The 166,016-nt window shown below is 62.5% G+C and carries 175 protein-coding genes, 1 tRNA gene and 5 pseudogenes; 111 read left to right on the plus strand and 70 right to left on the minus strand.

The genetic code is table 11. The features are described from left to right. Together LXM96_RS16050 and LXM96_RS21635 are read right to left on the minus strand one after the other, a co-directional pair. On the minus strand, positions 1–1,397 hold a 1,397-nt coding region (locus LXM96_RS16050), incomplete at its 3' end, for a PDC sensor domain-containing protein (RefSeq protein WP_239999570.1). A 221-nt stretch (positions 1,398–1,618) separates the two neighbouring features. Further along, positions 1,619–1,744, minus strand: coding sequence for a hypothetical protein (locus LXM96_RS21635; RefSeq protein WP_262913710.1), 126 nt, complete (start codon positions 1,742–1,744; stop codon positions 1,619–1,621). Here LXM96_RS21635 and LXM96_RS16055 point away from each other — a divergent pair. Next, complete coding sequence (locus tag LXM96_RS16055) at positions 1,743–2,573, plus strand: L,D-transpeptidase (RefSeq protein WP_239999571.1); 831 nt, start codon at positions 1,743–1,745, stop codon at positions 2,571–2,573. The two genes, LXM96_RS21635 and LXM96_RS16055, sit on opposite strands and share 2 nt — an antisense overlap. Before the next feature lie 175 nt (positions 2,574–2,748). Continuing rightward, positions 2,749–3,462 (plus strand): L,D-transpeptidase, encoded by a 714-nt coding sequence (locus LXM96_RS16060; RefSeq protein WP_239999572.1) that lies wholly within the window; start codon positions 2,749–2,751, stop codon positions 3,460–3,462. 5 nt (positions 3,463–3,467) lie between these two features. On the opposite strand, the gene LXM96_RS16065 is transcribed toward LXM96_RS16060, so the two are convergent. Continuing rightward, positions 3,468–3,941 (minus strand): MarR family winged helix-turn-helix transcriptional regulator, encoded by a 474-nt coding sequence (locus LXM96_RS16065; protein ID WP_239999573.1) that lies wholly within the window; start codon positions 3,939–3,941, stop codon positions 3,468–3,470. 140 nt (positions 3,942–4,081) lie between these two features. Between LXM96_RS16065 and LXM96_RS16070 the strand changes: the two genes are divergently transcribed. Continuing rightward, positions 4,082–4,504 carry an organic hydroperoxide resistance protein gene (locus tag LXM96_RS16070; protein WP_239999574.1) on the plus strand — a complete coding sequence of 141 codons (423 nt, stop codon included), beginning with the start codon at positions 4,082–4,084 and terminating at the stop codon, positions 4,502–4,504. 56 nt (positions 4,505–4,560) lie between these two features. Here LXM96_RS16070 and LXM96_RS16075 read toward each other — a convergent pair whose 3' ends face one another. After that, positions 4,561–5,004, minus strand: a complete 444-nt coding sequence (locus LXM96_RS16075; RefSeq protein ID WP_239999575.1) for a MarR family winged helix-turn-helix transcriptional regulator — start codon at positions 5,002–5,004, stop codon at positions 4,561–4,563. A 51-nt stretch (positions 5,005–5,055) separates the two neighbouring features. Between LXM96_RS16075 and LXM96_RS16080 the strand changes: the two genes are divergently transcribed. The 7 genes from LXM96_RS16080 (at position 5,056) to LXM96_RS16110 (ending at position 9,470) form a co-directional block, all read left to right on the plus strand. After that, positions 5,056–5,802: a DUF899 domain-containing protein gene (locus LXM96_RS16080; RefSeq protein WP_239999576.1), complete on the plus strand. Its 747-nt coding sequence runs from the start codon at positions 5,056–5,058 to the stop codon at positions 5,800–5,802. A gap of 41 nt (positions 5,803–5,843) precedes the next feature. Next, complete coding sequence (locus tag LXM96_RS16085) at positions 5,844–6,311, plus strand: DUF1579 domain-containing protein (RefSeq protein WP_239999723.1); 468 nt, start codon at positions 5,844–5,846, stop codon at positions 6,309–6,311. A 53-nt stretch (positions 6,312–6,364) separates the two neighbouring features. Next, positions 6,365–7,177 (plus strand): VOC family protein, encoded by an 813-nt coding sequence (locus LXM96_RS16090; RefSeq protein ID WP_239999577.1) that lies wholly within the window; start codon positions 6,365–6,367, stop codon positions 7,175–7,177. Positions 7,178–7,295: 118 nt separating this feature from the next. Further along, the gene (locus LXM96_RS16095) at positions 7,296–7,640 is read left to right on the plus strand and encodes a hypothetical protein (RefSeq protein WP_239999578.1); all 345 of its coding nucleotides are present in this window, start codon (positions 7,296–7,298) and stop codon (positions 7,638–7,640) included. 109 nt (positions 7,641–7,749) lie between these two features. Beyond that, positions 7,750–7,989 (plus strand): hypothetical protein, encoded by a 240-nt coding sequence (locus tag LXM96_RS16100; RefSeq protein ID WP_239999579.1) that lies wholly within the window; start codon positions 7,750–7,752, stop codon positions 7,987–7,989. Positions 7,990–8,078: 89 nt separating this feature from the next. Continuing rightward, positions 8,079–8,603 carry a sigma-70 family RNA polymerase sigma factor gene (locus tag LXM96_RS16105; RefSeq protein ID WP_239999580.1) on the plus strand — a complete coding sequence of 175 codons (525 nt, stop codon included), beginning with the start codon at positions 8,079–8,081 and terminating at the stop codon, positions 8,601–8,603. A 66-nt stretch (positions 8,604–8,669) separates the two neighbouring features. Further along, the gene (locus LXM96_RS16110; RefSeq protein WP_239999581.1) at positions 8,670–9,470 is read left to right on the plus strand and encodes an ion channel; all 801 of its coding nucleotides are present in this window, start codon (positions 8,670–8,672) and stop codon (positions 9,468–9,470) included. Here the strand turns inward: LXM96_RS16110 and LXM96_RS16115 are convergent. Next, positions 9,467–10,738 (minus strand): cation:proton antiporter, encoded by a 1,272-nt coding sequence (locus tag LXM96_RS16115; RefSeq protein WP_239999725.1) that lies wholly within the window; start codon positions 10,736–10,738, stop codon positions 9,467–9,469. The two genes, LXM96_RS16110 and LXM96_RS16115, sit on opposite strands and share 4 nt — an antisense overlap. Positions 10,739–10,941: 203 nt before the next feature. Between LXM96_RS16115 and LXM96_RS16120 the strand changes: the two genes are divergently transcribed. Next, on the plus strand, positions 10,942–11,247 hold the full coding sequence (locus LXM96_RS16120; protein WP_239999582.1) for an alkylphosphonate utilization protein: 306 nt from the start codon (positions 10,942–10,944) through the stop codon (positions 11,245–11,247). A gap of 30 nt (positions 11,248–11,277) precedes the next feature. Here the strand turns inward: LXM96_RS16120 and LXM96_RS16125 are convergent, their stop codons facing one another. After that, positions 11,278–12,816, minus strand: coding sequence for a helicase HerA-like C-terminal domain-containing protein (locus LXM96_RS16125; protein WP_239999583.1), 1,539 nt, complete (start codon positions 12,814–12,816; stop codon positions 11,278–11,280). Between the two features lie 106 nt (positions 12,817–12,922). Between LXM96_RS16125 and LXM96_RS16130 the strand changes: the two genes are divergently transcribed. Both LXM96_RS16130 and LXM96_RS16135 read left to right on the plus strand, forming a co-directional pair. Further along, positions 12,923–13,903, plus strand: coding sequence for a YihY/virulence factor BrkB family protein (locus tag LXM96_RS16130; protein WP_239999584.1), 981 nt, complete (start codon positions 12,923–12,925; stop codon positions 13,901–13,903). A gap of 96 nt (positions 13,904–13,999) precedes the next feature. Continuing rightward, positions 14,000–14,389 (plus strand): hypothetical protein, encoded by a 390-nt coding sequence (locus LXM96_RS16135; RefSeq protein ID WP_239999585.1) that lies wholly within the window; start codon positions 14,000–14,002, stop codon positions 14,387–14,389. A gap of 72 nt (positions 14,390–14,461) precedes the next feature. On the opposite strand, the gene LXM96_RS16140 is transcribed toward LXM96_RS16135, so the two are convergent. Further along, on the minus strand, positions 14,462–15,286 hold the full coding sequence (locus LXM96_RS16140) for an aldo/keto reductase (RefSeq protein WP_239999586.1): 825 nt from the start codon (positions 15,284–15,286) through the stop codon (positions 14,462–14,464). A 223-nt stretch (positions 15,287–15,509) separates the two neighbouring features. Continuing rightward, complete coding sequence (locus LXM96_RS16145) at positions 15,510–16,964, minus strand: phospholipase D-like domain-containing protein (protein ID WP_239999587.1); 1,455 nt, start codon at positions 16,962–16,964, stop codon at positions 15,510–15,512. 255 nt (positions 16,965–17,219) lie between these two features. Here LXM96_RS16145 and LXM96_RS16150 point away from each other — a divergent pair, with 255 nt between their 5' ends. From LXM96_RS16150 to LXM96_RS16160, 4 genes are all read left to right on the plus strand, one after another. Further along, the gene (locus tag LXM96_RS16150; RefSeq protein ID WP_239999588.1) at positions 17,220–17,378 is read left to right on the plus strand and encodes a hypothetical protein; all 159 of its coding nucleotides are present in this window, start codon (positions 17,220–17,222) and stop codon (positions 17,376–17,378) included. A 189-nt stretch (positions 17,379–17,567) separates the two neighbouring features. After that, positions 17,568–18,446 carry a branched-chain amino acid aminotransferase gene (locus LXM96_RS16155; protein WP_239999589.1) on the plus strand — a complete coding sequence of 293 codons (879 nt, stop codon included), beginning with the start codon at positions 17,568–17,570 and terminating at the stop codon, positions 18,444–18,446. Positions 18,447–18,515: 69 nt separating this feature from the next. Continuing rightward, on the plus strand, positions 18,516–18,689 hold the full coding sequence (locus tag LXM96_RS21745; protein WP_317208260.1) for a hypothetical protein: 174 nt from the start codon (positions 18,516–18,518) through the stop codon (positions 18,687–18,689). After that, on the plus strand, positions 18,623–21,940 hold the full coding sequence (locus tag LXM96_RS16160; RefSeq protein ID WP_317208267.1) for a class I SAM-dependent DNA methyltransferase: 3,318 nt from the start codon (positions 18,623–18,625) through the stop codon (positions 21,938–21,940). Before LXM96_RS21745 ends, LXM96_RS16160 begins: the two co-directional genes overlap by 67 nt. A gap of 2 nt (positions 21,941–21,942) precedes the next feature. Here the strand turns inward: LXM96_RS16160 and LXM96_RS16165 are convergent, their stop codons facing one another. Beyond that, the gene (locus LXM96_RS16165) at positions 21,943–22,266 is read right to left on the minus strand and encodes a hypothetical protein (RefSeq protein WP_239999590.1); all 324 of its coding nucleotides are present in this window, start codon (positions 22,264–22,266) and stop codon (positions 21,943–21,945) included. A gap of 170 nt (positions 22,267–22,436) precedes the next feature. Between LXM96_RS16165 and LXM96_RS16170 the strand changes: the two genes are divergently transcribed. Continuing rightward, on the plus strand, positions 22,437–23,039 hold the full coding sequence (locus LXM96_RS16170) for a superoxide dismutase (protein WP_239999591.1): 603 nt from the start codon (positions 22,437–22,439) through the stop codon (positions 23,037–23,039). A gap of 59 nt (positions 23,040–23,098) precedes the next feature. Here the strand turns inward: LXM96_RS16170 and LXM96_RS16175 are convergent, their stop codons facing one another. Further along, on the minus strand, positions 23,099–23,713 hold the full coding sequence (locus LXM96_RS16175) for a DUF2799 domain-containing protein (protein WP_239999592.1): 615 nt from the start codon (positions 23,711–23,713) through the stop codon (positions 23,099–23,101). A 252-nt stretch (positions 23,714–23,965) separates the two neighbouring features. Here LXM96_RS16175 and LXM96_RS16180 point away from each other — a divergent pair, with 252 nt between their 5' ends. Continuing rightward, entirely contained in the window at positions 23,966–24,808 is an 843-nt protein-coding gene (locus LXM96_RS16180) for a metallophosphoesterase (protein ID WP_239999593.1), read from the plus strand. Here LXM96_RS16180 and LXM96_RS16185 read toward each other — a convergent pair. Continuing rightward, positions 24,805–25,500 (minus strand): helix-turn-helix transcriptional regulator, encoded by a 696-nt coding sequence (locus LXM96_RS16185; RefSeq protein ID WP_239999594.1) that lies wholly within the window; start codon positions 25,498–25,500, stop codon positions 24,805–24,807. The two genes, LXM96_RS16180 and LXM96_RS16185, sit on opposite strands and share 4 nt — an antisense overlap. Positions 25,501–25,628: 128 nt before the next feature. Between LXM96_RS16185 and LXM96_RS16190 the strand changes: the two genes are divergently transcribed. From LXM96_RS16190 to LXM96_RS16205, 4 genes are all read left to right on the plus strand, one after another. Then, positions 25,629–26,270, plus strand: a complete 642-nt coding sequence (locus LXM96_RS16190) for a LysE family translocator (protein WP_239999595.1) — start codon at positions 25,629–25,631, stop codon at positions 26,268–26,270. A gap of 131 nt (positions 26,271–26,401) precedes the next feature. After that, a complete protein-coding gene (locus LXM96_RS16195; protein ID WP_239999596.1) occupies positions 26,402–26,845 on the plus strand; it encodes a c-type cytochrome in 444 nt (147 codons plus the stop codon). A 129-nt stretch (positions 26,846–26,974) separates the two neighbouring features. Then, on the plus strand, positions 26,975–27,421 hold the full coding sequence (locus LXM96_RS16200; RefSeq protein ID WP_239999597.1) for a c-type cytochrome: 447 nt from the start codon (positions 26,975–26,977) through the stop codon (positions 27,419–27,421). A 63-nt stretch (positions 27,422–27,484) separates the two neighbouring features. Further along, positions 27,485–28,402 carry a cytochrome c gene (locus tag LXM96_RS16205; RefSeq protein ID WP_239999598.1) on the plus strand — a complete coding sequence of 306 codons (918 nt, stop codon included), beginning with the start codon at positions 27,485–27,487 and terminating at the stop codon, positions 28,400–28,402. Positions 28,403–28,414: 12 nt separating this feature from the next. Here LXM96_RS16205 and LXM96_RS16210 read toward each other — a convergent pair whose 3' ends face one another. Both LXM96_RS16210 and LXM96_RS16215 read right to left on the minus strand, forming a co-directional pair. Continuing rightward, complete coding sequence (locus LXM96_RS16210) at positions 28,415–28,903, minus strand: BLUF domain-containing protein (RefSeq protein ID WP_239999599.1); 489 nt, start codon at positions 28,901–28,903, stop codon at positions 28,415–28,417. An 8-nt stretch (positions 28,904–28,911) separates the two neighbouring features. Then, positions 28,912–31,263 (minus strand): putative bifunctional diguanylate cyclase/phosphodiesterase, encoded by a 2,352-nt coding sequence (locus LXM96_RS16215; protein ID WP_239999600.1) that lies wholly within the window; start codon positions 31,261–31,263, stop codon positions 28,912–28,914. A gap of 341 nt (positions 31,264–31,604) precedes the next feature. Here LXM96_RS16215 and LXM96_RS16220 point away from each other — a divergent pair, with 341 nt between their 5' ends. Then, a complete protein-coding gene (locus LXM96_RS16220; protein ID WP_239999601.1) occupies positions 31,605–32,561 on the plus strand; it encodes a cation diffusion facilitator family transporter in 957 nt (318 codons plus the stop codon). Between the two features lie 91 nt (positions 32,562–32,652). On the opposite strand, the gene LXM96_RS16225 is transcribed toward LXM96_RS16220, so the two are convergent. The 4 genes from LXM96_RS16225 to LXM96_RS16240 form a co-directional block, all read right to left on the minus strand. Then, on the minus strand, positions 32,653–33,222 hold the full coding sequence (locus LXM96_RS16225; protein WP_394801977.1) for a GNAT family N-acetyltransferase: 570 nt from the start codon (positions 33,220–33,222) through the stop codon (positions 32,653–32,655). A 138-nt stretch (positions 33,223–33,360) separates the two neighbouring features. Then, positions 33,361–33,717: an HVO_A0114 family putative DNA-binding protein gene (locus tag LXM96_RS16230; RefSeq protein WP_239999603.1), complete on the minus strand. Its 357-nt coding sequence runs from the start codon at positions 33,715–33,717 to the stop codon at positions 33,361–33,363. Positions 33,718–33,738: 21 nt separating this feature from the next. After that, complete coding sequence (locus LXM96_RS16235; protein WP_317208261.1) at positions 33,739–33,930, minus strand: toxin-antitoxin system TumE family protein; 192 nt, start codon at positions 33,928–33,930, stop codon at positions 33,739–33,741. Between the two features lie 85 nt (positions 33,931–34,015). Further along, entirely contained in the window at positions 34,016–34,429 is a 414-nt protein-coding gene (locus LXM96_RS16240) for a MerR family transcriptional regulator (RefSeq protein ID WP_239999604.1), read from the minus strand. A gap of 86 nt (positions 34,430–34,515) precedes the next feature. Between LXM96_RS16240 and LXM96_RS16245 the strand changes: the two genes are divergently transcribed. After that, on the plus strand, positions 34,516–35,268 hold the full coding sequence (locus tag LXM96_RS16245; protein ID WP_239999605.1) for a cation transporter: 753 nt from the start codon (positions 34,516–34,518) through the stop codon (positions 35,266–35,268). Positions 35,269–35,284: 16 nt separating this feature from the next. Here LXM96_RS16245 and LXM96_RS16250 read toward each other — a convergent pair whose 3' ends face one another. From LXM96_RS16250 to LXM96_RS16265, 4 genes are all read right to left on the minus strand, one after another. Then, positions 35,285–35,563 (minus strand): hypothetical protein, encoded by a 279-nt coding sequence (locus LXM96_RS16250; protein WP_239999606.1) that lies wholly within the window; start codon positions 35,561–35,563, stop codon positions 35,285–35,287. 166 nt (positions 35,564–35,729) lie between these two features. Next, positions 35,730–36,989: a DUF2254 domain-containing protein gene (locus LXM96_RS16255; RefSeq protein ID WP_239999607.1), complete on the minus strand. Its 1,260-nt coding sequence runs from the start codon at positions 36,987–36,989 to the stop codon at positions 35,730–35,732. A gap of 136 nt (positions 36,990–37,125) precedes the next feature. Further along, positions 37,126–39,249, minus strand: coding sequence for a S9 family peptidase (locus LXM96_RS16260; protein ID WP_239999608.1), 2,124 nt, complete (start codon positions 39,247–39,249; stop codon positions 37,126–37,128). A 77-nt stretch (positions 39,250–39,326) separates the two neighbouring features. Continuing rightward, positions 39,327–39,551, minus strand: a complete 225-nt coding sequence (locus LXM96_RS16265) for a type II toxin-antitoxin system HicB family antitoxin (protein ID WP_239999609.1) — start codon at positions 39,549–39,551, stop codon at positions 39,327–39,329. 352 nt (positions 39,552–39,903) lie between these two features. On the opposite strand from LXM96_RS16265, the gene LXM96_RS16270 reads away from it, so the two are divergent. Further along, entirely contained in the window at positions 39,904–40,299 is a 396-nt protein-coding gene (locus tag LXM96_RS16270) for a DUF930 domain-containing protein (RefSeq protein ID WP_239999610.1), read from the plus strand. Between the two features lie 6 nt (positions 40,300–40,305). Here the strand turns inward: LXM96_RS16270 and LXM96_RS16275 are convergent, their stop codons facing one another. Together LXM96_RS16275 and LXM96_RS16280 are read right to left on the minus strand one after the other, a co-directional pair. After that, positions 40,306–41,409, minus strand: a complete 1,104-nt coding sequence (locus tag LXM96_RS16275) for an AI-2E family transporter (RefSeq protein WP_239999611.1) — start codon at positions 41,407–41,409, stop codon at positions 40,306–40,308. A 106-nt stretch (positions 41,410–41,515) separates the two neighbouring features. Further along, entirely contained in the window at positions 41,516–42,379 is an 864-nt protein-coding gene (locus tag LXM96_RS16280; RefSeq protein ID WP_239999612.1) for a VOC family protein, read from the minus strand. A 199-nt stretch (positions 42,380–42,578) separates the two neighbouring features. On the opposite strand from LXM96_RS16280, the gene LXM96_RS16285 reads away from it, so the two are divergent. The 7 genes from LXM96_RS16285 to LXM96_RS16315 all read left to right on the plus strand — a co-directional run bounded on the left by LXM96_RS16285 (position 42,579) and on the right by LXM96_RS16315 (position 46,638). Then, complete coding sequence (locus tag LXM96_RS16285; protein ID WP_239999613.1) at positions 42,579–42,986, plus strand: universal stress protein; 408 nt, start codon at positions 42,579–42,581, stop codon at positions 42,984–42,986. A 22-nt stretch (positions 42,987–43,008) separates the two neighbouring features. Continuing rightward, positions 43,009–43,329: a TraR/DksA family transcriptional regulator gene (locus LXM96_RS16290; protein ID WP_239999614.1), complete on the plus strand. Its 321-nt coding sequence runs from the start codon at positions 43,009–43,011 to the stop codon at positions 43,327–43,329. Positions 43,330–43,425: 96 nt separating this feature from the next. Beyond that, a complete protein-coding gene (gene trhA, locus LXM96_RS16295; protein WP_239999615.1) occupies positions 43,426–44,094 on the plus strand; it encodes a PAQR family membrane homeostasis protein TrhA in 669 nt (222 codons plus the stop codon). 78 nt (positions 44,095–44,172) lie between these two features. Beyond that, a complete protein-coding gene (locus LXM96_RS16300; RefSeq protein ID WP_239999616.1) occupies positions 44,173–44,673 on the plus strand; it encodes a GNAT family N-acetyltransferase in 501 nt (166 codons plus the stop codon). Next, a complete protein-coding gene (locus tag LXM96_RS16305) occupies positions 44,652–44,888 on the plus strand; it encodes a hypothetical protein (protein WP_239999739.1) in 237 nt (78 codons plus the stop codon). Before LXM96_RS16300 ends, LXM96_RS16305 begins: the two co-directional genes overlap by 22 nt. 196 nt (positions 44,889–45,084) lie before the next feature. After that, positions 45,085–46,050, plus strand: coding sequence for a magnesium and cobalt transport protein CorA (locus LXM96_RS16310; RefSeq protein ID WP_239999617.1), 966 nt, complete (start codon positions 45,085–45,087; stop codon positions 46,048–46,050). Between the two features lie 168 nt (positions 46,051–46,218). Then, complete coding sequence (locus tag LXM96_RS16315; RefSeq protein WP_239999618.1) at positions 46,219–46,638, plus strand: hypothetical protein; 420 nt, start codon at positions 46,219–46,221, stop codon at positions 46,636–46,638. Positions 46,639–46,698: 60 nt separating this feature from the next. Here LXM96_RS16315 and LXM96_RS16320 read toward each other — a convergent pair whose 3' ends face one another. Beyond that, on the minus strand, positions 46,699–47,685 hold the full coding sequence (locus LXM96_RS16320; protein WP_239999619.1) for an alpha/beta hydrolase: 987 nt from the start codon (positions 47,683–47,685) through the stop codon (positions 46,699–46,701). Positions 47,686–47,792: 107 nt separating this feature from the next. Continuing rightward, on the minus strand, positions 47,793–48,191 hold the full coding sequence (locus LXM96_RS16325; RefSeq protein ID WP_239999620.1) for a RidA family protein: 399 nt from the start codon (positions 48,189–48,191) through the stop codon (positions 47,793–47,795). Positions 48,192–48,371: 180 nt separating this feature from the next. On the opposite strand from LXM96_RS16325, the pseudogene LXM96_RS16330 reads away from it, so the two are divergent. Beyond that, positions 48,372–48,970 (plus strand): annotated as a pseudogene (locus LXM96_RS16330) (TetR/AcrR family transcriptional regulator). A gap of 8 nt (positions 48,971–48,978) precedes the next feature. Here LXM96_RS16330 and LXM96_RS16335 read toward each other — a convergent pair. Beyond that, a complete protein-coding gene (locus LXM96_RS16335; RefSeq protein ID WP_239999621.1) occupies positions 48,979–49,875 on the minus strand; it encodes a DMT family transporter in 897 nt (298 codons plus the stop codon). A 161-nt stretch (positions 49,876–50,036) separates the two neighbouring features. Here LXM96_RS16335 and LXM96_RS16340 point away from each other — a divergent pair, with 161 nt between their 5' ends. From LXM96_RS16340 to LXM96_RS21865, 5 genes are all read left to right on the plus strand, one after another. Continuing rightward, positions 50,037–50,936, plus strand: a complete 900-nt coding sequence (locus LXM96_RS16340) for a LysR family transcriptional regulator (RefSeq protein WP_262913713.1) — start codon at positions 50,037–50,039, stop codon at positions 50,934–50,936. 71 nt (positions 50,937–51,007) lie between these two features. Then, the gene (locus LXM96_RS16345) at positions 51,008–51,358 is read left to right on the plus strand and encodes a cupin domain-containing protein (RefSeq protein WP_239999622.1); all 351 of its coding nucleotides are present in this window, start codon (positions 51,008–51,010) and stop codon (positions 51,356–51,358) included. 66 nt (positions 51,359–51,424) lie between these two features. After that, a complete protein-coding gene (alaE, locus tag LXM96_RS16350) occupies positions 51,425–51,889 on the plus strand; it encodes an L-alanine exporter AlaE (RefSeq protein ID WP_239999623.1) in 465 nt (154 codons plus the stop codon). Between the two features lie 336 nt (positions 51,890–52,225). Next, the gene (locus LXM96_RS21860; RefSeq protein ID WP_394801978.1) at positions 52,226–52,906 is read left to right on the plus strand and encodes an MCP four helix bundle domain-containing protein; all 681 of its coding nucleotides are present in this window, start codon (positions 52,226–52,228) and stop codon (positions 52,904–52,906) included. Beyond that, positions 52,816–54,111, plus strand: coding sequence for a methyl-accepting chemotaxis protein (locus tag LXM96_RS21865; RefSeq protein WP_394801983.1), 1,296 nt, complete (start codon positions 52,816–52,818; stop codon positions 54,109–54,111). Before LXM96_RS21860 ends, LXM96_RS21865 begins: the two co-directional genes overlap by 91 nt. 147 nt (positions 54,112–54,258) lie before the next feature. Here LXM96_RS21865 and LXM96_RS16360 read toward each other — a convergent pair whose 3' ends face one another. Beyond that, positions 54,259–54,867 carry a TetR/AcrR family transcriptional regulator gene (locus LXM96_RS16360; RefSeq protein WP_239999624.1) on the minus strand — a complete coding sequence of 203 codons (609 nt, stop codon included), beginning with the start codon at positions 54,865–54,867 and terminating at the stop codon, positions 54,259–54,261. Positions 54,868–54,984: 117 nt separating this feature from the next. Between LXM96_RS16360 and LXM96_RS16365 the strand changes: the two genes are divergently transcribed. Together LXM96_RS16365 and LXM96_RS21750 are read left to right on the plus strand one after the other, a co-directional pair. Further along, positions 54,985–56,043, plus strand: coding sequence for an NAD-dependent epimerase/dehydratase family protein (locus LXM96_RS16365; protein WP_239999625.1), 1,059 nt, complete (start codon positions 54,985–54,987; stop codon positions 56,041–56,043). Positions 56,044–56,267: 224 nt separating this feature from the next. After that, on the plus strand, positions 56,268–56,690 hold the full coding sequence (locus LXM96_RS21750) for a helix-turn-helix transcriptional regulator (RefSeq protein ID WP_239999626.1): 423 nt from the start codon (positions 56,268–56,270) through the stop codon (positions 56,688–56,690). A gap of 94 nt (positions 56,691–56,784) precedes the next feature. Here the strand turns inward: LXM96_RS21750 and msrB are convergent, their stop codons facing one another. Next, positions 56,785–57,195, minus strand: coding sequence for a peptide-methionine (R)-S-oxide reductase MsrB (gene msrB, locus LXM96_RS16375; RefSeq protein WP_239999627.1), 411 nt, complete (start codon positions 57,193–57,195; stop codon positions 56,785–56,787). A gap of 167 nt (positions 57,196–57,362) precedes the next feature. Here msrB and LXM96_RS16380 point away from each other — a divergent pair, with 167 nt between their 5' ends. From LXM96_RS16380 to LXM96_RS16425, 10 genes and pseudogenes are all read left to right on the plus strand, one after another. After that, positions 57,363–59,729 (plus strand): putative monovalent cation/H+ antiporter subunit A, encoded by a 2,367-nt coding sequence (locus LXM96_RS16380; RefSeq protein ID WP_239999628.1) that lies wholly within the window; start codon positions 57,363–57,365, stop codon positions 59,727–59,729. Continuing rightward, the gene (locus tag LXM96_RS16385) at positions 59,726–60,145 is read left to right on the plus strand and encodes a Na+/H+ antiporter subunit B (protein ID WP_239999629.1); all 420 of its coding nucleotides are present in this window, start codon (positions 59,726–59,728) and stop codon (positions 60,143–60,145) included. Before LXM96_RS16380 ends, LXM96_RS16385 begins: the two co-directional genes overlap by 4 nt. After that, positions 60,145–60,522 (plus strand): Na+/H+ antiporter subunit C, encoded by a 378-nt coding sequence (locus LXM96_RS16390; protein ID WP_239999630.1) that lies wholly within the window; start codon positions 60,145–60,147, stop codon positions 60,520–60,522. The genes LXM96_RS16385 and LXM96_RS16390 overlap by 1 nt, the downstream gene beginning before the upstream one ends. Positions 60,523–60,539: 17 nt before the next feature. Then, on the plus strand, positions 60,540–62,105 hold the full coding sequence (locus LXM96_RS16395; protein WP_239999631.1) for a Na+/H+ antiporter subunit D: 1,566 nt from the start codon (positions 60,540–60,542) through the stop codon (positions 62,103–62,105). Then, positions 62,102–62,575 (plus strand): Na+/H+ antiporter subunit E, encoded by a 474-nt coding sequence (locus tag LXM96_RS16400; RefSeq protein WP_239999632.1) that lies wholly within the window; start codon positions 62,102–62,104, stop codon positions 62,573–62,575. Before LXM96_RS16395 ends, LXM96_RS16400 begins: the two co-directional genes overlap by 4 nt. Continuing rightward, positions 62,575–62,862 (plus strand): annotated as a pseudogene (locus tag LXM96_RS21870) (cation:proton antiporter); the annotation flags it as partial. The gene LXM96_RS16400 and the pseudogene LXM96_RS21870, both read left to right, overlap by 1 nt. Before the next feature lie 332 nt (positions 62,863–63,194). Beyond that, positions 63,195–63,536: a monovalent cation/H(+) antiporter subunit G gene (gene mnhG / locus LXM96_RS16410; protein WP_262913715.1), complete on the plus strand. Its 342-nt coding sequence runs from the start codon at positions 63,195–63,197 to the stop codon at positions 63,534–63,536. Positions 63,537–63,949: 413 nt separating this feature from the next. Next, positions 63,950–64,378 carry a MucR family transcriptional regulator gene (locus LXM96_RS16415; RefSeq protein ID WP_239999634.1) on the plus strand — a complete coding sequence of 143 codons (429 nt, stop codon included), beginning with the start codon at positions 63,950–63,952 and terminating at the stop codon, positions 64,376–64,378. Between the two features lie 215 nt (positions 64,379–64,593). Beyond that, a complete protein-coding gene (locus LXM96_RS16420; protein WP_239999635.1) occupies positions 64,594–65,013 on the plus strand; it encodes a helix-turn-helix domain-containing protein in 420 nt (139 codons plus the stop codon). Next, a complete protein-coding gene (locus LXM96_RS16425; RefSeq protein WP_239999636.1) occupies positions 65,006–65,845 on the plus strand; it encodes a DUF6456 domain-containing protein in 840 nt (279 codons plus the stop codon). Before LXM96_RS16420 ends, LXM96_RS16425 begins: the two co-directional genes overlap by 8 nt. A gap of 7 nt (positions 65,846–65,852) precedes the next feature. Here the strand turns inward: LXM96_RS16425 and LXM96_RS16430 are convergent, their stop codons facing one another. Both LXM96_RS16430 and LXM96_RS16435 read right to left on the minus strand, forming a co-directional pair. Next, entirely contained in the window at positions 65,853–66,275 is a 423-nt protein-coding gene (locus LXM96_RS16430; protein WP_239999637.1) for a SufE family protein, read from the minus strand. A gap of 197 nt (positions 66,276–66,472) precedes the next feature. Then, the gene (locus LXM96_RS16435) at positions 66,473–66,895 is read right to left on the minus strand and encodes a DUF5330 domain-containing protein (protein ID WP_239999638.1); all 423 of its coding nucleotides are present in this window, start codon (positions 66,893–66,895) and stop codon (positions 66,473–66,475) included. A 417-nt stretch (positions 66,896–67,312) separates the two neighbouring features. Here LXM96_RS16435 and LXM96_RS16440 point away from each other — a divergent pair, with 417 nt between their 5' ends. From LXM96_RS16440 to LXM96_RS16450, 3 genes are all read left to right on the plus strand, one after another. Continuing rightward, complete coding sequence (locus LXM96_RS16440) at positions 67,313–68,887, plus strand: sensor histidine kinase (protein ID WP_262913719.1); 1,575 nt, start codon at positions 67,313–67,315, stop codon at positions 68,885–68,887. After that, a complete protein-coding gene (locus tag LXM96_RS16445; protein ID WP_239999639.1) occupies positions 68,859–69,839 on the plus strand; it encodes a peptidoglycan-binding domain-containing protein in 981 nt (326 codons plus the stop codon). Before LXM96_RS16440 ends, LXM96_RS16445 begins: the two co-directional genes overlap by 29 nt. Positions 69,840–69,909: 70 nt before the next feature. Then, a complete protein-coding gene (locus LXM96_RS16450; protein ID WP_239999640.1) occupies positions 69,910–70,254 on the plus strand; it encodes a DUF1491 family protein in 345 nt (114 codons plus the stop codon). Between the two features lie 2 nt (positions 70,255–70,256). On the opposite strand, the gene LXM96_RS16455 is transcribed toward LXM96_RS16450, so the two are convergent. Continuing rightward, entirely contained in the window at positions 70,257–71,294 is a 1,038-nt protein-coding gene (locus LXM96_RS16455; RefSeq protein ID WP_239999641.1) for a DUF2336 domain-containing protein, read from the minus strand. Between the two features lie 553 nt (positions 71,295–71,847). Between LXM96_RS16455 and LXM96_RS16460 the strand changes: the two genes are divergently transcribed. Then, positions 71,848–72,033 (plus strand): hypothetical protein, encoded by a 186-nt coding sequence (locus tag LXM96_RS16460; RefSeq protein WP_239999642.1) that lies wholly within the window; start codon positions 71,848–71,850, stop codon positions 72,031–72,033. Positions 72,034–72,051: 18 nt separating this feature from the next. On the opposite strand, the gene LXM96_RS16465 is transcribed toward LXM96_RS16460, so the two are convergent. The 3 genes from LXM96_RS16465 to LXM96_RS16475 all read right to left on the minus strand — a co-directional run bounded on the left by LXM96_RS16465 (position 72,052) and on the right by LXM96_RS16475 (position 75,499). After that, complete coding sequence (locus LXM96_RS16465; RefSeq protein WP_239999643.1) at positions 72,052–72,606, minus strand: DUF1254 domain-containing protein; 555 nt, start codon at positions 72,604–72,606, stop codon at positions 72,052–72,054. Continuing rightward, positions 72,599–73,186: a DUF1214 domain-containing protein gene (locus LXM96_RS16470; RefSeq protein ID WP_239999644.1), complete on the minus strand. Its 588-nt coding sequence runs from the start codon at positions 73,184–73,186 to the stop codon at positions 72,599–72,601. The genes LXM96_RS16465 and LXM96_RS16470 overlap by 8 nt, the downstream gene beginning before the upstream one ends. 123 nt (positions 73,187–73,309) lie before the next feature. After that, entirely contained in the window at positions 73,310–75,499 is a 2,190-nt protein-coding gene (locus tag LXM96_RS16475; RefSeq protein WP_239999729.1) for a transglycosylase domain-containing protein, read from the minus strand. Between the two features lie 208 nt (positions 75,500–75,707). Between LXM96_RS16475 and LXM96_RS16480 the strand changes: the two genes are divergently transcribed. From LXM96_RS16480 to LXM96_RS16490, 3 genes are all read left to right on the plus strand, one after another. Further along, positions 75,708–76,172: a YcgN family cysteine cluster protein gene (locus LXM96_RS16480; RefSeq protein WP_239999645.1), complete on the plus strand. Its 465-nt coding sequence runs from the start codon at positions 75,708–75,710 to the stop codon at positions 76,170–76,172. A gap of 61 nt (positions 76,173–76,233) precedes the next feature. Then, the gene (gene relB, locus LXM96_RS16485; protein WP_239999646.1) at positions 76,234–76,458 is read left to right on the plus strand and encodes a type II toxin-antitoxin system RelB family antitoxin; all 225 of its coding nucleotides are present in this window, start codon (positions 76,234–76,236) and stop codon (positions 76,456–76,458) included. A 108-nt stretch (positions 76,459–76,566) separates the two neighbouring features. Next, complete coding sequence (locus tag LXM96_RS16490) at positions 76,567–76,713, plus strand: type II toxin-antitoxin system RelE family toxin (protein WP_239999730.1); 147 nt, start codon at positions 76,567–76,569, stop codon at positions 76,711–76,713. Between the two features lie 3 nt (positions 76,714–76,716). Here LXM96_RS16490 and LXM96_RS16495 read toward each other — a convergent pair whose 3' ends face one another. Then, positions 76,717–77,376 carry a dihydrofolate reductase family protein gene (locus LXM96_RS16495; protein ID WP_239999647.1) on the minus strand — a complete coding sequence of 220 codons (660 nt, stop codon included), beginning with the start codon at positions 77,374–77,376 and terminating at the stop codon, positions 76,717–76,719. A gap of 146 nt (positions 77,377–77,522) precedes the next feature. Between LXM96_RS16495 and LXM96_RS16500 the strand changes: the two genes are divergently transcribed. The 4 genes from LXM96_RS16500 to LXM96_RS16515 all read left to right on the plus strand — a co-directional run bounded on the left by LXM96_RS16500 (position 77,523) and on the right by LXM96_RS16515 (position 81,085). Continuing rightward, on the plus strand, positions 77,523–79,877 hold the full coding sequence (locus LXM96_RS16500; protein WP_239999648.1) for a heavy metal translocating P-type ATPase: 2,355 nt from the start codon (positions 77,523–77,525) through the stop codon (positions 79,875–79,877). Between the two features lie 10 nt (positions 79,878–79,887). Continuing rightward, positions 79,888–80,310, plus strand: coding sequence for a Cu(I)-responsive transcriptional regulator (gene cueR, locus LXM96_RS16505; RefSeq protein ID WP_239999649.1), 423 nt, complete (start codon positions 79,888–79,890; stop codon positions 80,308–80,310). Positions 80,311–80,363: 53 nt separating this feature from the next. Next, positions 80,364–80,561, plus strand: a complete 198-nt coding sequence (locus tag LXM96_RS16510; RefSeq protein WP_239999650.1) for a heavy-metal-associated domain-containing protein — start codon at positions 80,364–80,366, stop codon at positions 80,559–80,561. Positions 80,562–80,710: 149 nt separating this feature from the next. Further along, the gene (locus LXM96_RS16515) at positions 80,711–81,085 is read left to right on the plus strand and encodes a response regulator (protein ID WP_239999651.1); all 375 of its coding nucleotides are present in this window, start codon (positions 80,711–80,713) and stop codon (positions 81,083–81,085) included. A 186-nt stretch (positions 81,086–81,271) separates the two neighbouring features. Here LXM96_RS16515 and LXM96_RS16520 read toward each other — a convergent pair whose 3' ends face one another. Beyond that, positions 81,272–81,913: an outer membrane protein gene (locus tag LXM96_RS16520; RefSeq protein ID WP_239999652.1), complete on the minus strand. Its 642-nt coding sequence runs from the start codon at positions 81,911–81,913 to the stop codon at positions 81,272–81,274. Positions 81,914–82,099: 186 nt separating this feature from the next. Further along, a complete protein-coding gene (locus LXM96_RS16525; RefSeq protein ID WP_239999653.1) occupies positions 82,100–82,735 on the minus strand; it encodes an outer membrane protein in 636 nt (211 codons plus the stop codon). A gap of 354 nt (positions 82,736–83,089) precedes the next feature. Between LXM96_RS16525 and LXM96_RS16530 the strand changes: the two genes are divergently transcribed. Beyond that, positions 83,090–84,553 carry a protein adenylyltransferase SelO gene (locus tag LXM96_RS16530; protein ID WP_239999654.1) on the plus strand — a complete coding sequence of 488 codons (1,464 nt, stop codon included), beginning with the start codon at positions 83,090–83,092 and terminating at the stop codon, positions 84,551–84,553. A 42-nt stretch (positions 84,554–84,595) separates the two neighbouring features. Here the strand turns inward: LXM96_RS16530 and LXM96_RS16535 are convergent, their stop codons facing one another. The 8 genes from LXM96_RS16535 to LXM96_RS16570 all read right to left on the minus strand — a co-directional run bounded on the left by LXM96_RS16535 (position 84,596) and on the right by LXM96_RS16570 (position 92,358). Further along, entirely contained in the window at positions 84,596–85,246 is a 651-nt protein-coding gene (locus tag LXM96_RS16535) for a carboxymuconolactone decarboxylase family protein (protein ID WP_239999655.1), read from the minus strand. Between the two features lie 112 nt (positions 85,247–85,358). Beyond that, positions 85,359–86,324: a putative bifunctional diguanylate cyclase/phosphodiesterase gene (locus LXM96_RS16540; protein ID WP_239999731.1), complete on the minus strand. Its 966-nt coding sequence runs from the start codon at positions 86,322–86,324 to the stop codon at positions 85,359–85,361. Between the two features lie 65 nt (positions 86,325–86,389). Beyond that, on the minus strand, positions 86,390–87,127 hold the full coding sequence (locus LXM96_RS16545; RefSeq protein ID WP_239999656.1) for a GAF domain-containing protein: 738 nt from the start codon (positions 87,125–87,127) through the stop codon (positions 86,390–86,392). Between the two features lie 300 nt (positions 87,128–87,427). Continuing rightward, the gene (locus LXM96_RS16550; RefSeq protein ID WP_239999657.1) at positions 87,428–88,159 is read right to left on the minus strand and encodes a catalase family protein; all 732 of its coding nucleotides are present in this window, start codon (positions 88,157–88,159) and stop codon (positions 87,428–87,430) included. A 9-nt stretch (positions 88,160–88,168) separates the two neighbouring features. Then, a complete protein-coding gene (locus LXM96_RS16555) occupies positions 88,169–88,558 on the minus strand; it encodes a catalase family protein (protein ID WP_239999658.1) in 390 nt (129 codons plus the stop codon). Next, positions 88,555–90,807 carry a xanthine dehydrogenase family protein molybdopterin-binding subunit gene (locus LXM96_RS16560; protein ID WP_239999659.1) on the minus strand — a complete coding sequence of 751 codons (2,253 nt, stop codon included), beginning with the start codon at positions 90,805–90,807 and terminating at the stop codon, positions 88,555–88,557. Before LXM96_RS16560 ends, LXM96_RS16555 begins: the two co-directional genes overlap by 4 nt. A gap of 13 nt (positions 90,808–90,820) precedes the next feature. Beyond that, positions 90,821–91,837, minus strand: a complete 1,017-nt coding sequence (locus tag LXM96_RS16565; RefSeq protein WP_239999660.1) for an FAD binding domain-containing protein — start codon at positions 91,835–91,837, stop codon at positions 90,821–90,823. Beyond that, on the minus strand, positions 91,834–92,358 hold the full coding sequence (locus LXM96_RS16570; RefSeq protein ID WP_239999661.1) for a (2Fe-2S)-binding protein: 525 nt from the start codon (positions 92,356–92,358) through the stop codon (positions 91,834–91,836). The genes LXM96_RS16565 and LXM96_RS16570 overlap by 4 nt, the downstream gene beginning before the upstream one ends. 252 nt (positions 92,359–92,610) lie before the next feature. On the opposite strand from LXM96_RS16570, the gene LXM96_RS16575 reads away from it, so the two are divergent. From LXM96_RS16575 to LXM96_RS16585, 3 genes are all read left to right on the plus strand, one after another. Next, positions 92,611–92,847: a hypothetical protein gene (locus LXM96_RS16575; protein ID WP_052637585.1), complete on the plus strand. Its 237-nt coding sequence runs from the start codon at positions 92,611–92,613 to the stop codon at positions 92,845–92,847. Between the two features lie 347 nt (positions 92,848–93,194). Then, the gene (locus LXM96_RS16580) at positions 93,195–93,899 is read left to right on the plus strand and encodes a hypothetical protein (RefSeq protein ID WP_239999662.1); all 705 of its coding nucleotides are present in this window, start codon (positions 93,195–93,197) and stop codon (positions 93,897–93,899) included. Further along, a complete protein-coding gene (locus LXM96_RS16585; protein WP_239999663.1) occupies positions 93,868–95,385 on the plus strand; it encodes a DNA-packaging protein in 1,518 nt (505 codons plus the stop codon). Before LXM96_RS16580 ends, LXM96_RS16585 begins: the two co-directional genes overlap by 32 nt. Before the next feature lies 1 nt (position 95,386). Here the strand turns inward: LXM96_RS16585 and LXM96_RS16590 are convergent, their stop codons facing one another. Next, positions 95,387–95,527: a hypothetical protein gene (locus LXM96_RS16590; RefSeq protein ID WP_156157123.1), complete on the minus strand. Its 141-nt coding sequence runs from the start codon at positions 95,525–95,527 to the stop codon at positions 95,387–95,389. Between the two features lie 155 nt (positions 95,528–95,682). On the opposite strand from LXM96_RS16590, the gene LXM96_RS16595 reads away from it, so the two are divergent. From LXM96_RS16595 to LXM96_RS21875, 13 genes and pseudogenes are all read left to right on the plus strand, one after another. Then, positions 95,683–96,315 (plus strand): glycoside hydrolase family 19 protein, encoded by a 633-nt coding sequence (locus tag LXM96_RS16595; RefSeq protein WP_239999664.1) that lies wholly within the window; start codon positions 95,683–95,685, stop codon positions 96,313–96,315. Between the two features lie 71 nt (positions 96,316–96,386). Further along, positions 96,387–97,028 carry a hypothetical protein gene (locus tag LXM96_RS16600; RefSeq protein WP_239999665.1) on the plus strand — a complete coding sequence of 214 codons (642 nt, stop codon included), beginning with the start codon at positions 96,387–96,389 and terminating at the stop codon, positions 97,026–97,028. A gap of 36 nt (positions 97,029–97,064) precedes the next feature. Beyond that, positions 97,065–98,233: pseudogene (locus tag LXM96_RS16605) on the plus strand (phage portal protein). 69 nt (positions 98,234–98,302) lie between these two features. After that, positions 98,303–98,566 (plus strand): CopG family ribbon-helix-helix protein, encoded by a 264-nt coding sequence (locus tag LXM96_RS16610; protein WP_239999666.1) that lies wholly within the window; start codon positions 98,303–98,305, stop codon positions 98,564–98,566. Further along, positions 98,566–98,874: a type II toxin-antitoxin system RelE/ParE family toxin gene (locus LXM96_RS16615; protein ID WP_239999667.1), complete on the plus strand. Its 309-nt coding sequence runs from the start codon at positions 98,566–98,568 to the stop codon at positions 98,872–98,874. The genes LXM96_RS16610 and LXM96_RS16615 overlap by 1 nt, the downstream gene beginning before the upstream one ends. A 191-nt stretch (positions 98,875–99,065) precedes the next feature. After that, entirely contained in the window at positions 99,066–99,383 is a 318-nt protein-coding gene (locus LXM96_RS16620; protein WP_052637596.1) for a DUF6107 family protein, read from the plus strand. Between the two features lie 47 nt (positions 99,384–99,430). Beyond that, positions 99,431–100,048 carry an HK97 family phage prohead protease gene (locus LXM96_RS16625; RefSeq protein ID WP_394801979.1) on the plus strand — a complete coding sequence of 206 codons (618 nt, stop codon included), beginning with the start codon at positions 99,431–99,433 and terminating at the stop codon, positions 100,046–100,048. Next, entirely contained in the window at positions 100,045–101,316 is a 1,272-nt protein-coding gene (locus LXM96_RS16630; protein WP_239999668.1) for a phage major capsid protein, read from the plus strand. The genes LXM96_RS16625 and LXM96_RS16630 overlap by 4 nt, the downstream gene beginning before the upstream one ends. A gap of 228 nt (positions 101,317–101,544) precedes the next feature. Further along, entirely contained in the window at positions 101,545–102,114 is a 570-nt protein-coding gene (locus tag LXM96_RS16635; protein WP_239999669.1) for a head-tail connector protein, read from the plus strand. After that, positions 102,114–102,446 carry a phage head closure protein gene (locus LXM96_RS16640; RefSeq protein WP_239999670.1) on the plus strand — a complete coding sequence of 111 codons (333 nt, stop codon included), beginning with the start codon at positions 102,114–102,116 and terminating at the stop codon, positions 102,444–102,446. Before LXM96_RS16635 ends, LXM96_RS16640 begins: the two co-directional genes overlap by 1 nt. Beyond that, a complete protein-coding gene (locus LXM96_RS16645) occupies positions 102,443–102,862 on the plus strand; it encodes a DUF3168 domain-containing protein (RefSeq protein ID WP_239999671.1) in 420 nt (139 codons plus the stop codon). The genes LXM96_RS16640 and LXM96_RS16645 overlap by 4 nt, the downstream gene beginning before the upstream one ends. 38 nt (positions 102,863–102,900) lie before the next feature. Next, positions 102,901–103,308, plus strand: coding sequence for a phage major tail protein, TP901-1 family (locus LXM96_RS16650; RefSeq protein WP_239999672.1), 408 nt, complete (start codon positions 102,901–102,903; stop codon positions 103,306–103,308). Then, positions 103,308–103,868: a rcc01693 family protein gene (locus LXM96_RS21875; RefSeq protein WP_394801980.1), complete on the plus strand. Its 561-nt coding sequence runs from the start codon at positions 103,308–103,310 to the stop codon at positions 103,866–103,868. Before LXM96_RS16650 ends, LXM96_RS21875 begins: the two co-directional genes overlap by 1 nt. 223 nt (positions 103,869–104,091) lie before the next feature. On the opposite strand, the gene LXM96_RS16670 is transcribed toward LXM96_RS21875, so the two are convergent. Together LXM96_RS16670 and LXM96_RS16675 are read right to left on the minus strand one after the other, a co-directional pair. Beyond that, entirely contained in the window at positions 104,092–104,976 is an 885-nt protein-coding gene (locus LXM96_RS16670) for an alpha/beta fold hydrolase (protein ID WP_239999674.1), read from the minus strand. A gap of 211 nt (positions 104,977–105,187) precedes the next feature. After that, complete coding sequence (locus tag LXM96_RS16675) at positions 105,188–107,398, minus strand: S8 family peptidase (RefSeq protein WP_239999675.1); 2,211 nt, start codon at positions 107,396–107,398, stop codon at positions 105,188–105,190. A 641-nt stretch (positions 107,399–108,039) separates the two neighbouring features. Between LXM96_RS16675 and LXM96_RS16680 the strand changes: the two genes are divergently transcribed. From LXM96_RS16680 to LXM96_RS16765, 18 genes and pseudogenes are all read left to right on the plus strand, one after another. Beyond that, positions 108,040–108,576 (plus strand): phage tail tape measure protein, encoded by a 537-nt coding sequence (locus LXM96_RS16680; protein WP_239999676.1) that lies wholly within the window; start codon positions 108,040–108,042, stop codon positions 108,574–108,576. A 51-nt stretch (positions 108,577–108,627) separates the two neighbouring features. After that, a complete protein-coding gene (locus LXM96_RS16685) occupies positions 108,628–109,266 on the plus strand; it encodes a DUF2460 domain-containing protein (protein WP_239999677.1) in 639 nt (212 codons plus the stop codon). After that, the gene (locus tag LXM96_RS16690; protein WP_239999678.1) at positions 109,263–110,138 is read left to right on the plus strand and encodes a DUF2163 domain-containing protein; all 876 of its coding nucleotides are present in this window, start codon (positions 109,263–109,265) and stop codon (positions 110,136–110,138) included. Before LXM96_RS16685 ends, LXM96_RS16690 begins: the two co-directional genes overlap by 4 nt. After that, positions 110,135–110,605, plus strand: coding sequence for an NlpC/P60 family protein (locus tag LXM96_RS16695; RefSeq protein WP_239999679.1), 471 nt, complete (start codon positions 110,135–110,137; stop codon positions 110,603–110,605). Before LXM96_RS16690 ends, LXM96_RS16695 begins: the two co-directional genes overlap by 4 nt. Before the next feature lie 376 nt (positions 110,606–110,981). Then, a pseudogene (locus LXM96_RS16700) lies at positions 110,982–114,661 on the plus strand (baseplate multidomain protein megatron). Between the two features lie 16 nt (positions 114,662–114,677). Further along, positions 114,678–114,887 carry a hypothetical protein gene (locus LXM96_RS16705; RefSeq protein WP_239999680.1) on the plus strand — a complete coding sequence of 70 codons (210 nt, stop codon included), beginning with the start codon at positions 114,678–114,680 and terminating at the stop codon, positions 114,885–114,887. Positions 114,888–115,011: 124 nt separating this feature from the next. Beyond that, complete coding sequence (locus LXM96_RS16710; RefSeq protein WP_239999681.1) at positions 115,012–115,272, plus strand: hypothetical protein; 261 nt, start codon at positions 115,012–115,014, stop codon at positions 115,270–115,272. Positions 115,273–115,318: 46 nt separating this feature from the next. Further along, the gene (locus LXM96_RS16715) at positions 115,319–115,990 is read left to right on the plus strand and encodes a response regulator transcription factor (RefSeq protein WP_239999682.1); all 672 of its coding nucleotides are present in this window, start codon (positions 115,319–115,321) and stop codon (positions 115,988–115,990) included. Positions 115,991–115,995: 5 nt separating this feature from the next. Beyond that, on the plus strand, positions 115,996–117,399 hold the full coding sequence (locus tag LXM96_RS16720) for an ATP-binding protein (protein ID WP_239999683.1): 1,404 nt from the start codon (positions 115,996–115,998) through the stop codon (positions 117,397–117,399). Positions 117,400–117,507: 108 nt separating this feature from the next. Continuing rightward, positions 117,508–117,927 (plus strand): hypothetical protein, encoded by a 420-nt coding sequence (locus LXM96_RS16725; RefSeq protein ID WP_394801981.1) that lies wholly within the window; start codon positions 117,508–117,510, stop codon positions 117,925–117,927. Positions 117,928–118,065: 138 nt separating this feature from the next. Further along, positions 118,066–119,208, plus strand: coding sequence for a c-type cytochrome biogenesis protein CcmI (gene ccmI / locus LXM96_RS16730; RefSeq protein WP_239999684.1), 1,143 nt, complete (start codon positions 118,066–118,068; stop codon positions 119,206–119,208). After that, positions 119,205–119,660 (plus strand): cytochrome c maturation protein CcmE, encoded by a 456-nt coding sequence (ccmE, locus tag LXM96_RS16735; protein ID WP_239999685.1) that lies wholly within the window; start codon positions 119,205–119,207, stop codon positions 119,658–119,660. Before ccmI ends, ccmE begins: the two co-directional genes overlap by 4 nt. Then, positions 119,657–121,645 carry a heme lyase CcmF/NrfE family subunit gene (locus LXM96_RS16740; protein ID WP_239999686.1) on the plus strand — a complete coding sequence of 663 codons (1,989 nt, stop codon included), beginning with the start codon at positions 119,657–119,659 and terminating at the stop codon, positions 121,643–121,645. Before ccmE ends, LXM96_RS16740 begins: the two co-directional genes overlap by 4 nt. Beyond that, complete coding sequence (locus LXM96_RS16745; RefSeq protein WP_239999687.1) at positions 121,642–122,145, plus strand: cytochrome c-type biogenesis protein; 504 nt, start codon at positions 121,642–121,644, stop codon at positions 122,143–122,145. Before LXM96_RS16740 ends, LXM96_RS16745 begins: the two co-directional genes overlap by 4 nt. Positions 122,146–122,242: 97 nt before the next feature. Further along, positions 122,243–123,799, plus strand: a complete 1,557-nt coding sequence (locus LXM96_RS16750) for a Do family serine endopeptidase (RefSeq protein ID WP_239999688.1) — start codon at positions 122,243–122,245, stop codon at positions 123,797–123,799. A 92-nt stretch (positions 123,800–123,891) separates the two neighbouring features. Further along, positions 123,892–124,647 carry a response regulator transcription factor gene (locus tag LXM96_RS16755; protein WP_317208265.1) on the plus strand — a complete coding sequence of 252 codons (756 nt, stop codon included), beginning with the start codon at positions 123,892–123,894 and terminating at the stop codon, positions 124,645–124,647. Between the two features lie 22 nt (positions 124,648–124,669). Further along, positions 124,670–126,061 carry a sensor histidine kinase gene (locus LXM96_RS16760; protein ID WP_239999735.1) on the plus strand — a complete coding sequence of 464 codons (1,392 nt, stop codon included), beginning with the start codon at positions 124,670–124,672 and terminating at the stop codon, positions 126,059–126,061. A gap of 25 nt (positions 126,062–126,086) precedes the next feature. Continuing rightward, positions 126,087–129,038 (plus strand): bifunctional [glutamine synthetase] adenylyltransferase/[glutamine synthetase]-adenylyl-L-tyrosine phosphorylase, encoded by a 2,952-nt coding sequence (locus tag LXM96_RS16765; RefSeq protein ID WP_239999689.1) that lies wholly within the window; start codon positions 126,087–126,089, stop codon positions 129,036–129,038. Here the strand turns inward: LXM96_RS16765 and LXM96_RS16770 are convergent. Together LXM96_RS16770 and pepN are read right to left on the minus strand one after the other, a co-directional pair. Further along, positions 129,028–131,367 carry a PAS domain-containing sensor histidine kinase gene (locus LXM96_RS16770; protein WP_394801984.1) on the minus strand — a complete coding sequence of 780 codons (2,340 nt, stop codon included), beginning with the start codon at positions 131,365–131,367 and terminating at the stop codon, positions 129,028–129,030. The genes LXM96_RS16765 and LXM96_RS16770 overlap by 11 nt on opposite strands. Positions 131,368–131,528: 161 nt before the next feature. After that, on the minus strand, positions 131,529–134,177 hold the full coding sequence (gene pepN, locus LXM96_RS16775) for an aminopeptidase N (protein ID WP_239999690.1): 2,649 nt from the start codon (positions 134,175–134,177) through the stop codon (positions 131,529–131,531). Between the two features lie 367 nt (positions 134,178–134,544). Here pepN and LXM96_RS16780 point away from each other — a divergent pair, with 367 nt between their 5' ends. After that, on the plus strand, positions 134,545–135,483 hold the full coding sequence (locus LXM96_RS16780) for a DMT family transporter (protein WP_239999691.1): 939 nt from the start codon (positions 134,545–134,547) through the stop codon (positions 135,481–135,483). Positions 135,484–135,491: 8 nt separating this feature from the next. On the opposite strand, the gene LXM96_RS16785 is transcribed toward LXM96_RS16780, so the two are convergent. From LXM96_RS16785 to LXM96_RS16805, 5 genes are all read right to left on the minus strand, one after another. Beyond that, entirely contained in the window at positions 135,492–135,644 is a 153-nt protein-coding gene (locus LXM96_RS16785) for a hypothetical protein (protein WP_239999692.1), read from the minus strand. Positions 135,645–135,673: 29 nt separating this feature from the next. Continuing rightward, complete coding sequence (locus tag LXM96_RS16790; protein WP_239999693.1) at positions 135,674–135,865, minus strand: hypothetical protein; 192 nt, start codon at positions 135,863–135,865, stop codon at positions 135,674–135,676. Positions 135,866–136,013: 148 nt separating this feature from the next. Further along, positions 136,014–136,868, minus strand: a complete 855-nt coding sequence (locus LXM96_RS16795) for a uracil-DNA glycosylase (RefSeq protein WP_239999694.1) — start codon at positions 136,866–136,868, stop codon at positions 136,014–136,016. Positions 136,869–136,906: 38 nt separating this feature from the next. Further along, complete coding sequence (locus tag LXM96_RS16800; RefSeq protein ID WP_239999695.1) at positions 136,907–138,199, minus strand: Hsp70 family protein; 1,293 nt, start codon at positions 138,197–138,199, stop codon at positions 136,907–136,909. Between the two features lie 138 nt (positions 138,200–138,337). After that, a complete protein-coding gene (locus tag LXM96_RS16805) occupies positions 138,338–139,222 on the minus strand; it encodes a LysR family transcriptional regulator (protein ID WP_239999696.1) in 885 nt (294 codons plus the stop codon). Positions 139,223–139,326: 104 nt separating this feature from the next. Between LXM96_RS16805 and blaOXA the strand changes: the two genes are divergently transcribed. Further along, positions 139,327–140,148, plus strand: a complete 822-nt coding sequence (gene blaOXA, locus LXM96_RS16810) for a class D beta-lactamase (protein WP_239999697.1) — start codon at positions 139,327–139,329, stop codon at positions 140,146–140,148. 24 nt (positions 140,149–140,172) lie between these two features. Here the strand turns inward: blaOXA and LXM96_RS16815 are convergent, their stop codons facing one another. From LXM96_RS16815 to LXM96_RS16825, 3 genes are all read right to left on the minus strand, one after another. Then, complete coding sequence (locus LXM96_RS16815; protein WP_239999698.1) at positions 140,173–140,361, minus strand: hypothetical protein; 189 nt, start codon at positions 140,359–140,361, stop codon at positions 140,173–140,175. Positions 140,362–140,385: 24 nt separating this feature from the next. Further along, on the minus strand, positions 140,386–140,640 hold the full coding sequence (locus LXM96_RS16820) for a hypothetical protein (protein WP_239999699.1): 255 nt from the start codon (positions 140,638–140,640) through the stop codon (positions 140,386–140,388). A gap of 126 nt (positions 140,641–140,766) precedes the next feature. Then, positions 140,767–141,555, minus strand: a complete 789-nt coding sequence (locus LXM96_RS16825; RefSeq protein WP_239999700.1) for an SDR family oxidoreductase — start codon at positions 141,553–141,555, stop codon at positions 140,767–140,769. A 197-nt stretch (positions 141,556–141,752) separates the two neighbouring features. Between LXM96_RS16825 and LXM96_RS16830 the strand changes: the two genes are divergently transcribed. Next, on the plus strand, positions 141,753–143,825 hold the full coding sequence (locus LXM96_RS16830) for a DEAD/DEAH box helicase (protein WP_394801982.1): 2,073 nt from the start codon (positions 141,753–141,755) through the stop codon (positions 143,823–143,825). Positions 143,826–143,840: 15 nt separating this feature from the next. On the opposite strand, the gene LXM96_RS16835 is transcribed toward LXM96_RS16830, so the two are convergent. Continuing rightward, positions 143,841–145,253 carry an FAD-binding oxidoreductase gene (locus tag LXM96_RS16835; RefSeq protein ID WP_239999701.1) on the minus strand — a complete coding sequence of 471 codons (1,413 nt, stop codon included), beginning with the start codon at positions 145,251–145,253 and terminating at the stop codon, positions 143,841–143,843. 269 nt (positions 145,254–145,522) lie between these two features. Between LXM96_RS16835 and LXM96_RS16840 the strand changes: the two genes are divergently transcribed. Then, positions 145,523–147,187 (plus strand): electron transfer flavoprotein-ubiquinone oxidoreductase, encoded by a 1,665-nt coding sequence (locus LXM96_RS16840; protein WP_239999702.1) that lies wholly within the window; start codon positions 145,523–145,525, stop codon positions 147,185–147,187. A gap of 70 nt (positions 147,188–147,257) precedes the next feature. On the opposite strand, the gene LXM96_RS16845 is transcribed toward LXM96_RS16840, so the two are convergent. Then, positions 147,258–149,252 carry a putative bifunctional diguanylate cyclase/phosphodiesterase gene (locus tag LXM96_RS16845; RefSeq protein WP_239999703.1) on the minus strand — a complete coding sequence of 665 codons (1,995 nt, stop codon included), beginning with the start codon at positions 149,250–149,252 and terminating at the stop codon, positions 147,258–147,260. Positions 149,253–149,545: 293 nt separating this feature from the next. On the opposite strand from LXM96_RS16845, the gene LXM96_RS16850 reads away from it, so the two are divergent. Together LXM96_RS16850 and LXM96_RS16855 are read left to right on the plus strand one after the other, a co-directional pair. Continuing rightward, the gene (locus tag LXM96_RS16850) at positions 149,546–150,586 is read left to right on the plus strand and encodes a class I SAM-dependent methyltransferase (RefSeq protein WP_239999704.1); all 1,041 of its coding nucleotides are present in this window, start codon (positions 149,546–149,548) and stop codon (positions 150,584–150,586) included. 113 nt (positions 150,587–150,699) lie between these two features. After that, positions 150,700–151,317 carry a L,D-transpeptidase gene (locus LXM96_RS16855; RefSeq protein WP_239999705.1) on the plus strand — a complete coding sequence of 206 codons (618 nt, stop codon included), beginning with the start codon at positions 150,700–150,702 and terminating at the stop codon, positions 151,315–151,317. A 16-nt stretch (positions 151,318–151,333) separates the two neighbouring features. Here the strand turns inward: LXM96_RS16855 and LXM96_RS21760 are convergent, their stop codons facing one another. Beyond that, entirely contained in the window at positions 151,334–152,242 is a 909-nt protein-coding gene (locus LXM96_RS21760; protein WP_239999706.1) for a DMT family transporter, read from the minus strand. A 128-nt stretch (positions 152,243–152,370) separates the two neighbouring features. Here LXM96_RS21760 and LXM96_RS16865 point away from each other — a divergent pair, with 128 nt between their 5' ends. Both LXM96_RS16865 and LXM96_RS16870 read left to right on the plus strand, forming a co-directional pair. Beyond that, positions 152,371–152,847, plus strand: a complete 477-nt coding sequence (locus LXM96_RS16865; protein WP_239999707.1) for an Lrp/AsnC family transcriptional regulator — start codon at positions 152,371–152,373, stop codon at positions 152,845–152,847. 189 nt (positions 152,848–153,036) lie between these two features. Further along, positions 153,037–153,969 carry a diacylglycerol/lipid kinase family protein gene (locus tag LXM96_RS16870; RefSeq protein WP_239999708.1) on the plus strand — a complete coding sequence of 311 codons (933 nt, stop codon included), beginning with the start codon at positions 153,037–153,039 and terminating at the stop codon, positions 153,967–153,969. Between the two features lie 6 nt (positions 153,970–153,975). Here the strand turns inward: LXM96_RS16870 and LXM96_RS16875 are convergent, their stop codons facing one another. Further along, a complete protein-coding gene (locus tag LXM96_RS16875) occupies positions 153,976–155,307 on the minus strand; it encodes a glutamine synthetase family protein (protein WP_239999709.1) in 1,332 nt (443 codons plus the stop codon). Positions 155,308–155,390: 83 nt separating this feature from the next. On the opposite strand from LXM96_RS16875, the gene LXM96_RS16880 reads away from it, so the two are divergent. Continuing rightward, on the plus strand, positions 155,391–156,758 hold the full coding sequence (locus LXM96_RS16880; RefSeq protein WP_239999710.1) for an aspartate aminotransferase family protein: 1,368 nt from the start codon (positions 155,391–155,393) through the stop codon (positions 156,756–156,758). A gap of 16 nt (positions 156,759–156,774) precedes the next feature. Here the strand turns inward: LXM96_RS16880 and LXM96_RS16885 are convergent, their stop codons facing one another. Continuing rightward, complete coding sequence (locus LXM96_RS16885; protein ID WP_239999711.1) at positions 156,775–158,277, minus strand: AMP nucleosidase; 1,503 nt, start codon at positions 158,275–158,277, stop codon at positions 156,775–156,777. A gap of 502 nt (positions 158,278–158,779) precedes the next feature. Further along, positions 158,780–159,118 (minus strand): DUF2147 domain-containing protein, encoded by a 339-nt coding sequence (locus LXM96_RS16890; protein WP_239999712.1) that lies wholly within the window; start codon positions 159,116–159,118, stop codon positions 158,780–158,782. A 473-nt stretch (positions 159,119–159,591) separates the two neighbouring features. Between LXM96_RS16890 and LXM96_RS16895 the strand changes: the two genes are divergently transcribed. Continuing rightward, positions 159,592–159,858, plus strand: coding sequence for a sel1 repeat family protein (locus LXM96_RS16895; protein ID WP_239999713.1), 267 nt, complete (start codon positions 159,592–159,594; stop codon positions 159,856–159,858). 97 nt (positions 159,859–159,955) lie between these two features. On the opposite strand, the gene LXM96_RS16900 is transcribed toward LXM96_RS16895, so the two are convergent. Continuing rightward, positions 159,956–161,065: a pyridoxal phosphate-dependent aminotransferase gene (locus LXM96_RS16900; RefSeq protein WP_239999714.1), complete on the minus strand. Its 1,110-nt coding sequence runs from the start codon at positions 161,063–161,065 to the stop codon at positions 159,956–159,958. Positions 161,066–161,186: 121 nt separating this feature from the next. Further along, the gene (locus LXM96_RS16905; protein WP_239999716.1) at positions 161,187–161,540 is read right to left on the minus strand and encodes a hypothetical protein; all 354 of its coding nucleotides are present in this window, start codon (positions 161,538–161,540) and stop codon (positions 161,187–161,189) included. Positions 161,541–161,751: 211 nt separating this feature from the next. Here LXM96_RS16905 and LXM96_RS16910 point away from each other — a divergent pair, with 211 nt between their 5' ends. The 4 genes from LXM96_RS16910 (at position 161,752) to LXM96_RS16925 (ending at position 164,608) form a co-directional block, all read left to right on the plus strand. Then, positions 161,752–162,969, plus strand: coding sequence for an NAD(P)/FAD-dependent oxidoreductase (locus tag LXM96_RS16910; protein WP_239999717.1), 1,218 nt, complete (start codon positions 161,752–161,754; stop codon positions 162,967–162,969). A gap of 11 nt (positions 162,970–162,980) precedes the next feature. After that, positions 162,981–163,778: an aldolase/citrate lyase family protein gene (locus tag LXM96_RS16915; protein ID WP_239999718.1), complete on the plus strand. Its 798-nt coding sequence runs from the start codon at positions 162,981–162,983 to the stop codon at positions 163,776–163,778. Between the two features lie 104 nt (positions 163,779–163,882). Next, a tRNA-Ser gene (locus LXM96_RS16920) sits at positions 163,883–163,973 on the plus strand. 428 nt (positions 163,974–164,401) lie between these two features. Then, positions 164,402–164,608 (plus strand): hypothetical protein, encoded by a 207-nt coding sequence (locus tag LXM96_RS16925; RefSeq protein ID WP_239999719.1) that lies wholly within the window; start codon positions 164,402–164,404, stop codon positions 164,606–164,608. Here the strand turns inward: LXM96_RS16925 and LXM96_RS16930 are convergent. From LXM96_RS16930 to LXM96_RS16945, 4 genes and pseudogenes are all read right to left on the minus strand, one after another. Next, positions 164,605–164,859: a hypothetical protein gene (locus tag LXM96_RS16930; RefSeq protein ID WP_239999720.1), complete on the minus strand. Its 255-nt coding sequence runs from the start codon at positions 164,857–164,859 to the stop codon at positions 164,605–164,607. The two genes, LXM96_RS16925 and LXM96_RS16930, sit on opposite strands and share 4 nt — an antisense overlap. A gap of 132 nt (positions 164,860–164,991) precedes the next feature. Then, on the minus strand, positions 164,992–165,270 hold the full coding sequence (locus LXM96_RS16935) for a hypothetical protein (protein WP_239999721.1): 279 nt from the start codon (positions 165,268–165,270) through the stop codon (positions 164,992–164,994). 49 nt (positions 165,271–165,319) lie between these two features. Then, a pseudogene (locus LXM96_RS16940) lies at positions 165,320–165,601 on the minus strand (PAS domain S-box protein); the annotation flags it as partial. A gap of 120 nt (positions 165,602–165,721) precedes the next feature. After that, a partial coding sequence (locus tag LXM96_RS16945) for a hypothetical protein (RefSeq protein WP_239999722.1) occupies positions 165,722–166,016 on the minus strand: 295 nt, incomplete at its 5' end.

Here is a 166,016-nt window from a genome sequence, read left to right on the forward strand (position 1 = left end):
AGCGAGGCGGCTTGCTGCTCGGTGCGCTTCGACAGGTCCTCGGCACTCTGGCTGATCTCGCGCGAGCCCGAGTCGATCGAGCTGGTGGATTCGGCAACCGATGTCATCGTTTCCTTGAGCTGCACGACGGCACGGTTGAAATCCTCCCGCAGGCTCTCGAACTCTTCGGCGAATGACTGCGACAGCTGGAAGGTCAGGTTGCCGGCAGACAGTTGCTTCAATCCATCGGCAAGACCCGAGGTGGCCTGCGCCATGGCCTCGGCACGGATGCGCTCCTGCTCGGCCGCGCGGCGGCGCTCTTCTTCCGACTGTTTGCGCTGATGCGCGGCTTCCTGTTCGAGCTCCCGTGTCTTGACCGCATTGTCCTTGAAGACCTGCACGGCACGCGCCATGGCGCCGATCTCGTCTGCGCGTATAAGATGGGGAACATCAACGGCGGTATCTCCGCCAGCAAGCTTTTCCATCGCAACTGTCATCTCCCCCACGGGGCGAACAACGACGCGCGACAGAAGCAGTGCTAGCGTCGCAATCATCAACACCACACCCACGATTGTTGCGATTGCGGCTGCGATGCGGAAATCGCTGACACCGGAATAAGCAATATCACGGTCAATCTGCACGCCGAGGTACCAATCGGAGCGCGGCAGACCCTTGATAGGTAGGAAGCTGACAAGCATGTCCGTTCCTGCAAAGCTGCTTTCCGAGATACTGTTGTCGAGGGTGGGAGTGTTTTCCGGATAAACGTCCTTCAGCGTCTTGGTTACGAGATTACCGTCGCGATGAACAAGGATCGTTCCGTCCTGTTTTACCAGAAAGGCAGATCCCTTGCCGCCCATGTCGACGGATTTGACCATCTCCACCAGAGACACAAGCGAGAAATCCGAGGCTGTGACGCCGGCGAGCTTGCCATCGCGTTTAACCGGCATGGCAGCGCTGATGATCAAGTTTCCTGTCGACGCATCGCTGTATGGATCAGTCAGCACCATCTTGTCCGCCTTGAGGGCGTCCTGGTACCAGGGTCGCTTCCGCGGATCGTAGCCCTCGGGAAGAGACTGCGCGGGAACGGTGGTGAAGACACCCTGCTCATCGCCCATGTAGGTCGACATGAACTCGCGAAGCAGCACCGGGTTGTCGAATGCCGATGTCAGTCCAGATGCGTCCGGTGCCTTGGCAGCGGCATTGGCGGCCAGTTCCGTCAGCATCACGCGCGCACCCAGCCAGTTCGAGATGCTTTGCGCCGCCTGCATACCGGACGAGGCAACTTCCGCCTTAACGGTAGCAGCCGCAGAGTCGCGTTGCAGGCTGTCAATGTAGAGAGAGAAGCCGGAAAAGGCGGCCACAACTACCAAGGATGCTACGGCGAGGATCTTGGTCATCAGGGGCAGGCGGGTGAACATCGTTTACTCCACGAAGAGTTTCTGAGCGTTTGTTCACCCGTGGTAAAACACCATCTCCTAATTCCTCGTGAAGGCCGTTGTCGCATAGATGTTAAAAAATGGTGGGTGGATCATCGGCGATACTCGCATGCCATAGCGAAAGCGACACATCGACCGCCCTACCTCATCCGACTAGGCAATGAGGCAAGTAAGACTGGCGACCGCCTTTCTTTGATGGTGACTCACCGGGATTGGACGGCCTGCGCTGCAGCCTCGACCGTGCGGTGAAAACCTTCCCGCCGCCAGTTTCGCGCCAGCCGCATGCGCCATGGTGCGGCTGCTGTCATCTGCCGGAATCGGGTCGCCATGTCGTTCTTGCCTAAGTCTCTGCGCAAAATTCTGTCGTTCGCCGTCGCCGCGGCCGCAACGGCATTCTTGAGCGGCTGCATCCTGGTCACCGATACGAGCCGCATGAATCCCGATGTCTTCGTCCAGGAAACCGCACCGGTCTTCTACGTTCCGCCCTATGCGGATCCGCCCTCAAATCAGCCGCCGCCGATGCCCAATGGGATTCCGCATAGGCGCCAGCTCTACCCGACTCATTTCCATCAGACCTACCGCCAGACCTACGGCATGCCGGTTTCCAATCCCGTGCATCGGACGATGTACGGCACGATCAGAGACGACGGTCGAACCCTGCCGGCCATCCCTTATTCGCGCATTGACCCGCGCTTCCTGCGCCAGGAAGTGTCGTACCAGACGCAGGAACCGCCGGGCACCATCGTGGTCGATACAAAACAGAACTATCTCTATCTCGTGCAGGCTGGCGGCAAGGCGATCCGCTATGGCGTGGGTCTCGGCAAGGACGGTTTCGGCTGGTCCGGCCGCGGCGTCATCCAGTGGAAGGCGAAGTGGCCGCGCTGGACGCCGCCGAGCGACATGGTGGCCCGTCAGCCGGAACTGCGGCAGTTCGCGGCCGCGGAGGGTGGTGCCAATCCCGGTCTGAACAACCCGCTCGGCGCACGCGCCCTCTATATCTTCAAGGATGGCAAGGATACGCTCTACCGTGTCCATGGGACGCCTGACTGGCAGTCTGTCGGCAAGGCGACCTCATCCGGCTGCGTGCGCATGCTCAACCAGGATGTCATCGACCTCTACGATCGAGTCCCCGCTTCGGCACCCATTGTCGTGCTGTAAGCGGTCGGGAACGGCGGCTCACGGGAACGTGCCTTCCGCTGGTGCGCCTGCTGGCATAGGAATGCGTTAGCCATAGCGTGACAGGCAACTGCGCCAGCGGTACACGAGCGGAACCATTGCGGTTCCATTGCCGTTGATGGACAAGTCAAAAAGAGAAATCGGGCGGTTTCCCACCATGAACAGCAATACCTTCTATTCCCGTCGGGGCGTTCTTGCGCTTCTTGCGGCGGGCACAGCTTCGACGCTGGCCGGTTGTGCCTCCAGCGGTTCGCCGCGTTCCATGTCCGCCACACCGGTGGCCTTTGCTCCGGCGCCGGAGCTTCGGGCCGGCCGTTCGGCTGAGCTCGACGCGATGTATGGGTCGGTGGTTGACGGCGGCTTCGTCATCCCTGCGGTCCCTTATTGGGAAATCAACCCGCGCTACTATCGGCAGCGGGTGAGCGACCCAACGGGCGAGCGTCCCGGGACTGTGGTCGTCGATACCGCGTCCCGCTTCTTATACCTGGTTGAGCCAGGTGGCACCGCGATGCGGTACGGCGTCGGCATCGGGCGCGAAGGCTTCGCCTGGGAAGGTGCGGGCGTCATCGAATGGCGGCAGAAGTGGCCGAAGTGGACGCCGCCTGCCGAGATGATCGCGCGTCAGCCGCAGCTTGCTCGATACTCCGCCGAGAATGGCGGACAACCGCCGGGCCTCGACAACCCGCTCGGTGCCCGCGCGCTCTACATCTTCCAGGGCGGCAAGGATACGCTGTACCGCCTGCATGGTTCGCCGGAATGGAGGTCGATCGGCAAGGCCGTGTCTTCCGGCTGCGTGCGTCTGATGAACCAGGACGTCATAGACCTTTACGAACGCGTCCCGGAGAATGCCCGCATCGTCGTCTGGCAGTAAGTTGACTATTCGGCAGGCTGCTCCCGAAGCAGCCTGCCCTTGATCTCCCGCAGTCCGTCCCGCAAATCCTCCATTTCCTCCAGGCTGCAGCCGGCGGCGGCGCCGATCGCTTGCATCACGCCGGCGGCCTCGCGGCTGAGGGTCTTGCCCTTCTCCGTCAGGACGATCCGCACCTGCCGCTCGTCTTGTTTGTCGCGCAGACGCTCCACCAGTCCCGCCTGCTCTAGACGCTTGAGGAGAGGCGACAGCGTTCCTGAATCCAGCCCCAGTCGTTCGCCGATTGCCTTGACGGCCTGTCTATCCTCTTCCCACAGGGTCAGCATCACCAGATACTGCGGATAGGTAAGCCCCAGAGGCTCCAGCAGCGGTTTGTAGGTGCGCGTAAAGGCGTGGGCTGCTCCGTAGATGGCAAAGCATAGCTGCGCCTCCAGCCGGGGAGGCTCTCGTGTCTTTTCGCTCTTGGTATGCCTTTTCTGCATCTCGATCCTGACATCATCCGCCCGTGGCCTATCTCCCGAGTATCGGCGATGTCGTTCCAGAAAACAATGCACAATGCTATTGCGTAAAATTAAATTGCGCACTACGTAAATGGACGTGGTTCAATCCGAGGAGTTCAAACATGGCAATTCTCTATACGACCAAGGCATCTGCCACCGGTGGCCGTTCCGGCCGGGCCGTTTCCGAAAACGGCGTCCTCGACGTTACGCTGACCGTGCCGAAGGAGCTCGGCGGCGACGGCGCTACCGGCACCAATCCAGAGCAGCTTTTTGCTGCCGGCTATTCCGCCTGCTTCCTGGGCGCGCTGAAGAACGTCGCCGGCAAGGAGAAGGTAACGATCCCGGAGGACGCAAAGGTCACGGCAACCGTCGGCATCGGTCCGCGCGATGATGGCACCGGCTTTGGGATCGAAGTATCGCTGTCCGTCGATATTCCCGGGATGGACCGGACGCAGGCAGAGGATCTGGTGGCCAAGGCGCACATCGTCTGCCCCTACAGCCATGCCATGCGCACCTCAACGGAAGTTCCTGTCTCGGTCGCCTGAGGACGGGGAGGCGGTTCCAGGTTTCTTCCCGCCACCGATCGGGTGTCGGCGTCTGGCTACCTGATGGTAGCCAGCGCCCGCCGCAACGGATCCATGTCTTCGCCAAGTTCCACATCCAGTTCCCCATGCACCCGTTGCCAGATGGGCAGTGCTGACGAAAGAAGGGAGTGCCCCTCTTTCGTCAGCTTCATCAGCCGGCTGCGTTTGTCGTCTGGGTGAAGAAGCGTCTCCACCAGCCCGCGTCGCTCCAGCACCTTCAGGGCAGCCGTCAGCGTCGTCCGGTCCATCGCGAGCAGCTCGGCAACCGGCCCCATCGGCGCCGGCTGCGGGCGGTTGAGCGCCATCATGAGCGAAAATTGCCCGTTGTTGATCCCCAGCGGCTTCAGGGCATTGTCGAAGCGGCGAGCTAGGGCGCGGGCGGCGCGCTGAACGTGCAGGCACAGGCACGTGTCGCGGACATGGATCGTGGTGGAGAAGGGAATCGGCATGCTGTTTGACATGTGCTATATGTGTTGATATCAACGTAAATGTCAAGTCACAGGAGGATGAGCATGAACGCGATTGCTTCGCCGACCAATGCAGTGGTCTCTCGGGAGGAGTGGCTCAAGGCCCGCCGGGAACTCCTGAAGCTCGAGAAGGAGGAAACACGCCTGCGCGACAAGGTGCGGGCTGAGCGGCGGGCCCTACCGTGGGTGAAGATGGACAAGGAGTATGCCTTTCAGGCGCCGGACGGTGAAAAGCGTCTCACCGACCTCTTCGACGGCCGCAGCCAGCTGATCGTCTACCACTTCATGCTGGGGCCCGACTGGGATGCCGGCTGCACCGGCTGTTCCTTTCATTCAGACCACATCGACGGGGCGCTGCCGCACCTGAACCATCACGATGTCACCTATGTTGCGGTCTCGCGTGCCCCAATCGACAAGATCGAGGCCTACCGGAAACGCATGGGCTGGAAATTCCCCTGGGTCTCGTCCTTCGGCTCGGACTTCAATTTCGACTTCCACGTCTCGTTCACGCCGGAGGAGTTGGCGAGCGGCAGCGTCCGCTACAACTTTAGCGAAATTCCGCGCGAGCAGGCCCATGACGAGCTTCCCGGCCTCTCTGCCTTCTACAAGAACGAGAAGGGCGAAATCTTTCACACCTATTCGACCTATGCCCGCGGCGGCGAAGAACTCATCGGCACCTTGATGATCCTCGATCGGGCGCCGTTTGGTCGCAACGAGGAAACGACGATGAACTTCGTCAAGCGCCATGATGAATACGAGCAGGCGTCTGGCGCTTCGTCCTGCTGCAACTAGCAGGGCACAAGATCCGAACCATCAGGAGGGCAGTCATGGGAATGGAAATGGCGAAGCCGCAGGCAGAGCATGGCATCCTGGAAAAGCTTGTCGGGAGCTGGGAAGTGGCCGCCAAGGATATGGGCGACGCGGGTATCTGGACCGAGCAGGTTCGCTCGCTGCACGGCATGTGGTTCGTCGCGGAAGGGAACGGCCAGATGCCCGGCGGCGGTGCGGCCACCACGGTGCTGACCCTCGGTTGCGATCCGGACAAAGGGAAATATGTCGGCAGCTGGATCGGCTCCATGATGACCCACATGTGGGTTTACGAGGGCGAGGTCTCTGCCGACGGCAATACCCTCAGCCTCTATACCACCGGACCCGATTTCGAAGAGCCGGGCAAGACAGGGGAGTATCGCGAGCAGATCATCTTCACGGATGCTGACCATCGCATCTTCAACTCCAGCGCCAAACAGCCGGACGGAAGCTGGAAGCAGTTCATGGAAGCTCATTATAGCCGCGTGTCCTAGATCAGGTCGCGCATGAACACAGCCCTGCAAAGGCCGGGCAGAGGAGGTCGAAAATGCTGCAGACTGCGACGCACACGAGAAGCGAAACCCACGGCAAGTTCATCTGGTGCGAGCTGATGACGTCCGATACGGAGGCGGCGGGCCGCTTCTACGCTTCGGTCTTGGGCTGGTCTCTCAACACCATGCCGATGGGGGAGGAGGAGGCCTACTACCTCTTCCAGATCGGCGAGGGCGACAAGTGCCCCGGCATCGGAGGCATGATGAAGATCCCCGCCCAGATCGCCGGCAGCATGCCATCCAACTGGAGCGGCTATGTGTGCGTGGATGATGTCGATGAGACGGCCCGCGCGTTTCAGGAGAACGGCGGAACGGTCCATCGGCAGCCGGATGACATTGCGGGCGTTGGCCGCTTCGCCGTTGTGGCCGACCCTCATGGAGCCGTTATCAACATCATGACGCCGCAGCCGATGCAGGACATGCCGGCGGCCCCGCCGGAAGGCTCGCCCGGTACCGTCGGATGGAACGAACTCTACGCAGCCGACCTGGGTGAGGCGTTCGCGTTCTACGAGCGGATGTTCGGCTGGACCAAGGACCACGACTACGACATGGGCTCCATGGGCCCCTACCGGATCTTCGCTGAGCACGGAAAACCGGCGGGCGGAATGATGAAGCGGCCTGACGGCATGCCGGCACCGTGCTGGCTCTATTACTTCAACATCGCAGGTCTTGATGCAGCTCTGGAACGAGTTCGGCAGGGCGGGGGGCAAGTTGTTCACGGGCCCTCGGAAGTTCCCGGAGACAGCTGGATTGCCCATTGCCTCGATCCGCAGGGTGCCATGTTCGGCCTTGTCTCCACGCACAGGTGAAGCTCAGCGGACCGGCGGACCTAAAACCGTTAAAGCTGGGTTCATATAGCCACCGTTACCCTGTATGGATGAAGTCCGTGCAGCCTCTGCACGGGCAATGCCAGAACAATAGGTGACGATGCGCAGGATCAGGCTGATGGTGGTGGGTCCGCCACCCTTTCTACCCCCACTCGTGCGCCGCGCATGGAACGGCGCAGGTATCGAACTGCAAGGTCCGGTCGCAGCCGCCGACTTGGCGGCGGCACTGTCGACGTCACGGGCGGATGGCGCCGTCATTGACGTGGACTACGAGGCGCCGACGCTTCTGAACGTCGTGGAACTGCTGGACATGCTTGGCGTGCCGGCATTGTTTGCGTCTGCCCGGCCCGACAATCGAGGGGGGTTCACCTTCTCGCAGCACCCCACAACCATCAATGCCATCGTGAATCAACTGCTCGGCGCCAACGAGATCACCCTCCAATAAAATCGGTGTCATCAAATTGGTTGTTGATCTGTTAAGATTTGAGTCTATCGTTATAGATATGTGGCGCCATCCCGACGTTCACTGCGCCATTCGCGGGAGGAGCATGAACATGTCATCAGATAGGCACTTCTACCCGGAAATATTGTCGTCGAGCGATCTTCGGATTCTGCACGACACTGTCCGTGACCTTCTGGAAGCGGGCCACCAGCGCCATCACGAGCGTGATCCGGAGCAGGTCGCCAAGATCGTGCTTCGACTGTATCGCATAGGCTTGACTGAGCAGGCGAAGCTGACGGATCTGGCGGCTTTGATGTCCGATCAAGAGGCCGGCCTTCGGCACGTCGGCTAACGCTGCAGGCGCATTTCAAAATATTTATGCCGGCAAACGGAACGATATCCGCGGCTTGAGATTTTACCCCGGTATGCGGGAGTTTCTTCATGACCAAGAATGACGTTCTTAGCAGCCTTGAGGCAGACGTTCTTCATCAGGTTCCGGCGCTGCGCAATTTCGCGCGCCGATTTTACCCGAACCCCAACGATGTCGATGATCTTGTGCAGGAGACGCTGGTTCGGGTCTTCGCCAACCTGGACAAGTTCAGGCCAGGCACCAGCCTCAAATCCTGGATGTTCACGATTATGCGCAACACGTTTTGTACCCGCTATGGGCAGGCCAAGCGTGAGTTCGTAGGGGTCGAGGACTGTGCATCTCTGCAACGCGCCATCGAAGCGCCGCAGGAATGGTCGGTTCGTGCGCTGGAATTTCACGAGGCGCTGGCCACGCTCCCGGACCATTATCGCGATGCCTTCGAGACGGTGCTGATGCGCGGCGAAAGCTATGAAGAAGCCGCATCGCACTGCGGTTGCCCGATCGGCACGATCAAGAGCCGCGTAAACCGGGCACGTTCAGCTATTCTGAGAACCATGGGCGAGGACGGCGCAGACGGCGCGATGGTGATCCGTTAGTAGCGCGATATTGGACAGAGGAGGCAAGCGCTTGATGCCGGCGCCACGGCGGCTATGTTGCCTGCCATGAGAATCCTGGTCCCCAACCCGACGATCAAGCCCCGGTTTCACAGCTTTCGCGATCTCCTTCGGCGGGTCGAGCGAGGGCGCGATGCGATGGCGCTTCGCTGGCAGGCGTTTTTCGGAATCGTCGATCTTGCAATCCTCGCATTTTTTCTCTTTGGCCCCTATCTGCGTTCCGGCCGGTCCTACCTGATCATCGACTACATCGTCGCGGTCTGGATCGGGGGCGAGCTCCTTCTGCGCATCATCGCCGCGCCGTCATGGAGAGCTCTCCTCCGGCGGCCGATGACCTGGATCGACATCGTCATCCTGGCGACCCTGCTGTTCCCGCATACACTCTACAATTTCGCATTTCTGCGAGCCATGCGGCTCTGGGCCATAGGAAACAGCACGCTTCTGCGGGTAGGCCTGCGTCGTATGGGTTATCCACATGTCCTCGACGTGGTGCGCGCGCTGATCAACCTCCTGGTCTTCCTCTTCATCGTCACCGGTTTCGTCTACACGAGCTTCTTTTACAACCGGCCGGGTGAGGAAGGCTTCGTCGATGCGCTCTATTTCACCGTGGCCACGATTACGACCACGGGTTTTGGCGATATCACCTTGCCGGGAACTGCGGGCAAGCTCACCTCTGTGATCACCATGATCGTCGGTATCTCCCTGTTCGTCCGCCTGGCGCAGGCGGTTGTGAGGCCCTACAAGGTGCACTTCCCTTGTCCAAACTGCGGTCTTCAGCGCCATGAGACGGATGCCGTCCATTGCAAGGCGTGCGGCAATATCCTCAGGATCCCGGACGACGGTGATTAGCCAACGGTCCCCTTGCGGCGGTGGCGGGGGGCTTTGTCGTCCCACCGCTGCTGGTCGAGGCGGCGCATCACCGGCGTCACCGCCACGCCATGAACGATGATCGAGATCAGGACGATCAGGAAGACGGTGATCCAGAGCGTGGGCTCGGTTCCAAATTCGGCCTGTCCGGTGGCGAAGGCCAGGTAGTAGAAGGACCCGAGCCCCCGAATCCCGAAGAAGCTGATCACCGCCTTTTCGCTGGGAAGGTGCGGCAGGCCGATCAGACTGATCCAGCCGAACAGTGGGCGAATAACAAAGAGCGTCACCAGGGCTACGACAATAATCTCCCAGCTCATCGCCTCGAAGATGCGTCCGTCGCCCAGGATCATCCCGAAGCAGACGATCAGCAGCATCATCAGCAGCCGCTCTATCTGCTCGGCAAAATCATGCAGGCTCTTGTGGTAGGCGTTGTGGCGCTCGACCGAGCGCAGGGTCACCGCGGCAACGAAGACCGCGAGAAAGCCGTAGCCGTGGACGAGTTCGGTCGCGCCATAGCAGAGGCAGGTGATGCCGACTGCCACAAGCCCGTCTCCCGTTCGTGAAAGGCTGGCGCGCTGCGGCAGGCGGAATGTCAGGTATCCAAGAATGCGCCCCGTCAGCCATCCAACGAGAAGCCCGGCTGCAAGACGCCAGATGATATCCACCGCCAGCCAGTGTCCAATGATCTCACCATATCCGTCTCCCAGGGCAGTCAAGGCGATAGCGAGATAAACAAAGGGAAAGGAGAGCCCGTCATTGAGGCCGGCCTCCGAAGTCAGCGAAAACCGCACCTCGTCTTCCTCGCCGGTCTTCGGAGGCCCGACCTGCACGTCTGAGGCAAGCACCGGGTCGGTGGGCGCCAGAACCGCACCGAGTAGTACGGCCGATGCCAGCGGCAGGCTGAGCAGCCCCGCTGCAAGAGCGGCGATGGTCGCAATGGTCAGCGGCATGGCGATGCCAAGCAGGCGCCAGGTAACCCACCAGCTTTTCCACCCGATCGGCCGGTCGAGCTTGAGCCCCGCCCCCATCAGCGCGACGATGACCACGAACTCCGTCAGGTGTTCGGTGAGGTAGCGGTTCTCCAGCGGATTGACCGCAAACGGCGCGACCGGCGACCAGGAAAACACGGCGCCAAGCACGATGCAGAAAATCGGCAGCGACAGCGGCAGTTCGCGCAGCACCATCGGCAGCCACGCCGTGAGCAGGATGACCGCGCCAAACAGCGTGAGGATGATGATGTAGGCGTCCATGTGCCTGCTGGTTTTCCGTTCGAGAGAGGGGAGGCCGCTGTTCCTACCACCCGTAACGGCTCTTGCCGCCGTCCCGTTCCCCCGGACCCGATCCGCTCTCAGCGCGAGCACGGACAGGAGTGCCACGCTTTCGTTCCCCGCTTGTGCCGGTAGTGACCGTGATATAGCGCTGCAGGAACGCAATTCCTGAGTAGCCTCCGCCGATGGCAGCAGACGACGATAACTATATCTATGACGAGGCAACCGGCGAATGGCGACCCGCATCTGACTTGGCCAGTTCTGTCGGCTCGGACGCCGCGGAAGTGCGCGACGCCTCCGGCAATCTCCTTCAGGATGGCGATTCCGTTGCGCTGATCAAGGATCTCAAGGTCAAGGGTGCGGGGCAGACGCTGAAGCAGGGAACGGTCATCCGCTCGATCCGCCTGACCGACAACCCCGACGAGATCGACTGCCGCCACGACGCCATCAAGGGTCTGGTGCTACGGACGGAGTTCGTCCGCAAACGATGAGCGGCAGGTTTGTGTCGGCCGCGCGAAGGTCTAGCGCTTCAGGCTGCCCAGTATCCCGCGTACGATGGCCCGGCCGAGAGAGTTGGCCATCGAGCGGGCGGCACTTTTCATCGCCGCCTCGACCACTGTCTCCCGCTGGTAGCCGGAGCGCCCGGAACCGCGTCTTTCCGCAGGCTTCTCCTCCGGCTTGTCGCCGAAGCCCGGCAGCCTCCAGCGGCCGGCGGCGCTGTTGCCTTCCTCGCTCTCGTGCTTTGCGGCCTCCGCCTTCTTGGCTCGTGCCATCAGAATCTCGTAAGCCGACTCTCGATCGATATCCCGGTCATACTGGCCGGCAATCGGGCTCCGGTTGATGACGTCCTGCCGCTCCGTGTCGCTGAGGGGCCCGATGCGGGAGGAGGGTGGTCGGATCAACGTTCGCTCGACCATGGAGGGCGCACCCTTGCCCTCAAGCGTCGAGACCAGCGCTTCCCCGGTTCCGAGCGCCGTGATGGCCTCCTCGGTGTCGAACGTGGGGTTGGTGCGGAAGGTTTCTGCAGCCGTCCTCACCGCCTTCTGCTCGCGCGGCGTATAAGCCCGCAACGCATGCTGCACCCGGTTGCCGAGTTGGGCCAGCACGGTTTCCGGCACGTCGAGCGGGTTCTGCGTGACGAAATAAACGCCCACACCCTTGGAGCGGATCAGCCGAACCACCTGTTCCACCCGTTCGAGCAGCACCTTCGGCGCCTCGTCGAACAGGAGATGCGCCTCGTCGAAGAAGACCACCAGCCGCGGCTTTTCCGGATCGCCAACCTCCGGCAGTTCCTCAAAGAGTTCCGACAGCAGCCAGAGCAGGAAGGTCGCGTAGAGCCGCGGATTGTTCATCAGTTTTTCTGCGGCAAGCACTGTAATCATGCCGCGCCCATCCTGCGTGGTGCGCATCAGGTCGCGGATGTCGAGCGCCGGTTCGCCGAAGAAATGCTCCGCCCCCTGCTGTTCCAGCACCAGAAGGGCGCGTTGCAGCGAGCCCACGGATGCCTTGGAAACGAAGCCGTAGCGGCTCGAGATTTCGCTGGCGTGCTCGCCCATGTAGTTCAGCAGCGCCTGCAGGTCCTTGAGGTCGAGCAGTGCCATGCCGCCTTCGTCGGCAATCTTGAAGGCAATGTTGAGAACCCCTTCCTGCGCCTCCGTCGCATCCATCAGGCGGGCGAGAAGCAGCGGTCCCATCTCGGCGACGGTCGTGCGGACACAATGGCCCTTCTCGCCGTAGAGGTCGAGGAAGATCGTCGGAGAGGCCGCGAAGTCGTATTCGGAGAACCGGATCTGCTCGGCCCTGCTCAGCAGGAAATCCTTCTCCTCGCCCGGCGCGGCGATGCCCGAAAGATCTCCCTTGATGTCAGAGCAGAAGACCGGCACGCCGGCGCGGGAGAAGCTCTCGGCCAGGATCTGCAGCGTCACCGTCTTGCCGGTGCCGGTCGCACCGGTGATCAACCCGTGCCGATTACCGAACTTCAGTTCCAGATACTCGGCCTTGTTGAAGGAATCGTCGGCGTTTCGGCTGCCACCAAGAAACAGTTTTCCGTCATCCGTCATGCAACCGGCTCTCCCTCGGAACGTTAGGCTGCAAGGGTTATAGATGGCGCCGCAGGGACCGGCAACGGTCGCGCCTGCGGCTCTTTAAGGGTAAGGGAGCAGAGACGTGCAGGACGATGCAGTCAAAGCGGAAAAGCGCGAACCGGGGAGGGGGCGGGAGGCGAAGACACCGCACCAGATCCCATCCAAGGGCCTGAAGGACGTCTTCTGGCGCCTTTACGCTGCCATTAGCGAAGACCGCGTGATGCTCGTCGCCGCCGGCGTGACCTACTATCTCCTGCTGGCCCTGTTTCCCGCCATTTCGGCACTGGTCTCTCTTTATGGATTTTTTGCCAATCCTAGCCAGATCGCCGAACGCATCCAGTTCCTGCGGACGGTCATGCCCGGCGATGCTCTCGATATGTTCGTTGAGCAGTTGCGTTCGCTTGCCAGTCAGGACAGTTCAACCTTGAGCATAGGCCTGATCGCCGGTCTAGGCATCGCCCTTTGGAGTTCCAACAACGGCATCAAGGCGCTCTTCCAGGCCATGAACGTGGCCTATGAGGAGGAGGAGAAGCGCAGCTTCCTCAAACTCACCGGCGTCTCCCTGCTGTTCACGCTCGGCACGCTGATTCTGGTCATCGTGTTGACGGTGGCTGTGGGCGTCGTGCCGGCGGTTCTATCCTTCCTGTCGATCGGCCGCTGGGCGGAAACGGCCATCAGCCTGCTGCGCTGGCCCTTGATGCTGCTCTTCGTGTTAGGCGGCATCGCCCTCCTCTATCGGTATGGACCCAGTCGAGAGCCGGCCCGAGCGCGCTGGCTTACCTGGGGCACCGGGTTCGCAACGATATTCTGGCTGATCGCTTCGCTCGCTGTGTCCTACTATCTGTCCAATTTCGCCGACTACAATGCCACTTACGGCGCGCTGGGCGCCTTGATCGGCTTCATGTTCTGGATGTGGGTCTCGGTCATCATCGTCATTGTCGGGGCCGAAATCAACGCTGAACTCGAGCATCAGACGGCGCAGGACACGACAACGGGTGCGGAGCAGCCGATAGGTGAGCGGGGTGCCTATATGGCTGACCACGTCGGCAAGGCATCCTCTTGATCGGACCAGGTCAATCTGCACATTTGCCTCTGGACGATGCGCGCGCTTCTGTATTACCTTGACGTCAACGTCAAAACATCGAGGAGAGAAACACCAATGAACGAACTCGTGACACGCGTCGCCGACAAGGTTGGCATGGCCCCTGACACTGCGGAAATGGCTGTTGGCATGATGCTGGGCTTCCTGCAGCGCGAAGCCGACGACGCGGCGGTCGCCCGGATGATCGAATCCATTCCCGGCGCCCCCGAACTGGTTGCCCGGTTCAACGGCGAAGGCCAGGGCGGCGGTGGCCTGCTTGGCGGTCTGATGGCAAGCTTCGGCGGTGGCGTCATGGCGCTTGGCCAGCAGTTGATGAGCCTTGGGCTGGGCATGGGCGAGATCACCTCGCTTGCGAAGGAAACCATCAAGGTCGCTCGTGAACATGCCGGTGACGAGACCGTCGACACCGTCGTCGCTTCAGTGCCAGGCCTCAGCCAGTTCGTCTGATCATTCCCTCGTGGTTTGAAAGCCGCCGGTGTCACCGGCGGCTTTTCTCGTTGTGGCTTAGACCGGGCGCTCCTAGTCCCACTCCGGCGCCAGGTGCCCCGGATTGACGATCCGGCCGTCGGGCCGCGCCAGCTTGTGGATCTGAGCCATCTCGTCATCCCCCAGAGCAAAGTCGAAGATGTCATAGTTCTCTGCGAGCCGGCTTTCGGTTGCGGTCTTGGAAAGGGCGATGACGTCCTTCTGCTGCACCGCCCAGCGCAGCACCACCTGCGCCGCCGTCTTGCCGTGGCGGGCACCGATTTCCTTTAGCACCGGATCCTGCGGCACCTTGCCGTCCGCCATCAGGTAGTAGGCGGTGATCGACATGCCGGTCTTGCGCGCTTCCTCGATCACCTTCGTCTGGTCGAGATAGGGATGGTATTCGATCTGGTTGGTGACGACTGGCGCATCCGAAAGCCGAACCGCTTCTGCCATCAGTGCAGTGGAGAAATTCGAGACCCCGATATTCTTCACCTTGCCGGCCTTCCGCAGTTCATTCAGAGCACCCATGCGGTCGGCAAGCGGCATCTCGCTCTGCGGCCAGTGCAGAAGCAGTAGGTCCACATAGTCCGTCTTCAGCTTCGTCAGGCTCTCGTCCACCGAGGTGATGAAAGCGCCATGGCCAACGCGGTCGACCCAAACCTTGGTGGTCAGGAAGATGTCGGCACGCGGAACGCCGGACTTGTGGATGACGTCGCCGACAGAGGCCTCGTTCTTGTAGACCTGCGCGGTATCGACATGGCGAAAGCCGAGCTTCAGGGCCTCGGGCAGGATACGGTAGACGTCCTCGTCGGGCATGCGGAAGGTGCCGAAGCCGAGAGCTGGAATATTGGCGCCATTGGCGCTGACTGAATGCATGTTAAGCTCCTTTGGGATCGAAACGGCGTGGCGCCGAGAAAAGCGATACCCGCTAGATGGATCCGCAAGGGGATCGGTCAACCGGCTTCATCGCCAACGCATCGCCTGCGGCTCCCGGGGAGAGCCGGTACGGCCCCCGATCATGCAAGCAGCGTCCTCTAGAGCAAGTAGCCTGTTCCTGCGGCAAGCCCGCCGGCAGCCATCTGCGCTCCCTCGGATCTCATCAAACGGCGGCCTTGTGGCGGAACCGGTTGCGCAGGAAGCGGGAAGGCCGGTAGCGCACGCCGGAGGGTCGCTCCGGATCCGTCAGGTCTGATTCCGCCACCATCTTCTCGTCTGCCGTCAATTCGCGCATGGGGACGGGACGAAGGCCGCGGCCTTCCGCCCTGTTCAGGCGGTCGATCAAGGTGATCATCGATCCATCTGCGGCGGCCAATCCCTCGTCGATCTCCTTCGGCGAACGGGAAAGATGCTCCGCAAGCAGCCCGCTGCGCTCCTCCAGAATGCTGCGGCGCAGCTCCGGCTCGTCCTCCTTTGCCTCGAGGATGACGTCGCACTCGGTATCGTATCCCATCGAGCGGTTGTTGAGGTTGGCCGATCCGATCTTCAGGATGCGATCATCTGCGATCATCAGCTTTGCGTGGACATAAATGGACGTGCCCGCCGCGTTGACGGGATAGTAGATCCGGAAGCGGTCGCGATGGTCGGCATCCTTGACCAGCTTCATCAGCCGGATCCGGGCCGCATCCATGGTCTTGGATTCCAGCCACCCGTATGTCTTTTCAGGATTGATCAGGACAATTTCCGGAGGGTCCGGCTCCTTCAGCCGCTTGGCGATCGCTTCGGCGATGTGGCGTGAGGCAAAATACTGGCTCTCGATGTAGAGCGACCGGCGGGCCGCCGCGATGATGGCGAGTGTCGCCGTCTCGATCTCCACCACCTGCTTTCGATCGCCGTACTGCGGGGCCGTGCGCGCGATGCCGATCTCCACATCCTCGTATTCGACGGCAAGGTCGTCCGGCCAGGGGTCGCCGTCCGTGTCGACCGGCTCCAGGACTTGCTCGGTCGCCATCTGCCACCGGTGGCGCGCGAGTTCCGCGAGAGCCACAGCAGCTGCTCCCGAACAGCAGGAGGTGGCGTCGTGCCAGGGGTCCTCCTGGAACCCGCGCGGCGAGTGGCGGGCGGGATCATTCTCCTTGTGCTCGCGCGTGTCCCACCGGCAGATCGTCATGTCGATCCCGCCGCAGAAGGCGACCTTGTCATCGATCACCAGGAGCTTCATGTGGTGCGCCGCCATGGGCGGATGAGCGCCATCGAGCTTCAGGTGGATGCGATCGTTGAACAGCCAGCGCAGCATGTAGAACGGCGTCTCGCCGCGCGTGAGGGAGGCGATCAGGCCGACATCCCATTTGAGGATGCGGATGTCGATATCCTTGTTCTTCTTGGCGAGCGAGCTGAGGAACCGCCCCAGCTTGTCCGGCCGCTCGGCTTGTTTGTTGCCCGGCTCCAGGCGGATTCGCGTGTCGAAGTCCCAGCCGATCATGTAGATCGAGCGCTTCGCCTTCAGCATCGACTGCTTTGCCAGACGGAAAAAATCGGCCGCGTCGATGATGACGGAAAAGCGGTCGGCACGGGCTTTTCGCCAGCAGCTTTCACCTTCCGCCAAGATCGTAGTCATCGTCCACCAGTCCCGTGCTTTGAGAGTGTACCAAGGTTTGGGATCAACTGTTGCCGCCTTGGTCTCGGGAACGTCCGAGGCATCTGCGGGTTCCGTGCGGATGCACACGCGACGGGTCTGAAGGTGACCCTGCGCACCCGCTCTTGCCATCGGGTGGACGCATTTTTGCGCTGAAATGGACGTGTCCGGCATCGAGGCGATGTGCTGCCCATGCCGAGCTTGGATGAGTTTTGCGTTCCAACCTGGAGAGCCGTTATGCGCTTGCCCTTTCTTCTCTTCCTCCTCTTTCTGCTGGGCGTGGTGCTGAGCCTCGTGCTGATCGACGGCCTCGGCACATCCCGCCTGGAGACCCCGCCGATGGAGGCGGTGCGCCCGAACCAGAGCCTGCTGCTGCCCCCGCCGTCCCGCTCCTGACGGGCCGCGCCTCCATGATTTTTTGTGATGCACTCATTTGCGCGCCTCACGAAGGATCCCAAAAGCCCTTTTTCTGCAGCGGGTTGAGAGCGTCGAAGATGTCGCGCCCAGAAAAATCCGCAGCAAGAAACCCCTTGACCTCCTGCGCCGCGCAAGCCTTCACTCGCCCGACATCGCAAGGAGACCGAAATGCCCGTCAACACCGCACCCCGCACCGCAACCTGGACCTATGTCGACGGCGAATGGCTGGAAGGCAACCCGCCGCTGATCGGACCCACCTCGCATGCCATGTGGCTGGGTTCCACGGTGTTTGACGGTGCGCGCTGGTTTGACGGCCTCTCGCCCGACCTCGACCTCCATTGCCAACGGGTCAACCGCTCGGCCACCAATATGGGCATGAAGCCCACCATGACGGCGGAAGAGATCGAACGGCTGGCGCTGGAAGGTGTCAAGAAGTTCGACGGCAAGACAGCGATCTACATCAAGCCCATGTACTGGGCCGAGCACGGCACCGCCTACAGCGTCGTGGCCCCGGATCCGGAGTCCACCCGTTTCGCCCTTTGCCTGTTCGAAGCGCCGATGCACACGGCAAAGCCCTCCTCGCTCACCGTCTCGCCTTTCCGCCGTCCCAACCCGGAAGTGGCGATGACCGGCGCCAAGACCGGCAGCCTTTATCCCAACAGCGGTCGCGCCATCATCGAGGCGCGGAACCGCGGCTTCGATAACGCCCTGATGCGCGACATGAACGGCAATGTCGCCGAAACCGCCTCCTCCAACATCTTCATGGTCAAGGACGGCGTGGTGATGACGCCGATCGCCAACGGCACATTCCTCTCCGGCATCACCCGCTCGCGCGTCATGACGCTTCTGCGCCAGAACGGGTTTGACGTGCGCGAGGTGACGCTGACGGTGGAAGACTTCAAGAACGCCGACGAGATCTTCACCTCCGGCAATTATTCCAAGATCGTGCCGGTCACCAGGCTCGACGACCGCGACCTCCAGGAAGGCCCCGTCGCCCGCAAGGCGCTCGACCTCTACATGGACTGGGCCCGCTCCACCGCCGCCTGAGGCCTCATCCCGTCTTGCGTCTCGTCCCCACGGCATTAAGAATGCTCCCGAACAGGGCAGGGGACGAGAGTGCAGGCACAGGTTGAGGCGTTCATCGCCCGCTGGCAGGGGCAGGAAGGTGGGCAGGAAAGGGCGAATTACGCGCTTTTCCTGACGGAACTGACGATCTGCTGGGTCTGCCCCATCCCGATCCGGCTTCCGCCACCACGGAAACCAACGATTACGTCTTCGAGCGCGTGGTGAAGGAGGTAGCCCGCGACGGCTCGACCTCCCACAAGCGCATCGACCTCTACAAGAAGGACTGCTTCGTCCTTGAGGCCAAGCAGAGCCGGCTTTCGGGTGACAAGCAGATTGCCGACACCCCGCAGCTTCCCGGCATGGAATCCTCGCCCCGCGGCCGCCGCGCCAGCGCCAACCGCTCCTGGGACGTGCTGATGATGAACGCGCGCGCCCAGGCCGAGAACTACGTCCGCCTGCTGCCCGCCTCTCACGAGCCGCCGCCCTTTGTGCTGGTCTGCGATGTCGGCCACGCGATCGAGGTCTATGCCAATTTCCGTCGCGACGGGAAGGCCTATGACCAGTTCCCCGACCGCCGCTCCTTCCGCATCTACCTGGAAGACCTGCGCGACGAGAAGGTGCGTGAGCGACTGAAGGCGATCTGGACCGACCCCGTCTCGCACGACCCTTCCCGCCATGCCGCAAAGGTGACACGCGAGATCGCGGCGCGCATCGCCAAGGTCAGCCAGGCGCTGGAGAAGTCCGGCTATCCGACGGAAGAGGTGGCCATCTTCCTCATGCGCATGCTCTTCACCATGTTTGCCGAGGACGTGGAGCTTCTGCCGAAGGACTGCTTCAAGGAACTGTTGAAGGACTGCGTCGACAAGCCCGAAATCTTCCCCGGCATGATGGAAGACCTTTGGCGCGCCATGGATGAGGGTGGCTTCACCGCGACCATCCGCGAGAAGGTGAAGAGGTTCAACGGCGAGTTCTTCAAGAACCGCCGGGCGCTGAAGCTCGCCAAGGAAGAGATCGGCGAGCTTCTGGCGGCCGCCAACCACGACTGGAAGGATGTCGAACCGGCCATCTTCGGCACCTTCCTGGAGCAGGCGCTCGATCCCGCCGACCGTCGCAAGCTCGGCGCCCATTATACGCCGCGCGCCTATGTGGAACGCCTCGTCATCGCCACCGTCATCGATCCGCTGCGTGATGAATGGGACAGCGCCCGCTCCACCGCCGACCGGCAGAAATCGGAAGGCAAGGCGGAAGCGGCGATCCGCACCGTGCGCGCCTTTCACGACAGGCTCTGCGAAACGCGCGTGCTCGACCCCGCCTGCGGCACCGGCAACTTCCTGTATGTCTCGCTGGAACTGATGAAGCGGCTGGAAGGCGAGGTGCTGGAAGCGCTGGTCAACCTAGGCGGCCAAGAAGGGCTGGCGCTCGAAAGCCATACGGTTGACCCGCACCAGTTCTTAGGCCTCGAGGTCAATCCGCGCGCTGCGGCCATCGCCGAACTCGTGCTTTGGATCGGTCACCTGCAATGGCATTTCCGCAACCGCGGGATTGCCCCGTCCGAGCCGATCCTGAAGGCGTTCAGGAACATCCAGAACATGGATGCGGTGCTGAAATGGGATGGCTACCCGATGCCGAAAGTTGTGGACGGGGTGGAGACCTATCCCAACCCGCGCCGCCCGGACTGGCCGAAGGCGGATTACATCGTCGGCAACCCGCCCTTCGTCGGCGGCAAGGATATCCGCGCCCGCATGGGTTCTGGTTATGCGCAGGCGCTGTGGAAGGCGCACAAGCACATGAACGAAAGCGCCGATTTCGTCATGTACTGGTGGGATCGGGCGGCGGGAATCCTGTTGAAGCCGAAAAGCGGCCTGAAACGCTTCGGCTTTATTACCACCAACTCCATCAGCCAGGTCTTCCAGCGCCGGGTCATGGAGCCGCATCTCAACGCCAAGAAGCCGCTCTCGCTGGTGATGGCCATTCCCGATCACCCCTGGACCAAGGTCACCCGCGACAGCGCAGCCGTGCGGATCGCCATGACGGTGGCCGAAGCCGGCAAGCACGACGGCCGCCTGCTGGAGGTGACGGCGGAGGAAGCGGTGGAGACCGACAGCCCGGTGATCCTCTTCGAGGAACGAAGAGGGCGAATCAATCCTGATCTCACCATTGGTGTAGACATAACCACCGCCTCAAAGCTGAAGGCTGGTGAAGGTATCTGCGCACCTGGGATGAAGCTCCACGGTGCCGGCTTCATCATAGAGAGGCCCACGGCAATCAAATGGGGCCTAGGGTCTCGCCCCGGAATCGAGAGGCATCTTCGAGAGTACCGGAATGGTCGCGACCTGATGGACCGTCCCCGCGATGTACTGGTAATCGATCTCTACGGTATGACCGATGACCAGGTAAGAGCCAGATATCCAGAGATTTATCAGCATGTGAAGCTGGAAGTGAAAGAGAAGATCCTCATCAAGGACGGAAAGGAGATGAAGGTCGGGCGAGACTGGAACAATAGGGACTACCGACGGCTAAACTGGTGGTTATTCGGGGAGAACGTACCTGAGTTGCGTAAAGCCCTATCCGGTCTGTCGCGCTATATCGCCACGGTCGAGACCGCTAAGCATCGCACTTTTCAGTTTCTTGAGGAGGCTATCCTTCCCGACAACATGCTCGTCGTGCTAGCAAGTGACTCGCCGTTTTTGCTTGGTGTTCTTTCGTCAAGGCCTCATACGGCATGGGTGAGGGTATGCGCGGCGCAACTGGGACCAACTCCCCGTTATTCTAAAACTATTTGCTTCGACCCCTTCCCATTCCCCGCCGCGACGGACGCCCAAAAAGCCGCCATCGGCGCCATCGCCGAGGAACTCGACGCCCACCGCAAGCGCGTGCTGGCCGAGCATCCGCACCTGACGCTGACCGGGCTCTACAACGTGCTGGAGCGGCTCAAAGGCGGCGCCGCGCCGGACGACCTCGACGCCAAGGAGCGCCGCATCTTCGATGAAGGCCTCGTGCTGATCCTGAAGGAACTGCACGAAAAGCTCGATGCCGCCGTGGCGGATGCCTATGGCTGGCCGGTGGATCTGGCGGAAGAGGAGGTGCTGGCGCGTCTCGTTGCGCTCAACAAGGAGCGGGCGAAGGAGGAAAGGCGCGGCCTCGTGCGCTGGCTGCGCCCCGATTACCAGATCCCGCGCTTCGGCTCGGCTAGGGAAAAGGAAGAGCAGCTTGAAGCCGATCTCGGCGAAGCGATCCTCGCTGCCGTTTCCGGTCCCAAGCCGAGCTTCCCGTCGGACGAGCGCGACCAGACGCCGGCTGTCCTGCACCAACTGATGGAAGCCGAGGGTGCGGTCGATGCGCTTGCCATCGCCTCGTCGTTCAAACAAGGCCGCAAGTGCCTGCCGGCCGTTCAGGCGGTGCTGGCTTCGCTCTTCCGCATGGGCCTCGTCTCCACCAGCGACGGCAAGCGCTTCGCCTTCCGCCGCGCGGCCTGATCTCACTCGCCGGGCGTCACCCGCAGCTCGTCGGCGGAGAGCTCGCTGCCGAGTTCGACGGTCTCGCTCTGCTTGTCCATGACGCAGATATGGCTGATCGTGGCGTCCGCGCCCTTGGCCTTGCCGGTAAGGATGGCGAGCCCGAAGCGCTCGCTGCCGAAGGGATCGACCACCGCCCTCGGCGCCTCGATCATGTCGGCCGCCGCGGCAAGGCATTTCTCCTCGACGGTTCTGGCAAATTGCGCCCAGGCATCATCCGAAGCGGCAGAGGCGCTGCCGGCTGCGGCAAGGAGGGTGATGGTCGCGAGGATGTTGCGGTATGGCATGGAGCGCTCCGGTGGAGGGTGCAGTCGTGTTTTCCGGGGGCGGAGAATGCCGCAAGTCTTTGCCTCGTTCCACCTGATTTTTGGAACCTCGCCGGTTGCCACTTGCCCGGCTGGAACCTATGTTCCGGCACGACGCTGTTCACGGTGTTTTGCCGAAAAGGAGTAAGACCATGGCCTTTCAACTTCCCGAACTTCCCTATGCCTATGATGCTCTCGCACCTTACATGTCGGCGGAAACGCTCGAATTCCACCACGACAAGCACCACAAGGCCTATGTCGACACCGGCAACAAGCTGGCCTCGGAAGCCGGCATGGGCGATCTCTCCGTCGAGGAGGTGATCAAGAAGTCCTATGGCACGCACCAGACGCTGTTCAACAATGCCGGTCAGCACTACAACCACATCCACTTCTGGAACTGGATGAAGAAGGACGGCGGCGGCACCAAGCTTCCGGGCGTGCTTCAGCAGGCGATCGACAGCGATCTCGGCGGCTATGAGAAGTTCAAGTCCGATTTCGTCGCCGCCGGTACCACGCAGTTCGGCTCCGGCTGGGCCTGGCTGTCGGTGAAGAACGGCAAGCTGGAGATCTCCAAGACCCCGAACGGCGAAAATCCGCTGGTTCACGGCGCCGATCCGATCCTCGGCGTCGACGTCTGGGAGCACTCCTATTACATCGACTACCGCAACGCCCGTCCGAAGTATCTTGAAGCTTTCGTCGACAACCTGATCAACTGGGACTACGTGCTCGAGCGCTACGAAGCCGCTACGAAGTAAATCCTGCTCAGGCAGAACCGCAAAGGGCTCCGGTCATCGCCGGAGCCCTTTTTTCATGCTCAGTAGCCGGGCGAAAACTGCGCGGTCGGGTTCTGCCGGAAGAAGGCGAGATCCCGCTCGGCCTCGCTCAACTCATAGCCCAGGTCGTCGGCTTCGCGGCGCATGCGCCGGCGGTCGCGCTCCAGGTCGTCGATCCGGTCGCGGATTTCGCGCCGCTTCTTGCCCTCTGCCTTCTTCCGTTCGTCATGAAGCTTGTCGGCCTCGTATTCCTTGGAACTGGCGCTGGAATTGAGCGAACTGATGCGCGAGCGCAGGTCATGGACGCGCTTGCCGAGGCTGTAGCCGCGCATGAAGTCGGAGTTGAGTTCCGGTGGGCAGACATTGTGGTAGGCCCGCCCGGCTTCTCCGGTGGAGGCGCCGTTCAACGGCGTGCAGTAGCGCCGCAAGCCGGCCTGATAGCCTTCGTACCAGCGGGTTTGGTCTGGAACGGCGCCGCTCTTGGAGCAGGAGCGCACGTGGTCGGCAAACCGGCTCTGCGGGTTGTAGCCGGCCGCGCCGTCCGTATCGCCAACGACGGCCCAGTCGGCCACGCGGCATTCTTCCTTGGACATGGTATTGCAGGCTGCAAGCGAAAGTACAACGGCGGCCATGCTGGCCAGTGGCAGGTAACGCATAGATTCCCCCTATAGTGGTGCCCTGGAAAGCGTTAAGCATAGTTTAAGCATATATACTAGGGAGCCGGGCGGTGATTCACGTTCTGCAGAAAGATGAGGCGCGACTTGTTGCCGATGGAGGCTCCTTCGCAGTAGAGGCTGTCCTCCTCCGGCGAAGGTACTTCCAGCGCAGGCTTTTCGCGGCCGGGATGGTCTTCACAGGCCTGTCATGTTCGAATGATCTATGGCGCTCGCAACATTTCAGAGCTTTACATGCCTCACGCAACGCCCCTGATCCGCTTCGGCGTCATTGCTGATCCGCAATACGCACCACTGCCACCCAATCTCGCCCTCAACCGCTACTTCGCCAACAGTCTCGACAAGCTCGACGACGCGATCGCCACCTTCAACGCGCAGGATCTCGCCTTCGCCGTCACCCTCGGCGACCTGATCGATCGCGGTTACGACAATTTCGACGCGGTGCTCGCCCGCTACACGCTGCTCCGCCACGAGAAGATCCTGCTTCCCGGTAACCACGATTTTCTGGTCGCGCCCGAACGCCTTTCACAGGTTCACGAAAAATTCTCCATGCCCGCGGCCTACCACCACTTCTCCCGAAACGGCATCCGGTTCGTGGTGATCGACGGCAACGAGGAAAGCCTGTTCTCCACACCCGAAGGCGATCCGCGCCGCGACCGCGCGGCTGGCCGGCTGAAGGCGTTGACGCGCGCGGCTGCCGTGAACGCCCAGAGCTGGAACGGCGGTGTCAGCGAGCAACAGTTTGCTTGGCTTTCCCGTGTGCTCGCCGAGGCCGCGGCGGCGGGTGAGAAGGTGGTGGTGATGGGCCATTATCCGCTTTACCCGGAGAACGAGCACAACCTCTGGGACTGGCAGCGGCTGGTGGACCTCTTCGAACGCTCTGGCAATGTGCTCGCCTACCTGAACGGTCACAATCACGCCGGCAACCTCGGGCGTCACGGCTCGACCTGGTACGTCAACTTCAAGGGAATGGTGGATACTGAGCGGGAGAACGCCTTCGCCCTTGCCGAGGTCTTTGCCGACCGGCTGGTGATCACCGGCTTCGGCCGCGAAGAAGGCCGCGTTCTTCCCTTCTAGGCAGCGCCGGCAGTCACCTGCCAACCCTCGACCCAGAGCTTGCGCAGACCGTCGCCCTCGCCGGGAAAGAACGCCTGCGCCGGCTCGCAATGCTCCACCCGGTCGGCGCGGAAATTGCGGATCGCCTGCCGCAATTCGCACCAGCCGACGATATTGGCCGTCTGCGAGTAATAGATCAGCGCGATCGGCCGGATCGTTCGCTCCGTCAATCGGCCGAACTCGTCCCGGTAGTCCAGCGCAAGCTTTCGCTCCTCGCGGATCGCTCCGCGGACCATGGCAAGATCCACGGCTTCGGGCGCCGGCGCGCTGCTGCCCCAGGCATGCAGGGCATTGGTGGAGAAGGTGGCGGCAAGCGGCGCCGGAACGGCGGCGGCAATCTTTCGGTTCACCTGCTTGGCGGCCTGCCTCAGCCCCGTATCGCCGGTGCGTTCCAGGAGCGCCAAAGACAGCACGATCGCCTCCGTCTCCTCCACCGTCAGCATCAGCGGCGGCAGGGTGAAACCCGGCCGCAGGATGTAGCCGATGCCGCGGCCCCCTTCCACCGGCACCCGCATCGCCTGAAGTTCCACGATGTCGCGGTAGATGGAGCGCACCGTCACTTCCAGCTGCGCCGCCATTTCGGCGGCCGTCACCGGCTTCTTTGCCAGCCGCAGGATCTGGATGATCTCGAACAGCCGCGAAGCCTTGCGCATTTTCTGCCTCCCCGCCGTCGCCTCCTGACACAACGCTGTCAGTTGCACTCCCGTATATCGCCACGCATGCAACTGAAAAACAAGCGCCTGCCGGTTTTTGGGCAGTGCCGGGCGACAGGAAAACTGACATGACCTACGGTGAAAACCTCTGGCTTTTCTTCACCCTCCTTTTCGGCATCATCATCGTGCCGGGCATGGACATGATCTTCGTTTTGGCGAACTCCTTGAGCCGCGGGCGAGCGTCCGGGCTGGCGGCGACGGCTGGGATCATGGCCGGTGGTGCCGTCCACTCCCTCTACGGCGCCGTCGGGGTTGGGCTTCTGGCCCATCTGGTGCCCATGCTGTTTACCCCGCTCCTGATCGCCGGCTCCCTCTACATGGCCTGGATCGGTGTGACCCTGATGCGCAGCTCGATCGTCATCGAAGGTGTTGGCCCGGCTGGCACCCGAAGTCACTGGCAAGCCTTCCGCCGCGGCGCCATCACCTGCCTGATCAACCCCAAGGCCTACCTCTTCATGCTCGCAATCTACCCGCAGTTCCTCCGCCCTGAGTTTGGTCCGCTGGCGCCGCAGGCGGTGGTGATGGGCGCGATGACGGCGGCGACGCAGCTTGCCGTCTATGGCGGACTGGCGCTGGCGGCAGCCTTCGTTCGCCAGGCGATCGTCGGCAACGACCGCGTGACGATCTGGATCGGCCGGGGCGCTGGGCTCCTGCTCGTAGCCGTGTCGCTCGTGACGTTCTGGGAGGGGGTGCGCGGATGGCTTATATGACGAAATCAAGACATAGGCGCTTGATTTTGCACAAGATCTCACCGCTTTGTGACTTGGTGGCAACAGGCATAGGAGGCATGTTGCGGCGCATCACGTCGGGGACCGCCCGGCCCAACCAGGAGAAGCACTGCATGCGTCTGACGTCTCTCGTCCTTGGAGCAGCCCTCGGCTGCGTCTGTCTGTCCGCCGCCTTCGCTCAGGAGGAGCCGCAGGCTGTGCGGCAGAGCCAGATGAAGGCGATCGGCCAGTCCATGGGAGCTCTGGGGGCGATCGCCAAGGGAGAAAAACCCTATGACGCGTCCGTCGTGCAGGCATCTCTCGAAACGATCAGCGCCAATGCCAAGGCCTTTCCCGACCAGTTTCCCGCCGGGACCGAGACAGGGATGGAGACGGAGGCTGCTCCCGCGATCTGGGATAATGCGGAGGATTTCCGCGCAAAGTCCGATAAGCTTGCCGGCGTGGCCGACACGTTGCTGGCCGCCATGCCAACTGATCAGGCGGGCGTCGGCGGCGCGATGAAGGCGCTCGGCGCAACCTGCGGCGATTGCCACGAGACCTATCGCCTCAAGCGCTGAGGTGTTTTCGCAGCATCAGCCGTGCGGGACGCATCACCGCCTTGTTACTTTCTCCAGCCGGTCTCGGAAGGCATCGTGTGCCATCGCCAAACCGGCTCGGCCATGCCGACCATCACGGAGGAATTGCCAATGCGCTTGAGTTCTTGTGCCCTTGCGGTGGCCGCCGCCAGCCTGTGTCTTTCGTCTGCGCTTGCGCAGGAGGAGCCGCAGGTCGTGCGGCAGAACCTGATGAAAGAAATCGGTCGTTCGGTTGGCGCCATGGGTGCAATTGCCAAGGGCGAGAAACCTTACGATGCTGCGGTGGTGGAACAGTCGCTGACGACGATCAGCACCAATATCCAGGCGTTTCCCGACCAGTTTCCGCCAGGCTCCGAGGAGGGTCACGAAACCGACGCCCTGCCTATCGTCTGGGAAAGGCCGGAGGAATTCCGTTCACAGGCCGATGAACTCTATTCGGAAGCACAGGCCCTGCTCGCGGCCATGCCTGCCGATCAGGCGGCGGTTGGCGAGGCAATGCGCCGTCTCGGTGCAACCTGCTCCGATTGTCATGAGACCTTTCGGGCAAAGAAGCAGTAGGCGGCTTCTTGCCGGCGGCAACCTGATGTGTCGCCGAAGAGCCGCCAAAGGAGTGGAGACAGGATGGCGTTGCGATGGCCACGGGTGCTGGGCGCCGGCGCGGCAGTAATTGTGCTCGGTGCGGCCGTTCTCTGGTACGGATCGGCGCCCCGACCGGCTTCAGCCGAAACCTGGGAGGGTTTGGGTGAGCCGGAATTTGCGCGCGGCGAAGCCTTGTTCTGGGCGGGCGGCTGCACGGGCTGCCACGCGGCGGACGGTGCAAAGGGCGAAGAGGTCCGGATCTTGTCGGGCGGCCTTGCTCTGACCAGTCCCTTCGGGACCTTCCACGTGCCCAATATCTCGTCCGATCCTGAGGCCGGAATCGGCGCCTGGACACTCGCGGAATTCGGTAATGCCATGACCCGAGGCGTCGGCCGCGACGGCGAACACCTCTACCCCTCCTTCCCCTATACCTCCTATGTCCGCATGAGCCCTGCCGACGTGAATGATCTCTACGGCTACCTGCAGACACTGCCGGCAAGCGGCAACGTGACACCGCCGCACGATCTGCCTTTCCCCTACAATATGCGCATGGCGCTGGGGCCGTGGAAGTTCCTGTTCTTCGCTGACGAGCCACGGGTGGAGATCGCGTCAGCCGATGACAGGATACGGCGCGGCCAGTTCCTCGTGGAGGGGCCCGGCCATTGCGGCGAGTGCCACACGCCGCGTAACGCGCTGGGCGGCTTGAAGACAGACCTCTGGCTGGCCGGTGCTGCGAATCCGGAAGGGGAGGGACGCATCCCCAACATCACACCAGGATCCAGATCCGTCGGGAGCTGGAGTGAAGCCGACCTCGTTAGCTATTTCGAGACCGGGTTTACCCCCGACTACGATTCGGTCGGCGGCTCCATGGTGGAGGTTCAGCAGAACCTGTCGCATCTTCCCCAAGAGGATCTCGCCGCGATTGCGGCCTATCTGAAGGCTGTGCCGGCGCGGGAATAGAACGATCCTGATTTATCGGTCAGGGAGCCGGATAGCCGCGGATGCGCCCGCTGCGACCTCGTTGTCAAGGCTGCCCGCCGACTTGGTCAGGAGGATGTTGCGCATCAGCGAAACGAGGGCGCTGGTGGTGGACGTGTCGAGACGCCCGGATTCACGAACGCCGACGACTGTGCAGATTTCGATCATCTGCGCGCCTTGAGCCACCCGGATCATGCTCCACTCTGGGAAAATACGCTCCTCGGCTGCGGCAAGCTCAATAAGGTTGACCCGCTTGTGCCTGAGATCGAGGCATATCTTTTCGAACGTCGCCTCGAGCGCCCCCAGCGGCCCTTCCAGCGCCTGGATGAAGACGCCCCCGGAGGCGATGAGCGCCCCGGTGAGCCCTGAGAGATGGTTCGATTGCTCAGACGCCGACACGATTTGATCAATCTGATGATCGATCTGGTCCTTCGAACCGTTCAGGGCGATTTCGCTACGGTAGAGAAGTCTGTAGAGCGGCATCTGATACCTCACGCAACGGATTGCAGGGGCTCGTTGAACAGCGCCCGGATTGAAACTGATTCGATCGGCCGGCTGATCAGGTAACCTTGTATTTGGTTGCACCCCTCCGAAACCGTGAACGCCCGTTGCTCTGCGGTCTCTACGCCTTCCACGGTTACCGTCATGTTGAGCTTTGCAGCAAGCGATGTCAGAGCCTGTATGATGGCGACGGACTCCTGGTCTTCCGGGACCTGTCGAACGAACGACCGGTCGATCTTGATCTTGCTGAATGGGAATCGCCGTAGGTAGCTCAAGGACGAATAGCCGGTGCCGAAGTCGTCCATGGAAATCCGAATGCCCATGGCACGCAGCGCGTGCAACGTGTTGTAGGTCGTCTCTTCGTCCTGAAGAAGGGCGGTCTCGGTGATCTCCAGTTCAAGTCTTGACCCGGGCAGCCCGGTATCCTGCAAGATCTGCATCACCCGGGCGGCAAGCGCACTATCACGAAGCTGCACCGGCGAAAGGTTGACGGCCACCGTCAGATGCGAAGGCCAGCCCGTTGCCTGTTCGCATGCCGTTCGAAGCACCCATTCCCCCAGCGGCGAAATCAAGCCTATTTCTTCGGCGAGCGGTATGAAATCGGCAGGCGGCACCATGCCGCGCTCGGGGTGTCGCCAGCGAACCAGAGCCTCGGCGCCCTGGAACCGGCCGTCACCTGGATCGACCTGCGGCTGGTAATGAACCTCGAACTCCTCCCGAACCAGCGCACGCCTTAGATCGAGCTCAAGTTGGCGACGGGCTTGCGCCCGCTCTCTCATCTCGCGTTCAAACCGTCGATAAACGCTTCCTCCGGCATGTTTCGCTGTGTAGAGCGCGAGATCCGCGCTTCTGCTCAGGACGGAGGGATTGCTGCCATCCGCGGGGCCGATGGCAATGCCCACGCTCGCTGCGATGTCCATGATTGAGCCGTCGATCAGATAGGGCCGCCCGAGAACATCGATGATTGTCTCAGCAGTATCCTGAGCCAACTCTTCATCGACAATGATTGCGAACTCGTCGCCTCCGAGGCGGGCAATCGATGTAGTGCTTCCACAGCAGGCGGAAAGTCTGCGGGCCACGCGCTTGAGGAGTTCGTCGCCCATCGCATGGCCAAAGGTGTCGTTGACGAACTTGAAGCGGTCGAGATCCAGAAGAAGGAGCGCAAAACGCTCTTCCGTTGCATTCGCCTTCTCGCAGTTGGCGGACAGGATCTGATTGAACTGTAATCTGTTGGCAAGCCCAGTCAAGGCATCGGTAAACGCCAGCGTCCTCATCCTCTGCTCCGTGCGAAGCCGTTCCCGCTGGTCACGGATGGCCACAACCGTCTGGTCCACGTTTCCGATCTTCACGATCTTGCGGAGCAGCCTGACGGGAACGCGGGTTCCGTCGTTCGTGAAGAGTTCGCCGTCCTGTTCCTGATGCTCGGACAGCTTCGAAAGCGGGGTGTCCGGAAGCAGGCTGGACAGGGTTCTGCCCTTCAAGTCCTGTTGCGAGCAGCCGACGAGCGTGGCCAGACTGCCGTTGACGGCGTCGATCGTCCCATCTCGACAGATGGCGAGGCCTTCTACGGCCAGATCGGCAAGCTGCTTCAGGCGTGACCTGTCCCTGATGGCCTGTGCGCGTGCGGCAAGCGCGAACCGCAGCCCCATGAAGGCGAGCACGACCAGCGCGGCGCATACGGCGGCGACGATCGGCGCCACGACGTCGGGAGGAAGGGCCGACTCGGGAAGGCTGATGCGGGGATCGAAGGTGAGTTCCAGCGCTGCCATGCCTGCGAAGTGCAACAGGGCGATGGCGGACAGGATCAGGGGCCCGGCCAGATGGCGAAGACTATTCCGCTTGTCCCCGGATAGCACCATCGCTGCGGCAAACAGGGGCAGGGACCATGCCAGCGAGAGAGCGACCAGTTGGACGTTCCAGGTGACCCGGCCCGTCACGAGATAGGCGGCCTGACCGAGATAGTGCAGGAGCGCGATGCTCAGGCCGAGCAGCAGGCCGGCACCGGCCCGTCTCAGTCGGTTGCGACTACCGATCGCTGTGCCCATGGACGCGCTGATGCCGATGATGGTGAGCAACAGAGACATGAGGGTCAGGAGTGGATCGAAGCCCGCTTGCATCCCTGGCTGGAAGGCAAGCAGGCCCACCATGTGCGTCGCCCAGGCCGTGCAAGCGCTGGAGACAATGGCAACCGCTGCCCACGCCTTGCGACTGTTCCCTTCGACACGGCTGGCATGGCGTGCAAGCGAGATAGAAGCGTAGACGCCGGTCACGCAGACCAGGGCAGCGATCCAGAGCAGATCCTGGTCGTGCGCGTCGCGAAGGCAGCTGTAGATAGTTTCCATTGAAGCTCTCCTGACGCGCAATCTAGGTGAGGAGGGTAAACACCAAGCCGTGCTGCCCAGAATTTGCAGATGGACTTTCGGTTACGCTTAACGGATTTCCACCACGGGCCGGCAATCGGCAGATGAGCTATGCGGACCGGCGCTCTGCTGACCGAATTGGGCGAGGCGGCGACTGCTCGACGCAGGCCTCCTCGCATTTCTCGATCATCTGAAGGCGGCTCACTCAACTGGCGATCCCGACGCACTGGCCGCCGCATATGCCGTGGGCTGAGCAGAAGTCTCGGAACGTCCCTTTCGGAACGATCCCATCCGCTGTCGGTTGAGCGGCGAAAGGATCATCCATGGCCCACCACCATCATCAGCATTCCCAAGCAGAAGGCGGCGACCGTCGCATGGTGCTCGCCATCCTCGTCAATGTCGGCCTGACCTTCGCGCAGATCGCTGGCGGCATCCTGTCCGGCAGCCTATCGCTGATCGCCGATGCGCTTCACAATTTCAGCGATGCGGCCTCGCTTGTCATCGCCGCCTATGCCCGGCGCATTGCCCGTCGGCCTTCGAATGCGGCAATGACTTTCGGCTATGTGCGGGCGGAAGTGGTGGCGGCGCTCATCAACTACACGACCCTGATCGTGATCGGCCTTTACCTCGTCTACGAGGCGGTCATGCGGTTCATCACGCCGGAGCCCGTAGAGGGCTGGATCGTCGTTTGGGTGGCCGTGGTGGCGCTGGTAGTCGATCTGGCAACGGCCTTTCTCACCTATGCCATGTCGAAGGGCAGTATGAACATTCGTGCGGCCTTCGTGCACAATGTTGCCGATGCGCTGGGCTCCGTGGGCGTCATCATCGCCGGCACGCTGATCCTGCTCTACGACTGGCAGATCGTCGATCCGATTGTAACCCTGGCCATCGCGGCCTACATCCTTTGGCAGGCCTTCTCGGAAATCGGCGGTGCGATCCGCATGCTGATGCTCGGCACGCCATCCGACATCGACGTGCCCCAACTGATCGACCGGCTGTCAGGGGTGGAGGGCGTGGTGGACATCCATCACGTACATGTCTTCGCGATCGACGAACAACTGACGGCGATGGAAGCGCATGTCGTGCTGGCGGAGGGCCACGGAGAAGCGGCCGAGAGGGTTAAGGCACGGCTGAAGGAACTGGCTTCCCACGACTTCGGCATCCGCCACTCGACGCTCGAACTCTCCACCGGCGCCTGCTGCGAAGGCGAGGACGCTCGCAGCATCGGTCATGCGATCAGGTCATCATCCAAGAGCGCCGGCCACGCGCACGCTCACTGAATGACTCGTCTTGCGGTTCTCACGGATGGATGCGGACGTTTCCTTCCGCGAGGGCGAGCCTCTTGTGCGAGCCGTTCGGCTCGCGAATCCATCAGGCGAGCGCCTGCATGTAACGCATGCCGGTGACGGGCCGGGCAAGGAAGTCCATCTGCTCGTAGAACCGGTGCGCAGCGACATTGCCCGTCGCGGCGCTGACCGAGAGGTAGTCGCAGCCGGCGCTGCGGGCGATCTCCCGCGCACGCGAGACGAGGTGTTGGCCAATCCCGTTGCCGCGCTGGCCGTCTCGGACGAAGAGGTGATGCAGGTCCATGCCGCGGCGGCCTTCCTGCGCCCTGTAGAGCGGCACCAGGATGGCGTAGCCCATCAGGCCATTGCCGCTGTCGGCGACCAGCGCCTGGATCCACGGCATGGGGCCAAACAGGTCGCGCTCCAGCGTCTCGGGCGTCATGCTCGCGGCATCGCCATGATGGGCGGCGAGGGCTGCGATCATCTCGTGCAGTTCCGGCAGGTCATGGCGCTTGGCGGCACGAATGGTGACGACCGCCGGGCGGGGCAGGGTGGTTTCGGTATCTTCGGTCATCTCTGGCTTCCTTCTGGTTCTTGTGCCGTCAGAGGAGCCGTCTTGAAACAACAAAGCCGCCTGACGGCGGCTTGTTGACATTGTGATCTGTCGAGCCGCCCGTTACCGGTAGGCCCAAAAATACGTGCAGGAGATGGGTGCGCGTGCGTCGATCATGCCGCGATTGATGCGCCGGATCGCAGAGGTTGTCAAGCGTGTCGACCATTCGTCGAGCACGCGCTACGCCGCCTTCAGGGTGAAATCGACGCGAACTTCGTCATACGGAAAAATGACTTTTCCGTCCGCGGTGTTGTCGATGATACCAGCGGCGACAAGGGCAGTGACGTCGCCATGGACAGCTTTAATATCGCGGCCAACCCGCCGCGCCACCTGACGCACAGCCATAGCGCCCTGACCTGCCATTGCCTGGAGGATCTCCAAACGCTTCGCCGTTAGCACCTTCCAGAGAAGTTCGACTGACGCAAAGTCGATGCGCGTCCCTTGAACCTGCCCGCGGAAGGCGGCAGCAATCTGCCTTTTGGTTTCCTCTATGGAGGAGAGGCCAAGCGTCACAACCGACCGCGATCTTTCATCCATAGTTCCACGTCCTCCTAGAAATCATCCTGTAGCCGTTCCAAATCCACGAAGGCGTAAGCGACCTCTTCGTCGCCCATATGTTTGTGTCTCCTTCCCCGCCTCGTTGTCGTACCGCAGCACGCAAGCTTGGTTTGCTATCAGTGCCAGGCTGTACTTGAGATCGTGCAGACTTCCGCGAACCGGCTTCGGCACCCGCCATATCTTGATGTCCACGAAGCACGTCTCCGCGAGCGTCAGACGTTTCTGCAGCAGAAGCTTCGCCTTCAGTGTTGGAGTTTGCTACAACAGCCTGACGTCGTCAATGCTCCGCCTCGCAGAGCCCATGGTCCGATAGCGCCCGAATCACATAGCAGTCTTCCACCGAATGGCCGCTGCAATGGGAGACGATTCGCTCCAGTTCCTGCTCGAGTCTCCGGAGCTTTCCGATCTTTTTGCGCACGGCCGAAAGATGATCCTCGGCAATCTTGTCGGCACCTGCGCAAGGCGCATCCGGATGGCCGCTCAGTGCAATCAGGTCGCGGATCGCCGGAATGTCAAAGCCCAGGTCTCGCGCATGGCGGATGAAGGCAAGGCGCTCGAGGTCGTTCTTCTCGTAGCGCCGCTGGTTGCCTTCCGACCGCTGCGCTGCACTGATCAGCCCCATCCGCTCGTAGTAACGGATGGTCGGCACCTTGACCCCGGTCCGTCGTGACAAATCACCGATGGAGTACATTTTGCGAAATCTCCTCTTGAACCTATAGTGGCTAGAGGGATTAGCTATGGCGTGACCAAGAGTTCTGCAACGAAAAGGTGACGACCATGAGTGCATGCTGCGGCCACGGGAACACGACCTTCGAAGGCCTTTCGGCCGATTACAAGCGCCGGCTCTGGGCGGTGATCGCCATCAACGGCCTGATGTTCTTTGTCGAGATGACGGCCGGACAGATGGCGCGCTCGCAGGCGCTGCAGGCGGATGCCCTGGATTTCTTCGCCGATGCCGTCACCTACGGCATCTCGCTCGCCGTCATCGGCGCTTCCATCCGCATCCGCACCACGGCCGCTGCTGCCAAGGGCGTCAGCCTGTTCTTGATGGGCCTCTGGGTCTCAGGTTCAACGGTCTGGCGCGTGTTCTACAACGGCGTTCCCGAAGCGCCTGTGATGGGGCTGATCGGCCTGCTCGCACTCGCCGCCAATCTTCTCAGTGTCGTGCTGCTGATGAACTACAAGGATGGCGACGCAAATGTCCGCTCCGTCTGGCTCTGCTCACGCAATGATGCCATCGGCAACGTTATCGTCATGATTGCGGCCCTCGGCGTCTGGGGTACGGCCACCGCCTGGCCGGATCTCGCCGTCGCTGCGATCATGGCGGGCCTTTTCCTGTCTTCGGCGCTTCAGATCCTGCGGCAGTCGTGGCGGGAGTGGCAGTCGGGCGGTGAACTCTCGCTCGATCCCCATTCCGGCCACAGCCATGGCACGACCGAACCCGCCGCTCAGCAACTCGTATCAGGTTGTGGAGAGGGGACTACGTGCTGCACGTCCTCCACGGATGCAGCACGAGCTGCCGTTCGCTGACGAAAGCAGGGTGGGTTCAGAACTCGCTGAATTCGCGGTAACGCTCGGCAACCCACTCTTCACCCTTTGGGGCAGACGGCATGCTGGCTGCGGTGCCATGGCCAGCGTCCGGCGCATTTGCCATCCAAAGCGCATTGGCAAGCGAGGTGGAAAGAAGTGTGCTGCTCTCCACTGTGAAGGAGCTGGTGCTTTTCGGTGCATCGCTTTCGCGCAGGGCAGCCTCTTCCGGCCGCCGCTCGATATCCGAGGATCGGCTTGGGTAGTTGTAGCTGCTCAGTCCGCTGTCGATCTTCATGGAAGACACCTGATTCAATCGTTAACAAAGGGTTAACGTGGGAACCTTGCGTCAAGCTTGCGTCGAGCGCCCCAACGCCGAGTCGCCGGCTTGACAGATTCGTGAACAGTAGAATGCGGGTGATTTGCTCTTGATGGTTGTTCAGCGCAACCGACTGTCTGCGGCGCTAGAGTTGAGCCATTTCGTATGTCAGCCGCTCCCGGTCCACCTCAAAGTCGAGATGTTCCAGCGCCCGCCGCGCGGCGATCTCGGAAAGCCTTCGGGCAGCGGGGCGAATATCCGGGTGCGCCGCCGTCGCGACGGCTGCGAGCGCCTTCTGCAGCCGGATCGACACCTCGATCATAGCGGCCCCGTCGCGCGAGATGGGCATGAAGGCGGAGTCGATCAGGTCGTCTTCGCTGAGCGGCGGCAGGTGGACGCGCGGATGCTTGACCTCATGGTCTTCCGGCCCCGTCTTGCCCGCATCCGGAACCAACACCCGAACCAGCGTCGCCAGTACGTCGATCGCCGTGCCCGGATCGTTGAGGCCTGACGACAGGGCCCGTGAGCCGATCTCCGACAGTGCGATCAATCCAAACCGCGGGTCCTGATCGTAGGAGCGGCGCTTGCCGAGCGTAAAGGCAGCGCGGATCCGCTTCGTCATTGTGGGGTCGTAGGTCGCGTCGCTGTCGCGGAGCACGACGGCGGCAATTGGCGTGAAGGGATCGCAATGGCCGCCGGGCCTGCGCCTCACGTAAATGTCGGCATTTGCTTCTTCGGCCGCCGATGAAAGCACACCGATGTCGAGATGCTGAAGGTACCCGACATGGTCGTGCAGAATTTCGATTGCGCCATCAGGCACCGCACCTTGCAGCGGCGTACAGCCAAGAAAGGGCAGGCGCCGATGAGAATTATAGGCTTTCGACGCGGCATGCTCGACCCGGCTGATGGTTTCCGCGACGCGACCAAGCCCCGCCAGGTGATCGATCCACTGCAGCAGCGTGACGACGATCAGCGCCACCACCCCGAGCGTCGCGATGAACAGAATGAAGCGACCGCCGGCTCCGTAAAGTTCGGTGTTGAGCGCGATCAGCCCCACGAGGGAGAAGAGAAAGCTGCCAAGAAAGGTGGAAAGCGCTCTCTGCGAGGTTGTGTCTTCTAGCAGCAGGGAGGTCGCGCGCGGCGTCGCATTGTTGGACGCGGCGGTGGTGGCGGAGACCAGCGTCGTCATCGAGAATGTCGTCACCGCCAGCATGCTTGAGGCAATGATGGAGAGAATGGAATCGACGGCATCGGCGCCGACTTTGCGGGGAAGCTCCGAGGGCATGTAGGGATCAAGCGCAATTGCGGCGAGCGCCACCACGATCCCCACCACGCAATAAAGCGTTGCCCGCACCCACAACCGGCGGAGGAAGCGCACGAGGATCCACCACTGCTTTGAAATCATGTCCCGCCCGCCTCCTTATCCGCTTTTGCGGTCAATTCCGCCGCCGCGTTCCGGTTCCGCGGCGTCATGCCAAGCAATGCTGTTAGCACAACTGGGGAAGAGGCCACTCCTGCCATCCTGCAGGTTGGGCGTCCAACTACATCTTGCCAGCCACCTTGATTGCGAAAGCATATTCAAAGCCGATCTCCTCCAGCCTCTGAAAGCGACCGGACTTGCCGCCGTGACCGGCGGCCATGTTGGTCTTCAGCAGGTAGGGGCCGGCGTCCGGCGCCTTCTCGCGCAGCTTTGCGATCCACTTTGTCGGCTCCCAGTAGGTCACACGCGGGTCTGTTAGACCGGAGAGCGCGAGAATGGGCGGATAAGGCTGTGCCCCGACGTTGTCGTAGGGTGAATAGGCGGCGATCCAGCCGTACTCCTCTTCCGACTCCAGCGGATTGCCCCATTCCGGCCATTCCGGCGGGGTGAGCGGCAGCGTATCGTCGAGCATGGTGTTGAGCACGTCGACGAAGGGCACGGCGGCAATGATGCCGGCAAATTTCTCCGGCGCCATGTTGGCGACCGCGCCCATCAGCATGCCGCCGGCAGACCCACCCTCCGCAATGATGTTCGCGTAGGACGTGAACTTCTCTTCCACCAGGTGATCAGCAGCTGCGATGAAGTCCTTGAAGGTATTTTCCTTCTTCTTCATCTTCCCGTCTTCATACCACGAAAAGCCCTTGTCCTTGCCGCCGCGAATATGGGCAATGGCATACACGAAGCCGCGGTCAGCGAGCGACAGCGCATTGGTGGAGAAACTGGCCGGAATGGTGATCCCATAGGCGCCGTAGCCGTAAAGCAGGCAGGGGGCGGAACCATCGAGGGGCGTATCCTTGCGGTAGAGTAGCGTGACAGGAACCAGTTCGCCGTCATGGGCCGGTGCCATCACCCTGCGCGTCACGTAATCGTCCGGATTGTGTCCCGAAGGTACTTCCTGTGTCTTCAGCAGCACCCGCTCGCGCGTCGCCATATTGTAGTCGTAGAGCTGGGAAGGCGTCGTCATGGACGAGTAGGAGAAGCGGATGACGTCGGTGTCATATTCCGCCGCCCCCTGCAGCCCGAGCGAATAGGCCTCCTCGGCGAATGCGACGGCATGCTCTTCGCCGCTCTGCCGATCGCGGATGACGATCTGCGGCAGCCCGTCCTTCCTTTGCAGCCAGACGAGGTGGCGAGCGTAGGCCATATGGCTGATGATCAACCGTCCGGCCTCGTGCGGCACGACCTCGCGCCAGTTCTCTTTTGTCGGCGCCTCAGCCGGCGCTTCCACGATCTTGAAATCCTTGGCGCCACCGTCATTGGTCAGGATGTAGAAGACGTCGCCGCCTTCAGTCAGGGAGTACTCGATCCCCTCGATCCGCTCCGCCACCAGTTTTGGCGCCGCCGTCAGATCCTTGGTCGACAGCAGGTGATATTCCGACGTCTCGTGGTCATGCACGTCAATATAGATCACGTCGTCGAGCAGTGATCCTCCGACGCCGACAAAGAAGCCGGGATCCGTTTCTTCATAGACCAGTCGATCGTCAGACTGAGGCTGCCCGACGATGTGATGGAAGACCTTCGATGGCCGGTGGTTCTCGTCCTGCAGCGTATAGAAGAAGCTCTTGCCCTCCGGAGCCCAGACGCCACCGCCGCCGGTGTTCTCGATCACGTCGGAGAGATCCTCGCCGCTCTCCAGATCGCGAATGCGCAGCGTGAAATACTCCGACCCCTTGTCGTCATAGCCCCAGATGCCGAAGCGGTGGTCGGTGGTGTGGTCGAGGCCGGCGAGGCGGAAATAATCCTTGCCGGCGGCTTCCTTGTCGCCGTCGAGCAGCAGCTTGCGGCTTGCCTCGTCCTTGTGGTCGGCGTCGCGCGGAATGCGGAAATAGCGCGGCTGCTCGCCCCCGGTGACGAAGGAGGTCCCATAGGCGTAAGGCCCGTCCTTCATCGGCACTGAGCTGTCGTCTTCCTTGATGCGCCCCTTCATCTCGGCAAACAGCGTCTTCTGCAGCGCCTTGGTGTCGGCCATGGCGGCGTCCATATAGGCGTTCTCCGCCTCCAGGTGCGCGCGCAGTTCAGGGTCGAGCAGGCTCGGATCCTTGAACATCGCCTGCCAGTTCTCCGCCCGCATCCAGGCATAGTCGTCGGTGCGGGTGATGCCGTGGCGGGTATCCGATACGGGCTTCTTTTCAGCAGCGGGCGGGGAGGGAAGGTCGGCGAAGACGGGCTTGCGGGAAACGGCCAAGGAAGCACTCCGGTTGGTACGGAAGGGAGTGCCAGAGATAGGAGGCGGCTTGCCGGGAGGCAAGCCGGGCGTGAGCTTCAAACAGCGTGCAGTTGTTGCGTTGGCTCCGGAACGGGGCGGCCCTGCTCATGCGCCGCTTCGATCCAGCTGGCGATCGCGTCCTGTACGTTGAGAAGTGCCTGCTGTGGGCTGTCACCGTCACTCATGCAGCCGGGAAGATCCGGAACCGTCGCCAGGAAACCTCCGCCGTCCTCTGGAGAAAGCGGTGAAACCACGACGGGATATCGCAAAGGATGTGTCACAGGGACCTCACGGTATCGATGAACTGTATCAGCCTCCGGATATATACTGGTTTGATGGGTCGTTTGAAAGGCACGGTGAGTATCTCGCGCATCCTTGGGTGGCTGATTTTGTAGTGTGAGCTGCCACCTCTCGGTGAGCTGCACGATATGGAGAACTCCCCGCAAACAAACTTGATGTCATCGATCCGCCAATCTGCCCGCGGGTTGGCGCGCATTTCCTCAAGGCGTTTGCTCATCCTGTCACCGTGCATTGCGACTTATCGCTAGATCCTATTTCCCGCTCTGGTAGGTGGTCAATCGCGCCCCCGTCTCCTAGTTTCCGGCCGTTCGAATCCCACCGGATGAGGCCAAGATGAAAAACAAGAAGATTGCAGCCCTGGCGCTTCTGGTGCTGGCGGCCGCCTGTCCCGCGCAGGCCATGGATGCACGCATCGTCAAGCAGCTGAAGGCGCTGGCGCTGGAGGAACGGCGCGAGCAGCGCTGTGACATCGAGGCGATGAAGCGGATCGCTGACGAGCACAAGGGTTTCAAGCCCGACAAGGTGATCGCCTACACCTTCTCCGATCCGGTCGAGGAGGGTAATTCCGTGAAAGCGCCCGGTGCGGCCTTCCGCAGCGGCGGAGATTGGTACCGCCTGAAGTTCAAGTGTGTAACCGGCGAGCGTGGTCTGGAGGTCCGCTCGTTCCAGTACAAGGTCGGCGCCAAGATCCCCCGCGGCGAGTGGGAGCAGTACTACCTCTACGACTGAGCGCGCTCAGCCGGGGAGGTGGGGTACGGCCTTTCGTTGCGGGAAGAGTTCGTTGGCGATCGTCATAACGATCAGCGACAGCGGCAGTGCCAGCATGGCGCCGACCGCCCCCCACATCCAGGTCCAGAAGATGATGGCGATGAACACCAGGAAGGGGTTAATCTCCCACTGGCGACCCATGATGGCGGGAAACACCAGGTTCTCCATCAAGAGGTGGACGATGAAGAAGACGAAGGCCGGCATGAGACCGATGATCAGGGTGTCGTGGGTTAAAACCCCACCCAAAGCCACCGAGGCCGTCATCAGGGTGATCCCGAGGTAGGGAATGAAGCTCGAGATGAAGGCGAAGATGCCCCACATCACCGGAGAGCCGAGATTGCCGAGGTAGGCAATAACCGTCATCGATATCCCCAGCGCCAGATAGAGCATCGCGGCGGTGGCGAAATAATAGCCCAGAACTTCTTCCATCGAGTTCAGTACACGGATCGCGATCAGGCGCTGATGACGACGCGGGAAGGCCATGATGACGGTCCGGCGCAGCCGCACACGACCGTAGAGGAAGAGCATCAGCGCCGCAAAGAAGATCATCGCCTGGATGATGGCCGGGGTGAGGCTGGCCGTCAGGACAGCCAGAACGCTGCTGCTGTTTTCCAACAGCTTCTCCATCGACATCGGGCCAGTCTGGAAGGTTGCCGGGCTGATATTCAACCACTGCTGCCGCTCCAGGAAGGGCACCACCCGGTCGATCATCTGCTCGATGATGTCAGGGCCGTTCTCGATGAAGAAGCCGACCGGGCCCGCGAGCGCAGTGATGAGGAGGAGCAGGGCAATCGCCACTGCGGAAGACAGGATGAGTGCCGTTCCGAACCGCGGCACGCCCATCTCACCCAGCCGCTCTGCGGCCATTCCGAGGATGATGCCGACAACGATGGCGAGCGTGATCGGGATCAGCACCAGTTTCATGTAGGAAACAAGCGCAAGCCCGAGAAGGCAGAAGATGCCGATCAACGCCCAGCTTGCGGCAAGCTCAAGCGCTTCGCGGCCGAGCGGCGTGTAGTTGGCATCGGCCTCCTCGAGCGCGACCGGGGCGTCGACTCGTTCGAGGCGCATGTCTGCCGCCCCTTTTTTGTGCCGCCGGCCTTGTGTGCCTGATGTTGCCATGGTGCTGTCCCCGATGCGGTCTTTCAACGCGGCTCGAAGACCCCGGTTCCGCGGCCTATGGCGAAAGCGTGATCCCGATGCCCCAGGGGTCGGTCAGCGTGTACCCCTCAGCCGAACTCTGGGTGGGAATCTCTTGCGCTTCGGCGGCGGCGAGTGTCGCGGCGAGCGCCGCTTGGTCATTGTAACGCAGGGTATAGCTGGCCAGTCCCGCCGTTCCTGCGGGTCGCGCGCCGGCACCTCGGCTGTTCCAGATGTTGGCTGCGAGGTGATGGTGATAGCCACCGGTGGCAAAGAAGCTTGCGCCCTGATAGCGCGCCATGACCTGGAGCCCCATCACGTCGCGATAGAAGCTTTCCGCCCGGTCGACATCGCCAACCTGCAGGTGAATGTGTCCGATCACCGTCCCGTCTGCCATGCCCTTCCAGTCTGCGTCCGTCGCGACGGCAATCAACGCGCGCAGGTTCAGCCGCTCGGTCGCCATTTGCACGGTTCCGTCGTCGTGGTAGCGCCACTCATTCGGTCCGCGGTCGCGATAGATTTCGATGCCGTTGCCTTCCGGATCGCTGAGGTAGACCGCCTCGCTCACCAGATGGTCTGACGCACCTTCAAGCCGCACGTCCAGTTCCGCAGCATGCGCAACCCAACGCGCAAGTTCGCGGCGATCCGGTACCAGAAATGCCGTGTGAAACAATCCTGCTGCCTCGCGCGGCGATCGTCTGGCATCCGGATCATGAACTAGCGTCAGCAGTCGCCGCCCGCCCGTTCCGAGGATCTGGCCGCTGCGGCCATCCTCCAGCAACTCCAGGCCGATCACGGTGCGATAGTAGCGGGAAACGAGGTCGAGGTCGGACACGACGAGGCGCACATGCTCTGCATGGACGGGGCGTGTCAGAGCAAACGGGAGGTTTTGCGAATTCATGCCGATCTCCAGAGGCACAGCCTTTGTACCTTCCTCAATGTGGCGCGGCATCATCGTCCAGCAAAGCCGCCGCAGCGTTGATAGCTTGTTCAGCGGATGTTGACGAAGCCTGCGCCGACTTGATCATGATCAATGCGCTCACCCGTCCAAGGACGAAAAATTGCGCTTACCGATAGCTCATCGCCCTGGGGAGTAAGCTTTGTACAATACCATCATTGTCGCCATCGACGTAACGACGCCGGAGAAGGCGGAACGAATTGTGCCACGTGCCAAGAAGCTTTTGCGGGGGGGCAAGATCGTTCTTCTGGCAGTGGTCGAGGATCTTCCGGGTTATGTGCTGGCGGAGGTGCCGGCGGAAGTTTCACGCGACGCGCGACGTGAGGCTGAAGCAAAGCTGGTGGAACTGCGCCGGCACCATGACGTGGCGGCGGATGTGGAGGTACGCCAGGGCACTCCGGCGCGGGAAATCCTGTCGGCTGCGGATGCACGAAAGGCAGATCTCATCATCCTTGCCTCGCACCGCCCCGACTTCTCCAACTACTTCCTTGGCGCCACCGCTGACCGCATCGTCCGCCACGCCCAATGCTCGGTTCTCGTGGACCGCTAGAATGAACAGGAAAGGAGACGTCATGGACGCTGCGAAACATGAGAACATCTTGAAAGCCCGCAAGCACGAACTGGAGGTGCGCCTGCACAAGATCGAAGAGGATTTCGAACAGCCCCGCAATCCCGACGATGACGATCGCGCGACCGAACGAAACAACGACGAGGTTCTGGAAGAGCTGGGGGAAACGGGGCAACGGGAGCTTCACGCCATCGACGCCGCGTTGGACCGTATCGGCGCAGGGACCTTCGGCATCTGCGTTCGCTGTGGCGGCCCGATCGGTGATGATCGCCTCGGGGTCGTTCCGCACACGCCCTTCTGCAAGACCTGCGCTGCGGCATTGTGACCGGTTTATACGCTTTGTGATTCACGGCGGCAGGAAATATCTTGCCTCGCATCGCTTCTCCGATAGATCATCAGTGAGAAGCGCTGCGAGGACGACATGAGTGACCTGTTTCGGTTTGGACGACGCTATGATTTTCACGAGATCGTAGCCGACGGCATCGTTCACGGAATCGGTATCGTTTTTGCCCTGATCGGTGTCACGGCCCTGATCTTCTATGCCACCGTCTGGGCAAGTTTCGGGGAAATAGCGGCGGCCTGGATTTATGGCTTGGGCCTGCTGCTCTGTCTTTCGATCTCCTTCACCTACAACATCTGGCCGCTGACGCGCACCAAGTGGATCCTGCGTCGCTTCGATCATTCGGCGATCTTCATCCTCATTGCCGCGACCTACACGCCCTTCCTGCAGCGGGGGATCCATGACCCGCTGATCCTGTTCATGCTCGTTGCGATCTGGCTGACGGCATTTGGCGGCATTGCGCTCAAATGCCTCTTTCCGGGACGGTACGACCGGCTGGCGATCCTGCTCTACCTCGCCATGGGCTGGAGCGGCGTCATCATCGCCGTTCCCGTTTCGCAGTATCTGCCTGCGATCACTGTCTGGCTTATCGTTGCCGGCGGCATCATCTATTCGCTCGGCGTGATCTTCCACGTCTGGGAAAGGCTGCGGTTTCAAAACGCCATCTGGCACGCGTTCGTCGTTGCCGCCTCTGCCGTTCACTACGGTGCTGTCGTAACCAGCTTCAGCCTTTCAGGCACCGGCTACTAAGCCCCGCCGCCCGCGTCCATGGACAGCGGCACCGGTCCCCTATAAGCAGCAGCAAACTCCTGCACGGGACCGACACGCATGGCATCTGCCCCCATCATTCGTCACGCCACCGAAGCCGACCTCCCGATGATCATGGAGATCTATAACGACGCCGTGGAACACACCACCGCGATCTGGAACGATAACCGGGTGGACCTGCCGAACCGGCAGGAGTGGCTGGCGGCGCGCCGGATGCGCAATTTTCCGGTGCTGGTGGCGGATGTGGACGGCAAGGTCGCCGGCTACGCCTCCTATGGCGATTGGCGCACCCTGGACGGCTTTCGCCATTCCGCCGAGCATTCCGTCTATGTCCACAAGGATCACCGGGGTGCAGGCCTTGGCCGCGACCTCATGACGGCGTTGGTCGAGGTCGCGCGGGAGCGGGGCATCCACGTGATGATTGCTTGCGTTGAAGCCGGCAATGCCGCCTCGATCCGGCTGCACGAAAGCCTCGGCTTCCGCAACGTCGGCACCTTCAGGGAGGTCGGCACGAAGTTCGGACGCTGGCTGGATCTGACATGCCTGGAACTGAGACTGTAGAGCCGGTGAAAGCCGCTCAGCTGGCCGTGTACTGGAAGTACATCCAGGTCAACACCAGGGCCGAAATCACGGCGATCATGGTCAGCAGCTTGCGCAAGCGGGGGTTCGGCTTCCGGGGCTCCTTCGGCTTCGGCGGCTTCTTGAACTTCACGACGTTCGACATCGTTTCTCCTGCGCATTTCGGTGCAGCCATGCTGGCCGCCATGCCGCCCTGAATACCAGTGGGAGTGACGCGAGGGAATAGCTGTCGCGGCCAGCCGCACCTGTGGCAGAGCAGGGGCGGGGGACACCGGGTCGCCGTGGGGACTGCTTGGCGGTATGACTGTGCGACGGTGGAGGTCGAGGCACTTGCCGATGATGCGGCCGCTCCTATGCTCACCCAAGGAATGAACACTCGGATCAAGGACTTTCATGACCCTTATCGCCTCCTACGTCTACCGCGGCGGCAAGCGGAGCGAGCCGGTCGCCGTGGAGGGGACCCCTCCCGCGCTCGGCCCTGAGGATTTCGTCTGGATCGGCTTGCACGAGCCGGTCGCCAGCGAGATTGAGGGTTTGGCGAAAACATACGGTCTTCATCAACTTGCGGTCGAGGATGCCCTGAAGGCGCATCAGGTGCCGAAGGTGGAGATCTACGGCGAGCAACTCTTCGTTGTCGCTAAGACCGCCCATCTCGAGGGCGACAAGATCCGCTACGGCGAGACCGCGATCTTCGTTGGCCGGCAGCACATCATCTCGGTGCGCCACGGTTCGGCGCGGGGCCATACGGAGTTGCGTTCGCAACTTGAAGCATCACCCCAGTACCTCGCGCAGGGACCGGACTACGTTCTCCATGCGATCCTCGATTTCATCGTCGATGGCTATCTTCCGGTGGTCCAGGAAACAGAGGACAAGGTGCTGAAGATGGAAAAGCACATGCTCGCCTCCTTTCTGGAGCGCGAGCAAATCCGGCGATTGTTTCGCCTGCGACGCCAGTTGATCCTGTTTGGTCGCATCCTGGGCCCCATGTCGGATGTCACAGGCAAGCTCGTGCATCTCGATCTGCCCTGCATCGATGAGAACGCCAGGCCCTTTTTTCGCGACGTAAACGATCACGTCCGCCGGGTCGAGGGTATGGTGGGTGGCCTGCGCGAAGTGATCACCTCGGTTTTCGAGGCCTCCAACCTCCTGGAACAGCAGCGGCAAGGGGCCATCACCCGACAGCTGGCGTCCTGGGCAGCCATTCTCGCCGTCCCGACGGCCATTGCCGGCATCTACGGGATGAACTTCGAGAACATGCCCGAACTGACCACCCGCTATGGCTACTATGTCGTGCTGATCGTCATCTTTGGCCTCTGCGCCCTCCTTTATTACCGGTTCAAGAAGACCGGCTGGCTGTGAGGGCGCGTCGGATGAGCAGCGCCAAGCACAACTCGCAGGTTTTGTTCTTGGATTTGACGAACATCAAATAGCAGCAAGGCGAATTTGCCTATTGTCAATTCCAGAGCGGGTCGTGAACCCGCTCCTAGAAAAGGACAAGGCAATGCAATCCCCTTCCTGACCTTCGGCATGCCGCGCGATGTTTTCATCCCGATGGCCGGCGTCGCTGAATTCACGATGGGTTTTGGCCTGCTCTGGACCCCGCTCGTGCGCAGGCTTTCGGCCGTCGCGCTGTTCGTGATTTTTAATGCCGCCGTCTACCCCTTCGGCCGCATCGACCTCATCGGACATGCGCTGATCATGGCGGTCATCGTCGCCATCGCTGCCGACCACACTCGCGAGATCTACTTCATGCCATGGCTGAAGAAGGCGGTGGCAGGCGTGCCCGCCGGTCTCGCAGCAGCTCTCGTGATCTTCGTCACGGCCTATTGGGGCCTGCACATCTCGATCTATGGCCCCGGTGGTCGGCCCGAAGCGGCAGCCGAACGCCTGACGCATGTGCCGAACCCCGACCATCCACACGGACGCGACATTCCTCCCGTCCACTAAACACCAGGCGATCGAGGCGCCGCGGATCCAGCCGCGGCGCCTTCTGATTCCGATCACGGCCTAATTCTGATCCGGCGGCTCCAGCCATCCGTTGATCGTCTGGCGCACATGGCGGTGCGCCTTGCGCGCGATTGCCAGGGGCAACCGGTCGAAGCCATGCACGCCTTCAGGCACCGCAACAAATTGCACATTGCCGTTTGCCGCGTTCCATCGCTCAGCCATCCGGACACTGTCGCCGAAGACAGGATCCAGTTCACCTGCGATGAATAGGGCAGGTGGCAGACCCGCAAGATCCGCGTAAAGCGGCGAAAGTTCTGGGTCGCGCCGTTCCTCGTCCGTCAGTCCCGGCGTCAGGCGCAAGAGGTTGTGATAAGCCGCCTGCCCGTCGATCAGCAGTGTCCTGTGCGATGACGCGCGAAGATTCGGTGCTCCGGCCATGTCATAGGCGCCATAGAAGAGCACTGCGCCAGCAAGCCTCGTCGGCGGCTGCAACTTGCGCAGGTGGAGCAGCGCGCAGGCGGCGAGATGGGCGCCCGACGACTGGCCGGCGACGATGATCCGTCCTCCGACAAGCTTGCTGGCGGTCGATACCGCCCAGTCTGCCGCCTTATGCGCGTCGGCAATGGCGAGGTCCAGCCTGTCGTCCAGAGCGAGGTGATGATCGACGCTCGCCACCAGAAGCCCGCACTCGCGCGCGATGCTGCGGTTAATCCTGTCGTCGAAGCGTGGTGTGCCCATCACCCAGGCGCCGCCGTGAAAGGTGAGGTAGAGGCCGCGCGGCGGCACTTTCGGGCTGATCAGTCGCAGCCGCAGAGGCCGCTCGCCTTCATCAATCAGGCGATCCTCGACGACAAGATCGCTGTCGCGGACGAAGGGCCGGAGCATCACGTCCCAGGCCCTCAGCAGTGTCTGGATCAGCCGTGCATTGTAACGCCGGTCTGTTCGGTACCGCGGTATCAGCCTCAGCAGCCGGTTGAAACGTTCTGCCTGCCGGATCTCCCGTTCGTCGAACTTCACGGTCATGAAGACATGCCACGCTTCACTCACACCCGCGTCCAGTTGCGCTCACGATGCTCTCCCATCAGAAGGTTCCGCCTGAAGCGCTTGCTTAACCTCAGGCGGTCCGGGAAAGTTCCGTGCGCGCAACAGCCCTCCTAAGCAGCCTGCGGAATCCGCGCGATGACCTTGATCTCGAAGTCGAAGCCGGCGAGCCAGTTGACGCCGACTGCGGTCCAATTGGGGTAGGGCGCGTCGCCGAAAGCTTCCAGCCGGATCGGCTGGATGAAGGGGAACTGGTTTTCCGGATCCGTATGGAACGTGGTGACGTCGATGATGTCGTCGAAGCTGCACCCGGCGGCGGCCAGAACATTGCGAAGGTTGTCGAAGGCAAGCTGCACCTGCCTGGCGAAATCCGGTTCGGGCGAACCGTCGTCGCGGCTGCCCACCTGTCCGGAGACAAACAGGAGGTCGCCGGAGCGGATCGCTGCGGAATACTTGTTGATGTCGTAGAGAGACTGACGGCCTGCCGGGAAAATAGCGTCGCGTTTGCTCATGGGAAGCTCCTCTGGATGAACGGCAGAAGCGCGCACCCGGAAGAGCGGCAACCGGGTGATCATCTGCCGGGATGATCTTGTCACGGGCGTAGAAGCGAAACACATACGCTCCGTATGTGAAGATAATTCATACGCACCGTATGTCAACTAGCATACGAGACGTATGTAGTGGAGGACTTGATGGCAGGTAGGCGACGGGCCGAAATGGTGGAGGAAACGCGGGCGAAACTCATTGCCGCGGCGCGCAAGGCGTTTGCCGAAAAAGGGTATGCTGGGCTTCCATGGACGAACTCACCGCCGAGGCCGGTTTGACCCGCGGCGCCCTCTACCACAACTTCGGCCACAAGAAGGGTCTCCTCCAGGCGGTGGTCGACCAGATGGATGCCGAAATTGTCGGGCGCATGCGCGCGGCCGGCGAGGCGGCACAAAGCCGGTGGCAGGGTTTCTTGGACGAAGGTCTTGCCTATATCGAGATGGCGCTTGAGCCTGAGATCCAGCGCATCATGCTCCTCGACGGACCAGCCGTGCTCGGCGACCCGTCCCCATGGCCAAACCAGAACGCCTGCCTGGTGACCAGTACCCGAACAATCCAGTCGCTGATCGAGGAGGGGACGGCAAAGCCTGTCGATGCCGAAGCCGCCGCTCGGCTGATCAACGGGGCGGCGCTCAACGCGGCGCTGTGGATTGCGGCTTCCGAGAATCCCCTCGCCACGCACGACAGAGCGGCGGACGCGTTCCGGCAACTGGTCAGCGGCCTGCGGCGCGCCGACGGCGGCTAGGGCGGGGCTCAATCCCGAGATGTCATCCAGACGCCAATGAGGGTCACCGCCAGTCCGGCAAACATGGCAATGGTCAGCGGCTCGGAAAACAGCGCCCAGGCCCACAGCATGGTGACCGGCGGGCTGAGATAGATCGCGGCGCTCACCTTGGCGACGGGAAACATCCGTAACGCCGTGTAGTAGATGCCATAGGCCATGAAGGTGGCGACCAGCACGAGCCAGGCCATGCCGATGGCAAAGCCGGTGGTGAGCGGTGGGGCGAGGCTTCCTTGCCACAGCGCGCACAGCCCGAACAGCATACACCCTGTCAGGCTATGGATGCACAGGCTCTGGTGCACCGGCATCGGCTCTGTGCGCCGACGCCTGTAGATCACCGAGGCGAGGGCGAAGATGAGCATGGAGGCGACCGTCACACCATAGGCCCAAAGTGGCGCCGTGCCGAAACTCAGGCTGTCGAAGGAGACGATCGTGACGCCGATGACGGCAATCGCCGTTCCAAGCCATTGCCGCGCGCTCAACCGCTCGCCGAGAATCGGCTGGGCAAGGGCGGCAATCGCCAGCGGCACCAGATCGGAAATCAGCGCCACCAGCCCCGTCGGCACCCGCTGCTCGATCGCCAGCGCAAAGCCGCCGAGATAAAGGAAGACCGACATCACGCCGAACAGCATCTGGTCGCGGATGCCCCGCCACCGCATCTTCGGCCCGATCAGAAGGGCGAAGGGGAGCAGAAGGACGCCGGAAAGCAGCGTGCGCCAGAAGAGCAGCAGCGCGACGCTTGCCTCTTCGCTCGCATAGCGGATGCCGACGAAGCCGGAACTCCAGCCGATGATCAGGAGCATTGCCATCAGTGGCCAGAGCAGCCTGCTGGTTTTGGGTGTCGGCGATAAGAGAGCCTGTTCGGTCATGGGGGCCTCGTGCGGCAAGGAAGGAGGCCATTGTCTAGTCGAGCACCTTTGCGCCATCACATGACAAATTTCGATGAAATCATGATGTGGCCTTAGGATCTGTCATTTTGGGTTGTCAGTGCACAGGTCGTACGTCATGCTTCGGCCAGAGGAGATCGCGGATGAACGCAGTGAGCGACCTGAACAACCGGCGGCTGGAGATCGATGCGCTTCGGGTGCTGTCGGCGGTTCGCCATCACGGCGGCGTCACCCGCGCGGCCGAAGCGCTGGGGCTGTCTCAGTCGGCCGTGAGCCACAAGATCCGGCGGCTCGAGACGAGCCTCGGCTGCGGCCTGATGAACCGCCGCCCCGGCGCGCCGACCTTCACGGAGGCGGGAGAAGATTTGCTCGACTATGCGGCACGCATCCTCAGCCTGCATGACGAGGCGCTGCTCAGCCTGTCGAAGACGACGCTTGCCGGGCGTCTTGTCCTGGGCCTGACAGAGGATACCACCTGCAGCGATCTTGCCCGCATCCTCGGCCGCTTCCGCCGGCTGCATCCGCAGGTCTCGGTGCGCACGAAGGTCCGCATGAGCTTGGTATTGCGCGCGATGCTGGACGAGGGAGAGGTCGATGCCGCCATCGTCCAGGTCTTTGCCCATGAAGTCCGTCCGTCGGATGCCGTCCTGTTTCGCGAGCAGCTCCACTGGGTGAAGCATCCGAACCTCGAGCTGTCGCCGGAAAAGGGTATCCCCTTTCTCTCCTTCGATGACGACTGCTTTTATCGGCGCTGGGCCTTCGATATCGGCCAGGACGGCGGCGTGATGCTGGAAACGGTGTTTGAATGCTCAAGCTCGGCCGGCATCGTCTCCGCCGTAGTGGCAGGCCTCGGCGTGGCACTGCTGAACGAGCGCCACCTGCGGCCGGAGATGGAGATTCTCAAGAACGGGCTGCCCCAGCCCCCTGAACTGGCCTACGTGCTGCGGCGTGGCCGCAAGGTCCGTAGTCCGGCGCTCGACACGCTGGTGGCCGAGATCGAGAGCGGCATCAGTCGCCAAGGCGGGCTTGTGCTTGCAAGTTGAAACAATTGCTGAACCGCGCGGGGCTTCACGCGTTGACAGCGACAACGCGTCTCGCAGCATGGAGAAAGCCGATGCATGTCAGCAAGTTCGCAGTCTCAGATGCAGAATTCGAGCGTTCGCCCGGCCAGGAGGGCGACATCTTCGCCGGGAACGTGGTGGACCAGCGCCATGGCGGCCCCGTGACGATCGGCTTCGGCCGCTATGGACCCTTCCAGAGCCTGGAGGAGACCGTGTCCGTGCACGACACCATGATGGTGATCGAGGGGCGGCTGACGGTTACAACCGACGACGTGACGGTCACCGCCGGACCTGGCGAACTCATCTACATGCCGCAGGGAGAGAAAGTCACCATCCGCTCCCATGAAGAGGGCGCAGTCACAGCCTATGTTACCTATCCGCATTGGCAGGAGGCGAGAGACTGAGCCCTCGATCAGTCGCCTCGCCCGCGGCAGGCGTCCTCCAAAGCGTCAGCACGACCGGCACCACTCATGCCTGACCCCACGGCAGAGCGTAGCCTCCGCTGGCGAAATTTTTTCGCAGATACGCTGGCTTTGATGGCCTTCTTCACCGCAACCGGCATCCTGAACGAGCGCTTCATCGCCGGCATGACGTGGGAGGAGGTCTTTCATGCCCGACTTCTTGGTGCCGTGCTGATGGTGCCGTCCGGGCGTCCTTACGGCCTCTGGCGAGACTGGATCATGCGCCGCGCCGGCGACACGAGGGTGTCGCAGCTCGTTTGGGATACGGTTGCGCTGATGAGCTTTCAGGTGCCGATCTACGCCACCATCATCGCTGTCAGTGGAGCCTCCGGCGGCGGTCTTTTGCGCGGCACGCTCGGCGCCGCCGTCATGATGCTCCTGCTTGGGCGCCCCTACGGGGCCTTCCTCAACTGGGTGCGCTACCTGTTCGGCTTGCCGCCGGGCGGGGAGAAGCCGATGTCGTTGAACAGCTGACCAAGGGTAAGAGCCCTTCATCCTCCACGGGGCCCGGGGCTATGGGCGACGTGTCTGACCCTTCGTTAACTATCAATAGGTAAACAGCTGATCCCGCTCCACTTTTAGCGGTTGCGCCCACTGCTCCTCCCCGGTCGGCATGATGACGACACGCTTCTGAACCGGTCAGCCCCGCATGAGCGTTGCCGCTCACCCACCGTGAGATCATGATGAATCGTTCGACCTTGTCTCTTAAGACGTCCCTGATCGCTGTCATCTCTACCCTGCTTTTGCTGCTCGCCGGCCAAGGCCCTCTACGCTCTCTGGACCGTCGAGGGCATCTTCGACGACGTGGAAATGCTCGCCCAGAACTCCGTCCCGAGCGTCGATATCACCAACAAGATCAACACTTCCCTTGCCAATATCAGGATCAACGAGAACCAGCACGTGCTGGCCCAGACGCCGGCTCAGATGGATCGCGCCGAGGAACTGATGAAGCAGGATCTGGACAAGCTGAAAGAGCGAATGGCTCGCTACGAAAGCTACCCGTCCTCGCAGGATGAGAAGACGGTCTATGCACAATTCAAGACGGAGCTTGGCGAGTTCTTGCAGCTTCACGACCAGATCATCCAGCTCTCCGCCGCCGGAGAGAAGGAGAGGGCCGCAACGCTCCTCAACGAGGAAGGGCGCATTGCCTACAATGAACTGGATACACGGGGCGAAGAAGTCCGCGCATTCAGCATGAACGCCGCGAAGGCAAGCTTCGAGAAGAGTGCCGCAGCCTTCCAGTCCGCGCAGGCAGTCACCATCACGCTGCTGGGCCTGGCCTTTGTGGCAGGCATCGGCGCGATATTCTTTGCGGTTCGTGGCATCGCCCGCCCGATCAACAGCACCACGGAGGTGATGCGCAAGCGCGCAAGCTCGCCCAGGGACAGCTGGATGTCGAGATCCCGTACACGCAGACGCAGAACGAGATCGGCGAGATGGCCCGCGCCGTCGAAGTCTTCAAGCAGAACGGCATCAAGGTGCGTGACATGAACGCTCAGGAGGCTGCCCTGCGTTCGAAGAGCGCCGACCTCCAGACGAGCATCGGCACGGTTGTTTCGGCCGCCGCCGCCGGCGATTTCTCCCAGCGCATCACCAAGGACTACGAGAACGACGACCTCAACCGCTTCGCCCGCGGCGTCAACCAGCTCGTCGAGACGGTCGACACAGGGGTCGCGGAGACCCGGCGCGTTCTCTCGGCCCTGGCGGAAGGTGACCTGACCCAGAGCATGAACGGCAACTTCCAGGGAGCGTTCGCGGAACTCCGCGACAACGTCAACGCCACCATCGCCAACCTGCGTTCCGCTCTCGAAGAAGTACGCACTGCGGTAGAAACGATCAATTCGGGCGCGGGCGAGATGCGTGTCGCCTCCAACGATCTGTCGAAGCGCACGGAGCAGCAGGCGGCTTCCCTTGAGGAAACCTCCTCCGCGCTCGAGGAGATCACTGTCGCGGTGAAGACCTCGACCGAGCGGGCCGTGGAATCGAGCCATGTCGGGGATGAGGCACGCCGCAGCACGGAAAAATCCGGTGTCGTGGTCAATGATGCCGTGCAGGCGATGGGCCGGATCGAGCAGGCGTCGGCGGAGATCGGTCAGATCATCAACGTGATCGACGAGATCGCCTTCCAGACCAATCTGCTGGCGCTCAACGCCGGTGTTGAGGCAGCGCGCGCCGGAGAAGCCGGCAAGGGCTTTGCCGTCGTCGCACAGGAGGTCCGGGAGCTTGCACAGCGTTCCGCCAACGCTGCCAAGGACATCAAGTCCTTGATCTCCCGCTCCGGCGAGGAGGTCAATTCCGGCGTCAAGCTCGTGACTGAAACCGGCCAGGCGCTGCGCCAGATCGAGGAGCACGTGACCAAGGTCAACGGCTATGTCCATTCGATCGCCCAGGCGGCAAAGGAACAGTCGACGGGGCTTGCGGAAGTCAGCGTCGCCGTCAATCAGATGGACCAGGTGACGCAGCAGAACGCCGCCATGGTGGAGGAGTCGACCGCCGCCATCAACCGGCTGGCAGAAGAGGCGCAAAGCCTCGCCCGCCTCATCACCCACTTCCGCCTGGCGGCTTCTGACGGCCCGCGGGCTGTGCGCAACGATGCCGCCCCGGTGCCCTCCGGCGCCCAGGCGCTTCGCCAGAAAATCGCCAGCAGCTTCTCCCGCGGCAATGCGGCGGTCGCACAGGACTGGCAGGAGTTCTGAGGTTGTTTCAAGAGACTGACGTATAGGGAAGGGGCGGGGTCTGATACCTCCGCCCCTTTTCACGTAATGAGGCTGGCTCATCGATGATCGCGATGCGGCATCGTTCGCGGCACGCTTGCGAGTGGGGGATGGAACTGTCTCGGTAGACTAGGTGCCGGGTCGGGTGGTCGCCGAGAATGCCGCGACGAGCATATCGACCACCGCCTGAAGTCTTGGCTCCATGTCGAGACCGGCCACGACAGCCTGCTCCACATGCGCGGGATGGACGAAGACGGTGACCGCGTCGCGCACCACGCCGGCGGCGGCGTCAAGGTTCCCAATGCGGAACTCGCCCCGCGCACTCCCATCCTCCAGCACCTGCCGAACGAGCGCAGTCATGCGTCGCGCATAGTCGGCCACGAGGTCGGGGCGCTCCACGAGAATCCGGCGGTAGAGACCGTGGATCTCAGGGTCGTCCCCGAGCTTGGCGCGCTTGCTCCGATGAAGCGCAAGAACGAGGCCACGCAGCCGTTCCGCCGCTGAACCATCGGAATTGACGAAACGGGACGTAAGTTCCGCCTCCTCCGCCATCGTCCGGGCTGCAAGGGCATCAAAAATCTCCGCCTTTGATCCGAAATGCCGGTAGATCGCCGAATGAGAGACACCCATGGCCTTGGCGATGTCGACCACGTTGGTCTTGGCCTCGCCGAAGCGGCGGACCTGCTCGGCTGCCGTGTCGAGAATGCGGTCACGATGATCTGGCGCGTCGTTCGTCATAGTCCGCTTGTAATCGACATGGCATATAACGGCAACATGTAACAGATTTCATATTTTGTATTGTGTATTTTGTCGTTGCGTGGCAACCTTAGAACGGACCTCACCCGGGAGAACGTCATGAGCCCTGTTCATAACCTGCCCCGCCGCGCGCTTGTAACCGGAGGATCCGGTTTCGTCGGTGGACATCTCATCCGCCGCCTGCTGTTGGACGGCTGGCACGTCCGTGCGCTCGCTCGTAGCGCCGAAGCGCGGGCGCAGGTTCAGGCGCTCGGCGCCGAGCCGGTTGAGGGCGACCTCATGGACCGTTCCGCGCTGGCAAGCGCGATGGAAGGGGTCGAGGTGGCGTTCCACGTCGCGGCGCATTTCAAGCTCTGGGGGCCGTTGTCCCAGTTCCGCCGGATCAACGTCGAGGGCACACGCAACATCGTCGAGGCAGCCGAGCGGGCCGGGGCGCGCCGCATCGTCTACGTCAGCGCCGCCGCCGTCGTCATGGGTCGACCCGAACCGATGCATGGCGTGACCGAAGACGTTCCGCTGCACAAGATGTCGTTTGCCCCCTATGCTGCATCCAAAGCCGAAGCGGAAAAGGTGCTGCTGGCCGCCAATGACCGTCGTACAGGCCTTTCCACGGTGGCCATCCGGCCGCCATTCATCTGGGGTCCGGACATGCCGGCGCTTGACCACATGGTCGAGACCGTCCGCGCCGGGCAGTTTCAATGGGTCGCGGGCGGCGGACAGGCGCTTTCCACCTGCCATGTCGACAACCTCTGCCACGCGCTGATTCTGGCCGCCGACCAAGGGACAGGCGGAGAAGCCTTCTTTGTGAGCGATGGCGAAGACACGACACTGAAGTCCTTCCTGACACGTCTCCTGGGCAGTCGCGGCGTGACCGCCAAGGATCGCTCCGTGCCGTTCGGTGTCGCCTGGGCGATGGCCGGCGTCATGGGCGCGGTCTGGCGGATCTTCCGCCGCGAAGGCGAGCCGCCAATCACCCGGCAGATGCTGCGGCTCATCGGCAAACCTTTTACGATCGACATCAGCCGTGCGCGTCATCAACTCGGCTACGCTCCGGTCATCTCACCGGCTGATGGCATGCGCCGGATGCAGGCGAGCGGAGCCTCTCCGGCTGAAATGGCACCTGGCAACAATCCGCAAAGCCGAGTGGCCGCGTCATGAACTTTCGGCGGCGTCTCCATGCGCGGATGCCGGCTCGTGACGCCGCGTCGCCTTAATCCTGCGCGGAAATGAGACGGCTTTAATGGGCGGCGGCAGCGGCTTCGCCGGTGGTAGCGCTGCATTCGTTCTCGATGCGCTTTCGAAATATCTGCGCACCGACTGGACGTCCTCCACCGCCGAGGCAGTCGCAAGGACGCTGAGCGCTCTGAGGAGGGAGGCCGCCCGTGCGGAAGTTCGCTCATTGCCGAGCGACTGGCAGAATTCTGGTGATCGCTGCTGTCCGCGCCTTCGTGGCCAGCAGTTCGACGACCAGTGTGGGGTGGATCACCGCACTGGCGGATCCCCGCGTCGGCAAGGCGCTCCGGCTGCTACATGCCGATGTCGCCTACCGCTGTACCGTGCCGATGCTGGCGTCGGAGGTCGGCATGTCGCGATCGGCCTTCTCGCAACGCTTCACCGAGCGTGTCGGCCGCCCGCCGCTCGATTACCTCACCCGCTGGCGCATGGTTCTGGCGCAGCGAAAGCTGAACGCCGGCGAAACCGTCGCGGCTGTCGCCTCCGCTGTCGGCGATAGCGCGCAAAGCGCCTTCGCGCACGCCTTCAAGCGAACTCTGGGGCGGACACCGCAATCGGATGAGGGTTTCTAGGTCTTCGGCCGATGCCCAATGTGACCGGCAGAAGTGCTTGATGGTCTCCCGCCGGCTGCAGACGCCAGCACGGCTAGCGCCGATGGCGCCGCCCTTACTCCAATGGCTCGAACACCATCGAATGGCCGTTGATGCAATAGCGCAGTCCCGTCGGCGGGGGGCCATCGGGAAAGACATGTCCGAGATGGCCACCGCAGTTGGCGCAGCGGACTTCCGTGCGGACCATGCCGAAAGCCGTATCCCGGTGCTCGGTCACGGCGCCCGGCTTTACCGGCTCGAAGTAACTGGGCCAGCCGCAGCCGGCGTCGAACTTCGTATCGGAAACGAACAGCGGCTCGTCACAGGCGGCGCAGTGGTAAATACCCTTGTCCGTGCTGTCCCAGTAGGGCCCGGTAAAGGGCCGCTCCGTCCCATGCTCGCGCAAGATCCGGTATTGCTCCGGGGTCAGCTGCTCGCGCCACTCGGCTTCGGTCTTTTCGATGCGTGGTTTCGTCGCGTCTGACATGCAAAGTCCTTTCGTTGTACGACAGATAAGCATCAGAGACCTGTTGGAAAAGGCTGATCACACCATCGTTTGACGGCAAAGGTCTTGAGGCTGCGTTTTCTTTGCCATATGCACCTGTATTCAATCCGTCCGAGGGGGCGATCCGAACAGAACGAGCGGGAGAAGGTATGGCTGATCAGGCGCCGTTGACGTTGTTGTGTCTGTTCTTGCCGTTCCTGACCGCTCTGCTTGCCCCGGCGGCTGTCCGCCGCTTTGGCCATGGCGGAAGCTGGGGACTGGCTCTCGCGCCACTTCTCGCCTTCCTGCATTTCCTGACGTTCCTGCCGCAGATCTCGGCCGGCGAGGTGGTGACCGGCGGCTATGCCTGGGTGCCGAGCCTCAACCTCTCCTTCTCCTGGTTCCTCGATGGCCTGTCGCTGACCTTCGCGCTGCTGATCACCGGGATCGGCACGCTGATCGTGCTGTATTCGGGCGGCTACATGAAGGGCCATCCGCAGCAGGGCCGCTTCCTCTGCTTCATCCTGCTGTTCATGGGAGCAATGCTGGGCCTCGTCGTGTCCGACAGCTTCCTGATGCTCTTCGTTTACTGGGAGCTCACCTCGATCACCTCCTTCCTGCTGATCGGTTTCGATCACGAGCGGGAAGCCGCGCGCCGTTCGGCGCTGCAGGCGCTGGTGGTGACGGGGCTCGGCGGGCTGTCGCTGCTGGCAGGCCTGATCTTCCTGTGGAACATGACCGGCGTGACGCAGCTCTCGCTTCTCGTCAACGTCGACGACACGCTGCGCAACAGTCCGTTCTATCTCGCCGCACTTCTTCTCCTCCTTGGCGGCGCGTTCACGAAATCGGCCCAGTTCCCGTTCCACTTCTGGCTGCCGAACGCGATGGAAGCGCCAACGCCCGTGTCGGCCTACCTCCATTCGGCGACCATGGTGAAGGCCGGCGTCTATCTGCTGATGCGGCTGAACCCGGTGATGGGTGCCACTCCCGCCTGGGAAATCCTCTTGCCCTTCTTCGGCGGCGTCACGCTGATTGCCGGCACGCTGCTGGCTATCCGCCAGACCGATCTGAAGCTGATGCTGGCCTATACGACCATGGCTTCGCTCGGCCTGCTGGTCATGCTGACCGGCTTCGACACGCCCCATGCTGTTGAGGCGGCGGTGCTTTATCTCGTCGCTCACTCGCTCTTCAAGGGCGCGCTCTTCATGGTGGCGGGCCTCGTCGATCATGAGGCCGGCACGCGCGACGTGACGAAGCTTGGCGGCCTGCGCGGGGATATGCCGATCACGTTCGCCGCTGCATTGCTTGCCGCACTCTCCATGGGTGGCCTGCCGCTCTTTCTCGGCTTCCTTGCCAAGGAAGAGATCTACTACGCGCTCGCCCATGGCGATCTGCGCTCGATCGTCTTCACATTGGTGGCCATCGTTGGCAATGGGCTGATGTTCGCGATCGCCTTCGCTGTTGCGCTGAAGCCGTTCCTCGGGCCCCATGTGGAAACGCCCAAGCATGCCCATGAAGGCCCGCCGCTGATGTGGATCGGTCCGGCACTGCTGGCTTCGCTCGGCCTTGTTGGCGGCGTGCTCTCAGGCGTCGCTCACCGCTTCGTCTCCACGCCCATGGCAAGCGCAGTGGCGGGCGAGCCGCGGCTTGTTGAAATCTCGACCATTCCTCATCTCGGTATGCCGCTGCTTCTGTCCGTCATCACCGTCGCCTTTGGTGTTCTGGTTTATCTGCGGCTTGACCAGGCGCGCGACATGATGGTGCGCCTGCTGACAGCCATCGGCAGTGGCCCGGACCGGGGCTTTGACCATGTGGTGTCGGGTCTGGTGCGTCTTTCCGTCGCCGTGACGCGCATCGTCCAGCCGGGTCGTCTGGAAATCTACATCACCGTCACCTTCGTCCTGCTGGCGCTGACGCTGCTTGTTCCCTCCTTCCTTTACGGGGAATTGCCTGACATGCCGACCTGGCCGGATGAGCTCTATTTCCACGAATGGGCGATTATCCTGCTGGCAGTGATCGGCCTCTTCGCCGTGCTGCGCGCCAGCGACCGTTTGACCGCCATCGTGTCGCTCGGCATCCAGGGGTTCGCAGTCGCCGTCATCTTCCTGTTGTTCGGGGCGGCGGATCTGGCGTTCACCCAGTTCATGGTCGAGACGCTGTCGGTGGTCATTCTTGCTCTGGTGATGACGAGGCTGAGGCTTTCGCCGCGCGATCACCGCCCGCCACGGCAGTTCGCCTTCGATGCGGCGATCTCCATAGCGTGCGGGCTGGGGTTCACGCTGCTGTTGATGAAGACGACGCAACTGCCGTTCAATCTGGAACTGACGGAATTCTTCAACACCTATTCCAAGGTCATCGCCCACGGCGCCAATGTGGTGAATGTCATCCTTGTTGACTTCCGCGGCACAGATACGCTGGGAGAGATTGCCGTGGTGATGATCACGGGTCTTGCCGTCCTGGCGCTGATCCGCGTGCGCCTGCGCGATCCCCTTCCTGACACAAATGTCGAGACGACGGCAGAAGGAGACCGTTCATGAATACGCTCATCCTGCGCACCGTCGCGCCGCCGATCACCGCCCTGATGCTTGTCTTCTCCGTCTTCGTCCTTCTGCGCGGCCACAATGAGCCAGGTGGCGGCTTTATCGGCGGACTGATTGCCGCCTCCGCGCTTGCCATCTACGGCATCGCCTACGGCGTTTCCGCCGTTCGTCACGCAATCAGGTTCCATCCGATGGCGATTGCAGGCTTTGGCTTGTTGGTCGGCGCGCTTTCCGGCGTGGTGTCGATCTTCGCTGGCGTTCCCTTCATGACCGGCCTGTGGATCTATCCGAGCATCTTCGGTGTGGAGGTGCCGCTTGCAACGGTGATCTCCTTCGACATCGGCGTGTACTTCGTGGTTCTGGGCTCCGTTGGCTCGATCGCGCTGGCGCTTGAGGAAAGGGAGACGGATTGATGGAGACGCTTTTTTCCCTCCTGATCGGCGTCTTCTTCGCGTCTGCCGTTTATCTGATGCTGTCCAAGCACACCGTGCGCATCCTGCTTGGCATCGCCATCCTCGGCAATGGCGTCAATCTGCTTCTGTTTACCGCCGGACGGCTCACCCGAGAAATACCGCCCATCATCCCATTCGACTCGGACGTGCTGCCTTCCGCGGCCGCAAACCCGTTGCCGCAGGCGCTGATCCTGACCGCGATCGTCATCTCCTTCTCCTTCTTCGCCTTTCTGCTGGTGCTGACCTATCGCGGCTATCAGGAGCTCGGCACGGATAACACGGACGAGATGCGGTTGGCCGAACCCAAGGACGAGTCGCTTCCGCCGCTCGGCTACTGACAGGAAAAACGCACCCGATGGCTGCACCGACGACTGCCCCGATTGATCTTTCCGCCGCCATGGTGATGGCGCCCACGGCGCTGGCCGACTGGCTGGTCATCGCCCCAATGGGCTTGATGATCACCCTCGGCGCCGTGCTGATGATGGTCCGCCACAAGCTGCATCTGCACGGGTGGATTGCCATTCCCGGGCTGGTGGCGCTGGTCATCCTCGATGGACTGCTGCTCTGGCGGGTGGCCGTGGATGGCCCGTTCACCATGACGGCCGGGCGCTGGCTGCCGCCCTTCGGCATTTCATTCACCGCCGATCTGCTGGGCGCGCTGCTTGCCTTCACCTCCGGGATTGTGGCGCTCGCCGCAGGCATCTACGGGCTGCGCGACATCAACGCCACCGGCCGCCGCTACGGCTTCTTTCCCTTCCTGATGCTGCTGATGGCCGGCGTCACCGGCGCCTTTCTGACCGGCGACATCTTTAACCTCTATGTCTGGTTCGAGGTTCTTCTGATCTCGTCCTTCGGCCTGCTCATCCTCGGCTCGGAGCGGCAACAGGTCGACGGCGCGCTGAAATACGCGGTCCTGAACCTGATCGGCACGACGCTCTTCCTGATCGCGGTTGGCTATGTCTATGCGATCTTCGGAACGCTCAACATGGCCGATATTGCCCGAAAGGTTCCCGAGCAGCGTGACGTCGCCCCGCTATTGACCTTGAGCACGCTCTTCATTCTTGCTTTCGCCATGAAGGCGGCGGCTTTCCCGGTCAACTTCTGGCTGCCGGCCTCCTACCATACGCCAAGAGTGGTCGTCTCCGCGCTCTTCGGCGGACTGCTGACCAAGGTCGGGGTTTATGCGATGATCCGCGTGATGGTCATGCTGTTCCCGCTGGAGCGCGAGGAACTGAGCTTGCTGCTGGCGATCGCTGCCGCACTCACCATGGTGCTGGGGGCTCTTGGAGCGCTGGCGCAGAGCGATCTGCGGCGGATGGCGGGTTTTGCGGTGATTGCCGGCATCGGCAATGTCGTGGCCGGCGTGGCGATTGGCGGGCAAACCGGCATCAGCGGCGCGATCCTTTATGCTCTCCACTCGATCGTGGCGATGACGGCGCTTTACCTTCTGGCGGGCGAAGCGGCGCGAATCGGAGGCTCTTGGTCTCTACAAACGCTCGGCGGCCTTTACCGGCAGGCGCCCGGGCTTGCCGTCAGCGCCTTCGTCATCTTCTTTGCGACTGCCGGACTGCCGCCGTTCTCGGGGCTCTGGCCCAAGATCATCATCCTGAAGGCCGCGCTCGATATCGGTGCCTGGTGGCTATCAGCCGCGCTTCTGGTCTCCGCCCTGATCCTCACGCTGACACTGGGCCGGGTCTTTCTGCTTGCCTTCTGGCGGCCGCAACTGGCGTCTGCAGTGGGTGAACCGGTTTCTCCCGCCACCTGGCATCGCTCCGGTCCCCTTGTCGGCCTGGTGGCGGTGCTGGTCTTCTTTGGCATGTTCCCGGACCTGCCGGTGCGTCTGTCGCAGGGCGCCGCTGCGACCCTTTTGGATCCGACGGCCTATATCCAGTCGGTCTTCCCCACGGGAGGTGCGGAATGACAACCTATATCTTCAACGTCATCTTCGCCGTCGTCTGGGTCGCGATCACCGGCAGCGCGACGCTGCTCAACCTGATCTTCGGCTTTTTCATCGCGACGATCGCGCTGTGGATCGTCCGCGGCGAAATGGGCGGGCCGGGCTATTGGCGCCGGGTCGGTAAGGTTCTCTCTCTGCTGCAACTGTTCATCAAGGAACTGGCGATGTCGGCCATCCGCGTCGCCATCATGGTGTTTAACCCGCGCATGGATGTGAAACCCGGCATCTTCGCCTTTCCGCTCACCGTCGACAAGGATCACGAGATCGCGCTGCTTGCCAACCTCATCACCTTGACGCCCGGCACGCTGTCCGTCGACGTCTCGCCGGACTGCAAGACCCTCTACGTCCATGCCCTTGATTGCTCCGATCCCGAGGCGGCGCGGCGCGATATCGCAGAAGGCTTCGAGCGCAAGATCCTGGAGGCGTTTCGCTGATGACGGCCAACACCATTACCCAGTTCGCCGTCAATGTGGGCCTCGTGGTTCTCAGCATCTCCTTCCTGCTGACCGTTTGGCGCGTCATCAAGGGGCCGACGCTGCCGGATCGGGTGATTGCCCTCGACATGCTGGTCGGCATCGTCATGGGCTTCATTGCGCTGGTTGCCATCCGCACCGGCTTCACGCTTTACATCGATATCGCCATCTCGCTCGGCCTTGTCGGCTTCCTGGCAACCGTCGCCTTTGCGCGCTTCATCCTGTCGCGCAAGCGCCGGGAAGGTGAGGACGGTTCGCCCCCGGACGGATCTTCGGAACAGGCGACTGCGGCCAACGGCAAGACATCGCGGGCAATCAGCCCCACAGCGCTGCCTGCGCCGCAGGCTGGTGCGCCAGTTCCCAAGGAAGCGGGACCAAAGCCGCCTTTGAGCAAATCCGAAGCAACCAAGAAAACCGCAGCTAAGGTCAAGATCGCAAAGGCCAAGGCGGCCAAGAAGGTGGCCGCTGCCGCCGAACCGGGCAAGTCAGGCGCCGCTGCTGCCGCGTCGACTGCGGGCTCGCGCCCACCGCGCAAGCCGGCCGTGAAGAACAAGCCGACCGTCAAGAAGGAGACGCCGTGATGGACATCCTGCTCGCGCTGGCCACCGCCGCGCTCATCCTTGCCGGTTCCGTGTTCGTCTTTGCGGCAACGCTTGGTCTCAATCGGTTTCCCGACCTTTACTCCCGCATGCACGCGGCGTCCAAGGCCGGGACGGTCGGATCGGCGCTCATGCTGATAGCCGTCGGCGTCCACGCGGCGGATCTGGCGATCCTCGCCCGCTCGTTTGCCGGTTTCTTCTTTTTCGTGCTGACGGCCCCTGTTTCGGCCCATCTCCTTGCCAAGGCGGCGCACGAATCGGGCTATCCGCTGTCTGATCTCTCCGTTCGCGACGAATTGAAGCATCCTGCTGCGGAAAAATAGTCCGCAGTCTCTCCCCTTGTGCAACTCATTTCGATCTGCATGTGAGAAATACTCGCAATAGTATATTCTTTACCAGTCGCAGCAGAAAAATCTGACCGCGGTGCGCCTTTTCAGGCTTTCATTGCTGCGTGTGAAGGATATAACTCATCACAAGTTGTTGCGGGCTTGTCACGACCGGAGCGCTACTTTCCCCTGAAGTCATCGCGATGGATTTTCTACGAGAATACGGGAGAAGGTGTGTGAACTTGTGATGCCGCTCCTCGAATAGATGCTGTGGCTTACTCCCCTGCCGAACGAGGCATGCACGACTTAATCCCGCGCGCGAGCAACGGATCCACAACAAGACGAGCTCTGCGGCAGTGCTCGGGAAAATGCACGCCGCGTAAAAAGATAAAAAGACAGGAGACGTAAAAATGACAGAAGCGATCGTGGAGAAGGGGCAAGACCTACTGGTCGAACTCACTGCCGATATTGTCTCTGCCTATGTTAGCAATCATGTGGTACCGGTCGGTGATCTGGCGAGCCTGATTTCGGACGTACACTCTGCCCTCAGCAACACCTCCGCACCAGCCCCCGCGGCTGTCGTGACGGAAAAGCCAAAGCCGCCCGTGCCGATCAAGAAGTCGATCGAGGATGACTATCTCATCTGCTTGGAAGACGGCCAGAAGTTCAAATCCCTCAAGCGGCATTTGATGACCCACTACAACATGACCCCCGAACAATATCGCGAGAAGTGGGGGCTTCCTGCCGATTATCCCATGGTGGCACCCGCCTATGCCGAGGCCCGCTCGCGCCTGGCGAAGCAGATGGGGCTCGGTCAGCGGCGCAAACGCGCCAAGTAACCCTTGGGGTTGACCTCGCAAGGGCCGGGAGCTTCTGCTTCCGGCCTTTTTCGTGACGCCACGTGGAAGCAATGAGGACATAAATCCTATATCTCGAGAGGCATAAGCATTTTTCCTTCTGGAAAATCAACGGGCGGTGCGATTTCTCGCGGGTTTCCTTATCCTCCCGCGTCCTCTAATGAGGTATGAATAAATTCCTATTTACAGGAGTTATCATGCCCGTCTCAACCCCCGTTCCGTCGCGGCGAGCAAAGCCCGACATTCCAGGCCTCCCACACCCACACCCGCGCCAGCCGCTGGTCCGCCCTGTGTCCGATCGCGAGGTCTGCCGTCTGGTCCGGCAGATGGTCGCGGAGATGATCCTCCTTTTCGGCGATCGCGTACTTTGCCGCCGCGACCGAAGAAGGATGGCCTGCCATGTGCGGCAGATTTCGATGTATATCTGCCACGTCGCCCTGAGCATGCCGCAGCACGATATCGGGGTTGCCTTTGGCCGAGATCGCACGACCGTCGGCCATGCCTGCCACGTTGTCGAGGACCGTCGGGACGATCCTGTCTTTGACGATTTCGTCTCCGCCGCGGAGCGCATGACCGCGGTTGTCTTCGGTGGCGGGGAGATCGGCGGCAATGTCTAAAATGGCGAGATTGACCGAAGCCGGCGATTTCCCTGTCACGTCGGCAGACAAGCGCAACCTGTTGCGGCTGCTCCGTCGCGTGCTGCAAGATCCGGTACACCTGAAGCGTCCCAGTGACGGCAGCGCTGGCGCTTCAATGCTTGGCGACGATGGGCGCCGCGTCCCTCACGCACTCATCCGCCATGCGCTGAGAGAAGGTCTCGTGCGGCAGAATGGAGACCGGCTCTTCCCCACACCTGAGACATCTGCCTTCCTGCGGCGTGCTCTGCTGCAGGCCGAGGACGCCTTTGCCGAGCAGCACCGGATCGACGTGGAGGACTGCGTAGAGGTGGAGGGAGTGCGGCAACGCGCGCGCCGTAACCTGGCGGAATCACCGCTGTCCCTGCTCGCGCGTCTCAAGGACCGCTCCGGCGACGCCTTTCTGCCACCTCAGGCCATCGATGCAGGCGAGCGCCTTCTGTCGGACTTCACCCGGGCACAGCTGCAGCCACGGGTGACGGCCAGCTGGGAGCCGCGCCTCTCGGGTCGCGGCAAGGGCGACAAGGGAGGGCAGGCGGAGATGGCCGACACCGCCATTGCCGCACGCGAACGCTTCTCCCGTGCCGTCGAGGCCATGGGGCCGGAGCTTGCCGGCGTGGCGGTGGATGTCTGCTGCTTCTCGAAGGGTCTGGAAGTGGTGGAGCGGGAGCGGCAATGGCCTGCGCGTTCGGCCAAGTTGATGCTGCGCACGGCCCTCCTGGCGCTGGCCCGCCACTATACGCCGCCGTCGGCGTCTGATCGCAAGAGCCATCGCTGGGGTGCGGAAGGCTACCGGCCGCCGATGCCGCGCTGAGAGCCCGTCAGGCGGCGGCCTGCAACCGTGCCTCGTCGCGGATACGTTTCACCATGGATCGCAGGCCGTTTGCCCGCTGCGCCGACAGGTGCTCCACCAGACCGATGCGGTTGAAGATCTCGATGGCATCGGTTTGGGCGATTTCGGACGCTGGCTTGCCGGAATAGGCGGCGAGAACGATGGCCACCAGACCCCGCACGATATGGGCGTCGGAATCACCTTCAAACGTCAGCACCGGATCGGCCCCATCTTCGGCGACATGGCTGACCAACCAGACCTGGCTGGCGCAGCCCTGCACCTTGTTCTCGGACGTGCGCTTGTCCTCCGGCAGTTCCGGCAGCGCCTTGCCGAGCTCGATGACATAACGATAGCGATCCTCCCACTCGTCGAGATAGGCGAAATCGTCGATGATCTGGTCGAGCTTGGCCATCGGGTGCATCCTTCTGTCACTGCCCTGCATATAGGGATCAATCTCCGTCGCGTGAACCGGAAAAAGGCCGTGAGGGGTTACCTCACGGCTCAGCAGGGCTGAAGTTCAGGGGCAGACAGGCGCCGGACCAGAGACTGAACCCGGCGCAAGAGGGATGAAGCGGAGAGGCGGTGCCTGCGAGCAGCCGATGCCGGCGCTTAAGGGTGGGCCGGACGCTTTTGCGGAAGCGGTATGCCCGCGGTGGTAATCGTGCCGGTGGAGATGGCGTCGGCAGGCAAGGCTGCAACCGGCTTTTCGGGCATCGGCTGCGGGTCGGCGACCTGTGCGATCGCCGGCTGGTCATCGGCAAACTGCTGGTCGAGAAGTTCGAAGGCCACGCGTGCGCCTTCCTTTGCCCGCTGTCCGAGCGCGGAGAAGGTTTCGGCGCCCTTGACGCAGACATCCGGCTTTTCGATGCAGATGGCGCTCAGATACTGATAGGCCTGGGCCGCGGCAGTTACGGCGTCCTGCACCTGCACCTGGGACGTACCCTCTGCCTCAACGGCCGGACGGCTGCTGAAATAGGAAAGCGCCACCAGCACCATCGCGAAACTTATACTGCTCTTGATCAGAAACCACATTGTCCTGTCCACCCACCCGTCATTGCCCGGTCGGCCGCCGGGTCTGTCCCGGTCTTAGGGTTACCCTAGTGCGGGGAAGCGAATCGCTGCTTGAAAAGATCGGTCGGCTTTTCGGCAGTTTTGAGTAAAATTTGAACGATCCTGCTCCGGGCGCTGCATCTCGGCGCGTGCTGCGAAATGCTCGCCATCCGCGTTAAGCATAATCGTGGCGGCGGGCCCGAGGTTCCGCCGCCTCCGGGCTGCCACCTTCGCCACAATCGTTAACGCGGTTGGAAAAATGCAAGCTAATCCGCCGCTTACGCGCCATTAACCATGAAGGGAAAAGCGCTGAGACAGGCGTTCCAAAACGGGATTCGGTTCAGTTTGACACGCCTGCAGAGGCCCTCTTTTATCCTTTCCTTAAGCCGCCAGCGCCTAATGTCTGAGCTGTGTTTTGGATCTGCGTCAGGGTACTGCGTGCGCTTGTTGAGTAACATTGCCGGAAGGGCGATCGGTCAGGTTGACCGGGTCGCCGACCGATGGTTGGAAGGCCTCGGGCAGCCGGCACAAACGCGTCGCCGCGCCGTTGTCGCCCTGCGCTGCGTGACCCTCAGTGCAGGCGCTGCAGCCCTCATACTGCCTGCCGCACTGAGTTCCGTGCTCCCCGTATCCGTCGCTCTCCCGGTCGGGGCCACTGGCGCCGTCTCCGCATTTCTGGTTGCTGCTGCTGCGGCCATCCAACTCGGTCGTGGTGCGGCGCTCCCTCCGGCCGCGATGCCCGTTGACGATTCCGTCTTCAACGCCTGCCCCGGCCTGACGCTGATGATCGATCCGCAAGGCCTCGTCCAGAAGTGCGGCGGACGCGATCGCAACACTTTTCCCGCGGCCCTGCAGGATCCCTCTGGCCAGCGCCTCGCCGAACTGGTGCATGTCTCGGACAGGATCGCGCTTATCCACGCGCTCGATACGCTGCGGCAAGGCGATGACCGTGCCACAGTGATGGTCCGGATCCAGCGTGTCTACAGTGCGGAAGGACGACAGTTCCTGCATGGGCGCCTCGAGATGACGGCGCTTCGGCGCGAGGCTGGGGAACTCGCTGCCGTCTTCGCCCAGCTCAACGATGTTTCCGCCGAGGAGGCGCTGCGCGACGAAGCCAGCATGCGTGTTTCCGAAGCGCGCTCCGCACACGAGGCAAAATCGCGCTTCCTCGCCGCCGTCAGCCACGAACTGCGCACGCCGCTCAACGCCATTCTCGGCTTCTCCGATGTGCTGGCCGGTGAGTACTTCGGCCGCCTTGAGACGGACCGGCAGAAGGAATACGTCGGCCTGATCCGCCAATCGGGCGCTCATCTGCTTTCCGTCGTCAACACCATGCTCGACATGAGCAAGATCGAGGCGGGCCGCTACGAGCTTCTCGCAGAGCCTTTCCCTATTGGCGATGTCGTGGAATCCTGCCGCGCCATGCTCGACCTGCAGGCAAGAAGCAAGGGCGTCACGCTGACCGCTCGCACTGCAAAGGGCCTCGGCGAGGTCGTGGCCGACCGCCGCGCGGTCAAGCAGATCCTGATCAACCTCGCCGGCAACGCGATCAAATTCACCGAGGCCGGCGGCTTCGTCTCGCTGGACGCGACCCTCAGCGGCGACGCCCTGGTCCTCACCGTGAGCGATACCGGCATCGGCATTGCCGAGGACAAGCTTGCCACCATCGGCCAGCCCTTTACCCAGGTGCAGGACGATTACACCCGCCAGTACGAAGGAACCGGTCTTGGTCTTGCGCTGGTCAAGGGACTTGTTGCATTGCACGGCGGTCTATTCCATATCGAAAGCCGGGCAGGCGAGGGAACCGTCGTCACCGTCACGCTTCCGGCCGATGGGGCCGGCATCACCGGTGCTGAGGACGAACCCGCCGACCCCATGGTCGAATTTCCGCCGCGCCTGAGAGCAATCGCAGACGTGGCCAAGAAGGACGAACAGGACAGAAAGCATGACGCCGCGGAAGCGAAAATCGCCTAAGGGAAAGAAGCAGGTTCAGGAGCCCGGTATCCTGTCCCGCCTCGTCCAGGCGGCAGGACGCGCTGCGGCACGGCATCCTCGCAGCGTCTTTGGCGTGTCGACCTTCGCCGTCGTCTTCGGCTTCGTCGCCGCCAACGCGCTTTGGTACCAGCCGATCAATCATCCCGCCCCCTGGCTCGCTACCCGCGATCTTGAAGATTCGACCCGCATTGCCGGCTACCGTCCGGCCCGCACGGCGCCCTCCGAGGTAACCACCTTCCGTATCGAGCGCCAAGATGCGGCGGCCCCGGCCGAAACTGCGGTTCCTGCGTCAGGCACGCCGGAGGTCTCGCAGCCGGTGCATAAGGCCGATGTCACGCGTGACGTGGTGGCGGAGGTGCAGCGCCAGCTGACCCGGCGCGGGCTTTATAATGGTGCCGCTGATGGGCTGATCGGCCCACAGACCACGGCGGCCATCCTTTTCTTCCAGGAAGCCGAGGGGCTGCCGCAGACCGGCGAGCCGACACCGGAGCTGTTGGCTGCCCTGGGCGAGGCTCCGGCCGCCACGGTGGAGACGGCCTCCCTCAATCCCCCAGCCTTGCCGATCGAGACCGTTGTCGTTCCGGCCACCCGTCCGGCCGAGGATGTCGGCGCGGCCGTCGAAGACCCTGTCGCCGCAGCCATCCACGCCTCCGAAGGCACGAAGCAGCCGGCTGCGCCATCAGCGCAGGCCTCCAAGCCCGCCAGGCCGCCACGCGATCTCGGGCCGGAGATCGCCGCCTCCGCCGACCTGGTGATCCAGATCCAGCGCGGGCTCTCCAACATTGCTTATACCGATATCGCGGTCGACGGCGTGGCGGGCTCACAAACCAAGGCGGCCATCCGCCGCTTCGAAAAGCACTACCGCCTGCCGGAAACCGGCGAGCCGAACGAACTGGTGCTGAAGAAGCTGAAGGCGATCGGCGCGCTCTGAACCTTCAAGTGCCAACGAGCGGGCCACATACCGTCTTTGCCCTGATCCGCAACTCAGCTAAGACGGGCCTATGCGCATCCGTTCAGACATCTTTGTCTCCGCTCTCACCCGCCGCGTCTTTTCCGCCGGCGGGTTTGCTGCGGTTGAACACAAGGGGTCGGAAGAGGCTGGTGCTGTTTTCGTCCGCCAGCGCCACCGTGACGGCACCGAAACCCTCTACGGCCCGGCTCCGCAGAACGTGTTTGAGGAAGAGGTGACGGAGCGCCAATTCGAAAAGCGGCTCGACCGGGTGGAGCCGGAACGAATCGACGACCTGATCAAGCGAGAGCGCAGCTTCGATCGCGACCTGTGGCTGATTGAGCTCGAAGTTTCTGACGTCGACGGTCTGTTTGCCGTGGTTGACGCAGCGCCCTGACGTTACCCTGCACTGCGCAGGCTGCGGCCTGAGCGAAGAACGCGCACGCCCTGCGACTGGTCCGGCTGATCCTCGCTTTGCGGCCCGGCAAACTCGCTTTCCCGCGCCGTATAACCGTCCGCTCGCCGCCAGGCCTCCACGCGTCGACCGCACTCGGACGCGTCAAGGGCGTTCCACAGGAACTGCGCGCGGCTCATGCCGTTCGTGATGGTGAGCAGATGGGAGTAAAGGCGGCCGAGCACGTAGATCGCGTCCGCCTCGGCCATGGCGAGCGCCTTTAGCGTCGTCGCCAACTGCTGCCCCGAAATGTCGAGAAGGATGCGCTCCGCAAGCCAGCGGCTAGCGGAAAGGCTGTCGGCGAGCGCGGTTGCAAACGGTCCCCCTTCGCGGTTGCGCGCAAACCGCACCAGCAGCGCCTCCTGCACCGGGGTGAGTGTCCGCAACCCCAGCCGGTCATCTTCGGCCGGGTTGATCTGGCCGGCAAGCGTCTTGATGTGCTGGCGGAGCTTTTCTTCGCGCAACAGACGGTCGGTTTCGGCTTTTACCGCCGCCTCGTTTGCGGGTTTCGCGTCGGTCCTGGGCTCTGCTCCCTTTGCAGGCTCCGCCGTCTCCACGTGCGCTGCCGGGCGATCATGACGCAGGCTCACCAGGGCGTCGATCACCTTCGGCGACAGATATTCGCGAAGCACGATCGCCTTCACATGCGCCGTGCCTTGCGTCCGTGCGATGGCAATCAGCGTATCGTCGCTGAGGCAGGGGGATGCCGCGACGAAGGGAGCGGCAATGGCAATCGGTTGCGAGGCGATGAAGAAGGCAACGGCTGGCGGTACTGTTTTCGACTGCGACAAGGCGGCCACGGCTTGGCGGCGTGCTTCGTCGCTAGAGGCGGAAAACAGCGGCCCAAAGAGTTCCGCAAATTGCCGAAGTTCAGATCGGGAAGGGTGAGGCAGGCTCTCGAAACTCGTTACGGTGGCAATCAAGACCACGTCCTTCCTGCGCATGGCGAGAGGCCTCTCAAGATCTCGAAACTGGTCCGTCACGGCCATACTCACGTTACGCAATACAAACACACGGCAGCACGCCATCGGCACGAAGAGGATCGCCGGCAGCTGAGCCCGCCAACCCTTCGCCAGGGACCGCTGGAGGAGTTGCCACCGCCGCGCATCCCGCCCGTCATGGTAAACCGGAAGGTAACAAACCAGGGTTAATGGCCGGTGAAGACGCAGAGTGACCCGCAACGGGACAGGGATCGGGTTCCGCGCGCAAATGTGATCGCGCCCGATGTGAACAAAATGTCACACCCGGCGTTTTTGCTGGTGATGCGGCGGATTTGCGCTGCATCATTTATTAGCATTAACGAATGGTTTACCGATCGCTGGCTCAAATGCGGTTCGGCGCGGGAAACCGGCCGCTCCGGACGTTCACGCAGGTGACGTTGGAGACGCCGGTTCAGAAGACCGGCTGCATGTCGCGATGCGCCGCAAGGCGCGGCGACGAGTAAGGCGCAGATGCCCGAGAAGGATGCGTCTGCCCGCGAAGGGTAGGGTGAAATCGAACCGTCTTCATCCGTCTCGACCGATCAAGGAGACGAGCATGGCAGAGATCGTAGTGCTGAACACATGGCGCGAACAGCAGCGCCGCAAGCCGGAGATCATGATCGGCAGGAGCCAGGAGCCCGAAAGCGCCCAGCTTTTGATGTTCACGGGCGTTCGTTATGAGCGGCTCGAGAGCATGGTGCCTCAGGCGCCGTCCCGATCCATGATGTTCGAACAGAACTGAGGGAGCGGTTTGGAACCCTCACCTTTGTCGCCAGTCGAACGGCGTGCAGACCGCTTCTGAAAGAAACTTGGTCGCACCGGGAGCAAAGCTCGGCTGCGGCACCATTGTCCTGAGGACCACATAGCCGTCCGCCTGCTGCGTCTCCACGAGGATCGACTGGGCAATCGGCTCCGGCAAGGATTTGCGCAAAACCGTCAACTGCACCGGGGTCGCCAGAACGACGTCGAGGATCCCTGCCGCGGCGGTTCGGTCGTTGATGCTGAAGACTTCGTTGGAAGCGGGATCATAGATCGCCATCGACCAGAACGGTACCTGTCCGCTGGCGTAGACACGGATCGGCCCTTGCGAAATGTCGTAGGCGCAGACCGAGGTTTCGAGGAACGGATCGTTCTGCACGAGACCTGCCCGGTCGGGGCTGTCCGGCAGGCGGTGGAACACGTGCCGGTCGCCTTCGGCGAGCACGCGCGTATAGGCATCCTTTTCGCTGAAATAGGGGAGCGACAGAATGATCACGAGGTGAAGCAGCGCAGCGCCGACAAGGCCCGTAAGAACAGCAAACAACGCCTTAAGCATTGCCGCATCCGATGTTCTCGATGGCCGGCATGGAAAGGTCGATCACTCCCGAGCTTCCCGCCGCGGGCGTGTCGAGCAGTGTCAGCCGCATGCGGAACCGGCCCCGCTCGGGGATGGCCAGCCAGTTCCGCGGCTGCGCATCGTTGGAGACCTGGATCTCGAAGGATCCGTCCGTTTGGCGCAGGATGGAGCGGGAATTCAGCGCCACCGGCAAGTCGCTGTCCTGCGGACGGTTGGTACGGCCATTCTGCAACGTGTAGAGCGTCCAGATGCGTGCTGGCGGGGTGTGGCCGACGATCTTGTAGGAACAGTCGGAGCGCAGCGTCGCCCCCGTCTCATCCGTCCCGGCGGTGAAGGTCAGTCCCTCTGCGCTGCCGTAGAGGAGGGCGCCTGCGGCCGCCCGATGAGACTTGGCGTAGGGATCTGCCTTAGCCGTCTGCGCCTCGGGAAAAGCCTCCCAGGCGCCGAGCCGGATCGCACCGAACCCGGTGGTCGCCTCAAGCGCCCACAGCGTCGACCAGATTCCACCGCCGAAGGCGATCGACAGCGCAATGGCGACTAGGAACGGAACACGAAACACGGGAAAGGCATGCCCTCAACAACGACAGGCGAGGGTTAGCACTGATTCTGCTGGAAAGGAACGACAAACAGGCGTTGCCCTTCGAAGGCTCTGGCCCAGGCGCGGGTTGCGGACGCGCGTTGGCTATCGAGCGACGGCGGGGCCTGCGTCGTTCTCTCCCTCGACCGATCCCGTCACCGTGGCATCGGCAAGCTTGGCAGTAGCCGGAAGAAGCGGTGAAGCGGCCTTCAGGGACTCGGCGATCCGGCGCAGCACGCGGGTGGATTCGGCCGACATGGAGCGTGGTCGAACCAGCGGCGGAAGCGCTTCCTCGTTCTCTTCCGCCTTCGCAACGACCTGTTCCTTCTTCTCGCCTTCGGGGAAGGGGTTCTCGATGCCCGGGATCGGCTTCAGCTCGATGCCTTGATGGGCATAATCCATCAGCTTCTTGAAGGTCATGGCCGGTAGCGACCCGCCCGTCATGTTGTCCATCGGCGTATAGTCGTCATTGCCGAACCAGACGGCGGCGGTGTAGTTGCCGGTAAAGCCGACGAACCAGGCGTCGCGATAGCTTTGGGAGGTGCCGGTCTTGCCGGCGGTCAGGACGCCGTCGACAGCGGCGCGCCGTGCGGTGCCGTTATAGGGAATGTTGGTCAGGATGCGGTTCATCGACGACAGCGCCTGTTCGGAAAGCACCCGGTTTGCCGGCGGCTCGTCGCGCTGGAAGTCGTAAAGAACCTCGCCGCCGTAGCCGACCACCTGTGCTATGCCGTGACGACGCGACTGCAGGCCGCCCGCGGGCATCACGGCATAGGCAGTCGCCTGATCCAGCACTGTTACTTCGGACGTGCCGAGCGGAATGGTCTTGTCGGTCCGCAGTGGCGTTTCCACGCCCATGGCCTTTGCGAGTTCGGCGATCCGCTCCGTTCCAAGCTCGTCCTTGGCGAGACGCACTGGCACCGTGTTGTAGGACTGCGACATGGCCGTCATCAGCGTGACCTTGCCCTTGTAGGAGCGCCCGTAGTTCTGCGGCGACCATCCCCGCCAGGTCACGGGAGCGTCGGAAACCACCGATTCCGGCGTAAAGCCTTTTTCCATCGCTGCCGCATAGGTATAGAGCTTGAAGGACGAGCCTGGCTGCCGCAGCGCCCGCGTTGCGCGGTTGAACTGGCTTTCGCCATAGTCGCGCCCGCCGACCATTGCCCGCACGGCTCCGCCATTCTCGATCATCACCATGGCGCCCTGCTTGGCGCGGTAGCCTTCACCGTATTCGCGAAGGCTTGATTCCATGGCCGTTTCCGCCGCCGCCTGAAGCCCCATGTCGATCGTCGTGCGCACGATCACGGAGCGTTCCTTGATCTTTCCCTGCTTGGCCAGCCGCTGCACCTCGTCGAAGGCCCAATCAAGAAAATAGTCCGGTGCTTTCACTTCGGCCCGGTCGATGACGGTGGCTGGGCTGCGCCGGGCACCGATGACCTGACCTTCGGTCATCAGGCCACTCTGCACGAGATTGGTCAGAACCTCGTTGGCGCGGCCGCGCGCTGCCGGGAGATTGACGTGGGGTGCATATTTGGCAGGGGCCTTGAACAGGCCCGCCAGCATCGCGCTCTCCGCGAGGTTCACCTCGGTGATGTTCTTGCCGAAGTAGAATTGTGCCGCGGCCGCCGCCCCGAAGGTGCCGCCGCCCATATAGGCGCGGTCGAGGTAGTAGGCGAGGATCTCCTTCTTGGAGAGGTTCGCCTCGAGCCAGAGCGCCAGGAAGGCCTCCTTGATCTTGCGCTCGAAGGAGCGCTCGTTGGTCAAGAACAGGTTCTTGGCGAGCTGCTGGGTCAGCGTCGAACCGCCTTGGACCACGCCGCCAGCCTTGGCGTTCTCGTTCATGGCGCGTGCGAGGCCGAAGAAATCGATGCCGAAATGGTCGAAGAACCGCCGGTCTTCCGTCGCCAGAACCGCCTTGATCAGGTGGTCGGGCAATTCATCGATTGGAACGGAATCCTCGTGGATGATGCCGCGATGGCCGATCGTGTTGCCGTAGCGGTCGAGGAAGGTAACGGCGAAATCGCCACGATTGCGCCAATCTTCTTTGGTTTCTTCGAAGGCGGGCAAGGCGAGTGCCAGAAGCACGACGGCGCCGACGGTGCCGAGCGTCATGGCTTCTCCGGCGAGTTCGAACATCCCTTTCTTCCAGCCCCGGACGCGGAACCTGCGGGAAAAAATGGTGATTTCTTCCCAGATTTCGCCAAGCTGGAAGCCGAGGTTCCACACGGTGGCGTCGATCCAGGAATCGATGCGCAGCAGCAGGTGGCGCTTCCTGCGCGGCGGCTGGTTCTGCATCCCTGGCCGGTTCTCCGGCCCGGTACCCGTATCGTCCTGCACTGGTGCCCCCAATCATCATGCCGGTCGCTTGACGCCGCCATCATGAGCGGCCAGAGCTGCAGGCAGTCGTCTTCAGCAATAGCTGATGTAATGTCGTTTTACGATAACATAAACGCAACAGGCTAAGTCGCCCGGCGCGCCAATGGTTCCTTGTACGGATAAGTGAATGAGCGAGCTTCCCTTCTGGAAGATTAAGACACTGGAAGAGATGGACCAGGTCGAGTGGGAAAGCCTGTGCGACGGCTGCGGCCTCTGCTGCCTGAACAAGCTGGAAGACTGGGATACGGGCGATGTCGTCTTCACCTCCGTCCGCTGCCGGCTGATGGATGGCGACAGCTGTCGCTGCACCGATTACGAGAACCGCCAGGCGACGGTCCCTGAATGCATCCAGCTCACCCCGGCAGCGGTCGACGAGATCACCTGGCTGCCGCCGACCTGCGGCTACCGCCTGATCCGCGAAGGTCATGACCTTTATTGGTGGCACCCGCTCGTTTCCGGTGACCCAGAAACCGTCCACCAGGCCGGCATCTCCGCCCGCGGCCACGAAACCGTGAGCGAAGCGAACGTGCCGGTGGAGGATTTCGAAACCTATGTGGTGGACTGGCCGTGGAAGGTGGGGGAGGAGGCTTGAATCGGGCGGCTTCTCCTCCGGGCCTCGGCCGTGCTATACATGTATAGTCAAAGAGGATGCCATGCTTGCACTACGACTTCCCCCGGACATTGAAGCTCGTCTTGAGGATCTTGCGCGACTGACGGGCCGGAGCAAGAGCTTTTACGCCCGGGAGGCGATCCTCGCCCACCTCGATGATCTGGAAGACTACTACCTTGCCGAGCAGCGCACGGGGGCGCTGGAGCGCGGTGAGAGCGGCACCATCCCGCTTGCCGATGCCATGAAGACATATGGCCTGGGCAATTGAGCTTCATCGGGATGCAGAACGCGATCTTTCAAGGATTGGAACCGAGAATGCGCGCGCATCCTGAAATTCCTCCATCAGCGTCTCGCCACTCTCGATGATCCGCGCTCAATCGGGGAAGCCCTGCACGGACCAGTGTTGGGCAAGTACTGGAAATACCCGGTAGGCGACCATCGCATCATTGCGGACATCCAGGACGAAGTCATTCGCATCGTGATTGTCCGCATCGGTCACCGCAGACAGGTCTACCACCGATAACCCCTAGCTCAACTTCCGCCGCCGCTCCAGTTCGGCTTCCGTTGGTTGCTCGAACTCGAAGGAGCCGGTAGCGACCGGGCCGGCACTGACGTAGCGGTTCACCACGATCCCGGAGCCGGAGGCCTTCGAACCGAGGAGCTTCAACGTCACGGGGGCTGCGCCGTCGCCGAACAGCCGCTTGCCGCTGCCGAGGATGACCGGGAAGACCGAGACGTACATCTCGTCCACCAGTCCGTGCCGGAACAGCGTCTGCAGGAAGTCCGTCGAGCCTTGGGTAAGGAGGTTCGGCCCGTCCTCCTTCTTCAGTTCTCCCAGCGTCTCGACCACGTCGGTGCCGAGCGTCCGGCTGTTCTGCCAGTCGAGCGCCATTCCTGGGTCTCGGGTGGCAACATATTTCGTGATCCGGTCGAACAGCGAGCCGATCGGATCGTCGGCGCCGGCATAGGGCCAGTGGGCAGCGAAGATGTCGTAGGTCTTGCGCCCGAGCAGCAGGTCGAAGGGTTCGGAAAACATCTCGTCCACTGCCTTGCCCATGTCCTCGTCGAAGAAGGGAAAGGCCCAGCCGCCGTGCCGGAAGCCTCCGCTCGGGTCCTCGTCCGGGCCGCCGGGTGCCTGCATCACGCCGTCGAGGCTGGTGAATGCGCCGACAATGATCTTCCTCATCGCTCTACTCCCGTCTTTGATGAATTCCGGCCCAAGGACGCGGGCAGAAACACGTTTCCGACACGCTTCGTGAATTTCTCTGCACATCGCGCTTGACCTTCCAATGATGGGAAGGTCCACCTATATGCGGAACAGAGGATTCCGCCATGAACCAGACCGTCAAACTGCCCCATATCGAGCCGATCAGCATTCCCGTCGAAGGCATGACCTGTGCTTCCTGCGTGCGCCGCGTGGAAACCGCCGCCGCCAAGGTGCCGGGCGTGGCGACAAGCTCCGTCAACTTCGCGACAAAGAAGCTGACGGTCGAACCGACTGACGACTTTTCACCGGAGGCGCTGACGGCGGCGATCGAGAAGGTCGGCTACGAGGTTCCCGCCGGCGCCATGCAGCGGGCGCTTCGGGATGCGGGCTATGCGGCCCCCGCGGCCGATCCGCATGCCGGTCACGGCGCGCACGAGCATGCGCATCACGAACACGCCGCCGATGAGCCAGCCGGCCATGACCACATGCACATGCATGGCGACGCAACGCTGAAGCGCGACCTCGCCATTGCCGCTGTCCTCACCCTGCCACTCTTCGTGCTGGAAATGGGCGGTCACGTCTATGAGCCCCTGCACCACTGGCTGATGGGCGTGATCTCCACGCAGAACCTCTATTACCTGTATTTCGCGCTGGCGACGATCGTCATCTTCTGGCCGGGCCTGCGCTTCCTCAAGACCGGCCTGCCGGCGCTCTTCCATGGGGCGCCCGAGATGAACTCGCTCGTTGCCGTCGGCGTGCTGGCGGCCTACGGCTATTCGCTGGTCGCCACCTTCCTGCCCGGACTGCTGCCGGAAAATGCCCGCTATGTCTATTACGAGGCCGCGACCGTCATCGTCACGCTGATCCTCTTCGGCCGCATGCTGGAAGCGCGCGCCAGCGGCCGCGCCAGCCAGGCGATCTCCAAGCTCGCCGGCCTGCAGGCCAAGACTGCCCGCGTCGAGCGCGACGGCAGGGCCGTCGATATCCCAACCGAGGACGTGGTGGTGGGTGACGTGGTCGTCATCCGGCCGGGCGAGCGCATCCCGGTGGACGGCACCGTGATCGACGGCGCCTCGCATGTGGATGAATCGATGATCTCCGGCGAGCCCGTCCCGGTGGAGAAAGGCGAGGGCGCCACCGTCACCGGCGGAACCATCAACAAGACCGGCTCCTTCCGCTTCCGGGCGGAAAAGGTCGGCCGCGATACCATGCTGGCGCAGATCATCCGCATGGTGGAGCAGGCGCAAGGTGCCAAGCTGCCCATCCAGACCATGGTCGACAAGGTGACAGCCTGGTTCGTGCCGGCCGTCATTGCACTCGCCGTCGCAACCTTCTTCGTCTGGCTCGTCTTCGGCCCCTCGCTCAGCCATGCGGTGGTCGCCGCCGTCGCCGTCCTCATCATCGCCTGCCCCTGCGCCATGGGGCTTGCCGTGCCGACCTCGATCATGGTGGGGTCCGGCCGCGCCGCCGAACTCGGCGTCCTTTTCCGCAAGGGCGATGCGCTGCAGGAACTGCGTGTCGTCGACATGGTCGTATTCGACAAGACCGGCACGATCACCAAGGGCCAGCCGGAACTGACCGATCTCGTCGCGGCCGAAGGCTTTGCCGAGGATGAGGTCCTGGCGCTCGTCGCGGCCGTCGAGGCGCGCTCGGAACACCCGATTGCCGAGGCCATCGTTCGGGCGGCAGAGGAGAAGGGGCTGGCCGTGCCCGAGGCAGCCGGCTTCCAGGCCACCGCCGGCTACGGCATCGAGGCTGACGTTGCCGGTCGTCGGATCGCCGTCGGTGCCGACCGCTTCATGGAAAAGCTCGGCCTGTCCGTCGCATCCTTCGCAGAGGCTGCCGGCCGGCTGGGCGATGAAGGCAAGACGCCGCTCTATGCCGCCATCGACGGCAAGGTTGCGGCTGCGATTGCCGTCGCCGATCCGATCAAGCCGGGCAGCGCCGCGGCGATTGCCGCGATGAAGGAGATGGGGCTGACCGTTGCCATGGTCACCGGCGACAACCGCCGCACGGCGGAAGCCGTCGCCCGCCAGGCCGGCATCGACCACGTCGTGGCGGAAGTCCTGCCCGACGGAAAGGTTGCCGCCATCCATGACCTTCGCGCCGGAGGCCGCAAGCTTGCCTTCGTCGGCGACGGCATCAACGATGCGCCGGCACTCGCCGAGGCCGATATCGGCATTGCGGTCGGGACCGGCACGGATGTGGCTATTGAAAGCGCCGACGTCGTGCTCTCTGGTGGCGCGCTGTCCGGCGTGGCAGATGCCATTGCCGTCAGCCGCGCGACGATCCGCAACATCAAGGAGAACCTGTTCTGGGCCTTCGGCTACAACGTGGCGCTGATCCCGGTCGCCGCCGGCGTTCTCTATCCGGCCTTCGGCATCCAGCTGTCGCCAATGATCGCTGCCGGCGCCATGGCCTTCTCCAGCGTCTTCGTCGTCCTCAATGCGCTGAGGCTGCGTGCGGTCAAGGTCAAGTAGGGGAGAAGCCATGAACATCGGCCAGGCATCCGACGCTTCGGGCGTCTCCGCGAAGATGATCCGTTATTACGAGCAGATCGGCCTGATCCGGCCCATGGGTCGCACCGGCAACAACTACCGCGTCTATGGAGACGAAGAGGTGCACATCCTCCGCTTCATCAAACGCGCACGCAATCTCGGCTTTTCGCTGGAGGAGACGGAAACTCTCCTGAAGCTCTGGCAGGACAAGGACCGCACCAGCGCCTCCGTCAAGGAGGTGGCCGAGGTTCACATCGTGGATCTGGAGCGGCGCATTGCCGAGATGCAGGGCATGGTGAAGACGCTGAAGCATCTCTCCCATTGCTGCAGCGGCGACGACCGCCCTAACTGCCCGATCCTCGACGATCTGGCGGGTGCCGCTCCGGCTCCCGTCCCCGCGAAAAAACGTGCTTGACCCTCCCATTGTGGGAAGGTGCAGAAGCAAGACATAACAAAAGGAGACTGCCGATGACCACCACTTTCAACGTGCCCGACATGACCTGCGGCCACTGCGAGAAGAGCGTACGCTCCTCACTCGGCGAGGCCCTGCCGGGCGCTGCCGTGACCGTCGACCTCGACGCCAAGCGTGTCACCGTCGAAGGCGATGCCGACCGTGCGGAAGAGGCAATCCGGGATGCCGGCTACACGCCGGAAAGGGCCGCCTGAGGATTGGAAACGGGCCATCTGCGGAGGGGCTGTGGCGAGAACTGGCCCGAAACGTTCTGCTGCTGTTTTTCAGGTCGAACTTCTGTCGGAAATCTCGGTTCTGGCTGCTTGCATAACCAAGACAGCAGCCAGGGCAGCAGTGGACGGACATGGCATTCTTCGAATCAAGGATCGCGGTTCTCGTCGTGGAGGACGACCCGATCATACGCCTGAGCATCACAGATGATCTGACTGACCTCGGATACGAGGTTTACGAGGCGGCTGATGCCCAGGAAGCCATCGAGCAGCTCACGCAGAACGTGAACATCAGCGTGCTGTTCACCGACATCGACATGCCGGGCGACCTGGATGGACTGCGACTTGCGGCCTTGGTGCGCGACCGATGGCCCCCCATCAAGATCATCGTGACATCTGGCAAGCATCAACTGACGGGTGCGGATCTTCCGGTGTCTGGTCGCTTCATTCCCAAGCCATATACGCCGGTCATCGTTGCGGACGTCATCCGCAATCTCTTGCGGGGCTGAGGGACAGAGCTGGCGGCTCGCCTGTTGGTCCAGCGTTGCCGTCGAGCACGTGACTAGAACTTTTCCGGAAAGGATCACCCCCTGCATCCGCGGTGGGCTCACCTAAGCAGGCTGGCTCGCGTCCGACCGCGCGGCCACAAAAAAAGGGCCCCTTGCGGGGCCCTTACTGCTTCTCAGATCGCTGGATCAGAATTTAACGCCGAGACCCACCTGCACGACATGCTGTTCGAAATCGGGTTCGAAGCCGGCGATATCTCCGTCGCTGTAATCGTTGTAGCGATACTCCAGGCGGCCGAACATATTGTCCGTGAAGGCGTAGTCGACGCCTGCGCCCAGTGTCCAGCCATGCAGGGTGTCGTCATCGTTCACGCCGCCACCATCAACGCTGAGGTTCGTGGCGGTCCATCCACCCGCGACATAGAGCAAGGCGCGATCTGCCGCATAGCCGACGCGGCCCCGTACCGAGCCTGAAAAGCCGGTATCGATTTCGCCGGTAGCGCCGCCACCCAGGTCGTAATCGTTCTCGTTCCAGTCGTAGTTCACGTCGCCTTCGACGCCGACGACGAAACCGTTGGCCATCTGCCAGTTGTAGCCGGCGAACACGCCGAACCGGCCACCATCGAAGTCATCCTCGCCGCCGGCGCCGTCGCTGACCTCTCCCCACCCATAGCCGCCATGCAGACCAAGATAGGGGCCGCTCCAGCTGAAGGCCGAAGCGACGTCAACGGCGACGGGAGCTTGCGGGATCGTTTCAACCGCGTCAGCGGCAAATACCTGGGAGGAAACAGCGGCCGCGAAGACCGCACTCAACAGAAACGTCTTGGTCATTCAAGTTCTCCATTCGCTGCCCCAAGGCTAGAAGAGTCGCTTGTGGTTGTCTGTAGCAAGGAAGCAACTTATGGCAGAAATGACGGACGCTGTCGGTTGTCGCCTGATGCCCGGTTCGGGAGCCATGGCCACTGACAACAAAAAAAGGGCCCCGGTTGAGGCCCTTTTTTATGAGATCCGGGAGGATCAGAACTTCACACCGATGCCCACCTGGACGACGTGCTGGTCGAAGTCCGCATCGAAGGCGCCAAGGTCAGCGTTGCTGTAGTCGTTGTAACGATATTCCAGACGACCGAAGACGTTGTCGGTGAAGGCGTGATCGATGCCTGCGCCCAGCGTCCAGCCGTGGGCTGTATCGCTTTCATCGACGCCGGCGCCACTGAGTTCAACATTTGTTGCCGTCCAGCCACCTGCTGCGTAGATCAGCGTACGATCCATGGCATAGCCGACGCGGCCACGAACGGAGCCGGAGAAGCCAGTTTCGCCATCGACGCCTGTCGTGCCGATCTCGTCTTCGTTCCAGTCGTAGTTGATGTCACCTTCGAGACCGGCGACGAAGCCGTTGGACATCTGCCAGTTGTAGCCGACAAAGCCACCGAAGCGACCGCCGTCGAAGTTGCCGCTACCAGCAAGGCCATCCACGTCACTATCGCCCCAGCCGTATCCGCCGTGCAAACCGATGTAGGGGCCGCTCCAGCTGAAAGCAGCCGGCATTTCAACGGCAGCCGGAGCTTCCGGAATGTATTCCACCGCGTCGGCGGCGAGAGCTGAGGAGGATGCAACCATTGCAACGCTCGCAGCCAGGAACAGGATTCTCTTCATGATAGTCTCCTTACTCGATTGCGGATGATTAAGGGGTAAAACCATTTCGCTCATAAAGCTGTAACTGAATTACAACAGCTTTTTGTAAATGAGAAGTAGTCGTACCGGTCCCCGTCCGTCCGTAGTTGATGATGCCGGAAGAACGAGGCTGCTCGTCGCCAGTTCCGCTGGTTCCGCGCGCTGATCACGAAGAAAATGCGCTGTTGCGGATCTGCATCACTGGCCTCTCGGCCTGGTCCCTCGCGTCCTTTCGAAGGAAGCGACGCGATTGAGGCGCAACCATGGCGCCGGCTTCCTTGTTGGGGAAGGACAGGTTCCCCATTTCTGTGGGAACGGACGACGAAGGAGCCATTCTTGTTCCAGTTTGACAATTCCTATGCCCGCCTTCCGGATCACTTCTATGCCTCCGTCTATCCCGAGCCGGTGGAGGGGCCGGTGCTCCTGAAGTTCAACGAGGCGCTGGCTGAGGAGCTAGGCATTGGGGCCGATCTCTCCGATCCCGCACGCCTTGCCGCCATCCTTGCCGGCAATGTTGTCCCGCAGGGCGCAACGCCTCTCGCCATGGCCTATGCCGGTCATCAGTTCGGCTCCTTCGTGCCGCAGCTCGGCGATGGCCGCGCCATTCTGCTCGGCGAGGTGGTCGATCGAAGTGGCACGCGGCGCGACATCCAGTTGAAGGGCGCCGGCCCGACGCCGTTTTCCCGCCGGGGCGACGGCCGGGCGGCGCTGGGGCCGGTGCTGCGCGAATACATCCTCTCCGAAGCCATGCACGCGCTCGGGATCCGTGCGACCCGAGCGCTGGCAGCGGTCGCCACCGGTGAGCAGGTCTACCGGGAAACGCCGCAGCCGGGCGCCGTCTTCGTGCGGGTTGCCGCAAGCCATGTTCGCATCGGCACCTTCCAGTATTTCGCCGCGCGGCAGGATGTCGAAGGTTTGCGCATCCTTGCCGACTACGTGATCGACCGCCACTATCCGGAGCTGAAGGAAAGGGAGAGGCCTTACCTCGACCTGCTGCGCGCCGTGGCCTTTGCCCAGGCGGATCTTGTCGCCCGCTGGCTGGGTGTCGGCTTCATCCATGGCGTGATGAACACCGACAACATGACCCTCTCAGGCGAGACGATCGACTTTGGCCCCTGCGCATTCCTCGATGAATACGATCAGATGAAGGTCTTCTCCTCCATCGACCAGGGCGGCCGCTACGCCTATCGCAACCAACCGGGGATCGCGCAGTGGAATATCGCCCGGCTTGCCGAATGCCTGCTGCCGCTGATCGACGACGACCAGGACAAGGCGGTTCTATCGGCCAACCACGTGCTGAGCGAGTTCGGTGAGCGTTTCCAGACGCAGTGGCTCGCCGTCTTCCGCCGCAAGCTGGGCTTTTTGGAGGAAGAGGAGGGGGACGGCGATCTGGTTCAGGGCCTGTTGTCAGCCATGCAGGAGGGCGAGGCAGACTTCACGCGGACGTTCCGGCAACTATGCCATGTGGCGGGTGGCGAAAGCGACGAGCTCTTCCTCTCGTTGTTCAAGGACCCTTCGGGCGCGTCGGGATGGCTGTCGCGCTGGCGCACGCGGCTGGAGCAGGAAAAAGCGCTCCCACAGGAGCGGGCGTCCGCCATGCGTGCCGTCAACCCCGCGATCATTCCGCGCAACCACAAGGTGGAGGAAGCTCTCGCTGCCGCCAACTACGGTGACCTGAGCTTCTTCGAACGCCTGCTGCAGGCGCTGGAAAAGCCGTATGAAGATCACGTCGAGTTTGCCGATTATGCCGTTCCGCCAAAACCGGAGGAGCGCGTGCTGCAGACATTCTGCGGCACGTGATCCCTTTGCGAGTGCCGGCAGGGGCTCGATCGCTGCCGGTGGCTAGGGCCCCGCTGTCGCAGCGCTTGCCGGATCGGGCGCGGTGTGTGCAGCGGGAGCGCTGAACCCGCCTTCGATCGGGCGCCCGACGGCGAGCGTCTTGATCAGCGAGGGCGAAAGCCGCTCCCGGTATGCGCTGTCGGGTTCTGCACCCAGGGCATCCAGCGTCTTGCTGAAAAAGCACCGAACAGCGGCGGCGGCCGTGATGTCGAAGATTTCCGCGTCCGAAAATCCATGCGACTTCAGGCGCGAAACATCCTCGTTGCTGATGGATGAGGCGTCGCGCACCACTTTGGCCGCAAATCGCATCATTTCCCGCTCGGCCTCATCGAGCGGTGCATGAGGGCCGCCGGTCACGGTTTCTGCAAGCTGCGTGTCGCTGAAGCCTTCTCGCAGCAGAACCGTGCCATGGGCCAGCACGCAATAGGAAGACTTCAGTTCCTTTGCCGCCGCAAGCGTCACCAGTTCGTAACGGCGAAGGCTCATATGTCCGCGGATGCTGGCCAGAAGCGCTCCCCATTTCTCCATCACTTCGGGCCGATGCCCGAAGATCTTGTACATGTTGGGTAGGTACCCGTAGCTCTCCTCGGCAGCCGTATACATGGCGGCGGCGGAGATGCTGGCTTCCGGTGTGGGTGTCGAGATGAAGGGCATGGCTGATCCTCCTTTGACAAAGGCAGAATAGCCCAATTCACCCGTCAGACAAATGTCAGCGCTGCGCCGCCGCAGCGGCCTTCACAACCTCGGTGAAGCGATCAGGGTGCCTTCAAGCGACAGAGGCAACCGATCCTTCGATCGCCTTGCGGTAGAAATGGTCGAACGCCTCAAGCTCCAGCGGCCGGGCGAAGAGATAGCCCTGGCCTTCGTCGCAGCCCATCACGCGCAGGAGTTCTGCAGCCTCCGGCACCTCGATGCCTTCGGCCACCACACGGTAGCCCATCTCGTGGGAGAGCTTGATCATCGAATGCACGAGCTTCTGCTCGCGCGAGCCGTCGCCGAGCGCGCGGATGAAGGACTGGTCGATCTTCACGACGCTCACGGGAAGGCGTTGCAGATAGGAAAGGCTGCTGTATCCGGTGCCGAAGTCGTCGATCGCCAAACCGATGCCGCACTCCACGAGCCGGTCAAGCTTGGCCAGCACCTGCGCGCTGTTTTGCATGAGCGACCCTTCGGTCAATTCGATCTCGAGCAGGCTGCAAGGAACGTCGTGCTGTGCGAGGACGCTTAGGATTTCCTCCACCACGTCTTCCTTCAGATTGCTCGCGGCGAAGTTCACCGAGAGCTTCATGGCGAAGCCTTGTGCGCGCCAGGCGCTGAGCTGCCGTACCGCCTTGTCGAGCACCCAGCGGGTCATGGGCCAGGCAAGCCCACTGTTTTCCAGGATGGGCACGAATTCCGTGGGGGAAATGGGGCCGAGCCGCGGGTGCTGCCAGCGGAGCAATGCTTCTGCGGAACGGATCTCGCCCGAGGAAAGGTCCACGCGCGGTTGGAGCACGATGCGCAGTTGTTCGGGATCGAGGAGAGCAGCCGGGAAATCGTTCAGCAGGCGGAAGGTCCGCCGGTATTTCAGATCATGGCTGTCGCTGAAGGCGCCGATGTTTTGCTCGCGTGCGCGGGTCTCCTGCACGGCGCTAGAGAGGGACCTGAGGCAGTCCGCCGGCGAAGAGAGACCGGGCTCGAACCCTGTCATCGCACAGACCGGCGTCACCGAATACTTGATTTGCGACTCCACCAATTCGATTTCCAGCAACCTGACGAGCTCCGATCTGTAGCTGCCGGCATCGACGCCGCGCGGCGCTAGATAGACAAATTGTGCGGGCGAGACATGGTAGACCTTGTGGGCCGGCCCGAGGAATGTCTTGAGCGCGCGTGCGGCCTCTTGATGACCTGATCGCACACCGTTGGACCCATGACGGCCGAAAGGCGCTCCATCTCATGGGACTGGGCCAGGTCGAGCGCAACCGCGAGCCTCTCCGTCTCGGGCGCGTCGCGCGCCAGATCGGCAAGGTCGTCGCTAAACTGGAGCCGGTTCGGCAGCCCGCTAATCTGATCAATCCGTCCAAAGGCGTGCTGTAGTTCGATCTGCGCCATGACCATGGACGCCAGATCTTGTAGGGCCGCGGATTCGGCGTCCGTGATCCGGCGCGGTTCCGTGCCGAGCACGCAAAGCGCGCCCAGACTGTAGCCCTCGCGGGTGGTGAGCGGCGCACCGGCGTAGAAACGGACGCCATTCATGCGCAGCAGGCTGTCGCAGTAATAGGCGTCCTTGTCGAAGTCCTCGATCACGAGGAGCTTTGCTGTATCCGCGACCTCGCCGCAAGGCGCCTTTTCGCGGGGAATGGTGTTATGGTCGATGCCGATCTTTGACTTGAACCACTGCCGGTCACTGTCTGTCAGGGAAACGGCGGCGACCGGAAGCTGGAAGATCTGGCTGGCCAATCGCGTGATGCGATCGAAACTTTCGCTTGCCGGCGTGTCGAGGAGATTGAGGCTTGTCAGCGCATGGAGGCGCTTTTCTTCGTGTGTCGCGGGCATGCTGGGCTTCCGGTTGATGGATAATGCCTAACAAAGCCTTCTTTCATTCCGTTTAAACGAGTTGGTTAACGGAAAAGGCCGCACGCCGCTCCACATCACCGAGTCTGGCTCTTCCGCGGTGATAGCATTGGACACCGGCGCCTCCATCTGCCAAGAGCAACCGGGGGCGCGACTGCCGTTATCTTTAGAACGGGGTCGGGCGACCGATTGACGTCACGTTGCTGCCGCGAGATCACGCTGGCCGTCCCTGCAACAACAGACCACCCAACTTGGATTGTGCCGCTTCGTCGTTCCCGCTCCTCAGATGCGCATGGTCGCACCAGCGGCACGGCCATCGCCGAACGGACACGTGACCGGCTCCCGCACCGACGTCTCGTTTCCCTCGGAGCGGAAGGCGGCGGAGCGTTCGTAGGAGAGCTTCCTCAGCCGCATGATCGAACCAAGCGGCCGATGTGCCGCTAGTCCGTTCCACGGGCTAAAATGCATGCCGTCGTCCACTTGCCGCGACAGCTCTTCGCTCCACGCCTCCTGCGGACCGGCGGTGATGGTGGCCACCGTGATGAACGGGCTCTTCGCTTCATCCCAGGCATCGACGCCTTCCACCGGCATCGTCTCCAGATCGGTGCAGAGCTGGACCTGCAGGTGCCAGACGGCGGTTTCGTTGTCGAAGAAAGTTTCGGTTTCGTGGCGCAGGATTTCGGCATCCTTGGAGGTGTCGACCGTGGTGCCCGTCAGCGCCTTCAGGTTGGCGGAGGCGGGGACGACGCCGATCTTGGCGATATAATCGCCGAAGCGCAGCGGCAGCTGGGCAAAGAAGCTTTCACCAAGAATATGGGTTTCAGGATTGCCGCCCAGCGCCTTCAGCGCCGCACTTTCCTTGCCCACACTTTCCAGCGCGCTTTCAACACCCTTGAACACCTTGGAGATGACCTCCTTGGCACCGTCCATCCGGTCGGTAGTGGCTGCGAGCAGGCGGGCGTTCTGCAGGAAAGCCTTGCCGGACGGGGAGTTGAACTCCTTGCCATTGACCATCACGAAGTCCTAGCTGGTGGACTGTGCCGAACCCGGCAGCCGCGGACCTTCCACGTTCAGCACCTTCAGCGCCATGCCCCGCGGCGTCGAGACGCTGTCATGCAAGAGGTCGCCGGGGGTGGTGGAAAGGCGAACCACCGCCTCAGAACGGCCGGGCTTGGCAAACAGCCCCTGCGCCAGTTCCGGTGGCAGGTCCTCCAGCACCTCGAAGCTGGCGGCCAGCAGGCCGTGGCTCTTGGCATGCACGGCGCGGATCGCGTGACCGGAATTTTCATAGGTTGTTTCGCAGATCGAGATCATCGTTTCGGCGATCTTGCGGCTGGTTTCCGCTTCGTCGGGTTCGAGTTTCTCGACATCCGCCGTGTAGCGGACGGGGGTGACGGACAGACGGCTGATCATTGCCCAGGAAGTCCTTCCATGATCTTGTCGATGGTGATCGGGAAATGACGGTGGCGGGTGCCGGTGGCGTGGAAGATCGCGTTGGCAACGGCGGCGCCGACGCCGACGATACCGATCTCGCCCAGTCCCTTGACCCCGATGGGGCTTGCCTTGTCATCCTCTTCCTCGACGAAGATGACGTCGATGTCATGGATGTCGGCATGGGCCGGCACGTGATATTCGGCGAGGTTGTGGTTCATGATCCGCCCGGTGCGGTGGTCGATCATGCCTTCCTCGTGCAGCGCCATGCCAAGCCCCATGACGACGCCGCCCAGAATCTGGCTGCGGGCCGTCTTCGGGTTGATGATCTTGCCGGCGGCAATCGCACTCACCACCCGCGTCACCCGCGGCACGCCAAGCTCGGCATCAATCCTGACTTCCACGAAGACGGCGGAATGGGTGTAGCTGATATATTTCTTCGCCTGTTCCTGGTCCGGCTCCACCTTGCCGTGCCCTTCCACTGACGACATCTCGTTGCTGCCGAGAATGTCGGCGATTGCAAGCCCGAGCTGGTCATTGCGGTCGAGCACGAGGCGGTTGTCGCGAATGGCGAGATCCTCGACGGCAGCACCCTTGAGCGGCGAGTTGTCCATTTTCTGCGCAAGCGACAGAAGCGTTTTCTTGATCTCCAGGCAGCCGGCCTGAACGGCCGAGCCGGACGAGGCGGCCGTCCAGGATCCACCTTCGACGGCCGTCTTCGGCAGGCTGGAATCGCCGATCAGGACGCTGACGCGGTCGATCGTTTGGCCGAGATTCTGCGCGGCAATCTGCGCGAGGATCGTGTAGGTGCCGGTGCCGATGTCCGACGCTGCCGCCGAAACGGTGATCTTGCCGTCCGGAAAGAGCCGTACCTTGGCTTCGGCAGGCGAAAGGGTCGCCTCCCAAACGCCGGTTGCCACGCCCCAACCGACAAGATCCTGGCCGTCGCGCATGGAGCCGGGCTCATGGCTGCGCTTGTCCCAGCCAAAGCGCTCCGCCCCCTCGCGATAGCAAAGGTCGAGCGCCTTGGAGGTCAGTTGCAGATCGTCGTTCTGATCGTAGGTGACGAAGTTTTTCCCCCTAAGTTCCAGGGGGTCCATGCCGACCTCGTAGGCGAGTTCGTCGATGGCCGATTCCAGCGCCAGAAAGCCGGTGGCAGCACCCGGAGCGCGCATGTCGCCCGGTGTCGACATGGTCGTCTTGGCAAGTTCGTAGGACAGCCTGACGTTGTCGCACTTGTAGGTGAGGCCGGACCAGTTGACGACGTTTTCCTGGTAGTCCTCGTAAAGCGACGTGGCTTGCACCGCATGGTGGCGGACCGACATCAGCCGGCCGTCGGCATCGGCGGCCACCTGCATGCGCTGGACGGTTGCCGGGCGCCAGGTGAGATAGAACATTTCGCGCCGGCTCATCTCCACCCTGACGGAACGCTTCAGGTCGAGGCTTGCCATGACCGCGAAGATCAGTTGGTGCTTGGGGCGAAGGCCGGAGCCGAAGGCGCCGCCGACATAGGCGTTCACCACCCGCACCTGTTCCGGCTTCAGCCCGAAGACGCCGCAGACGAGGTCGTGGCTGTTTTGCGAGCCTTGCGTCTTGTCGTAGACGGTGAGCGTCCCGTCTTCGCTCCGGATGACGGAGGTACCGAAGAGCTCCATCGGATTGTGGTGCTCGCCTTCCTGCACATATTCCGCATCGATCTTGAAGGGCGCTGCGTCATAGGCGGCTTCGGCGTCGCCACGCGGGTCCGTCGGAAGGAAGTCCTCCTTGCGCGGCTCCGGCGGTACGTAGCTTTTCGCCTGCTCCACCTCGATATCGGTATGCGGCGCGTCGGCAGCATAATCGACGCGGATCAGATCGGCAGCGTCGCGGGCGGCCTCGAAGGTTTCGGCAATCACCAGTGCGATCGGCTGGCCATCGTAGAGGATGCGGTCGTTCTCCAGCGGCCGGAACGGGTGGCCGGGAAGCGCGACCTCGTCCTTCCAGGCATCATCCGACGAGGCCAGAGCGGGGCGGTTCTTGTGGGTATACACCTTCACCACACCCGGATAGGCTTCCGCCTTGGATGTGTCGATGGAGGCGATCCGGCCGCTCGCGACCGTCGCGTAAAAGGCATGACCGAAGAGCATGCCGGGATCGTGGTACTCGGCGGCATAAGGGGCGGTGCCGGTGACCTTGAGCGGGCCGTCGATGCGCGGCAGCGGAGACCCGAAGACGTTTTTCTCGTTCAGCATGAGGGGATCTCCTTCAGCGGATCTGCTTGTCGGACTGGACCTGGGGCGTGCCGGCGGCGGCCTGCTTCAGCGCCCGGACGATCGCTTTGCGAGCCATCGGGATCTTGAAGTCGTTGTCGCCCTGGCCTTCAGCGCCAGCGAGCAACCGGTCAGCGAGCGCCGCGAAGGTCTCTTCCGTTGCCGGCTGGCCAGCGAATTCGGCTTCTGCCAGGCTGTCCCGCCAGGGCTTGTGCGCAACACCGCCGAGCGCGATGCGCATGTCAACGATCATGCCGTTCTTCACGTCTAGCGCGGCGGCGACCGAGACGAGCGCGAAGGCGTAGGAGAGCCGGTCACGCAGCTTCAGGTAGCTGTGATGGCCGGCGAAGTGATTGCCCTCCAGCCGCACCGCCGTGATGATCTCGCCGTGGCGCATGGTGTTATCGCGCTCGGGATGATCGTCGGGGAGGCGGTGGAAGTCGGAGAACGGAATGTCGCGGCGGCCGTCCGGTCCCTCGACCTCGACGATCGCGGCAAGGGCGGCAAGGGCCACGCACATGTCCGACGGGTGCGTGGCGATGCAGTGCTCGCTGGCCCCGAGGATCGCATGAATACGGTTGACGCCGCCGATGGCGCCGCAGCCGGAGCCGGGCTCGCGCTTGTTGCAGGGCGTCGACGGGTCGTAGAAGTAATAGCAGCGGGTTCGCTGCAGGAGGTTTCCGCCGGTGGTGGCGGCGTTGCGAAGCTGCGGCGAGGCGCCGGCGAGGATCGCGCTGCAAAGCAGCGGGTAGCGCTCGGTGACGGCCGGGTGATGGGCAACTGTGGCGTTGGAGACGAGCGCCCCGATGCGGATCGAGCCGTCGGGCAGTTCCTCGATCTCCTTCAGCGGCAAGCGGTTGATGTCGACGATCGCCGCGGGGCGCTCGACATCATATTTCATCAGGTCGATCAGGTTGGTGCCGCCCGCGAGCAGCCGGGCCGTCGGGTTGGCGGCAAGGGCGGCCATGGCATCGCCGAGCGTTTCGGCGCGGGTATAGGAAAAGGGCCTCATTCCGCAGCCTCCCGCATGCCGACCTTCACTTCCTGGTCCATGACGTCCTGGATCGCATCGGCGATGTTGGTATAGGCGCCGCAGCGACAGAGATTGCCGCTCATCATCTCGCGGATTTCCTCGCGGCTTCTGCCGTGACCCTCCCTGAGAAGGGCCACGGCGGAACAGACCTGCCCGGGTGTGCAATAGCCGCACTGGTAGGCGTCGTGCTCCACGAAGGCCTTCTGCACCGGGTGCATGTCGTCCGGCGTGCCGAGGCCTTCGATGGTGGTGACGTTTGTGCCGTCGAGGGTGACGGCGAGCTTGAGGCAGGAGTTGATCCGCTCGCCATCGATCAGCACCGTGCAGGCGCCGCACTGGCCGTGGTCGCAGCCCTTCTTGGTGCCGCTGAGCTGCAGGGAGGGGCCGCGAAGCAGGTCGAGCAGCGTGACCCACGGGTGGATTTCGAGGTCGTGGCGGTGGCCGTTGATGGTCAGTGCAACCCGCGTCTTCGGCTGCGCATGTGCCGTGGCGATGTCCATGAAGAGCCCTTTCCGGAAAGTGGTGCCGTGGTAACGGAAGGGCTTTGCGATTGTTCCGGCACGGTCTGACTGATGCGGAGGGCGGCAGTTCACGGCATTGCGGAGGACGAGCGGAAGCCCAGCGTACCAAGCAGAGCTGTCGCCGGAGGGCGTGTATCCTGGCGCCGATCTCTTTTGCCGAACTTTCTGGGGAACATAGACTTTAGTATACTGTTAATCGAGGCATCACCCACTGCGACAAGGTGACCGATCATGCTTCGATTAAGCCAACTCGGATTTTGTGCGCTGGCCTTCATCGCGCTTCAGCTTGCCATCGGCACCGGACTTCGCGTCGGTGGCTGGACGGGGTTCTGGATGGCGGCGGTATCCATATTCCTGCTGGTCCTGCTGGTCATCGAGGAGATGGCCGGGGTAGACCTCAAGAAATCGATGATATCGCAGCCGCAGGAAGAGCGGCGAAGGCGGGAACGCAACCGCGACCGCTGGTGAGGCCGAACCAGTTTCTTGTTTCCCTTCAATGCCTTGCGCGACCGAAGACGGACCAGTCGGTCTTCTCGGACTAAGCCAGCGCTCTTCGATCGTTGCAGAGGTGGTGGTTTATTCGCTACATAAAATCACCGTGATAGGAATTTAATCCTTGACGGCGTTACGGTCGTCTGGTAGGGTTCAGGCATAGTCGAAGATCTGTAGCCGGCCGGCAGCCGGTTGCAGAGCTTCCAGTCAAAGCTGGCCCGGCCCCCTGCGCCGGGCCTTTTTTCGTTCTGACGCCGGATGCCCCTGTCGCCGGAGCCCCTTGCCGGGCTCGCCGGGCGACGGCGCGTGGCTGGAGATTTGCCGTGGATCATGCCGATCAACCCGAAGCCGTCGATCCGCTGGCGGTGGACCTTGCGCTGTTCGGCTGCTGGGAGGCCGCACCCGCCTATCGCGACGCGCTGCCGGAAGGCGATGTGCTGGCCGAGGATGTGCGGGCGGTGGTGCTTGAGACGAAGTCCGCGGAAGGGGCGCAGGTTTCCGCGGCGGACGGGCTGCGGCGGCTCCTGAACGAGATGACGGTGGAGATGCGCGGTCAGTTCGACGCCTTTCGCAAGATGCGGATTGCGGCCGAGGGCCTACTTGCCGGTGGCGACGAGACGGCGGGAAAGCTTGCCCGCGCCGACATCAAGGCAGCGACCGACGCCATGTCGCTGATCGTCCGCACGCTGGAAAAGGTCGACAGCCTGCAGCGCCAGCTTGCCCGTGACCGCGAGGACGAGGCGGAGCGCGCGGCAGAGGCAAGCGGCTATGGGGAGGCGAAGGAACGCTTCATCCAGATGATCAAGGACCGTGCCGATGAAGATGCCTTCCGTCTTTACGAGGCCTGGAAGCGGGATGGTCCGCCAACCTGGGTATCGGAGCGTCTCGGCGACCAAGCCAGACAGCCAGCGGACGATCAGGCTGCGAAACGAGAAGCTTCTGGGCAAAACGGTGAAGGTGTCGTCGGACATGGGCCGAGGCTTCGAGAGGATTATCGTGGCCCGGGAAAGGGCGAAGCGCACGGCTGACCTGGGTGCGGCGCTCGTCGGATCGATGCACGACGATGCGAAGTCAGTGTCGCCTGAGACCTCTACTCTCGAAGGTGAGATGTCGCGGGAGACAAGAGAGCAGGCTCTCTGCCCTAGCGGCTTGCAGGAGTTTAGCTCCGGCGACGCAGGGGTACCCCCCTCTGCCCTGTCGGGCATCTCCCCCTCAAGGGGGGAGATCGAAGGACCGGGTGCGCCACCTTTTCTCACCACGGGAAGAGAAGATCCGTACGAAGATTTCCACATCGGGTTCGAACGCGAGTGGCGCTTTGCCGGCCGGCGCGAGCAAAGGCCGCCGCCGGGGGACTGGCGGACGTGGCTGGTCATGGGCGGGCGCGGTTCGGGCAAGACGAGGGCTGGGGCGGAATGGGTGCAGGCGCTGGTCTGTGCCGATGGGAACCGCTCGGAGCTTCGGATCGCGCTGGTGGCGGAGACGCTGGGCGAGGCGCGCGAGGTGATGGTGGACGGGGTTTCCGGCATCTGCCGGATCGCTCGCGGGCGCCAGAGGCCCGAGTTCGAGATCTCGCGCCGGCGGATCATCTGGCCGAACGGGGCGGTGGCGCAGGTCTTCTCCTCGGAAGATCCGGAAAGCCTGCGCGGGCCGCAGTTCCATTACGCCTGGTGCGACGAGTTGGCGAAGTGGAAGCATGCGGAGGAGACCTTCGACATGCTGCAATTCGGCTTAAGACTCGGCCGTGAACCGCGGCAGCTGGTGACGACGACGCCGCGGCCGGCGCCGCTCCTGAAACGGCTGATGGCCGACGCCGGCACGCGGCTGGTGCGGATCGCCACCAGGGACAATGCCGGGAATCTGGCGCCCGGCTTCCTCGTCGAGCTGCAGAAGCGCTATGGCGGCACGAGGCTTGGGCGGCAGGAAATCGACGGCGAACTGATCGAGGACCGCGAGGACGCGCTGTGGAAGCGCGCCGAGATCGAGGCCTGCACCATCCGGGTGACGGAGGCGCTGCGGCGCATCGTCGTGGCGGTCGATCCGCCGTCGGGCTCCGGCGAGCATTCCTGCTGCGGCATTGTCGTGGCGGGGCTGGATGCCGGCGGACGGGCGGTGGTGCTGGCGGATTGTTCCGTTGAGGGCATGACGCCGGCCGGCTGGGCGAAGGCGGTGGCGAACACCTACCGACGCTTTGCTGCCGACCGGATCGTCGCCGAGGTAAACCAGGGTGGCGAGATGGTGGCGGCGATGCTGAGAAGCGTCGACGTGTCCCTGCCGCTGACGCAGGTCAGGGCAACGCGCGGCAAATACCTGCGGGCCGAGCCGGTAGCCGCCCTCTACGAGCAGCGGCGGGTGGTGCATGCGGGGCGGTTCGTGGAACTGGAAGATCAGATGTGTGATTTCGGGCCGGAGGGCTTGTCCTCGGGCCGCTCGCCCGACCGGCTGGACGCGCTGGTCTGGGCGCTCACGGCTCTCCTGATCGAGGGGCATGGAGAGCCGCGGGTGCGGGGGATCTAGGTTATTCGGCTGCCTGAAGACGCGGCTGGGGTGCCGCGTTTTCCCGCATCTGGCGCCATTCGGATTCAAGACGATCGAGAACGTGCTGCGGTATCGGCTGCTGCTTGGGCTGCGGGGCCGGGGCTTGCGGGTTCATCATCATGATCTCTCCATCTCAAAGGCCGACCAAAACGTCCTGTGGCACCGTTGGTTCCACAAGATGAAGGAATTGTAAATCGAGCCCTAACCACTTCAAACGATTTAGTTTTTCTAAACCGATTGAAAGAGGGCGAATTCTTCCCGATGGAGTTAACAGGCATGGTTTCCACGGCGATCGACCGACCCTTCTTCTTTGCGCGGGTAAGGCAGAAGCCGTTCCAAGGGCGGCTGACGCAGCGGCAGGTAGATGGGCTCTCGGCCATTCTCGATGGCTGGTGCGCACGCACCGGGGACGACGGCGCGGCGACGGGCAGGCGCGAGCTCGCTTACGTGCTGGCGACGGCCTTCCACGAGACCGCAGCGAGCATGCAGCCGGTGCGCGAAACGCTGGCGCGGACAGATGCCGAGGCGATCCGCCGGCTGGACGCCGCCTTTGCGTCCGGGCGGCTTGGGACGGTGAAGGCACCCTACTGGCGGCGAGACGGGGACCACAAATCCTGGTTTGGTCGGGGGCTTGTGCAACTTACCCACCGGCGCAACTACGAGATTATGTCGGAAGTGACAGGGGTGGACCTCGTTTCGGACCCGTGCCAGGCGATGGAAATGGACGTGTCGGTGGCGATCCTGATCGAGGGCATGCGCCGCGGCAGCTTCACCGGCCACCGCCTGGAGGACTATTTCGGGTCGGGACGCGAGGACTGGGTGGGGGCGCGCAAGATCATCAATGGGCGGGACCGCGCGACCCTCGTGGCGGGGCATGCACGGAACTTCGCGCGGGCACTCAGTTGTTGATGTCCCCTCCAGCGGAACCTGATCTGCTGCCGCCCCGTTGCGTCCGCTCATGATGGTCAGGGATAAGCCGCATGTGGACTTGGCTCAGCGAGAATAACGGTGTCGTGTCGGCGGTTGCGAGCGTCGCAACGCTGTTTGTATGGGTGCTTTATCTGCAGCTGTTCTACAGGAGCTACCGGCACCAGTTGCGGCCGAAGATCATGATCACGCGCGGGGGCGGACATTCGCTTACAGCCCGTTGCATGGTCACGAATATGAGCCCAGAGATCGTCTTCCTTCAGGCGATCATCGTCAGGCTGAACTTCGGAGGCGGTGACCTGCTTTGTTCGCTAAGCGATGTGGAGCGAGTGGCGGCTCAAGGGCGTGACCAGCGAAGCGAGCTCTTCCAGGGGCCGCTGTCAAGTGGCGACTATCTTGATCTCGGCTCGTTTGAGGATCTGGTAAAGGCGGCCATGGCAAGCTGTGCACCGGACGGTGTGATCGATGAGCTACAGGAGCTCGGCATTACCGCCATTGGCACCTATACCTGGCATGATCAGCTGGTTGCCGCGGAGCGGGTTTTCGTTGTGCGTGATCACAGCGGAAAGAGGCTGCTAAAGTCGGAGCAGCCGATGGCCCGGCAGATCCGCTCGCGGCGCGAAAAACGCCGACTTCTGAATGTGCTACGGGACCAGGCGAGCGACGTGTCCGTGGGCGTGGCATCGGCGGATTAACGCGCGGCGTTCCTTTAAACAACAGGGTGGAAAAAGATGAGATTTCCAGTGAAGCTGCCGTGGGTGACCGCGGACGGGCGCGAACGCGTGGGCGGCGCACCGGATGTCGAGGCCAAGGCTGCGGGCGGCTTCGCGATCCTGGCGGGCGAGGGGACGGCTCACTGGTCCGGCCGCTCCTATGGCGGGCTGGGGCGGGCTTCATGAAGAACCCGGTGGCGCACCGGGCCGTGCGGCTGGTGGCCGAGGCGGCCTCGGTCCCATGGCTTGCCTACGAGGGCGAGGGGGAGGTGAGCGCGCATCCGGCGCTGGCGCTGCTTTCGCAGCCGAACGGGCGCCAGGCGGGGCCGGATTTCTTCCAGGCGCTCTACGGCCACCTGATGCTTTCCGGCAATGCCTATGTCGAGCCGCTGGTGCTGGGCGACGCTCTGCGGGAACTGCATCTGTTGCGGCCGGACCGGGTGAGCGTGGTGGAGGGCCGCGACGGCTGGATCACCGCCTATGACTACCGGGCGGGCAATGTGACGCGGCGGCTGCCGGCGGAGGGCGGCAACGGGATTTCGCTCCTGCACCTGAAACTCTTCCATCCGCTCGACGACCATCTGGGCTTTCCGCCACTCGCGTCGGCGGGTGCTGCGCTCGACCTGCACAATGCGGCGGGCGAATGGAACAAGGCGCTGCTCGACAATTCCGCCCGACCCTCCGGGGCGCTGGTATACCAGCCGAAGGAGGGTGGCAATCTGTCCGCTGACCAGTACGAGCGGCTGAAGGCCGAGCTGGAAAGCGGCTATGCCGGCGCGGTGAATGCCGGGCGGCCGCTGCTGCTCGAAGGCGGGCTCGACTGGAAGTCGATGGGGCTTTCGCCAAAGGACATGGATTTCATCGAGGCGAAGAACGCCGCTGCCCGCGACATCGCGCTGTCGCTCGGCGTGCCGCCGATGCTGATCGGCATCCCGGGCGACAATACCTATGCCAACTACCAGGAAGCGAACCGCGCCTTCTACCGGCTGACGGTGGTGCCGCTGCTGGCGCGGACTGCCGCAAGCTTCTCCGCCTGGCTGTCGGAGGCCTATGGCGAGGCGCTGCGGCTGGAGCCGGACCTGGATCGGATCGCGGGCTTGTCCGCAGAGCGGGATGCGCTCTGGGCAAGGGTGGGGGCGGCGGAGTTTTTGACCGAGAAGGAGAAGCGGCAGGCGGTGGGGTATTGAGGGCGATTGCGGGAACCGGGGAAGGGGCGTAAGGTTTGTAATACGTCGTATTACAAACAGGAGCAGACCATGGCTGATAAACCCGCTCTGTCCGATCCGATCACCCTGCGGCTGCCGTTGGATATTCTCCAGGATATCGAAAAGATTGCCGAGACTGCGGATCGTAGCCGGTCCTGGGTGATCGTGCGGGCGCTGAAATATTATCTTATGGCGGAGGGGGCGGAGATGCTCAGTATCCGCCGGGGCCTGGAAGACGTCGAGGCAGGACGCACCGTGGACGCCGAAGAGCTTTTCGCGGAGCTGGATCGTCTCAATCGTGAGGCTGCCGCCTGATGAAGGTGCGCTTCTCGGAGGAAGCGACGCGGTACGTCGAACGAGAGCGGGCTTATCTCGCTCAGTTCGGACGCAGGACCGCCGTTGCCTTCTCTGAGCAGATCAAGAAGGCGGCGCGACTCCTCAGCGAACATCCTCGCGTTGGTGTCGTTGTGGCACCAGCCGACGGCGTGCGACGCTTCGTTACGGCTCCTTACCATTTGGATTATATTCTGCGGGAAGACCACATCGTGATCGTGTCTATCATGCATGCGAGACAGGGACCCGCCGATCTCGAGAAAGATGCCGATCTGGAGGAAGGCGCTTGAGGGGTATTCCCGAGCGCCGCAACCTCAACCAGCGTGTAAAGCTTCTCACCCAGATTCTGAACAACCAGAATCGCTGCACGAACATCCCGCGCCAACCGATTCAAATGAATCGGCAATCGGATGCCGGGGCGGCGGGCCGGTGATCGTCGGACGCTGGTCTATGCATTCAACCTAATCAAGGAAGGTTAACAATGGCTGACCTTGGCAACGAGGCTGGCGTCCTGGCGGCGAAGGCGGCCGGGGCGGCGGCGGGCGCGGGGGTGTCGCTCATCTACCTGTTGCCGAAGAGCCGGCGCGAGGCGGCGAGCCGCTTCTTCACCGGGCTCTGCTGCGGGCTGATCTTCGGCAAGCCGACCGGCCTGTGGCTCTCCGACAGGATGGGGATCGCGGACGAGCTGACCGGGCTGGAAATTTCACTTACCGGCTCGGCGGCAGCAAGCCTTCTCGCTTGGTGGGTGCTCGGCGCGCTCGTGCGCGTGGCGGAGCGATGGGGCAAGCGGGCGGGCTGATCCTCCGCCGGTTCTCGAACAGACAATCAAGATTGCAGGAGACTTTCATGCACGCTGACCGCGGGCCCCGCACTCCTATGGGCAAGCCCATGCGCCCGATACTGCGCCCGAGCGCGCGGAAGTTCGCCAATCTGGAACTGGCGGGTGTTTCCGGCGACGGGACGTTCTCGGGCTATGCCTCGGTGTTCGGCGAGGTCGATCTCGGCAAGGACAGGATCGAGCGCGGGGCCTTTGCCAATTCTCTCGTCGAGCGGGGCGCGCGCGGCGTGCGCATGCTCTACCAGCATGATCCGGCAGAACCGATCGGCGCCTGGACGGTGATCCGCGAGGATGCCCGCGGCCTGTATGTCGAGGGACGGCTGGCGCCGGGCGTGGGACGCGCGGCAGAGGTCTTTTCGCTGATGAAATCCGGGGCGCTGGACGGCTTGTCGATCGGCTTCCGGACGGTGAAGGCGCGTTCCGACCCGAAGAGCGGGGTGCGGCGCATCCTGGAGGCGGACCTCTGGGAGATCTCGGTGGTGACGTTCCCGATGCTGCCCTCGGCGCGCGTCTCCGACGTCAAGCATGCGCGGTTCTTCCGCGACCGGGAAACCGAGCTCGTCCGCCAGATGCGGCGGGCGGCGAAGATGATGTTGAAACCCAGCTTCAAAGGAAAAGCGACATGACGGACATGGGAAAGACGGCGCCCGAGGTGAAGGCCCCGGAAGTCAAAGGAGTGCCGGAGACGGTGACGGCGGCCTTCGACGAGTTCATGGAGGCCTTCGAAGCCTTCAAGGACGTCAACGACCGGCGGCTGGGGGAGATCGAGCAGAAGCTGACGGCCGACGTCGTGACGCGCGACAAGATGGACCGCATCAACCGGGCGATGGACGAGCAGAAGAAGGTGCTCGACCAGATGCTGCTGAAGAAGGCGCGCCCGGCGCTCGGTTCCTCCCAGGGCCGTGAGCTTTCGCCGGAGGCCGAGGAGCACAAGGCCGCCTTCGACGCCTATGTTCGCCGCGGCGACGAGGCCGGGCTGCGCGAGCTGGAGGCAAAGGCATTTTCCGCGACCGCCGGAGCTGATGGCGGCTATCTGGTGCCGCCGGAAACCGATACCGGGATCGGGCGGCGGGTTTCGGTCGTGTCGCCCATGCGGGCGCTTTCCACCGTGCGGACCGTATCAACGGCCGTGCTGAAGAAGCCGTTCGCCACCGCCGGACTTTCGACCGGCTGGGTGGCGGAAACGGCAGCGCGGCCGCAGACGGCGACGCCGCAGCTTGCTGAACTCTCCTTCCCGACCATGGAACTCTATGCCATGCCGGCGGCGACGCAGGCGCTGCTGGACGATGCGGCCGTCGACATCGAGGCCTGGATCGCCGGCGAGATCGACATCGTCTTCGCCGAGCAGGAAGGCGACGCCTTCATCCGCGGCGACGGGGTGAACAAGCCGAAGGGTTTTCTGTCCTATACGGCGGTGGCCGACAGCACCTGGACGTGGGGCAATCTCGGCTACATCGCCACGGGTGCGGCCGGCGCCTGGAAAACGACAGGGCCGTCGGACACACTGATTGACGTCATCTACGCGCTGAAGGCCGGCCACCGCCAGAACGGCACCTTCATGATGAACCGCAAGTCTCAAGGTGACGTGCGCAAGTTCAAGGATGCCGACGGCAATTACCTTTGGCGGCCGCCGGCAAGCGCCGGGCAGCCGGCCTCGCTGATGGGCTTCCCGATCGCCGAGGCCGAGGAAATGCCGGATGTCGGCGCCAATGCGCTCGCCGCGGCTTTTGGCGACTTCCGCTCCGGCTATCTCGTCATTGATCGCGCGGGCGTGCGCATCCTGCGCGACCCGTACTCGGCCAAGCCCTACGTGCTCTTCTACACGACCAAGCGCGTCGGCGGCGGAGTGCAGAATTTTGAAGCGATCAAGCTGGTGAAGTTTGCGGCGAGCTGATCGCCGATACCCCCTCACCAAGTTCGCCTCGCCAATCGGCTTTGCCTCTTGGGGCGAACTATCCTCTCCCACAAGGGGAGAGGATACAGTGCCGCGCCCTCGGCGCCCTCCCTCTCCCCTTGTGGGAGAGGTTACAAAATCGAAGGCTTAGCCGTAGGCTAAACGTCAGATTTTGCTGGTGAGGGGGCCATGGCGACGACCTTTCCCTAATCATTTTCGGACACCCCCATGACCTATGCCCAGACCACTCCGCCTTCCGCGGAGCCGCTGACGCTTGCCGAGGTGAGGGCGCATCTGCGTCTTGATGATGCGCAAGAGGATGCGCTGCTCTCCTCGCTCATCGCCACGGCGCGCGAGCACCTGGAGCGCGAGACCGGGCTCTGCCTGATGGCGCAGGCCTGGCGGCTCTATCTCGACGACTGGCCGGCGGACGGCATCGTCCGGATTGCGAAATCGCCGGTGCAAGCGATTCAGACTGTTACCATTTTCGATGCCGATGGCGCGCCGCTTCAAGTTCCACTTGAGGATCATTTTCTCGACGGGGCGGGGCGACCGGCAAGGCTCTGGCTGCGCAATCCGCCGGCGCCGGGCCAGCCGCTGAACGGTATCGAGATCGAGTTTTCAGCCGGCTTCGGCGAGGCGGGAACCGACGTGCCGGACACGCTGAAGCGGGCGATGCTGATCCATGTCGGCCACATGTTCGCCTTCCGCGGGGTGATCTCGCCCGACCAGCAGCCGGCCGGCATTCCCGATGGCTACGAGCGGTTGATCGCTCCGTTCCGGATGCGGAGGCTCTGATGGCCGACATCTTCGATCCGGGACAGATGACGGCGCGGCTGGTTCTCGAGGCGCCGGTGGAGATGCCGGACGGCCAGGGCGGCGTGACGGTGACCTGGGAAGAGGTGCGCTCGCTCTGGGCGCGGATGGAGCCCGTGCGGGTTTCGGAGCGGCAGGAGGCGGGGGCGGAAAGCGTCACCATCAGCCACCGGATCTGGATATGGTTTCGCGAGGATGTCGTGGCCGGACAGCGATTCCGGAAGGATGCGCGGCTGTTTGCGGTGACGCTGGTGCGCGATCCGGACGAGACGCGGCGGTTTCTCGTCTGTCATTGCGAGGAGGCGTCAGCATGAGCGCGGCAAATGCACTGCTGGCGGCGATCCATGCACGGCTTGCCGCCGATCCCCAGCTTATGTCGATGATCGCAACGGATGGCATCCGCGACCGGCTGCTGCCGCGCCCGGTGCTGCCTACGCTCGTCATCGGCGAGATTGAGACGCGCGACTATTCCACCGCCACCGAGGCGGGCGAGGAGCATCGGCTGGTGCTGGAGGTCTGGTCTGAGGCGGCCGGACGGCGAGAGGCCGAGGAGATTGCCGAACGGGTGCGGGTGCTGCTGCAGGATGCGGCGCTGACCTTGTCCGGCCACGTGCTGGTGAGCCTGGCGCATGAGCGGACACGGACGCGGCGGCAGGCAAAGACGGCCTGTTTTGCCTCTGAGCTGCGGTTCAGGGCGGTGACGGAGCCGCTGGAGCCTGTTTCTCCATAAGCATCGCGAACTTACTCACGCGAAAGGAAACCAAGATCATGGTGGCGCAGAAGGGCAAGGACCTGCTGCTGAAGATCAGCGATGGCGGCAGCTATGTGACTGTGGCAGGCTTGCGATCGCGGCGGCTGGCTTTCAATGCCGAGACGGTGGACGTGACGGACGCGGAAAGCGCCGGGCGCTGGCGCGAACTTCTGGGCGGTGCCGGCGTGCAGCGTGCCTCACTGACGGGGGCGGGCCTGTTCAAGGACCAGGCGAGCGATGGGCTGGTGCGTCAGGCCTTCTTTGCCGGCTCGATCCTCTCCTGGCAGGTGCTGATCCCGGATTTCGGCACGGTGACCGGGCCGTTCCAGATCACGGCTCTGGAATATTCCGGCGAGCACAATGGCGAGCTGCGGTTCGAGCTGGCGCTGGAATCTGCAGGCAACCTCGCTTTCGGAGCGCTCTGATGGGCGAGGGCGCTAGGGCGAACCGCAGGCGCGGCGAGGTGGAGGCGGTAATCGATGGTGAACGGCGGGTGCTCTGCCTGACGCTCGGCAGCCTGGCGGAACTGGAAACCGCCTTCGGTGCCGGCGACCTGCAGGGACTGGCGGAACGGTTTGCCGCCGGCCGCATCCGCTCCGCGGACATGGTCCGGATCCTGGGTGCTGGGCTTCGCGGGGCGGGCAATCTCTATTCCGACGAGGAGGTGGCGGCGATGAGTGTCGAGAACGGTATTGCCGGCTGTCGGCGAGTTGCTGGTAGCGACCTTCGGGCCATCGCAGGAGGCAGCTTCGCCGGACCCTTAAGAGCCGCAGCCGGCGGGCGGTATGCATCACCGTTTCCTTGGGAGACGGTGATGCATACCGGCCTCTGCCTGCTGCGGCTTTCCCCCGACGTGTTCTGGCGCCTGACGCCCGTGGAGTTTTCCGCGATGACCGGCGGACTGCGGCCGAGACCGCCGGAGATGGCGCGGGAGGGGCTGGAGGGATTGATGAGGCGGTTTCCGGATGGGAAGGCGTCTGCGTGAGGAGGGCGTGAGGACTTGGGGCTAAGGCTTAACTCTTCAACGGCACTACTTGCTGAGTTTGCCAAGGCCGAGAAGTGCACGACCAATATCGTTTGCTGCAGGCGCCGGTCCTGTCGAAATGCGCTGCAGATGGGTGCGGGCGGTGGTTGCCGAAACCGCAGGCAGATTGGCGGAAGCCGCAAGGTCGTGCCCGTCCATGATAAGCCGCGAAAGCCTTCGGCCTTTATGGGTCTATGACCCGGCCAAGCGCTTGGCCAATGGCGGCGGCGCAGCGGACCGGCTGTTCCCAGTGCGGGTAGTGACCGAGCCCGTCAAGTTCATGGATCTCGGCGTCCGGCATGCGCTTGCGGACCTCGGCCAGCATATGGGCACCCGACACGGGATCGGCGGGTCCCCATACAAACGCGCTTCGGTTGGCGGCTGCCTCCATCGCTGCCTCCCACGTCGAGCCGTGACGGCGACGGTCGCCGATGTAGTGGAGCAACTGAGGCAGGCGGGCGAGACCGTCGGCATGCGCTATCTCCCGCCAGTGCGCCTGGGCATCCGCCTCGCTCCAGGCGTCGCGCTCACCAGCCATTGCGTTCAGGGCGTTCCGGAGCGACGCAGACGTCATCCGGCGCGCGACGATAGGGCCAAGCATAGGCGTGCGCAGTATCCGCTGGATCAGCCGCTGCCGGTGTAGGCGGGCGTAGACGCCGCCGTTGACGTACACGACCCGATCGATGCGGAACGGGATCGCACCTTTCGCTTCTCGCGTCAGCAGCTCTTGGGCGAGCGTCACCGCATAGTCGTGCGCAACCACGCGCACACGATCGATCCCGAGCTGCTCAAGCAAGGCCTTGATCAGATCGGCCTGGAGCGCGTAGCTGTAGCGGATGCGGGGCTTGTCCGACCGGCCAAAGCCGAGAAGGTCGGGCGCTATCGCGCGATATTCGCCAAGGAGCGGCAGAATATGCGTCCAATCGAGCGAGCTGGTCGGGAAGCCGTGGAGGAACAGAATGGCTGGCGCGTCGGCGAGCCCTTGCTCCCTCACGAACAGGGAATGGCCTCCGCCCTTGGTCGCAAGCGCAAGCCGCCGTGTGGACCCGTTCTCGTCATCGCTCATCATGATGAAAGGTTAGCACCTATGACGGCTAGAACAAGCGGCAGGCGTTGCCGGGTCTCAGGCCATCTCGCTAAACGGGGCCGGCGATCTCTATTGCGACGACGAGGTGGCGGCGATGAGCGTTGAGGGTGCCGTGGCGGGCGGACTGCAGCCACGACCGCCGGAGAACAGCGAGGAGGGGTTGGAGGAGATGATGAAACGGGAGGCTGGCGCGCTAGAACGTCTTCCGGAAGCCGATCGCTATGCCCGCGGCGGAAGCATCTGGAACGTGGCCCGCATCGACGCGATACTGTAGGCCCAATCGCAGATGCCCCTCTCCAACGGGGACATTATAGTCAATACCGAAGTCTAGTTCGCGACCGGTCGGCTCCACGTCAGCCGCCATCTGGCGCTGCTGGATCTCTCCGTCAGCGTTACGGCCGGTCGGGATATTCAGCTTCATCGAGCCGCTTTCGATGCGCAAGGGTTGAGCAACGGAGAAAGAGAGTGAATCCTGCTCCTCCAGTAGGCTGCCTATGCGCACTCCGACCTGGAACGCGGAGAAACCGACGTCGCTGATCGATCCGATCAAGCCTGCGGTGCCGCCAGAAGCTCTCGCAGTCCCGTGTTCGAACCGGCCAAACAGCTCCAGGTCCGGCGCCAGTTGATGATCGAGACCGGCGTGGAACGTAGCAACCTTGCTTCCGGCACCCCAGGCGAAAGCCGCGCTCGGCTCCATCCCGAGAAGGCTTTCCTGGTCATCGAGATAGCTTGCCCCGAAACTGACACGGGTCGTTCCGCCGATCACGACGTTGATGCCGCCGCCCGCAACCGAACCCAACTCATCCTCATGCGTGCCTTGCCCTGCAAAACCAACCGCCGTGACTGCGAAAGGCCCCAGTTCGCGACTGGAAATGGCTGCAACATTCTCGCCCACAAGCGAGAGAACAGAACTTTGGCTATGCCACGCGGGTGCGGGACTGGCCTCGAAGATGCCGGTGGCATCGGCGGAAACCGAAAGGCCCGCTGTTGCGGCGTATACGTCGTCCGGCAGGAGCAGGCCCGGCTTGGGCAGGGCATGCGAAGGGGGAACGGCAACCCACTGCATCAGGTCGGGGAGCATAGAGGAGCTCGACGTTTCGACGAGCTGCGACCCTTCGACGTTGTAGCTGCGGTTCAAGGCATCGAAGACCGCGACCTGCGTCCCAGCCAGGGCCCTCTCGATCCCGTTGCCAAAGCTTTGCGACGGAGCAACCGTCATCTCGGTGAGGCTCGTCCGATCGCTGGTCAGAACGTGATCTCCAGAGAGATACGATACGCTTCCGATCGGGCTGAGTGCCGCCGCGATGTCCAGGACCCCGTGCCCCCATTCCTCGGAGAAGGCGTGGGAAACGCCGTTGCCGAAGTCGCTGGTGCCATTGACCGGAACCCCGAGCTTGCTGAACCAGCTATTGTCTGCGCTCGCCAGAAGTCTCTTCGTCCACTCCTCCGGTGTGAGATCCGGAAAAGCCTCCGCCAGCAGCGCAACCGTCCCAGCGATCTGCGGTGCGACGTAGGATGTCCCTGTGCCAGTAGAATAGGCGGTATCGGATGCGGCGCTCGCTGCTCTCGTTGTTCCATCTCCGGCCATGCAGAAGCTTGCAGCCAGTCCACAAGGAGCGGAAAGGCGGAAGGCCTTCGTGATGTCTCCTGCCGCGTCGACTTCGAAATAGCCATTTGCTGCCGCCACCCAGGCTTCCTGCAAGCGCTGGTCAAAATGCGGAAGGGCCGCCATCACGTCGCCGGACGCCATGGCCTCACTGTTTGAGAGCGCCCATACGATGACGCCTCCGCGCTGGAAACCGTCCAGCGCATCGAGATAGGTTTGCCACTTCGCCGCGCCATAATTGCCGATCAGCGCATTCAGGCCTTGCGCCACGGTCTGGCCCGGGTTGGACTGAAGGTGCGACGCGAGGTCGGAGGCAGCCCGCTCGAACCCCCACGAGTTGTTCTGCGCGACCGCGCCGCGCGAAGCAGCGTCCAGCGTGCCGCCAATGACGTTGTCCAGGTTGAGATTGGTGCCGCCTGTCGGATTGATGGCGGTCAGATGCAATCCGGCAGAAGGGGCCACTCCGTGCATTCCCCTGCCATCCTGAACGCCTGCGATCAGCGAAGCCACATGCGTCCCGTGATCGCTGCTCGGCAACGTGCCGTAACCATGAATCGTCTTGCCCGCAAATTCTTGATGCGTCGTGCGAGAGCCGCTGTCGACGACTGCAATGAGCTGGCCTGCGCCGCTGATGCCCGAGGACAAGGCCGTGTGCAGGTTGTGCAGCTCAAACGCACTGGATTGGCTCGTCGCGGGTGCACCGGAGGATGCACAGCCGACATACGTGCAGTTGGCGTCAGCCGCGCGAAACTCGGGGGATGTCCGAATTTGCTCCGCCCGCGCCGGGTCGAAGGTCACGCCGCCTGATGTCCAATCGCCTTGAGAGAGCGAGGGTGATGGTAGGGTGGGAGCCGGAGCGGGTGCGGGCGCGCTGGGCGAAGCCGGTGCTGGAGCTGCGACCGCGGGCGGCGAAGAACTACCGGAACCTCCATCGGCTGCTCCGCCGGATCCGCCGGAGCAGCCGCTCACCAGGAGGCCTGCAGAGAAAAGGGCGATCGGCCCCATCAACGCGATATTCGACATGCTCAAGTATGACCATCGACGAGAGTAGGATGATGATGCTCTCTGATGACCGCCTGACGGACCTTGAGCTGCACGGATGCGCCATCTTTCAGGAATCAGGCTTTTTTATGAGTATGTTCTAAACAAGAAAATTCGCACGAATTGGTGGATGGGTCAGCTCTTCGCTGAGTGCCCGCATCCGGCCCCCTTCCGGCCTCCAAGCTTGAAGCAGTTGATGTCCTCTTCTGGTGCAAAGCAGACAATTGAGGTGAATGCGCGTTTTGGGGCGACCGGATCGTCCTTTTCACGGACGCCAAGGATAACATCCTCATCATGCTACGCGGTAGCGTCGTTCTTCTAACTCGCACCAGACGTCTTCAAACGAGGAAATGGTGACGGCAGCCGGATCACGCCTGCGTCCACGAAAGGTAAATCCCATGGACAACGATGACATCTCGCTTGCCGAAACTCTCGGCGAGGCGGAGGAGCTTGCGAGCGTTATGGCGGATCTGGAAGCGCGGTCGCAGCGGTTCGGGGCGGCGCTGACGGGGGCGTTGCGCTCTGCGACCGTCGGCGGCAAGGGGCTGGAGGATGTGCTGCGGGGGCTCGGTAACCGGCTGACGGATATAGGGCTTTCGGCGGCGCTGAAGCCGCTCGAAGGGGCGCTCGGCAATGCGATCGGCGGGTTTATGGGGTCCGTGGTGCCTTTCGCGGATGGCGGCGTGGTGCGTCGCCCGAGCTTCTTTCCCATGGGTGGCGATCTCGGCCTGATGGGCGAGGCGGGGGCGGAGGCAATCCTGCCGCTCAAGCGTGGACCGGATGGCGCGCTTGGGGTTTCGGCGGCCGGGGGCGGAGCATCGACGCAAATCGTCTTCAACGTGACCGCGACGGATGCGGCGAGCTTCCGCAAGAGCGAGGGGCAGATTGCGGCAATGCTGGCGCGCAGCGTCGGGCGCGGGCAGCGCGGGCTTTAGCCAGTCTACCCGCCATAGTGTAGGCGCGACACCCAAATTAGAGGATCAGCGATGACTGCCTTTCACGAAGTGCGCTTTCCGCTGCGTCTGGCGCTGGGAACGAGCGGCGGCCCGGTGCGGCGCACGGATATCGTCAGCCTGTCCAACGGGCGGGAAAACCGCAATGCGCGCTGGCGGGATTCGCGGCGCAGCTATGACGCAGGCTCGGGTATCAAGTCGGTGGCCGAACTTTACGCGGTACTGGAATTTTTTGAAGCGCGCCGTGGGCCGCTGCACGGGTTCCGGTTTCGAGATCCGCTCGACTGGAAATCCTGCGGCCCGGACGCGGCGGTTTCGGCGATGGACCAGGTGATCGGCACGGGCGACGGCGAGGTGGCCGTGTTTCCTCTGGTGAAGACCTATGGCGATGCGGGTGCGAACTGGGTACGGCGGATCGCAAAGCCGGTGGCGGGGACGGTGGTGGTATCGGTCGAGGGGGTCGTGCAGGCGCCGGAGACTTTTGCGATCGATGCCGCGGCGGGTATGGTGACGTTTGCGGCGGGCCGTGTGCCGGAGCCCGGAGCTATGGTGCGCGCGGGCTTCGAGTTCGACGTGCCGGTGCGTTTCGACACCGACCGGATCGACGTGGATCTGGCGCACTTTGATGCCGGGCGCATTCCGACCATTCCGCTGACGGAGATCCTGCCATGAGAGAGGTTCCACAAGACCTTGCCGCACATCTGGCGGGCGAGGCGACGACCACCTGCCATTGCTGGCGCGTGACGCGCCGCGACGGGCGCGTGCTGGGTTTCACCGACCACGACCATGACCTAGCGTTCGCCGGCACCAGCTTTCTCGCCGCCAGCAGCTTTTCCGGAAGCGAGGTGGAGGCGGCGACGGGGCTGGCGGCAAGCACGGACGAGGTGGCAGGCGGTTTCTCCAGCGAGGTGATCTCGGAAGAGGATCTGGCCGCGGGGCTTTATGACGGTGCGCGGGTGGAGCGCTATCTGGACAACTGGCAGGCGCCGGAGGAGCACATGCTCCTCGATGTGCGGGAGGTGGGCGAGGTGACGCGCTCCGGTGCAGCTTTTACCGCGGAACTGCGCAGCATGGCGCACCGGCTGGCGCAGCCGCAGGGCCGCGTCTACAACCGCCGCTGCGATGCCGAGCTTGGCGACGGGCGCTGCCGGGTGGATCTGGCGGGCTGGACCGGTAGCGGGACGGTGGTGTCCGTGGTGGACGAAAGCGCGATCATCGCCGAGGGGCTGGATGCCTTCGCTGACGGCTTCTTCCGCCTCGGGGTAATGAGGTTGGGTGACGGGCGGCGGGTGGATGTCGAGGCGCATCGGCGGCTGGCGGAGGGCAGGGCAGAGCTGCGCTTCTGGCTGCCGCTGGAAGGGCGGCTCGAGGCGGGGCAGAGCTTCACGATCAGCGCCGGCTGCGACAAGACCTTCGCCACCTGCAAGAGCCGCTTCGCCAACCAGCTCAACTTCCGCGGCTTTCCGCATGTGCCGGGCAGCGACTTTGCCTATTCCTACGCCGCTGGCGAGGGCAGACACGACGGTGGACCGATCTTTCCATGAGCACAAGAACGAGTGGACAGGGCGAGAGGATCGTCGCGCTGGCGGAGAGCTGGATCGGCACGCCCTACCGGCACCAGGGCGCCACGCAGGGCGTCGGCTGCGACTGCATCGGGCTGATCCGCGGTGTCTGGCGGGGGCTTTACGGGAGCGATGCCGGACCTGTGCCGGCCTATGCACCGGACTGGGCCGAGCGGAGCGGCGAGGAGCGGCTGATCGAGGTGGCGGCGCGGCTTTTCGGTGCGGCGCTCCCGGTCGCGGAGATGGAGCCCGGAGACCTCCTGCTGTTTCGCTGGCGTGCAGATTGCGCGGCAAAGCATGCGGGCATTCTGGCAGGGCCGCAACACTTCATCCACGCTTACGAGCAGGCGGCGGTGACGCGTTCGGCACTGGTGCCGTCGTGGCGCCGCAGGATCGTGGCGGTGCACCGGTTTCCGGAAGCAGCGCAACCAGCCACAACCGACGCGTGAAACGACTGCGATCAAAGATTGTAAACGCGGCTCGTCAGGTTGTAATTTTTCGGCGAAAGCTATATTGAAGGAGTGGTGAGCGAGGCTGCAACCCCGCTCACCGTGACGCTTGCGTGACAAATGTTACCCGGACGGCGATAGACCAGCCCGTCCGGGTTTTTCGTACCATAAGCATGACGCCGTTGAGCATAAGCTTCATTGGCATCCTCCTTGGTTGCAAGCAGGGCCTCTGCCAAGGTCGGTGTTGCCCATCGCCACCGACGCACCGGCTGGCGCGGTGCACTCTGCTTTTGCTCGCAACCTTCTACTTCACATCACGCAGCTACAACGGGTGGCGAGTCGAACGCTCGCCTCATGCGATCAGCGAGTTGTCCACATGGCCACCATTCTTCTGCAAGCGGCGGGCGCGGCGCTCGGCGGCGTGTTCGGCCCTGTCGGCGCGATTCTTGGGCGTGCGGCGGGCGGGTTGGCCGGCAGCTATGTCGACCGGGCGCTGATCAATGGCGGGCGGACAGTCTCTGGCGCCCGGCTGGCGACCGCACGCATTCCGGGTGCCGATGAAGGCTCCCCAGTCAATCGCGTCTACGGCGCTGCCCGGATTGGCGGGACACTGATCTGGGGGACCCGCTTCGAGGAAGAAGTGCGGCGCGAGCGTTCGGGCGGCAAGGCGAGTGGGCCGAAGGTGGAAACCTTTCGCTACTATGCGAACATCGCCATCGGCCTTTGCGAAGGCGAGATCGCTGCTGTGCGCCGGGTGTGGGCGGATGGGCGAGAGCTCGACCTGACGGATATCGAGATGCGGGTTTACCGGGGAGGCGAAGAGCAACTCCCCGACCCGCTGATCGAGGCAAAGCAGGGGGCGGGGAATGCGCCCGCCTATCGCGGGCTTGCCTATGTCGTCTTCGAGCGGCTGCCGCTCGATCCCTTCGGCAACCGCATTCCGCTCCTGCAGTTCGAGGTGATGCGGCCGGTGGGGGCGCTGGAACGGCAGATCCGCGCGGTGACGATCATCCCGGGCGCCACGGAGTATGGCTACGCGACGAGGCAGGTGAAGGAGAAGACCGGCGAAGGAAGCGCACGCATCCTGAACCGTCACATGCAGGTCACCGCGACGGATTGGCAGGCGTCGCTTGACGAACTGACGGCGGTTTGTCCGAACCTCGAGCGGGTCGCGCTGGTGGTCTCCTGGTTCGGGACGGATCTGCGCGCTGGCGAGTGCCGCATTCTCCCCGGGGTGGAAGTGCAACATCGCGACGAGGTGAGCATGGCTTGGTCGGTCGCGGGACTGGGACGCGGGGAGGCCCATCTCGTCAGCCGGCACGACGGCGGACCGGCCTATGGCGGGACGCCGAGCGACACAAGCGTTGTCCAGGCGATCGCCGACCTGAAGGCGCGCGGCCTCAAGGTCTATCTGTACCCGTTCCTGATGATGGACATTCCCAGCGGCAACGGCTTGCCGGACCCCCATGGCGACGCGCAGCAGGCAAGTTACCCTTGGCGGGGCAGGATCACGTGCCATCCGGCACCGGGCACGGAGGCTACAGTCGATCGCACGGCCGCGGCACGGGTGCAGGTGACGGAATTTTATCAGCGCGCGGACGGGTATCGGCGGATGGTGTTGCACTACGCCAGCCTTGCCGCGGACGCAGGCGGCGTCGATGGTTTCCTGATCGGCTCGGAACTGCGCGGGCTGACGCAGGTGCGCGACGCCGATGGACGATTTCCGTTCGTAGAACACCTGGTGGATCTGGCGGGCGACGTGCGTGCCGTGGTCGGACAGCAGACGAAGCTTACCTATGGCGCCGACTGGAGCGAGTATTTCGGATACCACCCGCAGGACGGGTCGGGCGACGTGTTCTTTCACCTCGACCCGCTCTGGTCTTCCCCTCACATAGATGCGGTCGGCATCGACAACTACATGCCGCTTGCCGACTGGCGCGACGGAGATCTCGTGGAAGCCAATCCGGACGGCTTTCGCCTGCGCACGCCGATCACGGACGGCGGGGCCGGCAAGCCCTGGGCGTTCCGCTACAAGGACATCGGCAGCTGGTGGTCGAACCGGCACCACAACCGCATCGGCGGGATCGAGGTGGCGCAACCGACTGCCTGGCTGCCTGGGATGAAGCCGGTCTGGTTCACCGAACTGGGGTGTCCTGCGGTGGACAAGGGTGCCAACCAGCCCAACGTATTCGTCGATCCCAAATCTGCGGAAAGTGCCGCGCCCTATTTTTCCAGCCGTGCGAGAGCGGACTCTCTGCAGCGGCGTTTCCTGGAAGCGCATCACCTGCATTGGCAGAGCCCGGCGTCATCTGTTGTCGATGCCTCTCACATGTTTGTCTGGACCTGGGACGCAAGGCCTTATCCTGTCTTCCCGAACCAGCTTTCGGCGTGGAGCGACGGTGGCAACTGGCGTACCGGCCACTGGCTGAACGGCAGGTTGGGCGCAACGACGCTGGCGGATGCCATTGCAGCCATCCTGGTGGATCACGGCTTCCACGACTTCGACGTGGCGGAAGTGAGCGGCGACCTCACCGGGTATCTCCAAGCGGAGGTGACGTCGGCGCGGGGGCTGCTGGCGCCGCTGCTCGAGGTCTTCCGCATCGACGTGGTCGAGGATGCAGGCGTGCTTCGGTTCCGCTCTCGCGGTGTTGCGAGCCTTGCGCCTCGACAGATGCATGTGTTGGCGGACCTGCCGGAGGAGCCCCTGTGGAGCGAAACTCGCGGTCATGACAGCGACTTTGCCGCCGAAGTGGTGATCGGTTCCTTCAACCCGGCGCTGGACTACGAGCAGGCCAGCGCCCGCTCTCGCCGCACCCGAACCGCCAGCAACCGGATGCTCGGCTACGATCTGCCCGCAGTTCTTCCAGAGGAAACGGCGCTTGCGGCGGCAGAAGCCGCAGTACGAGACCAGTGGATATCACGGCGGGTGCTGAAGTTCGCAGTGTCGCCAGCAGACGCGGCCCTGCAGCCGGGAGACCCGGTCGCTCTGCCGTCAGTGGGAGGTACGTTTCTCGTATCGCGGGTCGAAGAGGGTGCCGTACGACGGGTCGAGGCGCGTCAGCACATCGGAGGCGCGGCGGCAGTGCCGGCGGCGGAGACGCCATCACCCGCAGATGGCGGAGGGGCCTCGCGCCCCTGCTGCATCTGCTCGACCTCCCGCAGTTCACCAGCGGACCGGATGTGAGCTTTGCACGAGCGGCCGGTCTCTGCCGTCCGTGGCAACGGATTGCGCTCTCATCGTCATCAGCGACCGAGGGCTATGCATTGCGGGCCATGCTCCAAAGACCGGCCCGCATCGGTCGCTTGACGGCACCATTGCCGTCGGGAAAAGTTTCCGGACGCTTCGACCGCAGTGCCACGATCGACCTGGACCTGTTCTTCGGCGGCATTTCTTCGGCCGCCCCAGAGGCGGTGCTGGCAGGCGAGAACCGCCTGGCGGTGAGATCTGTCGGCGGGTCTTGGGAAATCATTCATTTTGTCCAAGCCGAGGAGGTCGCACCCGGCCGCTGGGAGCTATCGAGACTGCTCCGTGGGTTGGCCGGAACGGAAGATGCGATGGCGCTGGGAGCCGCAGTCGCGGCACCGATCGTGCTGCTTGACGAGGCAGTGGTTCCGCTCGGTCTTTCGGTCGAGGAGCGAGGTCGCAGCCTAAACTGGATCGCAGAAGGGGCCGGGGCACCTGCCGGCGCGGCGGGACCTTTTGCGTTCGCTGGCGGAATTCGCGCGCAGACGCCGCTTTCACCGGTGCACATAAGCGGCGCTCGGTTCGATGACGGCATCCGCCTTTCCTGGGTGCGGCGAGGCCGCCTTGACGCAGACGATTGGGCCGCTGCCGACATACCGCTCGACGAGCCTGAGGAGCGGTATCGGGTCGAAATTCTTCACGGAATGGACGTGAGGCGGGCCGTGAATGTCCCTGCGCCGGCATTCCTTTATGCCGCAGCGGATGAGATTGCCGATTTTGGAGAGTTGCAGTCACTCCTTGCGGTGCGTGTCCGGCAGATGGGTCGGGCCGTTCCGCTCGGCCTGCCTGCGCATGCTGTGATTTCCGTCTGACACAAAGGAGACAACGATGGACGCGACGAAGCAGTGGTATCAGTCGAAGACCGTTTGGGGCGCTCTAGTTGCGGTTGCGGCATCCGTGCTGCAGGCGACGGGTGTTGAGCTTGCACCAGACGTACAAAACGACGTCGCCGACCTGGCGATCGCGGTGGCAGGCGTCGTGGGTGGCGCGGTATCAATCTATGGCCGTGTCTCGGCCAAGAGCCTGATCGGGCGCTAAGCCTGCAAGAAATGGCAGGTAAAAACCTCAGCGCCCATTCATTTGCCATTCAGGGGTGGCTCGCTACATACTCCATCACATGATTTGGATCTTTTGATCCGTTCCGAAGATGGACAAGTTTCACATGGCGAGACTGCCGCTCACAGCGATGATCATCGCCGGCCTTATTGGCCCAACCGCCGTTGGGCCGGCTAACGCGCAGGACTACCTCATCCTCGCTGCCGCCGATTGCGGTTCTGCCGCGTCCCGTGTCGTCAGCGAAACCGGTGGCCAACTGCTTTCCGCCCAGCCGTCCTCCGATGGCCAGACCTGCGTCGTGACCGTGCTTGTGCAGGGCAGTGGCAATGAGCGCCCGCGCAAGGTAACGGTGCGGGTGCCGATGTAGGACGAATGGGCGGCTCAAGGGCTGCTGCAAGGGATGGGGGCGGATCATGCGCATTCTCGTGGTCGAAGACGATGTCAATCTCAACCGTCAGCTGACCGACGCGCTGAAAGAAGCAGGATACGTCGTCGATCAGGCGTTCGACGGCGAGGAAGGACACTTCCTCGGCGACACAGAGCCTTATGACGCAGTCATCCTCGACATCGGCCTGCCTATCATCGACGGCATCACGGTCGTGGAAAAATGGCGCGCAGAGGGCAAAGGCATGCCTGTTCTGATGCTGACGGCCCGCGACCGGTGGAGCGACAAGGTCGCCGGCATCGACGCTGGTGCAGATGACTACGTGGCGAAGCCCTTCCATGTGGAAGAAGTTCTGGCCCGCGTCCGGGCGTTGATCCGCCGGGCCGCGGGACACTCTTCCTCCGAAATCATCTGTGGACCCGTCCGTCTCGACACCAAAGCATCCAAGGCGACCGTCAACGGCGCTCCACTGAAGCTCACGTCGCATGAATTCAGGCTGCTTTCCTACCTGATGCATCACATGGGGGAGGTGGTTTCGCGCACGGAGCTGGTCGAACATATGTACGACCAGGATTTCGACCGTGATTCGAACACGATCGAGGTTTTCGTCGGTCGGCTGCGCAAGAAACTCGGCGTCGATCTGATCGAGACGGTGCGCGGTCTCGGCTACAGGATGCAAGCCCCCGCCGACGCTGCCTGACGCCGATGGTCGGGCCGAGATCGCTCACCGCACGCGTCCTTCTGCTTGCCACTCTCTGGTCGGGATTGGCACTGGTGGTGATCGCGCTCGTGATTTCCGCCCTCTACCGCCAATCCGCGGAACGCGCCTTCACTGACCTTTTGCGGGCGCAGCTTTACAACGTCATCAACTCTGTCTCGATCGGCGAAAACAACAGCCTCGTCGGCAATCCCCAGTTGGGGGACTTGCGCTATTCACAGCCGGAAACCGGCTGGTACTGGATCATCGAGCCGCTCGGTACTTTCGCCGCCGCGCCACTTTCCTCCTCCTCGCTCGGCGTTTCCAGGATCGCCGTGCCCTCCATCCTCAACGTGCCCTTCAACAATCGCTACGAACGCTTCTATCCCGTCACCGACGCCTTCGGAAACAACGTGCTAGTCGCTGAGACGGAGGTGGTTCTGGATGCTGAAGGCCGCGCCGCGCGCTTTCGCGTCGCCGGCAATCTGGATGCCATGGAGGAGGACATCCGGGTGTTTGACCGGAGCCTCTACATCGCGCTCTTCGTTTTTGGCGTGGGAAGCCTGGTCGTCAACGGAGGGGCCATTCTGTTCGGCCTTCGGCCCCTAGACCGCGCCCGGCGGGCGCTGGGCAAGATCCGCCGCGGCGAGGCGGAAAAACTGGAGGGCGACTTTCCGCGCGAGATCATGCCGCTGGTCAACGAGGTTAACGCGCTGATTGAGAGTAACCGCCGCATCGTCGACCGCGCCCGAATGCAGGTCGGAAATCTCGCTCACTCGCTGAAGACGCCGCTTGCCGTGCTGCTGAACGAATCACGCGTGCTGGAGGCAGGACATCAAGAACTCGTGCGCTCACAGGCCGAGGCAATGCAGGCGCAGGTGCAGTCTTATCTGAACCGCGCCCGGATTGCCGCCCAAAGGGAGTCGGTGCTTGTCCGATGCGAAGTCGAGCCGGTCCTTGAGCGGCTTGTGCGGGTGATGCGCCGCCTTAATCCGGACAAGCAATTCCATCTCGCTGTGGAGCCGGGGGCGGTGCTGGCCATGGAACAGCAGGATGTGGAGGAAACCGTCGGCAATCTCCTGGAGAACGCCGCGCGCTTCTGCCGCGAAGGGGTGTGGCTTAGCGCTGCGGCTACGGTCGTACCGGCAGGCGACGCAAACGCGGGGCCTCGCCGGACCTGGCTTGAACTGGCGGTGGAGGATGATGGTCCGGGGATTGATCCGGAGCAGGCCGACGAAGCGATGAAGCGCGGCCGGCGGCTCGACGAAAGTCGACCGGGCGCCGGTCTCGGGCTATCCATCGTGCGCGAGATTGCCGGCGAATACCAGGGAAGCTTCCGCCTCGGGCGCAGCGAGCGTGGAGGACTTCGGGCCATATTGATCTTGCCTTCAGTCACGAAGGATGTTGCCTGATCAGGACAAACGCGCCATATCGCCATAAAGATGCCAGGCAGGAGCCCCACGCGAGTGCTTGGGTATCGCAACAAAAAGACTGTTTTCCGTCAACCGGTTTTGAAACAGATGCGCACCAATTTTCGTCTTGGCCTCTCGCCGATCCTCCTGGCCTGCATGCTCGCGGGATGCACGTCCACCAGCGATGGTGGGAGAGGGCTGCTGTCCTCCCGCAGTTCATCATCGGCCCAGTATATCGCTGCATTGCAGGGCGGCATCGTCAGCCGAAGCGGCGTGACAATCAGCGACAGCGATCGGTCCCGGGCGCTGGAGGCCGAGTATCGAGCGCTGGAGGCGGCCCCTGGCTTTCAGCCCGTCGCCTGGAAAGGGCGCGGCGTGAGTGGCGAGGTCGTCGCTGCCGCACCCTATCAGGTGGGGTCGCAGAACTGCCGCCAGTACAAGCATACGCTCGACGTCGGCGGACGTGAGGTCATCGCGCGTGGAGCTGCATGCCGTAATGCCAATGGCACCTGGACCCCGCTGATCTGACGATTTGACATACGTCAAGGCGCTACGGGCGGCATAGGCGCAGAGACGAACGAAGGCCTTGCGGCCAAACGCCTCAAATCTGCGTCATGATCTGTTCGGCAGTTGGAAACCCCGGGCGGTTCGCGTAATTGGACCATTATGTTGTTGTGGATTATCCTCGCCGCTCTGACGGCTGCCGTGGCGGCGGTCATGCTTGTGACGCTCGCGCGTAACGCCAGGACCGTCCGGCCCGGTCGTGCCGGTGAAGTCGCGGTTTATCGCGATCAGCTCGCCGAACTGGAACGCGACCGTGAGCAGGGCCTGATTTCCGGCGAGGAGGCAGAGCATGCCAAGGCCGAGATCGCCCGGCGCCTGCTGGCCGCAGCCGGAGAGGCGGACAAAGATCTTTCCACATCCCCACGCTCTGGGATGAGCTTTACCGCTATCGTGGTCACACTGCTGGTGCCGGCCATGGGGCTCTCGGTCTACCTGTCGCTGGGCAGGCCGGACCTGCCCGACCAACCGCTCGCTGCACGCCTAGAAAATCCGGGAAACAACATGGCGCTGCTTGTTGCGAAGGCCGAGCGCCATCTGGCACAGAACCCGAACGACGGGTCGGGCTGGGACCTGCTGGCACCGATCTATTTCCGGGCCATGCGGCTTGAGGATGCGGAGATGGCCTATCGCAATGCCATCCGCCTTCTCGGAACAAGCGCGCAACGGCTGACGGGCCTTGGAGAAACGCTGATAGCCAGAAGCGACGGCATCGTCACGGAAGACGCCCGTTTGGCATTCGAGGAGAGCCTGCGCCTTCAGCCGAACGATCCGCGGGCACGCTTTTACCTTGCTCTTGCGCTGGAGCAGGCAGGCAAACGTGCCGAAGCCCGTGCCGCATTCGAGGCACTTGCCAAGGATTCGCCACCGGACGCTCCCTGGATGGAGCTGTTACAGCAGCATATCGCCGCCAACGGAGGCACCAGAGTCGAACCATCCTTGACGCAGGTGCCGCGAGGCCCGGCCGCAGGCGACGTAGCCGCCGCAGAAGGCATGTCGGATATCGATCGGCAGGCTATGATCCGCGGCATGGTGGAAGGCCTGGCCTCGCGGCTGCAAGAGGAGCCGGACGATTTGGACGGGTGGCTGCAGTTGATCCGGTCGTACTCCGTGCTCGGGGACAAAGAAAAGGCCATAGAAGCTCTTAGAACTGGCCTACAAGCCTTCCCGGCCTCAGGGAATGAGGGACGTCAACTGGTTGGGTTGGCGCGCGAGGTGGGACTTGTCGTCGATGGAGTGACGCAATGACACGCAAACAGAAACGGCTGACGATCATTGCCGGCGGTATGAGCTTCATCATTGCGGCGGTGCTCCTGGTGATGTTCGCCTTCAGCCAGTCAGTCGCCTATTTCTTCATGCCCTCCGATCTGGCGACCACCGAGGTTTCGCCAGGAACCCGCATCCGCCTTGGCGGCCTCGTTGCCGAAGGATCGGTGAAGCGGGGCGAGGGCTCGACGGTAACCTTCTCAGTGACGGACGGCTCAGGAACAGTGCCCGTAAGTTACACCGGAATCCTGCCGGACCTCTTCCGAGAGGGGCAGGGCGTGGTGACCGAAGGCGCCTTCGATGCAATGTCGCACTCCTTCGTCGCCGATACGGTTCTTGCCAAGCATGACGAGAACTATATGCCCAAGGAGGTTGCCGATCGCCTGAAGGAGGATGGCGTCTGGCAGCATGGCGAGGAGGCGACCACGCAATGATCAATGAGATCGGCCACTATGCCCTGGTGCTGGCGCTCGCTACTTCATTGATCGTCTCGATCGTGCCGCTGATTGGCGCCCGCCGGAAGGACGCGGCCATGATGGCGCTGGCGCCCATGGGCTCTATTGTCATGTTCCTGCTGGTGCTGCTCTCCTTTGCGGCGCTAACCTGGGCCTATGTGGTGTCCGACTTCTCGTTGCGGAACGTCTTCGGGAACTCCCATTCGATGAAGCCGATGATCTACAAGATCTCCGGCGTCTGGGGGAACCACGAGGGCTCGATGATGCTCTGGCTGCTGATCCTCGTGCTGTTCAGCGCCATGGTGGCCTTCTTTGGGCGCAATCTTCCCGACACGCTGCGCGCAAACGTGCTCGCCGTGCAGGGCTGGATCACCAGCGCATTCACCCTCTTCATCCTTCTGACGTCGAACCCCTTCCTGCGCCTCAACCCGGCACCGGCGGAGGGGCAGGACCTCAACCCGATCCTGCAGGATCCGGGCCTCGCCGTGCATCCGCCGCTGCTTTATCTCGGCTATGTCGGCTTTTCGGTCTGTTTCTCCTTTGCGGTTGCCGCGCTGATCGAAGGGCGGATCGATGCTGCATGGGCCCGCTGGGTGCGTCCTTGGACGCTGGCTGCCTGGACTTTTCTGACGGCCGGCATCGCCATGGGTTCCTACTGGGCTTACTACGAGCTCGGCTGGGGCGGCTGGTGGTTCTGGGACCCGGTCGAGAACGCTTCCTTCATGCCGTGGCTGGCCGGCACGGCCCTGCTGCATTCCGCGCTGGTGATGGAAAAACGCGAGGCGCTCAAGATCTGGACGGTGCTGCTGGCGATCATGACGTTCTCGCTGTCGCTGCTCGGCACCTTCCTCGTGCGTTCTGGCGTGCTGACCTCCGTGCACGCCTTCGCGACCGATCCGACCCGCGGGATCTTCATCCTCGCCCTCCTGATGCTGTTCATCGGCGGTGCGTTTGCGTTGTTTGCCTGGCGGGCGCCGATGCTGAAGTCGGGCGGGCTGTTTGCGCCCATTTCGCGCGAAGGTTCGCTCGTCCTCAACAACCTGATCCTGACGGTCGCGACCGCGACGGTTCTCATCGGCACATTGTATCCGCTCGTGCTGGAGACGTTGACGGGCGAGAAGATCTCGGTGGGCGCGCCCTTCTTCAACATGACCTTTGGTCTGCTGATGATCCCGCTGCTGATCGCCGTGCCGTTTGGCCCGATGCTGGCGTGGAAGCGTGGTGATGCGCTCGGAGCGCTGCAGCGGCTCTATGGCGCGGCGGGCCTGGCGCTCATGGCGGGGCTGGTCCTCTACTACATCGAGAATGGCGGCCCGGTGATGGCCGTCTTCGGCATCATCATTGCCTTCTGGGGCATGTTCGGTGCTTTGACAGACCTCTGGCACCGGGCGAATTTCGGCAAGCTTCCGTTCAATGTCGCCTGGCGTCGCCTGGTGGGGCTGCCGCGTTCCGCCTTCGGGACGGCGCTGGCCCATTTCGGCCTGGGCGTGACCGTGCTCGGTGTGGTCATGGTAACGACCTACGAGACCGAGACGGTCCTGGAAATGAAGCAGGGCATGGCGGCCGACGCCGGCGGCTATTCGCTGATCTTCGACGGGATACGGCAGGCAAACGGCCCGAACTACACCGAGGAGCAGGGGCATTTTACCATCACCAAGGGCGGCGTGGTGGTCGCCGATACTTGGTCGTCCAAGCGGCTTTATACCGCAAGGCAGATGCCGACCACAGAAGCCGGGATTGTGACCTTTGGCTTTAGCCAGTTGTACGTCTCTCTCGGTGATCCCACCACGAGCGGTGGCATGGTCGTGCGCATCTGGTGGAAGCCCTTCATCCTCTGCATCTGGGGCGGCTGCCTGATCATGATGATCGCAGGCTTTGTCTCCCTGTCCGACCGCAGATTGAGGGTGGGGGCGCCGACTCGCCGGGCGCGCCCTGCAAAGCTGGCGATGGAGCCGGCAGAATGATCCGGACGCTCGTTCTTGCGCTGATGCTGATCCTCTGTCCTGTCTTGCCCGCGTTCGCCGTCAACCCGGATGAGATACTGGCTGATCCAGTGCTGGAGGAACGGGCCCGTGATCTCTCCGCGCAGCTGCGCTGCATGGTCTGCCAGAACCAATCCATCGACGATTCCAATGCCGAACTGGCTCGTGATCTTCGGGTGCTGGTGCGCGAGCGGCTGGTCGACGGCGACAGCGACGAGCAGGTGATCGATTATGTCGTTTCCCGCTACGGGGAGTTCGTCCTGCTGAAGCCTCGGATGTCTGCGCGCACTCTCCTGCTTTGGGTGGCGCCGGTTCTTCTCCTGGCGGCGGGAGCAATTATTCTTCTGCTGATGGCAAGAGGGCGGCTGCAACCGGTGGCGCCTGCGCCGCTGACAGCCGAGGAACAGGCGCGGCTAGAGGACCTGGTAAGGCCCGAACCCGAGACCCGGCGCCAGAACATTACAAACAATTCATCCCCCTGACACCTGCAGGTAAGGTCCGGCCTCCTATATCTCTCCCCATCCACCGCCCGCCGGAACACCCGGTGCAAGCAAGAGTGAAGAGAGAAGGTAGTCAAACATGCAAAACAGCAAACTCCGCCGTCCCAGCCTGAAGACGGTCCTGCAGACCTCGACGGTTGCCGGTCTTGCCGCAGTCATGCTGTCGACCGGCATTCCGGCGCAGGTCGTCGAATCCTTTGCCGATCCCGTCAAGGTCCAGGCTCCGCAGGCACCGAGCTTTGCCGACGTCGTTTCCGCCGTTTCGCCGGCCGTTGTGTCGGTGCGCGTCCAGTCCGAGGCGCAGCCGGTTTCCGACAACGGCAATTTCAGCTTCAACTTCAACGGCCAGGGCTTTGATGATCTGCCGGATGATCACCCGCTGAAGCGATTCTTCCGCGACTTCGGCCCGCAGTTCCGCGGCGGACCGGACGATGATCAGGCACAGCGCGGTCCCCGTGGGGAGAACCGTCCGCACCGTATGCGTCCCACGTCCCAAGGATCTGGCTTCTTTATTTCTGAAGACGGCTATCTGGTCACCAACAATCACGTGATCAATGACGGCGCAGCCTTCACCGTGGTCATGGATGACGGCACCGAACTCGATGCGAAGCTGATCGGCAAGGACAGCCGTACCGATCTGGCCGTTCTGAAGGTCGATGCGAACCGCAAATTCACCTATGTCAACCTCGCCGACGACACGAAGGTCCGCGTGGGCGACTGGGTAGTCGCTGTCGGCAACCCGTTCGGTCTTGGCGGTTCGGTCACTGCAGGTATCGTGTCGGCGCGCGGCCGCGACATCGGCTCCGGTCCGTACGACGATTATATCCAGATCGATGCGGCTGTGAATCGCGGTAACTCCGGTGGCCCGGCCTTCAACCTGGAAGGTGAAGTCATCGGCATCAATACCGCGATCTTCTCGCCATCGGGCGGCAACGTCGGTATTGCCTTCGCTATTCCCGCATCGGTCGCCCAGGACGTCGTCCAGGACCTGATCGACGACGGCAAGGTCGAGCGTGGCTGGCTTGGTGTACAGATTCAGCCAGTCAACAAGGACATCGCTGAATCGCTCGGTCTATCAGAAGCGCAAGGTGCGCTGGTCGTTGCTCCGCAGGAAGGCTCGCCCGGTCAGAAGGCCGGCATTGAGGAAGGCGATGTCATCACCGCGATCAACGGAGACCCGATCAAGGATGCACGCGATCTTGCCCGCAAGGTGGCGCAGTTCGGCCCCAACACCAAGGTCGACGTGAGCGTATGGCGTGATGGGAAGTCTCAGGACGTCGCGGTGACGCTCGGCAACCTCGCCAGCGAAGATGCTGCCAGCGCCGAACCGGTCGAGCCTGATGCACCCGTACCGTCGTCCGAGAAGGCACTTTCGAGCCTGGGAATCACCGTCGCTCCGGCCGATAACGGAACCGGTCTTGCCGTCACCGAAGTCGATCCCGACTCCGAAGCTGCATCCCGCGGCCTGCGGACCGGCGAAAAGATCGTCTCGGTGAACAATAAGTCGGTCTCCGAAGCTGGCGACATCGAAAAGGTGATCGAACAGGCTCGCAAGGACGGCCGCACCCGCGCGCTCTTCCAGGTCGAGTCCGAGCGCGGCAGCCGCTTTATCGCCCTGCCGATCAACGAAGGCTGATCCTCCCAGCCAGCATCATCAAGGGGCACCGCCGGTCACGTCGGTGCCCCTTTTTCTTTTCCTCCGCGCGTCTGAGTTGAAGGAGCGATAAGATGGAAACCTCCACAAGCCACGCCCATGCCGACGAATCCGGGGGTGCAAAAAGGGCGGCGGACGCTATTGTGCCGCATATGAAGATTCTCGTGATTGAAGACGATCTCGAAGCGGCCGCCTATATGACCAAGGCCTTTCGCGAGGCCGGCATCGTAGCCGACCATGCAAGCGACGGCGAAAGCGGCCTCTTCATGGGGTCCGAAAACAGCTACGACGTCATGGTCGTCGACCGGATGCTGCCGCGACGCGACGGGATTTCTGTGATCAGCGAGCTGCGCAAGCGCGGTGTGAACACGCCGGTGCTGATCCTGTCCGCTCTGGGGCAGGTCGACGACCGGGTGGCGGGGCTGAGGGCAGGGGGCGATGACTATCTGCCCAAGCCTTACGCCTTCAGCGAACTTCTGGCCCGTGTCGAGGTGCTTGGCCGGCGCAAGGGGGCGCCCGAGCAGGACATGGTCTACCGCGTAGGCGACCTGGAGCTCGACCGGCTTTCGCATGAAGTTCGCCGGGCAGGGAAGGAGATCCTCCTGCAGCCGCGCGAATTCCGGTTGCTCGAATATCTGATGAAGAATGCCGGACAGGTCGTGACCCGCACCATGCTCCTTGAACATGTCTGGGATTACCACTTCGATCCGCAGACCAATGTCATCGACGTACATGTGTCGCGGCTGCGCTCCAAGATCGAAAAGGACTTCGACAAGCCGCTTTTGAAGACCATTCGTGGTGCCGGCTACATGATCAAGGACGAGGGTTGAGGTGACGTCGCGCCTTCGCCTGATGTTCCGTTCGACCGCTGTCCGCCTGTCGGCGCTCTACATCTTGCTGTTTGCCATCTGCGCGGCCTTCCTCGTCGTCTATGTCACGGCGATGTCGGAGCGGATTCTGGCGCAGCAGACGCGGGAGAACCTCGTTCAGGAAATCGGCGATATCCAACGCGCCTATGATCGCGGGGGGCTGAACGGCATGCTGCGCATCATGGAGCGGCGCGCCCGCCAGCCGGGCGCCAATCTCTACGTGGTGGCCGGACCGACCGGAGAGATTCTGGCCGGCAACGTGGCATCGCTGCAGCCGGGCGTGCTGGACGAGCAGGGCTGGACGCGCTTTCCCTTCTCCTACCGTCCGTTCTCGGAGTCGGGGCCGGAGCGGGAGCACATGGCGATTGCCAACGTCATCTTCATGGAGAACGGCCTGCGCGTGATGATCGGGCGAGATCTGGGCGAGCCTGGCCGCTTCCGCGGGATCGTCAGGCGCGCGCTGATGGTGGCGCTGACGATCATGGGCATCGGCGCGCTTTTCATCTGGTTCGGCATTGGCCGAAACGCGTTGAAACGCATCGATCGCATGTCGGGTGCGAGCCAGAAGATCATGGCGGGCGACCTTTCGCAGCGCCTGCCGGTCGGTCGCTCCGGCGACGAATTCGACCGACTTTCGGAGTCCCTGAACGCCATGCTGGGCCGCATCGAGCGTTTGAACGAGGGCCTGCGGCAGGTCTCAGACAACATCGCCCACGACCTGAAGACGCCGCTGACACGCCTGCGCAACAAGGCGGCCGATGCGCTGAACGAGGACGATCCCGGCCAGCGCCGGGCGGCACTCGAAGGCATCATCGCCGAATCCGATCAGCTGATCCGCACCTTCAATGCACTGCTGATGATTTCCCGTGTCGAAGCCGGCTCGATTGCCGCCGAGATGAGCGAGGTCGACCTTTCCGCCATCACCGCCGACAGCTGCGAACTTTACGAGCCGGTGGCCGAGGAGGCGGGGCTGCGGCTGGAAACGTCGATCGCGCCGGGGCTGAAGGTAAAGGGCAATCGCGAGCTGATCGGGCAGGCAATGTTCAACCTGCTCGACAATGCGATCAAGTACTCCGCCGGGAGCCAGGGTGAGCCGCTAGTGCGTGTCGTGCTCAGCGCAGACGTGACGGGGATACGCCTTTCCGTCTGCGACAACGGTCCCGGCGTACCGGAGGAGAAGCGCGCGGAGGTGGTCAAGCGCTTTGTCCGGCTCGACGCCAGCCGTTCCAAGCCCGGAACGGGCCTTGGGCTGTCGCTGGTGGAGGCGGTGATGGAGCTGCACGGGGGCTCGCTGCGCCTCTCTGCGACCAATCCGGAGAATGCGCAGGCGCCGGGCCTCACCGCAACCATGGTGTTTCCGCCGCTGACGTCCTAAGAAGGGACGGCATGGGGAGGATGCCGTGGCAGAACCTGCAAGATCTCTGAAAGACGTTGCCGCCGACGTGATCCGGCCGCTCAACCAAGCCGAGGTCAAGGCGGCGACTGCCGTGCTGAAGGACATTGGCAAGAGCGAGCCCGCGGTGGCCGACTTGATGCCCGGCGACACGGCGCCCAAGCGGTTCCTGATCGCGGCGCTGACGCTCTCGCCCTATCTCCGTGAAACCGCGACCATCTCGCCGCACCTCGTTGCGACCGCGCTCACCGAGCCGCTTGAGGTGGCGCTTGAGGATTTGACTGCCAGCGCACGCGACTGCTGGCGGCCACTGGACGGACGCGTGCCATCCGAGACGGAGGTGATGACAGCCCTCCGAAACGCCAAACGCAGCCTGTCCTTTCTCCTGGCGCTCGCAGACCTTGGCCGAATGTTTTCCGCGCGAGAAACAGCACGCTGCCTCAGCGCATTCGCGGATGCGGCTGTCTCGGCGGCCGTTGATCATCTGCTGCTGACGGCCCATGAAAGCGGCAAGCTGCGCCTTAAGGATCCCGCGCGGCCGAGCGACGGCTCCGGCCTTGTCGTCATCGGCATGGGCAAGCTCGGCGGGCAGGAGCTGAACTACTCCTCCGACATCGACATCGTCGTCTTCTTCGATCCAGACAGCGGCATCGTACCCGACCCGATCGACGGGACCGAAATCTACGGTCGCATGATGCGGCGCCTCGTGCGCATCCTGCAGGAGCGCACGGCCGACGGCTACGTCTTCCGCACCGACCTGAGGCTTCGTCCGGATCCAGGGTCGACACCGCTCGCCGTGCCGGTGGAGGCCGGTCTTCTCTATTACGAGAGCCGCGGCCAGAACTGGGAACGGGCGGCCTTCATCAAGGGCCGCGCGATCGCGGGCGATCTGGCGGCTGGTGAGGATTTTCTGCGTCAGCTGGTGCCCTTCGTTTTCCGCAAGTATCTCGACTATGCGGCGATCGCCGACATTCATTCGATCAAGCGGCAGATCCACGTCCACAAGGGGCACGGCGCGATCGCCGTGAAAGGCCATGACGTCAAGCTTGGCCGCGGCGGCATCCGGGAAATCGAGTTTTTCGCCCAGACGCAGCAGCTGATTGCCGGTGGGCGCATGCCGCCGCTGCGCACCCGACAGACGGAAGAGGCGCTGAAGGCGCTGGCGGAGGCGAACTGGATCACGCCGGAGATCGCCAAGGAACTGACCGAGGCCTACTGGTTCCTGCGTGACGTCGAGCACCGGATCCAGATGGTGCGCGACGAGCAGACGCACATCCTGCCGGAGACCGAAGCGGAACTGAAGCGCATCGCGTTCATGCTGAGCTTCGCTGACACCACTTCGTTCTCGGAAAAGCTGGAGCGGACCTTCCGTATCGTTGAAAAACGCTACGCCCGCCTGTTCGAGCAGGAGGCGAAGCTTTCTGGCGTAGAGGGCAACCTCGTCTTCACTGGGGAGCAAGACGATCCGGGGACGCTGAAGACGCTTGCCTCGCTCGGCTTCGAGCGGCCCTCCGATATCGCGCGGGTGATCCGCACCTGGCATTACGGACGTTATCGCGCCACGCAGTCCGTCGAGGCGCGAGAGCGGCTGACCGAGCTGATGCCGCAGTTGCTGAAGGCCTTTGGCGAGAGCAGCCGCGCCGACGAGGCCATGCTGCGCTTCGACAGCTTCCTGTCGGGGCTTCCGGCCGGCATCCAGCTGTTCTCGTTGATCGGCAACAATCCCAACCTCCTGTCCCTAATCGTGCGGATCATGTCGTCGGCACCGCGCCTGGCCGATATCATCGCGTCGCGTCCGCATGTCTTCGACGGCATGCTCGATCCGGCGCTCATGGCGGAACTGCCGACGCGAGACTATCTGGCAGAGAGGCTGAAGACATTCCTGGCGCCGGCGCGCCATTACGAGGATGTGCTCGACCGGCTGCGTATCTTTGCCGCCGAGCAGCGCTTCCTGATCGGCATCCGGCTTTTGACCGGTGCGATAGACGGCGGCGTTGCCGGTCGGGCGTTTGCCGATCTCGCGGACCTGCTGATCGAGCAGGCATTGGCGGCCGTTCAACGAGAAATCGAGGCGGCGCATGGCCGCTTTGCCGGCGGGCGCATCGCCATCATGGGGATGGGTAAGCTCGGCAGCTTCGAGTTGACGGCGGCCTCCGACGTCGACCTCATCCTGCTCTACGATCACGACGACGACGCCTACGATTCCGATGGCCAAAAGCCCATCGACACGACGCGCTATTATACACGCCTGACGCAGCGGCTGATCGCCGCCCTTTCGGCACCGACCGCCGAAGGGGTCTTGTTCGAGGTCGACATGCGGCTTCGTCCTTCCGGCAACAAGGGACCAGTCGCGACCCGCATCAAGGCCTTCCGCAAATATCAGCAGGAAGAGGCCTGGACCTGGGAGCACATGGCACTGACCCGCGCCCGCATGGTTTGCGGCGACAGAGTTCTCACCGTCGAGGCATGCCAAGTGGTCGCAGATATCCTCTCCGGTAGTCGCGACGTCGAGAAGACGGCGGCAGACGTGCGCGAGATGCGCGAACTGATCGAGAAGGAGAAGCCGCCGCGCGACATCTGGGATCTAAAGCTGATCCCGGGTGGCCTGATCGACATCGAGTTCATCGCCCAGTATCTGCGGCTGGTGGCGCCGGCGAGGGGGCTTTCGATCGACACCAACGGCATGAGTACCGGCGACGCGCTGACCGCACTTGGCCAGGAAATGATGTCGCAGGACGACCTAGCTACGCTCCGAGAGGCGCTGACGCTGTTTACGGAGCTCTCGCAGATCATCCGCCTTTGCATCGACGGGCCGTTCTCGTCCAAGGAAGCGCCGGCGGGGCTCGTCGAGCGCTTGAGCCGCGCCGGCGACTGCCCTGATATCAGGAGCCTCGAGGGAGAGGTGAAACGGCTGTCGAAGGCGGTGCGAGCGATCTTCCGGAAGGTGGTCAGCTCGTAGCTAGGCAGGGTACGGTAAAGCTCGGATGGGTGGGGACGCTGAGCGAGACGACGGTTCCCTTGCCCATGCAGGAGCGAATCCGCATCGTGCCGCCGTGCAATGCCACCAGCGAGCGGGAGATAGCGAGGCCAAGGCCGGAGCCGCCCTTGCTCTTGGCATACTGGCTCTGAACCTGTTCGAAAGGCTGGCCGATCTTGCTCATCGCCGTCTGTGGAATGCCGATCCCCGTATCGGCGATCGTCAGCAGGACACCCGATTCCGATCGCCGCGCACGCACGATGATGCGGCCTCCTTCGTTGGTGAACTTCACGGCGTTTGACAGGAGGTTCAGCATGACCTGCTTCATCGCGCGGCGATCTCCGACGAGGCCGAGGTCTGCAGAGACGCACTGCTCGATCGAGATATTCTTTTCCTCGGCAGCGATGGAGGTCAAGCGCAGGCTTTCTTCGATCAGGGGTGCAAGGTCGATCGTCTCGCACTGGATCTTCATATGGCCGGCTTCGATCTTCGACATGTCGAGAATGTCATTGATGACGTTGAGCAGGTGCTTGCCGCTGTCGTGGATGTCGCGGGCATATTCACCGTATTTCGGCGAGCCAACGGGGCCGAACATCTCGTTTACGAGAATCTCCGAAAAGCCGAGAATGGCGTTGAGCGGGGTGCGCAGCTCGTGGCTCATGTTGGCGAGGAACTCAGACTTCGCCTTGTTGGCAGCCTGGGCACGTTCCTTTTCCGCCTGATAGTTGGCGTTGGCGACCGAAAGCTCTTCCTTCTGCCGCTCCAGCTTCTTCTGCGAGGCCGAAAGGTCGCTGATCGTCGCCATCAAGCGGCGTTCCGATTCACGCAGCCGCTCCTGATGACGTTTCATGACGGTGATGTCGGTACCGACGGAAACCATGCCGCCATCGCGTGTGCGGCGCTCGTTGATCTGCAGCCAGCGCTCGTCGGCAAGCTGCACTTCGGTCGTCCGCGATAGCCCGTGCTGGTCCGGGTCGGCGATGCGGCGCTCGATCACCGGACGTGCGGCTGCGGCCTTGACGACGGCCTTTTCTGTGCCGGGAACGAGGACATTGTCAGGAAGACCGTAGGCCTGCTGGAAGTGCGCGTTGCACATCACGAGACGGTCGTTCTTGTCCCACAGGACGAAGGCCTCAGACGTGCACTCGATTGCATCGGCCAGACGCTGGTCGGCTTCGGCATAGCGTTGTGCCAGACGGTGCTGCTCGGTGACGTCCATGGCAATACCGATGACATGGGTGCGGCCGCTGGCGTTGCGGACGACCTGGGCGCGGGCGCGCATCCAGACGTAGTGGCCGGCGGCGTGACGCATGCGGAACACCTGGTCGACCTGCTTGGCATTGCCGCGGCTGATGGCGCGGGCAAGCGCGTAGAGGTTGCCATCGGTCGGGTGCATCATTCGGGCGGCATCGGCAAACGACAAAACGCTGCCCGCCGGCGGCAGGCCGAGCATTTCGTACATAGAGCCGGACCAAAAGAGCCGGCGGTTGGCCACGTCGAAGTCCCAGAGGCCGCAACGACCGCGCGACAGAGCGGTTTCGATGCGCAGGTTGCTTTCAAGGAAGGTATCGTCGGCTTCGCGCGCCCGCTTTACCTGCATGTAGTAGGCGTACAGGATGACCAGCAGGATGACCGAGATGCAGGAAAACAGCGTGACATTGAGGGAAACCTCGTGACGCCAGAAATGATGCATCGTGGCGAGCGAGCGGGCAGCGACGATCAGACCGCCGTCATTGCCGACCGGCTGGATGGCGGCGTAATGAGGCTCGCCGCCGATCGAAGTCTCGATCAGGCCAGAGCCGCCGAAGCGGCGCAGCGCTGCGGTTTCCGGAAGGAGGGCCGTTAGCTGCAGGCCGACATAGGCGGAAGCGCCGGCGCCGCCGAAGATCTTTCCCGAAGGGGCCACGAGAAGCAGGAAGGATTCCGGACCAAGCCGGTCCTCCGGAAGAAAGGTTGCGAGCCGCGCTTCCGCTGATTGGCGATCTGCATCGCTGATGGCGGCGCTCTGGTCGGAGAATGCCGCAACGGCAGTGGCCGCGACCAGGGCGGTCGCCTGGCGTGCGCCCTCCTGCATCCTGTCGTATTCTGACATCATCCCCACGCTGCGAGAGGTGGCAACAACGGCAAGGAAAGCGAGGATGAGCAGCGGGATGGATCGCTTCAGCACGAGCTCGACACGCGGAAGCTGGCGGGAAATCGGGGTCACCGTCAGATCAGGCTTGGAGCCGAACAGCCCGGAAGCCCGCTTCATCACCGGAAATTTGAGACGCAAGAACCCCTCGCCGACGGGTCCCCGCCGCGCGTCCGCCATCGTTTTCATCTGACCCCTCATGGAAATCCGGCGCGCCGCTCGCCCGAATCTACCCTAATGAATCATGAGTGATTCGCTGTGTCCAGAGAAATGCTAAGACTTTTTTAAGATGTTGATTTTGCTTCGATTCCCGCAGAATCTCAGGCTGTGGCGGATGACCATTAGCTCTTCAGCATGCGTTCCACGATGTCGCGAACATCGTTGGAGAGCATGCCGCTGCGGTCGATAGACAGAAGTGCCGCCCGCGCTTGGTCGGCCCGCTGAGGCTCAAGAGACCGCCATGACCGCATTGAGGTCAGAATCCTCGCCGCAAGCTGCGGGTTTTTTGGATCTATATCGAGGATCTGCTCGGCGAGGAAGCGGTACCCTTCGCCGTCCGCGCGGTTGAAGCCGGTCGGATTGGAGAAGGCGAAACTGCCTACCAGCGCGCGGACGCGATTTGGGTTGCCGCTGACAAAATGCGCGTTGTCCATGAGCGACTTGACGCGGTCGAGGGTTCCAGCCCCCGGGACGGTTGCCTGCACGGAGAACCACTTGTCGAGGACGAGCGGATTGCTGTCAAACCGCTTCAGGAAGGTTTCCAGTGACGTGGCCGTTTCCACGGTATCGGGGAAGCGGTGCGTAAGGAGGGTCAGCGCGTGCAACAGGTCGGTCATGTTGTTGGCGGAACCGAAGGCCTTTGCGGCAAGCGACGGCGATTGCTCTGCATAGGTCAGATAGCTCAGCGCACTGTTGCGCAAAGCGCGCTTCCCAGCACTTTGAGCATCGGGGCTGAACTCGCTGTCGGCATGCGTCTCGACGAGGAGACGTCGGAAGAGGTCTTTGCCTGCCGTTGCAATCGCCCGAAGAACTGCCGTGCGTCCGGCATGGATCGCATCCGGGTCGTTGTTGCTTCCGAGTTCGCGGGCGATATCGCTTTCGCTTGGAAGCGCAAGCACCTGGGCCCGGAAGGCCGGCTCCAGTGCATCATTGCCTGCTGTCTCGAGGAGAGCGGAGATCAAGGCCGGCGAGGCCTCGACCTCCTTGCCATCGCGTGCATGCCGGGAAGCCTGCATGAGGTTGGGCAAAGCGAGATCGGTCAGCGCCTGCCAGCGGGCGAAAAGGTCGCTGTCGTGGCGTGCAATGTGGTCAAGGTCCTCGGCGCTCTGGTCGAGATGCAGGTTGATCGGGGCGGAGAAGCTGCGGTTGAGCGACAGCACCGGCCGCGAGGAGATGCCGGAGAAGGTAAATACCTGGGTCCGCTCGGTCAGATGCAGCACGTCGCCTGTGACTTCGCCACCTGAGACGGTCGTCGGCGTCGCGACGGAGCCGTTGTCGAGGATCAGCGCGAAGGAGAGGGGGATGTACATCGGCTCCTTGGTTGGCTGACCGGGCGTCGCCGGCACGCGCTGCTCAAGGGACAAGGTAAAGGTCGATGCGGCGGCATCATAAGCGCCGGACGCGGTCACGAGCGGCGTGCCGGCCTGATGATACCAGAGCGAGAACTGGGTGAGGTCGCGACCGGTGGCATCCTCGAAGCACTTTACGAAGTCCTCGACCGTTGCCGCGTCGCCATCGTGCCGTTCGAAGTAAAGGTCCATGCCCTTCTTGAAGCCTTCCGGCCCAAGCAGCGTGGCGATCATGCGGATCACCTCGGAGCCTTTTTCGTAAACGGTGGTCGTGTAGAAGTTGTTGATCTCGCGGTATTTGGTCGGCCGCACCGGATGGGCGAGCGGCCCGGCGTCTTCCGGGAATTGCTCGGATTTCAGGTGCCGGACCTCGGCGATGCGCTTAACGGGCCGAGAGCGCATGTCGGCGGAAAACTCGTGGTCGCGGAAGACGGTGAGGCCTTCCTTCAAGCTCAGCTGGAACCAATCGCGGCAGGTAATGCGATTGCCGGTCCAGTTATGGAAGTACTCGTGGGCGATGATCGCCTCGATATTCGCGTAATCCTGGTCGGTTGCAGTTTCGGGGTCGGCAAGGACGTACTTGTCGTTGAAGACGTTGAGCCCCTTGTTCTCCATGGCCCCCATATTGAAGTCGGACACGGCGACGATCATGAAAATGTCGAGGTCGTATTCGCAGCCAAAACGTTCCTCGTCCCACTTCATCGAACGCTTCAGCGCGTCCATGGCGTAGGTCGCACGCGGCTCCTTGCCGTGCTCGACGTAGATCTTCAGCGCCACCTCGCGACCGGACATGGTGGTGAACGTGTCTTCGACGACGCCGAGATCGCCGGCGACCAGCGCGAACAAATAGCTCGGCTTCGGATGCGGATCGAACCAGGCGGCGAAGTGGCGGCCTTCATCGTAATTACCGCCGCCGAGAAAGTTGCCGTTTGACAGCAGCAGCGGGTTGGCTGCCTTGTCTCCGATGATTGTGATCGTGTAGGGCGCAAGAACGTCCGGACGGTCGGGAAAATAGGTAATGCGGCGGAAGCCTTCGGCCTCACACTGGGTGCAATAGACGCCGTTGGTGCGGTAGAGCCCCATCAGTTGCGTATTGGCTTGCGGGTTGATGAAGGTCGTGACCGTGATCTCGAAGGGTGACGCTTCGGGCAAGTCGAGGATTGTCAGCGATTGGGGCGTTGCCTCATACTGCTCAGCGGGCAACTCGTTCTGGTCCAGCAGCAGGCCTGACAGCGTCAGTTCATCCCCGTCAAGTACCAAGGGAGCCTTCGGGTCGACACCCTCGCGGCGATGGAAGATAAGTCGCGCGTCGACCTTGGTATTGGTAGGGTCGAGTTCGAAGGTGAGATCCACCCGTTCCAGAACGAAATCCGTAGGACGGTAGTTTGCCAGTTCGACAACTTTTCTTTCGGATGTACTCATTCGTACACAGTCTTCCTGTTCGTAGATGAAAGGTTCTGGAGGCCGATCTGGCGGCGTCAGCTTCGGAAGTTTGAGATGGTAGAGGCCAGCGGCGCCGGTGTTCTGCTGATTGATCGCGCCGGTTGACGGTGCGGGCGGTCAGCAGAAGAAGTCACAACGGCATTCCTTTCCTTGGCGGGGATGACCCGAACGCTAACAAAGGGATGCTAACATGATGCTAACGGGTATCGCACCGGTTCCGGTTCAAGCATTGTTTTTATCGATTCATCAAGACTTTTGATGCTGCACAGTGAGCCATTGCTTTAGTCTAAGGGATCTAACCTCGCGCCACCTTGCTCTCTCGCAAAAGCAACACCCAAGAGTTCTCATGACATCAGATGTGGGCAGCCCCCTGCGCGGGATCATGTTCAAGATCCTCTCCGTCGTCATCTTCGTGATGATGCAGACTTGCATAAAGGCGGCGGGCGCGGACGTCCCCGCAGGGCAGATCACCTTCTTCCGCTCCGCCTTCGCGCTGGTTCCCATCATCGCCTACCTGGCCTGGCAGAGGGATCTGCGCACCGCGGTGAGAACCGAGCGGCCTTTCGGGCACCTAAAGCGTGGCTTCTTCGGCATCCTCTCCATGGCCTTCGGCTTCTATGGCCTGGTTCATCTGCCGCTGCCGGAGGCAATCGCGATCGGCTACGCCTCGCCCCTGATGGCCGTGATATTCGCCGCGCTCATCCTTGGTGAGACGGTGCGGGTCTATCGATGGAGCGCGGTGGTGGCGGGTTTGATTGGGGTATTGATCGTCTCCTGGCCAAAGTTGACGCTCTTCCAGGACAACGGCCTGCAGTCGCAACAGGCCCTGGGTGCCGCCGCCGTCCTGCTGGCGGCCGTGCTCAGCGGGCTTGCCATGGTTCAGGTGCGCCAACTGGTGCGGACTGAAAAGACCCCGACGATCGTGTTCTATTTTTCGTTGACCGGCGCCTTATTCTCGCTGGTGAGCCTGCCGTTTGGTTGGACGGCGCTGAGCGGCCAGCAGGCGTTCCTGCTGATATCGTCCGGCCTGTTCGGGGGCGTGGCGCAGATCTTCCTGACAGAAAGCTATCGTCATGCGGACGTGTCGGCGGTGGCGCCGTTCGAATATACGTCGTTCCTGCTGGGGATCGTCATTGCCTTTGTGCTGTTCAACGACGTTCCGACGCTTCCGATGATCATCGGCACCGCCATCACCATGGCTGCCGGCATCTTCATCGTCTATCGCGAGCATCGGCTTGGGATCGAGCGGAAGGCCGCTCGGAAGGCCTCGGCGCCGCCAGGCTGATCAAGGGATCAAAGGGGGATGCCGGCGGTTAGCGGATTGGCAGCAGGGACATCGCCACGGCGGACGGCGGAGGCGTGGCGGTATTCGCGGGCAGCACTGATTGCAGTGTTCACGTCCTCATAGGTTCGCCGCAATGCGCGGAGGGGATAAAGCTCTCTCATGATGCTGGTCTCTTGCTTTGCGTCTGCTCTCATCGCTCACGAAAATCGGCGAAAATCGCGGCCGGACGCGTGATCGTGTCCAGCCGGCCCATCGCGCGAGCAGTAAGCTGCTCGTTCGTGGCAGAGCCGAAGCGGTGGTAGCCGCTGGTTGAGCGCGGCGCCAGGCCAGCGATACGAAGGCTCTCAAAGCCTGAATGGATAGGGCGGGCACGACACGTCATGGCCTTGGTTCCTTGTATTCGTCCTCCCAAGACACATCCCAATATTGCGGCGCAGCAATGATTCGGCAATGCAGCATTGAGCGTCACTGCCATGCGCGATTTGCATGGCATTTGAAATAATGCCTTAACGTTCATCAACTGATGGGAATCAGGGCTTCGCGATCGCCTGCGAAAACAGCAGCAAATCCGCCCAGGCGAGCGCTTTGTTCGCCGGCGCTGTCAGAAGTTCTTGCGGATGCAGTGTCGCAAGAGCCTTCGCCGTGCGGGTGTTGACCGCCACCTCACGCCATTGGCCGCGCAGGCTGTGGATGGTGCCGGTCTCGCCGAGGAAGAATCGCGCGGTGAAGTTGCCAAGCAGGAGAAGATGGTCCGGCTCCGCCAGTGCGATCTGCCGCTCGATGAAAGGCCGGCAGATGGCCGTTTCAGCCGGCGAGGGCATCCGGTTGCCGGGGGGGCGCCACGGAATGATGTTGGTAAGGACAACCACCTCCCGGGAAAGCCCGATCGCCGCCAGCATCCGGTCCAGCAATTGCCCCTGCCGCCCGGAGAAGGGGATGCCGTCGCGGTCGTCGTCAGCGTTTGGCATCGGGCCGATCACCATGATCTTTGACGCCGGGTCGCCGGAGAGGAAGACGGTGGAGCGGGCGCTGTTTTTCAGGTTGCAGCCGCCGAAAGCTTCCAGCGCCGTTTGCAGCTCGTCGAGCGACCGAGCGCTCTCCGCAGCCAGTTGTGCGGCCGCGACCGCCTGATCGTTCGGCATGGCAACCGGCGGCGGATTGAGCGGCGAGGACGGTGCTGACGCCGTGCGGCTCTTGCGCTCCGCTTGCCCGGCGGGGGCGGGTCCCTGCACCCGCTGAACCTGTTCACGGGCCGCCTGCTGCAGGGCAAACTCCTCAAACCGGTCGATCGGCTGATCTTCAAGCAGCCAGTCGACCCCCGCATCGGCATAAAAATGCAGAAGTGTTGCAAGCTCGGCCGCTTCGAGATCTTTCGCCTGGATCATCCTCCCACTCTAGCGGAGGGTCGGGCGCGGGAAAAGCATCAAGCTGCCCATTGTGCCAGATCCTCGCTTTCTCCGATCAGCGCCAGGCCGTGGGCGATGGAGAGAAGCTCGCCGCCGCTCTCGATCTTGTCTGTCCCAAAGCGGCGAATAAAGATGTCGCGCACGGCCGGCACGAAGGAGGTGCCGCCGGTAAGGAAGACCTTGTCGATGGCCGCGGGCGCCGTGTCCGTCTCGACCAGCACTTGGTCGAGCGCGGCCTCGATGCGGGAAAGGTCGTCGGCGATCCAGCTCTCGAAGTCGCGGCGCCGGACGGCCTTGCGGCCGGCCTTGCCGAGCGGCGCGAAGCTGAACTCAGCCTCGTCCGCCGCCGACAGCGCCATCTTCGTCGCCGACACTGCCTGGTAGAGCGGATAGCCCTCGTCATGCTCGACGAGATCGACGAAGAGTTCGAGCTTTTCCGGCTCCAGGGAGGAGCGCACCAGCGATTGCAGGTCGGAAAACTCCTTCGATCCCTTGAAGATCGACAGCTGGTTCCAGCGTGAGAAGCTGGTGTAGTAATTGCTCGGCACGTCGAGCAGTTTGTCGAAGCTCTTGAACCGGCTCCCCTTGCCGATCTCCGGCGCCACCAGATGCTCGATCATGCGCGCATCGAACTGGTCGCCGGCAATGCCGACGCCGGAATGGCCGATCGGGGTGGCGGAGAGCTTCCCGCCATGGCGCTCGAAGCGGATCAGCGAATAGTCGGTCGTGCCGCCGCCGAAATCCGCCACCAGCACATTGGCGTCCTTCTGCAGGTTCTGGGCGAAGTAATGGGCCGCCGCGACCGGCTCGTAGACATAGGCGATCTCCGGAAATCCGAGCCGCGTCAGCGCCGTGTTGTAGCGCTCGAGTGCCAGATCCGCATCGGCGCTGGCGCCGGCGAACTGCACCGGACGGCCGACGACGATGCGCGAGACGTCTGACGGCCAGGCCTCGCCCGCATAGGCGGAAAGCCGCCGCAGGAAGATCTCCATCAGGTCGTCGAACTGGTGGCGGCGGGCGAAGATCAGCGTGCCCTGGAAGAGCGGGCTTGCCGCAAAGGTCTTGATCGACTGCAGGAAGCGGCAGTCGCCCGGATTGTCGATGAAGGCGCGGATCGCCGCCTGTCCCGCCTCGACCTTCAGCGCCTGCGCGCCGAGCTGCCTGTCCTTCATGAAGGAGAGCGCCGTGCGCATCGTGTCGGTGGTGCCGGCACTGCTCGCAAACGGCATGGACTGCGTGGCCCCATCGCCTTCCGCCAGTGCAATGACGGTGTTGGTCGTGCCGAAATCCAGCCCCAGCGCCCGTGCCATGGCAGTGCTCCTCGTCCAGTCGTGATTATTGAACCCGGAGCATCAGCCCGGAAACGCCAAAGGGCGCCTGCCGCGCCCTGGTGAAATCGAGCGCGCCTGATGGCACAGGGCGGGCGGGATGGCAAGGGCGGGAGTCGCTTAAGCAGCCGCCCTTGTCTCCGCCGCCATCTCCGCCGTCCACTCGGCAAAGGCGTTCATCGCCGGGGTCGGGGTGCGGGACTTGAGGCGCGTCAGCCAGTAGCTTCCCTTGGAGACATAGACGGGGAAGGGCTGTTCCAGTGCGCCAGAGGAAAGGTGGCGGGAGAACATCAGCGGCGGGGCGAGGGCGACGCCGGTGCCTTGCAGGGCCGTTTCCACCATCAGCACGGAGGAATCGAACACCGGCCCGGTGATCGCCGGAGCGGGGGCGCCGGCGGCCTCGAACCAGCCGGGCCATTCGTCGGCGCGGTAGGAGCGGAGCAGTGTTTCCCGCCCGACATCCTCCGGCTGTCTCAGCCTGGCTGCGATCGCCGGTACGCACAGCGCCGAGAGCGGTGCCTCGAACAAGGGTTCCGCCTCCGTATCGTGCCAGGCGCCGTTGCCGAAGCGGATCGCGTAGTCGAGGCCTTCGGCGGCGATGTCGACACGGTTGTTGTTGGTAGAGAGGCGCAGGTCGATGAAGGGATGGCGGGCGCGAAAGCCGCCAAGACGCGGCAGGAGCCAGCCGACGGCGAAGGTGCCGACGGCGCCGAGCGTCAGCACCTCGCGCATGTGCCCGCCCTGGAAGCGCTCCAGCATGTCGGCCATGCGGTCGAAACTGTCCTTCAGCGTCGGCAGGAGCGCAAGGCCTTCTTCGGTGATCATGAGCCCGCGCGGCAGGCGACGGAAGAGCGTGACGCCCAGCCGCTGTTCGAGGATCTTCACCTGGTGGCTGACGGCCGCCTGCGTGACGCAGAGCTCGATCGCCGCACGGGTGAAGGAGAGGTGGCGGGCGGCGGCCTCGAAAGCGCGCAGCGCGTTCAGCGGAAGATGCGGCCGGACCATGCGATGCCCCAGTTTTTCTTATGGCTCCCGCCAGTTATCATCGTTTGCCGCGCTCCCGCAACGGGCCCTAGAACTGAGGTTGTTCACACCGAGGGAGACATCTCATGATCCTGGAAAGACGCGGCCTCCTGGCCGCTGCCATCGGCATTTTTGCCGCATTTGCTGCCACAGGGCCGGCATCCGCCGCCGATCCGATCCGCTGCACGGTGGTGCTCGACGCCAGGAGCGGCGAGGCGCTTCACCGGCAGGGTACCTGCGCCGAGCGCGTCTATCCCATGTCGACCTTCAAGCTGCCCTTGGCCATGATGGGCTACGACGCCGGCATCCTAACCGACGAGACGACGCCGCGCTGGGACTACCAGGCGAAGTTCGGCGGTCCGGCGCGGGTGAAGAAGGCCTTCGACCCGACCGGCTGGGAGCGGGAATCGATCGTCTGGTATTCGCAGGAGATCACCCGCCGTCTCGGCGAAGACCGGTTCGGCGACTACGTGAAGACCTTCGCCTATGGCAACGCGGACGTTTCCGGGGGGCCGGGCAGGCTGGACGGATTGACGGAATCCTGGCTGATGTCGTCGCTGAAGATTTCGCCGGACGAGCAGGTGGATTTCCTCCGCCGCTTCCTGAACGGCGAACTGCCGGTCTCGGATCATGCGGTGGCGATGACGCAGGCGATCATCCCGCGCTTCGAGGCGGCGGACGGCTGGGTGATCCACGGCAAGACCGGCAGCGGCCGGATGCGCGATGCAAACGGCGGGCCCAGGAGCGACCGCCCGATCGGCTGGTTCGTCGGCTGGGCGGAGAGGGAAGGGCGAGAGCTCGTGTTCGCGCGGCTTCTGGTTGACGCAAAGCCACACGACGAACCAATCAGCTTTGTGGTGCGGGATTCGCTGATTGAGGATCTGCCGGGACTGGTGGCAAAGCGATAGAACCCGTTTGGAAGGGAGCGGCGTCTATCGCCGTCGCGCCCACCACACCAGCACCGATCCCGCCAACGCGAGGATCGCGCCGCAGAGGATCCAGGGTGACTGGTCGATCATGAAGCTTGAGGCGGGGTAGGGGAAGATGCCACTGCCCTGGGCCATCCAGAGGAGGCCCATGAGGATGGCGAGGGCGCCGATCACGATGCCGAGACGCTTCATAGGCGCGTCCTTCGCTGGAGCGGATCAGGTTTCGCCGAGAAACTGGTCGTCGCCGAAGCCGGAGCCGTGCGGTTCGGCGCGCAAGAGCTTCCACGAGCCGATCAGCACGATCAGGCCGAAGGCGACAACCAGAGAGCCGTTGATCGTCCAGACGCTGAGTTCGCTCATGAAGCCTGTCGCCGGCAGTTGGATGATGCCCGTGCCGTGGCCGACCCAGGCGAGGCCGACGACGATGATTGCCAGCGCCGCCGCGACCATCCAGTTCCTGATCTTCTCCAAGCTTCCCTCCCATGGAGCAATTTGTCGCAGCCACATTAGCAGAGACGAGGCCGGATTCCAGGGGGTTCGCAAGGTCTTGATATTCGTCACGTCCGCGCAGGGATCCTGCGCGGAACCGGGGAAGTCTCAGATCGACTTCGAGGCGCCGCCATCCACCCGCAACATCGTTCCGGTGACGTAGCTCGCAGGCACCGAGCAGAGGAAGGCGCCTGCGGCGCCGAATTCCTCGACCGTGCCGAGGCGACCCGCCGGGATGCTCTTGACCGATGCCGCGCGGATCTCTTCGATCGGCTTGCCTTGGCGCTTGGCATTGGCGCCGTCGAGCTCGTCGATCCGGTCGGTATGGATGCGGCCAGGCAGGAGCATGTTTGCGGTGATGCCCTGTCCGGCGACTTCCGCCGACAATGTCTTGTTCCAGCCGGCCAAGGCGCCGCGCAGCGTGTTGGACAGCGCAAGATTCGGGATGGGCTCAAAGACGCCGGAGGAGGCCACGGTCAGGATCCGGCCGAACCCCTGTTCCTTCATCTGCGGCAGCAAGGCATTCGTGAGCGTGATGACCCGCAGCACCATGGACTGGAAATAGGTTTCGAGCTTATCTGCGGTCATTTCGTCCGATGTTCCGGGCGTCGGGCCGCCGGTGTTGTTGACCAGGATGTCGATGCCGCCGAGTTTCTCCTTGACCGCGCTCACCATGCTCTCGACGAAGTTGTCGTCGGCGAGATCTCCCCAGACCCAATCGGCCTTGCCTTTGCCTTCGGCGTTGATCGCCTCGCAATTTGCCGCCAACCGGTCGCCGGAGCGGCCAACGAGAAGCACGTTTGCGCCTTCGCGTGCGAGAGCCGTGGCGATACCGAGGCCGAGGCCGCGGGAGGAGGCGAGCACGAGGGCGCGTTTGCCGGCTAGTCCGAGATCCATTGTGATGTCCTTCCGATGCTGATTTGCAGTCGCGGGACGCTAGCAAGCTGGCGGGCTGCTTGCAAAGCCCGTTGCAGCTGAAAGCTGGCGTGTCTCTTTGACATTTCCCCTTTCCCCCAGTAGGAACGACGCCATGTAGAGCTGCGAGAGTTGCAGCCATGCGCCAAGGCGCACGAAATATCCGAAAGACCATAAAGATGACCGACTACGAAGGCGCCGTTCCGGCGATCGCCAAGGCATTGGCGAAACGCGGCTACGCGACCCTTACTCCCGTGCAGCAGGCTATGCTCGACCCGAAGCTCGCTACGTCCGACGCGCTCGTTTCGGCGCAGACGGGTTCTGGCAAGACCGTGGCCTTCGGCATCGCCATGGCGCCGACGCTGCTGGACGACGGCGAGCGCTTCGAGCGCGCCGGCGCGCCGCTGGCACTGGTGATTGCGCCAACCCGTGAACTGGCCGTGCAGGTCAACCGCGAGCTCACCTGGCTCTACGAGATGACCGGCGCGGTGATCGCGAGCTGCGTCGGCGGCATGGACATCCGTAGCGAGCGCCGGGCGCTGGAACGCGGCGCCCACATTGTCGTCGGCACGCCCGGCCGTATCTGCGACCATATCCGGCGCAATGCGCTCGACATGTCCGAGCTCCGGGTCGCGGTGCTCGACGAGGCCGACGAGATGCTCGACCTCGGTTTTCGCGAGGACCTGGAGTTCATCCTGGAATCCGCACCTGATGGCCGGCGCACGCTGATGTTCTCCGCCACCGTGCCCACCGGCATTGCCAAGCTCGCCAAACGCTATCAGCGCAATGCGGTGCGCATTGCGACGACCACGGAGGAAAAGCAGCACGCCGATATCGAATACCGGGCACTTCTCGTGGCGCCCTCTGATCGCGAGAACGCGATCATCAATGCTTTGCGCTTCTACGACGCGAAGAACGCGATCGTGTTCTGCTCCACGCGTGCGGCGGTGAACCACCTGACGGCCCGCTTCAACAACCGAAACTTTGATGTCGTGGCGCTCTCTGGCGAACTGACGCAGAACGAGCGCACCCATGCGCTGCAGGCCATGCGCGATGGCCGTGCCCGCGTCTGCATCGCGACCGACGTCGCTGCCCGTGGCATCGACCTGCCGGGGCTCGATCTTGTCGTCCATGCAGATCTCCCGACCAACTCCGAAACCTTGCTGCACCGCTCGGGCAGAACGGGACGCGCGGGCAACAAGGGCGTCAGCGCCCTGATCGTCCCGGTCAACCAGCGCCGCAAAGCCGAGCGCCTGCTTGCCGGTGCGGACGTGACGCCCACCTGGGCGCAGCCACCGTCGGCCGACGAGGTCACGGCAAAGGACCAGGAGCGCCTATTGGCGGATCCGGTCTTCGACGAAGCCCCGCGCGAGGAAGAACAGGACCTGATCGCCAGGCTGGTCGAGATCTATGGCGCAGAGAAGCTCGCGGCTGCTTTCGTCAACCTGCACCGGGCAAAGAATGCCGCGCCGGAAGACCTGATCCCAGTCTCGCTCGATGCCGGTGCCGGCCGCAAGCCGCGCGACGGAAAGTCCGGAGATCCAGCCTCGCGGCCACTGACGCCGCGTGGCGACTTCGGCCCCGCCGTTTGGTTCTCGCTTTCGGTCGGGCGCAAGCAGCGCGCCGAGCCCCGCTGGCTGATCCCGACCATCTGCCGCAACGGCGATCTCTCCAAGAACGAGATCGGCGCGATCAAGATGCAGGCCGACGAGACCTATGTGGAAATCGCCGCCGACCATGCCGACCGCTTCTTGGCGAAGCTCGGCAGGGACCGGATGATGGACCGCGGCATCCGCGTCACGCGGCTGGATCGGGCGCCGGACTTCAGCAAGTTCACCCGCAGTGCAGAGGACGAGGCTCCGCGCCGTGATGGGCCGCGGATGGACAAGCCGTGGAAGAACAAGAAGACCGGTGATGGTGAAGGTACCGAACGGATCGGCAAGGATAGGCCATTTCGCGAAAACGCGACGGATGATGCGCCCCGTAAGGATTGGAAGCCGAAGGCCAAGACCAACGACGCCGTCCGTAGCCTCGACGACGAAGTCTGGGGTGACACCAAGCCGAAAGGCGGCCCTGGGAAGGGCAAGCCTGCCCGAGCCGATGGCGGGTTCGACAAGCCTTTCAAGAAGGGCGCCGGCAAGCCGTTCAAGGGCAAGGCGGCCGGCAAAGATACCGGTGGCAAGCCTTACAACGCCAAGGGCAAGGCGGCTGGCGGCACCGGGAGGTCCAACAAAGGCGACCGCGTCAGATAATCAGCGCGGCCGGTTTCAGAACGGCACCTTCCCGGGATTGAACATCCCCTTTGGATCGAGCGCCTGCTTTAGCGCCCGCGCCAGAGCCCGCTTCTCCGGTGATGTGAAGGTCTCGTAACCGTGGCGTTTCTCCAGGCCCACGCCGTGCTCGGCGGAGAAACTGCCGCCCGCTTCGCCTACGTTGGCATAGACCGCGTTTTCAACGGCGCGCAGTTCTCTTTCCGGCAGCGGGCCGCGCTTGATCAGGGTCAGGTGCAGGTTGCCGTCGGCGACATGACCATAGACATAGGCGGCATAAGTGGGGTCAAGGGCACGCAGCCGGCGCTCCAGTTGAGCCACATAGCAATCGAGATATGTCGGCGGAACAGAGACGTCGAACGAGGCTGCCTCCGGAATCTCGGCGTAGTAGAAGCCCGAATCCTCGCGGATGTCCCAGAGCCGGCGCGCTTGTTCTAGGGTTTTGGCAACAATGCCGCCCTTGAGGGCGAGCGGCTCCCACATGTCTGAGAGCTGTTCCTCAAGGGCGGCTATCGCACCCTCAACGCTCCCGGTGGAAATCTCGATCAGCAGTGCCGCGGCATCCTCCTCCAGCCATGACAGATCGAGACCCTTCAGTTTTGCATGATCCCGAATGTATAGGGGCCACATCATCTCAGCCGCTTCAAGCGTCACGCCCGGTAGCGTACGGAGGCGGCGGATGACAGACAATGCGGCGCGGGCATCGGCGACGCCGAGCATGGCCGTTGCCCGGTAGGGGCGCTGCGGCTCCAGCTTCAGGACCACCTTGGTGACGACGCCGAAGGCGCCTTCACCGCCGATGAAGAGCTGTTTCAGGTCCGGCCCGGCCGAGACCTTCACGACACGCGTCAGGTCGGAGAAGATATCCCCCGACGGCAGCACCGCCTCCAGCCCCAGAACCTGATGGCGCATCACGCCATTGCGGAAGGCGAGGATGCCGCCGGCATTGGTGGAGACCATGCCGCCGATGGTGGCGGAGCCGCGTGAGCCGAGGTCTATGCCGGTGGTAAGGCCGTGTTGTGCGGCGGCCTGCTGCAGGGCTTCGAGCGTGACGCCTGCTTCCACCGTCGCCGTCATTTCCTCGGGCTCAATAGAGAGGATCCGGTTCAGGCGCGACGTGGACAGGATCACGTCACCAGGGCGGCTGACATTGCCGCCCACCAACCCGGTGAGGCCACCTTGGGGAACGATAGAGACATTGTTCTCTCCGCACCAACGAATAAGGTGACGGGCAGCCTCGGTGGAACGCGGCTGTGCCAGCACGCCGGCTTCCAGATTACGGGGGTGCTCCCCCGGGTGCCGTCCCGTTAGATCAGAGGAATCGAGGACGAAGAGATCGGGATGAAGCCCCGCAAGTCGTTCTGCAAGGTCTTGAGGGGACAACTGGGAGGAAGCGTCAGTCTGGATCATGCTGGTGCCTATGCTGCGTCCCACCCGAATGACGCACCGCATCGTACTTGGCAACCATTCTTGAAGATGGTGCTTTGGACGCCGGGCTCAGTCACGCGATAACTTGATTTTCATGGAGGAGCCGATATCTTACGCTAACGTAAACGTAAGACGTTACGGCTGCCACAGTGGCGGCGGAAATGTTTTCCCGGTCGACAACCGCTTCGGCTTTTGCGAATTAGGTTGTCAGACAAGTGGTGCCGGAGTGGGGCCGGCAAGCGGAGTAGATGATGAGCGAGCAAATGGAACTTCCCGAGCGCGAGAGCATGGAATTTGACGTCGTGATCGTCGGCGCAGGGCCGGCCGGTCTTTCGGCGGCGATCCGGCTGAAGCAGCTTAATCCGGATCTCGCCGTGGTCGTGCTGGAGAAGGGTGCCGAGGTCGGCGCGCATGTCTTGTCGGGCGCGGTGGTGGATCCGAGCGGCATCGACAGGCTGTTGCCGGGTTGGCGTGAAGAAGAGGGGCATCCGTTCACGACGCCCGTCACCGACGACCAGTTCCTGTTCCTCGGCCCTGCCGGGTCGGTTCGCTTGCCGAATGCCCTGATGCCGCCGCTGATGAACAACCACGGCAATTACATCGTTTCGCTTGGCCTCGTCTGTCGATGGCTGGCGGAGAAAGCCGAGGCGCTTGGCGTCGAGATCTATCCCGGCTTTGCTGCAACCGAGCTTCTGTATGACCAAAGCGGCGCCGTCCGCGGCGTGGCGACCGGCGACATGGGCATCGAGCGGAACGGGCAGCCGGGCCCGAACTTCACGCGCGGCATGGAATTGCACGGCAAGTACGTCCTGATCGGCGAGGGTGTGCGCGGGTCGTTGGCCAAGCAGTTGATCGCCAAGTTCAAGCTGGATGAGGGCCGCGAACCACAGAAATACGGCATTGGCCTCAAGGAACTCTGGGAGGTAAAGCCGGAGAACCACAAGCCGGGTCTCGTTCAGCACTCCTTCGGCTGGCCGCTCGGACTGAAGACTGGCGGCGGTTCCTTCCTGTATCATCTGCACGACAATCTTGTCGCCGTGGGCTTCGTCGTCCACCTGAACTATAAGAACCCCTATCTCTACCCGTTCGAGGAGTTCCAGCGCTTCAAGACGCACGAGGCGATCCGTGGCACCTTTGAAGGCGCCAAGCGCATCTCCTACGGCGCCCGCGCGATCACGGAAGGCGGCTACCAGTCCGTGCCAAAACTTTCCTTCCCGGGCGGCGCGCTGATCGGCTGTTCAGCCGGCATGGTCAACGTGCCGCGCATCAAGGGCAGCCATAATGCGGTGCATTCGGGGATGCTGGCCGCCGAGAAGATCGCGGAAGCGATTGCTGCGGGCCGCGCCAATGACGAAGTTATCGAGATCGAGAACGAGTGGCGTGACAGCGCCATCGGCAAGGACCTGAAGCGGGTGCGCAACGTCAAGCCGCTGTGGTCGAAGTTCGGCACAGCACTTGGTGTCGGTCTCGGCGGGATCGATATGTGGACCAACCAGATCTTCGGCTTTTCGTTCTTCGGCACACTGAAGCACGGCAAGACCGATGCGGAGAGCCTGGAGCCGGCCGCCAAGCACAAGCCGATCGCTTATCCGAAGCCGGATGGCGTCCTGACTTTCGACCGCCTGTCCTCGGTCTTCCTGTCCAACACCAATCACGAGGAGGATCAGCCGGTCCACCTGCAGGTAAAGGACATGGAACTGCAGAAGCGTTCGGAGCTTGGCGTCTACGCCGGGCCTTCAACCCGCTATTGTCCGGCGGGCGTCTACGAGTGGGTCGAGAAGGACGGTGAGGAGGTTTACGTAATCAACGCGCAGAACTGCGTCCACTGCAAGACCTGCGACATCAAGGACCCGAACCAGAACATCAATTGGGTGCCGCCACAGGGTGGCGAGGGGCCGGTTTATCCGAGCATGTGAGCCCGCTTGCTGGTATCAGGGGGATCCGGTAACCACGGATCTCCCCCGGCGCCCGGGCTCGAACCTCGCCTCAGAGGGCGGACAAGGCACGGGCGGAAGTCGCGCCCCTGTCAGATCGTTTTAGCGCGCTCGCCGTCATGGGCCTCCCCAGATGATAGCCTTGCACGAGGTCGATGCCCAATCGCTTCATCAGGCTTGCCTGCTCCGGTGTCTCGACACCTTCGGCAAGAATGGTTGCCTGCCGATTTCGCACCAGCCGTATGATGTCCTCCAGCATGGCGCGGCCTCTGGGCGTATGACTGTCATGAACGAAGGACTTGTCGATCTTGACGCAGTCGAATTCGACGAGCCGTAACCAGGACAGGCCGGCGAATCCTGTTCCGAAGTCGTCCAGCCAGATCTTCACTCCCAGTGCCTTGAGATCGTTGATGCAGCGGCAGGCGCCTGAGTGCATTTCCATGTCCTGCCCCTCGGTAATTTCGAGAGCCAGCCGATCTCCGGTGATCCCGGCTTCATGCAAGGTTAGCGCGACGAATGCCGCGAAACCAGGGCTTCTCAGTTGAAGCGGCGATACGTTGACGCTGGCGATCTGCATCAGGTTGGGGGCCAGAACGTCGTGGCAAACCGTCTGGATTGCCCACTGCCCGAGCGAGAGGATTGTTCCTGTGCGCTCGGCAATCGGAATGAAGAGGCTCGGTGGGATGAGACCGCCATCTGGCATGCGCAGGCGCATGAGTGACTCGACTGCGGACACCTCTCCAGATCCCACATCCTGAAGTGGCTGATAAACCATGGAGACCAGATGCTGCGGAACGGCGATCTTGAGAACGGCTGCTACGTGTTCACGGTCATCGCTGGTCTGGGGATCGTTGGGATCGAACAGCCGGACACAGTTGCGGCCGGCGGCCTTTGAAGCGTACAGCGCCCGGTCTGCCTCATAAATCACCTTCTCCAGCTTTGCCGCCGCGTGGTGCCGGGTGAAGGCTGCTCCAACGCTTACCGTTACGATCGAGATACCGTCCCGCCGCTGCTCATGGCGAAGCTCCAGCCGCTCGACCACCTGCCGGATTGCTTCTGCCAGCCCCGCGAGCTCAGCCTCCTCGTCAAGCTTGGCAAGGATGATGAACTCTTCACCCCCGTAGCGCCCAATGGTCGCCTGGCGCATTTCGGCAAGATCGCGAAGAGCGTCCGCGACGATCGTGAGGCATCGGTCACCTTCCTGATGTCCGTAGCAGTCATTGTATCTCTTGAAGAAATCAACGTCGACCAGGATGGCGGCGAAAGCTTCTCCAGCATGCTGCCACCGATCCCAAAGGTCCCGCAATCGTTGATCAATCGCGCGGCGGTTCTCGAGGCCCGTCAGCGGGTCCGTGTGGGAGAGGCGCAGCAATTGCTGACCGCGCTCCGTGGCTTCCTTCTGCTGCGCCTTCGCTTCAAGCGCGTTGAGGAAAACATTGAAGCGTTCCTGGTTCAGCTTCCAGTTTACGTAGGAAGTAAAGATGAAACAGGAAATGCAGAAGATACCAAAGGTGAGCTTGTACCCCACGCCTTGGGTCGGGAGGCCGTAGAGACCCGCGATAAACAGGACCACGATCACCCCGGAGGCTATCAGTGATAGCCGGAAGGCGAAGCTGAAGAACAGGTTGACGCTCATCATGAAGATCGCGCCGAACACCATGTAGTAGGACATGACCTCCGTGTTGGAGGTCTGCAGCGCCGTGAAAAGCCATCCCGCATAAGCAGCCACTAGGGCAGCTGCCGAGACGCGATCGATCGCATCAGCCCCGGCATTGCGCCAGACCAGAAGCTCGAGTGATGCGAGCATCATCGCCGAGATGACAAAACGAGTCACCACGGTTATCGCGGCAGCATCCGGGATCAGAAGGATGTCGGTCAGCGAGAAAAGGAGATGGACGAATACGGCAACCCATAGCCCCTGACGCGTTATCTTGCGGCGGATCTTTTCACCCTGTTGGCGATAAAGCGCGCGAAGAACCTCCGCCGGCTGCTGCAGCGGATTTCGCGGAACATCGATCTCAAGCACGTCGGCCAATCTGTGCGTCATGCACCTTCCACTGCGTTGATTGCTGTGGTGTCGAACGTCTTCTGTAGCTGTCGGGTTCGGACCCATGCTTGCATGCGCCGTCGCCAGACCGCCGTCTTCGGACCAGCGTCTCCCGTATCAGAGGAACCTGTGTCTGAGAAACGGAGTAGCAGAAGGAGCTTAAGCATCTCTAAAGAAGCGTCCGCTCCGGTTGATGCCGACGTTAACCATGTTTCCCAAAGCTGCGAGATTTTTTTGCTCACATGGCTCATCTTGAGGCGGTTGTTAACCTCCCATTAACGAGCGAGATTGGCGTGAACAGACGCGAGATTGTTTTCGACGGACAGAGCTTGATCACTCCCGAATCCGTCAAGCGAGAGGTCTTCTCCTCTCCTGATCTAACCAACGAGCACCAACTGGCAGCAGCCGAAGCACAGGTCGCATTGGTTCTCTCGATTGCCAAACAGCAGGTTGATGCGGGGCAGGAGCCGGCTCTGATCATCGACCGACTGATAAAGTCGCTGCACGAGATCCGGGATCGCTATTGGAGCATCTGGGCGCAGCTTGTGCCGGTCGTGCAGAATCACCCGATTCGCGCTTATTTCCACGAGGATCCTTTCACGCGCTGGTCCTTCGAGAAGCCGCGTGGCTACTCCGGCGACGCCCACCTTATCGATTTCATCTATGGGCATCCCTCGGTCGCCCATGAAATCCGGTCGGCTTCGCCACTCGGGCGCACGCTGCACGAATATACCAAGAATGCACCGTCTGCGGTGGCGGTACGCGAGCGGCGCGATCTCTTGACGCGCTATGTCGACGAAGTCGCTGGTGACAGGGGGGCTGAGACCGAAATTCTGACGGTGGCGGCAGGTCACCTGCGCGAAGCTGATCGCTCCGTTGCGTTGAAGGAAGGGCGGATCAAGCGCTGGGTTGCGCTTGACCAGGATCCCTTGAGCGTCGGAGCGACAGCTCGTGACTTCAACGGAACCTGCGTTGAAGCCATTGACGGCTCCGTTCGAGGCCTGCTGACGAAGTCACAGAAGCTCGGGACTTTCGACTTCATCTATGCCGCCGGCCTCTACGACTATCTGGCAGACAAGGTGGCGGTCAAGCTCACCCAGACTTGCCTCGATATGCTGAAACCGGGCGGCATGTTCCTGTTTGCCAACTTCTCCACCGAAGTTCCGGATGATGGCTACATGGAGACGATGATGAACTGGACATTGCTGCTGCGTTCGCAGTCGGACATGTGGAAGATCATTAATGAGAGCGCGGCCGGTCACGACGTCGACTCAGAGGTCATGTTCGGGGCCAACCGCAACATCATCTACGGAACGATCAAGAAGCGTTCCTGACGGAGCGGCAGGCCCAACGCGTTCGTGATCGCCTTGGGCCTGTCGTTAGCGGCGCATTAACCATAACGTCCTTAAGTTGCCGCCATCAAACGGACACCTTGAGGACACCATTCATGTCGCTATCCCGTCGCGGGTTTCTGCTCGGCCTGCCGCTCTTCGTCACCGCATGTGCATCGAGCGGTGTCGACCATCGTTCCAATTACGCGGCCCTACCGGACGAGCAATTTCCGCTACGGGCGGTTCCACTCGCGAAGATCAAGCCCGAACTTCGCCGTCAGGTGGTCGCATATGAAACGAAGCACAAGCCCGGTACGATCGTTGTCGATACTCAGGCGCGTCGCCTTTACCACGTGATGGAAGGTGGCCAGGCAATGCGATACGGCGTCGGCGTGGGGCGTGAGGGATTGGCTTTTCGCGGTCATGCTTATGTCGGGCGTAAGGCCGAGTGGCCAAGCTGGACACCGACCGCGAACATGATTCGCCGTGAGCCGGAGAAGAACCTCAAATATGCAGCCGGCGTCCCTGGTGGCCCAAATAATCCGCTCGGCGCCCGCGCAATCTACCTCTACCGCAACGGCAACGATACCCATTTCCGTATCCACGGTACCAATCAGCCGCAAACGATTGGCTATGCCATGTCGAGTGGCTGCGTGCGAATGATGAACCACGACGTGATCGACCTCTACGAGCGCGTGAACGTTGGTGATCGGGTTGTCGTACTTCAGGCTTGATCGAACACGGCCTGGTTCATCGGCCGCCCCTCGACAATAGTCCGGTTGAGAGCAAGACGCCCAGCGCCGTCACGACGGTCGCCGTGATCGTCACTCCATTGACGAGTTCTCCGAGCAGAAGTGCGCCGCCAATTGCAGCCGCCACCGGGGTAATGGCGGTATAGGCCGCAGCCTTCGTCCCTCCCAGCATTCTGACCGCGGAGCCGTAGAAGATCGTTGCGAGGAGTCCCGAGAGCAGGGCCTGCGGCACGAGTTGGAGTGCGATCTCGGAAGCCGGTGCAACAAGCATGTTGGACCCCAGCACCGGGATTAGCGCGAGGTTGATCACGGTCGACCAGAAGCAGATCAAGGCACCGGCTTCAAAAGCGCCCAGGCCGGTCTTGCGAAAGGCGTGGGTGTAGATCGCCCACAGCGTCGCTCCAAAAGGCAGCACCAGATAACTCCGCCATGTCAGGCTCGTTTCTGCGGATGTGCCAAGAAGGAGAAGCAGACCTCCCAGCAGGATCGACAGCATGCCGATCTTCCGTAGGCCATCGGGACGCTCGCCGAGGATCAGCATGCCAATCAGTGCTGTTGCCAGTGGCATTGTTCCCGGCAAGAGCACGCCCGCAGCCGAAGCGGGTGTTGCAAGAAGCCCGAACGCCGCGACCTGGAAGAAGGGCGCACCTGCCCCCACGATCATCAGGACCAGCGGAACCGTTCCCGCACGCCTCGGCCATAAACCTGTGCGACGCAGGAAGGGCGCGAGGACCAATGCCGGGACGCCAAAACGCAGCAGGCTGAGGTCCAGCGGCGTCAGAACCCCGATTTTGCTGTAGCGCATCGTGATCAGCCACGTTGCCCAGATCGCCACCACGGATAGAGCGGCGGCGGCGCCGAGCGCAGTCGAACGTATCGCTGTGTCGGGTGCTATCGTTTGCGTCACCACGTCCTCCTCTGTGTCGCAGGACACGTAAGATACTGCAGGAGGCGAGACCGGTCCTTGCTAAACGATGTAGTTAAGGCCATCCTTTTGGCATAAGGTTGCCGGTAAGACTGGCATAGAGGCCGGATATGCCAAAACTGGATAAATTCGATCTGGGGATACTAAAGGTTCTACAGCATGATGCCCGAGCTACCAACGTAGACGTTGCAGAGCATGTGAATCTCTCACCTTCGCCCTGCCTGCGGCGCACACGCCTCCTGGAACAATCGGGGATCATCCGAGGCTACCACGCCGACATTGATCGGCAGGCTGTCGGACTTGAACTCACAGTCTTCGTCGCCTTTAAGGTTGTTCGACATTCGCGCGAGAATGCCCATGCGCTGGAGCAGGCGCTTCTGGAAATTCCCGAGGTGATCGCCTGCCACATGATTTCGGGAGAGGCGGATTTTCTGGCCGAGGTTGTGGTCGAAAACCTTGCTGCTTACGAACGGTTGCTGACCGACAAGCTGCTCGTGCTGCCGCAGGTGACGGACATCAGGTCCAGCTTTTCCATCCGGACGGTGAAGACGAGTGGGCCTTTGAAGCTGCCGCGCCGAATGGAATGACCCCGGGGGCACAGCGGACGACGGCGCGCCGTGAGGCCGGCGGCATGCTCCATGGTGGCACAGCTCCTCGTCCCTGTAACCGGAAGCGTGCGTCTCATCTCATCGGCTGGGGCGGGAGTACGCGAGCAACCATTTCTATGATTGCTCGTTGTTCCGCGGACTGAACTTCAGGCCCTTCAGGGACGCGAGATGAACCTAGTTGCCATCTTCAACCGCGATGGCGGAACCTTCAAGACGACGGAGATGGAGGAATACTGCGCCCGTGCGACGCAAACCTTCCGGAATGCGGGCCATCAAATCGAGTGCCACATCGTTGCGGGCAAGGATATTGTCGAGACGATGCAGAGGGTGGCCGCCACGCCGGGACTGGAGGGATTGATCGCCGGTGGTGGCGACGGCACGATCTCTGCGGCAGCAGGTATCGCATGGCGCAATGGCCTGACGCTCGGCATAGTACCGGCCGGGACCATGAACCTCTTCGCCCGCTCACTGAAGCTGCCGCTCGACATCTGGGATGTGCTGGAGGTGCTTGCTGACGGACGGGTGCAGCAGGTCGACATCGCCAGTGCAAACGGCCACAGCTTCGTCCACCAATTCTCTGCGGGACTTCATGCCCGAATGGTGCGTTATCGCGATTCCATGACATTCGGCTCCAGGCTTGGAAAGATGCGTGCCAGCGCACGCGCGGTGCTTGGGGTGATGTTCAACCCCCCGGTCTTCGAGGTTGAGTTCAACGCAGAAGGCAGGAAAGGACGCCGCAAGGTCTCGGCGATTTCGGTGTCCAACAACGAGTTTGGCCCGGATCCTCTCCTTTATGCCGATGATGTCACCCGTGGCAGGTTGGGCTTTTACGTCGCTGATCCACTCACGCCCAAAGGTGTGGCACAGCTTACCGTCGACATCCTTCGCGGTCACCTGAAGGACAATGATGCGGTGACGGCCATGACGGCGGCAGAGGTCGAACTGCATTTCCCGCGAGAGCGTCGCGACGTCCGCTGCGTCATCGATGGCGAGCTCCTGCCGATGGACCGCCATGTGAAGATCCAGATCCACGCAGGCGAACTGAAGGTTCTTGTGCCGGCCTCAGAAACGGGGGAGCAAGAAGCCGGCAGCGGCATTTGAAGTGTCTTAGATGCGCGCCAGATAGGTCCGGTAGTCGAAGTCCGAGACGGTTCTGAGGTAGGTGGTTGCTTCTTTGCGTTTGGTGTTCCCGTAGAGCGCCTGATAGCGCGTGCCCAGGATGTCGCGGATGAAGGGGGAGGAGGAGAAATCCTCCACAGCAGTCAGGAAATCATGCGTCAATCGCCGCCCGTGGGAGGGTAGTTTGCCCACGTCGGTCTCTGGCCCCGGATCCAGTTGCCGCTCAAGCCCAAGAAGCATGCCGCCCAGGATGGCCGTGAGCAGCAGGTAAGGATTGGCGTCTGCGCCCGCGACCCGATGTTCGACGCGGGCGGCTGGGCCGTCTTTTTCCGGTATCCGGATGGCAGTTCCTCGATGCCCAAGGCCCCAGTCGATGTCGACGGGTGCAAAGGAGCCGGGTTGAAAACGACGGTAGGAGTTGGCAAAGGGAGCAAACAGCAGTTGCGCCTCTCGCATTGTTTCGAGCATGCCGGCGCATACGGACTTGAGCAGCACGGGCTCACCGCCTTGAGCATCCAGAACATTCTTGCCGTCCCGGTCGATGATGCTTGCATGCACGTGCAAACCGGAGCCGGCATGCTCGCTGTAGGGCTTGGCCATGCAGGTGGACTTCAGCCCATGCTGCCGCGCTGCCTGCTCCGCTAGACGTTTTAGATAGATGCAGTCGTCGGCGGCAGCCAGTGCATCTGCGCGGTGCAACAGGTTGATCTCGAACTGGCCGGGTCCGAACTCGGCCGTCGTCGCGTCGCAGGGAAGCGCCTGAGCCTCAGCCCACAGGCGAAGCGTTCGCAGGTAGTCGTCAAGTGCGTCCACCGCGGTCATGTCATAGAGCTGGAAACCATTAGGCTCGCCACGATATGTCAGCCGCTTCGGCGGCCGTGGGACGCCCGTGTCTCGCCAGTCCTCCTCCACCACGTAAAATTCAAGCTCCGTCGCTACCACGGGTGTCAGCCCGCGCGCCTCGTATCGCCTCAACATCGAGGCCAGGATGGCGCGAGGATCCATGAAGCTCGGGGTGCCGTCGAGCTCATGCATCGTTGCCAGCACCTGTCGGGATCCATCGGGTGCCCAGGGCATGGGTGCAAGAGTGCAGCGGTCGGGGATGCAGACGCCGTCCGGATCACCGATCGACAGCGACAGCCCGGTCAGATCGTCGTTGTCGTCGCCCCAGATATCCAACGACTGCGTCGAGGTGGGCAGCCGGACCAAGCCCTCCCAGACCTTCTTCTCTGCTTCCAGCGGGATCTGCTTGCCACGCAGGTCGCCGTTCATGCCCACGAGCAGGATCTCGATACGGGGGGGAGCTGTGTGTTCGGCCATGGGGAGTCTGCTAAAGATGGTTGCGGAGCATGGTTCGTAGCCGATAAGAATCGGCCACACAATCTGAAGGCAGAGAATGCTTCATGACTGACATGCCCGCATTATCGAACCTTGGCGCTATCGACGCTGCTCATCACCTCCACCCATTTTCCGACATGAAGAAGCTGAATGCCGCAGGTACGCGGATCATCCAGAGGGGAGAAGGCGTTCATATCTTCGATAACACCGGGAGAAAGTACCTCGACGCATTCGCAGGGCTTTGGTGCGTCAACGTGGGCTACGGGCGAACAGAGATCGCCGAAGCTGCCTACCGGCAGATGCAGGAACTTCCCTACTACAACACCTTCTTCGGGACGACGACCGCACCCGCTACGCTGCTGGCGCAGAAGATCGCTTCGCATACAGGAGCGGAGCTCAATCGGGTGTTCTTTACCAACTCGGGGTCCGAGGCGAACGACACATGGTTGCGCATGGCGCGCGTTTATTGGAAGGCGCTTGGCAAGCCGAACAAGACCCAGGTCATCGCGCGCAAGAATGCCTATCATGGCTCGACCGTTGCCGGTGCCTCGCTTGGTGGAATGAAGTGGATGCACGAGCAGGGGGATCTTCCCATTGCCGGGATCTCCCACATCAACCAGCCCTACTGGTACGCCGAGGGTGGAGATCTGACGCCTGCCGAGTTCGGGCTGAAAGTGGCGCGCGAACTCGAGGACAAGATTGACGAGCTTGGCGAGGACAATGTCGCGGCTTTCGTTGCCGAACCCATTCAGGGCGCGGGCGGGGTCATCATCCCTCCGGATACTTACTGGCCGGAAATCGCCCGCATCTGCCGCGAGCGCAACATCCTCCTCGTCTGCGACGAGGTGATCTGCGGCTTCGGGCGTCTGGGCTCCTGGTTCGGCCATCAACACTACGCCGTCAGCCCCGATTTCGCGCCGATCGCCAAGGGCCTCTCCTCAGGATATCTGCCTATCGGAGGTGTTCTGGTCAGCGATCGTGTGGCCGACGTCATGGTGGCGGAACTCGGCGACTTCTACCATGGTTTCACCTATTCCGGACATCCGGCCTGTGCTGCTGCAGCATTGGAGAACCTGCGCATCATTGAGGAGGAAGGGCTGATTGAGCGGGTGCGCGATGATATCGGCCCCTATTTCGGCCGAGCCTGGAGAAGCCTGGAAGAGCACGAGGTCGTCGGCGAAGCGGTGAGCGTGGGCCTTATGGGCGCACTCCAACTGGCCGCCGACAAAACCACCCGGCGCCGATACAGCAAGCCGGACGACGTGGGGACCCTTGTCCGTAACCATTGCCTCGACAACGGCCTTATCATGCGCGCCACGGGTGACCGCATGTTGGCATCGCCCGCCTTCACGATAGCCTATTCGGAGGTGGATCAGATGGTCGAGACGGTGCGTAAAGGCCTCGACCACCTCCGTGACACGGTTTGCGAGTAGCGGCTGCCGTGACGTCCTACTGGAACGCCGTCTCGTAGAAGCTTCTGAGCTTGCGCGAATGCAGCCGCTCGACCGGCATGGCGGCAAGCTTCTGCACGGCGCGAATGCCAATTTGCAGGTGCTGGCTGACCTGGGTGCGGTAGAAGGCGGTGGCCATGCCCGGCAGCTTCAGTTCGCCATGCAGCGGCTTGTCGGAGACGCAGAGCAGCGTGCCGTAGGGGACGCGGAAGCGGAAGCCGTTGGCGGCGATCGTGGCCGATTCCATGTCGAGCGCGATTGCGCGCGACTGCGACAGCCGCTTCACAGGGCCGCGTTGGTCGCGCAGTTCCCAGTTGCGGTTATCGATGGTGGCGACCGTGCCGGTCCGCATGATGCGCTTGAGTTCGAAGCCTTCGTAGCCCGTGATTTCCTCCACCGCATCCTCAAGGGCCTGCTGCACTTCGGCAAGCGCCGGGATCGGCACCCATACCGGCAGGTCATCGTCGAGCACGTGGTCCTCACGGACATAGGCGTGCGCAAGAACATAATCGCCGAGACGCTGGCTGTTGCGAAGGCCGGCGCAGTGGCCAACCATCAACCAGGCGTGGGGACGCAGCACCGCGATATGGTCGGTGATCGTCTTGGCATTGGAGGGTCCGACGCCAATGTTGACGAGCGTAATGCCGGAGTGTCCCTTTTTCTTCAGGTGGTAGGCCGGCATTTGAGGCATCCGTCCCACAACGGCAGCCTCGTCCTTTACGGACCCTGCCCGAATGATGACATTGCCCGGCTCGACGAAGCTGTCATAGCCTTCGCCGCCATTCGCCATCATCTCACGCGCCCACTGTGCAAACTCGTCGATGTAGAACTGGTAGTTTGTGAACAGGACGAAATTCTGGAAGTGCTCCGCACTGGTGGCCGTATAGTGGCTGAGGCGGGCGAGCGAATAATCGATGCGCTGCGCGGTAAACGGCGCAAGAGGCGCCGGCACGCCTGGCAGGTCCTCATATTCACCATTGGAAATCAAGTCGTCGGTGTTGTTCAGATCCGGCGTATCGAACAGGTCGCGCAGGCTGACATCGGCCAAACCCGCTGTGGCGCTTGCCTCCACATGCGCACCCTCTCCGAACGCGAAGTGAAGTGGGATCGGCGTCGTGGATTCCGAAACCGTGACCGGTATGTTGTGGTTGCGCATCAACAGGTCGAGCTGCTCCTTCAGATAGTATCTGAACAGCTTCGGCCTCGTGACCGTGGTGGTGTAGGTTCCCGGTGAGGTGACGTGTCCGTAGGACAGGCGGGAGTCGGCATGACCGAACGAGGTGGTCACGATACTCACCTGGGGATAGCAGGCGCGATAGCGCCCTGCGACGGGTGCGCCCTTTGCCAATCCTCCGAAGGCGTCCATCAGGAAGGCGGTGTTGCGCCCGTAGAGATCCGTCAACGCGTCAACGGCCGCCGTTGCATCATGGAAGACACGGGGCTCATAGGCATCGGGGGTGATGTAGGACAAGGGCGAAAGAGGCGGGATTCGTGTGCTCATGAGGCATTATAGGATGAACTTGCTGACAAGCGAAAGACACCTGCGCTCGTGGATGGCGTCCCTCACTTAGCTCATTGACTGCCGTTGAAGGCTCACAAGGAGAACAAAGCCTGCGCCTCTTTTGGGTGAATCCACCGAATCCAGGCCCGTGACCGCGATCGCAGCAAGCGGTCCAACGAGCGCTAGTGTCGCAAAGCTCAGGCGAATGAACGTCGTGAAGGTGCGGCGCCGACGGGCTGTAGCGGACGCACTCACACTGAGCAGGGCCGCAGATGTGAGACTGTGCAAGACAAGATTGATGAGGCGGCAAGCCAGGACGTACATATGCGTTTTTCCCAAAACCGATGGGAAAGCAGTTACTGGCTTGCCGCTGAACTCGTCGTGAGCCGTAGGTTCATCAGCGGTTCAGGCTTCGTGCTTTGAAGCCGCACAGTGTTCGGGACCACGCGGTCGCTCGCAGGTAACTCAGGCGGCGCACATGTCCGCCTGATGAAGATGGCCTCTAGAGCCTCGTCCAGGTCTGCGTCTTGCAGAGCACTGCCAGAACGCAGCCTTTCATCTTGAGCGAACTGCCACTGACCGTTCCAGACCCTTTATACGTCTTGTCGTTGGCTGGATCAGTGATCTCGCCATTGTAGGTGCCATCGCTGCCCGAAAGCCTGCCGATTTGCTTGCCGGCGTGCTTGCCGGTTTTCAACGTAACGCAGTAGGCGCCGCCGCAGGATGCTATCGTCGCGGTTTCACCACTGGCCGTCTTCCAGTTCCCTTCGATCGGCTCGGCAGCCAGACTTGCTGTTGCAAGCATCGCTACTGCGGCCGAGATCATCAGATGACGCATCATTTTGTCTCCATCCCGTGGCGGTGCCTCAGCACCGGCCATCCTCCTGATTGCTCCTTTGTGAGCCGCCAAAGATTAGCTTACCGGCACGTAAAGGTAAACGGCTTCTGTGGGGCATGTCAGGGTCTCTCATCCTGCCCAAGGCAGCGCGGCAGTTGGCGTTTCCTGATCGTAGTTAGCGAAGGGTTGAAAGTTGCGTCTGAAGTTTCGGTGAATTTAAGCCGAATGTCCTGCGGCAAAGGAGATGCCATGTTTAATGGAGTTTGAACTTTACGAACAATTTGTACTTTGTTTTCATCATTTTAAGGATGCTTTTTAGGCGGCTGTTTGAGAATCCCGGCGATACTGCCTCCATCAACGAGCGGGAAGATCCGCCGGCGGACGGAGCAGCAAACCGCATGAAGACGGTGATCCGGACGAGCCCGAAAGGGAATGAACAGGGACATCGACAACGCAGCCGAACAGGGACAAAACCAATGGCACGCTTCGAAATGCAGAATACCGACTTTGCCACGACAGGCGGCGAAACCCGCGCGGACGCCTTCTGCGAAATGGGGCTGATGTATGCGACCGGTCGCGGTTGCGCCATCGACCTCATCTCTGCCCACAAATGGCTGAACATTGCAGCAATCAAGGGCTCCGAACGCGCCGCTGAACTGCGAGCGGACCTAGCGCAAACGATGAACAAGGGCGATCTGGCCGCAGCGCTGCGTGCCGCACGGGAATGGATGACCATGCACTGATGCTGTGCCGCAGAATATCGGCGACCCCTTGGCTTATCCAAGGGAGGTATATGTCAACTGCCGCGGCAGTGCTTGAGGCGCTGGCGCGGCTTTTGCGTCAGAGAGATTTGAGAACCACTGGCAGGGCTTCTTCCAGGAGAGCCATGTCCGACTCCGGGCCGGCACTCACGCGGATACACCGGTTGAGCGGGGCCACACCAGGCATGCGGATGAAGACGCCGTGCTCCATCAGGCCATCGACAATGGCCTTGGAATAGGTGCCGTCGCGGCCGCAGTCGATCGCGACGAAGTTCGTGGCCGAGGGGAGCGACACCAGCCCATTGGACTTTGCGATATCTGCAATTCGATCCCGAGAGGCCGCAATCTTGCCGATGACGTTTTCGAGGTACGGCTGATCTGCCAAGGCCGCGAGCGCTGCCTCGGTGCTGATCCTGGCCATCCCGAAATGATTGCGGATCTTGTCGAACGCTGCCGCCGTGCCGGGCGTGGAGACGGCATAGCCGATGCGGGCCCCCGCCAGACCGTAAGCTTTGGAGAAAGTCCGTGTTCGGATCACATTCGGACGGTCGATCAGCGCGTCAATTGACGGCGTTGCGCCTTTGGGGGCAGTCTCGCAATAGGCTTCGTCGAGGATGAGCAGTGTCGTCTCGGGGACCGAGCGTGCAAACGCCACGACGCTGTCGGCGTCCCACCAGCTTCCCATGGGATTGTCGGGATTGGCGAAATAGGCCAGGGGAGGATTTTCTCGCCGGATCGCATCAAGAAGAGCGTTCAGATCCTCCCGATCGTCCGCATAGGGCATTGCGATCAGCCGACCGCCGTAGCCCGTGACGTGAAAATTGAAGGTCGGGTAGGCACCGTAGGAGGTCACCACCCCAAGCCCGGGCTCGATCACCAGTCGAACGATCTGTCCCAGAAGCGAGTCGATCCCTTCCCCGATCGCAAGGTTGTCCGGCTGGCAGCCGAGATGTACGGCGAGCGCCTGCTTCAGCGCAAAATTCTCAGGATCATTGTACTTCCAGGTGGAATGCGCGGCCTCCGCAATGGCCTGCAGTACAGAAGGTGCCGGGCCAAACCCGTTTTCGTTCGCCCCGATCCGAGCTCGCACGGCAAGGCCACGGTTCCGCTCGATCGCCTCCGGTCCAACGAAAGGAACGCTGGCAGGAAGAGCGTTGACAAGGGGTGTGAAACGGGAAAAGGCGGTCATGCTACGGCACCTGCTGTGGATTCGCCTCACAATAGGCGCGCAAGGCGGCTGCGCAAGTCCGTCTGCGGCGTCAGCCGTTCTCCCGGTGCCCCCGATCACTGACGAACGACGCCTTGCTCGCTTAGTGGCTGGTCTCGAAATTTAGCCGGATCACGTGGTGGAGGAATTCTGGGTCGATGAGCATGTTGAAGCCGATCGTGACCTTTTCTTCCTCGCGCCGAATCAGCGTGCTACCGATCTCGTCGTGGATCCCCAGGATCTCCAAGAAGAAGTTGTTGGGTACCGGGATGTGCGGGCTGACCTCGAGCTCTGCACCATAGAGAGAAATGGTGCGGATCAGGCAACGGAGATGAGTTGCCGTACTGAGATGATGGCCGACAAAGATGATCTTGCCGGGACGGTCGATGGTGAATTTCTCGAAGGCCTGGTCACGTGGCGCAGTCTGTTTTGGGTCGCGGTCCATGGTCAAGGGCATGACACCCTCCTTCTATCTCCTCAGGACTTCAGTATAGACCGGGTCAGCTAATACATCCTGAACAGAAAGTGTCGGATTGCCTGCGTCTGTCCCATGACACCCCTCGTCCGTGCCAGCCTTGACAGCGACGGCGGTCGCCGGTTGACGGCGACAGCGTCTCGGGGCTACCCCATGCCCCTGGATACGGCGCTTTAGCAAGGAAGGACCGCCCTTGACGGACAGGCTGGTGATTGTGGGGGCAGGGCAGGCGGCCTTTGCGCTGGCGGCAAAACTGCGGGTTTTGAAAGACATGCGTCCGATCACGCTCATCGGAGCAGAGGAGGTTCCCCCTTATCAGCGCCCGCCGCTCTCCAAGAAATACCTGCTCGGCGAGATGGATTTCGACCGGCTGACCTTCCGCGCCGATAGTTGGTACGCGGAAAACCAGATTGACGTGCGCCTTTCGACCTTCGTTGAGGAGATTGACCGCCCTGCAAAGCGAATCAGAATGCACGATGGCTCATGGCTGGAGTATGAAACGCTTGCCCTGACCACGGGAGCCGCGCCGCGCCGTCTGCCCGCGGCTATTGGTGGCGATCTTGCGGGCATCCACGTGATGCGCAGCAAGCGGGATGCGGACGAGCTCGCCGGCGAGATGCGCGCAGGACGCCGCCTGCTCGTGATCGGTGGTGGCTATATCGGCTTGGAGGCCGCTGCGGTGGCTCGTCATTTGGGAGTCGAGGTCACGCTGATCGAGATGGCGGATCGCATCCTCTCGCGCGTCGCCTCGGCCGAGACTGCCGGCATCATTCGCACCATCCATCTTGGGCATGGCGTCACCCTTCGCGAGAAAACCGGTCTCGTTCGATTGATCGGGCACAATGGCCGCGTCTGCGGCGCCGAACTGTCCGATGGCTCGGTCATCGATGTTGACGTCGTGCTGGTCGGCATCGGCGTTACCCCTAACGACCGGTTGGCGCAGGAAGCGGGACTGGATGTGGGCAATGGCGTCATCGTTGATGCCTTCGGGCAGACCTCCGATCCAGCCATCTTTGCTGCCGGCGACTGCACGCTTCTGCCTTGGAAAGGCCAGCGCATTCGCCTCGAGTCGGTTCAGAACGCGGTCGATCAGGCAGAATCGGTTGCATCCGTGCTTGCGGGCAGCAGGGAGCCTTACGATCCCAAGCCGTGGTTCTGGTCGGATCAATACGACGTCAAGCTGCAGATCGCCGGCTTCAACCTCGGGTTCGACGAGACCTTGATGCGGCCGGGCGTACGCGATGGAAGCGCCTCGATCTGGTATTTCCGCCAGGGCCGGTTGCTTGCCGTCGACGCGATCAATGACGCGAAGGCCTATGTCACAGGCAAGAAACTCCTCGATAACGGCATCGAGCCCGACAAGACGGTGCTCGCCGACCCCGCCGCCGATCTCAAACAACTGCTTGCTTAGGAAATGATCCCATGCCCGCTCTCAAGAACCACTTCAAGGCCGCTCTTCGTGAAGGACGGCCGCAGATTGGGCTTTGGCTGAACACCGGCGAGCCCCTTCTGGCTGAACTTGCCGGCACCGCAGGCTTCGACTGGCTGGTGATCGACGGCGAGCATGGCCCGAACGATCTGCGCAGCATCATTGCGCAACTCCAGGCGCTTGCCTCGTCTCCAGCGCAAGCCGTCGTACGTCCGCCGATGGGCGAACCCTGGATGATCAAGCAGCTTCTGGACGCCGGCGCGCGTACGCTGCTCGTGCCCATGGTCGATTCTGCCGAGCAGGCGAGGGCACTCGTCCAGGCGGTGCGCTATCCACCGCACGGTATTCGCGGCGTCGGCGCCGTCGTGGCCCGTGCCTCGGCCTTCGGCACGATTACCGACTATGCCGAAACGGCCGCCGACGAGATCTGCCTTCTGGTGCAGGTCGAGACACGGGCGGCGATTGCCGACCTTGAAAACATTGCGGCCGTGGAAGGAATCGACGGCATCTTCATCGGTCCAGCGGATCTGTCCGCCGATATGGGCCATCTGGGCCGCATCGAGGCGCCGGAGGTGCAGGAAGTGATTGAAAAGGCGATCGCCACCATCACCGGCGCAGGCAAGGCGGCGGGAATCCTGACGTTCAACGAGGCTCTGAATCTGCGCTACCTCGATCTGGGCGCGCGATTCGTGGCGGTGGGCGCCGATGTCGCGGAGTTCGCCGCTGTCTTGCGCCGTCTTGCCGCTCGCTACGGCCGCGGAACGTCTCAAGGCGGTCCTTCCAGCTACTGAAGAGGACTCCCGCAACCGCGTCGCCGCCGCCGAACGGAGCAATTCCTGAGGCGGGACGAAAAGCCCTTGCAATCGCTACCCATCCGAAATAATCAGGCCGGACCGGAGAGGTGGCCGAGTGGTCGAAGGCGCTCCCCTGCTAAGGGAGTATACGTCAAAAGCGTATCGTGGGTTCGAATCCCATCCTCTCCGCCATTGCGCATCTCATCTCATTGAACATAGTGAGGTTTTTGATGGCGCGAATTCGCAGCCCATCAATGGGCCCATCATTCGAGGAGAGGGCCGGCGGTCGCGAGATTTCACCTGCAACAAGCGACACTGAAGCGTCGGGTCAGTATTTGACCGATCGAGATGTCGCGAAACGCCATCGTGTGCAAAAGCAAGCGATCTGGCGATGGGCGAAGACCTCGGCCACCTTCATGCGCGGTGATGAATTCGCCGCTCACAATCGGCGACGTCGTTTTAGACTTTTGACCACGGATGTACTGGAACTGGTGAGGAAGCGATGATGAGGAAGGCCGGTGCGGTTTCGCCCCGGCCTCTTTTGTTGCCTAATAACGCGCCGAGGCTGCCGGTCCAATCAGGACGCTGAACTGATCGATCTCGATGTCAGGCTCGCGGAAGTGCTTCCTCTCCTTCAGCAGGCGGCGAACGACTCCATCGTCCCTGTGGTAACTGTGCCGGGCAAGAACCTGGTCATGACCGGGCCGTCATTCTCGGCCAAGATCGAGTATCGCGCGTGGACTCATACCTGCACGTTGAGGCAGGCCTCGTTCAAGGGGCTGCGAGAGGCGGAGGATTGGACAGAGATCTATCGGCTGCCGGATTAACTGCTAGCTGCCGGCTTGCCCCTCCGTTGCTGGTGGATCACTTCCAGCAAGCGGATGAGCTCGTCATTTGCTGCATTCACTTTTAGTAGATGATCCGCAAGAAGTCCGATTGCCGCGATCACCTCGTCCTCTTCCCAGCCAGCTTCCATGGCCTCATCGACAACTTCCTTAAAAGCGCCCTTGAGGGCAGTTTGACAAAGATGTTGCCGGTTGTGAGCATCGAGTGCATTCGGTGGTGCAGGTATCTTCATGCATGGGATATTGGCGCCTTCTGACCATCTGAACATCAGACCTTGGTCCGAACTCAGGCAGGGAAAGGACCTACTGCCGTGGGTTTTGTTTTTGCTATGCAGCCAGCACAGGATCAAACTTGATAGTTACCATCAAAGGCCCTGCCGGTTCAGGCAACCTAGAAGCAGGTAGGTGCTGGATATGAGGTAGCGCCGTCTGACATGGTTCGGAACGCTGCCATCTGCGTTCTCAGTAGCGCTGCCTGCTGGGCCAGCGCTCTTCGGCCATTGCCGCATTTGCTGAGTGGCGTGATCCATGGCATTGACGGCGACGCTGATTTGCTTAACCTCAGCTGATCGCTCCCTGGCTGCATCGGCTATTGCGGTGATGTTTGCGTCGACGTTAGCAATTTGCGACAGCATGTTGGTCAAGGCAGTTCCCGCTTGCCCAACCAGATTTACACGGCCGCTCACCGACTGATTCCCTTCCGCCTTTGGCTATGCGCTTATAACTGCCGGCATCGAATGTTTCGGCGGCTAGTCGCGTCCAGAAGGCTGTGTATTCCGGCGACGCGACTAGGTTCGACTCACAGAATATCCGGTGGTGTCGTCCGACGATCTCTGCCAGCGAGTAGCCGAGCGCTTTGCAGCAGTTTTCGTTCGCGGTGAGGGTCATACCCTTGAGATCGAATTCTATAAGAGCTTGCGACGTCGAAAGCGCCTGCATCATCGCAAGTGCGTCAGTTCGCTTACCGAAGGCCATCGCTTCACCTTTCAAGGCTCAGAAGTGGATTCTTCAGCGAGGGTGGTTAAGGCCTGATTCTAAACAGTCGGCAACTTCTAGTAGATAATTGATGATGTCGCATTGCGCGACACCTGGCCGTCAGTCTTCGCCCACCCGGTTGATGATCTCCTGCAGGTCGAGTTCGACTCGTGGGTAACACATTGGCATCGTCGGGTTGGGGTTGTTGACCTCTCGGGCGCAAATTCCGGCGGTCCCACTCGTCTCTATCATCTGGCGCGCGTCCTTGCGCATGCACCGCCTCTCGTTCGTCCCATTCTGACGTTCCGACTTAGGTCGTAGAGGTTTTAGGACTGAAGCCTCAGGCGGGAACAGGGTCGCTAACTGGGTGTTCCATCGGTAGCTTTGGCGGATATCGACCGAGGCATGTAAACTC

Origin of the sequence: Rhizobium halophilum (assembly GCF_021648825.1) — a bacterium.
Classification (GTDB): domain Bacteria; phylum Pseudomonadota; class Alphaproteobacteria; order Rhizobiales; family Rhizobiaceae; genus Neorhizobium; species Neorhizobium halophilum.

Coding starts and splice junctions, on each gene's coding strand:
- LXM96_RS16055 (WP_239999571.1), top strand. CDS start 1,743: ATGTCGTTCTTGCCTAAGTCTCTGCGCAAAATTCTGTCGTTCGCCGTC.
- LXM96_RS21635 (WP_262913710.1), bottom strand. CDS start 1,744: ATGGCGACCCGATTCCGGCAGATGACAGCAGCCGCACCATGGCGCATG.
- LXM96_RS16060 (WP_239999572.1), top strand. CDS start 2,749: ATGAACAGCAATACCTTCTATTCCCGTCGGGGCGTTCTTGCGCTTCTT.
- LXM96_RS16065 (WP_239999573.1), bottom strand. CDS start 3,941: ATGCAGAAAAGGCATACCAAGAGCGAAAAGACACGAGAGCCTCCCCGG.
- LXM96_RS16070 (WP_239999574.1), top strand. CDS start 4,082: ATGGCAATTCTCTATACGACCAAGGCATCTGCCACCGGTGGCCGTTCC.
- LXM96_RS16075 (WP_239999575.1), bottom strand. CDS start 5,004: ATGTCAAACAGCATGCCGATTCCCTTCTCCACCACGATCCATGTCCGC.
- LXM96_RS16080 (WP_239999576.1), top strand. CDS start 5,056: ATGAACGCGATTGCTTCGCCGACCAATGCAGTGGTCTCTCGGGAGGAG.
- LXM96_RS16085 (WP_239999723.1), top strand. CDS start 5,844: ATGGAAATGGCGAAGCCGCAGGCAGAGCATGGCATCCTGGAAAAGCTT.
- LXM96_RS16090 (WP_239999577.1), top strand. CDS start 6,365: ATGCTGCAGACTGCGACGCACACGAGAAGCGAAACCCACGGCAAGTTC.
- LXM96_RS16095 (WP_239999578.1), top strand. CDS start 7,296: ATGCGCAGGATCAGGCTGATGGTGGTGGGTCCGCCACCCTTTCTACCC.
- LXM96_RS16100 (WP_239999579.1), top strand. CDS start 7,750: ATGTCATCAGATAGGCACTTCTACCCGGAAATATTGTCGTCGAGCGAT.
- LXM96_RS16105 (WP_239999580.1), top strand. CDS start 8,079: ATGACCAAGAATGACGTTCTTAGCAGCCTTGAGGCAGACGTTCTTCAT.
- LXM96_RS16110 (WP_239999581.1), top strand. CDS start 8,670: ATGAGAATCCTGGTCCCCAACCCGACGATCAAGCCCCGGTTTCACAGC.
- LXM96_RS16115 (WP_239999725.1), bottom strand. CDS start 10,738: ATGGACGCCTACATCATCATCCTCACGCTGTTTGGCGCGGTCATCCTG.
- LXM96_RS16120 (WP_239999582.1), top strand. CDS start 10,942: ATGGCAGCAGACGACGATAACTATATCTATGACGAGGCAACCGGCGAA.
- LXM96_RS16125 (WP_239999583.1), bottom strand. CDS start 12,816: ATGACGGATGACGGAAAACTGTTTCTTGGTGGCAGCCGAAACGCCGAC.
- LXM96_RS16135 (WP_239999585.1), top strand. CDS start 14,000: ATGAACGAACTCGTGACACGCGTCGCCGACAAGGTTGGCATGGCCCCT.
- LXM96_RS16140 (WP_239999586.1), bottom strand. CDS start 15,286: ATGCATTCAGTCAGCGCCAATGGCGCCAATATTCCAGCTCTCGGCTTC.
- LXM96_RS16145 (WP_239999587.1), bottom strand. CDS start 16,964: ATGACTACGATCTTGGCGGAAGGTGAAAGCTGCTGGCGAAAAGCCCGT.
- LXM96_RS16150 (WP_239999588.1), top strand. CDS start 17,220: ATGCGCTTGCCCTTTCTTCTCTTCCTCCTCTTTCTGCTGGGCGTGGTG.
- LXM96_RS16155 (WP_239999589.1), top strand. CDS start 17,568: ATGCCCGTCAACACCGCACCCCGCACCGCAACCTGGACCTATGTCGAC.
- LXM96_RS16165 (WP_239999590.1), bottom strand. CDS start 22,266: ATGCCATACCGCAACATCCTCGCGACCATCACCCTCCTTGCCGCAGCC.
- LXM96_RS16170 (WP_239999591.1), top strand. CDS start 22,437: ATGGCCTTTCAACTTCCCGAACTTCCCTATGCCTATGATGCTCTCGCA.
- LXM96_RS16175 (WP_239999592.1), bottom strand. CDS start 23,713: ATGCGTTACCTGCCACTGGCCAGCATGGCCGCCGTTGTACTTTCGCTT.
- LXM96_RS16180 (WP_239999593.1), top strand. CDS start 23,966: ATGCCTCACGCAACGCCCCTGATCCGCTTCGGCGTCATTGCTGATCCG.
- LXM96_RS16185 (WP_239999594.1), bottom strand. CDS start 25,500: ATGCGCAAGGCTTCGCGGCTGTTCGAGATCATCCAGATCCTGCGGCTG.
- LXM96_RS16190 (WP_239999595.1), top strand. CDS start 25,629: ATGACCTACGGTGAAAACCTCTGGCTTTTCTTCACCCTCCTTTTCGGC.
- LXM96_RS16195 (WP_239999596.1), top strand. CDS start 26,402: ATGCGTCTGACGTCTCTCGTCCTTGGAGCAGCCCTCGGCTGCGTCTGT.
- LXM96_RS16200 (WP_239999597.1), top strand. CDS start 26,975: ATGCGCTTGAGTTCTTGTGCCCTTGCGGTGGCCGCCGCCAGCCTGTGT.
- LXM96_RS16205 (WP_239999598.1), top strand. CDS start 27,485: ATGGCGTTGCGATGGCCACGGGTGCTGGGCGCCGGCGCGGCAGTAATT.
- LXM96_RS16210 (WP_239999599.1), bottom strand. CDS start 28,903: ATGCCGCTCTACAGACTTCTCTACCGTAGCGAAATCGCCCTGAACGGT.
- LXM96_RS16215 (WP_239999600.1), bottom strand. CDS start 31,263: ATGGAAACTATCTACAGCTGCCTTCGCGACGCGCACGACCAGGATCTG.
- LXM96_RS16220 (WP_239999601.1), top strand. CDS start 31,605: ATGGCCCACCACCATCATCAGCATTCCCAAGCAGAAGGCGGCGACCGT.
- LXM96_RS16225 (WP_394801977.1), bottom strand. CDS start 33,222: ATGTCAACAAGCCGCCGTCAGGCGGCTTTGTTGTTTCAAGACGGCTCC.
- LXM96_RS16230 (WP_239999603.1), bottom strand. CDS start 33,717: ATGGATGAAAGATCGCGGTCGGTTGTGACGCTTGGCCTCTCCTCCATA.
- LXM96_RS16240 (WP_239999604.1), bottom strand. CDS start 34,429: ATGTACTCCATCGGTGATTTGTCACGACGGACCGGGGTCAAGGTGCCG.
- LXM96_RS16245 (WP_239999605.1), top strand. CDS start 34,516: ATGAGTGCATGCTGCGGCCACGGGAACACGACCTTCGAAGGCCTTTCG.
- LXM96_RS16250 (WP_239999606.1), bottom strand. CDS start 35,563: ATGAAGATCGACAGCGGACTGAGCAGCTACAACTACCCAAGCCGATCC.
- LXM96_RS16255 (WP_239999607.1), bottom strand. CDS start 36,989: ATGATTTCAAAGCAGTGGTGGATCCTCGTGCGCTTCCTCCGCCGGTTG.
- LXM96_RS16270 (WP_239999610.1), top strand. CDS start 39,904: ATGAAAAACAAGAAGATTGCAGCCCTGGCGCTTCTGGTGCTGGCGGCC.
- LXM96_RS16275 (WP_239999611.1), bottom strand. CDS start 41,409: ATGCGCCTCGAACGAGTCGACGCCCCGGTCGCGCTCGAGGAGGCCGAT.
- LXM96_RS16280 (WP_239999612.1), bottom strand. CDS start 42,379: ATGAATTCGCAAAACCTCCCGTTTGCTCTGACACGCCCCGTCCATGCA.
- LXM96_RS16290 (WP_239999614.1), top strand. CDS start 43,009: ATGGACGCTGCGAAACATGAGAACATCTTGAAAGCCCGCAAGCACGAA.
- trhA (WP_239999615.1), top strand. CDS start 43,426: ATGAGTGACCTGTTTCGGTTTGGACGACGCTATGATTTTCACGAGATC.
- LXM96_RS16300 (WP_239999616.1), top strand. CDS start 44,173: ATGGCATCTGCCCCCATCATTCGTCACGCCACCGAAGCCGACCTCCCG.
- LXM96_RS16305 (WP_239999739.1), top strand. CDS start 44,652: ATGCCTGGAACTGAGACTGTAGAGCCGGTGAAAGCCGCTCAGCTGGCC.
- LXM96_RS16310 (WP_239999617.1), top strand. CDS start 45,085: ATGACCCTTATCGCCTCCTACGTCTACCGCGGCGGCAAGCGGAGCGAG.
- LXM96_RS16315 (WP_239999618.1), top strand. CDS start 46,219: ATGCCGCGCGATGTTTTCATCCCGATGGCCGGCGTCGCTGAATTCACG.
- LXM96_RS16325 (WP_239999620.1), bottom strand. CDS start 48,191: ATGAGCAAACGCGACGCTATTTTCCCGGCAGGCCGTCAGTCTCTCTAC.
- LXM96_RS16335 (WP_239999621.1), bottom strand. CDS start 49,875: ATGACCGAACAGGCTCTCTTATCGCCGACACCCAAAACCAGCAGGCTG.
- LXM96_RS16340 (WP_262913713.1), top strand. CDS start 50,037: ATGAACGCAGTGAGCGACCTGAACAACCGGCGGCTGGAGATCGATGCG.
- LXM96_RS16345 (WP_239999622.1), top strand. CDS start 51,008: ATGCATGTCAGCAAGTTCGCAGTCTCAGATGCAGAATTCGAGCGTTCG.
- alaE (WP_239999623.1), top strand. CDS start 51,425: ATGCCTGACCCCACGGCAGAGCGTAGCCTCCGCTGGCGAAATTTTTTC.
- LXM96_RS21860 (WP_394801978.1), top strand. CDS start 52,226: ATGCTCGCCCAGAACTCCGTCCCGAGCGTCGATATCACCAACAAGATC.
- LXM96_RS16360 (WP_239999624.1), bottom strand. CDS start 54,867: ATGACGAACGACGCGCCAGATCATCGTGACCGCATTCTCGACACGGCA.
- LXM96_RS16365 (WP_239999625.1), top strand. CDS start 54,985: ATGAGCCCTGTTCATAACCTGCCCCGCCGCGCGCTTGTAACCGGAGGA.
- msrB (WP_239999627.1), bottom strand. CDS start 57,195: ATGTCAGACGCGACGAAACCACGCATCGAAAAGACCGAAGCCGAGTGG.
- LXM96_RS16380 (WP_239999628.1), top strand. CDS start 57,363: ATGGCTGATCAGGCGCCGTTGACGTTGTTGTGTCTGTTCTTGCCGTTC.
- LXM96_RS16385 (WP_239999629.1), top strand. CDS start 59,726: ATGAATACGCTCATCCTGCGCACCGTCGCGCCGCCGATCACCGCCCTG.
- LXM96_RS16390 (WP_239999630.1), top strand. CDS start 60,145: ATGGAGACGCTTTTTTCCCTCCTGATCGGCGTCTTCTTCGCGTCTGCC.
- LXM96_RS16395 (WP_239999631.1), top strand. CDS start 60,540: ATGGCTGCACCGACGACTGCCCCGATTGATCTTTCCGCCGCCATGGTG.
- LXM96_RS16400 (WP_239999632.1), top strand. CDS start 62,102: ATGACAACCTATATCTTCAACGTCATCTTCGCCGTCGTCTGGGTCGCG.
- mnhG (WP_262913715.1), top strand. CDS start 63,195: ATGGACATCCTGCTCGCGCTGGCCACCGCCGCGCTCATCCTTGCCGGT.
- LXM96_RS16415 (WP_239999634.1), top strand. CDS start 63,950: ATGACAGAAGCGATCGTGGAGAAGGGGCAAGACCTACTGGTCGAACTC.
- LXM96_RS16420 (WP_239999635.1), top strand. CDS start 64,594: ATGCCCGTCTCAACCCCCGTTCCGTCGCGGCGAGCAAAGCCCGACATT.
- LXM96_RS16425 (WP_239999636.1), top strand. CDS start 65,006: ATGTCTAAAATGGCGAGATTGACCGAAGCCGGCGATTTCCCTGTCACG.
- LXM96_RS16430 (WP_239999637.1), bottom strand. CDS start 66,275: ATGGCCAAGCTCGACCAGATCATCGACGATTTCGCCTATCTCGACGAG.
- LXM96_RS16435 (WP_239999638.1), bottom strand. CDS start 66,895: ATGTGGTTTCTGATCAAGAGCAGTATAAGTTTCGCGATGGTGCTGGTG.
- LXM96_RS16440 (WP_262913719.1), top strand. CDS start 67,313: ATGTCTGAGCTGTGTTTTGGATCTGCGTCAGGGTACTGCGTGCGCTTG.
- LXM96_RS16445 (WP_239999639.1), top strand. CDS start 68,859: ATGACGCCGCGGAAGCGAAAATCGCCTAAGGGAAAGAAGCAGGTTCAG.
- LXM96_RS16450 (WP_239999640.1), top strand. CDS start 69,910: ATGCGCATCCGTTCAGACATCTTTGTCTCCGCTCTCACCCGCCGCGTC.
- LXM96_RS16460 (WP_239999642.1), top strand. CDS start 71,848: ATGGCAGAGATCGTAGTGCTGAACACATGGCGCGAACAGCAGCGCCGC.
- LXM96_RS16465 (WP_239999643.1), bottom strand. CDS start 72,606: ATGCTTAAGGCGTTGTTTGCTGTTCTTACGGGCCTTGTCGGCGCTGCG.
- LXM96_RS16475 (WP_239999729.1), bottom strand. CDS start 75,499: ATGCAGAACCAGCCGCCGCGCAGGAAGCGCCACCTGCTGCTGCGCATC.
- LXM96_RS16480 (WP_239999645.1), top strand. CDS start 75,708: ATGAGCGAGCTTCCCTTCTGGAAGATTAAGACACTGGAAGAGATGGAC.
- relB (WP_239999646.1), top strand. CDS start 76,234: ATGCTTGCACTACGACTTCCCCCGGACATTGAAGCTCGTCTTGAGGAT.
- LXM96_RS16495 (WP_239999647.1), bottom strand. CDS start 77,376: ATGAGGAAGATCATTGTCGGCGCATTCACCAGCCTCGACGGCGTGATG.
- LXM96_RS16500 (WP_239999648.1), top strand. CDS start 77,523: ATGAACCAGACCGTCAAACTGCCCCATATCGAGCCGATCAGCATTCCC.
- cueR (WP_239999649.1), top strand. CDS start 79,888: ATGAACATCGGCCAGGCATCCGACGCTTCGGGCGTCTCCGCGAAGATG.
- LXM96_RS16510 (WP_239999650.1), top strand. CDS start 80,364: ATGACCACCACTTTCAACGTGCCCGACATGACCTGCGGCCACTGCGAG.
- LXM96_RS16515 (WP_239999651.1), top strand. CDS start 80,711: ATGGCATTCTTCGAATCAAGGATCGCGGTTCTCGTCGTGGAGGACGAC.
- LXM96_RS16520 (WP_239999652.1), bottom strand. CDS start 81,913: ATGACCAAGACGTTTCTGTTGAGTGCGGTCTTCGCGGCCGCTGTTTCC.
- LXM96_RS16525 (WP_239999653.1), bottom strand. CDS start 82,735: ATGAAGAGAATCCTGTTCCTGGCTGCGAGCGTTGCAATGGTTGCATCC.
- LXM96_RS16535 (WP_239999655.1), bottom strand. CDS start 85,246: ATGCCCTTCATCTCGACACCCACACCGGAAGCCAGCATCTCCGCCGCC.
- LXM96_RS16545 (WP_239999656.1), bottom strand. CDS start 87,127: ATGCCCGCGACACACGAAGAAAAGCGCCTCCATGCGCTGACAAGCCTC.
- LXM96_RS16550 (WP_239999657.1), bottom strand. CDS start 88,159: ATGGTCAATGGCAAGGAGTTCAACTCCCCGTCCGGCAAGGCTTTCCTG.
- LXM96_RS16555 (WP_239999658.1), bottom strand. CDS start 88,558: ATGATCAGCCGTCTGTCCGTCACCCCCGTCCGCTACACGGCGGATGTC.
- LXM96_RS16560 (WP_239999659.1), bottom strand. CDS start 90,807: ATGCTGAACGAGAAAAACGTCTTCGGGTCTCCGCTGCCGCGCATCGAC.
- LXM96_RS16565 (WP_239999660.1), bottom strand. CDS start 91,837: ATGAGGCCCTTTTCCTATACCCGCGCCGAAACGCTCGGCGATGCCATG.
- LXM96_RS16570 (WP_239999661.1), bottom strand. CDS start 92,358: ATGGACATCGCCACGGCACATGCGCAGCCGAAGACGCGGGTTGCACTG.
- LXM96_RS16575 (WP_052637585.1), top strand. CDS start 92,611: ATGCTTCGATTAAGCCAACTCGGATTTTGTGCGCTGGCCTTCATCGCG.
- LXM96_RS16590 (WP_156157123.1), bottom strand. CDS start 95,527: ATGATGATGAACCCGCAAGCCCCGGCCCCGCAGCCCAAGCAGCAGCCG.
- LXM96_RS16595 (WP_239999664.1), top strand. CDS start 95,683: ATGGTTTCCACGGCGATCGACCGACCCTTCTTCTTTGCGCGGGTAAGG.
- LXM96_RS16600 (WP_239999665.1), top strand. CDS start 96,387: ATGTGGACTTGGCTCAGCGAGAATAACGGTGTCGTGTCGGCGGTTGCG.
- LXM96_RS16610 (WP_239999666.1), top strand. CDS start 98,303: ATGGCTGATAAACCCGCTCTGTCCGATCCGATCACCCTGCGGCTGCCG.
- LXM96_RS16615 (WP_239999667.1), top strand. CDS start 98,566: ATGAAGGTGCGCTTCTCGGAGGAAGCGACGCGGTACGTCGAACGAGAG.
- LXM96_RS16620 (WP_052637596.1), top strand. CDS start 99,066: ATGGCTGACCTTGGCAACGAGGCTGGCGTCCTGGCGGCGAAGGCGGCC.
- LXM96_RS16625 (WP_394801979.1), top strand. CDS start 99,431: ATGCACGCTGACCGCGGGCCCCGCACTCCTATGGGCAAGCCCATGCGC.
- LXM96_RS16630 (WP_239999668.1), top strand. CDS start 100,045: ATGACGGACATGGGAAAGACGGCGCCCGAGGTGAAGGCCCCGGAAGTC.
- LXM96_RS16635 (WP_239999669.1), top strand. CDS start 101,545: ATGACCTATGCCCAGACCACTCCGCCTTCCGCGGAGCCGCTGACGCTT.
- LXM96_RS16640 (WP_239999670.1), top strand. CDS start 102,114: ATGGCCGACATCTTCGATCCGGGACAGATGACGGCGCGGCTGGTTCTC.
- LXM96_RS16645 (WP_239999671.1), top strand. CDS start 102,443: ATGAGCGCGGCAAATGCACTGCTGGCGGCGATCCATGCACGGCTTGCC.
- LXM96_RS16650 (WP_239999672.1), top strand. CDS start 102,901: ATGGTGGCGCAGAAGGGCAAGGACCTGCTGCTGAAGATCAGCGATGGC.
- LXM96_RS21875 (WP_394801980.1), top strand. CDS start 103,308: ATGGGCGAGGGCGCTAGGGCGAACCGCAGGCGCGGCGAGGTGGAGGCG.
- LXM96_RS16670 (WP_239999674.1), bottom strand. CDS start 104,976: ATGATGAGCGATGACGAGAACGGGTCCACACGGCGGCTTGCGCTTGCG.
- LXM96_RS16680 (WP_239999676.1), top strand. CDS start 108,040: ATGGACAACGATGACATCTCGCTTGCCGAAACTCTCGGCGAGGCGGAG.
- LXM96_RS16685 (WP_239999677.1), top strand. CDS start 108,628: ATGACTGCCTTTCACGAAGTGCGCTTTCCGCTGCGTCTGGCGCTGGGA.
- LXM96_RS16690 (WP_239999678.1), top strand. CDS start 109,263: ATGAGAGAGGTTCCACAAGACCTTGCCGCACATCTGGCGGGCGAGGCG.
- LXM96_RS16695 (WP_239999679.1), top strand. CDS start 110,135: ATGAGCACAAGAACGAGTGGACAGGGCGAGAGGATCGTCGCGCTGGCG.
- LXM96_RS16705 (WP_239999680.1), top strand. CDS start 114,678: ATGGACGCGACGAAGCAGTGGTATCAGTCGAAGACCGTTTGGGGCGCT.
- LXM96_RS16710 (WP_239999681.1), top strand. CDS start 115,012: ATGGCGAGACTGCCGCTCACAGCGATGATCATCGCCGGCCTTATTGGC.
- LXM96_RS16715 (WP_239999682.1), top strand. CDS start 115,319: ATGCGCATTCTCGTGGTCGAAGACGATGTCAATCTCAACCGTCAGCTG.
- LXM96_RS16720 (WP_239999683.1), top strand. CDS start 115,996: ATGGTCGGGCCGAGATCGCTCACCGCACGCGTCCTTCTGCTTGCCACT.
- LXM96_RS16725 (WP_394801981.1), top strand. CDS start 117,508: ATGCGCACCAATTTTCGTCTTGGCCTCTCGCCGATCCTCCTGGCCTGC.
- ccmI (WP_239999684.1), top strand. CDS start 118,066: ATGTTGTTGTGGATTATCCTCGCCGCTCTGACGGCTGCCGTGGCGGCG.
- ccmE (WP_239999685.1), top strand. CDS start 119,205: ATGACACGCAAACAGAAACGGCTGACGATCATTGCCGGCGGTATGAGC.
- LXM96_RS16740 (WP_239999686.1), top strand. CDS start 119,657: ATGATCAATGAGATCGGCCACTATGCCCTGGTGCTGGCGCTCGCTACT.
- LXM96_RS16745 (WP_239999687.1), top strand. CDS start 121,642: ATGATCCGGACGCTCGTTCTTGCGCTGATGCTGATCCTCTGTCCTGTC.
- LXM96_RS16750 (WP_239999688.1), top strand. CDS start 122,243: ATGCAAAACAGCAAACTCCGCCGTCCCAGCCTGAAGACGGTCCTGCAG.
- LXM96_RS16755 (WP_317208265.1), top strand. CDS start 123,892: ATGGAAACCTCCACAAGCCACGCCCATGCCGACGAATCCGGGGGTGCA.
- LXM96_RS16760 (WP_239999735.1), top strand. CDS start 124,670: ATGTTCCGTTCGACCGCTGTCCGCCTGTCGGCGCTCTACATCTTGCTG.
- LXM96_RS16770 (WP_394801984.1), bottom strand. CDS start 131,367: ATGGCGGACGCGCGGCGGGGACCCGTCGGCGAGGGGTTCTTGCGTCTC.
- pepN (WP_239999690.1), bottom strand. CDS start 134,177: ATGAGTACATCCGAAAGAAAAGTTGTCGAACTGGCAAACTACCGTCCT.
- LXM96_RS16780 (WP_239999691.1), top strand. CDS start 134,545: ATGACATCAGATGTGGGCAGCCCCCTGCGCGGGATCATGTTCAAGATC.
- LXM96_RS16785 (WP_239999692.1), bottom strand. CDS start 135,644: ATGAGAGAGCTTTATCCCCTCCGCGCATTGCGGCGAACCTATGAGGAC.
- LXM96_RS16790 (WP_239999693.1), bottom strand. CDS start 135,865: ATGACGTGTCGTGCCCGCCCTATCCATTCAGGCTTTGAGAGCCTTCGT.
- LXM96_RS16795 (WP_239999694.1), bottom strand. CDS start 136,868: ATGATCCAGGCGAAAGATCTCGAAGCGGCCGAGCTTGCAACACTTCTG.
- LXM96_RS16800 (WP_239999695.1), bottom strand. CDS start 138,199: ATGGCACGGGCGCTGGGGCTGGATTTCGGCACGACCAACACCGTCATT.
- LXM96_RS16805 (WP_239999696.1), bottom strand. CDS start 139,222: ATGGTCCGGCCGCATCTTCCGCTGAACGCGCTGCGCGCTTTCGAGGCC.
- blaOXA (WP_239999697.1), top strand. CDS start 139,327: ATGATCCTGGAAAGACGCGGCCTCCTGGCCGCTGCCATCGGCATTTTT.
- LXM96_RS16815 (WP_239999698.1), bottom strand. CDS start 140,361: ATGAAGCGTCTCGGCATCGTGATCGGCGCCCTCGCCATCCTCATGGGC.
- LXM96_RS16825 (WP_239999700.1), bottom strand. CDS start 141,555: ATGGATCTCGGACTAGCCGGCAAACGCGCCCTCGTGCTCGCCTCCTCC.
- LXM96_RS16830 (WP_394801982.1), top strand. CDS start 141,753: ATGACCGACTACGAAGGCGCCGTTCCGGCGATCGCCAAGGCATTGGCG.
- LXM96_RS16835 (WP_239999701.1), bottom strand. CDS start 145,253: ATGATCCAGACTGACGCTTCCTCCCAGTTGTCCCCTCAAGACCTTGCA.
- LXM96_RS16840 (WP_239999702.1), top strand. CDS start 145,523: ATGAGCGAGCAAATGGAACTTCCCGAGCGCGAGAGCATGGAATTTGAC.
- LXM96_RS16845 (WP_239999703.1), bottom strand. CDS start 149,252: ATGACGCACAGATTGGCCGACGTGCTTGAGATCGATGTTCCGCGAAAT.
- LXM96_RS16855 (WP_239999705.1), top strand. CDS start 150,700: ATGTCGCTATCCCGTCGCGGGTTTCTGCTCGGCCTGCCGCTCTTCGTC.
- LXM96_RS16865 (WP_239999707.1), top strand. CDS start 152,371: ATGCCAAAACTGGATAAATTCGATCTGGGGATACTAAAGGTTCTACAG.
- LXM96_RS16870 (WP_239999708.1), top strand. CDS start 153,037: ATGAACCTAGTTGCCATCTTCAACCGCGATGGCGGAACCTTCAAGACG.
- LXM96_RS16875 (WP_239999709.1), bottom strand. CDS start 155,307: ATGGCCGAACACACAGCTCCCCCCCGTATCGAGATCCTGCTCGTGGGC.
- LXM96_RS16880 (WP_239999710.1), top strand. CDS start 155,391: ATGACTGACATGCCCGCATTATCGAACCTTGGCGCTATCGACGCTGCT.
- LXM96_RS16885 (WP_239999711.1), bottom strand. CDS start 158,277: ATGAGCACACGAATCCCGCCTCTTTCGCCCTTGTCCTACATCACCCCC.
- LXM96_RS16890 (WP_239999712.1), bottom strand. CDS start 159,118: ATGATGCGTCATCTGATGATCTCGGCCGCAGTAGCGATGCTTGCAACA.
- LXM96_RS16895 (WP_239999713.1), top strand. CDS start 159,592: ATGGCACGCTTCGAAATGCAGAATACCGACTTTGCCACGACAGGCGGC.
- LXM96_RS16900 (WP_239999714.1), bottom strand. CDS start 161,065: ATGACCGCCTTTTCCCGTTTCACACCCCTTGTCAACGCTCTTCCTGCC.
- LXM96_RS16905 (WP_239999716.1), bottom strand. CDS start 161,540: ATGCCCTTGACCATGGACCGCGACCCAAAACAGACTGCGCCACGTGAC.
- LXM96_RS16915 (WP_239999718.1), top strand. CDS start 162,981: ATGCCCGCTCTCAAGAACCACTTCAAGGCCGCTCTTCGTGAAGGACGG.
- LXM96_RS16930 (WP_239999720.1), bottom strand. CDS start 164,859: ATGAAGATACCTGCACCACCGAATGCACTCGATGCTCACAACCGGCAA.